At 66.3% G+C, this 228,247-nt stretch carries 213 protein-coding genes, 1 tRNA gene and 3 pseudogenes (2 of these 217 cut by a window edge); 127 read left to right on the forward strand and 90 right to left on the reverse strand.

Features of this window, described 5'->3' with window-relative positions; translation table 11 throughout:
* Together OG874_RS01365 and rpsT are read right to left on the reverse strand one after the other, a co-directional pair.
* On the reverse strand, positions 1-89 hold the 5' portion of the coding sequence (locus tag OG874_RS01365; protein ID WP_330253294.1) for a hypothetical protein. Its footprint begins 157 nt before the window's first position; the window shows 89 of its 246 coding nt (coding positions 1-89); the start codon lies at positions 87-89; the stop codon falls past the left edge of the window.
* Positions 90-470: 381 nt separating this feature from the next.
* Positions 471-731: a 30S ribosomal protein S20 gene (gene rpsT / locus OG874_RS01370; protein ID WP_330253295.1), complete on the reverse strand. Its 261-nt coding sequence runs from the start codon at positions 729-731 to the stop codon at positions 471-473.
* Between the two features lie 419 nt (positions 732-1,150).
* Here rpsT and OG874_RS01375 point away from each other — a divergent pair, with 419 nt between their 5' ends.
* The 4 genes from OG874_RS01375 to OG874_RS01390 all read left to right on the forward strand — a co-directional run bounded on the left by OG874_RS01375 (position 1,151) and on the right by OG874_RS01390 (position 5,671).
* Positions 1,151-2,830 carry a circularly permuted type 2 ATP-grasp protein gene (locus tag OG874_RS01375; RefSeq protein ID WP_330253296.1) on the forward strand — a complete coding sequence of 560 codons (1,680 nt, stop codon included), beginning with the start codon at positions 1,151-1,153 and terminating at the stop codon, positions 2,828-2,830.
* Complete coding sequence (locus OG874_RS01380; protein ID WP_330253297.1) at positions 2,830-3,804, forward strand: alpha-E domain-containing protein; 975 nt, start codon at positions 2,830-2,832, stop codon at positions 3,802-3,804. The genes OG874_RS01375 and OG874_RS01380 overlap by 1 nt, the downstream gene beginning before the upstream one ends.
* Before the next feature lie 64 nt (positions 3,805-3,868).
* Complete coding sequence (locus OG874_RS01385; RefSeq protein WP_330253298.1) at positions 3,869-4,711, forward strand: transglutaminase family protein; 843 nt, start codon at positions 3,869-3,871, stop codon at positions 4,709-4,711.
* A gap of 171 nt (positions 4,712-4,882) precedes the next feature.
* Positions 4,883-5,671, forward strand: coding sequence for an aquaporin (locus tag OG874_RS01390; protein WP_330253299.1), 789 nt, complete (start codon positions 4,883-4,885; stop codon positions 5,669-5,671).
* 2 nt (positions 5,672-5,673) lie between these two features.
* Here the strand turns inward: OG874_RS01390 and OG874_RS01395 are convergent, their stop codons facing one another.
* Entirely contained in the window at positions 5,674-6,252 is a 579-nt protein-coding gene (locus tag OG874_RS01395) for a type II toxin-antitoxin system PemK/MazF family toxin (RefSeq protein WP_330253300.1), read from the reverse strand.
* 49 nt (positions 6,253-6,301) lie between these two features.
* Positions 6,302-7,051, reverse strand: a complete 750-nt coding sequence (locus OG874_RS01400) for a hypothetical protein (RefSeq protein ID WP_330253301.1) — start codon at positions 7,049-7,051, stop codon at positions 6,302-6,304.
* Positions 7,052-7,199: 148 nt separating this feature from the next.
* On the opposite strand from OG874_RS01400, the gene OG874_RS01405 reads away from it, so the two are divergent.
* Positions 7,200-7,856, forward strand: coding sequence for a DUF6304 family protein (locus tag OG874_RS01405; protein ID WP_330253302.1), 657 nt, complete (start codon positions 7,200-7,202; stop codon positions 7,854-7,856).
* Between the two features lie 86 nt (positions 7,857-7,942).
* Positions 7,943-9,805: a translation elongation factor 4 gene (gene lepA, locus OG874_RS01410; RefSeq protein ID WP_330253303.1), complete on the forward strand. Its 1,863-nt coding sequence runs from the start codon at positions 7,943-7,945 to the stop codon at positions 9,803-9,805.
* A gap of 106 nt (positions 9,806-9,911) precedes the next feature.
* On the opposite strand, the gene OG874_RS01415 is transcribed toward lepA, so the two are convergent.
* Genes OG874_RS01415 through OG874_RS01425 form a run of 3 tightly spaced genes read right to left on the reverse strand, consistent with a single transcriptional unit; the run spans position 9,912 to position 12,525 of the window.
* Positions 9,912-11,363 (reverse strand): sensor histidine kinase, encoded by a 1,452-nt coding sequence (locus OG874_RS01415; protein WP_330257685.1) that lies wholly within the window; start codon positions 11,361-11,363, stop codon positions 9,912-9,914.
* Positions 11,364-11,365: 2 nt separating this feature from the next.
* The gene (locus OG874_RS01420) at positions 11,366-12,100 is read right to left on the reverse strand and encodes a response regulator transcription factor (RefSeq protein ID WP_330253304.1); all 735 of its coding nucleotides are present in this window, start codon (positions 12,098-12,100) and stop codon (positions 11,366-11,368) included.
* A 26-nt stretch (positions 12,101-12,126) separates the two neighbouring features.
* Positions 12,127-12,525: a hypothetical protein gene (locus tag OG874_RS01425; protein ID WP_330253305.1), complete on the reverse strand. Its 399-nt coding sequence runs from the start codon at positions 12,523-12,525 to the stop codon at positions 12,127-12,129.
* A 366-nt stretch (positions 12,526-12,891) separates the two neighbouring features.
* Between OG874_RS01425 and OG874_RS01430 the strand changes: the two genes are divergently transcribed.
* Both OG874_RS01430 and OG874_RS01435 read left to right on the forward strand, forming a co-directional pair.
* Positions 12,892-15,183, forward strand: a complete 2,292-nt coding sequence (locus OG874_RS01430; RefSeq protein WP_330253306.1) for a hypothetical protein — start codon at positions 12,892-12,894, stop codon at positions 15,181-15,183.
* Between the two features lie 86 nt (positions 15,184-15,269).
* Positions 15,270-17,069 (forward strand): hypothetical protein, encoded by a 1,800-nt coding sequence (locus tag OG874_RS01435; RefSeq protein WP_330253307.1) that lies wholly within the window; start codon positions 15,270-15,272, stop codon positions 17,067-17,069.
* 75 nt (positions 17,070-17,144) lie between these two features.
* Here the strand turns inward: OG874_RS01435 and OG874_RS01440 are convergent, their stop codons facing one another.
* On the reverse strand, positions 17,145-19,085 hold the full coding sequence (locus OG874_RS01440; RefSeq protein WP_330257686.1) for a glycoside hydrolase family 15 protein: 1,941 nt from the start codon (positions 19,083-19,085) through the stop codon (positions 17,145-17,147).
* Between the two features lie 152 nt (positions 19,086-19,237).
* Between OG874_RS01440 and OG874_RS01445 the strand changes: the two genes are divergently transcribed.
* A complete protein-coding gene (locus tag OG874_RS01445; protein WP_330253308.1) occupies positions 19,238-19,516 on the forward strand; it encodes a hypothetical protein in 279 nt (92 codons plus the stop codon).
* A gap of 146 nt (positions 19,517-19,662) precedes the next feature.
* Here OG874_RS01445 and OG874_RS01450 read toward each other — a convergent pair whose 3' ends face one another.
* Positions 19,663-20,796: a helix-turn-helix domain-containing protein gene (locus tag OG874_RS01450; RefSeq protein ID WP_330253309.1), complete on the reverse strand. Its 1,134-nt coding sequence runs from the start codon at positions 20,794-20,796 to the stop codon at positions 19,663-19,665.
* Between the two features lie 216 nt (positions 20,797-21,012).
* On the opposite strand from OG874_RS01450, the gene OG874_RS01455 reads away from it, so the two are divergent.
* From OG874_RS01455 to OG874_RS01470, 4 genes are all read left to right on the forward strand, one after another.
* Positions 21,013-21,303 (forward strand): hypothetical protein, encoded by a 291-nt coding sequence (locus OG874_RS01455; RefSeq protein ID WP_330253310.1) that lies wholly within the window; start codon positions 21,013-21,015, stop codon positions 21,301-21,303.
* 298 nt (positions 21,304-21,601) lie between these two features.
* Complete coding sequence (locus OG874_RS01460; RefSeq protein WP_330253311.1) at positions 21,602-21,904, forward strand: hypothetical protein; 303 nt, start codon at positions 21,602-21,604, stop codon at positions 21,902-21,904.
* A gap of 36 nt (positions 21,905-21,940) precedes the next feature.
* On the forward strand, positions 21,941-22,357 hold the full coding sequence (locus tag OG874_RS01465; RefSeq protein ID WP_330253312.1) for an NUDIX domain-containing protein: 417 nt from the start codon (positions 21,941-21,943) through the stop codon (positions 22,355-22,357).
* 383 nt (positions 22,358-22,740) lie between these two features.
* Positions 22,741-23,073 (forward strand): hypothetical protein, encoded by a 333-nt coding sequence (locus OG874_RS01470; protein ID WP_330253313.1) that lies wholly within the window; start codon positions 22,741-22,743, stop codon positions 23,071-23,073.
* A gap of 134 nt (positions 23,074-23,207) precedes the next feature.
* Here the strand turns inward: OG874_RS01470 and OG874_RS01475 are convergent, their stop codons facing one another.
* Positions 23,208-24,119, reverse strand: a complete 912-nt coding sequence (locus OG874_RS01475) for an AraC family transcriptional regulator (protein ID WP_330253314.1) — start codon at positions 24,117-24,119, stop codon at positions 23,208-23,210.
* A 50-nt stretch (positions 24,120-24,169) separates the two neighbouring features.
* Between OG874_RS01475 and OG874_RS01480 the strand changes: the two genes are divergently transcribed.
* Positions 24,170-24,589 (forward strand): DUF2000 domain-containing protein, encoded by a 420-nt coding sequence (locus OG874_RS01480; protein WP_330253315.1) that lies wholly within the window; start codon positions 24,170-24,172, stop codon positions 24,587-24,589.
* Between the two features lie 144 nt (positions 24,590-24,733).
* Here the strand turns inward: OG874_RS01480 and OG874_RS01485 are convergent, their stop codons facing one another.
* Both OG874_RS01485 and OG874_RS01490 read right to left on the reverse strand, forming a co-directional pair.
* The gene (locus OG874_RS01485; RefSeq protein ID WP_330253316.1) at positions 24,734-25,261 is read right to left on the reverse strand and encodes a hypothetical protein; all 528 of its coding nucleotides are present in this window, start codon (positions 25,259-25,261) and stop codon (positions 24,734-24,736) included.
* Positions 25,262-25,528: 267 nt separating this feature from the next.
* Positions 25,529-25,834, reverse strand: coding sequence for a dihydrofolate reductase family protein (locus tag OG874_RS01490; RefSeq protein ID WP_330253317.1), 306 nt, complete (start codon positions 25,832-25,834; stop codon positions 25,529-25,531).
* Positions 25,835-26,267: 433 nt separating this feature from the next.
* On the opposite strand from OG874_RS01490, the gene OG874_RS01495 reads away from it, so the two are divergent.
* The gene (locus tag OG874_RS01495; protein WP_330253318.1) at positions 26,268-26,672 is read left to right on the forward strand and encodes a hypothetical protein; all 405 of its coding nucleotides are present in this window, start codon (positions 26,268-26,270) and stop codon (positions 26,670-26,672) included.
* A 231-nt stretch (positions 26,673-26,903) separates the two neighbouring features.
* Here the strand turns inward: OG874_RS01495 and OG874_RS01500 are convergent, their stop codons facing one another.
* Positions 26,904-27,134, reverse strand: coding sequence for a DUF6400 family protein (locus OG874_RS01500; protein WP_442943257.1), 231 nt, complete (start codon positions 27,132-27,134; stop codon positions 26,904-26,906).
* Here OG874_RS01500 and OG874_RS01505 point away from each other — a divergent pair, their 5' ends adjacent.
* Positions 27,135-27,485 carry a hypothetical protein gene (locus OG874_RS01505; RefSeq protein WP_330257710.1) on the forward strand — a complete coding sequence of 117 codons (351 nt, stop codon included), beginning with the start codon at positions 27,135-27,137 and terminating at the stop codon, positions 27,483-27,485. It begins immediately after the preceding gene.
* A 354-nt stretch (positions 27,486-27,839) separates the two neighbouring features.
* On the opposite strand, the gene OG874_RS01510 is transcribed toward OG874_RS01505, so the two are convergent.
* The gene (locus OG874_RS01510) at positions 27,840-29,045 is read right to left on the reverse strand and encodes an FAD-dependent monooxygenase (RefSeq protein WP_330253319.1); all 1,206 of its coding nucleotides are present in this window, start codon (positions 29,043-29,045) and stop codon (positions 27,840-27,842) included.
* Between the two features lie 94 nt (positions 29,046-29,139).
* Between OG874_RS01510 and OG874_RS01515 the strand changes: the two genes are divergently transcribed.
* Positions 29,140-29,901, forward strand: coding sequence for a TetR family transcriptional regulator (locus OG874_RS01515; RefSeq protein ID WP_330253320.1), 762 nt, complete (start codon positions 29,140-29,142; stop codon positions 29,899-29,901).
* A 21-nt stretch (positions 29,902-29,922) separates the two neighbouring features.
* On the opposite strand, the gene OG874_RS01520 is transcribed toward OG874_RS01515, so the two are convergent.
* Positions 29,923-30,993 (reverse strand): M48 family metallopeptidase, encoded by a 1,071-nt coding sequence (locus OG874_RS01520; RefSeq protein ID WP_330253321.1) that lies wholly within the window; start codon positions 30,991-30,993, stop codon positions 29,923-29,925.
* A gap of 106 nt (positions 30,994-31,099) precedes the next feature.
* On the opposite strand from OG874_RS01520, the gene OG874_RS01525 reads away from it, so the two are divergent.
* From OG874_RS01525 to OG874_RS01565, 9 genes are all read left to right on the forward strand, one after another.
* Complete coding sequence (locus OG874_RS01525) at positions 31,100-31,189, forward strand: Ms4533A family Cys-rich leader peptide (RefSeq protein WP_309546086.1); 90 nt, start codon at positions 31,100-31,102, stop codon at positions 31,187-31,189.
* 168 nt (positions 31,190-31,357) lie between these two features.
* Positions 31,358-32,416 carry a sulfate ABC transporter substrate-binding protein gene (locus tag OG874_RS01530; protein WP_330253322.1) on the forward strand — a complete coding sequence of 353 codons (1,059 nt, stop codon included), beginning with the start codon at positions 31,358-31,360 and terminating at the stop codon, positions 32,414-32,416.
* Between the two features lie 93 nt (positions 32,417-32,509).
* Positions 32,510-33,346, forward strand: a complete 837-nt coding sequence (cysT, locus tag OG874_RS01535; RefSeq protein ID WP_330257688.1) for a sulfate ABC transporter permease subunit CysT — start codon at positions 32,510-32,512, stop codon at positions 33,344-33,346.
* A complete protein-coding gene (cysW, locus tag OG874_RS01540; protein ID WP_330253323.1) occupies positions 33,343-34,149 on the forward strand; it encodes a sulfate ABC transporter permease subunit CysW in 807 nt (268 codons plus the stop codon). The genes cysT and cysW overlap by 4 nt, the downstream gene beginning before the upstream one ends.
* Entirely contained in the window at positions 34,146-35,141 is a 996-nt protein-coding gene (locus tag OG874_RS01545) for a sulfate/molybdate ABC transporter ATP-binding protein (RefSeq protein WP_330253324.1), read from the forward strand. The genes cysW and OG874_RS01545 overlap by 4 nt, the downstream gene beginning before the upstream one ends.
* A 291-nt stretch (positions 35,142-35,432) precedes the next feature.
* Positions 35,433-36,155 (forward strand): hypothetical protein, encoded by a 723-nt coding sequence (locus OG874_RS01550; protein WP_330253325.1) that lies wholly within the window; start codon positions 35,433-35,435, stop codon positions 36,153-36,155.
* A 482-nt stretch (positions 36,156-36,637) separates the two neighbouring features.
* A complete protein-coding gene (locus OG874_RS01555; RefSeq protein ID WP_330253326.1) occupies positions 36,638-37,786 on the forward strand; it encodes an Hsp70 family protein in 1,149 nt (382 codons plus the stop codon).
* Positions 37,787-37,901: 115 nt separating this feature from the next.
* Positions 37,902-38,915: an AurF N-oxygenase family protein gene (locus tag OG874_RS01560; protein WP_330253327.1), complete on the forward strand. Its 1,014-nt coding sequence runs from the start codon at positions 37,902-37,904 to the stop codon at positions 38,913-38,915.
* A 1-nt stretch (position 38,916) separates the two neighbouring features.
* Complete coding sequence (locus OG874_RS01565) at positions 38,917-40,536, forward strand: FAD-dependent oxidoreductase (RefSeq protein WP_330253328.1); 1,620 nt, start codon at positions 38,917-38,919, stop codon at positions 40,534-40,536.
* 218 nt (positions 40,537-40,754) lie between these two features.
* Here OG874_RS01565 and OG874_RS01570 read toward each other — a convergent pair whose 3' ends face one another.
* Positions 40,755-41,516, reverse strand: coding sequence for an SDR family oxidoreductase (locus OG874_RS01570; RefSeq protein ID WP_330253329.1), 762 nt, complete (start codon positions 41,514-41,516; stop codon positions 40,755-40,757).
* Between the two features lie 564 nt (positions 41,517-42,080).
* Here OG874_RS01570 and OG874_RS01575 point away from each other — a divergent pair.
* The gene (locus OG874_RS01575; RefSeq protein WP_330253330.1) at positions 42,081-44,273 is read left to right on the forward strand and encodes an Hsp70 family protein; all 2,193 of its coding nucleotides are present in this window, start codon (positions 42,081-42,083) and stop codon (positions 44,271-44,273) included.
* 322 nt (positions 44,274-44,595) lie between these two features.
* Here the strand turns inward: OG874_RS01575 and OG874_RS01580 are convergent, their stop codons facing one another.
* Positions 44,596-44,757 (reverse strand): hypothetical protein, encoded by a 162-nt coding sequence (locus OG874_RS01580; protein ID WP_330253331.1) that lies wholly within the window; start codon positions 44,755-44,757, stop codon positions 44,596-44,598.
* Between the two features lie 519 nt (positions 44,758-45,276).
* Here OG874_RS01580 and OG874_RS01585 point away from each other — a divergent pair.
* Positions 45,277-46,071 (forward strand): HAD family hydrolase, encoded by a 795-nt coding sequence (locus OG874_RS01585; RefSeq protein ID WP_330253332.1) that lies wholly within the window; start codon positions 45,277-45,279, stop codon positions 46,069-46,071.
* 99 nt (positions 46,072-46,170) lie between these two features.
* On the opposite strand, the gene OG874_RS01590 is transcribed toward OG874_RS01585, so the two are convergent.
* Entirely contained in the window at positions 46,171-46,578 is a 408-nt protein-coding gene (locus OG874_RS01590) for a VOC family protein (RefSeq protein ID WP_330253333.1), read from the reverse strand.
* 95 nt (positions 46,579-46,673) lie between these two features.
* Here OG874_RS01590 and OG874_RS01595 point away from each other — a divergent pair, with 95 nt between their 5' ends.
* Positions 46,674-47,615, forward strand: coding sequence for a helix-turn-helix transcriptional regulator (locus OG874_RS01595; protein ID WP_330253334.1), 942 nt, complete (start codon positions 46,674-46,676; stop codon positions 47,613-47,615).
* Here the strand turns inward: OG874_RS01595 and OG874_RS01600 are convergent.
* Together OG874_RS01600 and OG874_RS01605 are read right to left on the reverse strand one after the other, a co-directional pair.
* The gene (locus tag OG874_RS01600) at positions 47,596-48,360 is read right to left on the reverse strand and encodes an SGNH/GDSL hydrolase family protein (protein WP_330253335.1); all 765 of its coding nucleotides are present in this window, start codon (positions 48,358-48,360) and stop codon (positions 47,596-47,598) included. The two genes, OG874_RS01595 and OG874_RS01600, sit on opposite strands and share 20 nt — an antisense overlap.
* Before the next feature lie 11 nt (positions 48,361-48,371).
* Complete coding sequence (locus tag OG874_RS01605) at positions 48,372-49,790, reverse strand: MFS transporter (protein WP_330253336.1); 1,419 nt, start codon at positions 49,788-49,790, stop codon at positions 48,372-48,374.
* A 106-nt stretch (positions 49,791-49,896) separates the two neighbouring features.
* On the opposite strand from OG874_RS01605, the gene OG874_RS01610 reads away from it, so the two are divergent.
* Positions 49,897-50,511, forward strand: a complete 615-nt coding sequence (locus OG874_RS01610) for a TetR/AcrR family transcriptional regulator (protein WP_330253337.1) — start codon at positions 49,897-49,899, stop codon at positions 50,509-50,511.
* Between the two features lie 35 nt (positions 50,512-50,546).
* Here the strand turns inward: OG874_RS01610 and OG874_RS01615 are convergent, their stop codons facing one another.
* The 6 genes from OG874_RS01615 to OG874_RS44590 form a co-directional block, all read right to left on the reverse strand.
* On the reverse strand, positions 50,547-51,335 hold the full coding sequence (locus OG874_RS01615) for a sirohydrochlorin chelatase (protein ID WP_330257689.1): 789 nt from the start codon (positions 51,333-51,335) through the stop codon (positions 50,547-50,549).
* A 55-nt stretch (positions 51,336-51,390) separates the two neighbouring features.
* The gene (locus OG874_RS01620) at positions 51,391-52,680 is read right to left on the reverse strand and encodes a sulfate adenylyltransferase subunit 1 (RefSeq protein ID WP_330253338.1); all 1,290 of its coding nucleotides are present in this window, start codon (positions 52,678-52,680) and stop codon (positions 51,391-51,393) included.
* A 1-nt stretch (position 52,681) separates the two neighbouring features.
* Positions 52,682-53,644, reverse strand: coding sequence for a sulfate adenylyltransferase subunit CysD (gene cysD, locus OG874_RS01625; RefSeq protein WP_330253339.1), 963 nt, complete (start codon positions 53,642-53,644; stop codon positions 52,682-52,684).
* Positions 53,641-54,423 carry a phosphoadenylyl-sulfate reductase gene (locus OG874_RS01630; RefSeq protein ID WP_330253340.1) on the reverse strand — a complete coding sequence of 261 codons (783 nt, stop codon included), beginning with the start codon at positions 54,421-54,423 and terminating at the stop codon, positions 53,641-53,643. Before OG874_RS01630 ends, cysD begins: the two co-directional genes overlap by 4 nt.
* A complete protein-coding gene (locus OG874_RS01635; RefSeq protein WP_330253341.1) occupies positions 54,387-56,201 on the reverse strand; it encodes a nitrite/sulfite reductase in 1,815 nt (604 codons plus the stop codon). Before OG874_RS01635 ends, OG874_RS01630 begins: the two co-directional genes overlap by 37 nt.
* Before the next feature lie 136 nt (positions 56,202-56,337).
* On the reverse strand, positions 56,338-56,430 hold the full coding sequence (locus tag OG874_RS44590) for an Ms4527A family Cys-rich leader peptide (protein ID WP_357302009.1): 93 nt from the start codon (positions 56,428-56,430) through the stop codon (positions 56,338-56,340).
* A 191-nt stretch (positions 56,431-56,621) separates the two neighbouring features.
* On the opposite strand from OG874_RS44590, the gene OG874_RS01640 reads away from it, so the two are divergent.
* The 3 genes from OG874_RS01640 to OG874_RS01650 all read left to right on the forward strand — a co-directional run bounded on the left by OG874_RS01640 (position 56,622) and on the right by OG874_RS01650 (position 58,370).
* The gene (locus OG874_RS01640; RefSeq protein WP_330253342.1) at positions 56,622-56,834 is read left to right on the forward strand and encodes an SgcJ/EcaC family oxidoreductase; all 213 of its coding nucleotides are present in this window, start codon (positions 56,622-56,624) and stop codon (positions 56,832-56,834) included.
* Positions 56,835-56,887: 53 nt separating this feature from the next.
* A complete protein-coding gene (gene hemW, locus OG874_RS01645) occupies positions 56,888-58,093 on the forward strand; it encodes a radical SAM family heme chaperone HemW (protein WP_442943258.1) in 1,206 nt (401 codons plus the stop codon).
* A 97-nt stretch (positions 58,094-58,190) separates the two neighbouring features.
* Positions 58,191-58,370, forward strand: a complete 180-nt coding sequence (locus OG874_RS01650; protein ID WP_330253343.1) for a hypothetical protein — start codon at positions 58,191-58,193, stop codon at positions 58,368-58,370.
* A 271-nt stretch (positions 58,371-58,641) separates the two neighbouring features.
* On the opposite strand, the gene OG874_RS01655 is transcribed toward OG874_RS01650, so the two are convergent.
* Positions 58,642-59,037: a helix-turn-helix domain-containing protein gene (locus tag OG874_RS01655; RefSeq protein WP_330253344.1), complete on the reverse strand. Its 396-nt coding sequence runs from the start codon at positions 59,035-59,037 to the stop codon at positions 58,642-58,644.
* A 150-nt stretch (positions 59,038-59,187) separates the two neighbouring features.
* On the opposite strand from OG874_RS01655, the gene OG874_RS01660 reads away from it, so the two are divergent.
* The 5 genes from OG874_RS01660 to OG874_RS01680 all read left to right on the forward strand — a co-directional run bounded on the left by OG874_RS01660 (position 59,188) and on the right by OG874_RS01680 (position 63,614).
* The gene (locus tag OG874_RS01660; RefSeq protein WP_330253345.1) at positions 59,188-59,310 is read left to right on the forward strand and encodes a hypothetical protein; all 123 of its coding nucleotides are present in this window, start codon (positions 59,188-59,190) and stop codon (positions 59,308-59,310) included.
* A complete protein-coding gene (locus OG874_RS01665; protein ID WP_330253346.1) occupies positions 59,307-60,110 on the forward strand; it encodes an alpha/beta fold hydrolase in 804 nt (267 codons plus the stop codon). Before OG874_RS01660 ends, OG874_RS01665 begins: the two co-directional genes overlap by 4 nt.
* 471 nt (positions 60,111-60,581) lie before the next feature.
* On the forward strand, positions 60,582-61,613 hold the full coding sequence (hrcA, locus tag OG874_RS01670; protein WP_063040803.1) for a heat-inducible transcriptional repressor HrcA: 1,032 nt from the start codon (positions 60,582-60,584) through the stop codon (positions 61,611-61,613).
* Between the two features lie 105 nt (positions 61,614-61,718).
* Positions 61,719-62,870: a molecular chaperone DnaJ gene (gene dnaJ, locus OG874_RS01675; protein ID WP_330253347.1), complete on the forward strand. Its 1,152-nt coding sequence runs from the start codon at positions 61,719-61,721 to the stop codon at positions 62,868-62,870.
* A gap of 3 nt (positions 62,871-62,873) precedes the next feature.
* On the forward strand, positions 62,874-63,614 hold the full coding sequence (locus OG874_RS01680; protein WP_330253348.1) for a 16S rRNA (uracil(1498)-N(3))-methyltransferase: 741 nt from the start codon (positions 62,874-62,876) through the stop codon (positions 63,612-63,614).
* On the opposite strand, the pseudogene OG874_RS01685 reads toward OG874_RS01680, so the two are convergent.
* Together OG874_RS01685 and OG874_RS01690 are read right to left on the reverse strand one after the other, a co-directional pair.
* Positions 63,591-64,727, reverse strand: a pseudogene (locus OG874_RS01685) (hypothetical protein); the annotation flags it as partial. The gene OG874_RS01680 and the pseudogene OG874_RS01685 sit on opposite strands and share 24 nt — an antisense overlap.
* Entirely contained in the window at positions 64,727-65,662 is a 936-nt protein-coding gene (locus tag OG874_RS01690) for a metal-dependent hydrolase (protein ID WP_330253349.1), read from the reverse strand. The gene OG874_RS01690 and the pseudogene OG874_RS01685, both read right to left, overlap by 1 nt.
* A gap of 236 nt (positions 65,663-65,898) precedes the next feature.
* Between OG874_RS01690 and OG874_RS01695 the strand changes: the two genes are divergently transcribed.
* Positions 65,899-66,525, forward strand: coding sequence for a TetR/AcrR family transcriptional regulator (locus tag OG874_RS01695; protein ID WP_330253350.1), 627 nt, complete (start codon positions 65,899-65,901; stop codon positions 66,523-66,525).
* A 63-nt stretch (positions 66,526-66,588) separates the two neighbouring features.
* On the opposite strand, the gene OG874_RS01700 is transcribed toward OG874_RS01695, so the two are convergent.
* Together OG874_RS01700 and OG874_RS01705 are read right to left on the reverse strand one after the other, a co-directional pair.
* Positions 66,589-67,083 carry a hypothetical protein gene (locus OG874_RS01700; RefSeq protein WP_330253351.1) on the reverse strand — a complete coding sequence of 165 codons (495 nt, stop codon included), beginning with the start codon at positions 67,081-67,083 and terminating at the stop codon, positions 66,589-66,591.
* Positions 67,084-67,149: 66 nt separating this feature from the next.
* Entirely contained in the window at positions 67,150-68,358 is a 1,209-nt protein-coding gene (locus OG874_RS01705; protein WP_330253352.1) for an MFS transporter, read from the reverse strand.
* 98 nt (positions 68,359-68,456) lie between these two features.
* On the opposite strand from OG874_RS01705, the gene OG874_RS01710 reads away from it, so the two are divergent.
* The 7 genes from OG874_RS01710 (at position 68,457) to OG874_RS01740 (ending at position 78,322) form a co-directional block, all read left to right on the forward strand.
* The gene (locus tag OG874_RS01710) at positions 68,457-69,410 is read left to right on the forward strand and encodes a LysR family transcriptional regulator (protein WP_330253353.1); all 954 of its coding nucleotides are present in this window, start codon (positions 68,457-68,459) and stop codon (positions 69,408-69,410) included.
* A gap of 140 nt (positions 69,411-69,550) precedes the next feature.
* Positions 69,551-71,689 (forward strand): PhoH family protein, encoded by a 2,139-nt coding sequence (locus tag OG874_RS01715; RefSeq protein WP_330253354.1) that lies wholly within the window; start codon positions 69,551-69,553, stop codon positions 71,687-71,689.
* A gap of 22 nt (positions 71,690-71,711) precedes the next feature.
* Positions 71,712-72,266, forward strand: a complete 555-nt coding sequence (gene ybeY, locus OG874_RS01720) for an rRNA maturation RNase YbeY (RefSeq protein ID WP_040688009.1) — start codon at positions 71,712-71,714, stop codon at positions 72,264-72,266.
* Positions 72,263-73,612: a hemolysin family protein gene (locus tag OG874_RS01725; RefSeq protein WP_330253355.1), complete on the forward strand. Its 1,350-nt coding sequence runs from the start codon at positions 72,263-72,265 to the stop codon at positions 73,610-73,612. The genes ybeY and OG874_RS01725 overlap by 4 nt, the downstream gene beginning before the upstream one ends.
* Positions 73,609-73,968: a cytidine deaminase gene (locus tag OG874_RS01730; RefSeq protein WP_330253356.1), complete on the forward strand. Its 360-nt coding sequence runs from the start codon at positions 73,609-73,611 to the stop codon at positions 73,966-73,968. The genes OG874_RS01725 and OG874_RS01730 overlap by 4 nt, the downstream gene beginning before the upstream one ends.
* Positions 73,961-74,866, forward strand: a complete 906-nt coding sequence (era, locus tag OG874_RS01735) for a GTPase Era (protein ID WP_330253357.1) — start codon at positions 73,961-73,963, stop codon at positions 74,864-74,866. Before OG874_RS01730 ends, era begins: the two co-directional genes overlap by 8 nt.
* 603 nt (positions 74,867-75,469) lie before the next feature.
* Positions 75,470-78,322, forward strand: a complete 2,853-nt coding sequence (locus OG874_RS01740; RefSeq protein ID WP_330253358.1) for an ABC transporter substrate-binding protein — start codon at positions 75,470-75,472, stop codon at positions 78,320-78,322.
* A 2-nt stretch (positions 78,323-78,324) separates the two neighbouring features.
* On the opposite strand, the gene OG874_RS01745 is transcribed toward OG874_RS01740, so the two are convergent.
* Positions 78,325-79,764, reverse strand: a complete 1,440-nt coding sequence (locus tag OG874_RS01745) for an amidase (protein WP_330253359.1) — start codon at positions 79,762-79,764, stop codon at positions 78,325-78,327.
* A 201-nt stretch (positions 79,765-79,965) separates the two neighbouring features.
* Between OG874_RS01745 and OG874_RS01750 the strand changes: the two genes are divergently transcribed.
* On the forward strand, positions 79,966-80,832 hold the full coding sequence (locus OG874_RS01750; protein WP_330253360.1) for an alpha/beta fold hydrolase: 867 nt from the start codon (positions 79,966-79,968) through the stop codon (positions 80,830-80,832).
* A complete protein-coding gene (locus OG874_RS01755) occupies positions 80,819-81,418 on the forward strand; it encodes a TetR/AcrR family transcriptional regulator (RefSeq protein ID WP_330253361.1) in 600 nt (199 codons plus the stop codon). The genes OG874_RS01750 and OG874_RS01755 overlap by 14 nt, the downstream gene beginning before the upstream one ends.
* A gap of 135 nt (positions 81,419-81,553) precedes the next feature.
* Here the strand turns inward: OG874_RS01755 and OG874_RS01760 are convergent, their stop codons facing one another.
* Positions 81,554-82,522 carry a LysR family transcriptional regulator gene (locus OG874_RS01760; RefSeq protein ID WP_330253362.1) on the reverse strand — a complete coding sequence of 323 codons (969 nt, stop codon included), beginning with the start codon at positions 82,520-82,522 and terminating at the stop codon, positions 81,554-81,556.
* A 123-nt stretch (positions 82,523-82,645) separates the two neighbouring features.
* Here OG874_RS01760 and OG874_RS01765 point away from each other — a divergent pair, with 123 nt between their 5' ends.
* Positions 82,646-83,893, forward strand: a complete 1,248-nt coding sequence (locus tag OG874_RS01765; RefSeq protein ID WP_330253363.1) for an MFS transporter — start codon at positions 82,646-82,648, stop codon at positions 83,891-83,893.
* A 3-nt stretch (positions 83,894-83,896) separates the two neighbouring features.
* Here OG874_RS01765 and OG874_RS01770 read toward each other — a convergent pair whose 3' ends face one another.
* Positions 83,897-84,673: a M15 family metallopeptidase gene (locus OG874_RS01770; RefSeq protein WP_330253364.1), complete on the reverse strand. Its 777-nt coding sequence runs from the start codon at positions 84,671-84,673 to the stop codon at positions 83,897-83,899.
* Between the two features lie 33 nt (positions 84,674-84,706).
* A complete protein-coding gene (locus tag OG874_RS01775) occupies positions 84,707-85,201 on the reverse strand; it encodes an HIT family protein (protein WP_330253365.1) in 495 nt (164 codons plus the stop codon).
* Positions 85,202-85,298: 97 nt separating this feature from the next.
* On the opposite strand from OG874_RS01775, the gene recO reads away from it, so the two are divergent.
* The 7 genes from recO to OG874_RS01810 all read left to right on the forward strand — a co-directional run bounded on the left by recO (position 85,299) and on the right by OG874_RS01810 (position 91,328).
* Positions 85,299-86,069, forward strand: coding sequence for a DNA repair protein RecO (recO, locus tag OG874_RS01780; protein ID WP_330253366.1), 771 nt, complete (start codon positions 85,299-85,301; stop codon positions 86,067-86,069).
* A gap of 83 nt (positions 86,070-86,152) precedes the next feature.
* A complete protein-coding gene (locus OG874_RS01785) occupies positions 86,153-86,977 on the forward strand; it encodes an isoprenyl transferase (RefSeq protein ID WP_330253367.1) in 825 nt (274 codons plus the stop codon).
* 13 nt (positions 86,978-86,990) lie between these two features.
* Positions 86,991-87,416: a hypothetical protein gene (locus OG874_RS01790; protein WP_330253368.1), complete on the forward strand. Its 426-nt coding sequence runs from the start codon at positions 86,991-86,993 to the stop codon at positions 87,414-87,416.
* Positions 87,417-87,495: 79 nt separating this feature from the next.
* A complete protein-coding gene (locus tag OG874_RS01795) occupies positions 87,496-88,458 on the forward strand; it encodes an ABC transporter ATP-binding protein (RefSeq protein WP_330253369.1) in 963 nt (320 codons plus the stop codon).
* 1 nt (position 88,459) lies between these two features.
* A complete protein-coding gene (locus tag OG874_RS01800; protein WP_330253370.1) occupies positions 88,460-89,242 on the forward strand; it encodes an ABC transporter permease in 783 nt (260 codons plus the stop codon).
* Between the two features lie 259 nt (positions 89,243-89,501).
* A complete protein-coding gene (locus tag OG874_RS01805; RefSeq protein ID WP_330253371.1) occupies positions 89,502-90,689 on the forward strand; it encodes a sensor histidine kinase in 1,188 nt (395 codons plus the stop codon).
* Positions 90,690-90,722: 33 nt separating this feature from the next.
* The gene (locus OG874_RS01810; RefSeq protein ID WP_330253372.1) at positions 90,723-91,328 is read left to right on the forward strand and encodes a response regulator transcription factor; all 606 of its coding nucleotides are present in this window, start codon (positions 90,723-90,725) and stop codon (positions 91,326-91,328) included.
* A gap of 131 nt (positions 91,329-91,459) precedes the next feature.
* On the opposite strand, the gene OG874_RS01815 is transcribed toward OG874_RS01810, so the two are convergent.
* Positions 91,460-92,131 carry a TetR/AcrR family transcriptional regulator gene (locus OG874_RS01815; protein WP_330253373.1) on the reverse strand — a complete coding sequence of 224 codons (672 nt, stop codon included), beginning with the start codon at positions 92,129-92,131 and terminating at the stop codon, positions 91,460-91,462.
* A gap of 102 nt (positions 92,132-92,233) precedes the next feature.
* On the opposite strand from OG874_RS01815, the gene OG874_RS01820 reads away from it, so the two are divergent.
* Positions 92,234-93,211, forward strand: coding sequence for a hypothetical protein (locus OG874_RS01820; protein ID WP_330253374.1), 978 nt, complete (start codon positions 92,234-92,236; stop codon positions 93,209-93,211).
* 111 nt (positions 93,212-93,322) lie between these two features.
* Here OG874_RS01820 and OG874_RS01825 read toward each other — a convergent pair whose 3' ends face one another.
* The 3 genes from OG874_RS01825 to OG874_RS01835 all read right to left on the reverse strand — a co-directional run bounded on the left by OG874_RS01825 (position 93,323) and on the right by OG874_RS01835 (position 95,190).
* Positions 93,323-94,288, reverse strand: a complete 966-nt coding sequence (locus OG874_RS01825; RefSeq protein ID WP_330253375.1) for a hypothetical protein — start codon at positions 94,286-94,288, stop codon at positions 93,323-93,325.
* Positions 94,289-94,402: 114 nt separating this feature from the next.
* Complete coding sequence (locus OG874_RS01830; protein WP_330253376.1) at positions 94,403-94,837, reverse strand: Fur family transcriptional regulator; 435 nt, start codon at positions 94,835-94,837, stop codon at positions 94,403-94,405.
* Positions 94,838-94,839: 2 nt separating this feature from the next.
* Entirely contained in the window at positions 94,840-95,190 is a 351-nt protein-coding gene (locus tag OG874_RS01835; RefSeq protein ID WP_330253377.1) for an ArsR/SmtB family transcription factor, read from the reverse strand.
* A gap of 233 nt (positions 95,191-95,423) precedes the next feature.
* Between OG874_RS01835 and OG874_RS01840 the strand changes: the two genes are divergently transcribed.
* Entirely contained in the window at positions 95,424-96,815 is a 1,392-nt protein-coding gene (locus OG874_RS01840; RefSeq protein WP_330253378.1) for a glycine--tRNA ligase, read from the forward strand.
* 75 nt (positions 96,816-96,890) lie between these two features.
* Here OG874_RS01840 and OG874_RS01845 read toward each other — a convergent pair whose 3' ends face one another.
* Positions 96,891-97,292, reverse strand: a complete 402-nt coding sequence (locus tag OG874_RS01845; RefSeq protein ID WP_330253379.1) for a DUF1707 domain-containing protein — start codon at positions 97,290-97,292, stop codon at positions 96,891-96,893.
* Positions 97,293-97,319: 27 nt separating this feature from the next.
* Positions 97,320-98,045: a DUF899 domain-containing protein gene (locus OG874_RS01850; RefSeq protein WP_330253380.1), complete on the reverse strand. Its 726-nt coding sequence runs from the start codon at positions 98,043-98,045 to the stop codon at positions 97,320-97,322.
* A gap of 260 nt (positions 98,046-98,305) precedes the next feature.
* Between OG874_RS01850 and OG874_RS01855 the strand changes: the two genes are divergently transcribed.
* The gene (locus OG874_RS01855) at positions 98,306-99,226 is read left to right on the forward strand and encodes an NADP-dependent oxidoreductase (RefSeq protein ID WP_330253381.1); all 921 of its coding nucleotides are present in this window, start codon (positions 98,306-98,308) and stop codon (positions 99,224-99,226) included.
* Here OG874_RS01855 and OG874_RS01860 read toward each other — a convergent pair.
* The gene (locus tag OG874_RS01860) at positions 99,223-99,849 is read right to left on the reverse strand and encodes a TenA family protein (protein WP_330253382.1); all 627 of its coding nucleotides are present in this window, start codon (positions 99,847-99,849) and stop codon (positions 99,223-99,225) included. The two genes, OG874_RS01855 and OG874_RS01860, sit on opposite strands and share 4 nt — an antisense overlap.
* Before the next feature lie 71 nt (positions 99,850-99,920).
* Here OG874_RS01860 and OG874_RS01865 point away from each other — a divergent pair, with 71 nt between their 5' ends.
* Entirely contained in the window at positions 99,921-101,192 is a 1,272-nt protein-coding gene (locus OG874_RS01865; RefSeq protein ID WP_330253383.1) for a phthiocerol/phthiodiolone dimycocerosyl transferase family protein, read from the forward strand.
* Between the two features lie 22 nt (positions 101,193-101,214).
* On the opposite strand, the gene OG874_RS01870 is transcribed toward OG874_RS01865, so the two are convergent.
* Positions 101,215-101,610 carry a PPOX class F420-dependent oxidoreductase gene (locus OG874_RS01870; protein ID WP_330253384.1) on the reverse strand — a complete coding sequence of 132 codons (396 nt, stop codon included), beginning with the start codon at positions 101,608-101,610 and terminating at the stop codon, positions 101,215-101,217.
* Between the two features lie 48 nt (positions 101,611-101,658).
* Here OG874_RS01870 and OG874_RS01875 point away from each other — a divergent pair, with 48 nt between their 5' ends.
* Both OG874_RS01875 and OG874_RS01880 read left to right on the forward strand, forming a co-directional pair.
* Positions 101,659-102,081 carry a MarR family winged helix-turn-helix transcriptional regulator gene (locus OG874_RS01875; RefSeq protein WP_330253385.1) on the forward strand — a complete coding sequence of 141 codons (423 nt, stop codon included), beginning with the start codon at positions 101,659-101,661 and terminating at the stop codon, positions 102,079-102,081.
* An 84-nt stretch (positions 102,082-102,165) separates the two neighbouring features.
* Positions 102,166-103,617 carry a molybdopterin-dependent oxidoreductase gene (locus OG874_RS01880; RefSeq protein WP_330253386.1) on the forward strand — a complete coding sequence of 484 codons (1,452 nt, stop codon included), beginning with the start codon at positions 102,166-102,168 and terminating at the stop codon, positions 103,615-103,617.
* 73 nt (positions 103,618-103,690) lie between these two features.
* Here the strand turns inward: OG874_RS01880 and OG874_RS01885 are convergent, their stop codons facing one another.
* Entirely contained in the window at positions 103,691-105,673 is a 1,983-nt protein-coding gene (locus tag OG874_RS01885) for a TPM domain-containing protein (protein WP_330253387.1), read from the reverse strand.
* Between the two features lie 26 nt (positions 105,674-105,699).
* Between OG874_RS01885 and OG874_RS01890 the strand changes: the two genes are divergently transcribed.
* Positions 105,700-106,374 (forward strand): MBL fold metallo-hydrolase, encoded by a 675-nt coding sequence (locus tag OG874_RS01890; protein ID WP_330253388.1) that lies wholly within the window; start codon positions 105,700-105,702, stop codon positions 106,372-106,374.
* On the opposite strand, the gene OG874_RS01895 is transcribed toward OG874_RS01890, so the two are convergent.
* A complete protein-coding gene (locus tag OG874_RS01895) occupies positions 106,375-107,244 on the reverse strand; it encodes an NAD(P)-dependent oxidoreductase (protein ID WP_330253389.1) in 870 nt (289 codons plus the stop codon). It abuts the gene before it with no gap.
* A gap of 235 nt (positions 107,245-107,479) precedes the next feature.
* On the opposite strand from OG874_RS01895, the gene OG874_RS01900 reads away from it, so the two are divergent.
* The 3 genes from OG874_RS01900 to dnaG all read left to right on the forward strand — a co-directional run bounded on the left by OG874_RS01900 (position 107,480) and on the right by dnaG (position 111,415).
* Positions 107,480-108,175 (forward strand): YdcF family protein, encoded by a 696-nt coding sequence (locus OG874_RS01900; protein WP_442943259.1) that lies wholly within the window; start codon positions 107,480-107,482, stop codon positions 108,173-108,175.
* 6 nt (positions 108,176-108,181) lie between these two features.
* Positions 108,182-109,432, forward strand: coding sequence for a deoxyguanosinetriphosphate triphosphohydrolase (locus OG874_RS01905; protein WP_330253390.1), 1,251 nt, complete (start codon positions 108,182-108,184; stop codon positions 109,430-109,432).
* Positions 109,433-109,498: 66 nt separating this feature from the next.
* A complete protein-coding gene (gene dnaG / locus OG874_RS01910) occupies positions 109,499-111,415 on the forward strand; it encodes a DNA primase (protein ID WP_330253391.1) in 1,917 nt (638 codons plus the stop codon).
* Between the two features lie 48 nt (positions 111,416-111,463).
* Here the strand turns inward: dnaG and OG874_RS01915 are convergent, their stop codons facing one another.
* The 3 genes from OG874_RS01915 to tnpB all read right to left on the reverse strand — a co-directional run bounded on the left by OG874_RS01915 (position 111,464) and on the right by tnpB (position 114,433).
* Positions 111,464-112,087 carry a hypothetical protein gene (locus tag OG874_RS01915; protein WP_330253392.1) on the reverse strand — a complete coding sequence of 208 codons (624 nt, stop codon included), beginning with the start codon at positions 112,085-112,087 and terminating at the stop codon, positions 111,464-111,466.
* 508 nt (positions 112,088-112,595) lie between these two features.
* Positions 112,596-112,841, reverse strand: coding sequence for a hypothetical protein (locus OG874_RS01920; RefSeq protein ID WP_330253393.1), 246 nt, complete (start codon positions 112,839-112,841; stop codon positions 112,596-112,598).
* A gap of 146 nt (positions 112,842-112,987) precedes the next feature.
* Complete coding sequence (tnpB, locus tag OG874_RS01925; protein ID WP_330253394.1) at positions 112,988-114,433, reverse strand: IS607 family element RNA-guided endonuclease TnpB; 1,446 nt, start codon at positions 114,431-114,433, stop codon at positions 112,988-112,990.
* Between the two features lie 409 nt (positions 114,434-114,842).
* Between tnpB and OG874_RS01930 the strand changes: the two genes are divergently transcribed.
* Positions 114,843-114,915, forward strand: a tRNA-Asn gene (locus tag OG874_RS01930).
* Positions 114,916-115,039: 124 nt separating this feature from the next.
* Here the strand turns inward: OG874_RS01930 and OG874_RS01935 are convergent.
* Positions 115,040-115,351, reverse strand: coding sequence for a hypothetical protein (locus OG874_RS01935; protein WP_330253395.1), 312 nt, complete (start codon positions 115,349-115,351; stop codon positions 115,040-115,042).
* 445 nt (positions 115,352-115,796) lie between these two features.
* Between OG874_RS01935 and OG874_RS01940 the strand changes: the two genes are divergently transcribed.
* Both OG874_RS01940 and OG874_RS01945 read left to right on the forward strand, forming a co-directional pair.
* Complete coding sequence (locus OG874_RS01940; protein ID WP_330253396.1) at positions 115,797-117,281, forward strand: AAA family ATPase; 1,485 nt, start codon at positions 115,797-115,799, stop codon at positions 117,279-117,281.
* Between the two features lie 108 nt (positions 117,282-117,389).
* Positions 117,390-117,557 (forward strand): annotated as a pseudogene (locus OG874_RS01945) (transposase); the annotation flags it as partial.
* 1 nt (position 117,558) lies between these two features.
* Here OG874_RS01945 and OG874_RS01950 read toward each other — a convergent pair.
* Positions 117,559-118,086, reverse strand: a complete 528-nt coding sequence (locus OG874_RS01950; RefSeq protein ID WP_330253397.1) for a hypothetical protein — start codon at positions 118,084-118,086, stop codon at positions 117,559-117,561.
* A gap of 267 nt (positions 118,087-118,353) precedes the next feature.
* Between OG874_RS01950 and OG874_RS01955 the strand changes: the two genes are divergently transcribed.
* The 4 genes from OG874_RS01955 to OG874_RS01970 are packed head-to-tail and all read left to right on the forward strand — an operon-like array spanning position 118,354 to position 120,469.
* The gene (locus OG874_RS01955; RefSeq protein WP_330253398.1) at positions 118,354-118,683 is read left to right on the forward strand and encodes a hypothetical protein; all 330 of its coding nucleotides are present in this window, start codon (positions 118,354-118,356) and stop codon (positions 118,681-118,683) included.
* Positions 118,683-119,408 (forward strand): hypothetical protein, encoded by a 726-nt coding sequence (locus OG874_RS01960; RefSeq protein WP_330253399.1) that lies wholly within the window; start codon positions 118,683-118,685, stop codon positions 119,406-119,408. The genes OG874_RS01955 and OG874_RS01960 overlap by 1 nt, the downstream gene beginning before the upstream one ends.
* The gene (locus OG874_RS01965; RefSeq protein ID WP_330253400.1) at positions 119,409-119,897 is read left to right on the forward strand and encodes a hypothetical protein; all 489 of its coding nucleotides are present in this window, start codon (positions 119,409-119,411) and stop codon (positions 119,895-119,897) included.
* Entirely contained in the window at positions 119,885-120,469 is a 585-nt protein-coding gene (locus OG874_RS01970; protein ID WP_330253401.1) for a hypothetical protein, read from the forward strand. The genes OG874_RS01965 and OG874_RS01970 overlap by 13 nt, the downstream gene beginning before the upstream one ends.
* Before the next feature lie 256 nt (positions 120,470-120,725).
* On the opposite strand, the gene OG874_RS01975 is transcribed toward OG874_RS01970, so the two are convergent.
* From OG874_RS01975 to OG874_RS02015, 10 genes and pseudogenes are all read right to left on the reverse strand, one after another.
* Positions 120,726-121,130: a hypothetical protein gene (locus OG874_RS01975; RefSeq protein ID WP_330253402.1), complete on the reverse strand. Its 405-nt coding sequence runs from the start codon at positions 121,128-121,130 to the stop codon at positions 120,726-120,728.
* A gap of 309 nt (positions 121,131-121,439) precedes the next feature.
* Positions 121,440-122,597: a hypothetical protein gene (locus OG874_RS01980; RefSeq protein WP_330253403.1), complete on the reverse strand. Its 1,158-nt coding sequence runs from the start codon at positions 122,595-122,597 to the stop codon at positions 121,440-121,442.
* Between the two features lie 233 nt (positions 122,598-122,830).
* Complete coding sequence (locus tag OG874_RS01985) at positions 122,831-123,751, reverse strand: SAM-dependent methyltransferase (protein ID WP_330253404.1); 921 nt, start codon at positions 123,749-123,751, stop codon at positions 122,831-122,833.
* 280 nt (positions 123,752-124,031) lie between these two features.
* Positions 124,032-124,772 (reverse strand): SDR family oxidoreductase, encoded by a 741-nt coding sequence (locus tag OG874_RS01990; protein WP_330253405.1) that lies wholly within the window; start codon positions 124,770-124,772, stop codon positions 124,032-124,034.
* A 101-nt stretch (positions 124,773-124,873) separates the two neighbouring features.
* A pseudogene (locus OG874_RS44595) lies at positions 124,874-124,963 on the reverse strand (polyketide cyclase); the annotation flags it as partial.
* A gap of 87 nt (positions 124,964-125,050) precedes the next feature.
* Positions 125,051-125,488, reverse strand: coding sequence for a GtrA family protein (locus OG874_RS01995; protein WP_330257692.1), 438 nt, complete (start codon positions 125,486-125,488; stop codon positions 125,051-125,053).
* Between the two features lie 272 nt (positions 125,489-125,760).
* Positions 125,761-126,789, reverse strand: coding sequence for a MerR family transcriptional regulator (locus tag OG874_RS02000; RefSeq protein WP_330253406.1), 1,029 nt, complete (start codon positions 126,787-126,789; stop codon positions 125,761-125,763).
* Positions 126,783-127,430: a HEAT repeat domain-containing protein gene (locus OG874_RS02005; RefSeq protein ID WP_330253407.1), complete on the reverse strand. Its 648-nt coding sequence runs from the start codon at positions 127,428-127,430 to the stop codon at positions 126,783-126,785. Before OG874_RS02005 ends, OG874_RS02000 begins: the two co-directional genes overlap by 7 nt.
* 260 nt (positions 127,431-127,690) lie before the next feature.
* Positions 127,691-130,519 (reverse strand): hypothetical protein, encoded by a 2,829-nt coding sequence (locus OG874_RS02010; protein WP_330253408.1) that lies wholly within the window; start codon positions 130,517-130,519, stop codon positions 127,691-127,693.
* A gap of 694 nt (positions 130,520-131,213) precedes the next feature.
* Positions 131,214-131,597: a VOC family protein gene (locus OG874_RS02015; RefSeq protein ID WP_330253409.1), complete on the reverse strand. Its 384-nt coding sequence runs from the start codon at positions 131,595-131,597 to the stop codon at positions 131,214-131,216.
* A 613-nt stretch (positions 131,598-132,210) separates the two neighbouring features.
* On the opposite strand from OG874_RS02015, the gene OG874_RS02020 reads away from it, so the two are divergent.
* Positions 132,211-132,942: an alpha/beta hydrolase gene (locus tag OG874_RS02020; protein ID WP_330253410.1), complete on the forward strand. Its 732-nt coding sequence runs from the start codon at positions 132,211-132,213 to the stop codon at positions 132,940-132,942.
* A gap of 10 nt (positions 132,943-132,952) precedes the next feature.
* Here the strand turns inward: OG874_RS02020 and OG874_RS02025 are convergent, their stop codons facing one another.
* Entirely contained in the window at positions 132,953-133,078 is a 126-nt protein-coding gene (locus OG874_RS02025) for a hypothetical protein (RefSeq protein WP_330253411.1), read from the reverse strand.
* Positions 133,079-133,373: 295 nt separating this feature from the next.
* Positions 133,374-133,700, reverse strand: a complete 327-nt coding sequence (locus tag OG874_RS02030) for a VOC family protein (protein WP_330257693.1) — start codon at positions 133,698-133,700, stop codon at positions 133,374-133,376.
* Positions 133,701-133,941: 241 nt separating this feature from the next.
* On the opposite strand from OG874_RS02030, the gene OG874_RS02035 reads away from it, so the two are divergent.
* The 9 genes from OG874_RS02035 (at position 133,942) to OG874_RS02075 (ending at position 148,004) form a co-directional block, all read left to right on the forward strand.
* Entirely contained in the window at positions 133,942-134,571 is a 630-nt protein-coding gene (locus tag OG874_RS02035) for an AAA family ATPase (RefSeq protein ID WP_330253412.1), read from the forward strand.
* 78 nt (positions 134,572-134,649) lie between these two features.
* A complete protein-coding gene (locus OG874_RS02040; RefSeq protein WP_330253413.1) occupies positions 134,650-135,588 on the forward strand; it encodes a phosphotransferase in 939 nt (312 codons plus the stop codon).
* Between the two features lie 333 nt (positions 135,589-135,921).
* Positions 135,922-136,761, forward strand: coding sequence for a hypothetical protein (locus OG874_RS02045; protein WP_330253414.1), 840 nt, complete (start codon positions 135,922-135,924; stop codon positions 136,759-136,761).
* A 1-nt stretch (position 136,762) separates the two neighbouring features.
* Positions 136,763-138,496, forward strand: a complete 1,734-nt coding sequence (locus tag OG874_RS02050; RefSeq protein WP_330253415.1) for a non-ribosomal peptide synthetase — start codon at positions 136,763-136,765, stop codon at positions 138,494-138,496.
* A gap of 9 nt (positions 138,497-138,505) precedes the next feature.
* On the forward strand, positions 138,506-139,477 hold the full coding sequence (locus tag OG874_RS02055; protein ID WP_330253416.1) for a TauD/TfdA family dioxygenase: 972 nt from the start codon (positions 138,506-138,508) through the stop codon (positions 139,475-139,477).
* Positions 139,478-139,541: 64 nt separating this feature from the next.
* A complete protein-coding gene (locus tag OG874_RS02060; protein WP_330253417.1) occupies positions 139,542-142,457 on the forward strand; it encodes a condensation domain-containing protein in 2,916 nt (971 codons plus the stop codon).
* Complete coding sequence (locus OG874_RS02065; RefSeq protein ID WP_330253418.1) at positions 142,445-142,696, forward strand: acyl carrier protein; 252 nt, start codon at positions 142,445-142,447, stop codon at positions 142,694-142,696. The genes OG874_RS02060 and OG874_RS02065 overlap by 13 nt, the downstream gene beginning before the upstream one ends.
* The gene (locus tag OG874_RS02070; RefSeq protein WP_330253419.1) at positions 142,693-146,760 is read left to right on the forward strand and encodes a type I polyketide synthase; all 4,068 of its coding nucleotides are present in this window, start codon (positions 142,693-142,695) and stop codon (positions 146,758-146,760) included. The genes OG874_RS02065 and OG874_RS02070 overlap by 4 nt, the downstream gene beginning before the upstream one ends.
* Positions 146,757-148,004, forward strand: coding sequence for an MFS transporter (locus OG874_RS02075; protein ID WP_330253420.1), 1,248 nt, complete (start codon positions 146,757-146,759; stop codon positions 148,002-148,004). Before OG874_RS02070 ends, OG874_RS02075 begins: the two co-directional genes overlap by 4 nt.
* Here OG874_RS02075 and OG874_RS02080 read toward each other — a convergent pair.
* The 4 genes from OG874_RS02080 to OG874_RS02095 all read right to left on the reverse strand — a co-directional run bounded on the left by OG874_RS02080 (position 147,971) and on the right by OG874_RS02095 (position 154,130).
* Complete coding sequence (locus OG874_RS02080; RefSeq protein ID WP_330253421.1) at positions 147,971-148,759, reverse strand: class I SAM-dependent methyltransferase; 789 nt, start codon at positions 148,757-148,759, stop codon at positions 147,971-147,973. The two genes, OG874_RS02075 and OG874_RS02080, sit on opposite strands and share 34 nt — an antisense overlap.
* Positions 148,756-150,135 carry a DUF6002 family protein gene (locus OG874_RS02085; RefSeq protein WP_330253422.1) on the reverse strand — a complete coding sequence of 460 codons (1,380 nt, stop codon included), beginning with the start codon at positions 150,133-150,135 and terminating at the stop codon, positions 148,756-148,758. Before OG874_RS02085 ends, OG874_RS02080 begins: the two co-directional genes overlap by 4 nt.
* Before the next feature lie 129 nt (positions 150,136-150,264).
* Entirely contained in the window at positions 150,265-151,062 is a 798-nt protein-coding gene (locus OG874_RS02090) for a pyrroline-5-carboxylate reductase family protein (protein WP_330253423.1), read from the reverse strand.
* On the reverse strand, positions 151,059-154,130 hold the full coding sequence (locus OG874_RS02095) for a non-ribosomal peptide synthetase (RefSeq protein ID WP_330253424.1): 3,072 nt from the start codon (positions 154,128-154,130) through the stop codon (positions 151,059-151,061). The genes OG874_RS02090 and OG874_RS02095 overlap by 4 nt, the downstream gene beginning before the upstream one ends.
* Before the next feature lie 117 nt (positions 154,131-154,247).
* Between OG874_RS02095 and OG874_RS02100 the strand changes: the two genes are divergently transcribed.
* Together OG874_RS02100 and OG874_RS02105 are read left to right on the forward strand one after the other, a co-directional pair.
* Entirely contained in the window at positions 154,248-155,981 is a 1,734-nt protein-coding gene (locus OG874_RS02100) for an amino acid adenylation domain-containing protein (protein WP_330253425.1), read from the forward strand.
* Positions 155,982-156,177: 196 nt separating this feature from the next.
* Positions 156,178-157,563, forward strand: a complete 1,386-nt coding sequence (locus OG874_RS02105) for a flavin monoamine oxidase family protein (protein ID WP_330253426.1) — start codon at positions 156,178-156,180, stop codon at positions 157,561-157,563.
* 50 nt (positions 157,564-157,613) lie between these two features.
* Here OG874_RS02105 and OG874_RS02110 read toward each other — a convergent pair whose 3' ends face one another.
* Positions 157,614-158,198 (reverse strand): TetR/AcrR family transcriptional regulator, encoded by a 585-nt coding sequence (locus OG874_RS02110; protein WP_330253427.1) that lies wholly within the window; start codon positions 158,196-158,198, stop codon positions 157,614-157,616.
* A 126-nt stretch (positions 158,199-158,324) separates the two neighbouring features.
* Between OG874_RS02110 and OG874_RS02115 the strand changes: the two genes are divergently transcribed.
* The 3 genes from OG874_RS02115 to OG874_RS02125 are packed head-to-tail and all read left to right on the forward strand — an operon-like array spanning position 158,325 to position 161,221.
* Positions 158,325-159,398 (forward strand): alpha/beta fold hydrolase, encoded by a 1,074-nt coding sequence (locus OG874_RS02115; RefSeq protein ID WP_330253428.1) that lies wholly within the window; start codon positions 158,325-158,327, stop codon positions 159,396-159,398.
* A complete protein-coding gene (locus OG874_RS02120; protein ID WP_330253429.1) occupies positions 159,395-160,348 on the forward strand; it encodes a cyclase family protein in 954 nt (317 codons plus the stop codon). The genes OG874_RS02115 and OG874_RS02120 overlap by 4 nt, the downstream gene beginning before the upstream one ends.
* Before the next feature lie 45 nt (positions 160,349-160,393).
* Positions 160,394-161,221, forward strand: a complete 828-nt coding sequence (locus OG874_RS02125) for a hypothetical protein (protein WP_330253430.1) — start codon at positions 160,394-160,396, stop codon at positions 161,219-161,221.
* Between the two features lie 189 nt (positions 161,222-161,410).
* Here the strand turns inward: OG874_RS02125 and OG874_RS02130 are convergent, their stop codons facing one another.
* Positions 161,411-162,277: a class II glutamine amidotransferase gene (locus OG874_RS02130; protein WP_330253431.1), complete on the reverse strand. Its 867-nt coding sequence runs from the start codon at positions 162,275-162,277 to the stop codon at positions 161,411-161,413.
* A gap of 63 nt (positions 162,278-162,340) precedes the next feature.
* Between OG874_RS02130 and OG874_RS02135 the strand changes: the two genes are divergently transcribed.
* Positions 162,341-162,535: a hypothetical protein gene (locus tag OG874_RS02135; protein ID WP_330253432.1), complete on the forward strand. Its 195-nt coding sequence runs from the start codon at positions 162,341-162,343 to the stop codon at positions 162,533-162,535.
* A gap of 41 nt (positions 162,536-162,576) precedes the next feature.
* Here OG874_RS02135 and OG874_RS02140 read toward each other — a convergent pair whose 3' ends face one another.
* From OG874_RS02140 to OG874_RS02150, 3 genes are all read right to left on the reverse strand, one after another.
* Positions 162,577-162,840, reverse strand: a complete 264-nt coding sequence (locus OG874_RS02140; RefSeq protein WP_330253433.1) for a hypothetical protein — start codon at positions 162,838-162,840, stop codon at positions 162,577-162,579.
* A 144-nt stretch (positions 162,841-162,984) separates the two neighbouring features.
* A complete protein-coding gene (locus OG874_RS02145) occupies positions 162,985-163,215 on the reverse strand; it encodes a hypothetical protein (RefSeq protein WP_330253434.1) in 231 nt (76 codons plus the stop codon).
* 146 nt (positions 163,216-163,361) lie between these two features.
* Positions 163,362-163,517, reverse strand: a complete 156-nt coding sequence (locus OG874_RS02150) for a DUF6131 family protein (protein ID WP_330257694.1) — start codon at positions 163,515-163,517, stop codon at positions 163,362-163,364.
* Between the two features lie 321 nt (positions 163,518-163,838).
* On the opposite strand from OG874_RS02150, the gene OG874_RS02155 reads away from it, so the two are divergent.
* The 4 genes from OG874_RS02155 (at position 163,839) to OG874_RS02170 (ending at position 166,272) form a co-directional block, all read left to right on the forward strand.
* A complete protein-coding gene (locus OG874_RS02155; RefSeq protein ID WP_330253435.1) occupies positions 163,839-164,534 on the forward strand; it encodes a TetR/AcrR family transcriptional regulator C-terminal domain-containing protein in 696 nt (231 codons plus the stop codon).
* A gap of 7 nt (positions 164,535-164,541) precedes the next feature.
* Positions 164,542-164,856 carry a hypothetical protein gene (locus tag OG874_RS02160; protein ID WP_330253436.1) on the forward strand — a complete coding sequence of 105 codons (315 nt, stop codon included), beginning with the start codon at positions 164,542-164,544 and terminating at the stop codon, positions 164,854-164,856.
* Between the two features lie 239 nt (positions 164,857-165,095).
* Positions 165,096-165,818, forward strand: coding sequence for a DUF998 domain-containing protein (locus OG874_RS02165; protein ID WP_330253437.1), 723 nt, complete (start codon positions 165,096-165,098; stop codon positions 165,816-165,818).
* A gap of 103 nt (positions 165,819-165,921) precedes the next feature.
* Complete coding sequence (locus tag OG874_RS02170) at positions 165,922-166,272, forward strand: HPF/RaiA family ribosome-associated protein (protein ID WP_330253438.1); 351 nt, start codon at positions 165,922-165,924, stop codon at positions 166,270-166,272.
* 90 nt (positions 166,273-166,362) lie between these two features.
* Here the strand turns inward: OG874_RS02170 and OG874_RS02175 are convergent, their stop codons facing one another.
* Complete coding sequence (locus tag OG874_RS02175; protein ID WP_330253439.1) at positions 166,363-167,907, reverse strand: AMP-binding protein; 1,545 nt, start codon at positions 167,905-167,907, stop codon at positions 166,363-166,365.
* 115 nt (positions 167,908-168,022) lie between these two features.
* On the opposite strand from OG874_RS02175, the gene OG874_RS02180 reads away from it, so the two are divergent.
* The 9 genes from OG874_RS02180 to OG874_RS02220 all read left to right on the forward strand — a co-directional run bounded on the left by OG874_RS02180 (position 168,023) and on the right by OG874_RS02220 (position 179,880).
* On the forward strand, positions 168,023-169,312 hold the full coding sequence (locus tag OG874_RS02180) for an ABC transporter substrate-binding protein (RefSeq protein ID WP_330253440.1): 1,290 nt from the start codon (positions 168,023-168,025) through the stop codon (positions 169,310-169,312).
* Positions 169,309-171,138 (forward strand): hypothetical protein, encoded by a 1,830-nt coding sequence (locus OG874_RS02185; RefSeq protein WP_330253441.1) that lies wholly within the window; start codon positions 169,309-169,311, stop codon positions 171,136-171,138. The genes OG874_RS02180 and OG874_RS02185 overlap by 4 nt, the downstream gene beginning before the upstream one ends.
* The gene (locus tag OG874_RS02190; RefSeq protein ID WP_330253442.1) at positions 171,135-172,772 is read left to right on the forward strand and encodes a tetratricopeptide repeat protein; all 1,638 of its coding nucleotides are present in this window, start codon (positions 171,135-171,137) and stop codon (positions 172,770-172,772) included. Before OG874_RS02185 ends, OG874_RS02190 begins: the two co-directional genes overlap by 4 nt.
* Before the next feature lie 133 nt (positions 172,773-172,905).
* Positions 172,906-174,156 carry a cytochrome P450 gene (locus tag OG874_RS02195; protein ID WP_330253443.1) on the forward strand — a complete coding sequence of 417 codons (1,251 nt, stop codon included), beginning with the start codon at positions 172,906-172,908 and terminating at the stop codon, positions 174,154-174,156.
* Positions 174,157-174,243: 87 nt separating this feature from the next.
* Positions 174,244-175,104, forward strand: coding sequence for an LLM class F420-dependent oxidoreductase (locus OG874_RS02200; RefSeq protein ID WP_330253444.1), 861 nt, complete (start codon positions 174,244-174,246; stop codon positions 175,102-175,104).
* Positions 175,105-175,327: 223 nt separating this feature from the next.
* Entirely contained in the window at positions 175,328-175,480 is a 153-nt protein-coding gene (locus OG874_RS02205; RefSeq protein WP_330253445.1) for a hypothetical protein, read from the forward strand.
* 62 nt (positions 175,481-175,542) lie between these two features.
* A complete protein-coding gene (locus OG874_RS02210) occupies positions 175,543-177,936 on the forward strand; it encodes an FxsB family cyclophane-forming radical SAM/SPASM peptide maturase (RefSeq protein ID WP_330253446.1) in 2,394 nt (797 codons plus the stop codon).
* Positions 177,923-179,077 (forward strand): aKG-HExxH-type peptide beta-hydroxylase, encoded by a 1,155-nt coding sequence (locus OG874_RS02215; protein ID WP_330253447.1) that lies wholly within the window; start codon positions 177,923-177,925, stop codon positions 179,075-179,077. Before OG874_RS02210 ends, OG874_RS02215 begins: the two co-directional genes overlap by 14 nt.
* Before the next feature lie 335 nt (positions 179,078-179,412).
* Entirely contained in the window at positions 179,413-179,880 is a 468-nt protein-coding gene (locus OG874_RS02220) for a PaaI family thioesterase (RefSeq protein WP_330253448.1), read from the forward strand.
* Positions 179,881-179,929: 49 nt separating this feature from the next.
* Here OG874_RS02220 and OG874_RS02225 read toward each other — a convergent pair whose 3' ends face one another.
* Genes OG874_RS02225 through OG874_RS02250 form a run of 6 tightly spaced genes read right to left on the reverse strand, consistent with a single transcriptional unit; the run spans position 179,930 to position 184,871 of the window.
* Positions 179,930-180,772, reverse strand: a complete 843-nt coding sequence (locus OG874_RS02225; protein WP_330253449.1) for an acyl-ACP desaturase — start codon at positions 180,770-180,772, stop codon at positions 179,930-179,932.
* A 9-nt stretch (positions 180,773-180,781) separates the two neighbouring features.
* On the reverse strand, positions 180,782-181,615 hold the full coding sequence (locus OG874_RS02230) for an SAM-dependent methyltransferase (RefSeq protein WP_330253450.1): 834 nt from the start codon (positions 181,613-181,615) through the stop codon (positions 180,782-180,784).
* The gene (locus OG874_RS02235; RefSeq protein ID WP_330253451.1) at positions 181,612-181,872 is read right to left on the reverse strand and encodes an acyl carrier protein; all 261 of its coding nucleotides are present in this window, start codon (positions 181,870-181,872) and stop codon (positions 181,612-181,614) included. The genes OG874_RS02230 and OG874_RS02235 overlap by 4 nt, the downstream gene beginning before the upstream one ends.
* Positions 181,872-182,396, reverse strand: a complete 525-nt coding sequence (locus tag OG874_RS02240) for a PaaI family thioesterase (RefSeq protein ID WP_330253452.1) — start codon at positions 182,394-182,396, stop codon at positions 181,872-181,874. Before OG874_RS02240 ends, OG874_RS02235 begins: the two co-directional genes overlap by 1 nt.
* 3 nt (positions 182,397-182,399) lie before the next feature.
* Positions 182,400-183,188, reverse strand: a complete 789-nt coding sequence (locus OG874_RS02245) for a ferritin-like domain-containing protein (protein WP_330253453.1) — start codon at positions 183,186-183,188, stop codon at positions 182,400-182,402.
* Between the two features lie 30 nt (positions 183,189-183,218).
* The gene (locus OG874_RS02250; RefSeq protein ID WP_330253454.1) at positions 183,219-184,871 is read right to left on the reverse strand and encodes a fatty acyl-AMP ligase; all 1,653 of its coding nucleotides are present in this window, start codon (positions 184,869-184,871) and stop codon (positions 183,219-183,221) included.
* A 226-nt stretch (positions 184,872-185,097) separates the two neighbouring features.
* On the opposite strand from OG874_RS02250, the gene OG874_RS02255 reads away from it, so the two are divergent.
* From OG874_RS02255 to OG874_RS02325, 15 genes are all read left to right on the forward strand, one after another.
* Positions 185,098-186,336 carry a cytochrome P450 gene (locus OG874_RS02255; protein WP_330253455.1) on the forward strand — a complete coding sequence of 413 codons (1,239 nt, stop codon included), beginning with the start codon at positions 185,098-185,100 and terminating at the stop codon, positions 186,334-186,336.
* Positions 186,333-187,604: a cytochrome P450 gene (locus OG874_RS02260; RefSeq protein WP_330253456.1), complete on the forward strand. Its 1,272-nt coding sequence runs from the start codon at positions 186,333-186,335 to the stop codon at positions 187,602-187,604. The genes OG874_RS02255 and OG874_RS02260 overlap by 4 nt, the downstream gene beginning before the upstream one ends.
* A gap of 67 nt (positions 187,605-187,671) precedes the next feature.
* Positions 187,672-189,021, forward strand: coding sequence for an NAD(P)/FAD-dependent oxidoreductase (locus tag OG874_RS02265; RefSeq protein WP_330253457.1), 1,350 nt, complete (start codon positions 187,672-187,674; stop codon positions 189,019-189,021).
* A gap of 91 nt (positions 189,022-189,112) precedes the next feature.
* A complete protein-coding gene (locus OG874_RS02270) occupies positions 189,113-190,381 on the forward strand; it encodes a cytochrome P450 (RefSeq protein WP_330253458.1) in 1,269 nt (422 codons plus the stop codon).
* Positions 190,382-190,627: 246 nt separating this feature from the next.
* Entirely contained in the window at positions 190,628-191,560 is a 933-nt protein-coding gene (locus OG874_RS02275) for a LysR family transcriptional regulator (protein ID WP_330253459.1), read from the forward strand.
* Between the two features lie 88 nt (positions 191,561-191,648).
* Complete coding sequence (locus OG874_RS02280; RefSeq protein ID WP_330253460.1) at positions 191,649-193,379, forward strand: AMP-dependent synthetase/ligase; 1,731 nt, start codon at positions 191,649-191,651, stop codon at positions 193,377-193,379.
* A 104-nt stretch (positions 193,380-193,483) separates the two neighbouring features.
* A complete protein-coding gene (locus OG874_RS02285) occupies positions 193,484-194,734 on the forward strand; it encodes an NAD(P)/FAD-dependent oxidoreductase (RefSeq protein WP_330253461.1) in 1,251 nt (416 codons plus the stop codon).
* Positions 194,731-195,330 (forward strand): SGNH/GDSL hydrolase family protein, encoded by a 600-nt coding sequence (locus OG874_RS02290; protein ID WP_330253462.1) that lies wholly within the window; start codon positions 194,731-194,733, stop codon positions 195,328-195,330. Before OG874_RS02285 ends, OG874_RS02290 begins: the two co-directional genes overlap by 4 nt.
* Before the next feature lie 29 nt (positions 195,331-195,359).
* Positions 195,360-201,659 (forward strand): SDR family NAD(P)-dependent oxidoreductase, encoded by a 6,300-nt coding sequence (locus tag OG874_RS02295; RefSeq protein ID WP_330253463.1) that lies wholly within the window; start codon positions 195,360-195,362, stop codon positions 201,657-201,659.
* Positions 201,656-203,719 carry a beta-hydroxydecanoyl-ACP dehydratase gene (locus OG874_RS02300; protein ID WP_330253464.1) on the forward strand — a complete coding sequence of 688 codons (2,064 nt, stop codon included), beginning with the start codon at positions 201,656-201,658 and terminating at the stop codon, positions 203,717-203,719. The genes OG874_RS02295 and OG874_RS02300 overlap by 4 nt, the downstream gene beginning before the upstream one ends.
* Positions 203,716-205,284, forward strand: coding sequence for a PfaD family polyunsaturated fatty acid/polyketide biosynthesis protein (locus tag OG874_RS02305; protein ID WP_330253465.1), 1,569 nt, complete (start codon positions 203,716-203,718; stop codon positions 205,282-205,284). The genes OG874_RS02300 and OG874_RS02305 overlap by 4 nt, the downstream gene beginning before the upstream one ends.
* Positions 205,281-206,966: an acetyl-CoA carboxylase, carboxyltransferase subunit beta gene (accD, locus tag OG874_RS02310; RefSeq protein WP_330253466.1), complete on the forward strand. Its 1,686-nt coding sequence runs from the start codon at positions 205,281-205,283 to the stop codon at positions 206,964-206,966. The genes OG874_RS02305 and accD overlap by 4 nt, the downstream gene beginning before the upstream one ends.
* A complete protein-coding gene (locus OG874_RS02315; protein WP_330253467.1) occupies positions 206,967-207,503 on the forward strand; it encodes an acetyl-CoA carboxylase biotin carboxyl carrier protein in 537 nt (178 codons plus the stop codon).
* A gap of 112 nt (positions 207,504-207,615) precedes the next feature.
* Positions 207,616-207,768: a hypothetical protein gene (locus OG874_RS02320; RefSeq protein ID WP_330253468.1), complete on the forward strand. Its 153-nt coding sequence runs from the start codon at positions 207,616-207,618 to the stop codon at positions 207,766-207,768.
* The gene (locus OG874_RS02325; protein ID WP_330253469.1) at positions 207,765-209,135 is read left to right on the forward strand and encodes an acetyl-CoA carboxylase biotin carboxylase subunit; all 1,371 of its coding nucleotides are present in this window, start codon (positions 207,765-207,767) and stop codon (positions 209,133-209,135) included. Before OG874_RS02320 ends, OG874_RS02325 begins: the two co-directional genes overlap by 4 nt.
* Before the next feature lie 50 nt (positions 209,136-209,185).
* On the opposite strand, the gene OG874_RS02330 is transcribed toward OG874_RS02325, so the two are convergent.
* From OG874_RS02330 to OG874_RS02340, 3 genes are all read right to left on the reverse strand, one after another.
* On the reverse strand, positions 209,186-209,452 hold the full coding sequence (locus OG874_RS02330) for an NUDIX domain-containing protein (RefSeq protein WP_330253470.1): 267 nt from the start codon (positions 209,450-209,452) through the stop codon (positions 209,186-209,188).
* A 130-nt stretch (positions 209,453-209,582) separates the two neighbouring features.
* Positions 209,583-210,149 (reverse strand): GNAT family N-acetyltransferase, encoded by a 567-nt coding sequence (locus OG874_RS02335; protein WP_330253471.1) that lies wholly within the window; start codon positions 210,147-210,149, stop codon positions 209,583-209,585.
* 11 nt (positions 210,150-210,160) lie between these two features.
* Entirely contained in the window at positions 210,161-211,504 is a 1,344-nt protein-coding gene (locus tag OG874_RS02340) for a helix-turn-helix domain-containing protein (RefSeq protein WP_330253472.1), read from the reverse strand.
* Positions 211,505-211,690: 186 nt separating this feature from the next.
* Here OG874_RS02340 and OG874_RS02345 point away from each other — a divergent pair, with 186 nt between their 5' ends.
* Genes OG874_RS02345 through OG874_RS02360 form a run of 4 tightly spaced genes read left to right on the forward strand, consistent with a single transcriptional unit; the run spans position 211,691 to position 212,723 of the window.
* Positions 211,691-212,032, forward strand: coding sequence for a hypothetical protein (locus tag OG874_RS02345; RefSeq protein WP_330253473.1), 342 nt, complete (start codon positions 211,691-211,693; stop codon positions 212,030-212,032).
* Positions 212,029-212,181, forward strand: a complete 153-nt coding sequence (locus tag OG874_RS02350; protein WP_330253474.1) for a hypothetical protein — start codon at positions 212,029-212,031, stop codon at positions 212,179-212,181. Before OG874_RS02345 ends, OG874_RS02350 begins: the two co-directional genes overlap by 4 nt.
* Positions 212,178-212,486 carry a hypothetical protein gene (locus OG874_RS02355; RefSeq protein ID WP_330253475.1) on the forward strand — a complete coding sequence of 103 codons (309 nt, stop codon included), beginning with the start codon at positions 212,178-212,180 and terminating at the stop codon, positions 212,484-212,486. The genes OG874_RS02350 and OG874_RS02355 overlap by 4 nt, the downstream gene beginning before the upstream one ends.
* 45 nt (positions 212,487-212,531) lie before the next feature.
* On the forward strand, positions 212,532-212,723 hold the full coding sequence (locus OG874_RS02360) for a hypothetical protein (protein ID WP_330253476.1): 192 nt from the start codon (positions 212,532-212,534) through the stop codon (positions 212,721-212,723).
* 222 nt (positions 212,724-212,945) lie between these two features.
* Here the strand turns inward: OG874_RS02360 and OG874_RS02365 are convergent, their stop codons facing one another.
* Genes OG874_RS02365 through OG874_RS02400 form a run of 8 tightly spaced genes read right to left on the reverse strand, consistent with a single transcriptional unit; the run spans position 212,946 to position 220,733 of the window.
* A complete protein-coding gene (locus OG874_RS02365; protein WP_330253477.1) occupies positions 212,946-213,758 on the reverse strand; it encodes a carbohydrate ABC transporter permease in 813 nt (270 codons plus the stop codon).
* Positions 213,748-214,695 carry a carbohydrate ABC transporter permease gene (locus OG874_RS02370; RefSeq protein WP_330253478.1) on the reverse strand — a complete coding sequence of 316 codons (948 nt, stop codon included), beginning with the start codon at positions 214,693-214,695 and terminating at the stop codon, positions 213,748-213,750. Before OG874_RS02370 ends, OG874_RS02365 begins: the two co-directional genes overlap by 11 nt.
* A gap of 3 nt (positions 214,696-214,698) precedes the next feature.
* Positions 214,699-215,550 (reverse strand): metallophosphoesterase, encoded by an 852-nt coding sequence (locus OG874_RS02375; protein ID WP_330253479.1) that lies wholly within the window; start codon positions 215,548-215,550, stop codon positions 214,699-214,701.
* Complete coding sequence (locus tag OG874_RS02380) at positions 215,547-216,935, reverse strand: ABC transporter substrate-binding protein (protein ID WP_330253480.1); 1,389 nt, start codon at positions 216,933-216,935, stop codon at positions 215,547-215,549. Before OG874_RS02380 ends, OG874_RS02375 begins: the two co-directional genes overlap by 4 nt.
* A gap of 23 nt (positions 216,936-216,958) precedes the next feature.
* Positions 216,959-218,086, reverse strand: a complete 1,128-nt coding sequence (locus OG874_RS02385; protein WP_330253481.1) for an ABC transporter ATP-binding protein — start codon at positions 218,084-218,086, stop codon at positions 216,959-216,961.
* A gap of 9 nt (positions 218,087-218,095) precedes the next feature.
* Positions 218,096-218,989 (reverse strand): alpha/beta hydrolase family protein, encoded by an 894-nt coding sequence (locus OG874_RS02390; RefSeq protein WP_330253482.1) that lies wholly within the window; start codon positions 218,987-218,989, stop codon positions 218,096-218,098.
* Positions 218,986-219,564 (reverse strand): YiiD C-terminal domain-containing protein, encoded by a 579-nt coding sequence (locus OG874_RS02395; RefSeq protein ID WP_330253483.1) that lies wholly within the window; start codon positions 219,562-219,564, stop codon positions 218,986-218,988. Before OG874_RS02395 ends, OG874_RS02390 begins: the two co-directional genes overlap by 4 nt.
* Before the next feature lie 11 nt (positions 219,565-219,575).
* On the reverse strand, positions 219,576-220,733 hold the full coding sequence (locus OG874_RS02400) for an acyl-CoA dehydrogenase family protein (protein ID WP_330253484.1): 1,158 nt from the start codon (positions 220,731-220,733) through the stop codon (positions 219,576-219,578).
* Positions 220,734-220,877: 144 nt separating this feature from the next.
* Between OG874_RS02400 and OG874_RS02405 the strand changes: the two genes are divergently transcribed.
* Both OG874_RS02405 and OG874_RS02410 read left to right on the forward strand, forming a co-directional pair.
* On the forward strand, positions 220,878-221,810 hold the full coding sequence (locus tag OG874_RS02405; RefSeq protein WP_330253485.1) for a PDR/VanB family oxidoreductase: 933 nt from the start codon (positions 220,878-220,880) through the stop codon (positions 221,808-221,810).
* 165 nt (positions 221,811-221,975) lie between these two features.
* Complete coding sequence (locus OG874_RS02410) at positions 221,976-222,674, forward strand: hypothetical protein (RefSeq protein WP_330253486.1); 699 nt, start codon at positions 221,976-221,978, stop codon at positions 222,672-222,674.
* 165 nt (positions 222,675-222,839) lie between these two features.
* Here the strand turns inward: OG874_RS02410 and OG874_RS02415 are convergent, their stop codons facing one another.
* On the reverse strand, positions 222,840-224,072 hold the full coding sequence (locus OG874_RS02415; RefSeq protein ID WP_330253487.1) for an ROK family protein: 1,233 nt from the start codon (positions 224,070-224,072) through the stop codon (positions 222,840-222,842).
* 148 nt (positions 224,073-224,220) lie between these two features.
* Between OG874_RS02415 and OG874_RS02420 the strand changes: the two genes are divergently transcribed.
* The 4 genes in view from OG874_RS02420 to OG874_RS02435 are tightly spaced (at most 60 nt apart) and all read left to right on the forward strand, a layout consistent with a single transcriptional unit that may run on beyond the window.
* Complete coding sequence (locus tag OG874_RS02420) at positions 224,221-225,270, forward strand: substrate-binding domain-containing protein (RefSeq protein ID WP_330253488.1); 1,050 nt, start codon at positions 224,221-224,223, stop codon at positions 225,268-225,270.
* Positions 225,261-226,781, forward strand: coding sequence for a sugar ABC transporter ATP-binding protein (locus OG874_RS02425; RefSeq protein WP_330253489.1), 1,521 nt, complete (start codon positions 225,261-225,263; stop codon positions 226,779-226,781). The genes OG874_RS02420 and OG874_RS02425 overlap by 10 nt, the downstream gene beginning before the upstream one ends.
* Positions 226,778-227,836, forward strand: a complete 1,059-nt coding sequence (locus tag OG874_RS02430; protein WP_330253490.1) for an ABC transporter permease — start codon at positions 226,778-226,780, stop codon at positions 227,834-227,836. The genes OG874_RS02425 and OG874_RS02430 overlap by 4 nt, the downstream gene beginning before the upstream one ends.
* A 60-nt stretch (positions 227,837-227,896) precedes the next feature.
* Positions 227,897-228,247 carry the beginning of an SMP-30/gluconolactonase/LRE family protein gene (locus OG874_RS02435; RefSeq protein ID WP_330253491.1) on the forward strand. Its footprint extends 552 nt past the window's final position, so the window shows 351 of its 903 coding nt (coding positions 1-351); it begins with the start codon at positions 227,897-227,899; its stop codon lies beyond the right edge, outside the window.

Here is a 228,247-nt window from a genome sequence, read left to right on the forward strand (position 1 = left end):
AGTCCGATTCCTAGGACCTCGGCGGCGCGGACGATATCCGGCAGATCCTCGGAGCGAACCGGCGTCTGATTGGCGTACACGGTAACCATGCGCCGAATCGTAGCGGGAACCTCCGACATGTCGCTGCCTGATGCGAATCCGGCTCGAGGAGTGGGATGCGGCGATAGTCGGGGGTTATTCGGCAGCCGACGCTACTCTACCTATTTGCCAGGGTGGGCTTGACGACATGGCACCCATCGGGGTTGTTCTACTCAGCGCCCAGAGGGCGATATCGACGCAGAGCCAACAGATTGCTGAACTGTTGCTTAAATGCTGTTCGTGACGCTGATCCAGCCTGGGATTTCACTGCGGCCGATACAGAGAGTGATTCTTTCAATAATCGATCGGGGACGACAAAAGCCGCCGCGGTCATCGAGGCCACGGCGGCTGCGTCAAACGTCAAGGGTGGTACCGCAGGGGTACCGGCGCGATCAGAGCTTGTTCAGCACGAGCGCGAGGGCCGACTTCTTGTTGGCGGCCTGGTTGGCGTGGATGACGCCCTTGGAGGCGGCCTTGTCCAGCTTGCGGCTGGCGAAGACCAGGCGCTCGTTGGCGGTTTCCTTGTCACCGGCCGCAGCGGCCTCCCGGAAGCTGCGGATCGCGGTGCGCAGCGCGGACTTGACCGACTGGTTGCGCTTGCGCGCCTCCTCGTTGGTACGGATCCGCTTCATCTGGGACTTGATGTTGGCCACGCCTGTTTCCTCGTGTTCCTGTCGCTGGTGGACTGTGCTGGAAAAGTTTGCGAGCGCGCGCTGCAACCGGAGTGATCAGGTAACGCGACGCCGAAGATCGAGGGTACCAGCCGCCGCGTGGCACACGAAATCGCGTCTTGCCGCCGACGTCATCGACACCGCCTCGGACCCGCATTTTCACCGCCGGAGCACACGAAACCGAGGCCGCGCGAACGGGTCGATCGGCAACGTTACCGACCGTAGTAATTGAGCGGAAAACAGGAGTGATGCAAGAAATTTACCTGTGTCTCACACGGCATCAATGCTGCGTGTAGCACGATTTTTGCATGACTCCCGCTTCGCCGCCACGTTCGGCTCGATCTCCTGTGCCGCCCCGTGTCCGGTCGAACGGGCATGCGAACGGCAACGGCAGGGCAACCATGACCGGTCTGTTCCAGGGCTATCGACCCGGTCGGTACGCGGATGCCTTTGACGAGATGTTCGACGGACAGGGCCGGGTGCGCCAGCCGTACAAGGGCATCTTCTCGGCGCTGGCCCCGATCGACGTCGCCGATCTCGCGGGCCGCTCGGACGCGCTGGATCGAGCCTTCATCGATCAGGGCATCACCTTCTCGCTGTCCGGTCAGGAGCGTCCCTTCCCGCTCGATCTGGTGCCCCGGGTGATCGCGGCCGCCGAATGGGCAAAGTTGGAACGCGGGATCAAGCAGCGCGTGACCGCGCTGGAGCTGTTCCTCGCCGACGTCTACGGCGAGCAGAACATCCTGCGCGACGAGGTGATCCCGAAACGGCTGGTGACCTCATGCCAGCACTTCCATCGGGAGGCCGCCGGGCTGGTGCCGCCGAACGGGGTGCGCATCCACGTGGCGGGCATCGATCTGATCCGTGACGAGCGCGGCGACTTCCGGGTGCTCGAGGACAATCTGCGCTCGCCGTCCGGGGTGTCCTATGTCATGGAGAACCGGCGCACCATGGCGCGGGTCTTTCCGGATCTGTTCTCCTCGCATCGGGTGCGTGCGGTCGGCGACTATCCGACCCACCTGCTGGCCGCGCTGCGCGCCTCGGCCGCGCCGAACGAGGCCGATCCGACGGTCGTGGTGCTCACACCCGGCGTCTACAACTCGGCGTACTTCGAACATTCGCTGCTGGCCAGGCAGATGGGGGTGGAACTGGTCGAGGGTCGCGACCTGTTCTGCCGCGACAACGTCGTCTACATGCGCACCACGGCGGGGGAGCGTCAGGTCGATGTGATCTACCGGCGCATCGATGACACCTTCCTCGACCCGATGCACTTCCGGCCCGATTCCGTACTCGGCGTCGCCGGACTGGTGAACGCCGCGCGGGCGGGCAATGTGGTCATCTCCAGCGCGATCGGCAACGGCGTCGGCGACGACAAGCTGACCTACGCCTATGTGCCCACGATCATCGAGTACTACCTCGGCGAGAAGCCGGTGCTGCCCAATGTCGATACCTATCGCTGCTGGCTCGATGACGAGCGCGCGCAGGTGCTGGACCGGATCGATGAACTGGTGATCAAACCGGTCGAGGGCTCCGGCGGCTACGGCATCGTCATCGGTCCGGCCGCCACGCCGCGGGAGCTGGAGGTCACCCGGCGCAAGATCAAGGCGGATCCGCGAGGGTGGATCGCGCAGCCGGTGGTGCAGCTGTCCACCGTGCCGACCAAGATCGGAAACGAGCTGGTTCCGCGCCATGTCGACCTGCGGCCGTTCGCGGTCAACGACGGCGACGACATCTGGGTGCTGCCGGGCGGATTGACGCGGGTGGCGTTGCCGGAGGGCTCGCTGGTGGTCAACTCCAGCCAGGGCGGCGGCAGTAAGGACACCTGGGTGCTGGCCGGGCGCGCCTCGCCCGCCGACCGTGAGCTCGCGGGCGAGGAGTTGGTGAGCGAACCGCCGCAGTCCGATCAGCGCGAGCTGGGCCGGGAACTGACCGCGACACAAGCGAATCAGCAACAGCAGCAACAACAGCAGGAACAGCGGCTCGGCGAGCTGCGGCAGAGTCAACAGCAGCAGGGAGCCGGGCAGCAACAGCAGCGGGGGACAGGGCGGCAGAGTCAGCAACAGGGCTCGGTGATGCCCTGATGTTGGCCCGCAACGCTGAATCCCTGTACTGGATCGGACGATACGTCGAGCGCGCCGACGATACCGCCCGCATTCTGGATGTCGCGGTGCACCAACTGCTCGAGGACGCGACAGTCGACCCGGACCGCACCTCGCGAGTCCTGTTGCGGGTATTGGGCATCGAGCCGCCCGCCGCCGAACTCGAGGTCTGGTCGGTGACCGATCTGGTCGCGTTCAGCCACGACCACGGCAATTCGATCGTCGATTCGATCGCCAATGCCCGCGAAAACGCCAGGGGCGCACGCGAAGTCACCTCCAGCGAGATGTGGGAGTGCCTGAACGCCACCTATATCGGGCTCGCCGTCGCCGAGCGTGCGGCCCGCAGCCTGGGCCCGCACGAATTCTTCCACTACATCAAGGATCGGGCGGCGATGTTCGCCGGACTCTCCGATTCCACCCTCAGTCGAGACGACGGCTACCGCTTTCTGCTGCTCGGTCGCTCCATCGAACGGGTGGATATGACCGTGCGCCTACTACTTTCGCGTGCGGGCGACCGCACTTCGTCACCGGCCTGGGTGACCGTGCTGCGCTCGGCCGGCGCGCACGATACCTACCTGCGCACCCATCGCGGCGCGCTCGATGCCAATCTGGTGGCCGAATTCATTCTGCTGGACCGGCTTTTCCCGCGTTCGGTCTTCCATTCGGTGCGGGTCGCGGAGGCCTGTCTCGCTGAACTCGATCAGCGCCCGAGCAGCCGGGTCGGCGCGCGACACGAGGCGCAGCGCCTACTTGGCCGGGCCCGCAGCGAACTCGAATTCCTGCCGCCCGGTGCGCTCTTGGAGGATCTGCAGAACCGCCTGCTATCGCTGCAGAAGACCTGCCGCGAGGTCAGCGAGGCGATCGCGCTGCAGTACTTCCACGCCGCACCCTGGGTGGCCTGGACCGACCTGCGCAGCAGTCACGACAACCACGCGCAGGTGGAGGGAGAGCTGTGAGCGAGCGAACCATGAGCACAGCGTTCCAAGGAACGACGGAACCGAGCGCCGGCGAGGTGCAGTTGTGAGTTGGCGGATCAGGGTGGTGCATACCACCGGATATGTGTACGACGCTCCGGTTACCCGGTCGTTCAACGAGGCTCGGCTCACACCGCGTGCGGACAGCAGGCAGAACGTCATCCTGAACCGGGTCGAGACGGTGCCTTCCACGCGGTCGTATCGCTACACCGACTACTGGGGGACCGCGGTCACCTCCTTCGATCTGCATGCGCCGCACACCGAATTGGAGGTCACCGGTTCCTCGGTGGTGGAGACCGAACCGTTCGCCGGTCCGGCCGAGGAGCTGTCCTGGGAGGAGTTGCGCTCCGAGCACATCAGTGACCGTTTCGACGAAATGCTCTCGCCCACCGCCTATGTACCGCAGGACAAGAAGCTGGGCGCGGTCGCCAAGCAGCTCGCGCGCGGGGTGCCTCCCGCGAAAGCCGTTGTGCGCGCGGCCGAATGGGTGCACGGCGAAATGGAATATCTGGTGGGCACCACCTCGGTGCACACCTCTGCGGTGCAGGCCTTCGCCGAACGCAAAGGCGTCTGCCAGGATTACGCGCATCTGACCCTGGTGCTGTTGCGCAGCATGGGGATTCCGAGCCGCTACGTCTCCGGATATCTGCACCCCAACCCGGCCGCGGAGATCAATACGACGGTCGCCGGACAGTCACACGCCTGGATCGAGGCATGGACCGGCCAATGGTGGGGCTACGACCCGACCAACAACATCGCCATCAACGAACAGCACATCTCCGTCGGTGTCGGCCGCGACTATGCCGATGTACCGCCACTGAAGGGCATCTTCTCCGGTGGCGGCTCGACCGACCTCGAGGTCGTCGTGGAGATCACCCGTCTCGCCTAGCGCTCGAACGCCTCCCCGGAACCTTTTGCAGGGATATGGCGCGCATATCTCATGGTCGTTGTAGAGCTCACCGGTCTCGCGTAACGTCCTCTTTCACATCGGCCGTACCAGCAGCAGAACCAGTGTCTTCCCGTGCACGCGGGAATGATCCTCTCTCGGAAGGTGGCGCGAATGTCTCCCACTGCTCAGGAAGTCGTCGAGGAAGTCACCGAACTGGAGCCGACGCCGGAAGCCAAGAAGTGGGCGGCCGAGGCGCTCGGCACGTTCGTCTTGGTGATCAGTGGTGTCGGTACCGCGGTGCTGGCCGGTGAGCGCGTCGGCGGGCTCGGCGTCGCGCTCGCCTTCGGCCTTTCGCTGCTGTTCCTGGTCTATGCGATCGGGCCGATCTCCGGCTGTCACGTCAATCCGGCGGTGACCGTCGGTCAGTTGCTACTCGGTCGGCTCTCGGTGGTTTCCGCCGTCGGCTATGTGATCGCGCAGCTGATCGGTGGTTTCCTGGCCGGGCTCGTACTCTTCGCGATCGCGAAGAATCTGCCCTCCTACGATCGCGCGGTGAACGGACTCGGCGCGAACGGCTGGGGTAAGCACAGCCCGTCCGCGGTGCGCGGCCCGCTCGGTCAGGTGGTGATCGAGAACGGATACGGCCTGTCGGCGACCATCATCGTCGAGGTCATGCTGACCGCGCTGCTGGTCTTCGTGGTGCTGGCCTCCACCGACCAGATCTCCGATATTCCGCTGGCCGGGCTGTCGATCGGTGTCACCTTGACGGTCATCCACCTGATCTCGATTCCGGTGGACAACACCTCGGTCAACCCGGCCCGCAGCCTCGCCGTCGCCTTCTACCAGGATGGTGCGGGACCCCAGGTCTGGGCGTTCGTAGTGTTCCCGCTCATCGGTGGTGTGCTCGGCGCGCTGGTCTACGGTCTGCTGTTCGGTCGGTCCAGGGAGATGGTTTCCTGAGCTCAGTGCCAGGCGTATTCGGCGCATAGGCGGTGCGCGACCAGGTCGAAGGTCTTGCGCGCCAGGATCGCGCCCTCACGGCGGATGCCGTCCTCGGGAACATCGAGTACCCGATCGAGCCGGACCCAGCTCGGCCGACCCTCGTGATCCCAACTGCCGCTGCCGATTCCGACCCAGTCGCGATCGCGCGCCCGCTCCGGATTCGACGACAGCATCAGGCCGAGCAGCGTCCTGCGGTCCCGTCCGACCACCAGCACCGGGCGATCCTTGCCATTGTTCGGATCCTCCTCGTACGGCACCCAGGTCCACACGATCTCACCGGGATCGGCGCGACCGTCCAGCTGCGGGGAGTAGACGATCTGCCGGGCCCGCTCGGCGGTCGGCACCGGGGGCGACGCGACCGGACGAATCGGCACGGCGGGCGCCTTACGCGCCGCCAACGAACCGACCGCTCGCTCGACGATCGAGGAGCGTTGCAGTTTGCCCACCAGCTTGGGCCCCTGCTGCTTGACGATCTTGGGACCCTGCTCTTTGGCAATGATGCCGAGTTGCTTGCCGATCGCGTTCCAAGTTCCGGCCATCCTTGGATGGTAACGGCACGGTCTCGCCTGTTCAGCCCTGCCCGCGCCGCTACCGAGTCTCGGTGTCGGACTTCGGCTGTGCTCCTGCGGAATTCGGTGCGGCGAACGGGTGCCGCACCGGATATCTGCTCACCGAGACCGTATCGAGGTCGCGATCAGCGCCGATCCGGGCGACCGAGGCCAGCATCCGCCCGACCCGATCCTGGAATTCGGCCGCGTCGCGCGCGCCGTACCAGGTGAGCGGGTCGGTGAGCGCCGCGGCCGGAAACTGTTCCTCGACAATGGCATCGATGCCCGGCGCGTCCTGTGTGATCGCCCGGACCACCACGTTCTGCGTGTAGCCGAAGGTCGCCTGCGTCTCGATGGCCACGGTGGTGTGCTGCCCCTGCCAGCGGCGCAGCCATTCCCCGTGCGTGAGCTCGGCGGGCCTGCGCAGGAACGCCAGGTTGCCGAAGCCCTCGGTTCGCGCCGGGATCGAATCGTCGAGCCGCAGCGGCACCGACTCGGTCACCAGGTAGCCGTGCACAGCGGCGGCGACCTCGCCGAGCACCTCCGCCGCCGCGGTGGCCTCGGGGCCGTAGCTCTGTTCGACCCAGACCGTGACCACCGCGGCGATCGGCGGATCCATCGTCGTCATGCGCATCAGCGCGTCCTGGACCGCGCTATCGCGAACATAGACCGTGACACCCGCCACTGCGAGTTCGACGAGACGCGCGGCCACGGTGGTGCGCAGCGCCGCACACCATGCCTCGGTGGCAGCGCTGTCGGCGTGCCGCAGGACGAAGACCAGTTTCTCCACCTCAGCGAAAGTACGGTGGTGGCCCTGGTCGCGGGTGGAAATTGCTCGATCACCGGGACCGGTTCGGCGAAGCGGTCCCGGCGAACCGCGCCTGGGGTAGGCGAATTCTCCGTTAGAGTTCGGGAATTCGGCGTCGGAGGTGTGCGCGATGCAGCCGCAAGTGTTCCCGGGGACGTATGCGGACGAACACGGTCGCGAGCAGATCGTGTGGCGGATCGGGCCGTCGCGGCATTGGGGCCCGGACCGCTTCGACGTCCGTACGGTGATTCGCGGCGTGCCGGTGGCGGGTCCGGACTTCGACGCACTCGAGCCGCACGAGAACGCCGCGGCGGTGCGGGCCGGCCTGTATATCGACGCGTGGGACACCATCGACCGCTGTGTATTCACGGGTGCGCTGCCGTGCACGGTGGAGGTCAGCGGCGAATGGCGGCTCGGCGCGTTGAATTTCGAGCTGAATCTGCCCCTGGGCGGATCGGGCGAGTCACTCCAACTCGCCGTAGAGGTGGACGGCGTCACCTACCACACCGCGGGCCACGGCTATTTCGAAGACGCTATGCATGTGCTCGAGCAGCGACTGCCCGAAGGTGTTCGTCTGGTCTCCTGCGTGACGTGCCTATTCTCCGACTACTCGCCCCACGGTCACGGCCTCACCGGCATGTGGTGCCATCGCGACGCCAAGGACGCCTACCTCGCTGTCCGCTCGAAGGACGACTATTTCGAGGTCCCGGTGACCGAACAGGTGCTCGAGACCTACCGCTGCCCCGACTACCAGCGCCGCATCCCCGGCACCGGATATCGCGGGTGAAAGCGGCTGCGGACCGCCCAACGGTGAACCGCTGACAGTGGCTTTACCTGGCGCATGGGACGATAGACCGCAGTTTACCGATACCCATGAGGAGTGGAGTGCCCGCCAGCTTCGCCGACACGACGTTCACCGATCCTGCCCGGATCCGGAACTTCTGCATCATCGCGCACATCGACCACGGTAAGTCGACGCTGGCCGACCGCATGCTGCAACTGACCGGAGTGGTCGAGGAGCGGGCGATGCGCGCCCAGTACCTGGACCGGATGGATATCGAGCGCGAGCGCGGCATCACCATCAAGGCCCAGAACGTGCGGCTGCCCTGGCAGGTCGACGGCACCGACTACGTGCTGCACCTCATCGATACGCCCGGTCACGTCGACTTCACCTACGAGGTGTCGCGCGCGCTCGAGGCGTGTGAGGGTGCGGTGCTGCTGGTCGACGCGGCGCAGGGTATCGAGGCGCAGACGCTGGCGAATCTGTATCTGGCGCTGGACAAGGATCTGACGATCATCCCGGTGCTCAACAAGATCGATCTGCCTGCCGCGGATCCGGATCGCTACGCGAGCGAGATCGCGCACATCATCGGCTGCGAACCCGATGATGTGCTGCGGGTCTCCGGGAAGACCGGCGTCGGTGTGCCGGAACTGCTGAACAAGGTCATCGAAACGGTGCCCGCGCCGGTCGGCGATCCGGACGCGCCCGCCCGCGCCATGATCTTCGACTCGGTCTACGACACCTATCGCGGCGTGGTCACCTACGTCCGGGTGGTGGACGGCAAGATCGTTCCGCGCGAGAAGATCAAGATGATGTCCACCGGCGCGACGCACGAACTGCTCGAGGTCGGCATCGTCTCCCCGGAACCCAAGCCCACCCAGGGCCTCGGTGTCGGCGAGGTCGGGTACCTGATCACCGGCGTCAAGGATGTGCGCCAGTCGAAGGTCGGCGATACCGTGACCTTCGCGCGCGGCGGCGCGACCGAACCGCTCACCGGCTACCGCGAGCCGCGTCCGATGGTGTACTCCGGCCTGTACCCGGTCGACGGCTCGGACTATCCGGATCTGCGCGACGCGCTGGACAAGCTGCAGCTCAACGACGCCGCACTGACCTACGAACCGGAGACGTCCGTGGCGCTCGGCTTCGGTTTCCGTTGCGGCTTCCTCGGTCTGCTGCATATGGAGATCACCCGCGAGCGGCTGCAGCGTGAATTCGACCTGGACCTGATCTCCACCGCGCCCAATGTGGTCTACACCGTAGAGATGGAGGACGGCAGCGAGCATGTCGTCACCAACCCCTCGTATTGGCCCGAGGGCAAGGTGCGCCACGTATTCGAGCCGGTGGTGAAGTGCACTGTCATCTCGCCGAGCGAATTCATCGGCTCGATCATGGAGCTGTGCCAGGGTCGGCGCGGCGAACTCGGCGGCATGGACTACCTGTCCGAGACCCGCGTCGAACTGCGCTACACCATGCCGATGGCCGAGATCATCTTCGATTTCTTCGACTCGCTGAAGTCGCGCACCCGCGGCTACGCCAGCCTCGATTACGAGGAGTCGGGCGTGCAGGAATCGCACCTGGTCAAGGTCGACATCCTGCTGCAGGGTGAGGCCGTGGACGCGTTCAGCGCGATCGTGCATCGCGACGCCGCCCAGGCATACGGCAACAAGATGACCACCAAGCTGCGCGAGCTGATCCCGCGCCAGCAGTTCGAGGTGCCCATCCAGGCCGCCATCGGCTCGAAAATCATTGCCCGCGAGAACATCCGCGCCATCCGCAAGGACGTGCTCGCCAAGTGCTACGGCGGCGACATCAGCCGCAAGCGCAAACTGCTCGAGAAGCAGAAGGAGGGCAAGAAGCGCATGAAGACCATTGGCCGCGTAGAGGTCCCCCAGGAAGCCTTCGTCGCCGCGCTGTCCTCCGATGCCGCCTCGGACAAGCCGAAGGGCCAGAAGTAGGGTTGCCCGCCATCCGGCGTCGATCGGCAAACTAGAGACGATGCCTCATAGGGAAGGTGGGTGCCACGCTCGACACCGCACCGCTGCGGCAATGGATCGGTTGAGTTCAGCCTGTTCGCGTGGCGATGCACACTCGCAGGCGGGTACCGCCGTCTGGTCGTGGAATGAGTTCGGCTGTGCCGGAGTGGAGTTCGGCTTGTTGGCGGACGAGGGCGAGGCCTAGGCCGGAGCCGGGGGAGCCGGGGCCTTTGACGAAGCGGTCGAAGGCTTGGGGGCGCAGGGGAGCGGGGATGCCGGTGCCGTTGTCGTCGATGAGGATCTCGATACTGGTGGTCGGGTCGGGAGTATTGCGGGCGAACGTCTTTTGGTCGGCGGTGCTCGGGTCGGTGTGGGCGGCTGCGGTGCTCGGATCGCCCGAGGATGGGACGTAGTGCCGGGCCGCGACGGTGACGGTGCTCGCGTGACCGTGTTGGACCGCGTTGGCGACGGCGTTCGTGACGATGAGTTTCAGGCCGCCGGGTAGACCGGTCACCGTGGCCGGAGTGCATTCGGTGAGATCGATGTGAACCTCGGGATGTCTGCGGCGGGCGTCTTGTACTGCGCGGTCCAGTGTTTCGCAGAGTTCGAAGGGTTCGAAGGTGTCGGATTCGGTGAGTTCGCCGACGGCCAGTTGTTCCAGGTCGGTCAGGGTGTTCTCGATCTGGCGTTCGGCGAGCAGGACATCGTCGAGTACGACGCGCTGCTGCTCGGCGGGTAAATCCTTGGTGGCCAGCACTTCTAGATCGGTGCGCATCGCGGTGAGCGGGGTGCGTAGTTCGTGGGCGCAGACCGCGGCGAAGTCGCGAGCACCGGCCAGCGCACGGGAGGTTTCGCCGTGCGCTGTCTCCAGCCGGGACAACATGCGCGTGATGGCGTCGGAGAGGTCTTCGGCCTCGCGGACGCCGCGGCCGGACAGTGGCGGCAGTTTTTCCAAGGTGTCGATGCCATGGGTGGCGGTGGCCAGTTTGCGCAACGGGCGGGCGGCATAGCCGGCCAGGAACCAGCCGAGTGCGGTGGCCAGCAGCACACCGCCGACCGCGACCGCCAGGCCGATCAGCTGACTGCGGTGGATTGCCGAGTCCACGGCGTCGCGGTCCGGACGCAGCACCACGGCCAGGCCGGGCGCGCCCGCGACCGGCGCAATCGCATTGTCGGCGATCTGCACCACGTGCGGCGGGATGTCCGGTAGTGGCAGTCCCGGCAGTGGTAGCGCCGGAAGTGGTGGTAGCGCCGGAAGTGGTGGTAGCGCCGCAGCGGGATCCGGAACCGGTCCGGTCGACGTGATGTAAAGGTGCGGACCCGGAAGCGGCTGTGCCGGTGCGACATCCGCGGGCCGCGCGACCCGCACGGCCATCGTCGACACGGTCTGATCCAGCTGGCGCGAGCTCGCGGTGGCGAGCAATGCGAAATACGCGACGCCGAGCACGACCGCGACGAGTGCGGCGACCACGCCCGACACCAGCGCCACCCGGGTCCGCAGCGATAACGACACCTTGGTTCGGTCGCGCCCGAAAGTCATTGTCACGCTTGCTCCCTCAGTACGAAGCCGACGCCGCGCACGGTATGGATCACCCGCGGCGCGCCCGGCGTCTCCAACTTGCGGCGCAGATAGGAGACGAAGACATCCACCACATTGGTGTCGGTGCTGAAGTCGTAACCCCAGACCGCCGAAAGGATCTGCTCGCGGCTGAGCACGATGCCGATGTTCTCGGCCAGCAGTGCCAGCACCTCGAATTCGCGTTTGGTCAGTTCCACCAGCTGCCCGCCGGCGTGTACCCGATATCCGGCGCGATCGATCCGCACCTGGCCGACCTGGCACAGCTCATCGGGCCGTTGGGTGGCCGGCGGCCGACGACGCAGCAAGGCGTGCAGCCGGGCGACGAGTTCACCGAGGTCGAACGGTTTGGTCAGGTAGTCGTCGGCGCCGCGCTCCAGGGCGGCGATGCGGTCGCTGACCGCGGTGCGGGCGCTGAGTACACAGATCGGGATGTCGTTACCCATCGCGCGCAACGCCGTAACCACGCCCGCCCCATCGAGATTCGGCATATTCACATCGAGCACCATGGCGTCCGGCTCGGTATTGCGGACCATCGATAGCGCCTCGGCGCCGTCGCCGGCGGTGACCACCACGAAGTCCGAGAGTTCGAGTCCGCGCCGCAGCGACGCGAGAACTCGAACCTCGTCGTCCACGACCAAGATGCGTTGCCCGCCCGCCACCCGGCCCCCCATCGAATCGCCGCGCGATGTTGGACTCATGGGGCCACCATAGAGCCGTGCGCCGGTCAGCTGCCGCTGCTGCCGGTCGGTGCTGGATGGATGATCACAACGCGCGGCCCACCGCGTTCGATGGTCACCTGCGGCCCACCGGGCTCGACGATGGTCGGTCCGGAAGGATCGATATCAGGGCAGTCGGCGAGCGGTGCGCCCGGCTGTGCGGGCACGGCGGGCGGCAGCGGCGTGGCGGGTACGGCCAGGCGTGGCCCGGGTCCGCCCGGGGTGATCACCGCATCGGGACCACCCGGAACGATCATCGTGCACACCTTGGCGTGGCCGCCCGGCGCGGGCAGCGGGGGCTGGGCCGAGGCAGCGCCCGCCACCACCGCGGCGGCGGTCGCCGTGAGTGCGGTCCCGGCGAGCACGGCCGCGATGCGAGTGCGGCGGCGTCGGGTGAGTGCCGGCATGGTGAATCTCCTTCGAATCGAAGTCGCCGACCGGGTGGTGCGGCGAGATCGACGGTAGGGAGCGGATCTTCACCACCTCTTGAGCAATCGTTAGAGATCTCTTATGGTTCCTCGACACGGTTTCGACTCCCCGGCTGGTGGGCATGATCAGTCCATGGATGACGTCCGCACCCGGTTCGGGGATGCCCGCAGAAACAGGGCTTCCGTTCTGGTTTTCCCGATGGCAAGGTTGTGTTGCTCACCACAGTCGTATTCTTTGCGGACCTGCAGAATGTGACCAGTTGGGTTTTCCGGAATATCGTTAGGTGATCTTCACTCGGCTGCCCGGTGTGGTGAGGATGCTGGAAACCTGAGAGTGGAGCTTGCATGACGAGTGACCTGCCCTTCGACAGCGACGACACCGAAGCTGGCGACCGTGCGGGCGATACCGCCTATCGCGTCGCCACCGGCGTCGCGCGGGTAGCGAGGGCGGGTGCGTACGTCACCGGCGGCGCCCTGATCGCCGCCAACGGCGGTACCGCGCCCGCAACCCCGGGCGGGCAACGGCTCGACAGCTGGACTTCGGCCTACACCCGCGATCCGGACGCGGACCTACCGAGCCCGGTCGTCACCTTCCCGGATCCGGACCCGAACTCGGTGCCGCCCGCGCCCATTCATTCGCCGTCGCCGACACCGCGCGATGTCGCCGTCAGCGCCCCGATCCCGGGCGCGCCGAACGTCGGTATCTACATTGGGCCTGCGCCGCAGCAGCACATGCCGCAACGGTGGCAGGACGGTGCGTACGGCAACGGGTACCAGCCCGGACTCGGGCTCGAGAGCGAACAGTCCGGATTCGATCTGCACAGCGAGACGCCGCAGTCGGGCCTCGATCTCGGCACCGGCCACCCGTCCGGCGGCTTCGGTGGCCTGCCCGGACTCGACTTGGGGCAGGGCGGTTTCGGGTTGCCCGGACACGGCCTCGGCCAGGACGGGCACGGTTTCAGCCTGCCCGGCCCGAACGGTTTCCTCGCGCCCGGTTCCAATCCCTTTGCTCTGCCCCGCATTCCGGTGTCCGGGACGGTCAGCGACACCGCGCTCAGCGAGCCGCTGAGCAGCGACGCCGACAGCGAAGACAGTGATGCGGGCGCGGGCACCAGCGTTCCGTTCTTCGGCGGCAACATGTTCCACCCCGGCGCCACCGGAGGCAGCGGTGCGCTGTTCCACGGTGCTGACGCGTTCCACGGCACCGATGCGTTCCAGGGCGCCGATGCGTTCCACGATGGCGATATGTACCACGGCGTCGGCAATCCGGATGCCTTCGGCGTATTCCTCGACGCGGAAGCCAGTTTCAGCGTGCACACCGAACTCGAGGTGGGCTTCGGCGTCGGCCCGAACGGGATGTATCTGGCCACACAGTCCAAGGTCGAGGTCAACGGCGCGTTGAAGGTCGAAGTCGGCGCGGGCCGGGTCGGTGACAATATCGACCAGTTCTCCGATTGGCTCGGCCACACGCCCGGCACCACCGGACGTTCCGGCCTGGACTATTCGGGCACATCGAGTAACACCACGGTCGGCACGCAGCCCGCGGGCGGATCCGTTCCGCAGTACTCGGCGGTCGCGCAGCCCGTCGTGGTGCAGCCCGCCCAGCCCTTCGCCGCGCCACTGCCCGCCGCGATCGCACCGGTCGTCGCACCGGTCGCGGCGGTGGCCCCCGCTATCGCGCCCGCCGCCGCCGTCGCCGCACCGGTCGCGGCCACCCCGCTGCAGACCACGATCCAGCCGGATGCCGCCAGCACCCCGGTCGCCAATGTGCTTGTCGCGCCGCCGGGTCCGTCGCCGCTGACCGCGCCCGCCGCGATGGTGCCCGCGCTGTTCGAGCCGAGGCCCGCCCCGCCCAAGCCGGTCGTCGTCGACGATTCGCATTCGACGACCACCCCGCTGACCACCACCCCGACCACCGTCACCAAGACGGTGCCGATCCCGACCGTGCCCGCCGACCACTCCAGCGGGCATCCCACCAAGACGCCCGATACGGGTATCACCAAGACGCCCGGCGCCGGTACCACCACGCTGCCCGGCACGGACGTCACCGGCACGACCAAGACGCCGGTCACCCAGGCGCCGACCACGCACGCGCCGACGACCAACGCGCCCAGCCACACCACGTATCCGACGCCATCCGACGATGATGATGATGTGACGACGCCGAGCGCTGGCCACGGTGGTGCCACCACGCCGAGTTCCGGCCACGGCGGCGGGACCACCCCGAGCACGGTCGACGGCGGGACCACGTCCGCTCCGACGACACACACCCAGCCGTCCGCGGACATTCCGACGGCGGATAGCCCGGAGCCGACGGTATCGGTGCCGACACACTCCGCGCCGACCGGTGCGCCGACCATTGATATCGATGTGCCGACCGCACAATCTCCGGCTCCGGTGCCGACCCAGGCTCCGGTGCCGACCCATGTGCCGGCCCCGACCATGCCGAATCCGGTGCCGATCAAGCCGCACCCGATCGCCGCCGACCTGGGCGATCCAGCCGACTTCACGCATTCGGTTTTCGAACCCGACCATTCGGCGCTGATGGCCGGTGGCCTGTCGGCCCCGCTGCTGCCCGATGCGATCGTGGACGACGGTCATCACCTGGTGTGGGGCTTGGACATAGCCCTGATCTAGGAAACCGTACGGGGGCCGCGTGCACGCGTCGCGCCGCCGCATGCCATCGTCGAACGCGATATCCGCACGAGAGTTAGGAGGAGCGGTTGTCTGCCGCAGCCGGGCTGGAGGCCGCCACGGTGAAACATCCGCAGGCCATGGCGCCGGTCATCGGGATCCTCGACGAACTGCAGGAGATGACTCGCTCCGCGGGCCGGGACGACCTGGGCAGCCGACTGAATATGGTTCGAGCCAGGGTCGGTGACCCACGACTGCGCCTGGTGGTCGTCGGCGCGTCCAAGAATGGTATGAGCACCCTGGTCAACGGTTTGATCGGGACCAGCGTCAGCGCGACCGAGAGTGCGCTGAGCGTGCCCGTGATCGCGGAATACGGTCCGGAGCCGACCGCCGTGCTGGTGAAATCGCTGGGTGCGGGCCATATCGAACGGCAACCCGTCGATCCGCTGAATCCCGGACCGGCGCTGGCCGCCGATGGGGTGATCCGCGCCGAATTCACCGAGCCGAGTCCGCTGCTGGCCGAGGGTGTCGTGCTGATGGACGCGCCGGGCACCAATGGCGAGGACCACACCACCTGGTCGATGATCGCCGCCGCGGACGCCGTGCTCTATGTCGGTGACGCCAGAACCGAATTCAGTGCGGAGGAAGTCGCCTATCTCGGGCGCATCCAGCAGATATGCCCGACGGTCGTCTGCGCGCTGAACAAGATCGACCTGCATCCGTACTGGCAGCACACTCAGCAGCGCAACCGCGAGTTGCTCGACGCGGCCGGACTCGGCTTCGCGGTGGCGCCGGTCTCGGCGCTGCTGCACCTGCAGGCGGGCAACTATCAGCGCGATATCGAATCGGGCGTGCCCCAGCTCGTCGACCATCTGCGCGACTATGTGGTGGCCAGGGCCGACAGTCTGGTCCTGGACGCCGCCGCCAACGACATTCGGCTGGTCACCGACCATCTTGCCGTCACGCTGCGGACCGAGGCCGAGGCGCTGCGCGATCCGCGCCGCCGGGTCGAGATCACCGAACAGCTGGTGGCCGCTCGCGACCAGGCCGATCAGCTACGGCAGCGCTCGGCAAACTGGCAGGTCACCCTCGGCGACGGCAGCACCGAGTTGATGGCCGATATCGAACACGATCTGCGGCACCGGTTGCGCAGTCTGGTGCGTGACGCCGAGGCCGAGATTGCACAGACCGATCCGGCCCGGCACTGGAAGAACTTCGGCACCGATCTGGACGCGCGCATCTGCGAGGCCGTCGAAGAGAACTTCGTGATGGCGCATTACCGGGCGATGGAGCTGTCCGAACAGGTGGCCGCCAAGTTCCCCGCCGATCACCGCACCCCGCCGCTACCGGATCTACGCCTGGACAATCCAGCGGAAGTGCTCGGGCCCGTCGCATCGCTGGATCCGCTGGTCAGCGCGAAAGCCGGTGTGATGGCGCAGTTCCTGACCGTCATGCGCGGCTCCTACGGCGGTCTGCTGATGGTCGGTGTGCTCACCAGTCTGCTGAAAATGCCACTGGTGAACTGGTATTCGGCGGCCGCCGCGGTGCTGCTGGGCGCGAACGCGCTGTGGGACGACCGCAAGGCACGCAAGCAGCGCCGCCAAGCCGAGGCGAAGGTTTCGGTGGCCAGGCTGATGGACGATGTGGTCTTCCAGGTCGGCAAGGAATCGCGAAATCGGTTGCGCGCCATGCAGCGCACGCTGCGCGACCATTTCACCGATATCGCCACCGATGTGTTGCGCGCCGCCGATGAGCGGTTGCGTGTGGCCGAGGTGGCCTATGGGAAGTACGGCGATCACCGCGAGGAGCGGATCACCGAACTCGATGTGCAGCTCGGCAGGCTGCGCGGGCTGCGTGCTGGTGCCGATAGCATCAGCGCGGCCGCGTAGGCAGGATCCAGCGCGACCGCGTAGGCAGGACCAGCGCCGCGTAGGCAGGATCCGGCGCGGCCGCGTAATTTCCGGTCAGGCCGGGTGACTCGCCGGTGTGTGCGCCGGTCGGAACCCACCGGAGGTGTGGGACTGCTCGGCCCTGATCACATGTGTCACCGCGTTGATCAAGGCCAGGTGGGTGAAGGCCTGCGGGAAGTTGCCGAGGTGCCGTCCACTGCGCGAATCGATTTCCTCGGCATACAGGCGCAGCGGGCTGGCATAGCCGAGCAGTCGCTCGCACAGGTGCCGGGCCCGCTGCAGTTCACCGATCTCCACCAGTGCGGAGACCAGCCAGAACGAGCAGATGGTGAAGGTGCCCTCGGCGCCGGACAAGCCATCGTCGGTGGTCTCGGTCCGGTAGCGCAGCACCAGACCGTTCTCGGTGAGCCGGTCGGCGATCGAGAGTACGGTGGCGCGCACCCGATGGTCGGTGGGCGGCAGGAAGCGGTTCAGCACCACCAGTAGCAGCGAGGCGTCGAGGGTGTCGCCGTCATAGGTCTGGGTGAAGACACCGTTGGCGTTCACGCCGCGGGTGAGGATATCGGCCTTGATCTGCTCGGCGATGGTGTACCACTCGGTGGCCCGCTCGTACTCGCCGTGCAGTTCGGCCAGTTTCGCGCCGCGATCCAGTGCCACCCAGCACATCACCTTCGACGAGGTGAAATGCTGTGGCTCGCCGCGGACTTCCCAGATGCCGCGGTCGGGCTCCTGCCAGTGCGCGATCGTCGCCTCGACCTGGCGCTCCAACAGTGGCCACAGCGTCTCCGGCACCTGTTGGCGGGATTTCACGTGCAGGTACACCGAGTCGAGCATGGTGCCCCAGATATCATGCTGGACCTGGTTGTAGGCGCCGTTGCCGATGCGCACGGGTTTCGCGCCGTCGTATCCGTAGAGGTGGTCCAGGGTTGATTCGGTGATCTCGCGCTCGCCGCTGATACCGTAGAGCACTTGCAGCGGAACGGGTTCGCCGTCGTCGCCGGTGGTGGCGTCGTTCAGGAAGGCGAAGAAATCGTCGGCCTCGCGGTCCAGGCCCAGGGTGTACAGGCCCCACAGCGCGAAGCTGGAATCGCGTACCCAGGAGTAGCGGTAGTCCCAGTTGCGTTGGCCGCCTGGGGTTTCCGGCAGCGAGGTGGTGGCGGCGGCCATCAGCGCACCGGTCGGCGCGTAGGTGAGTCCCTTCAGCGTGAGTGCGCTGCGCTGTAAGTAGTTGCGCCACGGATGATCCGGGAATTTGCCGAGGGTGATCCACTGCCGCCAGCATTCGGTGGTCTGCCACATCTTTTGGGCCGCGTCCTCGAAGGTGCGCGGTGCGGGCAGCTCCGACCAGGTCAGCGCGACGAATACCTCGTCACCCTCCTTCATCCTGGTCCGTGCGCGTGCCTGACGGCCCTCGATGCCCAGGCGCAGATCGGTGGTGAGCACCAGCGTCGGGGCCGCACTCGGGTCGACGCCGCGCACCGCCGTCGCCTCCTCGTAGACCTTGCCGGTGTACTCCCAGCGGGCCGCGGCGCGGTGGTAGTCGAACGCGGGTTCGCAGCTCATCTCCAGCTCGACCGTGCCGTTCACACACTTCACCGTGCGCAGCAGAACATGCTCGGCGTCCCAGTCCATCGGCGTGCGGCGGTGGGTCTTGCTGCGCTGATCGTTGTTGTGCCACGGCCCGAGCACCAGCGCGTCGCGCACGATCAGCCAGCCGGTATCGGTCTGCCAGGTGGTCTCCAGGATCATGCCGCCCGGCAGGTAGCGGCGCGAGGCGGGCACGTTGACCCCGTACGGGCCGATCCGAAAGTGCCCGGCGCTGCGGTCGAGCATCGCACCGAAGATGCTGGCCGAATCGGGTCGGGGCACGCACATCCACTCCACCGCGCCATTGCTGGCGATCAGGCAGGTGGTCTCGCAGTCGGACAGAAACGCGTAATCGTCGATCGGCGGGTAGGTGGCGTGTTGCCGCCCGTCGCCCAACTGACTGAGCATCGGCAGGTCGGCTGGTTCGTCGACGGTCAGATCATCGGTAGACGCCATACTTCATCTTCGGTCCGTCGGACCATCTCGTCCACCGACCGCGCCGAACCCGGCCCTGACGGCGCGATCTCGGCGGACCGCCTCGGCAGTACTAGGCTGGGGCCGTGCACAGGATCGCAGGATGGTGGGACGGCTTCGAGCTGTGGGTCGCGGGATTACCGTTCATCCCGCAGTTCATCGTGGTGCTGGTCGGCATGGTTCCCATCTGCTTCGCCATCGCCTACGTGCTGGACCGCGTGCTGCGGGTCTCGCTGCAACTGCTCGGCCGTGATAGCGACGCGTCCGCGGCACATGAGGATGTCGTAACCCCGGAACAACCCCTGATCCCGGAACCGGTCCCGCCCGTCGCGATGCGTGAGACCGCGCAGAGCGGGGCCCGTTGATGCCGCGTTCCCGCGTTCAGCTCGCCCTTATCGCCCTGCTGGTTCTCATCGTCATCGCCTGGTTGTTCACTCGCTGACGCAGTCAGGAGTTTGCTCCCGCACGCACGATCAACCGAATTCGATGCGGTGCCCTCTCGCATACGGTGTTAGCTGCGGGACTTCCCGGGCCCCGCGATCTCGTCCATCAGCATCCTGAGCGTGAGCGAATGCTTTTCCGGTGGCAAGGCGTCCAGCGCCGCTCTGGCCAGCTTCACGCCCTCGATCCGATCACCGTCGCGAACCAGCATCAGCCCTTGATGCATGTCCAAATGGGTGCGGAACCGTGGCAACGAATCCGGTAGATCAGCTCTCGCCGCCTCTTGGGCTGCCACCGCCGTCCGTTCCTCGCCCATACGGGCGGCCAGCAACGACAGGAAGACGTTCACGCGCCACCACGGGACCGCGTAGTCGCTGGCCTGATCATCCGACCCGGACCGGTCGAACTCTCTGCGGCCGGTATCGATCAGTCCGCGAGCGGTTTCCTTATCACCTTGGATCGCGGCGGCGTGCGCCTTACCCCACAAGGCGTTGAGCCGTCCCAAGCTCGGCCGGTCACTGATCGTCAATGCTTGATCGGCGAACCGGTGAGCGACTGGCAGCGCGGCACCTTCGTAGCCCAGTGCGATGGCCGCGCGCCCACGGACCCACACCCGGATGTCCGTGTCGTCCGAACGGTCGGCTGCCTCAGCGGCCATCGAGTACCAATTGATCGCCTTACGACCATCGCTACCAGGAAACGTCTTGGCATACAACGTCATCAAGCGTGCAGCTATGGACCACATCCGCGGCGAGTCCAATTGCTGTTGAAGCACGATCATGTCCGCTGCCAAACGACGTTGGATTTCAGCGCCCCCCGCGCTCATGTAGTCCCGGCCATACGTGACGAGCCGGTCGTCCCAGTCCTCGACGCCCGGCCGTTGCGCAGTCAGTCGAGCCGAGAACCCTTGCGCCAAGAGGTCAGACGCCACCACGGGCGCTACCGACGTCGCGGTCAGGTGGCTGAGGAATTCGCGACGGTTCACGTTCGCCTCCAATAACTCAGGGGGGCAATCCAGTACCGCCGCAAGATGACGTAACCAAAACGCTGAGGGCTCTGTGGCGTTGGACTCCCAACGCCGGGAAATGTACTCGCGGCTGATGTTGGCACCTGATGCCTTGCACAGTTCATCGGCCAGTCTTGCCTGCGACCAACCCTTCGCCAAGCGAAGTTGGCGGATCAGGTCGCCGGTTCCGCTGGTCATACCTCGATCATTCCCGCCCTACCGTCAGGAGGAACCCTAGTCGCTGCGGTTGGTTTAGGGCACCCGATGACGAGGACGGTTCGACGCGTACCCGGATCTCTCCGACGCTCGGCTGATGCTTCCGCAGCACGAGGACCTCTGGGACGTGTTGCGCGGTGACTACTGGGCCGCGCTGCTTTGTCCAACGGATTTCCCAAACCCGTGGGAGGCGTGACGATGTTGTCCGATCTCGTTCCGTCTCGTCCGCAGGAGATCGCGCCGACTGTGCGCGCGCTTCTCGCTGCCTTCAACGCAGATACCCAAGACAAACTCGACCTTGCTCCGACCGACAGTGCGCCGATATACCAGGGCGCGGACGGAGCGCTTAGACGGGTTGTGGACGGCTGGATTTCGGACTTCGACACAGAGCTGGACAAAGCCGATGCCATCACAATCCAGCCGACCAGCGTTCGCGATATCGAAGCCGAATCGATCGATCCGGACGGACCGCGAGGGCATGCCCCCTGATGACTGTTTGCACAGCCGCGGCTGCGAGCACCACCTCCACCAAATCCGACACCGGAACAACGCATTTCGATACTGGCTCTGGCTCGTCAATGCTGGACCAGAGGACGTTCAAACCGGCACCCCCGGGATTCAGACGCCACCCGGGGGCGTCCGAACTACAGCGCGCCCTGCTCGGCTGGATACTGGCGGATCTTCTCGTCGGTCAGCGGTAACATCCAGGGCAGGCGATACGGCCCCATCGAGACCCCGTCCGAAACACGGGTTGTCACAGCCGCCGAATGCGGATAGACGGGATGACATGGGTTTACCGAATGGGCGACGTTACGCCGAGTACATCGGCCCGGTCAGCACGCGTGACCGGGTAACCGGCTTGCTGCGGGCGTTGGTGCAGGTGCTCCCGCGTCGGAGGAGACTGCATCCGCGGGACGCTGGCGGTGGGTACCACGGTGTTCGTCGCGAGTTCGGCCGCTGGGTCCTGCGGCCGATGACCGGACCCGGCTCGCGCCGTTGGATCAGCAAGCCGCACTATGCCACCCGCGCAATCCCTCGCAACAACCGTGAGGCAGCGATCGACTGGAGCCTCGAGGCGCTGGGAATCTGACCTCCGACCTGCGAGAAATGCGACATGGAGGGTTCGATGAGCGTCGCGACCGAAATCCTTGCTCGCGCAATCGTTCGTGATGACGATCGCCTACTCGTTGTCCGCGAGCGTGGCAAGAGTTGGGTGTTCCTGCCAGGCGGGCATGTTGAGCCCGGCGAACCAATCGAAGCCGCGCTCGCCCGTGAACTTACCGAAGAACTCGGCACTGCCAGCAGAATCGTTGACTTCGCCGGAGTTGTCGAGCATGGGTACACCGACGGCGGTGCCGCCCACCACGAGATCAACTTGGTTTTCAACGTAGAGCTGGATGGCAACCCGCAGAGTCAGGAAGAACATCTCGAATTCGTCTGGCTATCAATGCATCAGCTAGAGGCAACCGACCTGCGGCCACGCGCCCTGAAAGGTGTCATTGCCAGCGGCGCTCGGTCCGTCTGGCATGCGTGGAACGGCTAACGGCATCCTGTACAACACGATCAGGGCACACCAAGCGCTCGGCGATCGAACGCCCAGCACGGCCTACACCGGCCTGGACCAGCGCCAAAGCGCGCGATAAGGCGGCATTTCCGGACGTTCGTTCGGGCGGGATGCCACCTCCAGCTTCATACCTTTCGACACGTTTTATCGACACTGCTTCGGCAGGGCTGGCCTGGCGGTTCCCTCCCGAGGGCGGATGTTCAACCTGACCAGGCTCGCGACGCTGTTCCCGCCGCACAGCACAGAAGACCGGTAACGGAATCGCCGCAGGACTGAGGGTCAGGAACGCGGCTCCTGCCCGGTTTTAGGCTGGATCGGTTGATCACACACGTACCACTTCCGGCACGAGAAGGGGCTACACGTTGACTCACAAAATCGCGACCGCCGCCGCGGTCGGCATCCTGTCCGTCTTCCTGTCCGCAGGCGTCGCCACCGCCCAGGCACTGGACCCGGGACCGGGAGAAGGGCAGGCGGGGGAGCCGACCCACGGAAGTGGTGCCACGGGCACCGACTTCGGGAATCAGGCCGGTGCTGTCGAACCCGTGCAGGTCTTCGGGCCCGCTGCGCCGCCGAGTTCCGACGATGGCGGCAGCGCGGGCGGCGCCGGGAACGAGGGCAAGGGTGGAGGCAAAGGCAAAGGCAAAGGTAAGGGCAAGGGCAAGGGCAAGGGTAAAGGCGAGAGCGCGGGCGAATAAGGGCGGTCACTGGGGGCCTCTGGCCGTCGATAACGTTGCCTCATCGGAGGTCAGAAAACGGTCGTCTATCGGCGGTCAGGAGCGGGTGGTGTCGAGGCCGAGAGGGATCCTGAAATCGGTATGTGCGGATGCCATCAGCCGCAGTGGATCTCATCCGCTGACCGCGTGCTCCGCGGCAGGTGCGGATGTTCGACGGAATGCCCGGCGTGTTGCTGGTGCGGCAGGTTCGTCCGGGTGTGGGGGCCGTCAGCGCTGCGTGCATACTGCCCGGGTGTCGTGCCCAGTATGCGTTTGAAGTGTCGGATCAGGTGCGGCTGGTCATGAAAACCAGTGGCGGCGGCCACGTCTCGCGCAGGCACGCCGCCCAGCAGTAGCGGGCGGGCAAGATCAACCCGACGGGAGATCAGATACTGGTGTGGTGGCATCCCGAACTCGCGGCTGAACGCGCGAATGAGGTGGGTGGGATCGGCGTGCAATACGGCTGCGGCCTCGGTGAGGGAAATGCCTTCGGGGGTACGGGAATCGAGCAGTTCTCGCAGGCGGTGAGCCAACCCCGGATCGGCGCGCCGAGGCGGCGGATCGGTGCCGTGCAGCAGGTCGCGGAGTCGGTCGTGGATGAGAGCGAGGCGACTGGCGGCCTCCAGTTCCTCGCCGAGGTGGGTGAGTGTCGCGTGCAGCTGGCGGATGCGGCGGTGCAGCAGTGGGTCGGTGAAGGTGGGAGTGTCGACGGCGCAACCGATCATCGCCTCGCAGAGATGGGCATCGTCGAGGTACAGAACACGCTTGCGGAACCCGTGCGCGGTCGCGGCCTGGCCGTTGTGCGGAACATGTGGCGGAAGCAGCGAGACCACCGAGCCGAGGACCCCGTGTTCGTGACGGTCGAGGTCGTAGCGGACCGCCCCATCGTCAACGATCAGCAGCGTCCAGAAATTGTGGGCGTGCATCGGGTAGACGTGCTCGATGAAACGGGCATGAAAGACTTCGACGATACCCGGCACCCGCGGCTGCCAGGCCCTGACCTGCTCGACTGCGCCGCCGGCAACCATGCCAGGATCGTACAAGCTTTAGCGGGCCGGATGGCGAGAGAGTCATCGGCATGGAGAACGTGCGATTCGATACCAAGCTCGCGGTACTGCTGCGCGCGGACCTACAGACCTGGCAGCGGCTGAATGTGACGGCATTTCTGGTCAGTGGTCTGGGCACGGCACAGCCGGAGGTGATCGGGGAATCGTACGAGGACGCCGACGCAACGATCTACCTACCGATGTTCCGGCAGCCGGTGCTCGTCTTCGAGGGCAGCAAGGAGGTGCTGCGCAGCGCGCACGGCAAGGCACTGACACGGGGGCTACGGACGGCGGTGTTCACCTCCGATCTGTTCACCACCGGAAACGACCGGGACAACCGGGCCGCGGTGCGGGCGGTCGGCACCGACGCCCTGGACCTCGTCGGCATCGCCGTGTACGGACCGCGCAACATCGTGGACAAGACACTCAAAGGTGCACGAATGCATCCGTGAACCGAACGCCGTGGCCCGACCGGGCAGCGGCCGAAGCGCCCGCTCGCGCTGGCATGGCTGGCGCGACCGATACGAGCCCGGCCTAGCGGTGCGGTGACGTCCGCAAGCGCGTGCGCAGCAGTCTCTCAGGAGGAGTGGGCGACCTCAGAAGAAATCAGGGCCGTTGTATATGAAGCACTGTGGGGGAACGTCTGTTTCCTTGGTCAAGACAACGAACGAAGACATCGTCCGGTCGAAAACCCACTCGCTAACGTTGCCCGGACCGCCGCGGACGGGTATCGGCCTAGTCAGATCGCGAATCTGGACGCCCTTGCGGACCAACAAACACCAACCCCCTTTTTCGTCGTAGTTCGTCAAGTTGAAGGCAACGAGGTTGACGGGATCTTGCCCCCCGCCGGTCGTGCTCAGCGACACGATGCGGTTGTCCCAGTTGCCGTCGCAGAACCAGCAACTCAGTCCTTCCTTGCTCAGGTCCGGGACCTGCTGTTGCTGTCCCCCTGGAACGTCGAAACTGACATCCTTGTCCAGCTTGTGACCTTGAAAGTTCACCTCATCCCAAAACTGCGCACGCGGTGTCCCCGACGCCGCCGCGGTTGCCGGCCACACCAGAGCCGTCGCAACGATCGCCAGAACACAAGCGAGGACGCTCGTCCCCCGCGCCAATACCCCCATGTCAGCACCCTTCCTCTGTCGGCATCTCGATGATGTCAGGTGCCCCCTGAGCGACCATCAGATTCCGCAGAATTCGGGGCAATCCCTCTGTCGCAACGTCGATTTCCGCAATTTCTCCGGGAGACCAACCCTCGTCATCACTTCGGTCCGGCCAGGTTCCCGCCCACGGCACAGCTCGCTTCACCGTGACGCCACACTCCCGCTGGGGAGTGAGCGCGTCGCGCTTTTAGGGTTGCGGTCTCTCCGAGGCGCCCTGGCATAACCAACTCAACGCATGCGCTGGTAGCGGAGGTAGACGACGCGGGAGCTCAAGATTCGGGACTCGGTCAGCCGCAGGTCGAGGGGTTGGGCGAGTGGCGGAAAGTACGGGGTGCCGTTGCCGAGGATGATCGGGTTGACGAACTGGCGGTATTCGTCGATCAGGTCCTCGGCGATGGCGGCCAGGCCCGCCCCGCCGAGGGACACCACGCCCTCACCCGGCTGGCGGCGCAGCCGACCGACCTCGGTGGCGAGGTCGTCGGTGGCCAGGCGCGCGTTGCCTGCCACCGAATTCAACGTGCGGGAGAACACCACCTTCGGGATAGGCCGTCAGATCCGGGCGAACTCCAGCTCTGCCTCCCCGGACATGGTCTGCTCGGCGGTCTCCCACACCAGCATGTCCTGATACAAGCTGCGTCCGCACAGGTACGCGGCGATGTGGCGGGTCTGCTACGGCGACATCCGCACATCGGCTATGAGCGGATGTCCTGTGCCACAGCTCATCTCGTACAGCTGACCGCGACGTAGGCGGCAATATCAGGATGTGCTGAGCCGCAGCGGTCTCGGGCTGTGTGGTCGTCGGCGGGTTGGCTGGTGTGTTGATGGCCGATCGTGGTGTCAGTGGGGGTGTCAGGTGTGTGTCAGGTCGGTGTCAGTCGGCGCGGCGAGAGTGTGTTCATCGAACAAAACGACCGGCACCGACACGGTTGCAGCCTGGTGCCACAACCGATTTCGAGGAGTACACGAGATGTCCATCACTATCACGTTGACCGACCAGGACAAGAGCACCCTGCGTACCGCCGCCTATGGTGCGGTGTCGTTGATGGCTGCCGCCGGTGCGCCGCACAAGGGGATCACGCACGGCTGCGTCGCCTTGACCTCGGCGACGGGGCTGGTCGGGCATGTGCTCGCTGCCAAGTCCAAAGACATCCACTTGCCGGGCAAGTCCGTCGCTGAGCTCGCCGACCAGGTGCTGCCGAGCCTGACCGCGGCGATGAGCCTGCTCGGCGAGCAACATCCGGGTGAGGCCGACAACTTCCGCGGCACCGTGCTGGTCGCTGTCGAAGCTGCCGCCGGGCCCCGTAAGGGTGAGCCCGGTCCCGTCGTGGCTGCGATGGCGCGCAAGATCACCGCGGCTCTCGACGCCGCCTGACGGGTACGGGGTCGGCGCAGCTGGTCGCGGGGTCCTGTCCGGCCCCCGCGACTGGGCCGCCGACCGTCGAACCTCAGGGCGCGGCCGCGTGGCCGTTGGGAAACGCACGATAGGCGGCACTACTGCACATCCACTGCCCACGAAACTCAGCCGAGAGCCGGAGCAGCTAGGTCACGACTCGCCGGAGGCAACACGCCGAACACCAGTCATTGTTCGTGCTCGGCGGTGAGATCAGTCGGCGATATAGCGCGTCGCCCGATCCGGCAGGATGCCGGCCCGGACGAGTTCCTCGTAGATCCGCTGCTGCTCATCGTCGAGATTCGAGTACAGCATGTTGTAGGCCAGATCTTCCTCGGCGAGCACCGCGACCGGATCCCAGTCGTCGCCGAGCGCCGCGACGACGGCGCTGCGCCGTCGTGCCTCGTCCAGCGTGAGGTCGTAAGCAAAATTGTGGTCGGCCATTTGGGCATCTCCAACCAGGCTCTTTCCAAAAACGAATTGATGACGATGCCCAACCACGCCTTCTCGGGCAATGACCTGCATCACGTTCCACGGTTGGACTTCGTCACATTTGATGCCGGTGCGCGGACTGGACCACGGAGTAAACGCGTCCACATAATCGCCATGACACGTCCACCGCTGAAATCGGGCACGGCGACGCTATATCGCCACGCCGCTAACAGAGCGGAACTCGCCAATGGCCGTCGCTGGCGCCTGGGCGCTGTTTCCGGCCACCCCGACGCGAACACCCCCGCATCGATCGAACCCGAACTGGGCCGTACGACATCAGCGGCCGGCGACGAGCCGCGATAATCGGCTATTACCGCGCGTTATCCCGATCCCGGTCTGTGTGCGCGCTTCTCGCTGCCTTCAACGCAGATACCCAAGACAAGCTCGACCTTGGTCCGAACCGACAGTGCGCCGATATTTCAGGGCGCGGACGGAGCGCTGAGACGGGTTGTGGACGGCTGGATTTCGGACTCTGGCATAGAGCTGGACAAAGCCGATGCCATCACGATCCAGCCGACCAGCGTTCGCGATATCGAAGCCGAATCCATCGATCCGGACGGACCGCGAGGGCATGCCCCCTCATGACAGTTTGCACAGGCTCTGGAAATCTGACCTCCGACCGGCGAGAAAAGCGACACCTATCCGGCGTCGATCCACTCATACGTTCGCGGCAGTCGGCTGGTAGTTGGGGAGTGGGGCGGTGGTCTTGGGGGCCATGATTCGCTCCATGCCGGCCATGGATTCCAGGAGCGGTAGGCGGGTGATCGTGTTGCGAATTGCTATGCCGAATCGCGACTTCGGGGCCATCAGTCGCAGGTTGGGGCCGATCTTCTGTTTGCGGTCGACCAAAGGACGGTGGGTCTGCTCGTAGCGATGGAAAGCGAGGTGGTGCGCGCCGTTGGCGGTGGCGAGTTCGCCGGCCAGTCGGTATGCGCCGATCAGTGAGAGTTCGGCACCGGCTCCCGAGGCGGGGGATGCGCAATAGGCGGCGTCGCCGACCAGCGCGACCCGGCCGGTCGACCACGAATTCATGTGGACCTGGGCGAGGGAGTCGAAGTAGATGTCCGGATCGGTGAGTATGTCATCGAGCAGAGCCGGTACGTGCCAGCGCTTCTCGTCCGCGAAGGTTTCGACGAGCTTGCGCCGTGCGGTTTCCGGGTCGCGGTGGTCCAGGTCCAGGCGTGGGCTGCGGAATATGAAATAGGCCTTGGCCTGGGGGTTGGTGCCCGAGCGGTAGATTCCGGCCATGCGGCCCGGTGTGTTGAACATCGTGACCCACCGGTCGGGGCCCAGCGCGGCGTCGGCATTGCCGAAGGCGAAGTAGTGGTCCATATGGTGCACGAATTCGTGCTCCGGGCCGAAGGCCAGCCGGCGCACGTTCGAGTGCAGTCCGTCGGCACCGATCACCAGGTCGAATCGTCGGGCGGGACCGTGCTCGAAGGTAACGGTGATGCCGTCCGCGTCCTGGTCGAGGCCGACGATGGAGTCGTCGAAGACGTATTCGACCGTGCCGGAGTTGATTTCGTGCAGGATCTGGACGAGGTCGCCACGCATGATCTCCACCTCGGCGCTCTCGAGCTTGTCCTTGATGCCCGCCACATCGATGCGGGCGATACTGTCACCCGCCGCATTCACGAACTGCAGACCCGTCACGTCGGCCGCCGCCACCCGGACCCGCGCCATGATGCCCATCCGCTCGGCCACCTCGATGGACTGATCGCGGACGTCCACACCCTGGCCGCCGGTCCGCAACCCGGGTGCCCGCTCTACGACGGTCGGCCGAAAGCCGTGCCGCACCAGCCAGTACGCCAGTGTCTGCCCGGCGATGCTCGCTCCGGAAATCAGAATCCGCTCGTTCTTCACGATAACGCTCCATTGTCTCAGAAATACTGACCATCGGTCAGTCGAAACGATAGGTCACTGACCATTGGTCAGTCAAGGGGTAGGATTCGACACCGTGACCGATGACTCGCGCGCCCGAATTCTGCGAACCGCACTCGCCCTGTTCGCCGAGCGCGGGTATCACTCGGTTTCCGTTCGTGAACTCGCCGAACAGGTCGGTCTGACGAAAACCGCTGTGCTCTACCACTTCCCGAGTAAGAGCGATATTGTCGTCGCGCTGGTCGAGCCAGCGCTGGTCGAAAGCGAGGCGGTACTCGAGGCGGCCATGAGCGCGCCGACCCAGCATGCGCGGCGCTGGTCGGTGGTCGAGGGCTTGGTGGAGGTGTGGCTCTCGCATGGGCAGCTGCTCCGGATGCAGATGCAGGACCAGGCGTTATCGGCGGACAGCACGACCTTCGCGCGGCTGCGCGATATCGCGCTGACGGCACAGGACCTGATCGCGGGCCCCGACGCCGATTTCACCGCACGGGTGCGCGCCGCGCAGGTCTACGCGGCACTCAGCGATCCGGTGGTCGTCTTCGCCGATCAGCCCGCGCCCCAACTGCGAGCGGCGATACTCGATGGGGCGCAACGACTTCTGGGTTCGAAGGTGCCCCGGAACACCACGCCACGCATCGATGGATCAACTGGTGTATCCGCGCGCTCGCGGGCCCGCGGTCGTCCGGGCGCGATGACGGAGGCAATGGTGGAATCCGCCAGGCGGATGCGCGATTCCGGCGACTACACCATCGATGAGATCGCCGCCGAACTGGGCGTATCCCGCGCCACCGTGTATCGGAAGCTCACGCCGAGTGACGACTCGACCATCATATTATGAGACATTATTGAGACGCTCGGCTTACTCGTTGGACTCCCGGTCCGCGCCGGTGCGCCAGTCGTTGAGGCGCTTGCCGATCTTGGAAACAGACTCGCCGACCTCGTGACCGACCGTGCTCACCGCGGACCCGACATCACGCCCGAGATTGCGTACGGTGCGGACCAGCGGGTCTTCGGACTGGTCGAAGTTCTGCCGGTAGGTGCGGGCAGCTTCCTTGATCTCCTCGCTGATCCTGATGTTCTTGTCCTGGTGGCGGCGCGGGTAGTCGCCGCCGAGCATGCGGTTGTACTCGCCGGATTGGATCCAGCGGCGCAGCTCCGCGGCCCGCAGTACCGAGAACGGATGGCTCTGCAACTCCAGATTGAGCAGTTTGAGCACGCCGTCGCGCAGATCGCCGGAGCGCTCGTAGTCATCGGCCTGCTGCAGGAACGCGCCGTGGTTCATCTCCTTGATCCAGGTGCCGCCCGCGGTCTTCATATGCACCCGGACCGACGCGTCGACATCCTGGCCGCACAGCAGTCCGGCGCGGTCGCCGGAGAGTTCGGACTTGCGGCTCCACTCCATTAGCGCGGCGACGATCGCGCGTAAGGCCCAGCCACCCACCGGCATCCAGCCCAGATTGGCCGAGATGCGCAGCAGATGCATGAGCATGGTGCGGTACACCGCGTGTCCGGACAGCGCGTGCCCGAGTTCGTGGCCGACGATGAAACGCAGCTCCTCGGTATCCATCAGATCGATCAAACCGGTGGTCAGCACGATGAACGGCTGGTCCATGCCGATGGTGAAGGCATTCACCTGCGGGTTCTGCAGCACGAACATCTCGGGCGTGGTGTGCGCGTCCAGGATGTCCACACAGTCCTGGCGCAGCTGATGCAGCGAACGGAACTGCCGCTCGTCCACTCGGACCGCGGTCGCCAGATAGAGCAGCCGGTGCTGGCGTTCCTGCAGCAACCCCGACATGGTGCGCAGGACGGTGTCGAAACCGGCGAGCGAGCGCAACGTCACCAGAGCGGTCCGGTCGGCGGGGTGCTCCCACGCGCGGGTGCTGATTTCGGGGAACCGGGTGCGAACGCGATCCGGGCTGGTAGTCATGGGATGAAATCCCCCTCTTCCAGGAACTTTGTTTGTTTTAGCCGCCTGCAAGCGGATAGCTAGCGTTGACTCGAACTGGTGGCGTGCCCTCTGCTACAGTCTGCCCGTGTCTTCGAGTGCCGTCCCGCAGGTCCGCCATGAATTGGCGTTGATCGCTGTCGGCAACCTCGCGGTCGCCGATATTCTCTGTCGCTGATCCGCGCCGGGCACCTCTGCGTAGTCATTTTCCTTAGACTGGCGCGCGCACCTTTGTTCGCAGAAGTGTCCGAACTCCGCTGACCCCTCGCGGTCTGTAGTCGCGCCGCTTCAGTTCTTCCGCCGCAACCACACCCATTAGCGGCGGGATTCAGGAAAGGTTCCACCCATGTCACGCAGATCCTTGCTCCTCGGATCGTCCCGATCGCACCGTCGCCCAGTGGCCGCCGCGCTAACCGCGCTCGCCGCGGTGGTGCTCACCGCATGCGGTGGTGGAGCGAGCGATACCGCGGGCGGTGGTGGAGCCGACGGCAGCGGCGGCACCCTCAACCTCTACGCCTACGCGGTCCCGAAGCCGGGCTTCGACAAGGTCGTCCCCGAATTCAACAAGACCGACAAGGGTAAGAACGTCCAGATCAACGGCTCCTACGGCGCATCGGGCGATCAGTCCCGCAAGGTCAAGGACGGCGCCGAGGCCGATATCGTCAACTTCTCGGTCGAGCCCGACATCACCCGCCTCGTCGACGCCGGTCTGGTGGATCCGAGCTGGAATGCAGACGCCACCAAGGGCATTCCGTTCGGTTCGGTCGTCGCGATCGTGGTCCGCAAGGGCAACCCGAAGGGCATCAAGGATTGGGACGACCTGCTCAAGCCGGGCGTCCAGGTGGTCACCCCGAATCCGTTCAGCTCCGGTTCGGCCAAGTGGAACCTGCTCGCGCCCTACGCGGCCAAGAGCGACGGCGGCAAGAACCCGCAGGCGGGTCTGGACTACCTGAGCCAGCTCATCTCCAAGGAACATGTGCAGGTGCAGCCGAAGTCGGGTCGCGAGGCCACCGAGACCTTCCTGCAGGGCACCGGTGACGTGCTGCTGAGCTATGAGAACGAGGCGATCTTCTCCGAGCGCAACGGTGACCCGATCGAGCACGTCATCCCGCCGACCACCTTCAAGATCGAGAACCCGGTCGCGGTGCTGAAGAACAGCAAGCAGCTGGACAAGGCCACGGCCTTCCGCGACTTCCTGTTCACCCCGGCGGGCCAGAAGGCTTGGGCCTCGGCCGGTTTCCGTCCGGTGGACCCGAAGGTGGCCGCCGACTACGCCAAGGACTTCCCGACGCCGCAGAAGCTGTGGACCATCGCCGACCTCGGTGGCTGGAAGGCTGTGGACAAGGACCTGTTCACAGCGAACACCGGTTCGGTCGCGGTGATCTACGACAAGGCCACCAAGTAGTTCGGTGAGCTGAAACACACGGGATATTGGACGATTGTGACTGACAGCAGCACCGCCGGGATCGAGCTCGCGCCCGATCCCGGCGGCTCCGAAATAGCGGGTAAACCCCCGCGCCGCGTCTGGTCGTGGTTGCGGGTGACCGGTTCGGTCGGTCCGCTCGGCATCGCCACCGCGGTGCTGTGGCTCAGCATCATTGTGCTGCTGCCGCTGGCCGCGTTGACCGTCACGTCGTTCGACGACGGCTGGTCCGGATTCTGGGATGCGATCACCGCGCCCGCCGCGATCGACTCGCTACGCATCACCGTTCTGGTGTCGGTGGTGGTCGCGGTGATCAACGTGCTGATGGGCACGCTCATCGCCTGGGTGCTCGTGCGCGACGAGTTCCCCGGCAAGAGCATCGTCAACGCGCTCATCGACCTGCCCTTCGCGCTGCCGACCATCGTGGCCAGCATCGTGCTGCTGTCGCTGTACGGGCCGCAGAGTCCGATCGACATCCACCTCAACGCGACGCAGCCCGGTCTGGTGGTGGCGTTGGCGTTCGTGACGCTCCCGTTCGTGGTGCGCTCGGTGCAGCCGGTGCTCATCGAGGCCGACCGCGAGGTGGAGCAGGCCGCGCTCTCGCTCGGCGCGGACAACTGGACCACCTTCCGTCGGATCGTGCTGCCCACCCTGGCACCCGCGATCATCAGCGGCGGCGGTCTCGCCTTCGCCCGCGCCATCGGCGAATACGGTTCGGTGGTACTGATCGGCGGCGCCATTCCGCGTAAGACGGAAATGGCCTCCCAGTACATCCAGAAACAGATCGAGATCGACCGGCCGGTGAACGCGGCCGCGGTTTCGGTTGCACTGCTGGCCATTTCGTTCGCGACCCTGCTGGTGCTGCGGCTGTGGGCCGAGCGCACGGCGCGCAAGGAGCAGGAGGCGCGATGAATCTGTCCTGGGCTACCCGCATTTCGCTGCGCACTGTCGCACTGGCCTATCTGCTGGTGCTGCTGGTGCTGCCGCTGGTGATCATCCTGTGGCGCACCTTCGAAAAGGGTATCGGCGCGTTCATCGACTCCATCACCACGCCCGCGGCCATCTCGGCGTTCCAACTCTCGCTGCTCATCGTGGCGATCGTGGTGCCGGTGAATGTCATCTTCGGCATCGTCACCGCGATCGCGCTGGTGCGCGGCAAGTTCCCGGGCCGCACGCTGGTGCAGGGCATCGTGGATCTGCCGTTCGCGGTCTCACCGGTCGTGGTCGGCGTCGCGCTGATCCTGCTGTGGGGCGCGGACGGCTGGTTCGGCGGCCTGGAAGACCTCGGCTTCAAGGTGATCTTCAATCTGCCGGGCATGGTGATCGCCACCATCTTCGTCACGCTGCCGTTCGTGGTGCGCGAGGTCGAACCGGTGCTGCACGAGATCGGCGATGATCAGGAGCAGGCCGCGGCCACTCTCGGCGCGTCCTGCATGCAGACGTTCTGGCGGATCACACTGCCCGCCATCCGCTGGGGCCTCACCTACGGCATCGTGCTCACCGTCGCGCGTGCGCTCGGCGAATTCGGCGCGGTGATCATGGTCTCCTCGGCGCTGCCGGGCAAGTCGCAGACGCTGACCCTGCTCGTACACGGTCGATACATCAACGACCACAACACCTTCGGCGCCTATGCCGCCGCGACCCTGCTGATGGGCCTGGCCCTCGTAGTTCTTCTGTTGATGACCCTCCTCGAACGTAAGCGGGACACCAAGTGATCACCGTGACCAATGCGAAGAAGAACTACGGTTCCTTCGCCGCCCTGAACGATGTCAGCATCGAGATCCCGACCGGGGCGCTGACCGCGCTGCTCGGCCCCTCGGGCTCGGGCAAGTCGACGCTGCTGCGCTCGATCGCGGGTCTGGAGTCGCTGGACTCCGGCATCGTCGCCATCGCGGGCAGCGATGTCACCCACGTGCCGCCGCAGAAGCGCGATATCGGCTTCGTCTTCCAGCACTACGCCGCGTTCAAGCACATGACCGTGCGCGACAACGTGGCCTTCGGGCTGAAGATCCGCAAGCGCCCCAAGGGCGAGATCGCCAAGCGGGTCGATGAACTGCTCGGCATTGTCGGCCTCGACGGCTTCCAGCACCGGTACCCCGCCCAGCTCTCCGGCGGCCAGCGCCAGCGCATGGCACTGGCTCGTGCGCTCGCCGTCGACCCGCAGGTGCTGCTGCTCGACGAGCCCTTCGGTGCGCTCGACGCCAAGGTGCGCGCCGATCTGCGGACCTGGTTGCGCCGCCTGCACGAGGAGGTGCACGTGACCACCGTGCTGGTCACCCACGACCAAGAGGAGGCGCTCGACGTCGCCGACCGGATCGCGGTGATGAACAAGGGCCGCATCGAGCAGGTCGGCAGCCCCGAGGATGTCTACGACCGTCCCGCCAACGAATTCGTGATGTCCTTCCTGGGTGCGGTGGCCCGGCTCAACGGACACCTGGTGCGCCCGCACGATATTCGCGTCGGACGCGATGCCAGCATGGCGTTGGCCAAGGACGAGGGCACCGCGGAATCGGCGGGCGTGACCCGCGCCACCGTCGAACGCGTTGTGCACCTGGGCTTCGAGGTGCGCGTCGAACTGCGCAATGCCGCCACCGGAGATCTGTTCGCCGCCCAGGTGACCCGAGGTGACGCCGAAGCGCTGCAGCTCAACGACGGTGAGACCGTGTACGCGCGGGCCACGCGCATTCCGGAACTGCCCGCGGGATAAGGGCGAATTCGATTCCGCTTTGTTGGGTGCGCGAAATCCGCACCCATTCATGGCGTGTCGAAACCGAACTCTCGTTTCAACTTCTCATATTGTGCTGAATGCGAAACATGCGCTAGTGGGTTCCGGTGAGTTATCGGAACGTAATCCGATGTGAGCATTCGCAATGGTCGTCGAACGCGGCCCGGATATTCGGTATCCGACCGCCCGATCGCAGCCTGCTCGACCTGCTGGCCATGGGTCAAGGCCCGCAACGCAGGTCGGGTGCCGGCGGCGGGGAGTTGATCGATCGCCATGTCAATTCGAAGACAGTTATTTCTGGCGCTGGCCGTTGCCGGCGTCGCGGTGATAATCCAATCCGGTCCGGCCACGGCCGCACCCCCACCTGGAACGCCCTCAGTACGCGCACCGGATGGCCCGGTAATCACCGAGATCCCCTTGGACTCGCCCGAAGTGACCACCTGGAGTTCGGAATCGGTGGGGAAGCCGATCCCGAACTCCGCGGTCCGCCTCACTCCGGCGCAGTTGCGGCCACACGGCATCGAGGGTGATCAACTGCATTTCACGCCGAATCCGGAACAGTGGGAGAACGCGCGAACGATCGTCGAGGTGGTGGTCCAGCGTCGTGGCCTGCCCGCCTATGCGGCGGTGGTCTCGCTGGCCACCGCACTGCAGGAATCGCTGCTGCGCAACCTCACCGAGGCGGTCGATCACGACTCGCTCGGGGTGTTCCAGCAGCGTCCGTCCGCGGGCTGGGGTGCGCCGGAGCAGATCACCGATCTGCGCTATGCCACCGAGCGATTCCTGGACGCCTTGCTGGTCCACGCACCGGACTATCAGGCGATACCGCTGTGGCAGGCGGCCCAGGCCGCGCAGCGCTCGGGCTTCCCGACCGCGTACGCGCGGTGGCAGGAGCAGGCCGCGCAGATGGTGCTGACATTGTTCGGGTCCGAGCAGGGGCCGGTGCGGCACCCGACGGCCGCGGTGAGTGCCCAGGCGGTGCTGGGATGTTGCTGATCGATCGCTAACGGCGGCAGCGGTTTTGCTTTCCCGCACCGGGATCGTTCGCGAATTCCGGTGCGGGAAAGCGGAACTCGTGTGAGTGTGGTGCCGTATGGTCACGCGCGTCGTGCATGCGGACTGGTCGGTATCAACGCCATGGGTGGTGATGCAGATTGCGGCTATTTGGCAACCTCTAATTCTGAGGTTGTTGGAGATCGTCTTCGCATGTAGAAATGTGTATCGGTAGTGGGAGCGGTGTTGGATAGCAAACAGTTGGCGGGCATCGTTGAATTCCGGCGCGCCGTAAGAGGATCGGGTCGAGATCGCGGCGCGAGCGGTCGCGTAGCAGGTGAGCGGGTGTAGATGCTCGTGCTATGCAACCTGTGTCAGTACCGGCGGCATGCGGACAACCGTATGTCAGGTGGTTGGCAGGCGGGTCGCGGAGTGGTTGCCTGACAAGGTTCGAAGCAAATCGGCTCGGCGATCAGAGGATTGCGATGGCGGTTGGTCTCGGTTTGAGCATCGGCATGGTGAACACGGTTTCCGCTCTGGTGGAGGAGGGTTCGGCCAAGGCTCCGCCGGGGCGCCGCTCCGCCGCAGAGCGTTCGCCCGCCATTACCCGCCGCACCACCCTCACCTTCGACAGCACCGGAATGGCCAGGGTCGGCATGATTCCGCGGCATGGTCGCGCCATCACCGAATTCGCCGATCTGAGCCAACGCAAGATCAAGCAGGCCCGGATCGGGCACCGGGCGCTGACCGCGGCCGATCTGATCGCCGTCGTCGCGGAATGCCTGATCACCGAGGCGCGTCGTGATCGCCGGGCGGTCGATGCCGGGGTCGCCTTGACGCATCCGGCGGGTTACAACGAGGGGCAGGTGGGGGAGTTGCGCGCCGCGCTGGATGCGATCGGCCTGCGTCAGGTCGCACTGGTCGCCGAACCCGTCGCGGCGGCGACCTGGCTCGAGGTCGAACGTGGGCCGCTGATGCCGGGCCTAGCCCTGGTCTACGACCTAGGTGGCGCCAGCCTCGACATCACCCTGGTTCGGGTCGGCGCGGGATGTCCGCGCAATCCGATTGTCGGCGTGCCGATCCGTTCATCGGAGTTCGGCGGGCGTGCCTTCGGCGCGCTGGTCGCCGCGCGGGCCGGGAACGGGACCGTTCCGGCCTCCATCTCCGGTGCGGTGACCGGAACCACCGCCGACGAATTGCGCACCATCCACGTCCGGTCGTCGCTGAAGTTGGTCTACCGCTGTCTGCGGATGGCCGATGTGACCATGGCCGATGTGGATTGCGTGCTGGTCGTCGGCGGCGCGGCGCGGCCGGTCGAGGTATCCCAGGTGCTGGCCGGTGAACTGGCGCGCCCGGTGATCATGGCCCCGGATCCGGAGCGCACGATCGCCGATGGCGCTGCCATCATGGCGCGCCACGCGGCCGCCGTGGCCGAGGATGCGGCCGGGCATCACCATCGGCGCAGACAGCAACGTGCGCATCGCAGAGCGTCGACGCGCGCCCTTTTACTTTCCCGGCGCACCCGGCGCAGGCTGACCCGGGTGGCGATCGCGACGGGGATGTCGGCCGCGCTCGTGCTCGCGCTGCCCGCCGATACCGTGGTCGCGGGGTTGTCGCAGCTCGGGCTGCGGTAACGGCGAATCCGGCGGCGCACCGCACCGTCGCCGGGAATGCCGATCATGTGCGGGTTGACGTTACTCCTCGTAGGTGTAACTATGGGATACAGTAAATATCCCACGAGGAGAGGCGATGACGACGATGTCTACTGCCGTGACGCCCGCAGTCGATCCCGACCTGGCGAAGGCGCAGGAGTACGCCGCGAAGCTGCTGCTGCTCTCCGAGGGTTCGGTGAACAAGCACTTCGACCCCTTCGAGGACATCGACTGGGACAACCCGGACTACGCCGCCGACGCCGGTGAAGAGCGCTGGATCCTTCCGGTCTCCGGCGATGCGCTCGGTCGCCATCCCTGGTATCAGGCGCTGCCCGAGGACCGCAAGATCGCCATCGGCAAGTACCGCCAGGCCAATGTCGCCAAGGTCGGTCTGCAGTTCGAATCCATCCTGATCAGCGGCATGGTGACGCACAGCTTCGGCCTGCCGAACGGCTCACCCGAATTCCGCTACTGCTCCCACGAGATGATCGAGGAGCACAACCACACCCTGATGTTCCAGGAGATGGTCAACCGGATCGGGATCGACGTCCCCGGTATGGGCCCGCTGGTGCGCAAGTTCAAGTACATCGGCGCGCCGGTGGCCGCGCTGTTCCCGAATCTGTTCTTCATGGCGGTGCTCGCGGGTGAGGAGCCCATCGACCACATCCAGAAGACGATCCTGCGTTCGGGCGAGGAAGTGCACCCGATCATGCGCGGCGTCATGGCCATCCACGTCGCCGAGGAGGCGCGGCACATCTCCTTCGCGCACGAATTCCTGAAGCAGCATGTGCCGGATGCGAATCCGGTCAACAAGCTGGTGCTCTCGATCGTCATGCCGATCGTCATGTTCATCCTCGGTCGCTCGATCTACACCCCGCCCCGGTCGTTCTTCAAGGAGTTCGACATCCCGACCCAGGTGCGCAAGGAACTGTTCTACGGCTCGAAGCAGGCCAAGCAGGAGTTCAGCGATTTCTTCGGTGATGTGCGGACGCTGGCCAAGGACATCGGTCTGATGAACCCGATCGCCAAGGGTGTCTGGAAGGTGCTGAAGATCGACGGCCACACCACCCGCTACCGTTCGGAGCCGTTGCGCGCGGCCAAGGCCGGCTGACGTGCCCTACGTCGTCACGCAATCCTGTTGCAGCGACGCGTCCTGCGTGTACGCCTGCCCGGTCAACTGCATCCATCCGACGCCCGACGAACCGGACTTTCTGACGGCGGAGATGCTGTATGTGGACCCGCAGGCGTGCGTGGACTGCGGCGCCTGCGCCAGTGCCTGCCCGGTGGACGCCATTACGTCATCGAAGAAGCTGACCGATGAGCAGAAGCCCTTCATCGAGATCAATGCCGACTTCTACCGGCAGGCGCGCCCGCGCCCGCTGCTCGCGAAGCCGGTGCCCGCGGCCGAGATTCGCATCGAACGCCAGCCGCTGCGGGTGGCGATCGTCGGATCGGGTCCCTCGGCCATGTACGCGGCCGATGAACTGCTGACCCAGCCCGACGTCACTGTGACGGTCTTCGACCGACTGCCGGTACCCCACGGACTGGCCAGGTACGGCGTCGCGCCCGACCATACCGCGACCAGGCAGGTCAACAACCTCTTCGACATCATCTCGGCGCAGCCGGGTTTCGGGTCGTACCTGAATGTCGAAGTGGGCAAGCATATTTCGCATGCCGAACTGCTCGCGCATTTCCATGCGGTGATCTACGCGGTCGGCGCGTCCTCGGATCGCAAGCTCGGCATTCCGGGAGAGGGGTTGGCGGGCAACGTATCCGCCACCGACTTCGTCGCCTGGTACAACGGGCATCCCGCTCATGCGGGGCGCACCTTCGATCTGTCGCAGCGACGGGCCGTCATCGTCGGCAATGGCAATGTGGCGCTCGATGTGGCGCGCATTCTGGCCAGTGATCCGGAGTCTTTGGCGGGCACCGATATTGCGCCCCATGCCCTGCAGGCATTGCGGGAGAGCAAGATCGAGGAAGTGGTTATTCTGGGCCGCCGTGGTCCGGCCGAATCCGCCTTCACCGTGCCGGAATTCGTCGGTCTGCTCGGTGCCGATGTCGACATCGCCATTGCGGGTGAGCTACCCGAGGTCACCGAGTCGATGCCCTACCAGGTCGAGCAGAAACTGCGGCTGCTGTGCACCGTAGCGACTGCTTGCAGGTCGCTCGAAAGGGTCAGCGTCGCGCAGCGGCCGTTCGGGGCGCGCAAGCGGATCGTCTTCCGGTATCTGGCCGCGCCGACCGAGATTCTGGGCACCGATGAGGTGACCGGTATCGAGGTGAGCCGCAACGAACTCGTCACCGATCCGGATGGGCGCGTTCGCGCCGTGGCGACGGGGGAGACCGAGCGGCTGGACGCCGGGCTGGTGCTCACCTCCGTGGGTTATCGCGGTATCGCGTTGCCCGGCTTGCCATTCGATGAGCAGGCTGCGGTGATTCCGAACCTGAACGGGCGTGTATTGGAACAGTCCGGCGGTGCGGTGCTGCCCGGCGCCTACGTCACCGGGTGGATCAAGCGTGGCCCGACCGGCTTCATCGGCACCAACAAATCCTGTGCGCAGGAGACGGTTCGGCAGCTGGCCGATGATTTCAACGCCGGACGATTGCGCGAACCGGCCAGCGGCGCGACGGACTTCGAGCACCTGGTGCGTCGTCGGCAGCCCGCCGTAGTCGCGAGCGGAGCCGTGGTGCGAACCGGTCTCGTGCGCCGTCTGCTCACTCGCGCCTGAGTCGGTCGCGGCGCAGGTGCGCCGCTGTCGTATTGGTGATGCGTAACGAATTTCGACCGCCGCCGACATGATGAATGCAAGGTACGGTCCGAGGACGCGGTCGGCACCTCGGCGATCGGCGACGCGATGAGGGCGTATGCCGCGCCGGGGTGCCGGTTGGCGGCTTGGTTGGGCGTAGGCGGCCGAAGTCCGTCGATCGTCTTGGGCGAGGGCTCCGCTTACTTTGCGGTGAAGCCGCCGTCGATCGCGAGTGCAGCGCCGGTGATGAAGCTGGCCTCATTGCTCAACAGGTATGTGCAGAAAGACGCGATCTCCTCCGGCTTGCTGATTCGGCCGAGCGGATGCAAGGCCGCGATGGCGGCCTCACCCTCCGGTGTCGCACCCATCGAGTTGCGGAACGCCGGGGTGTCGACCGCGCCGGAGACCAGGGCGTTGACCCGTACACCCTGTTCGGCGGCCTCCAGCGCGACCGCACGGGTCAGGCCGACGACGCCGTGCTTGGCCGCCACATACGGCGCGACCGAACCCATGCCGACCACGCCGAGGTTGGAGGCGTTGTTGAGGATCGCGCCACCGCCGGAGGCGATGATGGCCGGAACCTGGTGGCGCAGTCCGTAGAACACGCTGGTCAGGTTGAGCTCCAGATCGGCGCGCCAGCCCGCCTCGTCGATCTGTGATACCGGGCCGAAGGCATTCACCGCGCCCGCGTTGTTGAATGCCGCGTCCAGCCGCCCGTATTCGGTGAGCGCAGCCTGTGTCAGCCTGGCCACGTCCGCCTCGACGGTGACATCGGTCGGCACGAAGATCGCCAGGCCGCCAGCCGCGCGGATATCGGCCGCGACCTGTTCGCCCGCCTCCTTGCCACGAGCGCCGAGCACCTCTGCCGCGCCCTCGGCCGCCGCCCGCCGCGCCGCCGCCTTGCCGACACCCGAGCTCGCTCCGGTGATCAGCACGACCTGCTCCGCGAAACGTGTAGCCATCGCTCTCTTTTCCCTTCTCGTCCTTGCGATTTCATGCCCGATGAGGTGGGCGGGATCTCGGTTCGGCCGAGCGCTTCCTCATCGCTGAACCAAGTCAAGCCGTCGGGGAGTGGTGGTGCTGGCGGGAATCAGTCGTTGCATTTGACGCGTCATGTTCTTCGGGATGGGACGTCCGTACTATGAAATCCGTAGCACTGGCAACGATTTGGTTACCGACCAGTCGGTGTGTGTTGTCGCTTCTGTGCGGTTCCGTCGCGGGCCGTTGTTTCGGGCCGATCGCGGTCGATATTCGAGTTACTGCGGAGTAGCGGAATCCGGCTTGCCGCAGTGGAATCGGGCCTCCGGTTGTGAAACGCCGGGCGTCCAGGGGTCTGAATTAAACTTCTCCGAGCGATCTAGCTGGGAGTTTGAATCGGTGTCAACGGAAGCGAAACGTTTCATATCAATTCGGCATCCCAATCGATCCGATAGCAGCTAACCTGTGGGGGCTGTTTGGGAAGCGACCGCGGCCACATGGATCTCCTATGTGATGGACGTGGTCTCGGTGCGTTGACGGGATAGCAAATGACTACAGGTCTGGGTTTCAGCATCGGTTCAGTGAACTCGGTGTCCGCTTTGGTGACCGGTGAGCGACCCTGGTCGTCGGTACGGACTCGCCGCACGGCGGTGACATTCGACAGTGCGGGCGGCATCCGGATCGGTGGGATTCCCCAATTCAGCATGGCGGTAACGGATTTCGCCGATCTGGGGCGGGATCCGGAGTCGGTGATCGTGGGTGGTCGGCTCTGGTCGCCCGCGAATCTGGTGGCCGCGGTGGTGAACGGCCTGCTCGAATCGTCTCCGCCGACCGCGGGAGCGGTAGCGACCTATCCCGCAAGCTATTCCGACAAGCAGCTGTCCCTGCTGCGACAGGCGCTGAATCTGGCCGGGGCCGCGGATGTGCTGCTGGTGCCCGAACCGGTCGCGGCCGCGGAGTGGCTCGAGCAGGAGCGCGGACCGCTGGAGCCGGGCTTCCTGCTGGTCTACGACCTCGGCGGGGCCAGTCTCGATGTATCGATGGTGCGGGTCGGTCCGGACTGGGACGACCACCCGATCGTCGGAAAGTCCGTGCGCTCCTACGATTTCGGCGGCCGTCCGCTCGGTTCGATGATTGCGCGATACGCGCGGGTCGCGGCGCCCGGCGACAACGGGTCGATGCTGCAGATGACCTCGATCGTCGATATCGGGGGGCTGCGCGTCCAGCACATCCGGGATTCCTTCGATGTGGTGCGCGAGTGCGTGGAATCGACCGGCCGCAACCTCTCCGATATCGGGTGCATCCTGCTGGTCGGTGGCGCCACCCGGCCCGTCGAGGTCGCGCGCACCATCGCCGAACTCGGCCGCCCCGTCGTGATGTCGACCGATCCGGGGCAGACCGTCGCCGTCGGCGCGGCCGGTTACGCCGCCCGCAGCTTCGCCCCGGTCTCGACCGGCGGTCGGCATCGGGCCCCGAAGGTCGCGGTATTCTCCAGTGCCGCAGTGGCATCCGCGGTGGCGGTATCGGCGGTGACGGTATTCGGCGGACCGACCGTCACCGAGCTACCGAACATACTGGAAGCCTTCCCCGCCGGTGGCGGCCCGATGGAAAATCTGCTGTTCGAGCCCGATATCGACGCGCTCGTCGATGCCGGCTCGGCGATATCGCGAGTCGTCGGCTGGGCGAGCACACCCGGGGGTTTCGGCTACTCCCGTCAACCGGAGTACGGGGTCGCCCATGTGCCGACGGTCGGGCCCTCGATCGGCGAGGCACATGGAGACACCCACCGTGTCCCGCGAAGTGGGCCAACACAATCCGGCGGCGGCACCTACGCCAACCCGGCCCAGTTCCTCAACCCACTGCCCTTCATCCAGAGCCCCAAGCCGGTGCCCGCGGCTCCGATGACCCCGGCCATCCCGAGCGTCAACCTGCCGGGTTCCGTTCCGGCCCCGGCTAATCCGGCACCCCCCGCTTCGACTCCCGCCGCAGGAACGGGCACCCCGACCATCCCCGGTACCGGCACCGCGCCCACCGGCGGAGTCCCGACCTCCGGTGGAACATCCACAGGTGCCCCCTCGGGTGAAACCTCCAGTGGGACTGTGCCATCGGGTGGCGCCACCCCCGATGGAACCTCGTCCGGCGGTACCGCGACAGGCGATACGTCCGGCGGTACGACGACGGGTACATCGGGCGGCACCACTTCGGGCGATACGAGTGGTTCGACGTCGGGTGGATCCACCGGTGGCAGTACGACATCTGGTGGTACATCAGGAGGTGGTGGTACGTCGGGCGGCACCACGACCGGTGGTGGGTCCGATGGTTCGACGAGCGGTGGCCAGTCGGGCGGTTCGACCGGTGGTGATGCGTCCGGTGGTTCGACGGGCGGTGGCCAGTCGGGCGGTTCGACCGGTGGTGATGCGTCCGGTGGTTCGACGGGCGGTGGCCAGTCGGGCGGTTCGACCGGTGGTGATGCGTCCGGTGGTTCGACGAGCGGTGGCCATTCGGGCGGCACGACCAGCGGTGGTACGTCTGCTGGCTCGCCGAGCGGCGGTACCTCCGGCGGTTCGACCGGCGGCATGTCGTCGGGCACCTCCTCCGGCGGAACCAGCCACGGCGCGTCGACATCCGGCGGCAGTACCAGCTCCGGCGGCCGCTCCTCCGGCGGCATCTCTTCGGGCGCTTCCGGCTCCGGCGGGTCGGGCGGATCGGGCGGCTCCAGCAGTGGCGGAGCCCGTAGATAACCACCGCGTCCGTGACCACAACCGACCGAAGGTCGTACAGCAGGCGGCCGCGCCACTTCGCATGCCACACAGCCACATCGCATGAACCATCTTCGGGCGACCGGACAAGGCGGGCAGCTCAGATTGTCGAGCTTCGATTCGGTCGTGTCCCGTATCGGTGCGCGGTGGGGTGTCCGGTACTTCGATATCCAGTGGCAGTGCCAGCTCTGGCGGTGGCGGAGCCCGTAGATAATTGCCGCCGTCCGTGACCACAACCGGCCGAAGGCCGCGCAGCAGGCGGCCGCGTCACTTCGCCTCCACACAGCCGCATCGGATCGCACCACTACTCTTTGGCACCGGAGTGCGCGGGCAGTCCGATGATAGGGATCGAGGTCGCGCCGACATATGTTCCGTACGCGTAATCGGCCGCATGCGATGTGGCGTGCGGTAGCGCGTCGCGCGATCCCGGAGGGCGCAGCAGGTTTCGGGCCAAGCGTGCACCCACACCTGTTCCATCGTGGGGCGAGCAGCAGCGCGCTGTGCAATTCCTGACCGCACAGCTGGTGTCGGGCGGGGGCTGCCACTGCATGCTCCGGTATACCTCAGACCGTGCTCGGCGCGGGTGCTGCACAGCTGGTTTCGAGCTACCCGATCGTGGGCCGCCGCTGGGTGCCGGTGGCCGGTCTGGCCTGGCTTCTGGAATCGCCTGCGCATCCTTTTGCCGGATCGCCGCGTGCGATGTGGCGGGTGGTGGTGCTGGGCGAGCGCTGGCCGTTGCCGCGGTGCCGGTAGCTGGGTTCGGTTGATCGCGTCCGGCGTCGTTTGCGCGCAGCGAGTGTCCCCGGGGTGGTGGGTGCGCTGCGCGCAGAGTTGGCGATCATCGTGTGGCTTCGTAGCGAACTGTCTGGCGGTCGGCGTATGTAGCTCTGCGACGGTGCGTGGGCGGAGTCGTTGCCAAGATGTGCACATTCGGACCGGTCGAATTTGAATGACGCCGAGTGCCATAGCGATGCACAATGGGTTGGTGGTAGATGGGGGACCTCAGCTTATTGCGCTGGATGTCGACGGAACGCTGCTGCAGCCGGGATCACCGGTCAGTGAACGCGTGGTCGATGCCGTGCGTGCGGCGGTGGACGCGGGTGCGTATGTGGTCGTGACGACTGGGCGGACGTTGATGACGACGCGTCCGGTGCTGGAGGAGCTCGGCCTGGTCGAGGGACATGCGTTGTGCTCCAACGGCGCAGTGCACATCGACGTGGCGAAGGGGGAGCCGCTCGCGGTGCAGGCGTTCGATCCGGGGCCCGCGGTGGCCGCGTTGCGGGCACTGTTTCCGGAGATGATCTTCGCGGTGGAGAAGGTCGGCGTCGGCACCTGGGCGACCGGGATCAGCCCGGGCGAATTCTCCATCGGTGAATACGTTCTCGTCGATGACGGTGCACTGAGCAGTGAGCCGACTCCGCGGCTGAACGGGTGGTGGCCGGAGGGCTCATTGGAGGAGATGCTGCGGCTGCTCGCTCAGCTGCGCGTGCCCGGCGCGAGCTGGGTGCACGGCGAATTCGGCCCGTGGCTCACCGTTTCGCGCCGTGGCGTCTCCAAGGGTTGGGCACTGGAGCGTCTGCGCGCCGCACTCTGCATTCCCCGCGCCGCCACCCTCGCCATCGGCGACGGCTACAACGACCGCGAAATGCTGCACTGGGCAGGCCATTCCGTAGCGATGGCGAACGCACCGAACGAAGTCCGCGACTGGGCGGACGAAGTCGCCGACGACGTAGCCGACGACGGCGTCGCCAAAATCCTGGAACGCTGGTTCGGCCCCTAACCCAACCTGGTCAGAGACTCACCATGCGCTGGTGCAGGCAAACACCGAACTGCACCAGCGCATTCTCGACGGATTGTGGTGTCGGCACCTGCCGGGGAGCTACGCGGATCCTGTCTTTGTGAGGATCTCGAGGTAGTGGGGGTTTTGCATGATGCCGAGGATGTTTCCGAAGGGATCCACTACGGATGCGGTGATGAAATCGCCGTCGCCGTGGGGGGTGATCGGGTCGTACTCTTTGGCCCCCAGTGCCAGGAGGCGGTCGAAACTTGCTTGCAGGTCGTCGACGTGCCAGTGCAGGATGGCGCCGCCGGGGGCGTTGTGTGCGCCGGATGGTGCGAACTTGCGGTTGATGATGCCGAGTTCGTGCTGATAGTCGCCGATGCGGAACTCGTAGTACCCGCCGGGGACGGTGTAGTAGGGCTCGAAGCCGAGTACCTCGGTGTACCAGCTCTTCGCGGCCTCGAGGTCGTCGGCATAGAACGAAACGGTGGCCATTCCTCGCAACATCTTGGTCTCCTGTCGGGGTGTTCCTTGCTTGTGTGATCCATCATTCCGCTCAAAGTGCTCACCGAATGAGCACTTTTTTCGGCAGAATTGTGATCATGCGAGCGGACCGATTGGTGGCGACCCTGCTGTTGATGCAGACGCGTGGACGAGTGACGGCCGCCGAGATCGCCGCCGAACTCGAGGTATCGGTCGCCACCGCGCGCCGCGACCTGGAGGCGCTCTCCGCGGCGGGTGTCCCGGTCTATCCGCAACCGGGCCGCGGTGGTGGCTGGTCGCTGGTCGGTGGCGCGCGCACCGATCTCAGCGGCCTGACCGAACCGGAGGCTCGCGCGCTGTTCCTGCTGGCCGGGCCGTCGGCGAGCGCGGTGCCGGAACTGAAGTCGGCGCTGCGAAAGTTGGTGCGCGCCTTGCCGCAAACGTTCCGCACCGATGCCGAGGCCGCGGCCGACGCGGTGGTGATCGATCCAGCGCGCTGGGGTGAACACGACCAGGCGCGGCCGAAGCTCGTCGAACTCCTGCAGCGCGCGGTCGTCGAACGCCGCAAGGTGCGGATGGAATACGAGCGGGCGGGTGAGCGAAGCGAGCGCGTTGTCGATCCGTGGGGCCTGGTCGACAAGGACGCTGTCTGGTATCTCGTCGCGGGCACCGACCGCGGCCGGCGCACCTTCCGCGTCGATCGCATCGTGGACGCCGTGATCACCGATGAAATCGCCCACCGCCCAGCGGATTTCGACCTGTCCATGGCTTGGGAGGAGGTGGTCGGCGAGGTCGAACAACGTCGCGCCGCCACGTCCGCCACCGCACTCATCGCGCCGCGACTTCTTCCGATCCTGCGCAAACAGCAGGGCCGTCATTGTGAGGTGGACGGTCCGGTCGCCGACGGACGCGTACAGGTCCGCGTCACCGCCCCGACACCCCGCATGATCGCGCAGCAATTGGCGGGCTGGGGAGCCGAAATCGAGGTGCTCGCACCGCAATCGGTGCAGGCGGAGCTGGCGGTGCTCGGTGCTGAACTCGTCAACCGATACGGCGAGTGATTTCGCCTGCGCGCTCGCACCACAATCGGTGCAGCCGAGTTGGCCGTGCTCGGTGCCTACACCCGTCGACAGATACGGCGAGTCGATCGTGGAACGCGCGCACCATCTCACTGGCCAGCACCGCGTGTCCGCTCATCGTGAAATGAATCAGGTCGGCGCTCATCAGGTCCGGCCGCAGTCGCAGCGGATGGTCCCAGAGCTCCACCAGGATCGCGTCGTAGCGGATGGCCATTTCGCGCACGATGTCGTTGAGTGCCGACATCCGTTCCCGCATCGGGCGCATCGGCGCCATCCGTTCCGCCTCCCACACATCGGCGAGGGTGAAGGTGCTGACCTGGGCTCCGCTGCGGGCCAGCGTGCCGAACAGCGCGTCGAGGTTGGCGCGCAGCTCGTCTAGACCGCCGCCCGCGACGAACAGATCGTTGCCGCCGCAGCTGAGATGCACCAGATCGGGCTCGAATTCGAGCACGCGCGGCAGCTGGTCGGCGAGTACCTGCGCGGACGTCGCGCCGATCCGACCGGTATTCAGATATGCCAGAGCCGGATTCGCCGTCGTCAAGCTCGTGGCGACGCGATCGGCCCACCCGGCGGTGTCGTAGCCGGGACTCGGGTCGCCGACGCCCTGGGCGATCGAATCCCCGAGTACCGCATAGCGCTGCCAGGGCGCGTCGGCGAGCAGATCGCGTGCCGCGGTGGGCGACAGCAGCATCGGGTCATTGGCTTCGGTACGGATATCGTTGTGCATCAAGGTAACTCCTAGCTCTGAGCGGGAACGGCGACGGCGGGAACCGGGATGCGTGCCGGAATCGCCATCACCAGTGCGGCCACCGCGCCGATGCCCGCGCAGACGGCGAACAGCGTGTGGAAGGCGGTCAGCGCATCGTCGGTGTTGGCGGCGAATACCGCGGCCAGCACCGCGACGCCCAGCGCGCCGCCGACCTGCCTGGCCGTCAGATTCATCCCGATACCAGCGGCGAAGCGTTGCGGCGGAAGGGAACTCGCGGCGGCGGTGCCGAGTACCGTCACCACGATCCCGACGCCACCGCCGCCGAGCAGTCCCGCCGGAATCCACGCCGACCACAGCGCCGGTGTCGGCCCGAAGGTGCTCATCCAGAGCGTGGTGCCGGTGTACATCAACGCGCCGAGGACGCCGATCCAGCGCCGGGCGGTCGGCGCGGTGACGCGACCGGCGATCGTCGCGGTCACCATCGAGGACACCGCGCCGACGGTCAGCGCGGCCGCCGAACCGAGCACCGAATAGTGCCAGATCGCATCGAGGAACAGCGGACCGGCGAGCAGCCAGGCGAACATGGTCGCGCCGAAGACGAACGAGGCGGCATTGGCCAGCGCGTACGGACTGCTCTGCCACAGCTCGACCGCGATGGCCGGATTGTGGTGGCGTGCGGAGCGAATCAGCGCGGCCAGGACCAGCAGCGCGCCGACGCCGAGTGCGGCCAGAGTGCCGGGCGCAGTCCAACCCCAGCGCTGCCCCTCGGTGACACCGGCGACCAGACCGCCGAGGCCGAGCGCGATGGCGACGGTGCCGAGCGGGTCGGGCAGCGCACTGCCCGGCTGCCGGGTATCGGGCACCGGAATGCGCAGTCCGGGCACGATGAGCGCTAGCGCCACCGGAATATTGATCACGAACACCGCCCGCCAGCCGAACGACTCGACCAGCGCGCCGCCGATCGCCGGACCCACTACGGCGGCGAAACCGCCTGCGGCAGACCAGGCTCCGATGGCCGCGCCGATCTTCTCGCGCGGGGTGACGCTGAGTACCAAGCCGAGCGCGGACGGCACCATGAGCGCCGCCGTCCCGCCTTGCAGCAAGCGACCCGCGATGAGCCAGCCCGCGGTGGGTGCGAGCCCGCACAGCAGCGAGGTCAGCGCGAACCCGGCCAGCGCGATCAGGAACAGCCTGCGCCGTCCGAGGGTGTCGGCGAACCGGCCCGCCGGGGTGAGCAATGCCGCGAAGGCGATCGCGTATCCGCTGACCACCCAGGTCAGCGTGGTGGTCGCGGTATCGGGAAAGTCGCGGGCGATCGACGGGAAGGCGATATTGACGACGGAGAGATCGAGGAACGCGATAAATGCCGCGCCGCAAGCGATTACGAGCGTGCGGACGGCGGTTTTCGCGGCCTGCGGCGGGGCGATCCGCGCGGACACTTCGGTCATGGGGAGATCCTTCGACGGAGGCGGAAACTAAACGTACGATCGTTCGTGTAATAAACGTACGACCGTACGTTCGTATTTGCAACCCCGGAGTGGAACAATGGGAACCATGGCCGAGTCGACAACCACCGCGGAACACCCCGATCAGCGCCTCGCCAAAGGCGCCAGGTCCAGAGCGTCGATCGCCAGACACGCCGCCGACGTGGCCTCCGTAGAGGGCCTGACCGGGGTGAGCATCGGCCGACTCGCCACCGACCTCGGCATCAGTAAAAGCGGCATAGCCACCCTGTTCGGCACCAAGGAAGCCCTTCAGGTCGCCGCCGTGCGGGTCGCCCGCGAGGCCTTCGTCGAACGAGTGATCGCCCCGAGCCTCGCCGAGCCACGCGGCCTACCGCGCCTGCGCGCCCTCATAGACCGCTGGTTCGACCACATCACCGACCCCACCTTCCCCGGCGGCTGCTTCCGGGTGGCCACCATCGCCGAATTCGACAGCAAACCCGGCCCCGTCCGCGACGCCATCGCCGAAGACCGCCGAGACTGGCTGGCCTTCCTCGCCAAACAAATCCGCCAAGCCCAGGAAGAAGGCCACCTCCGCACCCGCACCCCCGAAGCCACCGCCTTCGAACTGGATGCCGTAATCAGCGCCGCCAACACCGCCCACCAAATGGGCGACACCACCGGCGTCAGCACCGCCCGCACCATCGTCGAAAGCCTGCTCGACTGAAGCCGCGGAAAATGGCGTGCCGGTGGTCGCCGAGGTCAGGCCGAGAGGCTCAGGGTGCTGGTGAGCGCGATGTCGTAGCGATCCAAGACCATGTCGGTCAGGGCCGGATGGGGGCCGATGACCTGTGCGTGCACCACGGCGGGCGCGGCGGCCACGAGACGATCCGTCAGCAGGCCGGGCGCGAGGAACCAGGGTGCGACCAATGTGTGTTCGGCACCTCGCGCGCGCAACCGTGAAATAGCTTGGGTGACAGTAGGTTCGGTGGTGGCGAAGCAAATCTCGGTGCGCCAGCCGGTCAACGCGGCCAGTCGTCGCGCCACCTCGGCTGTGCGCGCGTTCGCCGCACTCGACGACGAACCAACGGCGGCCACCGCGATTCCGGTGCGGCCGCTGCGATCCAACCGGCCGACCTCGGGGCTCGCCTGCAGCACTCGATCCCGCAGCGCCGAGATCAGCCGAGGATCCGGGCCGAGGACATCGGCTTGCGTGAGATGCAGTCGCGGATGGCGAGTATGTGCCGCGGCCAGCAGTCCGGGTAGATCCACCCGAGCGTGGAAAGCGCTGCCCAGCAATAGCGGTACCACCACCGCGTGCGTATGCCCCTGCGCCGCAACGGCATCCACGACCTGCTCGACCGAAGGCGTGTTCAGATCGAGGAACGCCAGCCGAACATCGAGATCCGGTCGGGCAGTGGCGATACCGGCGACGACCGCCGACATGGTGGCCGCCGACCGCGGATCACGACTGCCGTGTGCCACCGCGATCAGGGCGGGCCGGTGGTCGCGACCCGGCCCGGCCTGGAGCAGTTCGAGCTGCGCCCACATCGACCGACCGCCCGGCAGCCGAGCAACCGAGCCGATACCGCCGGACGGACTCACCTCAGGCCCCGACCTCGACCGCTGTCAGCACATCGCCGACCAGCCCCGCGGCCAGCGTATTTCCGCCCGCCGGATCGATGAGCAGGAAGCTGCCGGTGTACCGGTTGACGCGGTAGTCGTCGGCCGCGATGGGTTCGGCGACACGCACGGAGATCCGGCCGATATCGTTGAGCTCCAACGACTCCGGGTTCGGCGCCGCAGTCAGATTCTGCTCGTCGAAACGCTCGACGAGTGCGCCGACGATGGCCTGCGTGGTACGGGCGCCGTGCTTGAGCAGCAGCCGGGCGCCGGGGCGCAGTGGCTTATCACCCAGCCAGCAGACGGTCGCGTCGAACGAGTCGATCGGTTCCGGGGCGTCGGCGGGGGAGGCGATGATATCGCCGCGCGAGATGTCCACGTCATCGGTGAGGATCAGCGTGACGCTGCGGCCGACCTGCGCGACGGCGAGCTCACCATCGGGCGTATCGACCCGCTCGACGGTGGAGCGAATTCCCGAGGGCAGCACCACGATTTCGTCACCGGGCGATACCGAGCCCGCCGCGATCTGGCCCGCGTAACCGCGGTAGTCCGGGTATTCGGCCGTGCGCGGCCGGATCACGTACTGCACCGGAAAGCGCAGCCCCAGGCCGTGCGTGCCCGAGCTGTCGGCATCGACGGGCACCGATTCCAGGTGCTCGATCAGCGAAGGTCCGTTGTAGTACGGGGTGTTCTGCGAGCGTGACGCGATGTTGTCACCGTGCAGCGCGGAGACCGGAATCTCCAGCACATCCTCGTCCGACCAGCCGAGAGTGCTGGTGAGCCTGTTGAATTCGGCCGAGATCGCGGCGAACACGGTCGCCGGATCGTCGACCAGGTCGATCTTGTTCACCGCGAGCACCAGCTTCGGAACGCCGAGCAGTGCGAGCACCGCGGCATGCCGACGGGTCTGTTCGATGACACCCTTGCGAGCGTCGACGAGCAGGATCACCAACTGCGCGGTGGACGCGCCGGAGACGGTATTGCGGGTGTACTGCACGTGCCCGGGAGTGTCCGCGAGCACGAAAGACCGCTTGGGCGTTGCGAAGTAGCGGTAGGCGACATCGATCGTGATGCCCTGCTCGCGTTCCGCGCGCAGCCCGTCCACGAGCAGCGAAAGATCCGGCGTGGCAAGACCTTTGTCGACCGACGCGCGAGTGACGGCGTCGATCTGGTCGGCCAGTACGGATTTCGTGTCGTAGAGCAGCCGTCCGACCAGGGTGGACTTACCGTCGTCGACAGAACCGGCGGTGGCCAGCCTCAGTAGGTCGGACATATCAGAAATATCCCTCTCGTTTACGGTCTTCCATCGCGGCTTCCGACACTCGGTCGTCGCCGCGAGTAGCACCGCGTTCGGTCAAACGGGACGCGGCCACCTCGGCGAGGATCGCCTCGTTATCGGCCGCGTCGGAAAGAATCGCGCCGGTGGAGGAACCGTCGCCGACGGTGCGGTAGCGCACCGAGCGGGTTTCCAGCACCTCACCCTGGCCCGGGCCGCCCCATACGCCCGGCGTCATCCACATGCCGTCGCGCTGATACACCGGACGTTGGTGCGAGTAGTAGATGCTCGCCAGGTCGACATCCTCGCGGGCGATGTAGCGCCAGATATCTAGCTCGGTCCAGTTGCTCAGCGGAAACACCCGGACGTGCTCGCCGGGAGCGTGCTTGCCGTTGTACAGGTTCCACAGTTCGGGCCGCTGCCGCTTCGGATCCCACTGCCCGAAGGCGTTGCGCAGCGAGAAGATCCGCTCCTTGGCGCGCGAACGCTCCTCGTCGCGGCGGCCGCCGCCGAAGACCGCGTCGAAGCGGTGCTCGGTGATGGCGTCCAGCAGTGGCACGGTCTGCAGCGGATTGCGGATACCGTCCGGGCGTTCGGTGAGGCGACCGTCGGCCAGGTAGTCCTCGACCTTCGCGACATGCAGTCGCAGGCCGTACTTGTCGACCACCTTGTCGCGGAATGCCAGCACCTCGGGCAGGTTGTGCCCGGTGTCGACGTGCAGCAGCGCGAAGGGCAGCGGCGCGGGCCAGAAGGCCTTGAGCGCCAAGTGCAGCAGCACCGTGGAGTCCTTGCCGCCGGAGAACAGGATCACCGGCCGCTCGAATTCGCCCGCCACCTCACGGAAGATGTGGATCGACTCCGATTCGAGCGCCGCGAGGGTGTCGAAATCGCTGATGCCAAGGGAACGTTCGGCTGTGTTCGAGGATTCGTTCACAAGCTCACTCACGGTGGTTTCGGTCATGACTGATGCAACCCGCATTCGGTCTTGGCGAGGCCGGCCCAACGGCCGCTTCGCGGATCGGATCCCGGCTCCGGCTTCCGGGTGCACGGAGCGCAGCCGATGGACGGATATCCCTCCTCCACCAAGGGATTGACGAGGATGCCGTGCTGTTCGATGTAGGCCTGCATCTCGTCATCGGACCAGGCGGCGATCGGGTTGATCTTCACCAGTCCGAACGCCTCGTCGAACGAGATGAGCGGTGCGTTGGCCCGGGTCGGCGCTTCCACCCGGCGGATGCCGGTGACCCAGGCGTTGTAGCCGGCGAGCGACTTCTGCAGCGGCACAACTTTGCGCAACCGGCAGCACTCACCGGGATCGCGCGTGAACAGATCCTTGCCGAGCAGTTGATCCTGTTCGGCGACAGTGTTTTCCGGCCGCACATTGATCACGTTCACGCCGTACACGGCCTCCGCCGCGTCCCGGGTGCCGATGGTCTCGGCGAAGTGGTATCCGGTATCGAGGAACAGCACGTCCACACCCGAATGCACCTGTGCCGCAAGATGAACCAGCACGCCGTCCTGCATATTGGAGGCGACGATATAGCCGGTGCCGAAGTTGTCCTCGGTCCAACGCAGGAGTTCCAGCGCCGAGGCGCCGTCGAGCTCGGCGGCACCACGCTCGGTGATCGCTCGCAGTTCGGCCTCGGAGAGTTTGGCGGGCAATGCCGTCGTTACCTGATCCGTTGTCACGCTTGATCTCCCATTCACCGTAGGTCGGCCTCGTCGGCACGAACGGTCCATTGGGCGAACCGCTCGCCGTCCTCGCGGTGCTTGATGAAGTTGCGCACCACCCGCTCGATGTAGTCACCGAGCTCGTCAGTGGTCACCTTGTGCTGGCGCAGTTTGCGACCGAAGGCGCTGTCGAAGCCGAGGCTGCCACCCAGGTGAACCTGGAAACCCTCGACGTGATTCCCGGAGCCGTCGTCGACCAGCTGCCCCTTGAACCCGATATCGGCGATCTGCGCACGCGCGCACGAGTTCGGGCAGCCGTTGATATTGATCGTCACCGGAACATCCAGCTGCGCATTGAGATCCGCGAGCCGCTCCTCGAGCTCGGGCACCAACGCTTGGGACCGCTTGCGGGTCTCGGCGAAGGAGAGCTTGCAGAACTCGATGCCGGAGCAGGCCATCAGATTCCGCCGCCACAGCGACGGACGGGCCTGCAGGCCAAGGGGTTCCAGCTCATTGATCAGCTGATCGACCTTGTCGTCGGCGACATCGAGGATGATCAACTTCTGGTAGGGGGTGAACCGGATCCGATCGGAGCCGACCTTCTCGGCCGCCTCGGCGACCTTGGTCAGCACCGTGCCCGATACCCGGCCAGCGATGGGGGAGAAGCCGACCGCGTTGAGTCCGTTGCGCAGCTTCTGCACGCCGACGTGATCGATCGGCTTCGTCGGCTGCTCCGGCGCGGGGCCGTCGATCAGCTTGCGCTTCAGGTATTCGTCCTCGAGCACCTGACGGAACTTCTCGATGCCCCAGTCCTTGATCAGGAACTTCAGCCGCGCCTTGGTGCGCAGGCGGCGGTAGCCGTAATCGCGGAACACCGAGACCACGGCCTCCCACACATCGGGGACCTCGTCCAGTGGCACCCACACGCCGACGCGCTGGGCCAGCATCGGATTCGTCGACAGACCGCCGCCGACCCACAGGTCCAGACCGGGACCGTGCTCCGGATGATTCACCCCGACGAACGCGACATCGTTGATCTCGTGCACCACATCCTGCTGGCCCGAGATCGCGGTCTTGAACTTGCGCGGCAGGTTGGAGTACTCCTTCTTGCCGATGTAGCGGCGCACGATCTCATCGATCGCCGGTGTCGGGTCGATGATCTCGGTGAGCGATTCGCCGGCCAGCGGCGAGCCGAGGACCACGCGCGGGCAGTCGCCGCACGCCTCGGTGGTCTTGAGACCCACCGATTCGATCCGCTTCCAGATCTCGGGGACGTTCTCCACCTCGATCCAGTGGTACTGGACGTTCTCGCGGTCGGAGAGGTCGGCGGTATCGCGGGCGAACTCGGTGGAGATCTGGCCGAGCGTGCGCAGCTGCGCGACATCGAGCGCGCCGGCGTCGCAGCGGATCCGCATCATGAAGTATTTGGCCTCGAGAATGTCGATGTTCTCGTCGCCGGTCCAGCTGCCGTCGTAGCCCTGTTCGCGCTGGGTGTAGAGACCCCACCAGCGGAACCGGCCGCGCAGATCGCCCTTGTCGATGCTGTCGAAGCCCTGCTTGGAGTAGATGTTCTCGATGCGGGCCCGGACGTTGAGCGGGTTGTCGTCCTTCTTGGACTGCTCGTTCGGGTTCAGCGGTTCGCGGTAGCCGAGCGCCCACTGGCCCTCGGCCTTGCGGCGCACCGGCTTACCGGTGCGGGCACGCGGGCCGGCGGACGACGCCTCGGGGCGGGGACGGTCCGGGCGGACGCGTCGCTCGGAGGCCGGGCGGTCGGGGCGCACATGGTGGCCTGGCCGAGATTCGGGGCCGGACTGATCGGTCGGACCGGCGTCGGTACTCGACGTCATGGGGTCGCTCCTGCGGGGTGGGGTGGTACATCCGTGCTGGAGGCGCGAGGGGCTGACTCGCACCTGCGGTGTCAGCGGCCGATGTCCTCGAAATCGGGATGTCGCCGGGGCGAACCCGGGAATGCGCGCCGCTGAGCTACCGGTGGGAACCGGGCAGACAGCAGGCGCTACAGACGCGCTTGTAGTCGACGTGGCGACGTGCCACCAGTCGTACTCCAGATCCGCGCATGGGGCCTATTGTGCCACGTCAGGGTGGCCGTTCCGACCGTGCGGTCATATTTCCCGCGAAATTGAGGGAAATTCCCTGGACCGATGGTGGCAACTGTGACTGCAGTCATAGTTAGCGGGCTGAATGCGGCCGATGATTCGTCGTGATCGACCCGAGTGAAATGAATCACGGCTCGTTGATTCACCGCGCAGGTGCTGCCGGGCGCGATGGGCACCGGCAAAGCGACCTACCAGGTCGAGCACGTGCTGTTCATCCGTCCCGATGTCGCCGCGGTCAAGGTCGTCCAGCGCTACTTCGACGGTGACGGCCAGCTCTCCGGCGAAGGCTCGCCGATGTACGTCATGGCCAAGCAAGACGGTCGCTGGCTGCTGACCGCCAATCAGAACACCGCCGTCGCCGACTGACGCGGGACCGGGCCGGGAGCGGCGCGCGGAGGAGCTGCGGGCAAACTGGTGGGGTGAATTCCGCCGCTGCCCAGATCGAAGCCGAGACGCCTGCCGTCGTGCTGCGCGATTTCGGCGGCGGGCCGTTCGGGATCTACATCCACGTGCCGTTCTGTGCGACACGCTGCGGGTATTGCGATTTCAACACCTATACCGCCGGCGAGCTCGGCACCTCGGCGTCGCCGCAGTCATGGCTCGAAGCGCTGCGCGGTGAGCTGGCGACGGCGGCCGAACAGTTCGCGACCCTGCCCTCGGCGACGCCCGCCGTGGCGACGATCTTCGTCGGCGGTGGCACCCCGTCCCTGCTCGGCGGTGACGGCCTGGCCGCCGTGCTCGATGCCGTGCGCGCGAACTTCACCCTCGCCGCCGATGCCGAGGTGAGCACCGAATCCAATCCAGAGTCCACCGCGCCGGAGTTCTTCGAGCGGATCCGCGCGGCCGGTTTCACCCGGGTCTCGCTCGGCATGCAGTCGGCGGCCCAGCACGTGCTGAAAGTGCTGGATCGCACCCATACACCGGGGCGCGCCGTCGCGGCCGCGAAGGAGGCCCGCGCGGCCGGATTCGAGCACGTGAACCTGGACCTGATCTACGGCACCCCGGGGGAGCGCGACAGCGATCTCGACGCGAGCCTGGACGCGGTGCTGAGTGCGGGCGTCGATCACGTCTCCGCCTACTCGCTCATCGTCGAGGACGGCACCGCACTGGCCCGCCGCGTCCGCCGCGGCGAACTGCCCGCGCCCGAGGACGACGTGCTCGCCGCCCGCTACGAGCGCATCGACGCCGGACTGACCGCCGCCGGACTCACCTGGTACGAGGTATCCAATTGGGCCGCAGGCGATTCCGCCCGCTGTCGCCACAACCTCGGTTACTGGGACGGCGGTGACTGGCTCGGCGCGGGGCCGGGCGCGCACAGCCACCTCGGCGGCGTTCGCTGGTGGAACGTGAAACACCCTGCGCGCTATGCCGATACGGTCGCCCACGGCGGACTGCCCGCCGCTGGCTGGGAAACCCTCACCGCCGACGAACAGCACACCGAACGAGTGATGCTCACCATCCGTCTGCGCACCGGCCTCCGGCTGGACGAACTCGACGCATCCGAGACCGCGACCGCCGACCGAATCATCGCCGACGGTCTGGCAATTCGATCAGGCGACCGTTTGATACTCACCGACCGTGGTCGGTTGCTCGCCGACGGCGTCGTCCGAGACCTGCTCACCTGATCCAGCTTCCGCTCGTTCGAGGCTTTGGACGCGTCGTTCGAGGCATTGGACACGCGCGCCCTAGGTTTGCTCGGATCGGCGGCGCGCCGAAGTGCCGGTGGCAGCGGATCGCGGCACCCCGGTCTACCTCCGCGCGCCTGCGGCACATACGCGGTTCGGCACCACCGGTGCAGAACTGGGCCGGACGCTGGGGCCGGCCTTCTGCTTCGGTTCGGTGCTGCTGGCGGCCTTCATCGCTTTGATCCTGTTCGGGATCCTGACGAACACGATCGACTGACGGCCGATCACCGTCTAGCCTCTCGAACAGGGGTTGGACGGACGGGTCTACCGCGTACGGACCGTTGCACTATCACGGATCGGTAAAGACGCGTAGGCTTCGGATAACCCCAAGGAGTCCTATGCCATCGGCACGACACATCACCCTTATCTCTGAACAGAGCGAGTTCGCTGAGGCGCGGGCCGCTGAAAAAGCCGAAACCGCGCGGCAGAGTGCGATAGCCGCCCGGACGGTCGCCAGTCACGCCCAGAACGCCGACGACTGTGTTTCCCTACTCGCCATGCTCGGCTTGGACGCGCTGGCGGGCAAGATGGCAAGAAGTAGCCAGCCCCAGCTGTAGTCGCGGGCCCGCTGCGTCCTCCATGGTCGCGCGCCGCCACTCACGGGGTGCCGTGCCGTACGCCGCGCGGAAGCGGCGGACGAAATGCGTGGGATCCCGAAAACCGCAGCGGCGCGCGATCATCGAGATCGCCCGATGTCCGCTCTCCGCGCGGACGAGTTCGCAGCCGATCCGATCCAGCCGCTGGCCGATGTTCCACCGCTCGAGGCCGTAGTCGGTATTCGCTGTCCTGCTGATAGCGGCCGTTGCCTGCCCGGCGATCGCCAGCATCGGTGCGGGCGCGGTCCGCACCTGTTCCGGGGCACGGATCAGGTGGATGTCCGGCATATGCGCCTGGGACGGACCCGTCGTATACCTCCGGTGGTCCGGCCGTGCCTGGTCAGCCGACGATCGTGCAGGTTCGGGCTGTTTGTGGGTGCGTGAAGTCCTAGGCTTCGAACGACGCACGTTGACTCCCTGCGGCCCGAGGAGGTTCCCGTGTTCCAACCGCTTGCCCGCCCGGTTGTCTCCATAGACCGCGGATGGATCACCACGTCCGATCGTGCCGCTCGCCGCGGCGGGGGCGATTCGCTGGACTTCATCGAGGAGGAACAGCCGTGACCATCACCCGTAGCCTGCGCGCGACACTCGCGGCGCTGATCCTCGCATTCACACCCGTCCTGGTGGCCGCACCCGCGACCGCCGCCCCGCTCCCGACGATCGTGCTGGTGCACGGCGCCTTCGCCGACGCCACGAGCTGGAACGGCGTCGCCGCAGTGCTGCGCGAACACGGCTATCAGGTGGTGACACCGGATAATCCGCTGCGCGGCCCCGCTAACGACGCGGCCGCCGTGCAGCGGACCCTGGACACCATCTCCGGACCCGTCGTGCTGGTCGGACATTCCTACGGCGGAGCCGTGATCAGCAACGTGCACGACCCGAAGGTCGAATCCCTGGTCTACATCGCGGCTTTCGCGCCGGTGCAGGGCGAGCCCGCACAGCTGCTGCTGGATCCCGTCCGCTTCCCAGGTAGCCAGCTGCTGCCGCCGGTCCTGCAGATCCGCCTCGTCGACGACCCGGACGGCCTCGCGGGCAAGAACGTCGACGGCTATGTCGCACCGGAGTACTTCAACGACGTTTTCGCCCAGGACGTCGGCCCCGACACCGCCGCCGATATGATCGCCCACCAGCGCTCCATCGCGGTGATCGCCAACCTCGAACTCTCGGGCCCGCCGTCCTGGTCATCGACACCCAGTTGGTTCCTCGTATCGGACGCCGATCGCATCATTCCCCCTGCGTCCCAACGCTTCATGGCCAACCGCATGGGCGCACAAACCAGCGAAATCGACTCCTCGCACGCGTCGCTGGTCTCCCACCCCACCGAGGTCGCCGCTGTAGTCGAATCCGCCGCGAGCCGCTGACCGTTCCGGGATTCCCAGTGGTCATAGAACCCTTTGGCCGCCATCACAACACCTCGCGGCAAGGGCTGGTGCCCCGTGCGGGCAGCGTTATTCCCCTGAGAATCGGCATCAAACCCCCCACTGCGTCTGACCGGCCGCGACGCGGCAGCCGTGACAACCCCCGCTGCCCTGGCCGATCTTGTCAACCGGTGATCGGCACGGGGCGCAGAGTCATCGGCTGCGGGTCAGCGATCTGCGGTAATAGGTTGCGCGACAGGCTGGTTGGATGCGGCTCCGTCGAGGTGAGCTGTCATGCGGCACCGCACGTGACCTGTTCGGCGGCCCTCCCAGGTGTGCGAACGGGCGATTGTCGCGCAGGCAATTAGACTGGATAACCAGACGTACCAGTAACCTGCATCGAATTCGGGCGATGCGGACGGTGCGCACGTGACCATTACGACGTGCCCGAGGACGAGCGAGGAGGTGGGGCCCATGTCGAGCACCGAGGATCGGCGCTTCGAGGTCCTGCGTGCGATCGTCGCGGACTACGTCGCGACCAAGGAGCCGATCGGGTCCAAGACCCTGGTGGAGCGGCACAACCTCGGGGTGTCCAGTGCCACGGTCCGCAACGATATGGCGGTGCTGGAGGCCGAGGGCTACATCACTCAGCCGCACACCAGCTCCGGGCGCATTCCCACGGACAAGGGCTATCGGCAGTTCGTCGACCGGATCTCGGAGGTGAAGCCGCTCTCGCCCGCCGAGCGCCGGGCGATCATGGAGTTCCTGGAGTCCGGTGTCGATCTCGACGATGTGTTGCGCCGCGGCGTGCGCCTGCTGGCCCAGCTGACCCGTCAGGTCGCGGTCGTCCAGTACCCCACGGTCTCGGCCTCCACCGTGCGCCATATCGAGGTGGTCGCGCTGAATCCGGCGCGGCTGCTGCTGGTGGTGATCACCGATACCGGCCGCGTCGATCAACGCCTGGTCGAACTCGGTGCGCTCGTCGATGATCAGGACCTCGCCGCGCTGCGCGGGATGCTCGGGGGCGCGATGGACGGCAAGCGGCTGTCGGACGCCTCCGCGGCCGTCGCCGAACTGCCCGAGCGAGCCCCGGTGCGACTCAAGGATGTGCTCGTGCGGGTCTCGACTGTGCTGGTCGAGACGCTGGTCGAACATCCGGAGGAGCGTCTGGTGCTCGGTGGCACCGCCAATCTGACGCGCAATGCCGCCGACTTCGTATTCCCCGGTTCGCTGCGCGATGTGCTCGAGGCGCTGGAGGAGCAGGTGATCGTTTTGAAGCTGCTCGCGGCCGCGCAGCATCCGGGAACGATCACTGTGCGCATCGGGGAGGAGACCCAGGTCGAGCAGATGCGCGGGACCTCGGTAGTGTCGACCGGCTACGGCGCGGCCGGTGCGGTGCTCGGCGGCATGGGTGTGCTCGGCCCGACTCGCATGGACTACCCGGGGACCATCGCATCGGTCGCTGCCGTTGCCCGCTATATCGGTGAGGTGCTCGCGGAGCGCTGAGGGCGACGGGCCTCTGGCGACGTCGCTGTTACCCTCGATCGTTCGGCGGATAAAGTTGAGTGCATCCGACTAATGCTGTTGCAAACCAAGGACTAGAGAACTCAAGTGGCACGGGACTACTACGGACTGCTCGGCGTCGCGAAGAACGCGACCGACCAGGAGATCAAGCGCGCCTACCGCAAGCTGGCGCGGGAACTCCACCCCGACGTCAACCCCGACGAGGCGGCGCAGGCCAGGTTCAAGGAAGTGTCGACCGCCTATGAGGTGCTGTCGGACCCGGAGAAGCGGCGCATCGTCGATATGGGCGGCGACCCGCTGGAATCCGGTGGTGGCGGCGCCGGCTTCACCGGCGCCGGTTTCGGCGGGCTCGGCGATGTATTCGAGGCGTTTTTCGGCGGCATGAACTCCTCCGGGGGGCAGCGCAAGCCGCGCGGCCGGGTGCAGCCGGGCGCCGACTCGCTGCTGCGGACCCGGCTGAGCCTGGCCGAATGCGCGGTCGGTGTCACCAAGCATCTGACCGTCGACACCGCCATCCTCTGCGATATCTGTCACGGCGCGGGCACCAACGGCAAGTCCAAGCCGGTGCGTTGCGAGACCTGTGGCGGTGCGGGTGAAGTCCAGTCCGTGCAGCGTTCGTTCCTGGGGCAGGTGCTGACCTCGCGGCCGTGTCCGACCTGTCGCGGCGCGGGCGAGACCATTCCGGATCCGTGCCACAAATGTGGCGGCGACGGCCGGGTGCGCGCCCGCCGCGAGATCGCCGCGCCGATTCCGGCCGGTGTCGCCAACGGCATGCGAGTGCGGCTGGCCGCGCAGGGCGAGGTCGGTCCCGGCGGTGGGCATGCGGGCGATCTGTACGTGGAGATCGTCGAGCAGCCGCATGATGTCTTCGTTCGTGACGGCGATGATCTGCACTGCACCATCCGGGTGCCGATGGTCGACGCCGCGCTCGGCACCACCGTCGTCATCGACACCATCCTGGACGGCCCGACCGAGCTGACCATCCCGCCGGGCACCCAGCCGGGTGAGATCTCGGTGCTGCGCGGCCACGGCATGCCGCGACTGCGCTCCGGCGCGCGCGGTGATCTGCTCGCGCATCTGGACATCGTGGTGCCGACCAAGCTGGACGCCAAGACGACCGATCTGCTGCGCAACTACAAGGGTCTGCGCACCGGTGAGCGCGCCGAGGTGATGTCGGCGCAGTCCGAGCACAACAGCGGCCTGTTCGCCCGGTTGCGGGCGTCGTTCAGCGGACGATAGCCGTTGGCCGCGACGGTCTTCTACCTCGACGACATCCCGGAGTCCGGCGCCATCGCGATCCTGGACGGCCCGGAGGGGCGCCACGCCGCGACGGTGCGCCGCATCCGGGTCGGCGAGCCGATCACCCTGTCCGACGGCAACGGTCTGCTCGCCGAATCGGAAGTCGTTGCGGCACAGAAGGATCGGCTGGAATTGCGGATCCTGAACCGGGTGCTGTCGGCCGCGGCTCGACCGCGGGTGACCGTGGTCCAGGCGCTGCCGAAGTCCGACCGTTCGGAGCTGGCGGTCGAGTTGATGACCGAGGCGGGCGCCGACGCCATCGTCCCGTGGCAGGCCGCCCGCTGCATCGCCAACTGGGAAGCCAAGGCGGGCAAGGCCGTCGACAAATGGCGCGCCGCCGCCCGCACGGCCGCGCGCCAATCCCGCCGTGCCTACATCCCCGATGTCGCCGATCTGCACCGCACCCGCGACCTGCTCGACAAGATCCGCGAGATCATCGCCGCGGGCGGAATCGCGGTGGCGCTACACGAATCCGGCGCCGCCCGCTTCGTCGAGCTGCCTTTCGACCGGGCCACCGAGATCATGCTCATCGTCGGCCCCGAAGGCGGCCTGGACGATTCAGAGCTCACCGCCTTCGCCGCCGCGGGCGCCGACGTAACCCTGCTCGGCCCCACCGTACTGCGTACCTCCACCGCCGCCGCCGTCGCTCTCGGCGCCTTGGGCGCGTTGACCTCCCGCTGGTAGCGCGTCGGCTTTTCGGTGCGGCACCGTGAATATGGCGACCACGCAGAGTGTTGCGACAGCGAAGCACGACAGTGTGTACCAGAGATTCCCGATGGGGTCTGCATTGCTCGTCGAACCGTCGACGGCGTCGAAGAAGTCGGGTAACGCGCTCACCCAGAGCAGCGCCATCACGCACAGATACACCACGCTGTAAGTTCGCACGAAGTCGTCCGTGTAGTGCGCGGTGTCCGAGTGGTCGCGCCGTAGCCGCAGCCACTGGCGGGCGAGAATCGGGACCGCGACAATCGTGACGATGACCAGTTCGGCCGCATAGAGAAATCCCCGCAACGTGGTGTTCCCGGCGCCGAACAGCGTTGCCGGGATCGGCAATACGGCCGTACCCAGAGACCCGAGTACGCCGATGACAACGGTGCGCCAAACCAATTGTGGTCCGGAGAACGTTCGACCCTGGTCGACGTGGCGACCGACGAACAACTGGACACAGAACGCCAGCGACATCGGCCACAGAGCGGCGAACACCACCACGCTCGGTAGTGGTACCGAATCGAACATCGGTTGATTGAGCGGGTTTTCGGTCGACCACTCCCACCAGCGCAGCTGTGGGCCGAGATGGTCGAAGATCTCATAGAAGCCGTGGTGGACGAAGCCCACGCAGGTTGCACCGACGAGAACACCGTACCGACGGAAAACCCCGAGCGTTCTGACGATTTCGAAGGCCAAGGTGGCCATCAATGGGTAGATCGCGACGATATAGAGCGGGAGTCGACCCCAGAGGAAATCCACGGTGAAGACGTTGTGCGCGAACATCGTGTCGACGTGTGCGTCGATACCGAAGGCCGCGGGAAAGTACAGCGGCGGTTCGATAATGAACAGGTACGCGGTCGCGCCGAACCAGACCACGAGGTTGGTGGGATCGCCGTGACGACGCAAGCGCACAATCGCGTAGATCAGCGCGAGCACCGCGCCGAGGACGATGGTGAATTCGAGAACCGGCAGCGTCCAGTTTTCCAAGGCGAAAGGGTTTCGTACCTCGACGAGTCCACCGGCCTCCTGACAGGAAAAGCCGAGCGCCTTCGCGAGCTGGTCGAAGGTGGGTGCGCAATGATCAGCCATCAGTCCCCCTGCTGCGCGGCGACCGTATCGGCGGTGTACCAGCGCGTGACGTCGTAACCGGCGTCGTAGCGCTCGAACCACACACCGGCGAGTGCGGGCAGCTTCTCGTGGTCCGGGTTGTGCTTGGGCATTTGACTGCGGATGACGCCCACCAGTGCGATGAGTTGTGCGCCGAGTCGTAGATCGTCGAACGCGCGGGGCATCGGGCCGTTGTCGGCCACCGGCAGCCGCAACCACGTGCGCAGTTTCTGCTTACCCCGGTGCATCGCGAACATCGACAGTGCGTCGATCTGCCGATCCTCCTGCGGGACATGCTTATTGAAGCCTTCGCAGGCGACTTTGATGACCTTCATGACGTGCCGGAAGATCGACGGGGCCATGCGCATCCGGTAGGCGTCGCTGCCGACAATCGAATCGAAGATGATCAGCGCGGAACTTCGATGTTCGACTTCCTCGACGAAATGCCAGATGAACAGCGACGCGACCCGGTCGTCTCCCGGGCGGAAGAGGGTCGAATCGTTGTCGAGCATCAGTTTGAACACCGGGGTGAAGGTCGCCTCCAGGTCAGCGGTGTAGGCGAGCCGATAGTCGAGGGAGGTGTCCGTGGTGAGGCGGTCGAATTCCCCGATCACCTCGTTGAGGGTCTCCTGGAGCCCTGGGTAGTTCCTGATCAGACCGTTGACGTGCTGGCGGTGGGCGGTCGAGTGCTGCCCCTCCTGACGCACGAACGCGTCGGCTTCCTCCGCGACCGCGGGATCGGTAATCCGGGGCATGGCCTCGCGAATCATATTGACGATCATCTTCTCGAAGCCGATCGCCAGGAAGGACACCGCGTTGGCCATCGACGAGAAGGCCGGATTCTCTTCGTTCCACAGGAACGGTACGTCGTAGTCCGCGAATGCGAATCGCATTTTTCGGACCTGTAGATCGGTCACTTGGCTATACCTCGTGTTTCGAAATGGTCTGGTAGCCGCGCTCGGATGCACCGAAGCCTCGATCCGCTGATCATACACAGAGCGGACAGAGTGTATGATAACAATCGCCGCTATCGTCTCGAGCTGGGAGAACGGCGATGAGGCGGCCCTGTGGTAGCGTCGAATCCCTGATCCGGAGGTTTCCCCGCGGTCGGTTTCGCACGCGACGGACATGGTTCGAGCCGAGGAAGCGAGCAGTGGCAGGAAGGCGCGGATGGGGCGGGAGTCCGCCGAGCAGCGATGAAGAAGCGTCCCGTCGAATAGTCGCCGCCGCAGTCGATCTGATCGGACGAACGGGTTCGGAGATCAGCATTGCCGACGTCGCGGAGTCGCTGGGCGTCATCCGTCAGACGGTGTACCGATACTTCCCCAGTGCGGATGCGCTGATGCAGGCCGCGGCGATCGCGTCGGTCGATGGTTTTCTGGATCGGCTGACGAAGCAGGTAAGCGGTATCGAAGACCCTGTCGAAGCGATGACCGAGGGCGTGGTTTACACGCTGGCCGAGGTACGTCGGACGCCCCATCTGGGCATTCTGCTCTCGAGCACATATTCGAATGTGCACCCGGAGAGTCTTACCTCCGAAGAGGCGCAAACCTTCGGGATGACGATGATCAGACGCTTCGATGTCGATTGGGAGCGGTTCGGGTACGACGACGCATCTCTGTACGAACTCGTCGAATACGTCCTGCGAACGATGCAGTCGTTCTTCGTTTCTCCAGGGAATCCGCCACGGAGCGAAGCTGATCTGCGCCGATATCTACGACGCTGGATGGGAGCCGCGATCATCGCCCAAACGAAGCTGGACGGCCGAATCGTGGGCTGACCTGGTTGCAGCGGTGGCGCAAGCGGCCATTCGCCTACCGTCGGCGGGCGTACGTCGCTCCGGTCAGCGCTGCGGCCAATGGGCGTTGGGCGCGCCTGGGACGGACTGCTGCTGCCAGTGAGCGTTGGGTGTGCTGGGGGCGGGCCGCTGATACTGAGCGTTGGGAGCGCCGAGGGCTGGCTGCGGCCAATGGGCGGCGGGTGCGTCGGGAGCGGGCTGCTGCCAGTGAGCGTTGGGTGTGCCGAGGGCGGGCTGCTGGGGCCAGTTCGCGTTGGGGCCGGTTGGGGCGGGCTGCTGATACTGGCCGGGACCCATGGTCTCGGCATTGGCGCGGCCGAGGAGGCCGGGGATCTGCGGTGTGGCGACCGGTGACGATGCGCCGCACCAGGTGCATTCCAGGAAGTGCTTGGTGCTCAGAGGGATGAGCGGGATGAAGAAGAGGGTGAACGTGGTGGCGAGTCTGCGGAGTGCGTGGGCGGCGGGATTGCCGCAGCGGCCGCAGACCAAGGTGATCATGGCGAGTGTGTGGACACGCTTCTGCCAGCCCCAGATGAGCATGAGAACCCCCTAGATAGAAAATCTGTCGTCGGTCACGTTAGTAGATCGGCCAGGCGGCGGCCCGAGTTAACAGACTGTCCGGTCCTGTTGGCGCAAGTACCACACCAGCACCAAGGCGACGAGGACCAGTGCCACCACGCAGGCCGCCAGCCCGGTCCAGCCATACTCGGCATAGGCGATGCCGGTCCCGCCGCCGATAACGGCGCTGCCGAGATAATAGGCGAACAGATACAGCGATGACGCCGCGCCGCGGTTCCCGACAGCCAACACGCCGACCCAGGCGCTCGCCACCGTGTGAGCACCGAAAAACCCTGCGGTGCAGAGCAATATCCCGAGCACCACGGTGCCGAGGTGGTCCGGAACGCTGATCACCACGCCCAGACCCATGAGCCCGATAGACGCGATGAGTACGCGGTGCCTGCCGAGGCGATCGGCTATGCGCCCGCCGACCGCCGAGGCGACGGTTCCGGCCAGGTAGAGCAGGAATATCGAACCAGATACGGCGGCGGGCAATTCGAACGGTGGCTGGGTCAGGCGGTAGCCGAGGAAGTTGTACATCGATACGAACCCGCCCATCAGCACGAAGGCCAAGCCGAACAGGGCCAGCAGCCCGCCGTGCCGCAGCTGGGCACCGAGATCGCTCAGTACCGTGCGCATTCCCGCAGGCCGGGCGAGGAACCCGCGCGAGGACGGGAGCCCGCGCACGAACCAGATGGTGCAGCAGGCCGCCGCGACCGATACCGCCGCCTCGGCCCAGCGCCAGGACGCCAGATCCAAGGTGAACGCCGGAATCAGCCGCCCGGCCAAGCCGCCGATCGTCGTGCCGGCCACGTAGACGCCCATGGCCGTACCCAATCCAGCCGCGCCGATCTCCTCGGCCAGATACGCCATCGCGACGGCGGGTACCCCGGCCAGCGCCGCGCCTTGCAGCGCCCGCCCCGCCAGCAGCACATCCAGTGACGGGCTCAGCGGCAGCAGCAGACCGATCGCGGCCGAGATCACCGCCGACCCCGTCATCACCCTGGTCCGCCCGATCCGCGAGGACAGCGCGCTTACCGGCACGATCGCCAACGCGAGAAATCCGGTGGTCAGCGATACCGTCAGCGCCGCCTGTGCCGGGGCGACGTGAAAGGCCGCCGACAGGCTCGGCAGCAACGCCTGCGCGCTGTACATCGAGGCGAAAGTCGTCAGTCCGGCCGCGAACAGCGCGATGGTGATCCGACGTTCGTGGGATGTGCGCGAAGCATCGGTAGCGCGGATATCTGTGCTGGTCATGGCACCTCCTGCGTCGAGGATGGGCGCCCGGCCTTAAGAACGGAAATGAATAGTAATGTGGTATCTAATGCGCCAAACGCATAAGAAGAGGCCGGATAGTGCTAGGTGACGACCTGCTGTGGTTCACGACACTCGCCGAACTGGAGCGCGTCGGCGCGGCCGCCGAACGGTTGCATATCGCCCAGCCGACGCTGTCGCGCATGCTGGCCCGCCTCGAGCGCCGCCTGGGCGTCGAACTCTTCGACCGCCACGGAAAACGCATCGAGCTCAACGACTTCGGCCGGATCTACTACGAGCACGCCCGCCGCGCCAAGGCCGAACTCGATGCCGCGGGCCAGGCCGTCGCCGACCTCTCCGATCCCGCCAAAGGCGTTGTGCGGCTGTCGTTTCTGCACTCCTTCGGCAGCTGGCTGGTACCGCAGCTGATCAGTGGCTTCCGGCGTGGATCGGCCCGGGTCAGCGTCACGCTGTGGCAGGGCGCCGCCGACGACGTCATCGGACAGGTACTCGATGGCGAAGCCGATCTGGCCATCGTCTCGCCGCGCCCGACCGCGAAGGGCTTGGGTTGGCTCGATCTGCTGCATCAGCCGCTGGTGCTCGCCGTCCCCGCCGAACACAAGCTGGCCGCGCGCCGACACATTCGGCTCGCCGATATCGCCGACGCGGAATTCATCACGATGCCATCGGGTTTCGGCATGCGCCGTATTCTCGACGACCTGTGCGCGGCCGCGAATATTCGGCCGCGCATCATCTTCGAATCCACCGACCTGGTCACGGTCGCGGGACTGGTGGCGGCCGGACTCGGCGTCGCGGTGCTGCCGCTCGAGGATCCGATGCCGGCCGCGGGTTCGCTGTCGGGTCTGGTGACCGTGCCGCTCGCGGATGCGGGCGCCGCGCGCGATGTCGGGCTGATCTGGTCAGCGACCGCCCCGCCATCGGCGGCGGTGCGACGATTTCGTGACTTCACCGAGGATTGGGCGCGGCGGCGCGGGGGAATCCCCATGGCTAGTCGTTTCGAGCGACCGGCAAGCAGTCGCTACGGATGGCGGTAGCCGTTTATTCACTGCAGGTTGTCAGTGGCGCGCGTTAAACTTTCATCAAAAGCACGTAGCTGTCGAGACCGGAAAGCAGGCCATAGCCACTTTTGAGAACACAAGGCGAGATCGGCGACCCGACTACACCCACGGCAGGCATGAGCTCCGGCGAGACAGGTTCGGGCCCCGCAGCGCGCACCGTGCGTTCCAGTATCGAACTCGCTCCCGAATCCGTGTTCCCGTTCCTCGGTTCGGCCGATCAGAATCTACGTGAACTCGAGCAGTTGCTGGATGCGGACATCCATGTCCGCGGCAATTCCGTCACTATCACCGGCAAGGCGGCCGATGTCGCCCTCGCCGAGCGGGTGATCGAACAGCTCGTCGCGCTGACCGGTCGCAATCGAGTGGTGACCCCGGAGGCGGTGCGCCACACCGTATCGATGCTGACCGAGGGATCCTCGGATTCTCCCGCCGAGGTGCTGAGCCTGGACATCCTGTCCCGGCGCGGCAAGACCATCCGGCCCAAGACGCTCAACCAGAAGCGCTATGTCGACGCGATCGACGCCAACACCATCGTGTTCGGTATCGGCCCCGCCGGTACCGGCAAGACGTATCTGGCGATGGCCAAGGCCGTGCAGGCACTGCAGACCAAGCAGGTCAACCGGATCATCCTCACTCGTCCCGCGGTCGAGGCCGGCGAGCGGCTCGGCTTCCTGCCCGGCACGCTCAACGAGAAGATCGACCCGTATCTGCGCCCGCTCTACGATGCGCTGCACGACATGATGGATCCGGAGGCGATTCCGAAGCTGATGGCCGCCGGTGTCATCGAGGTCGCGCCGCTGGCGTATATGCGCGGACGCGCGCAACCGTTGTTCACGAAGGTTTTGACTCCCACGGGCTTCCGCCCAATCGGTGAGCTCGAGGTCGGCGATCTTGTTATCGGGTCCGACGGCCGCCCGACTCCGGTGCTCGGCGTCTACCCACAGGGGCCCAAAGAGATCTACCGAGTTCATACGCAAGATGGTGGATCTGTGTTGGCCTCGGCCGATCATCTGTGGACGGTGTACACCCGTTCCGATCGTCGGCGGGGCAGGCCCCCACGCGTGCTCGAGACAAAGGAGATGATCGGCAATCTCCGTGCTGCGCACTACCATCGGTACGAACTACCGCTGTTGAGCGAGCCGGTTTGCTTCGAGCCACAGCCAGTCCCGATGGACCCTTATGCAATGGGGTTGCTGCTCGGGGACGGGTGCGTCGCTGGTAAGACGACACCGGGGTTCACAAGTGCGGACGGCGAGTTGGCCGGCGCGCTGCAGGATGTGCTTGCCGGTGTGACGGTTCGGCGCAAGTCGGAAATCGACTACGTGCTGAATCGGACGATGACGCCCGGCGATGTCATCACATTGGAGAACCCGGTGACAGCGGTAATGCGTGACGTTGGGCTCTGGGGATGCAAATCGGACACCAAGTTTGTGCCTGCTGTCTACCTGTTCAATTCACCGCAAGTGCGGCTGGCGGTTCTACAGGGACTCTTGGACTCCGACGGCGGCCCTGTTACGCAGCGTGATCGGACATGTCGCATCCAATACACGACTACATCCGAGCAACTGCGCGACAACATGCTGTTCCTGGTTCGGTCACTGGGCGGCGTCGCCTACTGGCGTAGGCGGGCCGCGGCTGGTCGTAAGCCTGGACTCGCGCGCGGCCGTAGCGTGCACCATCGGCACGATGCTTACATTCTCGATCTGCGTTTTCCATCGGATGTGGAGCCTTTCCGGCTGGCGCGAAAGCTCGCGAAGTATCGCGAATCGGGGGGCGGATCCCCGAAGCGCTACATCGATCGGATCGAACCCGCAGGCACCGAGGAAGCGGTCTGTATCCAGGTTGCCGCAGCGGATTCGCTCTACGTCACGGAGGACTTCCTCCTTACGCATAACACACTGAACGATTCGTTCATCATCCTCGACGAGGCGCAGAATACGACCGCCGAGCAGATGAAGATGTTCCTCACACGCCTGGGTTTCGGCTCGAAGATCGTGGTGACCGGTGACGTGACCCAGGTCGATCTGCCCAATGGCGCGCGCTCCGGACTGCGCGCAGCGAGTGAGATCCTCACTGACATCGAGGACATCCATTTCGCCACGCTCACCAGCAGCGATGTGGTTCGGCACCGGTTGGTCTCCGATATCGTCGACGCCTACGAGCGGGCCGAGGCGGAACGGGTGCCCCAGGTCGGGCCGCACTATCCGGGTAATCGCGCGCAGCGCCGCGCCGCGAGCCGGGAGGATCGGCGCTGACGTCAGCTTATAGGCTGATGCGGTGAGCATCGAGATCGCCAACGAGTCGGGTGTCGACGTACCCGAAGAAGACCTGGTCAGTGTCGCGCGATTCGTGATCGGCCGGATGGACGTGCACCCGGCGGCCGAGCTGTCGATGGTGCTCGTCGATCTCGACACCATGGCCGATCTGCACATGCGCTGGATGGACCTACCCGGTCCGACCGACGTGATGTCGTTCCCGATGGACGAGTTGGAGCCGGGCGGTCGACCCGACAGCGCCGAACCCGGTCCGTCCATGCTCGGCGATATCGTGCTGTGCCCCGAATTCGCCGCCGGCCAGGCCCGCAAAGCGGGTCACTCGCTGGACCACGAACTCGCGCTGCTCACCGTCCACGGCGTGCTCCACCTGCTCGGCTACGACCACGCCGAGCCGGAGGAGGAGAAGGAGATGTTCGCGCTGCAGGCTCGACTGCTCGAAGAGTGGTACGAGAGTCTGCGCGAGGCGCAGCGCCGGGCCGAACTGGCCGAGCGCGATGCCAGGCTGCTGGGTAAGGCGGGTTTCACCACACCTGGTGAGGCGCTGGGCCCCGCGTGAGTTCGCTGACCCTCATCCTGCTGGCGATCCTGCTCGTCCCGGTGGGCGGGGTGTTCGCCGGTGTCGACTCGGCGTTGAACACGGTCTCAGCGGCGCGGCTCGAGGATATGGTCCGAGCCGACCGGCCTGGTGCGGTGCGGCTCACCAGGATCGTGGCCGACCGCCCGCGGTACGTGAATCTGCTTGTGCTGCTTCGTATTCTGTGCGAGATCAGCGCGACGGTGCTGTTGGCCGCGGCCTTGCTCCCGCTGTGGGACGACGATTGGGCGCTGCTGTGCACCGCTGCCGTCATGGTGCTGGTGGACTACGTGGTGATCGGAGTCGGCCCGCGCACCCTCGGGCGTCAGCACGCCTACTCCATCGCGCTCGCCTCCGCGCTTCCGTTGCAATTCATCGGCACGGTGCTCGGTCCGGTCAGCAGGCTGCTGATTCTCCTCGGCAACGCGATCACACCCGGTAAGGGATTTCGCAACGGCCCCTTCGCTTCTGAGGTCGAGCTGCGCGAGGTCGTCGAGATGGCGAGCGCGCGCGGTGTGGTGGCCGATGACGAACGCCGAATGATCCAGTCGGTCTTCGAACTCGGCGATACCCCCGCCCGCGCGGTGATGGTGCCGCGCACCGAGATGGTCTGGATCGAGGCGGATAAGACCGCGGCACAGGCGATGTCGCTCGCGGTGCGCAGTGGGCACTCGCGCATTCCGGTGGTCGGCGAGAATGTCGACGACATCCTCGGTGTGGTGTACCTGAAAGACCTTGTGCCGTATGCGGATAAGAGTCGCAGGGTGCAGGTGCACGAGGTCATGCGCCCGGCCGTGTTCATGCCCGACTCCAAACCGCTGGACAGTCTGCTCGACGAAATGCAGCGCCGACGAAACCATATGGCGCTGCTGGTCGACGAATACGGCGGCATCGCCGGACTGGTGACGATCGAAGATGTGCTCGAGGAGATCGTCGGTGAGATCGCCGACGAATACGACACCGACGAGACCCCGCCCATCGAGGACCTCGGCGCGGGCCGCTACCGGGTCTCGGCGCGGCTGTCGGTCGAGGATCTGGCCGAGCTGTACGGCCTGGAGATCGAGGAGGAGGACGTCGACACCGTCGGCGGCCTGCTCGCGCACGCGCTCGGGCGGGTGCCGCTGCCCGGTTCCAAAGCCGTTGTGTACGGCCTGGTACTGCGCGGCGAGGGTGGCGCGGACGCGCGGGGGCGGGTGCGGGTGCACACCGTCGTCGTGCGCCGGGCGCCGGAGCGAACGCATGCCGAGAAATCCGACGGCAAGCGCAAAAGTAACGGATCGGACCGGGACGTCCCACCCGATCGTGATGAGAACGGAGATAGCGAATGACCGAATTGGATGCCGAGGACGCCAAGCTCGTGGTGCTGGCCCGTGGCGCGCTGGGCCGCACCGACGGTACTGCCGGCGCCGCGATCCGCGATACCGACGGGCGCACGTACGCGGCCGGTGAGGTCAGCCTGACCGCACTGCGGCTGACCGCACTGCAGGCGGCCGTCGCGGCCGCGATCTCCAGTGGCGCAGAGGGATTCGAGGCGGCCGTGGTGGTCGGTGGCCGGTTCTCCGATGCCGGTGTCACGGCGGTCCGCGAGGTCTCCGCGAACGCGCGCATCGTCTTCACCGACCGCGACGGCGCCGTCTTCGATATCGTCGACGATGCCGCGAGCGCGGAGGTACAGGGTGGCTGACACCGAATTCCGTTCCGGCTTTGTCTGTTTCGTCGGCCGCCCGAATACCGGCAAGTCGACGCTGACCAACGCGTTGGTCGGCCAGAAGATCGCGATCACGTCCTCGCGCCCGCAGACCACCCGGCACACCATCCGCGGCATCGTGCACCGCGACAACGCCCAGTTGATCCTGGTCGACACCCCTGGCCTGCACCGGCCGCGCACCCTGCTCGGCCAGCGGCTGAACGACCTTGTGCGCGATACGTATTCCGAAGTCGACGTGATCGCGCTGTGCATTCCGGCGGACGAGAAGATCGGCCCCGGCGACAAGTGGATCCTGCAGCAGATCAAGCAGATGGCGCCGAAGACCACATTGCTCGGCGTGGTCACTAAGATCGACAAGGTGAGCCGCGACCAGGTCGCCGAACAGTTGATGGCGCTGTCGCGGCTGCTCGGTCCGGAAAACGATGTCGTGCCCGTTTCCGCCGTCAAGGGTGAACAGGTCGAGGTCCTCGTCGATGTCATCGCCTCGAAAATGCCGGAGGGCCCGGCCTTCTACCCCGACGGCGAGCTCACCGACGAGCCCGAGGAAACCCTCATGGCCGAGCTCATCCGCGAGGCCGCGCTGGAGGGTGTGCGCGATGAACTGCCGCACTCGCTCGCGGTGGTCATCGAGGAAGTGCTGCCGCGCGAAGAGAACGAAGACCTGCTGGACGTGCACGCCCTGCTGTACGTCGAACGCCCGTCGCAGAAGGCCATCATCATCGGCAAGGGCGGTGCGCGCCTCAAGGAGGTCGGCATCAACGCCCGCAAGCAGATCGAACACATCCTCGGCGCCCGCATCTATCTGCACCTGCACGTCAAGGTCGCCAAGGATTGGCAGCGCGACCCGAAACAGCTTGGCAAGCTCGGGTTCTGACGGTGGAAATCATGGGATGTGATACCCCGATCCCGCTGCTATAGTCGGCCCGTTGGCCGCGGTCCGTGATGACTCCGGGCGGCCGCAAGTGCGTCGGAAGGGTCCCGACGCATACGGAGGGCTGAGCTGTGAGCGTGGTCGAGGGTGCGGTATTCGCTGGGTACCAGATCGACGCGGTCTCGGTGCGGGCGGTATGGGCACCGTCTTTCTGGTCCAGCATCCGCGGCGCTGGTCGTCGGTATCGCGGCAGCGGTTGTCGTACTCGGCATCGCGAGTGCACTTGCGCTGTGCGGGAATTCGAGTGATGTGTCCTCGACCGGCGCCTCGGCAGGGTCTAGTACGGCGGTCGCGCCGAGCACCACCACCACGACTACGGTTGCCGCTGGCGCCGCATCGTGGGGCGGTCATAACTACATGGTTCGGGTGCTGCCCGAGCTGCTCCCCAAGACCCCCGGCGGACAGCGTCCGCAGCTTCTGTCAGTTGAGACTATTCGGTGGCGACTCCGGCCGGGATCTCCTCGACCGCTGGTGGCGAAACGCGCCGATCTAGCACCGAAAGGTCTTGTACCGTCTTACTACTGAACCATGGGGGAGGACGCCACGATGCCGGGTTCGAACGATATCGGCAAACTCCTGGAGTTGTTGCGGGCACTGTATGTGCCGCACGAGCGTCCCCGGGTGCTGCGAACTCTGGTGCGTAGGCGACGCCAGCTGCCGCGTCCGCTGATCTGCCTGGTCGGGCCCGCGGCCAATGGTGAGTTGCTCACGGAGATCTACCGCTGGCTCGGTGAGTCCGGTGGCCGTCGCGCGGTGCCGCGCGCCCGGGTCGAATTGCACAGTCTGGCACCGGATGCCATCCGGCCCGACCCGAACGCGACCGGTCGGGAGGTGAACGCGCACTGCCTGCCGATTCTGCAGCGGCTGGTCGCGGGGTTCTCCACTGAAAACACCGCGATGGGGCCGATCTCGTTCCCGCGCTATCGAACCGCGGATTGGCTGACCAGACAGCGCGTCACCAGTGACGAGACGGAGGCGGCGGTGGAGCTGCGGGCACGGCTGCCCAAGCTGCTGCGCCTGGGTTCGCGCGACTCCGATTCGATGGGTGGTGAGGTCGGGGATTGGCTCACCTGGGTGGTCTTCGCCGTGCTCGCGCTGTGGCCGGTGCTGCGGCTGTGGATGTGGATCAGCGGACGGGTGCCCGGCCTGTCGAAGGAGACCCGCTGGTTCATGCGCCAGCGGTACATGGCGCCCGAATTATCGGACAGTTTCCTGGGTTTCGCGACGCGGTTGACCGCATCGCTGCGCAATGACGAGAACGAGGACCAGGTCGCCAAACTGCTGGTGCACGCCTTCCTCGAGGATCTGCGCGATGCGTATCGGCAACGGATCTGGCGGCCGTCGAGCTGGCGGCGCACCGCCTATCCGGTGGCGCTGCTCGGTACCGTTGCGGTGGGTAGCTCCGGTGCCGATCTGCTGCGCCGGATCAACGATATCCGCAATGAGACCGGGATTTTCGATCCGCTGGTGGTGGTCGCCGCCCTCGACTACGACCCGCGCGATCTGGAACCCGCGCGGCCGGTACACCAACTCGCCGACATCGGCGATCTGCACAGCCTCGACAACCTCGAAAGCCTGGACGACGGACCGGCTTCCGGACCGGTGCCGGATCCGTTGCGGCAGTGGCTGCGCGATATCGACAACAGCCGGACCCACCGGTTGGCCGATGCCTGGTACCTGCGATTGGCGCTGCCCGATCCGGTGGACGGCCGGATCGGCGACCCCAATCGCACGCACCTGGCCGTGCCGCCCGCTCCGCCGTTGGCCGCTCGCAAATGGTTCGTCTCGATCTGCGTGCTGATCCCGGTGGCGGCATTGGTGGCGACGGCGCTGGTGTACGTTCCGGCGCTGCGCGGCGCCCCCTGCTCGCATTGGCCGTGGACGTCAGGTATCGCGGTGGCCGAACACGGCGGGGAATGTGTCGGCTACAGCGATAACGACCGGCAGGTCTTCGCCGACGACCCGGAACTGTCGGCGATGCAGCGGGAAGTGTTCCGGCAGAACAAGATCGCCGCCGACATCCGGCGCGACAATCCGCGCCGCCCGCTGATCTCGCTCGTCTATTTCGCCGGAATCAGCTACTCCGACAGCAATGTTCGGTATCCGCACGCACAAGTTCAGGAGCTGGCCGGGTTGGCCGTGCGGCAGCGCCGTGCCATCGGCGCACCCGACGAATCGGAGCCGCTGCTGCGCATCATCGTCGCCAACGGCGGTACGAATATGCGCGCGGCATCGTGGGTGGTCGACCATCTGCTGGCCGACATGCTGCGCAAGGACCCCGGGGTGCTCGGTGTGGTCGGCATGGACCGCAGCACCGCGGAGACGGCACGGGCGATCGGTAAATTGGGCGATCTCGGGGTACCGGTCGTCGCGACGACACTGTCGGCCGATGGGTTGGAGGCCGCATCGCCGATGTTCTTCCAGTCCGTGCCGAGTAACCGGGTCCAGGCCAGGCTGATCGCGGACTATGTCCAGGGAGCGCGTTATCCGGGCGGCACACCGGAAGCCGGACAGCTGCGCTACCACCGCGTGCTGGTGTATCACCCGAAGGTCACCGACGACGTCTACGTCACCACGTTGGTGGCCGATCTGAACGCCGAACTCGACCGACGCGGGGTGCCACGGGACAGCCGCAGCTGGGACGCGCAGCAGGAGCTGTACGGCTTCCCGGCGCCGTGCGAGACACCGGGCTTCGATCGCCACACGCTGCTGTTCTTCGCCGGGCGCAACGACGACTTCGCGACCTTCGGCAATGCGGTCACCCGGGGTTGCCTCGCGACGGAATCGCCCGCGATCCTGGGCGCCGACACGGTGACCCGCCTGATCGCCGACCCCAAGGCGATGGCGGCGCTACCGGCGAGCCTGACCGTGCGCTACGTCGCCAAGGGTGTGCCCATCATTCTGGGTGGCGCGGAGTGCGTGCGCGGCAACGGGGTGGTCGGCACCGAGGCGCCCACCCTCGACTTCCAGGAGCTGTGCAATGAAATGTCCAGGCTGGTAACCGATCTTGCCGCCTACCCGGATCTGGCGTCCTACCATCCGTCGTGGCCCGGCGACCGCACCGGACTGGCCTACGACGTCGCCGGTGTGATCCTGCAGGCGGTCCGGGTCAATCGCGCCCGGCCGGAGCGCCCCCGCGAGGTCAATCGCGCCGCCATCGCACTGCAACTACGCGGCACCGACTACCTCGGAGTCACCGGGACGCTGTACTTCAGCCGAGGTCGAGTGGCCGACGACTCCACCATCGGCATCCTTGTCGCCACCGGCCTCGGGAGATCCGACCAGCCGCGGCAGTGTTTGCTGATGTATCCGCAGGGCGTCATCAACGGCCGAGGTCCGGACGGGTGCCCGGCGGGCACCAAGAGCGATACCGAGGACTGGACCCCGCCCGAACGCTGAACTCACCACCAGGGTTCGGGACGGTGGCGATCCCAGCGGAGTTCCGATTCCAGTTGTGCCGCAACGGAAACCAGTAGCGGCTCAGTGTTCGCGGTACCCATCAGCTGCGCGCCGACCGGCAGACCCGTGTCGGTGAAGCCCGCCGGGACGTTCACGGCGGGCCAGCCGAGCACATTCCAGGGCCAGGTGTAGGGGCAAGCAGCGGTGATGAGGTCGTTGGTCGCGTTGACGCCGATACCGTCGATCTCCTCGGCGCGCGGCGGGGGCGTCGCGGTCGTCGGCGCGAGCACCAGATCGTAATCGCGGAAGAAGCTGCCGATTCGCTTGTGCAGCAAGGGTTCCGCCTGTCGCGCCGCGAACAGTGCGGGTCCGTTGAGCGCGCGGCCGAACCGGACGTTCGCGGTGGTGCGCGGATCCACTCGGGCGCCCGGCATTTTGTCGTATACCTTGCTGATGCCCGCCATCGAGCGCGGGAGGAAGGACGCGCCGATCATGATGCCGTAGTGCAGATCCGCCACGGTCACCGAATGGCCGAGCCGACGTAGGGTGGCGGCGATGTGCTCGACCGCGACCGCGACCTCCGGATGCAGCGCGGTCCTGGTGGCGGTGAACGGAATTCGCAGTGACAGTGCGATGCGCAGTCGCCCGGGGTCGCGGCCCACGGCATCGGAGACGGTGAGCGGCGCGGGGGTGTGCAGATCGCCGGGGTGCGGTCCGGCGGCGGCATCCAGTAGCAGTGCCGCATCGGCCACAGTGCGCGCCAACGGTCCGTTCACGGTGAGGCCATGGAAGGCCTCGGCCGCCGGCCAGGTCGAGACGCGTCCGCGCTGCGGTTTGATGCCGACGAGGTTGGTCCACGCGGTCGGGATGCGGATCGAGCCCGCGCCGTCGGAACCCAGTGCGGCGGGCACCAATCCGGCCGCGACGGCGGCCGCGGAACCCCCGGACGATCCACCGGGGGTATGCGCGGCGTCCCACGGGTTACGGGTGTGACCGAAGGCGGCGCCGCTGGTGAATGGCAGCTGGCCGAGTTCACAGGTGTTGGTCTTGCCGACGATCACCGCACCGGCCGCGCGCAGTCGCCGAACCGATTCGGCGTCTTCGGTTTTCGGCGGGAGATCGCCGCCGCAGCCGAATGCCGTTGGCGCACCGGCGATATCGGTATCGTCCTTGATCGCGATCGGTACGCCGAGCAGGGGGAGGCGTTCGCCTGCCGCCAAGCGCTCGTCGGCCTCGGCCGCCTCGGCGAGGGCCTGCTCGCGCCGCACGATCCGGAACGCGTTGAGGGTCGGCTGGCTGGCTTCGATCCGGTCGAGTGCGGCGGCGACCGCGTCGATGGAGCTGATGGTGCCCTGTCCGAGTGCGGTCGCGAACTCGGCGAGTCCGAGTTCGGTGGTCCGGTCCGGCTCGGCTGGACGCATGGTGGGGTCGGACACCGTCATGTGAACTCCGTTCTTTCTGTGCACGGTAGTGCCCAGCTGGTCAATCGTCCATATCGACTTTGGAATCTCCACCCGAGGTAGGAGGCTCGCCCCCGTTCCTATTCGCGACTTGCCCATGTGCTTGCGAGGCCGGATGACTGTAGACATACATACCGTATGTATGTAACAGTGGAACGCACACTGCGAGCATCTGGAGGAACCATGGGAATCAGTACTTCACTCGGCCGCACCCACGAGGTAGATCTGCCCGGCGGTCGCATTCGGTATCACGACACCGGGGCGGGCGCGCCGGTCGTATTCGTGCACGGTCTGCTCGTCAACGCCGACCTCTGGCGCGATGTCGTCCCCGCCGTCGCGGCGGCGGGCCATCGCTGCATCACACCGGACTGGCCGCTCGGATCGCACGAAATCCCGGTCCCCGCAGCGGATCTCACGCCGACCGGGGTTGCCGATCTGATCGCCGAATTTCTGGAGCGCCTCGACCTCGCCGACGTCACCATCGTCGCCAATGACACCGGCGGCGCGATCACCCAGGTGTTGCTGACCCGGCGACCGGAGCGCATCGGCCGCGTCGTGCTGACCTCGTGCGACGCTTACGAGGGGTTTTTCCCGCCGGCCTTCGCGGCGCTACCCGTGCTGGCGCGCGTTCCGGGCTCGATGCGGCCGCTGACCGAGTTGATGCGCATCCGTGCGCTGCACCGCCTGCCGATCGCCTTCGGCTGGGTGACCAAACGCCCGGTCGCGCCGGAGATCGCCGATTCCTATCTGCTGCCGAGCCGGAATTCGGCGGCTATCCGAAAGGATCTGCGGCGCTTCCTGAAGAGCGTGCATCGTCGCTACACACTCGATGCCGCCACCCGATTCCCGTCGGTGCGGGTGCCGGTGCTGATCGCCTGGGCCCGTGAGGACAAGCTGTTCCCGGTGAAGTTCGCCGAACGCCTGGCCGCCGACCTGCCGAATGCCACCCTGAAATTCATCGACGACTCCTACACGTTCCTGCCCGAGGACCAGCCCGAGTTGCTCTCCGAAACGATTCTGGAGTTCACTCGGCTGCATGCCACGCCGTAGTCAGGAGGATCGCTCCCGCGCCACCCGCGCCGCACTCGAACAGGCCGGTCGCCGGTTGTTCGCCGAGCGCGGTTTCGCGGCGACCTCGGCCGAGGAACTGGTCACCGAGGCCGGGGTCACCCGCGGCGCGCTGCACCACCACTACGGCGATAAACGCGGCCTGTTCCTCACTGTGCTCGAACAACTGGAAGTCGAGGGCACCACGGAAATCGAAAACGCCATCGGCGCAGTGAATCCCGATGACATCCTCACCTCGATGGCCATCGGCCTCAATACCTTCCTGGAGATCTGTCAGCGTCCGGAGATGATCCGCATCACCCTCTACGACGGGCCCGCCGTACTCGGGTGGCAGGCCTTTCGCGAGTTCGAGGCGCGCCATGGGTTGGGGTTGATCGTCGCCGAACTCGAACGGGCCCGCGACGAAGGGCTGATCGCCGACGCGCCGATTCCGGTGCTGGCCCAGTTGATCTTCAGTGCGGTCACCGAAGCGGGCCTGATCGTCGCCCACGCAACCGATCGGGATGCGGCCCGGGCGCAGGCGCAACAGTCCCTGATGCTGCTCATCGGCGGCATTCTGCGCACCTGACGTGTGCGCGGTTGCGAGGGTGTCGCATAACTGGCTGTTACCGGCCATGACGTTGTCGGCAGTGGCCGGTCGAGTCACCTTGGCTACGGGTGGGTTCGGCGAGTCGTATCGGCAGCGTGCTGCTGGAAGCGACCGTTAGCGTCGGGTGTGTTCGATGTCTCCGTCGCTGCGGCGTGGTGTCGTTGCCCAGGATGGGAGCCAGGCTGTCTCAGGGAGCGGTGTCAGGCTGCCGAAGTGGTTGATGATTGCCCGCAGTCCTGGGTGTGGATTCGTTCTGGGGAAGATGAGCGAGAGCGGGTATGCGAGTGTCGGATTCACGATCGGAATGCGGCGTAGGTCGTGGTTCGTCGGCCAGATGTACCGGTCGCGCGCGCCTATGAGGGTGGCCACGTCTGCGGAGTCCGCGAGGATGTCGAGGAGTACCTCGTTGCCGAAGTTCGGTCCCGCGGCGTCGATGCGGAGGTCGAAGTCGGTGGCGAGCTGATCGTAGAACTCTGACCATTCGCTTCGCGGCGCGATACCCGGCACCCAGATCCGGTGCTTGCGCAGCTGGGGTGGTGTCAGTGTTCGTGCGGAGGCGAGCGGATGTCTCGGGCCGACGAGGAGTTCCAGCGGGGAGTCGAACGCATGGATCATTTGCACGTCGCGCGGCAGCATGGCCGGGTCGGTGACCGTGCGGAACGAGGCGTCGATATCGCCTGCTCGGACGGCGGCGACCGCCACGCACGGGTCATTGACCCGGAGGGTAACCACGTCGAGGTTGGTTTCGGGATGCGACCGCCAATAGTCGTGCAGGACGACGGCCTGCGCGGATCGCAGGCCGAGAACGTCGATCCGAAGGGCCCGCGAGCCCGGTCTGATCGCGGTGATGGCGCGATCGACACCCGTGATGATGTTCCGGGCGTGCGGGAGGAAGGCTTGGCCGTCGAGTGTCAGCTCGACCCCTCGGGCGGTGCGGGTGAACAACCGGACGTCGAGTTGGCGCTCGAGGGTTGCGATCCGCTTCGACACGGCCTGTTGCGTCACGCCGAGCTCGTCGGCCGCGTGTTGCAGCTGTCCGAGCTCGGCCGCGCGGACGAACGATCGCACCGCCTCGGTATCCATTGATCCAGCTTACAAGTGCCCAACTGATCGTTGTGGCTCGCCGGGGAGCCAGTTGTTTGATCCCGCGATGGTGCGGCTGATGTGATGCAGAGACCCGAACATCGGTTGTCGCGAGGGAGTCGCATGCACGTGCAGTTGGGGCGCAGTTTCGGTTGGCTGTGGTCGGCCTACGCCGTCAGTACATATGGCACGTGGATTGCCTTCGGAGCGTTCCCGCTGATCGCGGTTCAAGTGCTGCACTCGCCGGCCTTCGCCGTTTCGCTGCTGGAGGCGGCCGGGCTTGCCGTCGCGGCGGTTGTCGCGTTCTCGCTCGGGCCGTGGGTCGAGCACCGGGCCAAGCGTCCGGTGATGATCGCTATGGACCTGATCCGGTTCGTCGCGATGGTGAGTGTCCCGATCGCGTACGTCCTCGGCTTGCTGTCATACGGCCAACTGCTGGTCGTCTCGGTCATCTCCGGGACCGCGAGCATCGCCTTCACTGCCGCATCCGGTGCGTATCTGAAATATCTCGTCCGTAGCGATCACCTCCTTGTGGCGAACGGGAGATTCGAGGGCACGAGCTGGGTGGCGACCGCGGCGGGCCCGCCGCTCGGTGGCGCGCTCATCGGGTTGCTCGGCCCGGTCGTCACTGTCATGGCCGACGCCCTCAGCTACCTGCTGTCCGCGCTCGGGGTCCTCCGCATCCGCGGAGGTGACGTCGCGGCACCCCGCGACCCGGCCACCAGGTTGCGCGGAGCCGACCTTCTCAACGGCTGGCGGTTCATCCTGCACGACCGCGCACTACGGCGCCTGTTCCTCAACTCGATCCTGGTAAGCGGCCTGATCATGGCCACCGTCCCGGTCCTGTCCGTCCTCCTGCTCGGCGAATACCACTTCCCGGCCTGGCAATACGGTCTCGCCTTCGGCATCCCGGCACTCGGCGGCTACGTGGGCGCCCGCCTCTCCGCCCGCCTCGTGACCCGCTACGGCCGGCACCGGGTCATGATCGTCTCCGGCTGGCTGCGATCGCTGTTCCCACTCGGTCTCGCATTCGTCCGTCCCGGCATCCCCGGACTCCTCACCGTGATCATCGTCGAGGGCCTGCTGATCACCTGTATGGGCATCTTCAATCCGATCTACGCAACAGAACGCCTGCAACGGACTCCCGCGGATCATGCCGCCCAAGTCCTCAGTACATGGAGTGCCAGCAGCAAACTCCTACAGGCTGCCCTGATGGTGCTCTGGGGCATCCTCGCCACACTCACCAGCCCGCTCGCCGCGATCACCATGTCCGGCGTTCTCCTGCTCGCCACCCCGCTCTTGCTGCCCAAACGGACACACGTGTCCGACCCTGAGCCCGCCACGTCGGCCGAAGACGTCCGGGTCGCATGAATGTCATCGGATGGGGAAGTCGAAGTATGTGTTCGGGAACGGCTCGTTCTGCAAGGTGAAGTGCCACCATTCCTCAGCGAGGTTTGTGAAACCGTGCTCGTCCATGAGGTTCGTCAGTAGCTCACGCAGAGCGCGCTGGGTACCGCTCGGTGCGGGGCTGGCCGTATGTGCGAGCGGATCGAAGCAGTCGTAGCCGGTACCGAAGTCGAGGCTGTTGTCGTGGAATCGCTGGTCGGCGGGCAGTGTGCAGGCGCGCAGCGCATCACCGTCGCGATACTGCTCCTGATCGGCCGTCGGCAGCGCGACGATCGTGAGATCCAATGTGCTGCCACGACTGTGGCCGGATTTCTCCGCGATGTACCCGTCCTTGAACAGATTCGACTTCTCCACCGTCGGATAGAACTCCGCCTTCATCCGAGTGTTATCGAGATTCTCGGCCCACGCCACAAAATGGTTCACGGCCTGTTGCGGCCTATAGCAGTCATAGGTCTTCAGCCCGAGTCCCATCGGCCGCAGTTCTTTCTGAACCTCCGCGAGCGCGCCGGCCGCTTCCTTCGTCAATAAACATTTCGCGGCCTCATACCCGTGAATCCGCTCCCCAACGAAGTTGTGCACCCCGAAGTACCGCGCCTCGACGATGATCGTCGGATCCACCTCGGTCACCGAAACGAACGCCGACTCATCCGCCCGCGGCGAACTCGGTTCGGTCTCCGCGCAGCCCACCACCCCAACCGCGCCCACCACAGCCAATACCACTGAGCAGAACCACATTCCGCGCATCCTGCGATGGTAGCCGCGCATCCCCACCGACGATCACGAATCGAGCACCACCCGCAGCCGCCCCGCCAACTCCGCCGCCTGCCCCGCCGACCAGGGAATCACCCCGTTCTCCGCCATCAGCGCATGAAACTGCTGATGCTCATACGGCGTGCCGGGAGTAAGCGGCTGAATATGCCAGTGCACGTGCGCATTGCCCTGCTGACTGCCCAGCGAGAGCAGATAGGTGCGCTCCGACGGCACAACGGCTTCGACCGCGCGGGCAACTCGATAGACCACCGCCTGCAGCCGCAGATAGGCATCTTCCTCGAAGTCCCGGACCGCATGCTCGATATGCGCCTTCGGCGCCACCAGAACGTGCCCGTACATCGTCGGATACCTGCCGAGGAAGGCGATGTGCGCGCCGTCATCGAGCACAATTTCATGCTCGGACCCGGGAGCACCCGAGACCAACTCGCAAATGAAACAGGGCCCCGACCGCACCCGCTGTTGATACCCCGCCACATTGAACGGCTGCCGATCTTCGAGCACATTGCCTCCCCAGATAGATCCGTCACGATAGCCGCGAGCCAGCGCTGCTCGGCCGTGCTTGGAGGTCTGTGTCGCCTATTCGTGAAAGGATGGCGGGGTGCGTTTGTATCGGGATGAGGCGGTCGTGGTGCGCCAGCACAAGCTGGGCGAGGCGGATCGTATTGTCACGTTGCTGACGCGGCAGCACGGGTTGGTGCGGGCGGTGGCCAAGGGGGTGCGGCGGACGAAGTCGCGGTTCGGGGCGCGGTTGGAGCCGTTCGCGTATGTGGATGTGCAGCTGCATCCGGGGCGGAATCTGGACACGATCACACAGGTGCACACGATGGAGGCGTTCGCCGCCGACATCGTCGACGACTACGGCCGCTACACCACGGCCTGCGCGGTCCTGGAGACCGCGGAGCGGTTGGCCGGTGAGGAGCGCGCGCCCGCGCCGAAGCTGCACGCGCTCACCGCGAGCGCGCTGCGGGCAATCGCCGCCAAGCAGCGGCCGCACGAGTTGATCCTCGACGCATACCTGTTGCGCGCCATGGGTTTTGCGGGCTGGGCGCCCGCACTGGACGAATGCGCCCGCTGCGCGACCCCCGGCCCGCATCGCGCGTTCCATGTCGCCGCCGGCGGCGCGGTCTGCGTGCATTGCCGACCACCCGGTTCCGCCACCCCGGCACCGGGCGTCCTCGACCTGCTGGTCGCTTTGCTGAAGGGCGAGTGGGATAATGTCGAGCAGGTCCCCGAACAGATCCGCAGACAGGCCAGCGGCCTGGTCGCTGCCCACCTGCAGTGGCATCTGGAACGCCAACTGCGCACCTTGCCGCTGATCGAGCGATCGACCGCGGCGCGAGAATCCGCGACCGCGGGACAAACGGGCTGACGACAGCCGCTCGCGAACCGGAGCCGGCTGATGACTCGGTGGTCTGCACAAACCCTCCACAACCATCAGGCAGGATAGTTGCCGTGATCCTCCGTCGAGACTCATCCGCGCCGACCAGGTCGGCCAGTGCACGGTCGGGTGCCGAGCGCGCCGTTCGTCCACCGTCGCCGCACCCCTCGGGGGCCACGCCGCCGGAGTTGCCGCCGGAGTTGGTGCCCAAGCACGTGGCGCTGGTCATGGACGGCAACGGTCGCTGGGCGCAGGAGCGGGGACTGCCGCGCACCGCGGGCCATGAGCGCGGCGAGGCGGTGCTGATGGACACCGTCGAGGGCTGTATCGAGATCGGCGTGAAGTGGCTCTCGGCCTACGCCTTCTCCACCGAGAACTGGCGGCGCAGTCCGGAGGAGGTGCGCTTCCTGATGGGGTTCAACCGGGATGTCATCCGCCGCCGCCGCGACGAGATGCACGAGATGGGTGTGCGGGTGCGCTGGGCGGGCCGGCGACCGCGGCTGTGGCGCAGCGTGATCAACGAACTGGAGACCGCCCAGGAGCTGACCAAGGACAACACGGTGATGACCCTCACCATGTGCGTCAACTATGGCGGTCGGGCCGAAATCGCCGATGCGGCAAGGGAAATCGCGCGTCGGGTGGCGGCGGGGGAGATAGATCCGGAGCGGGTGACCGAGGCGACGGTCGCCAAATACCTGGATGAGCCGGATATGCCCGACGTCGATCTGTTCCTGCGCCCCTCCGGTGAATTCCGCAGCTCGAACTTCCTCATCTGGCAGTCCGCCTACGCCGAATTCGTCTACCAGGACACCCTGTTTCCCGATTTCGACAGGCGCAACCTGTGGGAGGCCTGTCTCCAGTACGCTTCGCGTGACCGTCGCTTCGGGGGGACCAAGTGAACGGCGGCACCAAATGAACGGCACCGACATGGACGCAACAGTGACCCCCGAACAAGAGCTACAGGCCCGGGCCGGCGCCTGTCTTTCGCTCTACGACGTCGACGTGCGCGTCGACCCCGAGGGTTCGATCGGCTTCGAGTACGAGGGCGCGCTGTGCTCGCTGCGCGCGGTGACCTTGGCGCCCGGCCTGGACGTGCTGACGCTGACCTGCGTGCTGGCCTGGGACCGCCCGTTGAAACCACAGCTGCACAAGCGAGTCGCCGAGCGCAACAGCGCGATTCAGTTCGGCTCGATCACGCTGATCAGTCGCGGCAGCGAGGCCGACGTGATTCTGCGCTACACCTTCCCGGCGGCGGGCCTGGATGACCAGGCGCTGGCCACCATGTTGCTGCTGGTGCTCTCCGGCGCGGGTAAGGCCAGACAGGGGCTGCTGCCCTGACGATGCCATGACAGATGTCATGGCAGGTCGGTGACACTCGTGCGAGGTGCCGAACCCCCGATCGCGCGACTGTTGAGTTATGACATCGGCACTGACAACCACGGCCATCTTCGCCGCGGCCGGGAGCTCGGGGAAGCATCGAGCGTCGTCCGCGATCGAACTGCACGATCTGCACAAGAGCTTCCGGCTCCCGGGCGGCGGCGAGGTGCGAGCCGTCGACGGACTCGACCTGACGATCGCGCCGGGGGAGATCGTCGCCTTCCTCGGCCCCAACGGCGCGGGTAAGACCACCGCCATCGATATGCTGCTCGGGCTGGCGAGGCCGGACTCCGGCAGCGTCCGGGTTTTCGGCGGCACGCCCGCGGAAGCCCTTGCACTGGGCCGTGTTTCGGCGGTCATGCAGTCGGGTGGGCTGCTGCCCGATCTGACCGTCGCCGAGACCGTGCAGCTGGTGGCCACGCTGCACGCGAACCCGCGCTCGGTCGAGGAGGTGCTCGCCCGCGCTGGCATCGCCGATATCGGCGGCCGCCTGGTCGGGAAATGTTCCGGCGGACAGAAGCAACGCCTCCGGTTCGCACTCGCACTGCTGCCGAATCCGGATCTGATCGTGCTCGACGAACCGACCACCGGTATGGATGTCGAAGGGCGCCGGGAATTCTGGAACGCCATGCGCGAGGACTCCGATCGTGGCCGCACCGTATTGTTCGCCACCCACTATCTCGACGAGGCCGACGCCTACGCCGACCGGATCGTGCTGGTGCGCGCCGGCCGGGTGGTCGCCGACGGCAGCGCCGCCGAGATCAAGAATCTGGCCGCGGGCCGCGCCGTCAGCGCCACGTTGCCCGGCGCCGATCCGACCCGGCTGCTCGCGGTACCCGGCGTCGACCATGTCGAGCTGCGCGGCGATCGAATCCTGCTGCACACCAAGGATTCCGACGCCATCGCCCGCTATCTGCTCACCGAGACCACCGCGGTCGATCTCGAAATCACTTCGCACAATCTCGAATCCGCGTTCCTGGCGCTCACCACCGGAGAAAACTGATATGACTACCCTTGCCCCACAGGCAGTTTCGACAACTCGGGTGCCGCTGGGCGGCCTCAGCCTCGGCTTCCTCCGTCTGGAGCTGCGCCGCATGCTCCGCAACCGCCGCACCCTGATCTTCACGTTGATCGTGCCGCCACTGTTCTTCGCCATCTTCGGCCTGCAATCCGATGACAGGACACAGACTTTCGGTTCCGGCAATGTCACCGGCTACATCATGGTCTCGATGGCGGTCTATGGAGCGATGCTGGCCACCACCAGCGGCGGCGCGATGGTCGCGATCGAACGAGCCCAGGGGTGGAGCCGCCAATTGCGGCTCACCCCATTGCGTCCGGTCGCCTACATCGCCACCAAGGTCGCCGTCGCGATGGTGCTCGGGCTGGGGTCGGTCACCGCCGTCTTCGTCGTCGGCGGCCTGCTCGGCGCCCACCTGACTGTTACCGCCTGGGTGAGCTGCTTCCTGCTTGCCTGGATCTGCTCCCTGGTCTTCGCCGCATTCGGCCTGTTCATCGGCTACCTGCTGCCCTCGGAGAACGTCATGCAACTGCTGGGCCCCGTCCTCGCGGGCCTGTCCTTCGCCGGCGGCCTGTTCATGCCACTGCACGGCTGGTTCGAGACGGTCTCCAAGATCTTCCCCACCAACGGTGTCGCCACCCTGGCCCGTATGCCGTTCGGCGATACCAGCGCCGCCTCGATCGTTATGGCGATCCTCAACGTCGTCGTCTGGGCCACCATCTTCGGCGGCGGCGCGGCCATCCTGTTCCGCCGTGACACCGCACGCTGAGTTGCCCGGTAGCCCGAAGCCCGGCCGTCCGCCCGCTAGGGTGTGCTGCCGGGCTTTGCGTCGGCGGGGAGGTGCGGGGCGTGTGGCTGTTCGAGGCTGCCGTATCGGATGGGTGGGCCGTGCTCGGCGGTGACGCCGCGCGTGGTGTATCGCTCGTGTGGGTCCGAGCTGGTTCGGTAGCGTCGGTGCTCGTGATCAACCACTGTGCGCGCGACCGGGAGCCGGGTTTCGCGTGCGCACCGGCGGGGTGGGGGATCGGATGGGTGTGAGGTCCGCGTTCGATTCGCTGCGGGGCGGTGGCGCATCCCAGTTGCTGGACAGGGTTGTGCAGGACGGCGGATTCTCGGTTCAGGGCAAGCGGCGCGGCTGGTTCGGCGGGCTGATGTCGGTGGCCTGGCTGTCCTACATGATCGGACCGGTCATCCAGGCCTGGGTGCGCGCGGACCAGCCGACCGCGAGTCTCGCGACCGCGGCCGTGCTCGCCTACGCGGCGTTGATCGTCGGTTCCTTCATCGTCTTCCGCCGGGCCGACCGGAGTGAACCGCTCATCGAACACCCGGCCGACCTCCGACTGTGGCCGGTGCTCGCGGCCATGGCGACATGCACCGCGGCGTTGATCGCGCTGCTCGGCCCGATCGCCCTGCCCACCTTGATCTATGTCGGGGTGACGGCCGTGTTCCACATGCCGACGCGCGAGTCGGGATATGTGGCGTTCGCGGTCATGCTCGCCATGCTGCTGGTGCCGGTGGCGCTGCCGAGTCTGTCCGGTGTCCCGTTCTACGTATCGTTCGTACCCGTCGTGGTCTGGGCGGCCAGGCAGCTGGGATTGCGCGGTGAGCGGCTGGCCGAGCTGGCCAGGCGGCAGCGGGCCGAGCTCGCGATCGTCGAGGAACGCAACCGGGTGGCACGCGACGTGCACGATATCCTCGGCCATTCGCTTACCGTGATCACCGTGAAAACCGAACTCGCGCAACGCCTCATCGATGTCGACCTGGCACGGGCGAAGGCCGAGATGGCCGATGTCGAGCGGCTGGCGCGCGAGGCGCTGACCGGGGTTCGGGACACGGTCGGCGGTCTGCGTGAGGTGTCGTTGCGTGGTGAATTGGCCAATGCGCGGACGGCGCTCGCGGCTGCTGATATCGAGGCCACACTCCCGGATACGGTGCGACTGCCCGATAGCGGCCACAGTGAGTTGTTCGGTTGGGTGCTGCGCGAGGCGGTGACGAATGTGATCCGGCACAGTGCCGCCCGCCACTGCACGGTCACGGTGACCGAAGCCGGCATCGAGGTCCTCGATGACGGTCGCGGGCTGGGAACCGGCCTCAATTCCGGGTCGGGTCTGTCCGGACTGCGCGAACGAGTGCGGGCCGCCGGGGGAATATTGACGCTGTCGTCACCTGAGGGAGGTGGAGTTCGTGTGCGTGCCACGGTGCCCGCTGTCGAGTGATCCGAAAATCGGCCGGATGGGCCGGGGCCGGGCATGATCCGTCTCCTGCTTGCCGACGATCAAGCGCTGGTCCGCGGCGCGCTCGCCGCGCTGCTCGGTCTGGAGACCGATCTGGCGGTGGTCGCCGAGGTCGGTCGGGGCGACGAGGTCCTCGACGCGGTCGCGCGCACGACACCCGATGTGGTCCTGCTGGATGTGGAAATGCCCGGCATGGACGGCATCGCGGTCGCGGCGCAGTTGCACGCCGCTCATCCGGACGTGCGGATTCTGATGGTCACGACGTTCGGCCGACCCGGCTATCTGCGGCGCGCAATCGATGCGGGCGCAAGCGGATTCGTTGTCAAGGACACCCCTGCTCGCGAGCTGGCGGATGCGGTGCGCCGCGTCCACATGGGCTTGCGCGTCGTCGATCCGGCATTGGCGACCGAGACTTTGTCCGTCGGCACCTCGCCGCTGACGGCACGCGAACGCGAAGTCCTCGCCGCCGCGGCCGACGGTGCGACTGCGGGCGCGATCGCCAAACAGCTACATCTATCGGAAGGCACTGTCCGCAACCATCTTTCATCCGCCATCGGCAAGACCGGAACCAGCACCCGCGCCGAAGCGGTCCGCGCAGCCGAACGCCTCGGCTGGCTGTGAGCGCTCGGCGCGGGACAGGAGCCACCGATTCGCCAGTCCGCTGCGGCAGGTCATGCACCGTCCGCATGCGGGCGTGCAGATCAGGCCGCCACGGGTGGACGCGGACTCTGACAGCCCGTGCGCCCAGCCGATCAGTCGGCCGAGCGGGATGCGGACTCAACCGGCAAGCGCGTAGTGCGGGATGAGGTGCGCACAGCTTGCGCGGCGGGCTCACCGTAGGGCAGCAGGACCCGCACACCCTGGGCGAAGGTTTCCGGTTCGACATCGCCGATGATCAAGTGCTGCAACATGAATCCCGGTAACAGGCCGATGATCGCGGTCGTCACGGCATGCGTGTCGGCCTCGGCGGGCAGCCAGCCCACCTCTTGCATCCGCTCGACGTACTCGTGCCAGCGGTCGCGCATGCCGAGGACGGCGGCCTTGACGTATTCGGCGGCCTCGGGGTGCACCAGCGCCAGCGCCCAGGCCTGCGGCGCCAAGCGCACCGTGCCGTCGGGGCCACTGTGCGCGACGATGTATCGCGCGATGATGATGGTGAACTCTGCCGGGGTCGGCAGTGGATCGGTGCGGATCGCCTCGGTCATCACGGCCCGTAGTTCGACCGTGGTCTCGGTCGCCAGCGCCGCGATGATGTCGTTCTTGCTCTTGAAGTAGCGGTAGACCGCCCCGGCCGAGAGGCCCGATTCGGTGAAGATGTCCTGCATCGAGGTCTCGTGGAAGCCCCGGCGGGCAAAGCAGAGCTGCGCGGCGTCGAGGATCTGCTGCCTGCGGCGTTCCAGGTGTTCGGCACTGACTCGGGGCATGGCTCCAAAGTAAAACGAATGCTCGTTCTTGACAAGTGTGATAGGCCGTGCGACGGTATCCAGATCGAAAGAGAACGGTCATTCGATTTTCGGGAGAATGTCATGAATACCATTCAGCGGGCGCTCGCCGTAGGCATCGGCGCCGCCCTGCTCCAGGCACTGATGCTGATCGCGTTCGCCTGGCCCGCGGCCCATATCGCGCCGCGTGATCTGCCCATTGCCGTCAGCGGTCCGCAGGCCGCGATGGTCGCCGACAAACTGGCCGAGCACGATCCGGACGCGTTCGACATCACCAACCCGGCCGACGAAGCGGCGGCCCGCGCCGCGATCGAGAACCGAGACGTCTACGGCGCCATCATCACCGGCGGCGGTGCGCCCCGCGTGCTGATCGCCTCGGGCGCGAGTCCCGTTGTGGCCCAACAACTCACCGCGATCGCCCAGCAGTTGTCCGGTGCACCGGACACGCCGGTCGAGGATGTGGTCGCCGCCGATCCCGACGATCCGCGCGGTACCGCCTTCGGTGCGATGGTGCTGCCGCTGGTTATGTCCGGTATCGCGGCGGGCGTCGTGCTCAGCCTGCTGATTCCGGCAATCGGCGGCAAGGTGATCGGCCTGTTCACCTTCGGCATCGCGGGCGGTCTGCTGAGCATAGTGATCATTCAGGGCTGGATGTCGGTGGTACCCGGCCCCTATCTGACCCTGGCGGCGGTCGCGGGTCTGGTGTCGTTCGCGGTCTCCGGTACGGTCGTCGGGCTCGCCGCCGCGATCGGCCGCGCGGGCATCGGCATCGCCGCGCTGACCATGCTGCTGGTCGGCAACCCGTTCTCGGCCGCCACCTCGGCCCCGGAACTGCTCCCGCAGCCGTGGGGCACCATCGGCCAGTTCCTGCCCCCGGGCGCGGCCGCCTCACTCCTGCGCTCGGTCGCCTTCTTCGACGGCGCCGCCGCCACCAAACCGCTTGTGGTCCTGATCATCTGGGCCCTCGCGGCGCTTGCCCTGCTGGGTATCGGCGCGCTGCGTGGCCGCCGCGTGGAAACCAGCCCCACCCCGGTCCCGGCCGCGGATCCGGTCCCCGCCTGATATTCGGCCCCGAAATCCACTGCAGACCACCATCACCCGGCAATCCGGGCGGATGGTGGCCTGCAGGACGCCAGCCCCGGTTTCCCGAGTGATGGTGGCCGGTACCGGTTTTCAGCTGATGGTGAACGAGAAGGCCGGGGTGGTGTCCTCGCCCTTCTTGGCGTCGTAGCTCACCACATACGTGCCGGTGGCCGGTGACGGAACCACGAAGACGACGTAATTCTTTGCGTTGTCGATGGTTTCGTTCGTATTCAGCAACTCGTTGATCGGTCCGCGAATATCGGCGGGCAGCGACTGACCGTCCGGCGTTTTCACGGTGAAGTAGTCGTAGAACACATTCAGCCCGCCCGCGGAGATCCCGGGCCCACCAATGATCTTGATGTGCAATGAGAGATCCATCTTGCCGCGTTCGTCCGAGGTGTAGCTCGGTGCGATTGTGCCGCCGGTGATTTCGATCGTGGTCTGATCCTGCACCAGTTTGCCGGTGACATTCAGTGTCTTGGGTGCGACACCCTCGACCTGAGCCGAGGCCTGCAGCGGAATCTTGGTCTGATTGTCCGAGGCCTGCCCGTAGATCACCGTCATGGTGTCGAGCAGGTGCTCGGCATCATGCAGTGTCTTGACCGATGTGGTGACTTTGCCGGTGGCCGAACCCTTTCCGGGCACGGCCGGGGAGTCGAAGCTCGCTCCGCCGTCGACTTCCTTGTCGACCTGCAGGTAGGTGTTATTGCTGATGGTCTTGTTGTCGGGGGTGGTGTTCTTGTAGGTGATGTCGATCAGCACCTTGGCCCCGCCGAATTCGTCGGGCACCACGGTCGCCTTGTCCACCGTGATATCGAAGCCCTCGTACCAGCCGGTTTTGCCGATGGTCCGAACGGTCGACTGGCCGTTGTTCGCCCCCGGCTGCCCTTGGCCGACCGTGCGCTGCGCGGAAGCGGGAGCCGAACTCGTCGGTCCCGCCTTGGTGTCCTTGTCATTGCACGCCGTCATGAACAAGGCGGACGTGCCGATGAGCACGGCCGCACCAACGGTGCTGAATTTCCGGCCGCTACCCGCAGGAAAAATGGATGATCGCACGCTGCCTCCCAGAAGATTTGCCATCTCAGTGCGCGACGCCCGGAAGCCCCGGACGCTATCTGATTCGCAGTGAAATCTTCGCCGAAGGCAACGCCGTTAACCGTGTGATCGGAATCACAATTTAGGGCGGTCCGCTTTCGCGCACTCGCAGCAGGTGCCAAAGATCTCCATGGTGTGGCTGACCTCGGTGAATCCGTGCTCGCCCGCGATGGATTCGGCCCATGCCTCCACCGTCGGACCCTCGACCTCGACGGTGCGTCCGCAGTGTCGGCACACCAGATGGTGATGATGTCCGGTGGAGCACTGTCGATACACCGATTCTCCGGTGTCGGTGCGTAATACATCGACGAGTCCGGCGTCGGCCAGCGACTGCAGGGTGCGGTAGACCGTGGTCAGCCCGATGCCCTCGCCGCGGCGGCGCAATTCGTCGTGCAACTCCTGTGCGGAGCGGAACTCCTCGATATCGCCGAGCAGCGCCGCGATCGCACTGCGCTGGCGGGTACTGCGGACACCGACCGGCTTCTGCGGAAAGACCGTCTTATCTGGCACGTTCACCCTTCCTCGGCATGCGCCACGGCGTCGACGACGATATGCGCCAGGTGGTCGTCGACGAGTTCGTACAGCACTTCGCGGCCGGAGCGCTCCCCGTGTACCACCCCCGCGGACTTCAGGATCCGCAGATGCTGGCTGACCAGCGGTTGGGTGACACCGAGTACATCGACCAGTTCGTGCACACAGCGCGGCGACTCGCGCAGCTGTAGCACAATGGCGATGCGGACCGGCGCCGCGAGGGCGCGTAGCAGCTCGCCCGCGTCCTCCAGGACGGTCCGCGAGGGCACCGGCACCGGGGCGGGTGACCGGTACGGGTTGTGCGGATGGGCGGTAGCGGCCTCGGCGGTCATCGAACCAACTCCTTAATGGAAAGCGATCCCATTTTGATATGCACAGTTGCGCATGTCAAATGAGCCGCGCCGACCGGCGCGAGATTCGAGTGAGTGCGTCGGACATCGGCGATGCCTAGGCCTGTGCGGTGCAAAACCGATTGGCCGGTGCCGATAGGCTGAAGCGCATCTGAACTCGAGTCGATTGACTCGAGGCAATCGAATCCGACTCGCAGTGGATGGAGAATTCTCGCGTGGCACCCAAGTCGAAGGTGGACACCGTTGCCAACCTCGCCAAGCGCCGGGGTCTGGTGTACCCGTGCGGTGAGATCTACGGAGGCACCAAATCGGCGTGGGATTACGGTCCGCTCGGTGTCGAGCTCAAAGAGAACATCAAGAAGCAGTGGTGGCGTTCGATGGTCACCAGTCGCGAGGATGTCGTCGGCCTCGACTCGTCGGTGATCCTGCCGCGCCAGGTGTGGGTCGCCTCGGGCCACGTCGGCGTATTCAACGATCCGCTGGTCGAATGCCTGAACTGTCACCACCGGCACCGGCAGGACCACCTGCAGGAGGCCTACGCGATCAAGCACAAGATCGCCGATCCGGACACCGTCTCGATGGAGCTGGTGGTGTGTCCGGACTGCGGCACAGTCGGCCATTGGACCGAACCGCGCGACTTCAACATGATGCTCAAGACCTACCTCGGCCCGATCGAGTCCGAGGAGGGTCTGCACTATCTCCGCCCGGAGACCGCGCAGGGCATCTTCATCAACTTCGCCAATGTGATGACCACCGCGCGCAAGAAGCCGCCGTTCGGCATCGCGCAGATCGGCAAGAGCTTCCGCAACGAGATCACCCCGGGCAACTTCATCTTCCGCACGCGCGAGTTCGAGCAGATGGAGATGGAGTACTTCGTCAAGCCGGGTGAGGACGCGGAGTGGCACAAGTATTGGATCGAGAACCGGTTCTCCTGGTACACCGACCTCGGCATCGATCCGGAGAACCTGCGGCTCTACGAACATCCGAAGGACAAGCTGTCGCACTACTCGGCCGGCACCACCGATATCGAGTACCGCTTCGGTTTCCAGGGCAACGAGTGGGGTGAGCTGGAGGGCGTCGCCAACCGCACCGACTTCGATCTGAAGACCCATTCGGAGCACTCGGGCACCGACCTGAGCTACTTCGACCAGACCACCAACGAGCGCTACACCCCCTACGTCATCGAGCCCGCGGCCGGTCTGACCCGCTCGTTGATGGCGTTCCTGGTCGACGCGTACACCGTCGGCCAGGCGCCCAATGCCAAGGGTGTGCTGGAGGAGCGGATCAGCCTGCGCCTGGACCGCAGGCTCGCACCGGTCAAGGCGGCGGTACTGCCGTTGTCGCGCAACGCCGACCTGACGCCGAAGGCGAAAGATCTTGCCGCGCAACTGCGCAAGAACTGGAATGTCGAATTCGACGACGCGGGCGCCATCGGCCGCCGCTACCGTCGTCAGGACGAGATCGGCACGCCGTTCTGCATCACCGTCGACTTCGACACCCTGGAGGACCAGGCGGTCACCGTCCGCGAGCGCGATTCCATGGCGCAGGAGCGCATCGCGCTGGACAAGGTCGAGGGCTACCTCGCGCAACACCTCATCGGCGCCTGATCAGATGACGATTGACGCCCGGCTGCGCAGCGGCCGGGCGTTTTCGCGGGTCAGTGCGCCGCGGGTAGGACGGTTTCAGCTGCCGCGAGGTTTCCGCTGGTTCGACTGGACGATCATGCCGATCGCGGACGGGATCAGCAGCGCGCAACCCCACGGCACAGCCACCCAGAACGGCCAGAAGTAGCCGGCACCGGTCGCCACCCAGATCGTGATGCACAGCGCGTTCACCGCGGCCCACGGAATCCACATGATGATGACCCACGGCGGCACCCGCTGGGCCGCCGTGGCCGGTTTGCGCGCGACGGGCAGATCCGACAGCAGCGGGCTCAGCTCGCCGTAGGTCTTTGCGGCGTAAACCTGTTTGAGTCGATCGTCGTATTCGTGCAGCGACAACCGGCCGTCGTTCATCGCCACCCGCAATTGCTCGGCGATCTTCTCGCGGTCTGCGTCCGAGGCCCGCAGCTTCTCCTGACCCACGGGTGCCAGCTTAGGGCCTGGATGCGTTCAGTGGCAGTGTGTTTCGGGGCTGTCGTAACGATCGTGGTGTACTGCCTCGCCGACATGCTTCTGCCTGCCCAATGGGGTGAGGTCGAGGAAGTTGTGGGTGCCGATATGGATATCGCCGCCTCGGGCATAGGACGAATAGGTGTGGAAGACCGCACCGTCGTCGTCCCGCCAGAACACGCTGGTGCCGGGCTGCTCGCCGTCGATGAACCAGGTCTCGCCTGCGGCTTCGAGTTCCGCCTTGGTCCGGTAGTTGTATTCGACGGGCGCGATGGATTCGTCCTGGGTGACGTGGAAGTCGTAATTGAAGTCGCCGCCGAACGAGGAGTACATCGGGAACGTCCATTCCATGCGTTCCCGGTAGCGGTTCAGCGTCTCCCACGGGCCGCGGGAGATCACCGCGAAGCTGGTGCTCTGGGCGTGCAGATGGGCGAGATGTCCGACATTGTCGAGAAACATCGCGCAGCTCGGACAGCCCGCGTCCAGATCCCAGCGCCACATCATGTGATAGACGATCAGTTGGCGGCGCTTCTCGAACAGGTCGGTCAACTCGACCTTGCCCGACGGCCCCTCGAATACATACTTCTTGTCGATCGCCACCATCGGCAGTGCGCGGCGCTTTTCGGCCAGCGCGTCCATGCGATGGGTGAATTCCTTCTCTTCGGCAAGCAGCCCCTTTCGGGCACTCAACCATTCCGCGCGGGAAACCACGGCCGGACGATTCATGATCATCTCCTAGCTTCGGTGAGACCGGTCCACATGGGTAGACCCGAGAGCCGAGCGAAAATCGTCGGTCCGACGCAGAGAATTTGTGATCGTACGGCGGCCTTCGCCGCGCTGAGCCCGCAGGAGCAGGCACGCATGCTCGAAGAACGGCGACGAATGATGCCCCCGTCCTAGCCGTGCTCTGCGGATGGAAATTTCCGGTGGGGCTAATCCGTTGACGGTCGATATGCCGCATGACACCGAGTAGGCAGGAGCCGGATATGGCGAGAGCGGTCAGGTTCGATCGTTATGGCGGAATCGAAGAACTGAAGGTTGTCGAAGTGCCGACGCCCACGGCGGGGCCTGGTCAGGTCGTCGTCGAGGTCGTCGCGGCGGGGATCAATCCGGGGGAGGCGAAAATCCGAACGGGCGCGTTGCACGAGCGTTGGCCCGCGACATTTCCATCGGGGCAGGGTACCGATTTCTCGGGGCGCATCGCTGAAGTCGGGTCCGGTGTCGGTGGGATTCGGGTCGGCGACGAGGTGCTCGGTTTCACCGATGATCGAGCCGGCCACGCCACCCACGTGGTGGTGCCCGCCGAGCAGGTGACGGCCAAGCCCGCGGGCCTGGACTGGGATGTTGCCGGCGCGCTGTATGTCGCTGGCACAACGGCTTTCGCCGCGGTGCGAGCGGTGGACGCGCAGCAGGCTGATACGGTCGCGGTCTCGGGCGCGGCGGGCGGTGTCGGCTCGATCGTCGTACAGCTGTTACGGGCCAGGGGCGTAACGGTTCTCGGCATCGCGAGCGAGGCCAATCACGACTGGCTGCGCAAGATCGGGGTGATACCTGTCGCCTATGGCGAGGGACTGGCCGATCGGATTCGCGCGGTCGCTCCCGATGGCGTGGATGCGTTCATCGATACCTTCGGCGCCGACTATGTCGAGCTCGCAATCGAACTCGGCATTGCGGTCGAGCGCATCGACACCATCATCAACTGGGAGGCCGCGGCGAAATACGGTGTGAAGACCGAGGGCAATGCCGCCGCGGGCACCATCGATGTGCTTGCTGAGCTCGCTGAGCTCGCCGCCGCGGGCACGGTACAGGTGCCCATTGCCGCCGTCTACCCGCTCGACAAGGTCCAGGAGGCCTATCGCGAGCTGGAACAGCAGCACACGCGCGGCAAGATTGTTCTGCATCCCTAGAGCGGCACGTCCCAGAAGTCGTATTCGTGCCGCATGCCCTGCAGGAAAAGCTGTTCCGCGCGTGCCGGATCGCCGCCGGCTTCGTCGAGCATCTGTCCGTAGCGACGGGTGAGCGCGGCGAAACCGGGGTCGGCGTAGGTGTCGACCCAGCGCCGGTAGCGCGGTTCGGCGGGCGGGTTCTCGGCGAGGATCGTGCCGAGGGTCGAATAGCCCCACATGCACGGGTACAGCGCGGCGAGGCCGTCGGCATAGGAGGCGGCCGACTCCAGTAGGAACGCGGTGTAGGCCGCGCACGGTGCTCCCTTCGTCGCGCCATCGAGGTCAGCGCCGAATTCGGCGGCCAGCGACCGGTGCAGCGACAGTTCCTCGTGATAGGTGGCGTGCGCGAGATCCACCAGATCGCCGAGGTGCGCCGCGGGCGCCTGCCAGGCCAGCCGGGCGAAAACCCGGACGTAGTCCAGTAGGAACAGATAGTCCTGTTCCAGCCAGGACCGGAAGACCGGTTCGGGTAGATCGCCGGTGGCGATGCCCGCCACCGTTGGATGGCTCAGCTGGCTTTCCACTAGTGGAAAACCTAGTTCCGCCAGATGTGTCGTAAGCGTGATGTGTGCTGCGGGATCCATGTGGGCAGTCTCTCTCAGTCGAAGTCGCTCCTGGTTTGCGCCCGGTTTGTCGGTGCCGCACGCTGAGCGATGTGTTGTGGGATGAGGAGGATTTGGTGCGGGTGTTGGGTGCCTCGGAACAACGTTTCGTGCGCGCGGGGACCTACACGGGACGGTCGGTCACAGTCGTCGGTGGTCTCGATACGACAGCGTTGGGGGCGGCCTTCTCCGCGCTGCAGCAGGCCTATCCCGTGGTGACCTGCCGGATCGCGGAGGATGCGACGGGCCGTGGTTACCTCCTACGGCCGGGCGAACATTCGTTGGCCGGTATGACCGCGAGTCCGGGTGATCCCGATATCGTCCGGATCCCCGCCGAACCGATCGATCCCGCGAAGCAGCTGGCCTACCTCGATGTCGTGCTCTCCGATCGAGGGCGCTCGCGCGTCACGCTGTTCGCCCATCACAGCATCGCCGACGCTGGTCACTGCGTCGAATTGCTCTCCCGACTATGGGATTTCTATACCGACTACGTCGAATCCGGTACGACAACCGTTGTGCCGCACGACTATCCGCAGTCGCTGGAATGGCATGCGGCGGCGCGCGGGATCGCCCGCAGTTCGATCTCCGGCTTCGAGGACGTGACCAGGCCGCTGCCGTCCGAAGTCGCCGTCATTCCGCCCGAACCCGCGATCTCCGCACCCGCGACACTGGTCCGGCCGCGGCGAATCATGTTGGACGAGGCCGCGACCGGCCGCATCATCGGCCTCGGGCGGTATCCGGATGTGACGGTCAACGGTCTGGTCACCGCCGCCCTGCTGCGCGCGTTCGCCTCGGAGAAGTCCGGTGATCCGGTGCCGCTCGGATGCCTGTATCCGGTCGATCTGCGCACGCGCCTGGAGCCGCCGGTGCCACGCGCCGAGGGCACGAATATGGCGGGGCTGGCCTCCTTCGCGGCCGAGGTCGACCGCTGCGCCGACATTCTGGAACTGGCCCAGCGCATTTCGTCCCGACTCCGACACGACCTCGCCGAGGGCATCGTCGCGCAGTCGGTGCTGCACTTCCCGGACTACTTCGGCGCCACCAGGATCCACTCGCTGACCGGGCACGTCGCGGTCACGAACACCGGTGCCGTGCCCGCCTTCCGCCTCCCGGCGACCATCGCGCTGACCGATTACGAGATCGTCTATCTCTCCGCCCACCCGCGTCCCTCCGCGGGTGCCTCGGCGGCGGTCACCTTCCTCGTCTACACCTTCGAAGGCCGTCTCACCGTCGGCATACTCGGTGGCGGGGCTGGAGTCGACCGGCTCGCGACCGCGGTGCGCGACGAGTTGACGGCCCTCGCGGAGGAGGCCGTCAACTCTTGAGGACGCACCGGTTTTCGCGCCGCTACTGATAGGTGGCGTGGGTCGGGCGCATGACCATCACCACGCGGCGCGGGTGGTCGGCGACGGGGCGCTCATAGGGCAGGTCGTAGCGGCGCGCGAGCACGTCGAAGAACTCGCCGTTGGGATCGGGCTCGATGGCCTCGATCACACCGCGGACCTCGAGGTAGCGGTAGGGTTTGTCCGGATCGTTGATGCTCACCGCCACGTCGGGATTCTGCTTGGTGTTGACGGCTTTTCGGCGATCGATCGTGGTGGTGAAGCGCAGCCGTCCGCCGTCCCAGACCTGCCAGACCGGGGTCACCTGCGGGGTGCCGTCCGGGTTGAGCGTGGCGAGATGGGCGAACAGCGGCCGCGACAGCAGATCGGCATGGCTCTCGGGGATCACTGGGTTGTTCATATCTTGAAGACTATCAAAGCTTTGATAGGTCAGCTATCCTTGACACTCATGAAACTGCCCGCGGAGCAGCGGCTCGGTCTGGATCTCAAGCGCGCCGAGCAGGAGCTGATGGCCGTCAAACACGAGGCGGTCAAACCGCTTACGGTGCCGCAGTACGCCGCGCTCTACGCATTGTCGGACAACCCCGGTATCTCCGCCGCGGCCCTCGCCCGCGCCTGCCTGGTGACTCCGCAGGCGATGACGGTGGTGCTCAAGAACCTGCAGGAGCGCGGTCTGGTGGAGCGGACACCGCACCCCTGGCATCGTGGCGTACTGGAGACGCGGTTGACCCCGGCGGGGCGCAAGGCCTTCGCCAAGGCCGATGCGAAGGCGGCCGCGATCGAGCGACGGGTGGCGCAGGCGTTCAGCGCGCGGGAGCGAGAGCAGTTGCGGGAGTTGTTGGCTCGGTTCACCGAGGCGCTGCAGGAGTGAGGCATACCGAAGCGGCCGCCGGATCGGTAGGTTCGTAGCAGGCTGGTAGCACGGTGGTGATCGACGGAAGCGGGTGTTCGAACGGTGCGGACTAACGGAGACCGGCGGCGCGGGAGTGGGCTCGGTGCCGCTGCGGTCGGTATCGGCGCACTGGGCGTCGGCGAGTTGATCGCGGCCTCGCGTGGCGATTCGCTGATCGACGCCGTCGGCCGGGTGCTGGCCGATACCGCGCCGGTGCCGGTGGTCGAGACGACGGTCGCGTTATCGGGCAAGCACGACAAGGCCGTCACTCGGCTCGGCGTCGGCGTCGGCGCGATCGCGGCGACCGTCGGGCTCGGGGCGCTGCCCGAGCAGGTGCGTACACCCGCTGTCGCGGCCTTCGGGGTCGCCGCTGCCGTACTCGGTTTCCGCCGACCGACCCGCTCGCCCGCGACCGTCGTGGGTGCGGCCGCCGCGGCGGGTGTACTCGGCGTCGGGTTGCGCAGGCGGCCACGCGGGTTGTTCGGCGCGCTGCTCTGGGCCGGGGCCGGCGCCGGACTCTTGGCCGGGGCGCGGGCGCTGATTCGGGACTACGACCGCAGGCAGGGTGCCGCGATCCGGCGCGTCGGTCCGATGGGCGGCATCTCGATGGTGCCGCGGGACGGGCTGGAGGAGGAGCCGGGGCTGTCGTCGCTGATCACCGCGAACCGCAGTTTCTACGTCGCCGACGTCAACCTCAGTCCGCCCCGGATCGATCCGACTCGCTGGCGGCTGGCAGTCACCGGCCAGGTCGCGCATCCGCTGCGCCTGTCGCTGGCCGAATTGGCCGCGGACGCGGTGGAATTCGACGCGGTCATGGTGTGCGTGCACAACCGGCCCGGTGAACGTCGCGCGGGCAACGGCCGCTGGTACGGCGTCCCGCTGGCGCAACTGCTGGCACACGCGATCCCGGAATCCGGCGCGACCCGGATGGTGACCAGGGCCGTCGACGGCTACACCACCTCGCTGCCGGTCGAACCGCTGCGCTCCGGCGCATGGCCCGGCTACCTGGTGATCGGCATGAACGGTGAGCCGCTCCCGCCGGCGCACGGCTTCCCGGCCCGTGTCTTCGTCCCCGGCCTCTACGGCCAGTACACCGGTGCGAAATGGCTCGCCGAACTGGAACTCACCGACGACCGCCACGTCGACTACTGGTGGCAGCGCGGCTGGCCGTCGGAACCGATGTGGGTGACACCGCAGGCCCGCATCGATGTGACCGCGCCGGGCCGCGCGGCAGCGGGCACCACCAGCCTCGCCGGTGTCGCGTGGGCACCACCACACGGTGTCGACGCCGTCGAGATCCGCATCGACGAAGGCGATTGGCTCCCTGCCGATCTCGGCACCGAACTCGCCCCCGCCGCCTGGCGTCGCTGGCGCACCACCGTCGACGTCCCGTCCGGCGCACACACCGTGCAGGTCCGCGCGATCAGCCGCTCCGGCGAAGTCCAAGACGGCACCCCGCGCTCGCCTTTCCCTTCCGGTCCAACAGGTTTCCACAGCGTCACCATCAAGGTGTGACAGCCGCGCTCGCCTCTCGTACTGAACATGACGACTCCTGGTCTATGGCCTCACACGGTGTCAGGGTCAACCCTCAGAACCGACCGCCCCGGCTGATGCGGCGCGATCCGCTCGAACCGCCGTACGAGCCGGGGGTATAGCCGCCGCCGGACCGCGGTCGCGCACCGCGGAGCAGCCCGTCGATCAGAATTCCGCCGAGCACCGCACCCGCCTGCCCCGTGCCCGACGGCGGCCGGCTGTTCTCCCAGGCCTGCACACTGGCCTGTGCCTCGCGCAGCGCGCGAGCGCCCAGTTCGGCGGCGGACTGCGCGCTGGTCAGGGCCTGTGCCGGAGCCGTGGCGGAGAGCTGTTGTGCCGCATCGAGATTGCGCTGTGCCTCGGACAACCGGGTGCGCGCCGGTGCGTCCACGCCGCCGCGTCGAGTCGTGATGTAGTCGCTCGCCGCGCCGATCTGGGCGCGGGCATCGGTCAGCGCGCGGTCGAGTCTGCGTCGCAGATCCTCGGCGGCGAGTTTGCGGTCGGTGGCCGCCGCGTTGGCGAGGTCCAGCGTGTCGTCGGCCGCCACCGCATTGTGGAAGGCGTCGAGGGGATCGCTCGTCGATATGGTGGTCGCACTGGTCAGAGCCGTTTCCGCCACGGTGATGGCGGCTTGCAGATCGGTGCCGCCGTAGCCTGCGAGGGTCTTCGCGGTAGCGATATCCGCGCGCAGTTCGTCGAGCACGGCGGGCAGCCCATCGGTCGCCTGCTGAATATTCGTCGCCGCATTGTCGACGGCGTCGAGCAGCGTGCGGGCCTGTCCGATCGCGCTTTCCGCGGACCGGATCGCGGCGACCGCGCCGCCCTGCTTGCCGACCGGCTGGGTGAGAGCGTCGCGGCCCGCATCGATGTTCTGCTCCGCGAACGCGATTCGCTCCCGCGCCATGGTGACGTTATCGCGTACCGGGGCGAGCACACTGCCAGGAGAGGCATCGGTGAGCCGGGTGAGTTCGGCCTCCGAGTCCGGCACCCGCCCGGTCAACTCCACCAAATCCCTTGTCAGCCCGTCCAATCGACTCGGCGCGTCGATGAGCAGATCCCGCATCGCGTCGAACTCCGCTACCTGGGCGTCGAGTTCCCGGTCGGCCCGCCCGACCGTACCGATCAGATCGACCAGCATAGTGCGCTGCTGATCCGGCGTCTCGGGAATTGCGTCGTCCAGCTGCTGGCGGATCGAGAATGCCTTGGCGGCAGCGGCTTTCGCATTCGTCAAGGCGGTGCTGAACGGGGTGACCGCAGTCGCGCCGAATTCGCCGGTCGCCAGTTCCAACTCCTCGGCACTGGTTCGCACCGCGTTGTCGATCTCCACCAACACTTCTTGCGAACGGTCCTGCAACGCCTCCAGCGACAGGGCCGCGAGCGCGGCGGAGTTATCCGGATCCACCTGCCGCGCAGCCGCCAACTCGGCACGCCTCCGGTCGCCGCGCCGCTTACGCGAATACAGCACCAGCCCACCGGCAACGAGCACGATCACCACGGCGACGATCAGCACCGCCCGCCCGCTGACGCCACCACCGCGCGCCGCCGAATCCAGACCATCGGCCATCGCGACCCCGGCGTCAGCCCACCGGTTGTCGCGCAGCGCGGGTTCCACATCGTGTGTCAGCACCCTGTCCAACTCGGAATCACTGACACCACTGGGCAATTCGCCATGGAACGAATACCCGCGATCCTGCGTCGCGACCGCGAGCAACACATCGCGCCCACCGAACCCGGACATGGTCGCGGTGCGATCGGCCCATTCCTCCGGACTCAGTCCATTGAAATCGCGCACATAGACCACCCAGAGCCGCACCTGATGATCGGCGTACAACTCCGCAACCGCGCCCAGCACCCGATCGAGCTGCCCACGATCGAGCACCTGCGCCGAATCGACCACATATGGCCCCATCCGCAGTGGCGGCTCCGCGCCAACCCGCGACACGCCCGGCCCACCGGCCAATGCGACGCACAGGAACGCCACGCTGATCACCGCCCACGCGGTCCAGCGGATTCGACGAATCGGCGCTAACAACGGCATGGGACGAACTTAGCTAGCATCGATTCGTGATCACGATCGACCTGCCGTACACCGGTCATCTGTCTGCTGGATCGAATCCGCAACAGCGTGACATTCCTGGTGCTCGCATCATCAAAATGTCCGTTGGGGGCATGGACAACAACTGCTATCTAGTGCAGTGCAGCGCCACCGGTGCCGCACTGCTCATCGACGCCGCCAACGAACCCGACCGCATCAACGAGCTCATCGATCAGGAAACGCCCGACCGCGTAGCCCTGGTCGTCACCACCCACCAGCATCCGGACCACTGGTTCGGGCTGAAAGAGGTTGTCGCCGCCATCGGCGTACCCACCGCCGCGCACCCCCTCGACGCCGATCCGCTCCCGGTGCGCCCCGACCGACTACTCGCCGACGGTGACCTCATCGAGATCGGCGACCTCGCCTTCGAGGTTATCCACCTGCGCGGACACACACCCGGCTCGGTCGCCCTCGCCCTCGTCGACGGCCCGGGCGTCCACCTGTTCACCGGTGACTCGCTCTTCCCCGGCGGCATCGGCCGCACCACCAACCCGGCGGATTTCACCTCCCTCTATACCGATGTCACCACGAAGATCTTCGCCCGCTACCCCGACGACGCCGTTGTCTATCCCGGTCACGGCGACGACACCACATTGGGTGTCGAACGCCCACACCTCGGGGAATGGCGCGAACGCGGCTGGTAGTCACCGCGCCTGCGGACTGAGGCTTTCGAATATGCGCTCCGAACTCTGCGCGCCGTAGCCGTCGGCGACCTGGCGGTCGACGAGGTTCTTGATCGGGCCGATGACGTCGAGGTCGACCCCCGCATTGCGGCTGGCCGAGACGATGGTGTCGAGGGCGGCCTTGGTGAAGGTCAAGGGCTGGAACGGGATCGAATAGTCGCCGGAGTCGATTTTGGCTCCGGCGATCGGGAGCGAACCGGTCATCGCCGTGAGAAAGCCCGCGGCACGTTTGCCGAATTCCTCGGCCGATATGCCGATCGAGCGGACCATCGCACCGCCGTGGTAGAAGCCCGCGAACATGACGTACATCCCCGACAGCAGAGCGAAGTCGACCAATGCGGCATGCCCGGCGTCTTCGCCGAAATATTCGGCGGTGCCCAGTAATTCGAGAGTTTCGCGATGGTTGTCGAAGATCTCGCGGGAACCGCTGTACAGCAGGGACGAACCGGGTTGGCCGATCATCGGCGGGGTGGCCATGACGGCGCCGTCGAGGAAGTCGATGCCATGGCTCGCGGCCCACTGCGCCAGTTCGCGTGACCCGCGCGGCTCGGTGCTGGTCAGGTTCACCAGCGCGCGGCCGACCAGCAGGTCGGCCGCCGGGTCCAGCACCTCGTGCACGGACCGGTGGTCGAACAGGCAGGCCACCACGAGATCGTCGGCGGCCACCGCCTCGGTGACTGTCCGCGCCGACTTTGCCCCCGCCGCAACGAGTTCGGCGTCCTGGCCGACACTGCGATTCCAGACTGTTGTCGGATGCCCGGCGCGTACGAACGCGGCGGCCAGCGCGCGTCCCATCGCACCGAGTCCGAGCACCGTCACCGATGTCGTCATATGTCCACTCCTCAATATTTCGAGCTGCCTGTGCCGCCCGGATAGCCGGTTCGGTCAGGTGAAAGGAACTTCGGTGTGGCGCCGCAAACCATTCTCGATACGTACTGCGATATCGACAAGTACTTACAAATTAGTCCAGTACTTACCTATAAGTAAGTGTGTAGCCGGGGCGGTCGATATCCGCTGGTTACCCGCGTGACGTACCGGTCGCTGGTGACCTGGCAAACTTGGTGAGGTGAATTCGGCGTCGCTGCGTACCCGGTCGGCCTCGGCTCCCGCATCCGGCTCGTCGCGCGGTGCCGGAGGCGGGCTGCTGCGCTGGGCGCGGCGGCTGGTCGCGGGCGCGATCTTGATGGGTGCGGTGCTGGTCGGCGGCACCGCATTCCGGGTGTGGCAGGTGGCGCGGATCGACGACTACACCAGGGCGGACGCCATCGTCGTACTCGGCGCCGCGCAATACTCCGGAACACCGTCGACGGTGTTCGAGGCGCGGCTGGACCAGGCCTACAAACTGTTCAAGGCCGGTGTCGCGCCCACGGTGATCACCGTGGGCGGCAAGCAGGAAGGCGATCTGTACACCGAGGCCGCCTCCGGCAAGGCCTATCTGCAGGAGCGCGGGATACCGGGCGACCGGATCCTGGCGGTCGAGACGGGTTCGGACACGCTGCGCAGCATCGAGGCCGTCGCGACCGCCATGAGCGCCCGCGAGATGTCGGCCGCGGTGCTGGTCAGCGATCCGTGGCATTCGCTGCGCACCAGAACCATGGCCCGCGACGCCGGGCTGGAGGCGTGGACCGCGCCGACCCGCACCGGCCCGGCCGTCTACACCCGGGAATCGCAGGCGCACGGAATCGCCAGGGAGACCGGCGCTTTGCTCTGGTACCAGCTCACACACTTCTCATCGGACTTCAAATACTCAGCGGGGCAGTGAGATTCGATGAGTTATATCGAGCATGACCGTGAGCGCATGGTGGTCGAGGGCGCCAAGACCGCTGGACTCGGCCCACCGCGTAGTGAATTCGAAACCGGCCACCGCACCGAATTCGCCCGCGACCGCGCCCGCGTGCTGCACTCCGCGGCCCTGCGCAGACTCGCCGACAAAACCCAGGTCATGGGGCCCCGCGACGGTGACACCCCGCGCACCCGACTGACCCATTCGATCGAGGTGGCCCAGATCGGGCGCAGTATCGCCGACGGTCTCGGCTGCGATCCGGACCTCGTCGACTTGGCCGGATTGGCCCACGATATCGGCCATCCGCCCTATGGCCACAATGGCGAGACGGCCCTCGACATCTTCGCCGACGCCTACGGCGGCTTCGAGGGCAATGCGCAGAACCTGCGCATCCTCACCCGCCTGGAACCGAAGGTGCTCGACGTCGACGGGACGAGCGCGGGCCTGAACCTCACCCGTGCCGCGCTGGACGCGGCCATCAAATACCCTTGGGGCAGAACAGGTTCGGGCACTAAGTTCGGTGCCTACGATATCGATCTGGACCGCCTCGAATGGGTGCGCAAGGACGCGCCGGATGGCCGCAAGAGCCTGGAATGCCAGATCATGGACTGGTCCGACGACGTCGCGTACTCGGTGCATGATGTGGAGGACGGCGTCATCGCGGGCCGCATCGAATTGCGGGCTCTCGCCGATCCCGCCGAGCAGGCCGGACTCGCCGAACTCGGGCACGGTCAGCACCCCGCCCTTTCGGTGGACGACCTCGTCGGCGCGGCCCAGCGGCTGTCCGAACTGCCCGTGGTGGCCGCGGCCGCCGACTATGACGGCACCCTCGCCAGTTCGGTGGCCTTGAAGCGCCTCACCAGCGAACTGGTCGGCCGCTTCGCCACCGCCGCCATCATCGCCACCCGGCAGGTCGCCGGTGGGCGCGCGTTGTCCCGCTATGCCGCGGACCTCGAGATCCCGCCGATCGTGGCCGCTGAGGTGGCGATGCTCAAGACCGTCGCCCTGCGCTACGTCATGTCCGATCTCGATCACAAGCACCGCCAGGCGGTGCAGCGCGAGCGAATCCTGATGGTTGCGAACCGGCTGCTCGCGACCGCGCCGCACGGATTGGATCCGCTGCTGCTGCCGTGGTGGCAGGCCGCGGTCGATGACACCGCGCGCGTGCGCGTGATCGTCGACCAGATCGCCTCGTACACCGAGAGTCGGCTCGAGCGAGTGTCCCTTGCCGAATAGTCGACTGCTCAGACGCGTGACCAGCCGCTGGGCGTGTCGGGGCCGGACTAGCCTAGACTGACCGCCGTGGCCGGACGACTCCCAGATCGCGATATCGCGGCGATACGCGAACGCGTCCGGATCGAAGATGTGGTGGGGGAGTACGTCGCGCTGAAGCGCGCGGGCGCGGACTCCATGAAGGGGTTGTGTCCGTTCCACGACGAGAAGTCGCCATCGTTCCACGTGCGGCCCAACCACGGCCTGTACCACTGCTTCGGCTGCGGTGAGGGTGGTGACGTCTTCGCATTCCTGCAGAAGGTCGAGCACGTCGGATTCGTCGAGGCGGTCGAGCAACTCGCCGATCGGATCGGCTATCAGATCAATTACGAGGGCGGCGGCACCTCGGTGCAGCGCGACCGCGGTACCCGGTCCAGGCTGGTCGCCGCCAACGCCGCCGCGCACGAGTTCTACATGGCTCAGCTGCGCGAACCAGAGGCCGAGACGGCGCGCAAGTACCTCACCGACCGCAACTTCGACGGCAATGCCGCCCAGCAGTTCGGCTGCGGCTACGCCCCAGCGGGCTGGGACGTGCTGACGAAGCATCTGCTGCGCAAGGGTTTCGACTTCAAGGAACTCGAGGCGGCCGGGCTGTCGCGGCAGGGCCAGCGCGGGCCGATCGACCGGTTCCACCGACGGCTGCTGTGGCCGATCCGCAATCTCGGCGGCGATGTCATCGGCTTCGGCGCGCGCAAGCTCTTCGACGACGACACCATGCCCGGCAAGTACATCAATACGCCAGAGACCTTGCTGTACAAGAAGTCTCAGGTGCTCTTCGGCTTGGACCACGCCAAGCGTGAGATCGCCAAGGGCCACCAGGCCGTGGTGGTCGAGGGCTACACCGACGTGATGGCCATGCATTTGGCGGGCATCAAGACCGCGGTCGCCTCGTGCGGTACCGCCTTCGGCGACGAGCACCTCGCGCTGCTGCGCAGGCTGCTCATGGACGACAACTTCTGGCGCGGCGAGATCATCTACACCTTCGACGGCGACGCGGCCGGACAGGCGGCGGCGCTGAAAGCCTTTGCGGGCGACCAGAAGCTGGCTGGACAGACCTATATCGCCGTCGCCCCCGACGGCCAGGATCCGTGCGAACTGCGCGAGCATTCCGGCGACGCCGCGGTGCGCGATCTGGTGGCCCGGCGAACTCCGTTGTACGAGTTCGTGATTCGCGGTCTACTCGCCGACCACAACCTGGACACCGCCGAGGGGCAGGTGGAGGCGCTGCGTCGCGCCGTGCCGGTGGTCGCGCAGATCAAGGACAACGCGCTGCGCAAGGCGTATGCGACCAAGCTCGCCGGTTGGGTCGGCTGGGACGATATTCAGACCGTCGTGCGCCGGGTCGGTGAGGAAGCCAAGCGCAACCGCAACGGTGGCGGGCGGCCCGGCGGTCGCGCGGTGCCGCAGCCCACCGCGGTGGTCGCCGAACATCCTGCGGCCCGGCCGAATCCGAACGATCCGACGCTGTTGCCGCAGCGGCAGGCGCTCGGCGCGGCACTGCAGTATCCGGCGATGGCGGGGGCGGTCTTCGATTCGATCGAGGCCGAGGCCTTTACCCACCCCGCCTACGCGGCCGTGCGCGCGTTGATCGCCGAGGCGGGCGGCACCGCATCCGGGCTCAGCGGCGCGGAATGGGTCAACGCCGTTTCCGACGGCACCGACGACCTGACCATGCGGGCGCTGGTCTCCGAACTCTCCGGCGAACAGATGCCGGTGAAGTCCGCCAACGACATTCCCCGCTTCGTCACCGGCGTGCTGGCCCGCGTGCAGGAAGCCTGGGTCGGCCGCCAGATCGCCGAGTTGAAGTCCAAGCTCCAGCGTGTCTCCTCGACCGAACAGCCCGAGGCGTATATGGCGCTGTTCGGTGATCTGGTCGCCTTGGAGCAGTACCGCAAGAGCTTGCTCACCCAGGCCATGGGCAACCACGGCGACTTCGCCGCGGGCTGAGATATCCGGCCGCGAAGTCTGCACTCCGCGGCCGGATATCTTCTGATATCAGGCCATCTCGGGAACGCGCAGATGTGCGAAGCAGAGTTCGAACTCCGCCACCTCGAGCACCCCGGCGCCCATCTTTTGGACCGCTCCGGTCCTGATCCGTTCCGTCTGTTCGCGGCTGTTGTCCATCGCCTCGCGGCTGGCCCAGGTGGTCGCGCCCACCGCTCGGCCGGTTGCCCGATCGACGAACAGACTCGCGCTGCGGAATCCGGCGATCTGCTCGGCCGCCGGCAACACCCTCGTCTTGAACGTATTGATCGACCGGTCGATGTTGGCTGGATCACCGCGCACCCACGTGCATCGCGTGCACGCGCTGTCGCCGGCCAGTTGATCGCGGTGCATGACCGCGATTTCCCATTCCTCGACCAGCTCGATCGGGCCGTTGAGCGCCTGCGCCAGACCGTCACGCAGTGCCTGGACCTGTTCTCTGCTGTCGCGCATCGCCGCCTCGGATTCCCATGCGGTCGTGGCAATGCAACGTCCCGATGCCCGATCGGCCATCAGCGACATACCGACCCACCCCTCGATCTCGGGCAGATTCGGCATCAAATCATCGCGGAGGTATGCGATCCCATTGTCGATCGACGACAGCTGGGCCGTAATTGTGCTCGAACGTGCGTACACGGGCGACCTCCTGCCCTGCTGAGGGTGGCGCCCCGGTGGCGCCACCGGACATACCCACTGTCCTCTGCGGTGAGCGCAGACACAATGGCTGAGAGTGCGGGAAGTTTGCCAGGGTTTCTCCGGCCGTGGACGAGACGTTGTGCGGCGTAGAACGTTGTGCGTAGAACTCAGCGGTGACGAACAATGGCGCCGCGTAGGTCATATAGTCGTCGAGCTCGGCGCGCTGGTCAGCCGCAGTCGGCCCCGGTACCGCGCGCGAGTCGCTCGGAATCGGGCACATGATCGCCCAGTACACCCGGGCATCGGTCGTCGGTCAACTCGAGCGCCTCGCGGTCCGCGCACAACCTTTGTGTGTTTTATGTCGGCAGCACACCCCGTGTACCGGGTGTGCCGCTGACATAAGGGTTGTGCGGTCTGGAATCCGCTGCGATAGCCGACCGGCGCGGCCGTGCGATAGCTGACCGGTGTCCAGCTGCGATAGCCGACCACTAATCGGCAGAATGTGCGCTCAGCGGCGCAGCTGATCCTGCGGTACCAGCAGCGTGGTGCGCTCATCGAGGGGCACCATCGGCTCCAGCTTCGCGCGCGTGCTGAGCTTGTCCGACAGCTTCTGCCTGCCGACGAGTACGAGCTTGCGCGTCACCGGGCTTTCGGTGACAGCGCGAGTGGCCGCACTGATCTGTTCGTAGCGACCCCGCCCGGCCTTCGTACCGAGCACATAACCGGCCGCAATGCCGATGATCAACCGCAGCATCTCGTAGAGCTCCTCCCAAAGTGCCTGTGCGCGCGGCTACCATCCTGCCCGACGCCCGGTACCCCTGTCGATCCGGATCCACCGTTGCTTTGATTCAACGAATCTCAGCATTTCCGGCCTTTCAGCCGGAACGGTCCGTAACGGTGTCACCGCGGCACATGGGCCGTGGTGTCCTGATGACGGTCTCTCGCTTGTGTCCGCGATTGCGGGGTTTCGCCACCAGCCCGCCCGCTGATAGCCGTGCGGCTACTGGCGGTGGCGCGGGTCTTACGGTCGGCTCCACGAGGATTCGGCGCTGACGCGCCCAGGTCTGCGGCCACTCCGCTACCTGTCGTGCACTGCGCCGCCAACGCGGCGAGGTTGCGTGCGGCGTTCACGTCCCGGTCGAGCACGAGCGGGCATTCGTCGCAGGTGAACACTCGGACATGCAGCGGCAGCTTGGCTTTCACCGCGCCACAGCCCGAGCAGGTCTTGGACGAGGGGAACCAACGGTCGGCGACATGCACCGCACCGCTATTCCACTCGGATTTGTAGGTGATTTGTCGTCGAATCTCCCCGAAACCGGCATCAGCGATCTTGCGTGCCAGCCGTCGGTTGCGCAGCATTCCGGCGACGTTGAGGTCTTCGACCACGACAGTGCCGTACTCGGCGGTGATGGCGGTAGTGAGCTTGTGGACAGCATCGGAGCGCAGGTTCGCCACACGATGATGCACCCGGTTACGTTCCGCGTCAGCTTTACGCCAACGTTTCGAGGGCTGCCCTCGGGTGCGCCGGTCCGGGCCTCGGCGCCGCGACACGCGGCGAGAGAGACGCCGCAGACGCTTCAGGTTGGTGTCGTAGTGCTTCGGGTTCGGGAAGTACCGGACCCCACCGTCGGAGTCAGCTGTGACCGCGAGCGTCGTCACACCCAGATCCACACCGACCGTGACATCAGGGCGGCCCGGTCGGGTTGTCTCCCGCTCGACCTCGACCTGGAACGACACGAACCACCGTCCCCGCGCATGCTGGACAGTCGCCGACAGGACCCGTGCGGTGCCGTTCTCGATGCGGCGTTGAAGCTTGCGGGTGGATTCGTGTGTCCTGATGGTTCCGAGCCTCGGCAGCGTCACATGATGGCGGTCGGCGTCGACGCGGATGGTTCCGGTGGTGAACCGGCACGCCAATGGTGCTGTGTGCTTGGACTTGTAGCGCGGCAGCCCCATCCGTGCGCCCCGTCGTTGTCCCCGTGCGGATTTCGCGTAGTTGTCGAACGCGATCGCGGCGTTGGCCAAACCGGTGGAATACGACTCCTTGGAGTTCTCGGCCCACCAGGACGCGAACCGCAGATCGGTGTGCTTGACCTGGTTGAACGCCTTCCGCAGGGCAGGCAGCGACCACGGACGCCAGTCGGTCAGCTCAGCCTCGGAAATGCCGTAGGACTGCTCGGCCCTGCGTTGGGACCACGACGCCGACACCCACGACACCGCCCAGTTGTAGGCGGCGCGAGCCGCACCACAATGCGAGCGCAGCGTATGTTCCTGACCTGCGTTCGGGTCCAGGGCATACCGGTACGCCTGCACCACGAAACCCGGTCGAGGCTCAAATTTTTTCACTGCCCCCGCCTCACCGGCGCCCACCCGTCGTGACCGATCGCGCGGCGGTCGTGGCAACAGCAGACTCCCCTGCTCGAATGCATGTTCGAAGCCTACTGCGTGCGACCAGTGGATGGAACGCGAATACCCGTGTGAATTACACGTATTCAGAGTTGATCGCGTTCCACAGCGGCCGGGAACCGACAACCCGCCCCCGATCTTGCGCCCCACATCTCACGGTCGACAATCATGGAGGAACACCGACAAACGCTGATGAACAGCACAACAGTTCTCACCCCCATAGCGCGCCGCCCCCAGACACGCCGACACCCCAGCATGTCTCCAGGTAGAGACGCGATTTGGGAAGCCGCGCGACGATACGCTAAAGTTTCACCTCGGCCCGCCCAGTACGGACGAGCCACAAGGATAGTCCCCTATAGCTCAATTGGCAGAGCAGCCGACTGTTAATCGGCAGGTTTCTGGTTCGAGTCCAGATGGGGGAGCTTTGGAAAAGCCTCCGACCAGCAAAGATGGAATTTGCGGTCGGGGGCTTTTCTGGTTTTCGGGTCGAGAAGGTCCTTGATGGGTCCATGATCGGGTGGTTTTCCCCGGGCCGGGGCAGCGTGTCTATGTTCCGGTTTGTTCGAGTGCTGTCCGGTTGTCCACGTGTTGGTTGCGTGCGGCATAGCAACGTGCGGTGACCAGGGGTGAGTCGCCGAGTTGTGCGGCCGCTGCTTCGATTCCGTTGATGTCGCGGACGTCGGTGGCGACGCGGTGGCGGATCTGGGTGGGGGTTATGGCGGCGTATTTCTCGGCTCGCGCGCTGCGCCAGAGGCGGCCGAAGTTGGTGGGGCTCCATCCTTTTCCGTTTCGGGAGGGGAGCAGGAGGTTGTCTTCGGAGGGGATGTCGCAGGCGAGGAGTTGACGGGTGGCTTGCACGCCTCGTGAGGAGAGGGCGAGTCGGCGGATGCTTTCGAACCAGTCTTTAGACCTGGTTGCCAGCGCCATCCGTTGCTGAGGTATTCGAGCTTGCTGCGGATCCAGGTGCCCGGGATCGGGGTGTCCAGTTCTGCGTCTTGGGTGTGGATCCACTCGACCGCCGCGTGGCGGACATTTCTCGCCGCTTCCTTTTCGGTGTGGCCGGTGCGTCGCGGTTTGTGGTAAGTGCCGAAGTTGTTGCGGCACAGCAGGCGCTTCGTATGTGCCGTCGGCGAGTTGCCGGATCTGGGGTTGCCCGGCGGTGCCGGGTTTCAGTGCGGGATTGGACATTGGGGCGCCATAGCACCGATCGTGGTGGTGTCGCGTCGGCTGCACCACTGTGCACGGTTTTCCCGCGTGTCCTTCTCTCTGTAGAAGTGTACTTATTAGAAGTATACTTCTATCTATGACTGCCTTGGTGAAGCCGGACCGGGTGTTCGACCGTGACCGCGAATGGGACGGATTGGTGCGGTTCGCGACGTCGCCGAGTCCGGATGTGCGGTTGGGGATTGTCAGCGGGCGGCGGCGGCAGGGCAAGACGTTCTTGCTGGATGCGTTGGCCGATGTCGTTGGGGGTTTCTTCTTCACGGCGACCGATGCGACGGAGGTCGAGGCGCTGGAGGGTTTCGGTGCGGCTGTGGCCGGGCATGCCGGTGGTGGCCGGTATGCGTTCCGGGATTGGGACGAGGCGTTGGAGCGGTTGTTCGCGGTGGTGGGGGATGGGCTGGTCGTCATCGATGAGTTTCCGTATCTGACCAAGGCCAGTCCGTCGTTGCCTTCGGTGTTGCAGCGTGCGCTCGACCCTCGCGGTTATGCGCGGCGGGCGGGTTCGCGGGTGTTGTTGTGTGGGTCGGCGATGTCGGTGATGGGGCGGTTGCTGGCCGGCAGTGCGCCGTTGCGTGGGCGGGCGAGTTTGGAGTTGATCGTCAAGCCGCTCGGTTATCGGGAGTCGGCACGGTTCTGGGGGATCGAGGATCCGCGGTTGGCGGTGTTGGTGCATTCGATCGTGGGTGGGACGCCGGCGTATCGGCGTGAGTTCGTCGCGGGTGATGCACCGGCGTCTCTGGAGGATTTCGATTCCTGGGTGTTGCGGACGGTGCTCAATCCGCAGGTGCCGCTGTTCCGCGAGGCGCGGTATCTGTTGGCTGAGGAGACCGAGATCCGGGACGTGGCGCTGTATCACGCGGTGCTGGGTGCGATCGCGGGTGGGCACACGACACGCGGTGGTATCGCGAACACCATCGGCCGCAGTTCCACCGACATCGGGCATCCGTTGTCGGTGCTCGAGGATGCTCAGCTGGTCATCCGAGAGGCGGATCCGTTCAATCGGGGTAAATCTGTGTATCGGGTGGCCGAGCCGCTGATCGTGTTCTACGAGGCGATCATGCGGCGGGAGTGGACCCGGTTGGAGCGTGGGAATCCCGAAGCGGCATGGCGTAATTCGCGTGCCACGTTCCTGTCGCAGGTGGTGGGCTTACATTTCGAGGGAATCTGCCGGGACTGGGCGATGTCGGTGGGGCCCGAGGTGTTCGGCGAGTTGCCCGGGCATGTGGCGGCCGCGACAGTCAGCGATCCGCGTGACAAGCGGCAGATTCAGGTCGATGTCGCGGTGCTGGCGCCAGAGGAGACCGGACGGCCGCGACGCATCCTGTCTCTGGGTGAGGTCAAATGGGACCGCACCATGACGATCGGGCATGTGGACCGCTTGCGGCGTGCGCGAGAATTATTGGCGGCCAAGGGATATGACACCAGCCAAACCATCCTGACCTGCTACAGCGGAGCGGGATTCGATGAGAACCTACAGGCTGTCGGCATCGGCCTCGAGCATCGGCCGAAGGAGGTCGACGGCCCCATGCTGGTCGACCTGAACACCGTCTACGCCGTGGTGTAGCAGCGGCGACCGGTTCTGGCGGACTCGAGTGTGCGGCGGGCGGCTCGATAGGTGTGGTCGCAGGAGTGATTCCTCAGCTCGGTAGGTAGCGGAGGTGGCCCGAGCGAATTCGTCGTCCTCCCCCGCCGCTGGGTGGTCGAGCGGACCCTGGCCTGGATTTCTCGGCGCCGGCGCCTGGTCCGCGACTACGAACGACTACCCGAACACCACGAAGCCCTCGTGATCTGGTCGATGATCATCCTGATGTCGCGGCGCCTGGCCCGCACCCGGCAATGAATCACCCACCGCACCAGCAATATTCGGCGATCGTGAACACCCCAGAAGGCTCCTGTTCCAGCCAGCCACGCGCCACCAGGCGTTTCAGCTTCCCCCGCAACGACTCGACCTTCGACCGATCGACCCGATCGATACCCAGCTCGGCGGCGACCTGCCCGGCCCGCAACCCGCCACCGGACTCGGCGAGCACCGCCAGGATCTCGCCGCAATCCTCCGGCGGCGCCGACGCGTTCATCCCCGCTGCCCGCTGCGGCACCAGCACCAACCCGATCGGCGATCCGTCCGGAATCGGCTGCGACGCAACCATTCCCGCTCTACCGGCCGAATCTTCGTCCACCTCGGGCGGGGTCGGTTCGGCGGTCTCGGCGCAGATCTCGCTCATCGTTTCCCGCGTGATCGCCAGCCGCGACAAGCGATGCTCCTCGGCATTCAGCTGTTCGGTCAGCTCCGCGATCTGGCGACGCAGCTGCTCGACTTGTTCAGCAGCGGCCGCCTCACGCCGGTGCAGCTCCTCACGCCACGACACCATCGCCCACCCCGCATCGACGATAAACTCCTGGCAACCAGCACAACAGTGGCCCAAGCGTTTTCGCAGGTCAGCCGACCCCGGTCGCTAAATGATCAGTTTGGCTCACAGGCACCAAGACGCGCACAGGGGGTGCCGCAGATCGTCCGCAGTCGGGACGGTTGCCACGCGCCGCTGCCCGAGATATCGGCAAAGTTGCGCTGAGCAGGCATTTTGTGTGAAGGTGCTTCGGTGTAGGGCGGCCGGCGCGCGGCCGAGAGGGGAGATCTGATGTCGGAGACTTTCAAAGTCGATCCCGCCGCAGTGGACACGTTCGCCGCGGCTTTGAAGACGCTGGCCGAGGCCAATGCGAATGTCGCGACCTATCTGGACAAGTGGCTGGTCTTGGACAACACCGTGTGGGGCGACGGCGGGCTCATCCGTATCGGGCTGAGCGCCGTTGCCGAGGCGCACAACAAGCTGAAGCCCAATTACGCCACCCTCGGCACCCTCTCCGAGGCTGCGGCGACCGAATTGACCAAGGTCGCGCAGGTTTACCGGACCATTGACCACGCGCGCGCCGACGAGTTGGACCGCACGTACCCCACAGGCAGCAACTGATGACCAAGACGCCGTCCGAGCACCTAGCGGAACCTTCGCTCGAGGACCCGCTCAACGACAGTTTCGAGTTCCTCATCACCTCGAACGCCATTTCGCCGACGTACTGGGCTTGTAAGTGGTTCGAAAACGTCCTCGGGACAGACCCGCTGAAGTGGTTCACCACCAAGATCTCCGGTGATTGGGAGGCCCTGCAGAAGGCGGGCAACGCGGTGGAAAACCTGGCGTCCTACAGCGCGAGCTTCTCCGAATCGGTCAAGTCCGCCGCGACGACTGTCGACACGACGTGGGACGGTAACGCCGCGACCAGCGCCCAAGCCTATTTCACGAAGCTCTCGGCAGCCATTTCCGCGCAGGTAGATCCCTTGAAGGAGATGGCGACCGAGATCAACCGCTTCGCGTCGACGGCGTACCACCTCTCCACCGCCATGAGTAATGCCTTGCAGACCTTGCTGGACTGGGGTGCCATGGCGATGATCGAGTGGGCTGCGGCCGAGGCCTCCGCGCTCACCGGCGTCGGAATTTTCGCAACGGCGGCCCTGGTCGCCGCCGCCACCGCTACCACGGCGAAGGTGATCGCGGAATGGGGCCTGCTGGTCGAGAAGTTCAACGCCGCGTATGTCGCACTCGAGGCCATCGCCGGGGTCGGTTTCGGCGTGGTCGCGGTGGTCGAGTCCGCCGATATGCCCAGCCTGCCCACCGCCATCTACGACCACCCTGGAGCCTGAATGAACGCGCCCGAGCCGATTCATGATCTGGCCCATGGCGATCTCGGGGCCTCGCGCCAACTGTCCCGGGCGATTCGGGTGTTGATGAATACCGCCACCGATCCGCAATTGAAGGAGCAGCTGCGCGGTGTCCTCGAAGGCAAGGGCAGCGCACGCGAATTGATGCACAGCGAGGCATTCAATCGGGTGCTCGATCGCACGTTGCCCGCCGCCATGCAGCAGTTCGCGGACATGCCGGAGGAGGAACGGCAACGGCTGGCCGCCCAGGGCGAAGCCGAGTTGGTGCGACTCCGGTCTGAACCACTAGAGGACCAGCGGCCGTCGGATCGGCCGATGCCCCCTCCCGCGGATCGGCCGGCGCCCGCCGGGAACGCCGTCATCCCGGGCACCCGCAAGCCCAACCGCGATCGCATCGTAACCCCGACTGATGACGACGATGAGGACGACGAATACTTCCGGGACCGCCAGCAGCGCGGATGGCTGCAGTGACCCGGGCACAGGTGGTCTTCGACACTGAGATCAACCCGGATTGGACGCTGGCTCTCGCGGCGGCACCGACGGAGCTCGTTCTCACCGAGCCGATGCCGGGGTTGTGCAGCGAGCACGGTGTCACCGCTAGTGAGACCCGTTCTTTCGCAGTCAATTCCAGTGGCCCACTATCGGAGCTGCCGACACCGCGAGCCATGTTGCGCTCCATGAAACCCGGGCGGCGGGACCCCGTCCTGGCGCGCGTCCGCTTCGACTGCCCGGCCTGCGAGTTCTGTCTCTACGAGGTCCGGCGCTTCCGTCGAATCGCGCTGCTGGCACTGCTGGCGATACCACTGACAATCGCGGCCGTCCTCATCGCACGGGCGCTCGAACTCGAACCGCTCTATCTACCTTTGGCTTTCGTGATCGTGCCCGGATGCATGCCGATCGCGTTGCTGGTGGTGATGCTGTCCTGGAGTCGCTCCGGCTATTTCGCCGATGTCTGGATGAACGAAACAGCCGACCAGCTGATCGTTTCCGCGCACCCGGATTTCGTGGCCGCGGTCGAGCAAAATCGGGCCGGGAATCGCTGAACGCCCCACCGGAGCCCACCACAACAGGGGCCCAAGCCTTTTCGCAGCTCCGCCCACCGGAGCCATTTGAGAGCCCTGCACGACGAGATCTCCCAGCTGAAGCGAATCATCCGTCAGGTGGAGCAGACCCCTGCGGCGGACCCGGCCTCCGAGCCCTCGTGAGTGGAGGGGACCGGTTGGTCACGTTCGACGGTCGGTGGCCGAGTCGCGGGGGCCGGACAGGACCCCGCGACCAGCTGCGCCGACCCCGCACCCCTCAGGCGGCGTCGAGAGCCGCGATGATCGTGCGCGCCATCGCAGCCACGACGGGACTGGGCTCACCCTTACGGGGCCCGGCGGCAGCTTCGACAGCGACCAGCACAGTGCCACGGAAGTTGTCGGCCTCACCCGGATACTGCTCGCCGAGCAGGCTCATCGCCGCGGTCAAACTCGCCAACACCTGGTCGGCGAGCTCAGCGACCGACTTGCCCGGCAAGTGGATGTCTTTGGACTTGGCAGCGAGCACATGCCCGACCAGCCCCGTCGCCGAGGCCAAGGCGACGCAGCCGTGCGTGATCCCCTTGTGCGGCGCACCGGCGGCAGCCATCAACGACACCGCACCATAGGCGGCGGTACGCAGGGTGCTCTTGTCCTGGTCGGTCAACGTGATAGTGATGGACATCTCGTGTACTCCTCGAAATCGGTTGTGGCACCGGCCTGCAACCCTGTCGGTGCCGGTCGTTTTGTTCGATGAACACACTCTCGCCGCGCCGACTGACACCGACCTGACACACACCTGACACCCCCACTGACACCACGATCGGCCATCAACGCGCCAGCCAACCCGCCGACGATCACACGGCCCGAGACCGCTGTGGCTCAGCACGTCCTGTTGTGCCGCCTACCGCGCTGACCGATCCGGCTGCGCCACGACGGCCGTCAATCGAACCGGCTGCGGCTCAGGACATTGTTTGGTCGTGATTCGTCGGCGTCAGTACACGGTCGACAGCAAGTGCCTGTACCGCTTCTCGACGGCGGAGGCGTATTCGGCGACCTTGCCGGCGATCTTTCCCACGGTCGTGGGGTCCTTGTCCTTGATCACGTCGGCGTGCAATTCGGTGGCGACCTCGGACACCGCGACCGCGTAGCACAGGATCCTGACGATGTCGCCCTCGTCCAGGTCCGTGACACCACCGAGGACCTCCGGTGTGACCGGCGGCAGTTCCAGCCCGGCTTTGTTGAACGCTGCCGGGGTATCGACGGGCAACTCGTCGCGCCCGCCGATGGTGAGGTTCGCGTTGATGACGCATCCGGCGAAATCCCCGCCGGCGTCGATGCATCCGAAGAACGGGTTGCGGAAGACGACGGCGTCGAGGCAGCCGGCGGTGCCGGTGACGTTGGCACCGGTATTCGCGAGGAAGTGCGTTTTGCCCGGGGTGGGCACCAAGACGTATTCGGTCTCGAAAAGGCTGATCGCCCGCGATAGTGCGGGCACGGCCGACACCCCCTTGTTCGGCAGGGTCGTGAGGTCGATCCGGCACAGGTAGGGGGTCCGGTTGACGATATTGAGCACCTTTTTGTCGCCGCCGGAGGATGCGGCGACACCGATGAGCGCGCCGATATTGCGGCAGAACGATGAGGTGCGTACCCGCGGGTCGTCTTTCTTGTTCCCGCCGCTGTGTTCCCCGATCAGGTGAATGATCGTCGCTAGCGCGGTATCGGACACGATCGACACCATCTCGGCCGACGGCAGGCTGCTGAACCGCCAGATGTACTGGTGGTCGGTATCGAAATCGAATGCGGTGAAATGGGTGAAATTCTCTTTGACCGTGTACTTCAACCATTCCCTGTGCGGGAACCACTGCTGCGCGAGGCTCGGCTCTTTCAGTTGGGCGCTGATCTTGTTCAACCACTGCATGTGTTCACCGGCGGCCGGGCTCGGCGTCGGCGCAGCCACCGTATCGGGTTGGGTTGTCGTGGTGGTGGGCACGGACACCTGACGTTGTTGCGCGGTGCTGGATTGTCCGGTGCTCGGCTTGCTCGCAGTGGACTTGCCGGTGACGATGATAACGCGCCGTTTCTTTTTCGACGGATCGTCGACCTGTTTTCTATTGGGATCTGGATCTTTTTTCTCTTCAGAACTGGTCATGGCGCCCCCCGGATCGAGTGTGATAGGCCGTCATCGAGTCTATCTCCGCCCCATCCATCGGTGATCCGAAATGGGCTGTGCACGAGTAACTTTCGCGTGCGCCACCCAATTTCTCGTCATATTGTCGGAATGCGACGTTCGAGCCCGACACGATAGCGCCCGGGTGCCGGATACCTGCGGACCAGCCGCGGGATCGGGGAGATCTCCACCTCTCCGACGAGGATCTGGGGTTCCTACGCTTTGTCGGACTGTCGTGCCGTGATGAACCGAGCCGCGTGAGTCGGGAACATCGTCTGCTCCGCGAACTGTGCGCCATATCGCTGCGCCACGTCGCTGACGCGCTCGACCGTCACCGTCCACCCGTGCTCGCTCAACCAGGTGTCGACGGGAAAGTCCTCCTCGTCCGGCCACAGCTGGGTGAAATCGAGGCCCGTTCGCTCAGCCATGTGGGTCCACCGCTGCTGGAATTCCGGATCGCGGCGCAGCCTGCCCAGATCGTCGATGTACTCCAATTCGATGCTGCTGCCTGCGACAGCGAGTTCGTCGACCGCCGACAGCAGGCGTTGCTTCGCCGCGTTCGGCAGAAAAGGCAACAGCCCCTCGGCCAGCCAGGCCGAAGGCCGAGACGGATCAAAACCCGCCCGTCGCAACGGCTGTGTCCATTCCTCCCGCAAATCCACCGCGACCACCCGCCGTCGCGTCCGGGAACGCGCACCCTGCTCGAGCAGGACGCGGTCCTTGAACGCCAGCACCTTCGGCGCATCCAGCTCATAGACCGTGGTCTGCTCCGGCCAATTCAGTCGGAATGCGCGGGTGTCCAACCCCGCGGCGAGCAGAACCATCTGGGACACCCCAGCCGTCGACATCGTGGCGAAGTAGTCGTCGAAGTACCGCGACCGCACTCCCATATACGAGGCCATCGACTCCCAGGGCATATCGGGATCGCGCTCGGCCGCGTCCAACCGGGTCGGCACGTGAATCGGCGGGGCGGCCGCTTGCACGAATGCTTCCGCATAGGGGTCGGACACCAACCCGCCGTCGCGGTGCGTCTCCATCGCCCGGCCTGCCGCGACCGCGAGTGCGGTCAACCCCACGCCGGTGACAATGTCCCATTGCGCCGACGTTTCTCCCGCAGACTCGTTCGCGGTTGTCATGTTCACCCAACTTACCCGCCCGGCGAGCCGAACAGCCACCTTTCAGCAACACAAGTGAGACGCTCCGGACGAAACAGAGCGACCCGGCGCTTCCACATCGGCGGTGGGCATCTCAACAGCCGAGGACTGACACTGGCCGACACCATCCAAGACCTTCTCCACCGCTGAGCCCGCTGTGGCACACGGTACGGACCACGTCCGGTCACGTCGCTGATCGGTTGTCGCGCAATGTATCCGCCCGGTCAACCTGAACGGACGCACATGCCGATGACCGGGACACTCAGCCCTGGCGAGTCGGTCGAATAGTCAGGTCCCCGATTTCGACGTCGTCGGGTTGGTCGATCACGAATGCAATCGCCCGAGCCACCGCCGTGGGGTCGATACCGAGATCGGCCATGTTCTGCCTGGCCTGCTCGCGCACGGCCGGATCGTCGACGGCGTTGTCAACAAGTTCGGTGCGGACGTAGCCCGGGGAGATCGACGTCGTCCGCAGAACCCCGTCGGTACTCTCCTGCCGCAGGCCCTCCAGGAGGGTGCGTACCGCGTTCTTCGTCCCGGCGTACACCGCCTGGGTGGGGACGATCTTCAGACCGGAGGTCGAGACGACAGTGACGAGGTGACCACTGCCCTGACGGCGGAACACTGGTAGGGCCGCGGCGATCCCATGCAGAATCCCCTTGACGTTCACATCGACCATCGCCGACCAGCCCTCGACGTCCAGGTCGGCAACGGAGCTGATCCTGCTGATCCCAGCGTTGCCCACCAAGACGTCCAGACGACCGAAGCGCTCGACGGCAAGGGTGACGAGCGACTGGAGGTCGTCGGGATGGGTGACATCCACGCGCGTGGCGGCCGCCTCGCCGCCGGCGGCTTCGATCTCGGCAACCAGCCGGTCCAGCCGGTCGGTGCGGCGGGCGCCGAGGACGACGGCCGCACCGAGTGAGGCGAGATGGCGAGCTGTTGCTTCACCAATTCCACTGCTGGCGCCGGTGATGGCGACAACCTTGCTGTCGATGGTCATGAAGATCCTCCGCCTAGAACGGACACATGTCCGGTTACCCCGATGGCCAGTATTCTCCCTGAGTGCGCCGACATCTTCGTTCGAGTGGACCGCTACGGCCGCGCCCGGTCGACAGCTTCCTGAACCCAGCCGGTGCCGTCGATCGCAGAATGGGTCGTCGGGTCCGCCAGCCTCATGATGACACCACGGATTCGCCCCGGCCCAGCCGGTGAATCGAGTGCCGCGTCGGCCGACGCGAACGCACGGTAGCCGGGGCTGATTCGAGGTGTCTTATCTTTTCAGAAGACGAAGCCGCGCAGCGCCAGGAAGCGGATACCGCCGACGGCCGCCATGATGGCGATCACGGCGCCCGCCTGTGCGGTCGCGCCGAGGCCGGGTGCCCAGAACTCGAGACCGGCCAGCGCCGCCGTGCTGATCAGCAGGCCGATCAGCGCCAGCCCGCCGCCTTCCCACTGTGCGGTGAACCAGCCGACCCGTCCGACCGCGTGGAAGGTGAGCTGGCGGTGCAGTTCGTTTGCGATCACGGTGCTGAGGATCGAGCCGGCGATATTGGCGACCAGCGGGCCGATGCCGTTGATGGCCATGAACAGCAGGACATAGGCAATGTTGCTGGCGCCGCCGACCAGGGCGAAGCGGATCAGCTGGGCGAAGGTGTGATCACCGCGCAGATACTGGATCACGCGGGCGAGTCGGTCGAGCCATTCTGTGCGCAGCATCGGGTAGGGCCCAGCACCGATGGTCAGATCGATGCCATCGAGGATCGTCTTGTTCCCGTGTGCCTTCCGCAGCCCGGAAGCGGCAATTGCTGTGCTGTTCACATGAATACTGTCGCCAGCCCGGCTTACACCGACCTGTCGCCGACCTGACACGTCCACGGACAGAGGTGTTCGGCCTGGTCACAGCGGACAAGGGGTGCTCCGATCCCAGCTCGAGCTTCGTCCGCAGCAGCGCCTCCCGGCGGTCGGTGACTGCCGATCAGCGAGCGTCTCTAGGGCTGCCCCAGCTCGTCGTCCAGCCGTTTTTCGAGCTTTTCCACGAGGGCCGAGGCGATGAGGGCCACGGCTCGATCGTCGTCGCGGGACAGTTGCCGCAGGGTATCCAGCGCGGTGGTTCCTGGCATCTCGGCGAGTGCCTGGGTCAGTCGCATCCGTACTGCCGAGTCCGCTGCGTGTGCGGTCAGTCCGTAGACCAGCGCACTCATGATCCGATCCGCCCACTTCGCGTCCTGCGCCAACGTTCCCAAGAGCTCGGCCGCCTCGACATCGTTCGGGCCCGTTAGTACCGTGCCCACAAGTTCCGGCACAGCTTGGGTCACGCCCCGCGCACCCAGTGCGAGAGCAGCATGTCTGCGGGTCGTCGTGTCCGGGTCCCCGAGCGCATCCGTGAGCACCACGGTCGCCTCGTCGCCGGGTAGCTCGGCGAGCGCCAGGACCACACGCCGCCGGACGTCGACGTCTTCTGAGGCCATGCCGGATGCCACGCTCGCCACACCGTCGCCGCCGGCCCGCGCGAGGGCCCACCGCAGGGCCCCGGCAACGTTCGGATCGGATTCGGTGAGGACCGCCTCGGCCAGCATCTCGGCGGGCACCGACACGCCCTCGGCCGGGGCCAGGACGGCTTGCAGCCGCCGGGCGGCGCTCTGCGAACCGAGTCCGTGCAGGAGCTCGACGATGCGCAGGACGTCTTGCCAGCCGGAGGGCTCGGCCGCATCGACCGTACGAAGCCGCTCGAGGAGTTCTTGCTCCCGGTTCAGTCGTTCCTCGGTCTTTCGGATGAGATCGCCGACCAGTGTGGACGGGGTGAATCCGGCCTCGTCGAGAGCGCGTCCGATTTGGCTCAGCGACAGCCCCAGGGACCGCAGCCCCTCCACGTGGAAGATCCGCCGGATGTCTTCCGGGGAATATTCCCGGTAGCCACCCACGGTGCGACCGGTCGGTCGTACCAGCCCGAGGGTGTCGTAGTGCCTGAGCATCCGGGCGCTGACCCCTGAGCGGCGCGCCACCTCGCCGATCAGCACGCGGTTTTCTCCTCCCGGTCCGGACCGAGCGCGACGACCCGTCTTGCCTCATCGGCGGCGAGGTCGAATCCGGCATCCGGGTCGCGCAGGAGCCGCTCCGTGGCGCTCGCATGCGCCCGCACCGTCGGGTCGTGACTTGCCATCGCCGTCCGAAGGACCGGCTCGACCACGTCGCCGAGCGCGACGAGCGCACGGCTCAGACTCAGCCGGACCTCCCGGTCACCGCGGCCGAACTGCAGGGCCAGTTCCGCGGCCAGCCAATGCTTCTTCCCGTCGGGCACGAGAACGACGGCAGCGCGCCATGCACTCCGCGCGACCTCGTCATCGGCGTCGTGCAGCAACGACCGTGTGATCGCTGGCCAGGCGTCCGGGTCCCCGATCTTGGACAGGGTGTGCAACGCTTGGCTCCGTGCCTGAGCGTGCTCGGAACGCAGTTCCGCGCGGAGTTTCGGAACCGTGATCTGCGACGGGAGACGGGTAAGCGCCCATGTGAGCATGTCGCGCACGAAGAAGTCCGGCTCGATCGCGCACCGCTCTACGAGCGCATCGACGAAACCGGGCTCGGGATGCGTGCCGGCTGCCATGGCCGCCTCGAGCCGTGTCGATGAGTTCCCAGCCGCCAATGCGTCGAGCAGTCGCATGTCCTGTGGATTCCTGTGTGTCGAGTTGATGGGGACCACCTCCGACAGTCAGTGAAGTCCTTTACACAGTGGCAATGTCAAGTGCACGGGTGAGACGCCGTGGGCATCGCTGTACTCCACCATCGCATTGGTGGCCCGGCCCGTCGAATGCACTCTTCTGCCGCGACCAGGGTGCATTTGCCTGGTTCTGTCGGCATCCCTTCGGTGTCGGCGCGGACGCGTTGACGGCAAGGACGTTCCGGTCGGCACATTCCCGGTCGTTAGGGGCAGTTGTCCAGATCGATGTCTACGCCGATGCGTCGCACGCGCACGCTGGTGACCTGATCGTATGGCAGGTGCAGGCAGCGTAGTAAGCCCTTGGCGGCATGCTGGCATCCGCCTGGCTGGTCCGAGCAGTCGCAGTGGTCGGGGGTGCCGTCTTGGGGCATCGGTTCGGCTCGGTCGGGGTCGAGTCGATAGCTCATACCACCGATTAAGATCCCGTCCGCTTTCACAGAGACGACGATGTCGCGGTCGGCTGTTGCTTTGATCTCGCTCGGGTCGATTTCGGCGCCGGGGGTCGCGGTGAGGCGCACTCGGTGCTTCTCTCCGGCGGCGAGGCTGAAGCTGGTGCCGCCGGGGGTCGAGACACCGATCTTCCATCGTTTCGTCGATAGAATGCGCGGCAGCGTGATGTCGAGTCCGATCCCGACGCGCTTGTCGAAGGGGTTGCCAATGGTGAACGACCGTCCGTCGAGCACGCGCATGATTCCGCGGATGCCGTCCGCTGCGGGTATTGGGTGTACGTTGCGTTGACCTATGTTGTTGTCGTGGGGGACGAGTCGCCAGTCGGGGATGGATTCGCCGGCGCCGAACGCGTCGACGTTGCTTGGGTCGCCGGTGGCGGAGGTGATCATGAGAATGCATTCGTGGTCGGGCTGCGATGGCGTCCATGCGAACGGTCCAACGGTCACCTCGTCGCCGGGTGCGATGTCGACGGCAGTGAGTTCGGCGGTGGTCATCGCCTGCCAGTCATTTGGCCACACCAGGCCCGCACCGGGACGGCAGTGGTATGCCTTCACCCTGACGCCTGACGCGGTTTGGGTGCCGCGGTTGCGAACCCTGCAATAGGCGTAGTTGGTGCGTAACAACCATGGTTCCTCGTGTGTTTGTGCACTGTCGGCGCTGCGCCGGTTCCACACGTTTGGGTTGTTCCAGTAGACGGGTTGGAACTCGTATTCGCCGGTTCGGCCGTCATCGATGTAGACGTCGACGGCTGGTGGATCCCCGACGGTGGTAACAGGTGTCGGAGCGCCGGTCGGCTGGTAAAGACCCTGCTGCTCGAATGCCCACCGGATGACCTTGCCGTAGGCGCCGCCAGACATGCCTTCGCTGGTCCAGTCCCCGGCATCGGCGTCCAGCAGAGCGGTCACCCAGCCGGCGACGCTGGATGGATTTGTCGGCGGTGTCAGCGTGGCGACAGCGCGCAGCATCAGGTAGGCAGTCAATCGGGCCGCGAACCGGCGCGTGTTCAGATCAGCCGAATCGCCGCCGAGGCTGCGGTAGACGCGGAAATGCGTGGTCGACAGGATTTGTTCGGTGTTGTAGCCGCCGGTGTCGTTGGATCCGGCCCACGCCCACCCGGCGCCCACCGCGCGGTCGTGTCGACGGTTGATGGCAGTGGCGACCCACGGAAAGGTCAGAAATCGGTCGGTGGCTTCCGTGTCGGGGTCAGACAGAATAGCCGCGAAGCTGTCGCCAGCGGAGTGTGCGAATCCGAAGTTCGCTGAATTCACATGGTCGTAGAGGATGCCATGGCCGCCCAGCTCGTGCAGGACGATCCGCCAGTCGTTAGCCAGCCCGATCGGGTTGGCTGTATCACCGAGGTGGGCGAGCTCGTAATCGGTATTGGCGATGCCGCCGGTGCCGTTCCCGTTGCAGGATGCGTTCAACTCGATGCCGTCGCCCGACAAGAACCTGCCCCGGTGGTCGACTGGCATCGGAAACGTCGTGCCGTCGAAGTAGGTTGCCTGCGTGAACCCCAGCTCGGCGACGAGCCGGAAGAACCGGTCGTTGTGGTAGTAGGCGTTCACGGCGGCGAAGTCGTTGGTGCGGCTGCCGTAGTCGAAGTCGGTGCCGGTCGGCTCGGTTGGCGGCGCGACGGTGAACGGTTCGAAGTCCTGGACGGCGACGTTATCGCCCGTCAGGGCCTGGGCGGCACCCGATGCTGGTGCGGTCAACCCCGGCAGCAACACGGAGCTTCGCCAGAAGTTGAGTTGCGCCGCCGTGGCGTCCGGGCCGGTGGTGCCGCCCGCGGTGATGGGATCCCGCTCGAACACCATGCCGTTGACATCGGCGGCGAATGGCCGCAGATACAGCAGCGCGCCCGTTTGTGCGTCCACGATCGCGAGCCAGGTCACCGCAGCGCTACGTGGGGAGATGATCCGGAAGATCAGCTCGCGGGCGAGCCGGAACAAACCGTCGTCCAGGTCTGGGGCGGCAGGGATGTCGAACGGGAACGGCACGGCGTTCCCGTCATCGGATCCGATGTGGTCGCGGAGCCTGCGTGCAGCGTTGTACCGGTAGACAACTAGGGTATCGGAGACGAGCTCCACCTCGATGGATTCGGTCCGAGCACCGAGCATGCCCCCGACCAGATTCAACGGCGCCTGATCGCCGATACGGTTGTCGCGCAACGCCTCCGGCGTCAAACCGTCGAGATCGATCTGCGGCCACGTCGTGTTCTGGACGCCAGCGACCCGCGCCGGCTCCAACCGTAGCGTCACCGTGGTTCCGCTGCGCCACACCGGGATCCCGCGCCAGGTCTGCTGGAACGCGACCGTCGTAGAGTCGAACTGTTTCTTCTCACCATCGAAGCGCAGCTCGATCTCCTGACGATCGTCGCCTCCGTCGCGAATGCCGGCCCCGGTGAGCCAGTGTGCCCCGATCCCCAACACACTCGAGTGAGCGGTGAGGAACTCACGAGCCGCCAACTGCGGAAGCTGCGCGGCAGTATGCCGATTCCGATCCGACGGCCGCAACTGCCGGACCAGACCCTCATCGTCGCGCTCCAGGTAGAAATCCAACGTCGCATCGAACTCCTCGGACATCACGCCCTCCACTTCATCGCGCAACCGCACACCAGGGGCGAGCGGTACTTCAGGAGCCTCCTGACTCTCACCCCAATGGCGAGCGTTCTCACGAGTACCCCACTACCTCATTCCCGCTTGCCGCAGGTCGGAAGCCAGACACCGCACGGGAAGACGGCCGGTAGTCCACGAAGCTCAATGGCGGGTTCGAGCTCGGTCTGTGACCAACCAGGCGCATGTAGAACCACGGAATCGGCCACCGACTCAACCATCTGACGATCATGACCGAGTTGCTATGGGCCCGCGACAGCGTTGTCGACGTGACGCTCAACGCCTTCGGCCACTTTCGCGGAGCCTATTTCTGTAGCGGATCGTTTTTGCCAACTCCGGTAGGTGGGGCCCGCTCACCTCCGAAGTTCAACTGTGATCAGAACGGGACCAAGAAACCGATGAACGTCGAGCCGTGGCGGTGGACCGGCATGGACACGAATGGGTGAATGACCTGGTGGCATTGGGGGCATTGGACCGCAACAATATTGAACGTCGTGGCGCTGTTGCAGCCCGGCTTTACGGTTCTCGTTCTCGGCGTGCGACAGGTAGCATCCTCCGCGTCCGCAACTGCCGATTATCGTGCACCCGCCACGATTCCCGCGACGACGAGCAAACCCCCGGCCTCACTCGAACGACCGAGCGGCTGGCGCCAGGGCGCACGTGGTCAGAGGGGCTGGAGCCGGGCGTGCAGGAGGCAGAATTCGTTGCCTTCTGGGTCGGCTAGGACGTGCCAGTTGTCGGTGCTGGTTTGGCCGACGTCGACGGGCCTGGCGCCGAGAGCGAGCAGCCGCTCCAACTCGGCGTCCTGGTCGCGGTCGGTGGGGTTGACATCGATGTGCAGTCGGAGTTTTCCGGTCCGCGGGTTGCTGCTGGGGATGAGGATGAGGGTGGGCTGCGGGCCGCCGAAGCCGGCGTCGGGCGGCCCGATCTCGATGCTTCCGTCGTCCTCCCGGCCGAGTTCGACATAGCCGAGGACCTTGCTCCAGAATGCGGCGAGCCGGTCGGGGTCGGTGGTGTCGATGACCAGCTCACTGATGCGGCATGCCATGCGCGTCAGTGTAAGTCGACAACCCGGGAGTCGATAGTCGGCCGTGTGCCGGAGGGCTGGGTACGCAGATAGTGGTGTCGCAGAACGAAGTTCCGGGCATCGGCGTTGTCGATAGCGGTCACGATGTAGCGGGCGGGGGCGAGATGTTCATGGTCGCTGCGGTATCGGACCGATGTGACCAACCGAACGCACGGTAATGGCTCCCTTATCGCGTGGTTACTCAGGCGAGATGCAATGCGGTGCAGGGACATTCGCTCATGTCGACTTGCGTGCGTTCGGAACGATTCATTCTCTGCACTCGTCAAGCCTCTGCACTTGTCGAGCGAGCGGCTATGAATCCGTTGGATCTTGCTGGCCGAGCGTGACCGCCTGCGCGGCGGGCCCTGGAGCCTGCCTTTAAGCGAGTGGCTCCGTGGCATCCGGGCCCGGAGCCACCGCAAAAACCCGTTGCCGGACCACGACGACCACTGCTACTTTTCCGGAGGCCGTGCGAGAGAACGAGGAGGTGGTACCCGTGAACGCAGTATCGACATGGGTGCTCCCCTCTCGGGTCATGGTCGGGCGATAGGTCGTCCGGGAGCGCCGTTCAAGAGCACTCCCGAAAGGCACGACCATGCAATTCACTTCTGAACAGCGCCTCGACGACGGCATCCTCGAGCGCGAATTCACCCTCGGCGAGATCCCCGGCATCCTGTGGACGCCCGCATCCGCATCCGCACCGGCGCCGCTGATCCTGGTCGGCCACCCCGGCGGACTGCACATGATGTACCCCCGACTGGTGGCCCGGGCCCGGCACGCCGCGGCGCAGGGATACGCCGCGGCCACCATCGAGCTCCCCGGGAGCGGTGACCGGCCCCGTTCGGCCGCCGCCGAGCAGGCCCGCGCCGACTTGCGCCGGGCGCTGGAGGCCGGTGAGCCGGTCAACGACGAGATCGTCGACCGGCTCGTCCTCCCGCTGGTCGAAAAGGCGGTCCCGGAATGGCGGACCACCCTGGACGCCCTCCTTTCGCTGCCCGAGATCGGCGGCCCGGTCGGGTATTCGGGAGGGGTGATCGCCATCGGCCTCCGGCTGGCGGTGGTCGAGCCGCGCATCTCGGCCGCCCTTCTGTTCGCCGGGAGTTTCGTGCCCCGCACCATGTTCGAGGAGGCCCGGCAGGTCACCATTCCGCTGCAGGTCCTGCTGCAGTGGGACGACGAAGGAAACGACCGGCAACTGGCCCTGGACCTGTTCGACGCCTTCGGCTCCAAGGAGAAGACGCTGCACGCCAATATGGGCGGGCACACCGGTGTCCCGCAGTTCGAGGGGGACGCCGGGAACCGGTTCTTCGCCCGCCACCTGAAGTGAGCCCGGCCCGTCAGGCCGGCAGCAGACGATAGGAGCTGTCGGCCAGGATGCCGCTCATCGAGGACAGGTCCCGGCCCTCCTCGATAGCGGTGGCCAGCAGATGCACAACCGCCCCGATCGCGGCGGTACCGGCCATCGGCGGTACCGGCCGGTCGGGGCGGCACTTCTCATGGGTGACGTCGTGAAGGTCCCGCTGGTGTTGGTGTCATGATGTCCAGCGGTCGGCGACCACGGCAGTCAATGCACTGTAATCCCGCGACCCGCGCGTTCGACCGGGCGATCAGGGGCACGCAACGCTGAAACGGCTGCGGCCTCTGATCGCTTGCCGGGCAAGGCTTCCTGCGTCTTGGCGATGCGCGGTACTGCCGACGCGTGTTCGGCTAGAGAGCGTCTTCGAAGTGGGTAGCGGCGACGGCCGGTTCTCTGGGGACTTACTGGGCGGGCGCCTCGGCTAGCGACAGACTGTTCCCGTCCGGGTCCAGCACTTCGACGTGGCGCACGCCGTTGCTGTAGGTCTCCACCGGCTCGTGGCCGATGCCGTGCGCGGCGAGACGGGCCAGGACGTCGTCGAGGTCGGTCACACCGAACGTGATCATCGCCCCGCCCACCCGCTCGGCCCGCACATCCCGATCGTCGATGACGATCCACGCATTCTCACCGACCTGCCACAGGTACTCCTCGCCGATGACCTCGTCCGCCGGGCGCCCGAAGAACGCCCCGTACCACTGCACCGCCTTGGTCCGATCACTCACGCACATGATGCTGTACAAATCCATTCCGGCCACTTCTCTCGGTAGTTTTCGGAAATTTGGACCACTTCCGCGACCGAAACTCATCGGACGACAGTAAACAGACTGCGGAGAGTCACGCCGAGCCCGTCTTTGAAGCCAGATGAGCAGGGTGGCCAGATCAAGACGCCCCGGTAGACAGTCGCCGTGTCCACGGTGGTCGGCCTGGCTGTTGCAACCCGACAAGCGTTTCCGCGACCGTCGCTCGGGAGTGGCGACCTTCGACCGCACCAGCAGCCTGTACTACCGCTGGGCGCGTGGGCCCGTGAAAGTCGCATTGGATCGCGTTGTGGCGATCTCGGCCGGAAACGGCGTCGTGGTTGTGTGTGGTTTTCCTGGTTCGGGGAAGTCCACGGCCGCAGCGTATCTCGCTGCGCGGTGGCATGCGAGCGTGTTGGACAAGGACAGTTTCGCGCCGCGCCTCGAGCAGGACGTGATGCGGGCTCTGGGTGGTGATTCGTTCGACCGCGACAGCGATCTCTACCGGTCAGTGGTGTCTCCCGGTATCTACGACGGGCTGGTCCGTACCGGGCTCGGGATCGGCCTCCGGCATTCGGTGGTGTTGGACGCACCGTTTCTTTCGGTGATCCGACACGCGGGCGATACCGGCGTTTCACTGGCACGGCATCTGCGGATGAGGGTATCGGCACCGGAATCGCTTGCGGTGCACACGGTGTGGATCGACAGCCCGGCCGCGCGGATCAGGGAACGTATGATCGCTCGCGGTGCCGAGCGCGACGCGCCGAAACTCGCCGACTGGGATGGCTATCGGTCGAAGGTTCTCGACAGCGGTCTGCGCGAGATCGCGCACGCCGTCGTGGATTTCGTCATCGACAACTGAATGCGGCAGTGATTCGACAGACCCGACCACTTCCAATATTGGCTGGTGCGTGGCGGCACGTGGCATCACGATGGTGCGATGGGCGAGATCGTGGGCACCGCGCACCGAATCCTGTGGAACGAACTGCCGGAGCAGGTACGCGCCGAGATCGAGTACCGCCTCGGTGCCCGGGTTCGCTCGGCCGCCTCTCAAACGGGCGGGTTCAGCCACGGCATGGCCGCGCGACTGCTGTTGGATGACGGCCGCCGGGCTTTCGCGAAAGCGATCAACGGCGACGACGACCTGTCGGGCATGTACCGGACCGAGGCACGGTCCGCGGCACGGTTACCGCGCACGGTACCGACTCCGTCGGTCCAGTTCACTGTCGATATCGCGGGATGGTTCATCGTGGTGTTCGACGACGTCGATGGCCGCCATCCTCGACTCGATCGGCCGACCGAACTGGGGGCGGTCCTCGCCGCGGTCGAGCGGCTGGCCACCGCGCTGACGCCCAGCCCTCTGCCCGATGTACCCACGATCGCCGACGATTACGGACCGCGCCTGAACTGCTGGCGGCGATTTGCCGGGCATGGCCCGCCCTCCGACCTCGACAGCTGGACGCTGAGCAACCTCGACCGGTTGGCCGAGTTGGAATCGACCTGGTCCGAGCCCGCCGCCGGCGACACCTTGCTAAACACTGACCTGCGTCCGGACAATATGCTGCTGCGCGCCGACGGGGCTGTGGCGGTGATCGACTGGGCGTGGCCGTGCCGAGGCGCAGCCTGGATCGACCTCGTCTCGCTGGCACCATCGATCGCGGCCAGCGGAGTCGACCCGGATCCGATCCTCGCCGCACATCCTTCAACTGGTGATGCCGATCCAGCCGCCATAGACGCGTTCATCTGCGCGCTGGTCGGCTACTGGGAGAACAACAGCCGCCTACCCGCCCCACCGCGATCACCGAAACTCCGCCGCTACCAAGCACACTCGGCACAGGTGTCACTAGCATGGTTGAAGCGACGACTGGTATGGCCGTAGGAAACGGCCGGTGCGCCCCAATGCTGGCTGATCGCGGGTGAGATGCGTGAGATCGCCGACATACTGCAGCGGTTGCTGAGCATGTACTGATGTGCTGAAAGTGCTCTGCCGGAAGGCATTTAACAGGTGGAAGTCATCCAACAGCACGCCGCCAGCATCCACCGATGGCAACTTCGATTTCGCGCGCCACCTCTCGAGTGCCACTGATTCTGCTGCGCGCCAGCGACATTCACCAGATTCCTTCCCATCATCGGGAATGTGCGAAGCGCTACTGGAACCATGATGTCGGGTTTACTTGGCAGGACCCAGCCCTCGGTGCGATGGAGCGTCTACGTGGGGTTAGATTCGTCGGCAGCCGCCCGATACGGTGGCATCGTCCCGCCGGGTTTCACCGAGCTCAGGCCCGGTGTCAGCGAATTCCTTGTGGTGGCTGTCGATTTCGACCTCACCACCCGCGGTGAAGCAGGGTTTCGCGACCTTGCGGCGCTGCTGCCGGATTCGGTAACGGTCTGGTTGACCGCTCAGCCGCCCGCGAGCGTCGCGGATACGGCGTCGGGCGAGGCGTACACGGCGTGGTGGTGGGACCGGCTCGCCGCCGCTGGAGCGGAGATCGACGCGGTACTCGGATATTGCGCGGGCGGCGTGTTCGCTTCCGCGCTCGCCGATGAGGTGGCGCGACAGGAGGGCCGCCGACCCGCCACCGTTCTTTTCAATCCCGGTCGGCCTACCAAGGATTCGGTGTTCCGCGATATACGCACCACCCTGACTGCGCTGTCCTCGCTGTCGGGCGCCGAGCGCGATGACCTGATCGGCGAGGCGAGCGCCCTGCTGGGGGAGTGGCCGCGGGATGTCCCCGGCATTCTCGATCGACTCCTGGCGCTCTACCGCGACGCCGCGCACGCCGCCTTCGAACGAGTCGGTATCGCACCGGATGTCGGCGCCGAGCTGATCGATGTGTTCGCCTCCTACACCGCCTATCTGCGGGCGGCCTCGACCATGGCGGCGCGCCCGCAGTGGTCGTCGGCGACCGCCCTGATCTCCGTGGAAGACGACGGAGAACCAGATTTCACCGTGCACCGCGTCCCCACCACGATCGGCCGTCGCGACCTGTTGCGGACACCCGAGGTCGCACGCCTGGTCATGAACGCGATGCAGCCGGAAAGGCGGAGTTGATATGGCGACCGGCACATCCACTGTCGCGGAACTGTTCAGCAGACAGGTGCATCGGATCGGCGATGCCACGGCTGTCGTCCACCCCGACGGCCGACTCAGCTACCGCCAGCTCGACGACGTCGCCACCCGTCAGGCCCGAGCGTTGCACCGCCACGGCGTGCGCCGGGGTCACCTCGTCGCGGTGTACCTCGACAACTCCCTCGATCTCATCATCGCGCTGCTCGCGATTGTCAAGAGCGGGGCATGTTATCTGCCACTGGCCGTGACCGATCCGTCGCGGCGTACCGGGATGCTCCTGCGAGCAGCCGAACCGAAGCTCGTTCTGGTCCACCAGCACGGCACGGAGTGGATGACCGGACTCGCTCCCATAGTCCCGATGAGCGTGGAGACCGGCGACGACGATCCCCCCGGCAATCCGCGACCCGGCCCGGCGCCAGGCGATGCCGCGTACATCATCCACACGTCCGGTTCCACCGGCCGCCCCAAGGGCGTCGTCATCGAACACGGTGCCCTCGCAACGTATCTACGTTGGGCCGTGACGTGGTATCCGGGCCTTGCGGGCTTGGTGCGCGTGCACGCCTCGCCAGCGTTCGACATGGCGGTGACAAGTCTGTTCGGCCCACTGGTCGCGGGCGGAACTCTCGACGTCGCGCCCCTCGACGATCCCGGCGAAACCCACGACACGCCGACCTTTCTCAAGGTGACTCCCGCGCACCTGCCGCTGCTGCGCTCCGCGTTCCCGCACTGCGCGCCCACCTCGGATCTCATCGTGGGCGGCGAAGCGCTCACCGGTGCGATGCTCGCCGACTGGCGGCGCGAGAACCCGGCGGCCACCGTTGTCAACGAGTACGGTCCCACCGAAGCCACGGTGGGCTGTTGCGTCCACCGGGTGGTGCCGGGCGAAGCACTCGCACCTGGGCCCGTCCCCATCGGCCTGGCCACCCCGGGAACCCGGCTGCATGTGCTCGACTCCCGACTCCGTCCCGTCGGCGCGGGGGAGTTGTACATCGCCGGGCAACAACTTGCGCGCGGCTATCTGGGTAGGCCCGGACTCACGGCCGCCGCCTTCGTGGCCGACCCACTCGGGCCGCCCGGCACGCGGATGTATCGCACCGGCGACCGCGTTCGCCGCCGAGACGATGACCTGCTCGAGTTCACCGGCCGGGTCGACGACCAGCTGGCCATCAACGGATTCCGGGTCGAGCCGGGCGAAATCGTCGACATGCTCACGCGGGCCGCCGACGTGGATCAAGCCGCGGTGGTAGCTCTCGACGACGGATCCGCAGGTGCAGGGCTCGTCGCGTATGTGACACCGGCACCGGGCGCCACCCCGACCGCCGCCGCACTGCGGGAGTACCTCGCCGACCGGCTTCCGGGACACCTTGTGCCAACGACCATTGTGCTGCTGGAAGCGTTTCCCCTCACCCCGAACGGCAAGCTCGACTACGCCGCTCTACCGGAACTCGTTGCAGGCACTGGGATGCACGCGGATTCGCCCCCAGCGCCGCGGACACCGACGGAACATCTCGTCTGTGAGCTGATGGCGGAGCTGCTCGAACTCGAACAGGTCGGCATCGACGATGATTTCTTCGCCCTCGGCGGGACCAGCCTGGCCGCCGCGCGCCTGGTGACCCGGGCCCGCCGCAACGGCGTGGATTTCACCCTCACCGACGTGCTCAGCCACCGTACGGTGCGCAGGTTGCTCGATCCTCCCTTCCGCCCGGCCGGGCACTGAGGAGACGACATGGCACAGGCACTGCCCGCCGAACTCGCCCACCTCGGTCCCGCTGTTGGCCTGCTCGAAAGCAACGGGATCACCTCGGCCGCGGTCTATCCGCTCCCTGACGACCTCGTCGACATCCCCGGATGGGCACGGCGGCACCGCGCGGAAATGCGGGCCGCGCTGGCCCGATTCGGAGTGGTGCTGCTGCGCAACGTAACCGTCGATGTCGACCTCTTCGGGCAGATCGCCGCCGCCGTCGGCGGCGATCCACTGCCCTACCGCGACCGTTCCACGCCCCGGTCGCACGTCGACGGCAACATCTACACCTCCACGGAATACCCTGCGGACCAGCGGATCCCACTGCACAACGAGAACTCTTACGCCGATGTCTGGCCCGCGATGCTGTTCTTTCTCTGCGCCGAACCTGCCCGACATGGCGGGGCGACGCCGGTCGCCGACAGTCGCGCGGTGTTCGGCCGGATCGACGCCGACATCCGCACGCGGTTCGCCGGCGGCATCGTCTACACCCGGACCTACCGTGACGATGTGGGGCTGGGCTGGCAGGAGGCGTTCCAGACCGATTCGCGGTCCGAAGTCGAGGAGTATTGCGCCCGGCATGGCCAGCATTGCGAGTGGGACGGCCCGGTACTGCGAACCCGGTTCCATCGGCCGGCTTGGCGTGCCGAGGCGTCTTCCGGCAGCCCGGTGTGGTTCAACCAAGCCCACTTGTTCCATGTGTCGGCGCTGGACGCGGAGATCCGCGAGGCACTGTTGCTCAGCTATCCCGACCGCGATCTGCCCCGCAACGCCTATCACGGCGACGGCAGTCCGCTGTCCGCGGATGATCTCGGGCGCATCGACGAGGTCTACCGGGAATGCGCCCTCACGATCCCATGGCGGCGGGGCGATCTGATGGTGGTCGACAACATGGTGGCCGCGCACGGCCGCATGCCGTATCGCGGTCCGCGTAGCGTGCTGGTGGCCATGACATGAGCGAGCGAATCATGTGCCAGCGCGCATCGCGCATGGCGGAGCCGAGCGCCAGCGAGGCGCAGCCATGAGCGGCGATATCACTGAACAAGGTGTGACCGTCTACGCGGCGTCTTTCGGCCAGCGTCGGTTGTGGTACGCGCAGCGCCTGGAGCCCGCGAGTCCGATCGCCAACGTGCCCTTGGCGATACGCCTGCGCGGAAACTTCGATCTCGCGGCGTGGCAGCGGGCAGTCGATGTGGTGGTGGACCGGCACGATGCGCTGCGGACCTGTTTCGCCGATCGTGGCGGGACACCGGAACAGGTGGTCCTCGACACCTGCCGGGTGCGAGTCGAAGTCGAAGAGATCCCCGAGTCCGTCGCAGCCGACTTCCTGGACCGGGTCGCGACCACGCCATTCGATCCGACGGTCGCGCCGCTGCTGCGCATCGCCCTCGCCCGCTTCGCCGACGAGGATCACCTGCTGGCGATCAGCATGCATCATGCCATCACCGACGGCAGATCGTATGACGTGCTGCTGCGGGAGCTTTCGGACAGCTACGCGGCGATTCGCAGGGGCGCGATCCCGGATCCGCCCGAATTGGCGGTGCAGTACGGCGATTATGCCGAGTGGCAGCAGGATGCCGTCGCAGTGGGCCGGTGGGCCGACCAGGCCGAGTTCTGGCGCGCCGAACTCGCGGACGTGCCGCTGCTGCTGGAGTTGCCGACCGACCGGCCACGGCCATCGGTGCGATCCTCGGCAGGCGAGACGATTCCATTCGTGGTGGCCGCGCCGACCGCGGCGGGCATTCGGGATGCGGCGCGCCGGCTCGGCGGCACAGTGCACATGGCGCTGATGGCCGCGTTCCAGGCACTGCTCGCCGATATCGCAGGCCAGGACCGGTTCGTCGTCGGCACGGCCGTATCCGGTCGCGGCCCCGCGGCGGTGGAGGACCTGATCGGGTTCTTCGTCAACACCATTCCCGTCAAAGCGGATTGTTCCGGCATGCCGACGTTTCCGGAGCTGTTCGGCCGGGTTCGAGAACACCTGCTGCGTGCCTACGCCCATCAGGACCTGCCGCTGGACCACATCGTGGACGCCGTGCGGCCGCCGCGGGATCCGGCACGCACGCCGCTGTTCCAGGCCATCCTCACCTACAGCCCGCACCCGCTTGCCGAATTCCGGCTGCCCGACGTCGAACTCGGGTACGTCCCCGTGGCACCTTCCGGTGGCTGCCATTCCGACCTCGACCTCATCGTCTACGACGATGGAAAGCAATTGCAGGGCTATCTGATTCGACCTGCCGCCCTCATCGACGACGAACGTGCTTGCGGCTGGGTGGCGGCACTGCTGGGGCTGCTGGCAGACATCGCGGCCGGGTCGGATCGTGCGCTGTGCACCGGCGCCCGTCCAACGCCGCCGGTCACAGCACGCGAAGCCGCTCCCTCCGGGACGGCCGCCGACGGTCCGCGAACCGACCTGCAGCGCTTCGTCGCCGACATCTGGGCGCAGGTGCTCGGCGCGAACGCCGTCGGCGTGCGTGACGACCTGTTCGCCTGCGGGGGCGACTCGCTGCAAGCCCTCCGGCTGCTGAGCCGGGTCGAAACCGGGACCGGACGCAGCATCGCGCTGGCCGATTTCCTCCGCGAGCCCACCGTCGCCGGGCTCGCCGCGCTGCTGGGTGACGCCACGAATCCTGGTGCGGCCGATCGGCCTTCAGTGCCACTGGGCCCGTCCGAACGCATTCCCGCTCGCGCGTCGTACGGTCAGCACCGCCTCTGGTTCATGCAGCGACTGGAGCCCGACAGCACCACCTACACCGTGCCGGTGGCCGCTAGAGTGCGGGGTGCATTGGATCTCGTTGCGCTGCAACGGGCAGCCGACGTGATTGTGGAAAGGCACGATGTCCTCCGGACGCGCTTCGCCGACACCGGAAGCATTCCGGAACAGATCGTGGAAGCCGACTTCCGGGTATCGCTCCAGGTCGAAGAGATACCGGAAGCTGCCGCAATGGATTTCGTCGACCGAATCACCGGCATCCCATTCGACCTGACAACGCTGCCGTTGTTCCGCATCGCCGTCGCGAGATTCGGCGCCGCCGATCATCTGGTGGTTCTCGCGATGCACCATGCCATCGCCGATGGCTGGTCCATCGACCTCCTGTTCCGCGAATTATCGCTCTGCTACAACGCTTTCCAGGCGGGGACCGTACCCGTACTGCCGGATATTTCGGTTCGCTACGGCGATTACGCTGAATGGCAGCGTGCCATGGCCGAGGCGGGACACTGGGATGGCCAGTCGTCGTTCTGGCGCACCGAACTCGCCGACTGGCCACTGATCCTGGACCTTCCGACCGATCGACAGCGTCCTGCCATACGGACCGCACACGGCCGATCCCTGCATTTCACGATCCCCCCAGCCACCACGGCCGGGATACGCGCCGCGGCCCGGCGATATGGCGGCACCGTGCACATGGTGCTGATGGCCGCGTTCCAGGCAGTGCTCGCCGAACTCAGCGGACAGGACCGATTCGTCGTCGGCACCGCGGTGTCGGGCCGTGGCCCCGCCGCGGTCGACAATGTCGTCGGATTCTTCGTCAACACCATTCCGGTCAAGGTGGACTGTTCCGGCGCACCCAGCCGGCCGGAGCTTTTCGACCGGGTCCGACGCAACCTGCTGCGCGCGTATACGAATCAGGATCTTCCGCTGGAGCGCATCGTTGACGCTGTACGCCCGCCCCGCGACCTCGGCCGCACTCCGCTCTTCCAGGCCGTCCTGACCTTCGCAACCGACCCCTGCGCCGAATTGCGCCTCGGCGCAACGCAGATCGAATCGCATTCGGTGCTGCAGGACGCCGCCCGCACCGATCTGACGGTGGAGATCCACGACACCACACCGGCTTTGGACGGCGTGGTGGAGTTCAGCACCGACCTGTTCGACCGGGTGACCGTCGCCTCGTTCACCGACCGCCTCCTGGAGGAGCTCGCCCAGTGGAACCGCTGACCGATATGACCTGCCCCGGCATCACCGCATACGTCACCGGAATGTGGTGCGCGATCCTCGATGTCGCCGCGGTCGGCCCGGACGACAACTTCTTCGATCTGGGCGGGACTTCCTTCCAGCTGCTCATGGTGAAGGACCGCCTCGACACCGAGTTGGGCATCACCACCGACCTGATCAGCTTCTTCCGTCATCCCACGGTGGCGGAGCTGGCCGACTACCTCTACGGGAAGACACGATGACGGCGGATGACGCAATCGCAGTGGTGGGTATGGCCGGTCGGTTCCCCGGCGCCTCCGACGTGGCCGAGTTCTGGCGAAACCTGGTGGCGGGCAAGGAGTCTTTGATCCGCACGGCAAACGGCGCACCGGGTTCGGGCGCTTACGGCGTGCTGGCCGACGTCGACCTGTTCGACGCCGAGTTCTTCCGGTTCGCGCCCGCCGAGGCCGAACTCCTCGATCCGCAGCACCGGCTGTTCCTCGAATGCGCATGGCATGCCTTGGAGAACGCCTCCTGCCCGCCGGACCGTTATGGCGCGCAGACCGGAGTGTTCGCCTCCGCCAGCCCGAGTACGTATCTGCTGCGGACCCTGCTCGCCCGATTCCAGCACGCGAATCCCGCCGAGCAGCACCGTATCCTGCTGGCCACCGACAAGGACTACCTCGCTACCCGCACCTCCTACAAGCTCGACCTGCGGGGCCCTAGTATCGGCGTGCAGACGGCATGTTCGTCGTCGCTGGTCGCGGTGCACCTCGCGGCCCGCGCGCTGGCCGCGGGCGACTGCGGGGTTGCGGTGGTGGGCGGCGCCACCGTATTCCTTCCACAAGCGACCCTGCAGGAGCACGTGGACGGTGCCATCATCTCCGCAGATGGGCACTGCCGCCCGTTCGACGCCGCCGCCACTGGCGCGGTCGGGGGCAATGGGGTGGCCGCAGTGGTGCTGCGCCGCGTCGCCGACGCCGTCCGCGACGGCAATCCGATTCGCGCGGTGATCCTCGGTTCCGCGGTCGAGAACGATGGACGGCGCAAGGTCGGCTACGCCGCGCCCGGCTGGGAAGGCCAAGTGCGGACCGTATCCCGCGCGCTCGAGCGCGCGAGTGTCGCGAGTACCGACATCAGATATGTCGAGGCCCACGGCACCGGCACGCCGATCGGCGATCCGCTGGAGGTATCGGCGCTGGCCGAGGCGTTCGGGCGACGCCGCGGCGGTGCGGCGGCACCCGGGGACTGCCTGCTCGGTTCCGTCAAGTCGAATATCGGACATCTGGACGCCACCGCAGGCGTGACCGGCCTCATCAAGGCGGTGCTCGCGCTGGAGCACGGAATCATTCCGGGCACAGTGCATTTCCGGGAGCCGAACCCGAACTTCGAGTGGGATCGGTCCCCGTTCGCTGTCAACGCGTCGGCGGTGGAGTGGCCGCAATCGCGCGCGGACCGCCGCTGCGGCGTGAGCAGTCTCGGTATCGGCGGCACCAATGCCCATGTCGTGCTGGCAGGTTGGGCCGAAGTCGCTCGTCCGCCCGCCGGACGTTCGTGTCATGTGGTGACGTTCTCGGCGCACTCCGATGCCGCCCTGGCAGCCCGGACCCGAGACCTGCGCACGCACCTCGAGGCCAACCCCGACGCCGATCCGGCCGACCTCGCTCGCACCACCCAAGTCGGCCGCAGCGCACTGCCGCACCGTCGTTTCGTGATCGCGCGCAACCGCTCCGAGCTGATGGCGGCGCTCGCCGACACAGCGGCAGTCGGCACGCCCGCGGCGCCGAAGGCAAAGGTAGCGTTCCTCTTCCCCGGCCACGGCGGACAGTACCCGAATGTAGGCGCGCGGCTGTGGCCCGACTTCGAGGTTTTCCGTAACGCGCACCGGGAGTGTCTGGACCTGCTGGACGCCGCTTCCGATCGATCACTGAAAACACTGCTTTCCGAACCGGATCGCGCGGACGACACACTGGTCGCACAACCCGCGCTCTTCGCGGTCGAATACGCGCTCGCCCGCACCTGGCTGCACCTCGGTGTGCGGCCGACGAGCATGATCGGCCACAGCCTCGGCGAATATGTAGCGGCGGTGATCGCGGGCGTGATGACCGCCGAGGACGCGGCACGGCTGGTGGTGGCCCGTGCGGAGCTCATGCAGAAACTCGCGCCGGGGGCTATGCTCGCCGCCGCCATCAGCGAGGAGGATGCCGCTCGATTCGTTGCCGCGGGGGCGGATGTGGCGGCCGTCAACGCCGCGAAGTCATGCGTGCTTTCGGGACCCGTCGAGGTCCTCGAGGCGGTCGCCGAGGACCTGACCGGCGCGGGCATCCCCTTCCGACGCCTGGCGGTGTCGCGGGCCTTCCACAGTCGGATGACCGACACCTGTCTCGACGGCCTGAAGGAGCAGTTCGCCCGAATCCCCCTGCACCCACCGAACATTCCCTTCGCGTCCAATGTCACCGGCACCTGGATCACCGACGAGCAGGCGACGAGTCCGGACTACTGGGTCGAACAAACGCGGCGCACAGTGCGGTTCGCCGAGGGTTTGGCCAGCGTATTCGCGTCGGGTCCGAACGTGGTGGTGGAGTTGGGGCCCGGCCGTGCACTGAGCAGGCTGGCACAGCGCGATCCGGCGCGCCCGGATGGCCTTCGGGTCCTCGCGGCCCTGCCCGCGCCCCGCGACGAGGAGTCCGAATCCGAGTGCCTGTCGCGGGCGTTGGCGGCGGCATGGACCGCGGGCACTCCGGTCGACTGGGCGGCGCTATGGGAGCACGAAGAGCCGTCGACTGCTGTCGACTTGCCTGCCTACCCGTTCCAGCGCACCCGCCATTGGCCGTCCGACACACCCCCGGAATCCCGCGCCGCACCGGCCGCTGTGGCCGCGCAACCAGAGACAGGCCCGGACCGGTCCCGCTCGGAAACCGGGGGCCTGCTCGCGGCAGTTCGCTCCACTTACACGGACGTGATCGGACGTCCGCTCGACGATGTCGCGAACTTCTTCGACGCGGGCGGAGATTCGTTGGTGGCAGTGCAGGCGGTATTGGCGTTGCGCGCCGAGCTCGGCCAGGAGCTGTCGTTGCGCGAATTCGTCGACAACCCCAGTATCGAGCAACTGACCGCCCTGCTGGCCGACCGTAAAACCGCCGACCCCACGCTCCGAACAGCCATAACGGAACCTTCCCCGGACACCGCCGTCCTGTCGGCCCAGACCTGCCCGGCGACACCGACGGTGTCCACGTGTAGCAGTACCACTCCCGCGCCCGGCCCGCGGTCGGGTCCGGGGTTCAGCGTGTTCTTCTTCTCCGCCGACTCCGTCGAGGGCGACCGCTACGGGCTGATCCTCGACTGCGCGCAGCGCGCCGACGAACTCGGCTACACCGCGATCTGGACGCCGGAACGCCACTTCCACCAATTCGGCGACCTGTTTCCCAACCCTTCGGTGCTGGCAGCGGGAATCGCGACCCGTACCAGCAGGATCCAGCTGCGCGCGGGCAGTGTCGTTGCACCGCTGCATCATCCGGCACGCGTCGCCGAGGAGTGGGCGATCGTGGACAACCTCTCGGGCGGCCGGGTCGGACTCGGGTTCGCGCCGGGATTCCTGCCGCTCGACTTCGTCTTCAGCCAGGCCTCCTACCAGCGCAAGCAGCAGGTCATGCTGGACCGTATCGAAAAAGTGCGCAAGCTGTGGCGCGGCGAATCGATCGATGACGTCAACGGTTTGGGTGAACGGGTGCGCCTGCGCACCTTCCCCCGGCCGGTACAGCCCGAACTACCGGTGTGGCTTACCGCGGCAACCAATCCGGCGACCTTCGCCGCGGCGGGACGGTCGGGCTACAACGTGCTCACTGCGCTGATCAACCTGGACGTGACCGAACTGGAAGAGCGGATCGTCGCCTATCGGGCCGGACGCACGGAGGCCGGCCTCGACCCGGCCGCCGGCGTTGTTTCCGTCATGGTGCACGCGTACCTGGGCGCGGGTGACGACGACGCGGTACGGGCGGTGGTGGAGCAGCCCTTCCGCGAATACCTCTGGGCGAACTCCGAAATCATCAAGTCCGCGGCCAAGGCGGTGCTCGGCGATCTCGACCTGGACCAGCTCACGCCCGCCGACCGGGAGACCCTGATGGACTTCGCTTTCGCGCGGTACTGGGGATCGAGCGCGCTGCTCGGCGGCGCGGACACCTTCCGGTCCCGGGCACAGCGACTGGCGGACATGGGTGTCGACGAGATCGCCTGCCTGGTGGACTTCGGCCTCGGCCGTGACACCGTAGTGGCAAGCTTGGAACGCATCGCCGAAACGATGGCGCTGCAGGCCGTGCCCCGGGTATGACAACGCGCCCACCTGCGCGCGCATGGCCGGGCCACGTCCGGCTTTTTCTCGGCGGTCAGGCGGTATCGCTGCTCGGCGACGGGCTCGCGTTGTTGGTGGTGCCGTTGTTGGCCCTCGAAATGAGCAGCAGCCCAGTGGTTTCCGGAATATCGGCGGCCACGGTAACCATCGGCTACCTCTGTGTCGGTGTGCCCGCCGGTGTCGTCGTCGACCGGTTCGGTCCGTGGCGGGTGCTCGTCGCCACGGACACGCTGCGTGCCTGCCTGTTCGCCGCGCTCTACGCGCTGGCCGTAGCCGATCTCCTGACCGTGCCGCTGCTGCTCGCGCTGGGTGTGCTGGCGGGCGCGAGTCATGTCTTCTTCGAGACCGCGGTCACGGTGACGGTGAAGGATCTGTGCGCCGATCGCGATCTGCTCCGGGCCAACTCGGTGCTCGAAGTGAGCAATCAGCTCGCGCTGGTACTCGGGCCGGTCACCGTCGGCGCGCTGGCCGCAACGGTCGGTCTGGACGCCGCGTTGCTCGCCAACGCCATTACCTTCCTGGTGTCGCTGGCAAGCGTGCTCGCCGTGTGGTCGCTGCGGGCTCCGGTGCCGCCGCTGGTGTCGCCGTTGCGAATCCGCTACATCTGGCGGGAATTCCGGGACGGGTTGCGGTACCTGCTGTCGATCCGGATTCTCGTTGTGTTGACCGCCCTGCAAATGGTGGTGAATTTCGGTCTGGCCGTGGAGAAGCTGCTCTTCTTCTACGCCAAGGACACGATTGGCCTGGCCACCTCGCTGGTGAGTGTGGTGGTGGCCGCCGGTGGCGTGGGCGGGCTTGTCGGCGCGCTGACGGCGCCCTGGCTCGGATCTCGGCTCGGACATATCCTGGTGTTCACCGGCGGCGTGCTGCTCTCCGGAATCGCCACGGCCGCAATGAGTCTGGCGCACACCTGGCCTGTCCTGGCGGCGGCGAACGCGGTCTACCTCTGGGCGCTGGTCAGCGCAAGCCTGGTGAATCGCACCCAGCGGCAACTGATGGTGCGTGACGATATGCTCGGTCGGGTGACCAGCACCGTGAAGCTGCTGTTCCTGGCGGTGGATCCGCTGGGTGTAGTAGTCGCGGCAAGTCTCACGCTCGCGCTCGGCGGCGATCCCAGGTTCGTATTTCTCGGCGCGGGGACGCTTGTGGCGGGCGCGGCGATCGCGGCGTGGTATTCCGGATTGCGGGGCTATCGCCGCGCCGCGATGAGCAATCTGCGGTAGTCGCGCAACGTCGGCGTCATGGTCTGTGCCTCCGAAACCAATACTCGCGCGGCCTCGGCGCCCAGCTCCGCGACCAAAGCCGGTTCGGCGTCGATGATCCGGTCGTACACCGCGGTCTGCCGCTCGTACCAGCCCGCAGGTTCCCGACAGGTGAGCACTTCCCATCCCGCCGCCGTCAGCAGCGTCGCATAGGACAGATAGCTCGGCTCCCACGTCGACAAGACCCAGCGCGCCCCCGGCTCGAGCAGCCGCGCGACTTCCCGCATGGCCGCGGCTTTGTCGAGCACCATCCACAGTGAATCGATGCTCACGGCGCCCTGGAACGAGCCCGCGGGCAGCCCGGTGTCGAGGAAATCCCCGACGACGAATGTCGCCGCCCCGCCCGGATACAGTGTCGGAGCCCGCTTTTGCGCCGCGGCAACGGCTTCCGGGAGCAAATCCACGCCGACCAGATCGACCCCGGCGTGCCGGGCGATCCACAGACCCGGCCCGCCGCGCCCACACCCCACGTCGACGATGCGATCGCCCGGGCCCACGTCCAGCCAGCGCCGTAACGACCCCAGCTCGCCGGCGGAACTGAAGCCCAGCGGTTCCAGCCCGTCCGGGAGGTCCGCGCCGTAGCACTCCTGCCAGATCGCCGTGAGCGTCGGGCTCCAGTCTCCCGCGGCGTACACCGGCCGGTACCGGGCCTCGTCCGCCAGCGGCGCCTGCTCGTCCGTACGGATGGGCTTCGAGGCCGCGGATTCCGTGGTCACAGTGCCGCCTTTGTCAACGGCGCCTCGAGATCGGCGACCGCACGCACCCGCGTGGTACACGCTTGCGACAGCGGCACATAGTCGTCGGTGGAGTAGCTGCCCGAGCCGTGCACCACCACCTCGGCACCCGCGGGCACCAAACCGCGCTCGACGGCGTTCATTACGCCGGTCAAAGCCATCACCAGCGACCATTCCCGCAGCGCGGCGGCGTCGGCGGGCAGCGCGATGTCCACCGCGGCCAAGCGGGCACGTAGCTCGTCGTACCGGGCCAGGCATTCGCGCCGCGACACCACGATGCCGTCGCCACCGTGCCGTTCGATGATCGCGTTCATGGTCGGCGACGTGGCCGGTTGGCGAGTGTAGAAGGTGCTGTCCAAATCCTCGGCGAGGCTGTCGGTGACCGCCGGGAAGTGGGGATCATCGTGTTGCGCGAACACGTCCGCGGATTCGTCCCGAACGTAGTGCGGCGCGATCTCGCCGCCTGACCTCGCACGAAGCAGGCTCGTCACCATATCGGGCGTGCGCAAGTGCTGCACGAGCAGGAATTGCGGATGCTCCGGGTCGGTCTCGGGGTGGCGCACCCGCCTGCCGAGGTGGTAGCCGAGCAGACCGAACGCACTCGATACGGCATGCGCGTGTAGTCGGCCCTGCGGCGGCGCCGCACCCGACACGTCCGCTTCGAAGAAGGCCCGCGCCGTATCGGCGACGATGTAATTGGCCAAGTCCATCGTGTACCAGAGTCGGACTCCCCGGTCCCGCTCGAAGGAGTCCGTGGCCGCGCGCACGAACTCGGCGGCCAATGCCTTGACGCCGTCCGACCGCTCACCGTCGTAGAGCAGGATCGGGTTGCGCCGCAACAACTCCGAGTCCTCGGACAGTTCGGAAGTCCACAACTTGGGCAGCGACCCCGCGGGCACGACCACAGCGATGCTCAGCTCCGCGGCCGACACCAGACCGAGTCGGATCGCGCGCAGCACAGCATCGCGCAATGCAGTGCCCTTGTTCGCTGATGTCGGCGTCACGATCATTACCCGCTCGCCGGTCCGCTGGATATGGGCCACAGCCCTGGCCACGATGAGCACCGAGGCGAACGTCTTCGTGGTCCGGGTGGACGCAGTGCAACGCAAGTCCAGCAGCCGCAGCTCCCGGCCCGCGTGCGAACCCAGCCCGACCATCCGCATTCGAGCGATCCCCAGCAACTGCGCCAGTGGCTCGGTCAGCTCGGGAAGCTCCGAATCCATGGGCAAACCCGGCGTATTCGGAGTTCCGTTCTCGGACCGGTAGAGCCGGGCCGCGGTGCGCAGGTCCGCGTAATAGCGGACCAGCACACTGTCACCGTCGACATCCACCGGAAGTGCGATCCGTGCGTTCACCATCGGTTCTCCAATGCGGGCGACAACACTGTAATTCCTTCTCCAGGAAGGATATCGACGCCAGTCGCCACCACGCCGCGCGAGTTCCCTGCAGTGGAAAACTCAAAAGGCATTGCGCTGCAATCTAGTTGGTCACCGCGCGGGTAACGCTGCCTGTGCTGCCGCGAGCACCGCGTGACGCAGTCCCTGAGCTTCTGCCGCCGCCAGGCCTCGTTCGGTCGGCCCTCCGGGCGAGGCCACCGCTCGACGCAGCGCGAGTGTGTCGTGCTCGAAGTCGGCCAAGAGGGCGGCTGTACCGCGCAGCGTCTCGGTCGCCAGCGATATCGCCAGATGCGCCGGGAGTCCGGCGTGGATGGCGGCATCCGCTTGTGCCTGCGCGAACATCGCGACCAGTGCGGGACCCACACCGGCCAGTGGAATCAGTGCTTCCACTTGATGTTCCGGGATTCGGATAACCGTGCCCACGCTGGCGAACAGTTCCGCCACGGCCGACTCCACCTCCGCGTCCACGCACTGGCCGGTCGGCAGCGACACGATCCCCGCGCGGACCCGGACCGGGAGATTGACCGTCACTCGCACCACCCTTGACCGGCGGTAGACCGCCTTCAACTGTGCGGATGACACACCGGACAGCACCGAGACCACCACGGCCCGCGTCCCATCGAGTTCCTGACCCACCGCGGCCAGCTGTCCCGGCTTGTGACACAACACGATCACGTCCGCGCGCGCGGCGAGTTCGGCATTGGTCGCCACGGCGACACCGCCGGTATCCGCGGCCAGCTCGGCCGCGCGTCCCGAGCCGCTGTCGGTGCACAGGATCGGAGTTGCCCACCCGGTTGCCAAGGCGCGTGCCATATTTCCCGCGCCGACTATGCCGATCGTTGCGAAGGTCCGCGCACCGCCGGGGGCGGCGTTCTGGTTGTCGGTCATCGCACGTTCCCGCCCTCGACGAGTTCGGTCAGCAGATCTCGCACACGTGCCGCAATGCGATCGGCCGCATCCGAATCGTGGCCGCGCAGATACACCCCGCCGGTCAGACCACCCGCCTGTTCGGTCACCTCCAACAGCCGCATGGTGTGCGCGCCGAAGACCGGCAGTTCGACCGGAGTCGCCTCGACGCCGTCGAGCTGCAGCGGTTCCGCGGCAGCCGGGTGCACGAGGACGCGATTGGTCAGCATCGACGGGGACAAACCGAGCTCCCCGCAGAGAAATTCGACCGGGATCTCCGCGAACGCGGCGGCGTCGCGGAGGTGGTCGGTCGCCACCAGCAGCTGCCGCAGTGAATGCCCGGCGCCGACATCGACAACCGCGGGCTCGGTGCGGGCGAACGGTCCTATCACCGGCTCCCATTCCGGTGCCGGGCGACGCAAGACCGTGGTACACACCGCAATTCGGCCCCGGTCGGGTTCATCGGCCGCGAGCGCGGTCGCGAAGGCGGTGCGCAACACTGCGGGCAGGTCCAGACCCAGTGACCGTGCCTCGGCCCGCAGCGGGCGAACCACGGCCGCGGGCAGCGACAGCCGTGCCGACGACACCGCGTCTGCCGCATCCGCAGGCGCGGACGGATCGACCCCGTCCAGTCGGGACTGCCAGTACCGCAATGCTTTTCCGGCGTCCGCTATCGGATCCTGCGCACGGGCGAACTCCGGATAGTTGGCCGCGGGTTCCGCAAGACCCGCCGTGCCTCGCACCCCCGAGTACAGCTCGCCCAGCTCACGTACCAGGACATCGACAGCAGGCTCATCGGCGACGAGACGGTGACAGCGCACCAGCAACGTGCACGCCGATTCCGACGCCGCTCGCGTCGGGTGTTCGTACAGGGTCACATCGATGACCTGCCCACGCGTAACGTCCATGCCGGTGGCACACGCGAGCGCGAGCTCCGAGGCCATCGTGTCGGCAGGTGCCGTCGCGGTCCTGACCGCCGCGCTCGCCCGGTGCCGCACGGTCTGGCCCGGCGGCCGGCCCGGCGGCGCATCGAACGCGCACCGCAGCACCGCATGTCGGCGCATCACCGCGGCCACCGCACCGGCAAGCCGATCCCGGTCCGGCCGAGCATTCAGCCGGAATGCGCGCGCCACAATCTGTGGCCGCGCTTCGGGCGAGGTCAGATGCCATAGACCCCGCTGCACCGCGGACAGCGGATACCGGGTTCCGGTCCGGCGTACCAACTCATCCGTCGGCCGCGCGGCGGCTACCCGTCCCGGCAAGTTCGCAGCGAGCAGCGCGACAGTGGGATTGCCGAGGATGCGCTCCGTGGTGAAGTCACGACCCAGATCGGAGGCAAGGCGGTTCGCGATCCGCGCCGCCAGCAACGAATGCCCGCCGAGATCGAAGAAGTTGTCGTCGCGAGCGATCTCCGGCACATTCAGCACCTCCGACCACACCTCGGCAATGGCTCGTTGCACCGCTGTGCTCGGGGCGAAATCCTCCCGTACGCCGTCCTCGGCGCTCGCCCGGTGCCCTCCGAACGTGGGCGCCGGCAAGGCGGACCGGTCCACCTTGCCCGTAGCCCCCAAGGGCAGCCGGTCCAGGAAGACGTACGTCGCCGGAATCATGTGGGCCGGAAGCAGCGCTGCCAAATGTGCCCGCAGCTCGCCGCTGTCGAGAGCCGCACCCGTGGTGCTCTTTTCACCGACGACGTAGCCGACCAGGACGATTCCGTGCACCGGGCGGCGATGACCGACGACGACCGCGGAACGGACGGCGGGGTGACGGGTCAGCGCCAACTCGACCTCCGCGGGCTCGACACGGTGGCCCCGCAGGTTGATCTGCCGGTCGCGGCGACCAAGGTACTCCAGCGTCGCGTCCGCGAGCAGGCGGCCCAAATCGCCGGTGCGATAAAGCCTCGCCCCACCCGCACCGGATGCCGAGACGAACGGATCGGCGATGAACCGCGTGGCCGTGCGGCCGACCGCTCCCAGATACCCTCTGCTCACTCCTGTTCCCCCGATGTAGATTTCGCCGACTTCGCCCTGGCCGACCGGCTGCAGCGCGCTGTCGAGCAGGTGCACCGAGACCCCCGGCAGCGGCGTGCCGATCACGTCGGCGGCGCAGGCCGCCTCGGTGATGCTCGCGTACTGGGTGGCGATGAGCGTCGTCTCGGTGAGCCCGAAATGATTGACTACGCGCCCGAATCGGGCCAGTGCCGCCGCGTGCGCGCGCAGCGGCAGGAAACTCTCACCGCTGACCAACGTGGTCTCCAGCCGAGGCGGTTCGACGGCGAACATCGGCGACGTAACCAGGCCGGTGAGCAAGGCCGGTGTGGCACTCAACAGGTGGGTGACCCCGTACGCCCGCGCCGCGGTCAGGAGCTGCTCGGGGTTGCGGCGCACGGACTTCGAGGTGACCACCACCCTGGCCCCCGCGGCGAGCGGCATCAGCGCATCCCGTAGCCAGGGATCGAAGGTGAACGCCGCCACCTGCAGTACCACGTGGCGTTGCCCGAGCGAAACGTACGACGAGAGCGCGGTGTGGTAGGCGGCAAGACTGTGATGTTCTACGGCAACACCTTTCGGCCTGCCGGTAGAGCCGGAAGTGAACATCACGTATGCCAGGCTCCGAGGATGGGGCGGGCCTTCGAACAGTGCGTCGCCGGAGGCGGACAGTTCGGGTTCCGACGCATCGACGACGACCGCCGCGGCCCCGGTAAGTCCGGACAGTCGTGTCTGCTGCTCGGGCTCGGTGAGCACCAGGCGCACACCGGATCCGGCCATCCACCTCCGCAGCGTTTCGTCGGGAAAGTCCGCGTCCAGCGGCAGATACGCGCCACCGACGGCCCACACCGCCAGCACCGACACGATCGCCGTCGAGGGCTCCCGGACACAGATTGCCGTCACGGTCTCGGGTTCGACTCCGTTGTGCCGCAACCGATCTGCCACGGCGTCGACCCGATGGCCGAGTTCTCGATACGTCAGCGCGCGCCCATTGTCGACAAGAGCGACGGCGTCGGCGAAGTTCTCGATCCCGCGCCGGATCCGGTGGTACAGACTGTCCATCCTCCGAGCGTCGCCCATGACTACGCCGTCGCTATTCCCCTTGTTGGCAAGATGCGTGAAATAGCCGGAGTAATAACATCATTGGATTCGACTCAGCGCGGAGGGCAGGCGGATCACATGCACCGTGAAGGCGTGTACGGCGACGATCTGTCCGACACCGTGGTGCACCGCAGGGTTCTGCAATGGTCCACTCGCACACCGGATTCGGTGGCAATCGAGTTCGGCGACCGCCGCTTCGGTTACGCGGAACTCGGCACCGCCGCATGCCGGATCGCGGCGGGCCTGCGCCGTCAGGGTGTCGGGCCCGACGTCCCGGTCGGCGTTCACCTTCCGCGTAGCGAAAGGCTCGTCATGGCGCACCTGGCCGTCCTGGCCGCCGGCGGCGCCTACCTGACCTTGGATCCCTCGACACCCGACAAGGCACTCGCCGATCAGATCGCGATCGCCTCGGTGCCCGTCGTGATCACCGACCGCGCCATCCGCGACCGGCTGCCCGGCACTGTCCGAACATTGCTATTCGACGACCTTGTCGACCATCCGGCCGAGCCGCTCGCCGACTCCGTCGGCCCAGATCACTTCGCGTGCATCATGTTCACCTCCGGCTCCACCGGAAAACCCAAGGCGGTCGCGATTCCGCACCGTGCGGTGGTCAATCTCGTCACCGCCCAGAACTACATGACAGTGGGACCGGAGCAGTGCTACCTGCTGCACACCGCGCCCACTTTCGATCCGTCGATATTCGAGACCTGGGGCGCCTTGCTCAACGGCGGCAGGCTCGCGATCGCGCCGCCCGGACCGCCTTCGGTGGGCGAATTCGCCCGCCTGGTTCGCGAGCACGGCGCGACCGCGACGTTCCTCACGCCCACCATGTTCCGGCTGATCCTGGAGGAGCAGCCGGATGCGTTGCGTCCCCTGCGCGATCTGCTGCTCGGCGGCGAGGCCATCTTCCCCGCCCACCTCGAGCTGGCTGGGCGCCACCTTCCCGACACCTCGATAATCGTGGGCTACGGCCCCACCGAATCGACCGTGCTCGTCACCGCGCACGTCCAGACGAGCGCTGATCCGCTGCCTTCGGTCGTGGTCATCGGTCACGACATCACCGGCGTCCGCACCTACATCCTCGACGAGGACCTGAACCCGGTACCCGACGGCGAGCCGGGCGAATTGTGCATCGCCGGAGCCGGACTCGCCTGTGGATACCTCGGTGCCCCCGACCTCACCGCGGAACGGTTCGCCCCGGATCCGCACGCGACCCGACCTGGCGACCGGCTCTACCGAACCGGCGACCGCGTGCGAGCGATCGGCTATGGCGGGATGGAGTTCCTGGGTCGTCTCGACAACCAACTCAAGATCCGGGGTCGCCGAATCGAACCCGGCGAAGTCGAGCAGGCGCTGCTGAACCACCCCGACGTCGTCACCGCCTACGTGACCGCGGAACAGAACGACCGACGCGGCAAATACCTTGCCGCGTATGTGACGCTGCGCACCGAGTCCGCCTCCGACGACTCCGACCTGCGCAAGCACATGGCATCCACTGTCCCCGACCACCTTCGGCCCGACGTCTATGTCCTGCGCGCCGAGGCATCCGTCACCGCCCACGGCAAACTCGACCGACGCCGCCTGCTCGATGGCGCCGCGCCGCCGAAGACACCGGGCGCCGGCCCGGCCCTGCGCACAATCGTGGTCAACGAGGACGACCAATACGCGATCTGGCCCGCCGCTCGCCCCGCGCCCGCCGGCTGGACGTCGGTCGGCCTCCCCGCGACCATCGACGAGTGCCGGGCACTTGTCCGCCGGCTCTGGTCCGATATCCGCCCTGCCCTGCGACGGCACGCCGTTCAGTCGTCGTAGCGGCAGAGTTCGATCAGTGTGCCTGGGAACAGCGCCGGGCAGGCTCGCCGCCAGGATTGCTATAGAATTGCTGGATAATTGGACGGTCGAGCCTGATCGAGGGCGATTTTGCACCCGTTGTGTCGAGGGTGCGGTAAGCAGTGCGCGCGACCGCACGGCGGCCTTGCGCGGAACTTCAACACGAGGGCGGCGCGCCATGACAGACGTCGACTATTGCGTAGTTGGTGGGGGATTTGCCGGATTGACGGCCGCGCTGCGGCTGAAACAGGCGGGTCGATCGGTGGCGCTGCTGGAAGCTCGCGACCGGCTCGGCGGGCGCACGTTCACCGAAGTGCGCGCGGACGGGTCCTGGATCGATCGTGGTGGCGCCTGGATAGGGCCGGGGCAGGACCGGATCTATGCATTGATGAACGAGTTCGGGGTAGCGAGTTACCAGCAGTACACCGACGGCGAGGCCATGATGGTGGTCGACGGCAAGCAACACCGCTACACGGGCACGATCCCGTGGACGATGAGCCCCTGGGCGGCGATGAACCTCGGTGCGGTGTTTCTCGAGCTGGGACATATGTGCAAGTCGATTCCCCTCGAAGCTCCGTGGACAGCGAAGAATGCCGACAAGTGGGATCGGATCAGCCTGGCGCATTGGCTGGATGGCAATACCCTGTCCAAGCCCGCCCATGAGCTCCTCGAGACCGCGATCGCCGGCTGCTACACCTCCGACGCCTCGGAGGTGTCATTGCTTTTTGTGCTGTACCAGATGGCGTCGGGGGGCGGGCCCGGCTTCGTCTTGGGAGTCAAGGACAGCGCCCAGGATGCTCGACCGGTCGGGGGCATGGGTGCCATCTCGCGCCCGATGGCCGCCGAGATCGGTGATTCGATCCACCTGTCGCAGCCGGTCCGGCACATCCAGCAGGACGCCGACGGAGTGGCGGTACGCTCCGACGAGTTGATCGTGCGCGCACGCCGGGTGATCGTGGCGGTTCCCCTGGCGATTGCAAGCCAGATTCTTTACGAACCGATGCTGCCGGTCGATCGATCGTTCCTGCATCAACGGATGCCGAGCGGCTCGATCGTCAAGATCGCCGTCGTGTATGACGAACCGTTCTGGCGTAGCGACGGGTTGTCGGGGCAATCGGCCGCACCGGGATCGCCCGCAACCATCACCATCGATGCCTGCACCGACACCGGGCGACCCGGGGTCATGTGCGTCATCACCGAGGGGCCCATCGCGCGGCAGATCGGACAACTCGATGCGGCCGAACGGAGGACGGCGATCCTCGGTGCACTCGTCGAGCGGTTCGGCGATAAGGCCGGCTCTCCCATCGACTACATCGAGCAGAACTGGAGTGTTGAGCGCTATTCCGGTGGCGGGATGCTCAGTCACGCACCAACCGGTGTGCTGACACAGTTCGGTCATGCCCTGCGCAAACCTTGTGGCCGCGTCCACTGGGCCGGAACCGAGAGCTCTGCCGTCATGTGTGGTTGGGTCGATGGAGCCATTCGCTCGGGCGAGCGGGCAGCCAGCGAAGTAATGGAATACGAAACCGTGACCATGGCCGGCGGAAGGTCAGCTGATCGTTGAAGCCCTTCTGCGACGGGACTATTCGGTTTTGCGGCAGATCGAGGGCGCAGTTAGTGGGTCAGCCCGCGGAGCAGGGTGTCGACCATCCGTTCGGCGTGGTCGTCGTCGAGGGGCTGGCGGGTGAGTAGGGCGCGGAAGTGAAGGGGCGCGATCAGCAGTTCCAGGGTCAGCGTCGGGTCGGTGTCGCGGGGGAGGTCGCCGCGGTCGACGGCGCGGTCGATCATGACGCGGGCCAGCTCGAGGCGGGATTCCCAGAACTGCGCACGGCTGGCGGCCAGGGTTTCGTCGTCGTCGGAAGTGGCCATCGCGCGCGCGAGGGCTTTACCCAGCGGGCTGTCGAGGTATGTCGATACCGACCGCAAGAAGGTGCGGAGGTCTTCGCGCAGGGTCCCGGTGTCGGGGACCGGTAGCTCGCGCTGGCTGTAGGCGAGCAGGGCGTCCATGACCAGCTGCTCGCGAGTGCCCCACCGTCGGTAGATCGAGGTTTCGTGCACTCCGGCCTGTCGGGCGACCTCGGCGACGCTGACCCCGTCGGGGCCGTGCTCGGCGAGTGCTTGCAACGCCGCGTCGAGCACGGCTTGGCGAACGCGGGCGGATCGGCCCCCGGTGCGGCGTCGCACTGCTTGCTCGGTCATCGGACCACCCTCTCACGCACCCTCCACATTTTAATGCAGAAACCTTGCGTTAAGTGAGGCGGCTGCCGTAGGCTCCATAAACGCAAGCAACTTGCGTTAATTGTATGGGGCGTCAAAGGAGTCGCGATGTCGTATCAATGGCCACTGGATCCCGCCGATCTGTTCGGTGAGCGGTATCCGCAAATGGTCAACACCGGTCTGCCCGCCGCCGATGTGGACGGTGTTCGCGCGGCTATTACCGATATGTGGCCCGACGCCCCCGGTGGTTGGGTCCGCGAATGGTCGGAGTTGGCGACCCGCTACGCGGGGTCGGGGCAACACGATCTGGCGGCGCTGGCCTACGGGTGGGCGAAGTTCCCGACCCTGGTCGATGCGGCCAAACGCGCCGCGCTGGCCAACCAGCTCACCCAATATCAGCTCGCCGCACCCACTTTCGGCGTGGACTTCGACCGCCGTGTGCTGGAGCTGCCCTATCGGGACACCACCACCGCGGTGCCGGTGCACCTGTTCACTCCCGCCGACCTGCCCGCGAATTCGCCGGTGCTTCTCGCCAGCGGTGGGGTCGATTCCTGGAAGATGGACATGCACGCGATGTTCGTGGCGGCCGCAATGCGGCTGCGGGTGCGGGTGCTGGCCTTCGACATCGCAGGCACCGGCGAGTCGGCGATCCCGATGACCTCCGACGGCGGCGCTCATATGGTGCGCGAACTCGTCGGCTACGCCCGCACTCTCGGCAACGGCGTCGTGGCCCACCTCGGTGTCTCGATGGGCGGACACTACTCGGCGCGCTCCGGCCTCGCCGGGGAGGTCGACGCCGCCATCGTGTTGGGTGGGCCCGTCGAAGAAGCCTTCACAGGTGCGGGGCCGAGTCATTTCGGTATGGACGGCATCATCGGCAACGCGTTGGGTTTCGACCACCGCCCCACCCGCGACGAACTGTCCGCGCGTTTCGCCGCATTCTCCCTTCGCCCTCTGCTCGACCAAGACACCAACGCCCCGATGTTGATCGTCAACGGTGCCGAGGACGTCCATGTCCCTCAACACGACACCCTCGTGTTCCAGGGGCGTCGTGACACCGATGTCCATTTGATCCCTGACACCGGGCACTGTGCGATCACCAAACTGCCCGAGGTTGTTCCGATGATGCTCGGCTGGCTCGAACACACCCTCAACACCGTTGCACCGAAGGCACATTCGTGACCGATACCGACACCCTGACCGACTACATCGCCCGCTACAGCCGCTGGGGCCGCTGGGGTGAGGACGATCAGCTGGGCGCGATGAACCTCGTCGGGCGCGAACAGGTGCGCGCTGCAGCAGCGCTGATCCGCGACGGCCAGATCATTTCGCTGACCCTGCCCTACGACCAGGCCGGACCGCAGCCCGGTGGTTTGCGCTCCAACCCGCAACTGGTCACCACTGCCACCGGCACCGATCATCTGGCCGGAGCCCAGGAGAAGGTCCTGTCGGCGTTCGGCCCCACCGGCGGGTTCGGGTTCTCCGACGACATGATCGTCATGGGTACTCAATGCGGCACCCAATGGGATGCGCTGTCGCACATCTTCTACCAGGGCAAGATGTGGAACGGCTACAGCGCCGCCGAACACACCTCCCACGGCGCGGCCCGCAACGGCATCCAGCACTGGACCGACCGCATGGTCTTACGCGCGGTACTGGTCGACCTGCCGGTACGTCGCGGGCTCGCCAGCCTGGAGCCCGGCTACGCGATCACCGTCGAAGACCTCGACGACACGCTGACCGCTCAGGGTGTCTCCGTGCAGCCGGGGGACGCGCTGATCGTGCGGACCGGACAGCTCGGCGTGCGCCGCGGAAACTGGGATGACTACGCTGGCGGCGCCGCACCCGGCCTGTCTCTGCATACCGTGCCCTGGCTCTACGAGCACGAGGTCGCCGCCGTCGCCACCGACACCTGGGGTGTGGAGGTGCGTCCCAATGAGATCGAAGCCTTCCAGCCCTGGCATCAAGTCGCGCTGGTGCACATGGGGCTCGCGGTCGGGGAAATGTTCGACCTGGACGCGTTGTCGGTGGCGTGCGCCGCCGATCGCCGCTATGAATTCATGCTCGCCGCCGCCCCGCTGCCGATCACCGGTGCGGTCGGCTCTCCGGTCGCGGCGGTTGCGATCCGATGACCCCATCCCTGCTGGCCCAGTGCGGCCCCGTTGGGTGGTGTGCCAATGTTCGTGGTGTCCCGCGATGCCGAGATCCAGATCGGCCGTTCCGGCGACGCGGCCAGCCCCAGCTTCAAGGCGCGCGTCTGCCTCGAAGTGTCGACGCGCACGCGCTGGCCGGCAAGTATGGCCCGCACTTCGCCGGCAACGTCGCGCACCTTCTGTAGCGGCCGCTCGAAGGTTGTCGTGCACTCGCGACAACCGGAGGGTGGGCGAAGTCAAGCCCTGAGTGTGCTGGTAGACGCTCTGGTGCGCCGAGAAGATAATGCCGTGAATATTGTTCTGCGGAATGCGCCCTGGTGGGCTCTGTCGATTTATTTCGGTGTCGTATTCGCCGTCTGGATGGCGATCCTATGGCCGATCATGAGCCACGAAAATTCGAGCGGTGGGGCCGGCGGCGCCACCGTCGCGGCGATAGTCGGCGGGATCCTGTTCGGGGCAATCATGGGACCGATCACCGCACGCCAGTTTCGGGAATTGAACTCTGTCATCGGCCCGCTTTCGAACAGCGCCTATCGGTCGGCCAGGCGCGCAGCGGTACGTGGACCTGTACCGTCCGACCCCGAGATCCGGCGCGCGGCAATGGCGCTCGCCATCCGCGGATCGGATCGACTGAGACGCCGCGGCAGATGGACATATGGAACGCTAGCGATCATCGAAGCGATCATCGCCGTTTCGTACGCATACCGAGCCGTCACGTCGTCAGCGTGGTATTGGGGTCAGGCAACACTTTTCGCCCTTTTGACGGCCGCAATGCTGTATCCGCTGTGGTTGCGCGGACAGCTCGAGCGTCGGATCGAGCTGTTGAGGTCGAGCCGGGCTCCGGTCGTGTAGCTGACCGTGCGGCGGGCGGCGGCGGTGGACTCCCCGCCAACACGACACGCGACGGCCGGCCGCAGCCATGCACGTCGAGTCGCACGCGGTTGGGACAGATACCGCCACAACAAGTTCCGCCGATCCGGATCGCTTTGGCGTGCACCAGCGGGCGGTACGCCGAGCCTGTCTCTGTGGCACGACGCGTGGTCACCGCCCCGACTGCGCCGCGGCCGCGCGGCTGTCGAGCTGTGCCAGCGTCAGTGGATGGCGCGGTGCGGAATCCAGGACCGTGCTCGATCGGATGCGCAGACGGTCGTCGACATGCAGTAGCTCGCCCGGTGCCAGTGCCCGCCAGCCCGGGTCTTCGTCGGTGCGCTCGCTGGCCACGACGACCGCCGGGAATTCGCTCAGGTGTCCGCTGCGCGTTCGGATCCCGGCCCGCCCGGCCTGGTCCAGATGCCGAGCGCCTTGCGGGCCGCCTGCCGCGCGTTCGAGGACGTAAAGGCTGTGCGTGTCGGGGTATCGGAGTGCCCATAGGTTCGTTGCCGTGATGAGCACCAGGTTGAGGGCGTAGACCGGCAGCCGGTCCGCGATCCACCGGACCGCGTCGGTGATCCCGGCGGTGACGTCGCCGGCGTGCCGGTCGGTGCGTTGGGTGATCAGGGCGAAGAACCGTTCGGAATCGGTATCGCCGTGCACCAGATCGAGGTAGTCACCGAGTTCGGAGTCCAATTCGTCGAGGTCCTGCAGCACACCGTTGTGCGCGAACAGGCGGCCACGTTGTTCGAACGGGTGCGTGTTACGAGGTTGCAGCCCGCCTGTGGTGGCATAGCGGATGTGCGCGACGAACGTCATCGATTCTCGTTCGCGCGCCTCCCGAGCGAATTGAACGTCCTCGTACGCGGCGATCGGTTGTTTCTCCACCAGCGGGGCCCCATCGGCGGTGAAGGTGCCCAACCCGACGCCGTCGGGTTCGCGTCTGCTCTGTATCGCCAGACTGTCCGGTGCGTCCAGCAACCAGAATGTGGCCCGCACTCGCTGCGGTGCGGCCGACAAACCGAACAAGCGACACATGGGACTCCTGCCTGGGCGTTGTCCGCGTGTGATGAGTGTCCTGCGATCGTAGTCCCCGGCGTGATGGCAGGTCGGTTCCCCCGGGCGGGCAATGGCCTGGCCGACACCGAGTGCGGTCAGGAACTCGCGCGCGGCACGCTCGGCAGCGGCCAGGTCGAGGTGTTCCCCGGAGCAATCGAATGGGACACCGCGCGATACCGGACCGGGCTACGCCCGATGACACCTGACGGGCCGCCGCTGATCGGGCTGGGCAGCTAGGCGGAGGTATGCCTATCGCTGATCTGCCGGCCAGCGGGCGATCACGAACTGGGTTGGGGCACATCGACGTGGCAGTTGTCGACTTTCGGGTTCATGCCGAGGTAGTTGAGCGGTCCGGCGAGGATGGTGACCGCGATGGTTCCGGTGCTCGCGCAGTTGGTCGGTTGGCTGTCGTAGTAGTGCCGTTGCCCAGCGGCGATGGCGCCGATGATCAGCCACACGAACACCAGCACCATGAGGAGGCTGGTCTTTCTCGAGCGGCTTCCTCGGTACATTCGCCTGCTGTTGTTGGCGTACGTTCTCATTCTCTTGTCTCCGGTTGGTCGAATATCTCACTGCTGGTACATGTTTCGGTTTCGGGATCACTGTTCGTCGCAGACTCTGGACTCTGCGGTATCCCGATGCGGACAGGGGCCGCGTTTCGAACGCGTCGCCGAGGGGTTGTCCGATTACTCGAGTCGGTCGCGCCAACTCGGATTGGTACGGATATGCCGTGAACCGCCGGCGTGTTCGTTGAGGTCGCGACTCAGCGCGGTGTCCCCAGGATGGCGCCGGCGCAGCAGGCTTCCTACGGTTCCGCCGAGGGCGCGGCGCCGGCCATGCGCCGATGGGCGGTTGAGTACCGCCATTGCGATAGCGCCGATGGCGATGCCGACGATAAGGGTGATGATGATGAGCATGGCGGCTCCGTAGGTAGTGCTCGGGTTGTGCATCCGCGGTGAGGACTCGCTACGGGCTGGGTTGCCGCTTGGGGGAGTTGTTCACTGTGGGGTTCGGCCTCGGCGGGTTGCGGCGCAGTCGCTGTCGGCGGGCTGCGCCGGGCCGGTCAGTAGTAGTGGCGTCGGCCACCGATGGCGTGGCCGGTGCGGCCCGCGACCATCAGCACCAAACCGATGACCAGCACGATGATTCCGACGGTGACCAGCAGGTGGATGCCGAGCAGGAATCCGGCGACGAGCAGGACTGCTCCGAGAACGATCATGACGGGATACCTGATTTCACAAATAGTTGAGATGTCATGCAATGCGGGTGCATCGGCCACAACGTCGGTGGTGCCGTGTGGCTGTAGTAGGTGGGGTTCGCGGCGGGCATTTGCCCCGCGGCGCGCTGTGCGGCGGGCGCCGGCCAACAGCATGCCCAGCCCCGCGATTCCGATGCCGACGACCACGATGATGACGATCCTCCAAGCCTTTGCTCGGATCTGTTGTTCCTCCCAGTACACGCCGCCCATAGGCTAATGTCAACGATGTAGGTCTACACTCTCTGTCTACAGTGGTTCTTCCGGCGAAGGGAGCTTCCCGCGATGACCGAACCCCCGATCAACCGCAACAATTCCGGTCCCGCTACCGACGGTCGCGGCCCTGCCACCGATGGTCGCGGTGAGGGGCCGATTACGCGGGCGGCAGTGGTGATCTACCGGCACGTATCGAACAAGGCCGCGGTGCTCGACGGTGTCGCCGAGATGGTGTTCGCGCAACTGTCGGTCGATGCCGCCGATCCGGATTGGGCCACCCAGTTACGTGTGGTTGCCCGTGACTTCCGCCGGTTGGCGCTGGCGCATCCACGGGTGGTGCCGCTGCTGGTGACCCGGCCGTTGGCGACACCGCTCGGGCAACGTCCGACCGCCGTGCTGCGGCCGTTGGAGGACGTCCTCGCGCTACTGACCCGCGCCGGGTTCGGCGGCGCCGACGCTCTGCACATCTACCGGGCAGTGTTCGGATTCCTCTACGGCCACATCCTCAACGAGTTGCAAGAACTCGTGGAACGCCCCGAGGAAACCGACGAAGTGCTGCGGCTCGGGCTGCATCGGTTGCCGATCGCGCAGTCCCCACTGCTACGCGAACTGGCACCGGTCCTGGCCGCCTACGACGGCGCCGCCGAACTCGAACGCGGCCTAGACATCCTGCTCACCGGCTTGGCCACCACACTGACAGACCCCGGCGGCGACTCACCGGGTTCTGCACCAGATAACCGAACACAACCACACAATCGGAGCTGAACCCACCGTGAATACCTATCTCGACTCTCCCGACCTGCCCTTCCGCCTGCAGTTCTCCGCCACTGAACCCGCGGCGGTGGCCACCGCCGCCCGCGCCTGGGTCTCACACGGGCAGATCTTCACTGTCGCCCTCACCAGCGAATCGGGTGCGGTCGAAAACCGGTATCTGCTGGTGAATTTCGGCGCCGTCTCCTGCCTGACCGTGCACGACCAGGACAAGCTCGACGACCCCGGCCAACGGCTCATCACCTACACCGCGTCGCTGACCGAGGGCGGTGACCTCGATATCGAAACCCGATCACTGTCCGCCCACGCCAGTTGAGAGCAATCGAATCCCCGCTCCGCCAACCCAACTCGGTTCAGCGGCTGACCGCCACCGTCTGCGCCGACTCGGATTCACGACGACGATGACACTGCCCGCGAAACATCAACACCAACCACGGAAACAGCATCCTCGTGAACATCATCGATGACCGCGCCGAAGAGGCTGCACCGGGATCGACAGCACCGGACCCGCCGCACCCCAGCACCGACCGATCTCGAACACACGAGGTCGCATGGATGGGGGCGCGACACCTGCGACACACCATCGCGGCAATTGCGTGGACGTTGGCGTTCGCATATCTGGTCGTCGAATTCGTGACCGCTATCGCCTGGAAATCGGACTACAGCTTCCGTCATGACACGATCAGCGATCTCGGTATCACCACCTGCACACCAAATCTGTGCTCACCACTGCATCTGCTGATGAACGCGACATTCGTCGTGCTCGGCCTGCTCACAATCGTCGGCGCCATCGGATTCCGCGACTACATTCCCCACGGACCCCGACAGTGGTCGATCGTCGCACTGGCTGTCATCATCGGCCTGAGCACCGCCGCGACCGGCGTGTTCCCCTCCAACGACGGAATCGTCGTGCACGGGCTCGCGGTGATGCCCGCGTTGGTGTCGCGGCACATCGTGCTGACCCTGCTGTCGATCTGGTTGTGGAAACAACGCCGCCTCGCCGCGATCTGGTCCGGGGTCTGCGCATCGACCGGACTCACCGGCACAGTTCTGCTGACCATCGGCCTGCAGGTCGGAATCGCCGAACGACTCGTCTTCTACCCGCTACCGACCTGGATGGCCATCACCGGCGCCGCCATCATGCTCAAACCCTTCTGGAACGCAGTACCGCGCCGGACGCGATCGCCGCTGGGCAACCAGGAACTCCGCGGCATCGCTTTCGGTAGCAATTGGGCGACTCAGACCGCTCAGTCCGATGATCATCGGGGATTACGGTGAGTATCGCGGTAAAGGCGGAGCAGGTAACGGCGGCGGAGTCGACTATGAACACATCCCGCCTCCGTCCGAGTAACAGTTGCCACCTACTGGAATGGATACGCACATGCAGATTCAGATCAATACCGACAGCAACATCGACAGCGGCGAAAAGCTGATCCGGCACGTCGAGGAGGAGATCGCTTCGACGCTCGAGCACTTCAGCGACCAGATCACCAGCGTCGAAGCCCATCTCAGTGACCAGAACGCGGGCAAAGGCGGACCGGACGACAAGCGATGCGTGCTGGAGGCTCGTCCAACCGGTCAGCATCCGGTCGCGGTGACCCACAATGCGGCGACGATCGATGACGCCTGCCGGGGCGCGGCCGAGAGCATGGCACGTCTGCTCGCCAGCCGGTTCGGCCGACTGCACGAGACAAAGGGTGGCGACTCCATCAGGCACCCGCACACGAACTGAGTCAGATCGGCAGGCCAGCACCGGGTTATTCGGTATTCGGGCCCGGATGTTCCCTCGCAGAGGCGAGAAGAGCGGGGCGAAGTCGGCGGCCTATCGCGTCGGGTAAAGGGCGCGCAATTGGTGTTTGTAGATCTTGCCCGAGTCGTCGCGTGGTAGCTGGGCGACGATTCGTATGACGGTTGGGATTTTGTAGTCGGCCAGTTGGCCGTTCAGGCCGGAGCGGATGTTCTGGTCGGTGAGGTGTGCGCTGGGGCGAGCGACGATGTGGGCGGCTACGGCTTCGCCGAGATCGGTGGGGTCGGGGATGCCGAATACCGCGACATCTTCTACGCCGGGGATGGCGGCTATCGCGGCTTCGATTTCGGCGGGGTAGATATTTACACCGCCCTTGATGATTACGTCGCTGATGCGGCCGGTCAGATAGAGGTAGCCGTCATTGTCGAGGTAGCCGAGGTCGCCGACGGTGATCATGTCCTGGACCGGGCTCGGCTCGGCTGTGTGGTTGAGGTAGCGGAAGTGGGGCCAGTAGTCGGCGCCGCGGATGAATACCCGACCGATCTGTCCCGGCGGCAGGGCTGTGCCGTCCTCGGCGAGGATGGTGACCGCCGAGCCGTCAACCGGTAGCCCGACGCTGCCGGGGTGGTTCGTCCATTCGGCGGCGCTGATCCAGGTGATCGCACCGGCCTCGCTGCAGCCGTAGAACTCCCAGAGCGCATCGCCGAACCAGTCGATGGCGGCGCGCTTCACCGCGGGTGGGCAGGGTGCTGCGGAGTGGATGAGATGGGTCAGGCTGGAGGTGTCGTAGCGGGCCCGGATCTCCGGTGGCAGGGACACCAGCCTGGACAGCATGGTGGGTACGACCTTGGCCTGCTGGATGCGGTGTCCATGCACGTGGTGCAGGAATCGTTCGGCGTTCCACCGCGGCATGATCGTGATGTTGGTGCCCATGCGCAGCGCGAGCGTCGCGACCGCGTTCGGGCTGGTGTGATACAGCGGACCGGTGACCAGCATCTGGCCGCCCGAGGACAAGCCCATTCGTTGGGCCGTGGCACCGGCGATCGACAGCAGCTGGTGTGGTGTCATACGTTGGCGTAGAACGCCTTTCGGCCTTCCCGTGGTGCCCGAGGTGTAGACCAGGCCCATGGAATCGGCGATGGCGCCGTCGATGTGTCCGAGGGGCTGAGATCGGTCGTCGATCCAGTCCTCGAACAGCGGATGGCGGCCCGTTGCCGCTACCAGTCCAGGATCGAGACCGGCCTCATGCAACAGCTCTTCCGGCATAGCGACCTCGACCACGATCGGATCCGTCGCGGCCGACTCGATGGCCTTCTCGACTACCGGGATGAACTCGGTGTGTGCGATGACGATGCCGACGTTGGCGTCGGCGAGCACATGCGCGACTTCTGGGGCCTGCCAGCGAGTGTTGATGGGAACGGGATTGCCGCCGCACGCCGCCGTGGCGAGCGAGGCCTCGAGGAATTCGATGTCGTTGCGCGCCATGATGGCCACCCGGCTGCCGGATCCGACTCCGGCACCTGCCAATGCGGCCGCGAGTTGCCCGGCCCGCCGATGCGAATCCGATTGGAGCCGAACACGGGTGCCGCAGGTGATGGTTGGCACGCTGGTGTCGCTCATAGTCGGCAGTGTGCCATGCGCGCCGATCGGGTTCTGGTGGCAACGGGTTTCGGCCCATTCGGGCGGGGTTGGTGGAATAATCGGCCGGACTGCCAGGAAGGGTTGTCGGGGGAGCATGGGGACCAGGAGAGCACTGCTGCAAGCGGGGTTGGTTCTGCCGCTGGCTGCTTGTGCGCCGCAATTGCTGTGGGGGGATTCGGGGCGGGTTCGGATCGGGGTGTCGTGGAGCGGTGCGGAGTTGGCGGCATTTCGGGCGGTGCTGGCGCGGTTGGCCATTGCGGAATCGGTGGATGTGATTCCGATGGGCGACGATGTCGGGACCGCGTTCACCGCGGGCGGTAAATCGGCGCCGGATATCGTCATGCTGCCGCAGGCGGGACAGGTCCGTGATCTCGTCGATGACGATCGACTGCGACCGATCGCCGATGGGCTGTGGACCGACGATGCCGGGTTGCGCTATTCGGAGCCGTGGCGACAGTTGTTGCACCAGAAGGGAAAACCGTACGGGGTGCCGTTCAAAGCGGCGGATAAATCGCTGGTCTGGTACGACCGGCAGGCGATCGAGCGCTATCGCCTCGGCGACCCGGCCAATTGGACGATCCCTGATTGGATTGATCGGATGGAGGTGCTCGCCGGTACGCCGATCCGGCTGCTCGCCCTCGCGGCCGGGGACGGGTGGGTGTTGACCGACTTCTTCGAGAATGTGCTGCGCGCCGAATCACCGCGCACTTACGACGATTTGGCGGTTGGGCAGGACAACCGAACCTGGGACCGTCCGGCCGTGCGTGCCGCGTTCGGACATCTCGCGCGGTTGTGGGGACAGCGGCACGCCTTCGCAGGTGGTGTCGCAGTAGCCTTGACCAGGCAGTTTCCGGACGCGATCCGGGATGTGTTCGAGCACGGGCGCGCCGCCATGGTGATCGCCCCCGATTTCGCCGAACCCATTGTGCGCGCGAGTCTTCGGGCCGCCGGGCGGCAGGAGGACGCGGTCGGTATCGCGCAGTTCCCGACCGTCGGCCTCGGCGGGGAGCGCCCGCGAATTGTCGGCGGTGATGTCGTGGTGGTGACCAAATACGCCGAACAGCGCGCCGACGAGGTGGTCGCGGCGCTGGCCGCACCCGAGGCGCCCCTGCCCTGGATCGAGGGCGACGGCGGCTTCATCGGCCCGAATCTTCGGACCTCCGCGCGGTATTCGACGTTGATCGAGCCGATCGCGCGATCGCAGACCTCGTGGAGTGCCTTCGACCTCTCCGATCAGCTCGGGGCCGTCGGCGCCCGAAATGGGCTGTGGCGCATCCTGACTGCCTTCCTCACTACGATCGGTGACGGGATGAACGCACATCCGGAGCGCGCGATCGATACCGCGATCACCGCACTCGATACCTTCGAGCGGGGCCGCCGATGACGGGTGTCGCCGATTTCCGGGCCAATGGCCTGCGCCTCGAGCTCGCGACCAGACGGATGCGCGGTCCGCTCGTGCCCGGTGGCCGCCCGCGCCGCTGGCTCGGCCGGGCGGGTCTGCTCGCGGTCGGGCTGATCGTGCTGCTGCTGGTGGCTCCGACGGTGTGGACGCTGGCGATCGCGGTGCATACGCGTCCGCGAATCGCGGTGTCCTGCACAGTTGTTGCCGGTGCGGCCGTCGCGTTCACGCTGATTTCCCGGCGTCGGCGGCCCGGCCGCGTCCGCCTCGTGCTGCGGTCGATATTCGCTGGGATCGCCGCACTCGGACTGTGGTTTCTCGGCGCCGCGCTGACCGGTGACGGGGTGTGGGCGTACCTGCGCACGCTGCTCTGGGTTGTCTTCGGATTGACGCTGCTGCTCGCCGCGCTGGTGATCGCGTGGTGGTCGCGCAATGCGCGCTGGCTCTCGGCGCCGCTGATCATTCCCTTCGGCATCTCGGCATTTGTCTCGGGCGTCGCTTTCCGGTTGATCTTCGAAAATCTCGCCGACCGGTTCGGCATCGATACCGTTGGCTGGTACCGGGTTTGGTACGCGGTGATGCTCGGTTCGGCATTCCTGTGGACCTGGCTCGGCTTCCTCACCGGACTGTTCCGCGCCGATATCCGCGCCATCGAGGCCGATCCGGTGCGGTCGGGTTATCTGCACGGCGAGCGGAAGCGGCTGCCGGTGGCGCGGCTGCTGGAACTCGTGCGTCCGGTATTGCTGATCCTCGGCCTGGTGGTCGGCGTCGCGGCGGCGAGGGTCTTCGATGTGGTGTTGATCGGGGTGCCGGGCTCGATGCAATATCAGGTCGACAGCGCGACAGTGCAGTGGTGGCGGCTGGCCACCGATCCCGATCCCGATCTCGGCGCCGGTGTGGCGGCCGCGTACGCCCTGCCGCTGGCGGTGCTGGTCGGTTTCGTGGCCTGGCTGCTGCAGACCGGCGTGCGCAGGCATCAGGTCGGGTGGTCGGCGTCGGCGATACCGACCCGGGTAGACCACGCCAGGCCGCGGATCGGTCCGGTCCGCGCGACGGGTATCGCACTGGTGTCGGTGTTCGCGTTGATTCCGATCCTGGTGCTGATCGCCGTCTGTCTGGACAGTCCTACCGGATCCGGCCTATCCGCGATTACCGGCATGTGGCATGACCAGGTGTTTCAACATGCTTGGCAGACAACGTTCCTGGTCGCCGGCCTGGCCACGATCGTCGTGGTGGCCGCGGCGCTGCCGGTTGCCCATCGACTGGCCTCGATCCGCCCGGATCGAATGGTGGCGCGGATCGCGGTGGTGTCATTGGTCGTCTTATCGGTGCTGCCCGCACAGAGCTATCTGGGTTCGCTCGACGCTTTCATCGATGCGTTCGGCCTGTCCGGGACCAGAATTCCGTTGATCTTCGTACACGCGGCCGCCGGATTGCCCATCGCGATCCTGATTCTGCGCGGTGCGATGCTGGCCCCGCCGAATAGTCCGGCTGCCGACGTACTGCACGGACTGGCGAGTCCGGGCACCATCATGCGGCGGCTACTGGAATCGGCGGGCCCGGCCGTGGTCGCGGTGGCGGTGCTGGAATTCATCCAGGTGTGGAACGACTTCTTCATCGGGCTGATGATGAACGGCGCGGGTGCGAGCCCGTGGTCGCTGCTGTTGTGGGGCGAGGCACGGCAATTCAATGAGAATGCCGCGCGGTTGGCGGCGGGATCGCTGCTGTCGGCGGTGCTGCCGGTCCTGCTGTTGCTCGCGACGTGGCGGCGCTGGTTGGTGCCGGGACTGACCGGAAGAGCATTGCGATGACACAGCCGCGCGGGCACGAATCGGCACCGCAGACCACACCGCGATCCTCGATCTGGGAGGGCGTGCTCGGCACCGCGGAGGTGGTCGCGTGGGCGCTGGTACTGGAACTGGGCCGCAATATCGTGGTGAATTCGCTCGGCGACAACAGTGCGGTCAAGGTGATCGGTGGTCTGCTGCGTGGGCTGGCCGTCGTCGTTGTGCTGGCCGCTGGGACGTATGTGGTGTACCGGCGCGTCGAGAAGTTTCGCGAAAGACTGCGCACCGAACGGGAACTCGCGCTGATCGCGGAACTGGTCGAGCCGGGAGAACCGGTCCGATTCGTCGGTGCCAGAGACTGTCCCGATCCGCCGCAAGAGGTTCTGGATCACGACCCCACGCTGGCGGCCTTGCGGGACCTGCCGGTCCACGAATTCGAAACGGCCGCATTGCTGGCCGTGTTGTCGGCGATTCTCGATGCGCCCACGCGACTGCCGTCGGATTCGCCACCGCAGCAGCGCAACGCGGCGCTACTGCTGGAGGACCTCGCGGTGCGGGGCATCGTGGCATATCTCGGGGCCGACCGCTACTGCCTGCGCAAGACGCCTCGGCTGCCGGTGCTGGCCGAGGTCGTTACCGGTCCGCGCTGGCAGGCGGCGCTGCCAGCGCTACTGCACCACTATGCCGACCGCGCGACCCGCTGGGCGATCGCGTTGGAATCGGTTCGTTTCGCCAAGGGGGCACGGCGGTGGTTCGAGGCGGAGGAACCGTACCTGCGCAAGCTCTTCCCGGCGCCTTCGGTGCGCCTACCGGCCGCCGCGATACACGAGCTCGCCCGTATCGTCGACGCCCTGGATGTCTGGTATGCCCGGAAAGGACTGTCGGAGAATACCTCCGGTGTGGCCGATGCACTCCGTCGGCTGACGGATCCGGATGAATTCCCGCTGCGTGCCGACCTGGCTGAGTTGCGGGCGGGCAGACTCCAACGGCGGCCGCCGAAGTATCGTCCGCGCGGCTTGTCGACCAGTCTGTCCGCGCGTTGGGCGCACTACACCGCGTTGGATCGACTCGCCGTCGCATCGCCGAGCCCGCTCGTGCTGGTCGATGCGGAGAATCAGCTGGAGGCCGCCTGGTGGCTGCTGCCGCGAGCAGATGTGGCGGGGGAGGTCTGCGCGTTGATCAACCTGGCCGTCGTACATCTGCATCAGGGCCGGCTCGACGCTGCACAGGACCGTCTGGAACTCGCCGAAGCTCTCACCCGCGCGGGCCGTTACCCGGCGGGTCGCGCGCACGTATTCGAAACGCTCGGCATCCTCTGGTGGACGCGTGGCGAACCCCGTCGGGCCCTGCGGCACTGGCAGCGGGCGCTCACCGGCTACCGCGAACTCGATGACGACCTCGGCACCGGCCGCTGCCTGCAGCACCTCGGCTCGGCCGTGGTCGTCGCCCCGGAATACGGCGGCCTATTGCTCGGTACCGATCCACCCCTGACCCGCGCGGAAGTGCTCCGTCAGGCCGGTGGCTGGCTCGCCGAGGCAAGCAGGCTCCACCCGGATGCCCTGCATGCCCAACACTATGCCCGGCAGGCCGGTTCCACTCTCGGTGCCGTGGGCGACTGGCCGCTGCCCGCCCCGGAACCGCACTGGACTGGCCGCTGACGATATCGTCTTCCCTTCCTCTGACGAGGGGAAATGATCTGCAGATCAGGGGTTTTCGCGTTCCGGATGCGCGGGGTGGGCCGGGTGCTTAGGCTCACGGGGCTTATTTGTTCGAATGCCTGGAGTTTTTTCGATGACGATTCCGTCAGCGCAGGGCCGGTCCGGTCGCGCACCGCTCAGTTCGCCGATTGATACGGACGGTCCGCGGGTTTCGTTGTATTCGCCGGAGTTCGCGGCGGATCCACACGCGGCGTATCGGGCGATGCGGGAGCGATACGGGGCGCTGGTGCCGGTGGAGTTGGCGGCGGGCGTGCCCGCGACATTGGTGATCGGGTATTACACGGCGTTGCAGATCATGAATGATCCGGATCACTTTCCGGCGGATCCGCGGGTCTGGCAGCGCGATGTGCCCGACGACTGCCCGGTGCTGCCGATGATGCAGTGGCGGCCGAACGCGTTGCGCAATGCCGGCAAGGAGCATGCGCGCTATCGACAGGTCAATACCGCGGGTCTGGACAAGGTCGATCAGTACCGCCTGCACGACACCATAGCGAAACTCGCGATACCGCTGATCAATTCGTTCTGCGGGGACGGATCGGCGGATCTGGTGCGCCAGTACGCGTTTCCGCTCGCCTTCGCGGTGCTCAACGCCATGCTCGGGTGTCCGGCCGAACTCGCGCAGCAGGCCGCGACGGGGATGGCCGCGATCTTCGAGGGCGTCGACGCGGACCGCGGGAACCAGCTGCTCATCGGCGCCATGGCGGAGTTGATCCAGCTCAAGCGCGTCGAGCCCGGCGACGATATCACCTCGCGGATGCTGCTGCACCCGGCCGGGCTCAGCGATACCGAGATGGTGCACCAGTTGGGCACGTTGTACGGCGCCGGCATCGAACCGCAACAGAATCTGATCGTGAACACGCTGCTGCTGATCCTCACCGACGAGCGGTTCGGCGGCAGTGTGCTGGGCGGTAGCCTCGTGACGCGCGACGCGCTCGATGAGGTGTTGTTCAACGATCCGCCGATGGCCAACTTCTGCCTCAGCTATCCGCGCCAGCCGATCCTCATCGACAACGTGTGGTTGCCCGCGCACCAGCCGGTCGTCATCAGTATGGCCGCCTGCAACGCCGATCCGCAGATTGCCGCGAATCAATACGCGGGCAACAGATCCCATTTGTCCTGGGGCGCCGGACCGCACGTCTGCCCGGCCAGTTCGATGGCATACCTGATCGCCCAGGACGCCATCGACCAACTACTCGACGCACTCCCCGAAATCCGTCTTGCCTGCACACCCGACGACCTGACCTGGCGGCCGGGCCCGTTCCACCGGGCCCTCACCGCACTGCCGATCACCTTCCCGGCCTCCCCGCCCCTACCTCAGCTGTAAGCCCAGCCAGAAGGCTCCCGAGTAGGCGCGGCGTCCTAGGACTGGCGGAGCCTCCCCGATGGGTGGGGGCCGTGCCAGGCTCGGCATATGCGATTGAGTATTTCTCTTGCCGACTTCACCTGGCCGGATTCGCCGGATGGGATCGGAGTGCGGGTCGATCGGATCGTGCGTGCGGCCGATCAGGCCGGGCTCGACTCGGTGTTCGTCATGGACCATCTGTTCCAGATCGGGTCGAACGGTCCGCCGGAGCACGACATGCTCGAGGCCTACGCCGCGCTGGGGTATATCGCTGGGCGGACCGAGCGAATTCGGCTGGGCGCGTTGGTGACTGCGGTGAGCTACCGGGATCCCGGGCTGCTGGTCAAGAGTGTCACGACCCTCGATGTGCTCTCCGGCGGCCGCGCCTGGCTCGGTATCGGTGCGGCCTGGAATGCCGATGAATCCGCGGGGCTCGGGCTGTTCTTTCCGCCGACATCGCAGCGGTACGAACGACTCGAGGAGACCCTGCGGATCGCGCGGCAGATGTGGGAAGGGTCCGAAAAGCCGTTCCACGGTAAGCATTACACGCTTACGCGGCCGCTGAACGTACCCAACTCACTGACCCGCCCGCATCCGCCGATCATGATCGGCGGCCAGGGTGAGCGCAAGACGCTCAGACTGGTCGCGCAATATGCGGACGCCTGCAACCTCTTCGGCCCATCCGTCGATATTGTGGCCGCCAAACTCGCTGTCCTGCGAGGACACTGCGAGGCGGTCGCCCGACCCTACGATGAGATCGAGAAGACCATGGTCGCGTACTTCTATCCGGATAAATCGGTTGCGGAGCAAGTCGATTCGTTCGGCCGTTTCGCCGAGGTCGGGATCGAGCACATCGTGCTGGGGCGGCCGGGTCCGTTCGTGGTGGAGGACTTCGAGAAGCTCGCCGAATTGGTGCTCGCGGTCAGGTGACCCTGCGGCGTTCCGGTCGCGATTGGCGGATCGATTCGGTCGAATTCATCTGAACTGCAACGAAGTTCATGCTGGCTGCGGTTTCGCCGAATTCCACCGCCCGAGACCGAGTACGCGGCGTTCCGCTCGGACCGATTCCCCAAACTTGGGAAAGAAGTGTGGGGCCTCGCGCGTAGCATTTACCAAGAGCGTCAAAGGGTTTCGCTCGTTAGGAGGACTAATCATGAAATCGTCCAATCGCACTGTTGTGTCCGCTGTCCCCAACCTGCGGGGCGCTCCGCTCGGGCAGCTTTCGGGTCAGAGCCTGACCGATCTGCTTGCGAACCTGGCCAACTCCTCGACCACCGGTATCTCGTTCAGTTCCGCTCTCATCTGATCCGAATATCTCGGCGTACCGGCTATCCCGTGAACCGTAAACCGCTTCCTTTTCGTCAGTTTGTGATCAAGGTGCATAGCCGGTGCGATTTGGCGTGCAATCACTGCTATATGTATGAGCACGTCGACCAATCCTGGCGTGGTCGCCCGATGGGGCTGGCTCCGGAGACGGCCACCCGGATTGCGTTCCGCATCGCCGAACATGCGTCGGCGCATGCGCTGCCGGAGGTCGCCATCGTGCTGCACGGCGGCGAACCGCTGCTGCTCGGTGTGGACCGCACCAGGGAATTCCTGGCCGCTCTGCACGCGGCCATCGCCCCGGTGGCCCGCCTGAATCTGCATATCCATACCAACGCGATCCTGCTCAGCGCGGCTTACCTCGACATGTTCGCCGAATACAATGTGCGGGTAGGTGTTTCGCTGGACGGCGACCGCGCCGCCAACGACCGGCATCGGCTGTACCGCAACGGACGCAGCAGTTATGACCAGGTGATCGCGAGCCTCGACCTGTTGCGCAAGCCGCAGTATCGCGCACTGTATTCCGGCCTGCTGTGCACGGTGGATATCGCCAACGATCCGATCGCCGTCTATCGCGGGTTGCTGGAGCAGCAGCCGCCGCGCATGGATCTGCTACTGCCGCATTCGAATTGGGAACATCAGCCACCGGGATTGCGGATACCGCGCGACCCGAACCAGCCGCAGCGGGGTGGCGGCGAGTACGCGCAATGGCTCATCGCCATGTTCGACGCATGGAATGCTGACGGTCGACCGGTACCGCTGCGTACCTTCGAATCGGTGGTGGCGGCCATGTACGGCCGTCCGAGCACCGCCGAGGCCATCGGACTCGATCCGGTGGATCTGCTGGTGATCGAAACCGATGGCACGCTCGAGCAGGTCGATTCGCTCAAGACCGCCTTCGAAGGTGCGGCGGCGACCGGACTGAACGTGTGGGACAACTGCTTCGACGAGGCTGCCGTGCTCCCCGGAATCACCGTGCGTCGCGACGGTATCGACGGCGTCAGCGCCACCTGCCGGTCCTGTGACGTGGTTCAGGTCTGCGGTGGTGGGTTCTATCCGCACCGATACCGACCGGGCACCGGATTCGACAATCCCTCTGTCTACTGCTCCGATTTGAAGGAGATGATCGATCATGTGGCCGAGTCGGAAGCCGCGGCAGGAAGAGGCGGCGCGCAGACCTCCGCACATGACACCATCGCTGAGTTGCACAGCTTGTCCGATGACGAATTCGACCAACTGGCAGCCGGTTTCGGTGATGCCGCCACGGTGAGTTGGCTGGCACAGGCCCAGTCTTCGCTGCAGCGCGAATTATTGTCTGCCGTCGGCCGATTCGGTCCACAGGACGACGAAAGATTCACCGCCGCTTGGGATGTGCTCGTCTCCCTGGACGCATCCGCGCCCGACGCAGTGGCCACGGTGCTGGCGCATCCCTACACCCGGGTATGGGCCACCACACTGCTGGAGGGGGTGAGCAAGGGTGAGATGGTGGCCGAGGATGTCCACCACTTGCAAGCGGTCGCCGCGAGTGCGGCGCTGCACGCGAGTAAGGATTTGCGGTTACCGGTGCCGGTGCGTGCGGGCGTTGCGCCGCTGCCCACCTTCGGGGCACTGAAAGCCATTGGGGACGAACAGGTCTGGATCGATACCGGCTCGGTCGAGGAGCTGGATCTGATACATCCATTGCGTCGGCTGACGGCGACCGACCTGAACGTCCCACTGGAGGACACCGACCCCTACCGCATCGGCCACAGCTATGCGGCCGATCGGCTCGGCGACGCCGAAGCGCATCGGTGGCAGCTCGCTTTCGCCGAGGGGATCGACTTCATCGACGAACATCTCACCGTTTACGCGCCAGGGCTGCGCGCCGGCTTGCGCGCGGTCATGCCGATGGAGCCGGATGAGAACTACGACCGAAGCGCCTCTATGCGACTGGCTTTCGGCGCGGTCGGCATCGGGCTGCGACGGGCGCTGGTATCGGCCGCGCTGCCGCTGATCCACGAATTCCAACACGTGAAGATGGGTGCCATCCTCGACATGTTCGAATTGTTCGACCGCTCCGATACAGCGCTGCGGTATTACGCACCGTGGCGACCGGATCCACGTCCGATCGAGGGGTTGTTGCAAGGCACCTACGCCCATATCGGCGTGACCGATTTCTGGCGGGTGCATCGCACGCGCGCCGAGGGGGCACAGCGCCAGGAATCGGAGCGGGAGTTCGTGCGGTGGCGGATGATGACCGCGGAAGCGATTCGTCAACTCCAGGCGTCCGGATCATTGACTGCGCTGGGGGAGCGGTTCGTCACGGGCATGAGTGCGACCGTGCGGCCGTGGCTCGCCGAATCGGTCGACCCCGCCGCGGAAAGTGCTGCGGTGCGCGCCGCCGAAACGCACCGCGCCACCTTCGACGAGCGCATGCAGGTGAGCCGTGCCGTCGATTGAGTCCGTACACAGTCTGTCAGAGGATCAATTCGCCCAGCTGGCAGCGGGTTTCGGCGATGTGGTGACGGTGCGTTGGCTGGTGCAGGCGCAGGCCTCGGTGCAACGTGAATTGTTGGCGGCGGTAGGCAGATTCGGCCCGCACGACGATGCGCGCTTCGCCGCCGCATGGGATGTGCTGGTGGGCTTGGACGCATCGGCACCGGACGCGGTCGCGGCGGTGCTCGCTCACCCCTACACTCGGGTGTGGGCGACCGCACTGCTCGAAAACATCAGTCGCGCTGAGTTCGTCGCCGCGGATGTCTACCACTTGGAGGCGGTTGCGGCGAGCGCCGCGCTGCTGGCAGGCGCGAAGCTGCGAATGCCGGTGCCCGCGCGCGACGGTGTGGCGCCTTTGCCGATGTTCGGCGCGTTGGGGGCTGCGGAGCGGGGATGGATCGATACCGGCGACGGGGACGTCGTACTGGCCGAGCCGGTGCGCAAGCTGACCTATGGCGATCTGACGGTCACGCTGGAGGACACCGATCCCTATCGGGCGCTGCCTTATCTCGGGAGCGAAATTCACCCGACCGGGAGGTTGAGTGATGTCGAGGCCGAGCGGTGGCAGCAGGCTTTCGTGGGCGCTGTCGGATTCATCGAAGAGCATCTGCCCGCGTATATGCCCGGCTTGCGTGCCGGTCTGCGGACGATATTGCCACTGCGACCGGAGGGCCCGACGAACCGGAGCGCCTCGGCCAGACTGGCGTTCGGCGCCGTGGGCATCGCCGCCCGGCACCTGGATCCGGAACCACTCGCCGAACTGCTGGTGCACGAATTCCAGCACGTCAAGCTGGGTGCAATGATGGACGCCTTTGAACTCTACGACCGTGCCGATATCGAACCGCGTTACCACCCGCCATGTTTTTCGCATCCGCGCCCGATCGAAGGCCTGCTGCACAGCACCTACGCTCACCTCGCCATCACCGACTTCTGGCGAGTCCAGCGCACCGTGACGACCGGAGCGGCAGCCGAGGTCGCCGAGCGTCGCTTCGCCGAAGTCCGTATGCTCACCGCCGAAGGTATTGCGCTACTGGCGGACGCCGGATCGCTCACCGCCCTGGGGGACACCATTGTCGAGGCAATGCGAAGCAGGATTACTGTCTAGCGTCAGGCGAATCTGAACCACCGATGATCATCATGCGGGATGGTCTCGCGCGGATGCCGCCACCAGCGCATAGTGATCGTCTGACCAGTCTGTCGGCGGTCGGGGGTCCGTCGGTGGCGCTCGCGACGGCGAGTTCGATCGCCGATAACACCAGTCGCTGAATGTAATCAGGCTCGGTCCGTCTTGTCGGATCGAGCCTGATTCGTGTCGGAACTGATCGCCGCGCGGATTTCGATCACTCGATCGAAGGTCGGAATGTTATGGGCTGCGGCCAAGTGGAATTCACCGGCCGCTGGTCGAATGGGCTGGCATCGTTCGACAGCGAGGAAGAGGCCATGACCAGCATCGACACGCACAGTAATGGGACCGTCGCGGCACGCGTCAACGAACTGACCACGGTATTCGAGCGGGGGCTGCAGGAGAATCTGGGAGTCGGCGCGTCGCTGGGGATTCGGTTGCAGACCGCGGGGGACGGCTACACGCGGTACTACCTGGATCCCAATCCGGCCACCATCAATGCCATGTTCACGGTGCACGGCGGGGTGATCGCGACGCTGATGGATACCGCGATGGGCAGCGCCGTCTTCACGAAACTCGGTGACGGCGTGGCCTATACGACCCTGGAGCTCAAGGTGAACTTCATCCGGTCGGTGACGCTGGACGGGTCGCGACTCACGTGTGAGGCCAACGCGATTCACGTCGGGCGACGCACCGCGACCGCGGAGGGGCGGATCACCGACGCGAACGGCAAATTGATCGCACACGGTTCGACCACGATCCTGGTGTTGCCTTCGGAGCAGTGAAAGGCCCGAATGGCCCTGCCTCCAAACGGTTTCAGCGGCAGGGCCATTGTCACGCCAGCGAGTGGCATTCTTCGATGAATCGCACCAGTTCGTCGAGCCGATCGGATCTGGCGTCCACCGTCCGGTCGATCACCTTGACCAGATGATCGTACGCCTCGGTGTGGTCGTAGGCGGCCACATCGGCGATCTTCAGCGCCCACCGCCAATAGCCACGCATGGTGTCGGCCAACGGCATGCGGAAGTTGGCGATCACATCGCGGATCGGCTCCACCGTGGCATCGCCCTGCACCCGCAGATAACGACCGACCACATCGGCCATGAAGCTGAAATGCCGTGCCTCGTCGCGCGCGAGCCGCCCGAGCACCGCCGCGAGAATTGGATCGTCGACCACATCGCGCAGGTGCTGGTAGTACATCTGGGTCGCCTTCTCCTGAACCAGCGCGTAGGCGAAGAACTGCACGGGGTGGTCGTAGGGCAGGTCGAACGGTTTCTGCCCTTCGATCGCCAATTCCGCACGCAGCGAGCCACGTTCGGCGATACCGGAAGCCTCTTGGTATCTGGTGAGGGCACGGGCGTGCGTGTCCTCCTCCAAGGCCCAGCGCACGGTGAAGTGGTAGAGCTCGCGGTTGTGGATGAAGGTGTCGCGATCCACGGTGTCGTCCACCGGGAAATGCCGGTGGTACACATCGAAATAGCCGGGCAGGTGATCCTCGATGAGGGTGACGAACTGCACCGCCGAGCGCTGGCCGTCGGTGAGCCGGTTGGCGTCGGCGTGTGACCAGTCGAAGGCGGTCTCCACATCCCAGGCCCGGGCGGCGGGCGAGGCGGCGAGGAAGCCGTCGACCGCCGCCGCCACCTCGTCGACGGGAATCAGTGCGGATTCGATATTCATCTGTCTCTCCTACCGGACATTACGGCAGGTCAGCGCGTAATGCTTGGTCGTATAACCCCATCCGGCATTGGCGATCTCGAGGTAGTGCCGCAGCTTCGCGGCCAGCCCCGGCCCGTGCGCGTCGATGCGCTCGGCGGCCGCGTCGACATTGGCGATCCAGTCATCGATGGTGCGGCGGTAGTGCTCGGTGAGGTCGTCCACCGCGATGATCGAGAATCCGGCGTCCTCGGCGGCGCTCACCAGATCCGAGAGCGGACGCAGATCGCCCCAGCCGAAGATGTCCTCGCGCACGAACTCGGTGCCGACCCGGGTGTCGAAGGCATTGCGGGCGGAGGCATTTCGGAAGCAGCTCTCCGAGACGTACAGTGCGCCGCCGCGGCGCAGCACGGCACGGGCGCGCCGGAAGATCTCGCCGAGGTCGGGCATGTGCACGATCGAGCCGAGCAGCGTCACCGCGTCGAAGCCGCGCACCGGGAAGTCGATTCGTTCGAAGTGCCCGACCTCGGTATGCACCCGCTCGGCGACACCACGTGCGACCGCCTGTTCGGCGATGTACTCGTGCTGGCGCGGCGCGGGGCTGATTCCCGTGGTATCGCAACCGAATTCCTCGGCCATGAACAGGATCAGCGAACCCCAGCCGCAGCCGACATCCAGCAGACGCTCGCCGCCGTGCAAGCCGAGCCGATCGGCCACGAAGCGCAGTTTCTGCCGCTGCGCCTGCTCGAGGGTGTCAGTCGGCGAGTTGTACAGGGCGGAGCTGTATTTGCGCAGCGGGTCCAGGAACTGGCCGAAGATATCCGGGTCCAGGTCGTAGTGCTGGTTGGTGTCGGCGGTGGTGGTCATGCCGCTGCCTCACGCAGGGCCCGATCGACCACCTTGACGACATCGCTGAGGGTGGACAATCCGAAGACGTCCTGGTCTTCCAGCTCGATGTCATAGGTGCGTTCGATCTTGGCGACCATGCGCAGCACGCGAACGGAGTCGACGCCGGCCATACCGCGCAGGTCCACGTCGGGCAGCAGGTCGGCCTGGGCGATGCCGGTCTCGGCGGCGGCGATATCGGTGACGGTGCGCAGGATGTCGTCGGCGGTGTGGGGCATTACTGAACTCCATTCGAAGAGAGGGCATTCGCAGTGGTCAATGCGTGCGTGAGCAGGGCGACCTCGTCGTCGCCGAGGGTGAGTTGGTGGCGGACCGCATCGAATTCGAAGGGCTGGTAGGCCGCGCTGGAGGTCGCGCAGACGGTGCCGTCGTCGTCCAGGATCTCGGCCGAGGCCAGGATCGGCAGCTTGGTCCCGGAAAGCGTCGCGACACAGTGGTATTCGTGGTCGACCAGCAGCGGTGTGATGAATCGGGTGCGCTGGGAGACGGTGAACGCGGGGTGATGGCGGGCCAGCACGATCAGATTGCCCATCACCTCGTCGCAGATCACGCCGATGAGCCCGCCGTGCACCACACCCGGGTAGGACTCGAAGGATCGTCCGAGCCGGAACCGCGCCTGCAGGCCGTCCGCATGCGGTTCGAAGCTCAACCGCAGTCCGGACGCGTTATGCGGTGAGCAGCCGAAGCAGTGGTAGTCCGGAATCACCGACCACGGCACCTGAACCGGTCCATGTCGCTCCATGGGTCAGGCGATCGCGTCGGCGAGGGCGCGGCGGACCTTCGCATTGGAGGACAGGTCGAGGCCGGTCATGTTGGCGAAGGTGCGACGCACCTTGTCGTGCAGCACATCCAGCTCACCCTCGGCGGCGACCTGCTCGAGGAACAGGTCGAATCCGGTGTCGATGGTCTCGTGCTCGCCGAGTTCGCTGATGCCCGCCTTGAAGGTGCTCACCGGATGCTTGATCTTGGCTTCGGAGCTGTAGACGTACAGGGTCTCCAGCACCGAGGGCAGCTCCTCGGGTCGCTGTTCGAGCCGCTTGGTGGTGTAGTGGATGAATTCGCGGGCGTGCCCGGCCTCGTCGCGACTCGCGTCGAGCAGCAGGCCCTTCAGCACCGGCTCCTGCACCCAGCTCGCGACCGCGCGGTAGATGTGGTTCACCGTGAGTTCGGAGATGATATTGGTGGCCAGGGTGGCCGAGGGGGTGGTGCCCGGTGCGTACGGTTCGCGCATCGAGTCGACCGCCTTGTCGTCCACGCTCTCGCCGACCGCGTCGAGCCAGGAGCGGAAAGCGTAGTGGTGCTGCACTTCCTGGTAGCCCCATACCACCGCGAAGGTGGAGAAGTCGTAGTCGTCGACGAATTCGTTCATGAAGCCGTGGACCGCGGCGATGACATTGGATTCGCCCATGGTGGCGCTCTTGGCCAGCGTCACGTACTCGGGCCGGACCAGCGTCCGGTCGACGGCGTCGAGGTCCAGATCGGCCAGGCGCCAATGCAGGCGCTCGTAGTGGCGGAAGACTTCATAGCTGTGCACAGGAGACTCCAGTTCGGTCGATGCGAGAGGTCATTGCCGTGGGGAGATGAGGTCGCGGGCGGCGAGGCGCTGCAATTTGCCGCTACTGGTGCGTGGAATACTGCGGGGCGCAACGAGATACACCTCGATCGCGGGCAGCCCGAGTTCGGTGGCGATGCGGGCGCGGATCCGAGTGGCGAGCGCGTCGGCGTCCGCCCCGGTGTATTCGGATTCGGCGATCAGCGCGATGACGTCGGCGCCGTCGGGATCGGTCGCGGCCGTGCACCGGCCCTTGTAGACGCCGTCGAGATCGCGCACCACCGCCTCGACGTCCTGGGCGTAATAATTGTCGCCGCGCACGGTGATCATGTCCTTGCATCGGCCGGTGACGAACAGTTCGCCGTCGCGCAGATATCCGAGATCGCCGGTGCGCAACCAGCCTTCGGTATGCAGACCCGCCACACTCGACGGATCCGCGGTCAGGTAGCCGTCGGTGACCGACGGGCCCTGGATGTGGATCTCGCCGACCGCGCCGTCCGGGAGTTCGTGGCCGGTGCCGAGATCCACGATGCGCAGGCGCAGACCGGCGACCGCGGAACCGACACCGGCCACCGCCCGCGCGCCCGGCGCGTCCGGCGAAACATGCTGTGCCCGAGCATCATCGGCCAGCCGCGCCCGATCGACCCACTCGAACAACGGTTCCCGGCCCAGCGGCGGGAAAGCGACGGCGAGGGTGGCCTCGGCCATGCCGTAGACCCCGAACATCGTCGACGGTGCGAAACCCGCGGGGGCGAAACGCTCGCAGAAGGCGCGGACCACGTCGCGGGCGATCGGTTCGGAGCCGTTGAACGCGATGCGCCAGTGCCGCAGGTCGTAGTCGGCGACCTGGTCCGGTGCGATCGCGCTCAGCAGCGCCTCGTAGCCGAAATTCGGCATCGCGGTGATGGTGGTGCCGCTGGCCGCGAATTCGGCGAGCCAGCGGGCCGGATCCTTGACGAACGCCAGCGGTGACCAGACGTGCGCGGGAATGCCGCGCAGGATGGCCGATAACGTGCCGAACAGGCCCATATCGTGGAACAGCGGCAGCCAGAATCCGCCTTGGTCGTCCAGGTCGAGTGCGATGCCGGTGCGGATCGCGGCCAGCCCGCTGAGGGCGTTGTGGTGGGTCAGGCGCACGCCTTTGGGGGTGGCGGTGCTGCCGGAGGTGAACTGCACGATGGCCAGGTCGTCGGCCCCGAGTGTCGGCAGCTGACTGTCTTCGATTTCGGCGAATAGCGTTGCGGTGTCGACTAATTCGACGTCAACGGCGGCGCCGAGCAGCGCGGCCAGATCGGCGAACCGGTGCGATATCAGGACGGTGCGCATCCCCGCGGACTGGACAATCGCGCGCAGCTTCTGCGGGTACCCGCTCATCTGCTGGGCCCCGGCGGGCAAGGGCAGGGGAGTGGCCGCACCGCCGGCCGCCGCGACGCCGAACAGGCCGATCAGGAATTCGGGCGCATTCGGGCACAGAATGCCCACCGGCTCGCCTCGCTGTACCCCACGCCGGACCAGTGCGGCGGCGGCCACCCGGGACAACCGGTCGAGCTCGGCGTAGGTGAGCGTTTCCGATACCGACCAGAATGTGGCGGTCACCTCGGGGTGCTCGGCCGCGATCTCGGCCAGGCGGCCCGGCAGCGTTTCGACCGATTCCGCAGAATTCATGTCTGCCACGACAACAGCGAATTGTGACGACGCCTTGAACGCATTGTGAATTACCGTCTGCGATAAACAACGGCGATCAACCAATCGCGTTGCCTGATACGGGATTCGGGCTATGGCGCGATAGGAACGGGCAATCGTCGCCGTATCGGTTGGTGCGCCGGGACCACGATGGACCGGAATTGTTTTCCCCGGGTGTCCATTTCGCATTCCATTTCAGGAGTTGCCGGTGAGTTCCGACCATTCCACGGTCGACGAGTCGACCCCGGTCCAGCTGGCGGTCGTCGAAAGCGTCGCACCCCATATGCGGCACAATCCGTACGGCAGTTACCAGGTTTTGCGCGGGGCGGGCCCATTCGTACCGGGGCCGCACGATATGCAGCTGGTGACGCGCCACCACGAGGCGCAGACGATCATGCAGGACCCGCGCTGGAGCCATGCCGAGGAACCGCAGCTGCTGCACGGCGACAGCGATGTCGAACTGCCCGGGTCGTTCCTGTGGATGGAGCCGCCGGAGCACACCCGGTTGCGTGGCCTGGTCAGCAAGGCATTCACCGCGCGGACGGTCAGCGGCATGCGAGCCAGGGCCGAACAGCTCGTCGACGATCTGCTGGCGAAAATGCTCGCCGTCGGCGATGTCGACCTGCTCGACGCACTGGCGTATCCGCTGCCGCTCACCATGGTGTGCGAGCTGCTCGGTGTGCCCGCCGAGGCGCACGAACATGTGCGCCAGATCTCGACCGGAATCGCTCGCGGTCTCGATCCCGACCTACTGCTCTCGGCCGAAGAATTGGCCGCGCGCACCGCGGCGGTGCACTCCTTCCTGGAATTCTTCGGCGATCTGGTGGAACAGCGACGCAAGGCGCCGCGTGCGGATCTGATCACGGCGCTGGTGCAGGCCGACGACGCCGGCGCCCGGCTGACCCGCACCGAATTGCTCGGCACGCTGCTGATTCTCGTCGTCGCCGGGCACGAGACGACGGTGAACCTGATCGGCAACGGTGTACTCGCGCTGATCCGCCATCCCGAGGAGTTCGAGCGGCTGCGCGAGTTCCCCGAACTGTGCGAGCCCGCCGTCGACGAGGTGCTGCGCTACGACGCGCCCGTGCACCTCACCACCCGCACCGCGCACGACGAAATCACCGTCTCCGGAAGAACTTTCGGACCGGGCGACGCGGTGATCGTGCTGCTCGCCTCGGCCAATCGCGATCCGCTCGCCTTCCCCGACGCCGACAGGTTCGACGTCGCACGCTATGCCGGGGGCCGAAAGCCGGAGCGGCACTTGTCCTTCGGGCTCGGGCTGCACTACTGCCTCGGCGCGCCGCTGGCCCGGCTGGAGATGCAGGTGGTGCTGCGCGCGATTACCGAGCGCGTCGGATCCATGACTCTGCTCGCGGAACCGCCCTACCGGCCGAATGTGGTGGTGCGTGGCATGTCCCAACTGCACGTCCGGCTGGAGGCCAGATGAATACAATATCGCGCAGCGATTCCACCAGGGGTGGTAGTCGGGCGACGGGTGAGCCTACCGCCATTCCGATTACTTTCGACGCGTTCGACCCGAGCGAGCGCGCGGATCCTTATCCGGCCTACCGCCGGGTGCGTGACGCCGCCGCATTGTTCCCGTACGAATTCGGCGATGTGCCGGTCACTTTGATCACCCGCTACGAGGAATGTGCCGCCATCCTGACCGGCTCGGACTGGGGTCACGGCTATGCCGCCGGAATCAGCCCGTTCCGGGATACCACCGCCGCGATTCCGGGGTCGTTCGTCCGGATGGATCCGCCCGAACACGGTCGCTACCGCAAGCTGGTGGCGAAGGCGTTCACGCCCAAGATGATGACGGAGATGGTGCCGCTCGCCGGTCGGGTCGTCGGCGATCTGGTCGAATCCGCGCTGCGGCGTGGCGAACTCGATGTGCTGAACGATCTCGCGGTGCCGCTGGCGGTGGCGATGGTGCCGGTCCGGCTGCTCGGCGCCGATCCGGCCGATGGCGCGCTGTTCCGCGAGTGGCAGTTGGCGATCGCGCGCGGTAGCGACCCGGATTCGCTGCTCGGCGCGCACGAGGTGGCCGCGCGCGGCACCGCGGCGATGGAGTGCATGGGGTACTTCGCCCGGCTGATTCAGCAGAAGAAGGCGGATCCAACACCGGATCTGTTGAGCGCCTTGGTCGCCGCGAGCGCGGACGGTGAGCAGTTGTCCGAGCCCGAGGTGATCGGGATCGCCTTGCTGACGCTGGTCGCCGGCATGGAGACCTCGATCAACCTGATCGGCAACGGCATGCTCGCACTGCTGCGCAATCCGGCGCAGCTGCAACGACTTCGGGACAATCCGGAGCTGATCGCGCCGTCGCTGGAAGAGATGCTGCGCTACGACGCACCGACCCAGTTCACTATCCGGGTCGCTCTGGCCGACACCACCGTCGGCGAGCATCGGTTCCGTCGCGGCGACGGCGTGGTGGTGCTCACCGCATCGGCCAGCCGGGACGACCGGGTCTACCCGGATGCGGACACCTTCGACGTCACCCGCTACGCCGGAAACCGTCCGGCCCGCAAGCATCTCGGTTTCAGTCTCGGCATCCACTACTGCGTCGGCGCACCGCTGGCACGCATCGAGGCCGAGGCCGCCCTCGGCACCCTGCTCGAACGCGCCCCGAAACTCGAGCTGGCCACCGAGGCCGTCGAATACCGACCCAGTCTGATCCACCGCGGCATCGTGTCGTTGCCGGTGACGTTATGAGCGAGCGAATAATCAACACAGCCGACATCTCGGTCATGACGGAGCTGAGCGCCGGCGAGGCGGAGTCATGAACGAGGGTCGGCACGCGGTAGTGCTGGGCGCGGGCATCGCCGGATTGCTCGCCGCCCGGGTGCTCTCCGAGCACTTCTCCCGGGTCACCATCGTCGAGCGCGACGTGGTGACCGGGGCGGCCGTGCGGCGCGGCGTACCGCAGGCGCGGCACCTGCACGGCCTGCTGGATCGCGGCCGCACGATCATCGAACAGCTCTACCCGGGCTTCACCTCCGAGATGGCCGACCGTGGCGCGACCACCGCGGAGGCTTTGGTCGGAACCCGCTGGTACGTAGGCGGATTGCGGGTTGCGCCGACCTCGACCGGACTCACCTCCGTCATGGCGACCAGACCGCTGCTGGAATCGGTGCTGCGGCAACGCACCCTGGCCACGCCGGGAGTGCGGCTGTGTGAGGGCATCGCGCGCGGGCTGATCGGCGATGCGGATCGGGTGCGCGCGGTCTCGATCTCCGGCGGGTACGGCGCGGAGGCGCACGCCACGGATCTGGTCGTGGACGCGACCGGGCGCGGATCGCGGGCGAGCGTATGGCTGGCCGCACTCGGCGCGCGGATACCGGAGGAGGAGCGCCTCGAGGTCGATCTCGGCTACGCCTCCCGGTTGTTCCGGTGGACGCCGGGGCAATTGGGCGGGCATTCGTCGGTGATCATCTCCACGGGCGCGAACGGCCGCGGTGGCGGCGCGATTCGGGTCGAGGGCGACCGCTGGCATATCACCCTGGCCGGGATGCTCGGCGATCATCCGCCGACCGACCCCGAAGAGTTCGCGGACTTCGCGACCACTATCGCCGCACCCGATATCCATGAGCTCATCACCACATCCGAACCGCTCGACGAGGCGGTGCCGCACCGGTTCAAGTCCCCGGTGCGCCGCCGATTCGAGCGGCTCTCGGCGGTGCCGCAGGGCTTTCTGGTCCTCGGTGACGCACTGTGCAGCTTCAATCCGCTGTACGCGCAGGGTATGGCGGTGGCCGCGCAGCAGGCCCTCGCCTTACGCGACTGCCTGGCAGCCGACTCCACTGATCTGCCCGCCCAGTTCTATGCGGCCGCGGGAAAAGTGGTCGATGTCGCCTGGCAACTCGCCGCGGGCGCCGATCTCGGTCATCCCGGCGTCATCGGCCCGCGCACCACCCGCACTCGCCTCACCAACGCCTACGTCGCCCGAGCGCACCGTGCCGCACATGTCGATCCGCGGGTGGCGCGCACCTTCCTGCGGGTCGCCAACCTGGTCGAACCCCCGACGGCACTACTGCATCCGCAGATCGCGGGCCGCATCCTGCTGCGCGGCAATGGCAGAACCGCCGCGCCCATCGAACCCACACCGATCCTCAGCCAACCGACGAGGTGACGGGAACCGCAGCGCCGCGGCCCGCACCGTCACATTCCGACCGGCCGCACCGCCAGTTCGGCGGCGCGGCGCACCGAAGGGACCACCCGATATGGACTCGTCGCACGCGAGCACGGCTGTCGCGGAACAGGATTCCGCAGTGCAGACCGCCATCGCCCACTTATTCGGCCCGGAAGGCAGATCCGACCCATATACCCCCGCGCGCGTGCTGCGCGAGGCGGGCCCACTGCACCAGACCCCGCTCGGCCATCGTCTACTGACCCGCTACGACGACTGCGTCGCCGTGCTGTCGACCACCGCGTGGAGTCACGCGGAAGAGGCCGCGATGATGCACCCCACCGTGTCGCCGGAGGACGCACCGGAGGAACTGCCCACCTCGTTCCTGTGGATGGAGCCGCCGGACCACACCCGGTTGCGCAATCTGGTGACCAAGGGCTTCACCCCGCGCATGGTGACCCGGCTGCGCCCCCGCATCGAGGAACTCACCGAAGAGTTGGTCGACAATGCCTTGGCCGCGGGCGAATTCGATCTCGTCGAGAAGATCGCCTACCCGCTGCCGCTGATCATCGCCTGCGAGCTGATCGGCGTACCGCCGGAGGCCTACGCGCAGGTGCACCAGTGGTCCCAGGATCTGGCTCGCGGTTTCGACCACGACTACACACTGCCCGAGGAAGCGCTGCGGGCCCGCAGCGCCGGTTCGCGCGGCTTCATGTCCTACTTCCGTGAACTGCTCAATGAGCGGCGTCGCGATCCGAAGGACGACCTGTTGAGTGTGCTGTCGCAGGTCGAGGACCGCGGCGATGTGCTCACCGAACAGGAATTGCTCGCCACCTGCATCACCACCTTCGTCGCCGGGCACGAGACCACCGCCAACCTGATCGGCACCGGCATGCTGCAGCTGATGCGCAATCCGGGCGAAATCGCCGCGCTGCGCGCACGTCCCGAGCTGACCGCGACCGCGCCCGACGAACTGTTGCGGCTGGAGCCGTCGGTGCAGATCACCACGCGCGCCGCGACCCGCCCGATCACCGTCGCCGGTCATGATTTCGAGCAGGGCGAAGGTGTTGTGGTGCTGATCAATTCGGCCAACCGCGACGACGACGTCTTCCCGGATTCCGATCGTGTGGACGTCGCCAGGTACTCCGATCCGAAGCATCCGGCCAAGAAGCACCTCGGCTTCAGCCTGGGCATCCACTACTGCCTCGGCGCGCCGCTGGCGCTGCTCGAGATGGAGGTGCTGCTCGACGTGCTGTTGCGCAAAGTGCGTGATATCGAGCTGCTTTCGGATACACCGCGATACAAGCCCAATGTGGTGATCCGCGGGCTGGAGTCCTTGCCGACGAGTTTCACGGCCAAGTGAGTACCGCTTCGGACCCGGTGTCATAGCGCGCCGGGTCCGAAGGTGATCTCTTGCGGTAGCTGTTGCGTCACAACGCGGTTTCGGGGATGCTGAATGGTCACGGCTCCGCTCAGGACATTCGTGCAGGCCACCCGGGGTCAGTTCACCCGGCCGCAATGGTCTCGGCAATATCCGTCCGATCGCGGTTCATCCTCGGTTATCTGGCTCCGCTAACGTTTCGGGTACGCGGAATAAGGAGCCGGTCGTATGGAGTTCCGACATCTGGTTTCATTCATCACTATTGCCGAAGAGTTGCATTTCGGCCGCGCAGCGCAGCGCTTGCATCTCACGCAGCCCAGTCTCAGTGCCCAGCTGCAGAAACTGGAGAAATCGCTCGGCGTGCAACTGGTCGCACGCAACTCCCACGAGGTCAAGCTGACCCCGGCGGGCCGGGAGTTCGAGAGTCAAGCCCGGATCATCGTGGCCCAGATGGACCGAGCCGCCGCGGTCGCCAAGGCGACCGCGGAGGGACGGGCGGGCGCCCTCAATATCGGCTACAACCTCCCGGCCAGCAGACATGTGCTGCCGGAGGCGCTCACCAGGATGACCGACCGGCACCCCGATATCGTGGTGTCGCTGTGGGAGAAGCGCACCGGCCCGCAGATGGCGGCGCTCTCCGACGGCTCGCTCGATCTGGCGCTGGTGTACGGCCATCCGAGCACCACGGATTTCCGGTATCGGCGGCTGCTGCACCGGGTTCCGCTGGTGGCGGTGGTCGGACGAAGACACCGGTGGGCCGACCGCCCGGGTGTGCCCTTCGCCGAACTGGAGGGCCAGGAGTGTGTGCTGTTCGCCCGCGAGCAGTGTCCGGCCATGTACGACTCCATCTTCCGGGCCGCAGCGGATACCAAGATCACCCTGGCCGTCGCGCAGAGCGCAGATGATCCGGGCGCGACCGCGCATATGGTTTCGGTGCGTCCGCTCGTCGGATTCGCCTCGCTGCCGCGCGCGATCTCGATGGGTATGGGCGCGACGGGCAGCAGTTCGGTGGCGGTCAAACTCTTCGATCCGGTACCGACGTTGGATTTGTACGCGGTGTGGCGTGCGGACGAGACGAATCCGGCGGTGTCGCTTTTCCTGGATTGCGTGGATTCCCCCGAACCGGCACGTCTAGATATTGCCCGCGCGCTGTCGGCTTGAGTCCTTCGATAGGCCATGACATTCGCGCGGTAGGAAACGCCGTATCGGCGGGGACGTAATTCATTGTCGCCGACCAGAATTCGACATTGTGAATACAGTGTCTGTCACCGAGAACGGAATCGAGCTACCGGACGACGCGAGTTTGTACTCGGTGATTTCCGGTGCGGCCGCCGAACATCCGCAACGGCATTCGCTGTGCGGTGCGGACGGCACGCAACTCAGCTGTGCCGACGTGGACCGGCGCGCGCGGGCGCTGGCTTCGGCCCTCGCCGCGCGCGGTGTCGCGGCGGGGGACCGGGTCGCGATCCTGGGCCGTACCAGCTTGGAGTGGGCGCTGCTGGATTGCGCGCTGCTCGCCCTCGGCGCGGTGGTGGTTCCGGTGTATCCGACCTCCTCGCCGTCGCAGATCGAGCACATCCTGCGCGATAGCGGCAGCACCTATTTCGCGGCCGAGGACGAAGCCGATGCCGCGCGCCTGCTGGACGCCGGCGCGACCGAGGTCTGGACCTTCGCGCTGATCGCGGACTGGTCGGTCACCGAGATCGATCCCGGTCTCGACGCGCGCATCAATGCGGTGCACGCCGATGACCTGGCCATGATCGTCTACACCAGCGGCACCACCGGCGTCTCCAAAGGCTGCATGATCACGCACCGCAATATGTTCGTCTCCTCGGCCAATACGGTGCGTCAGACCGGCGACCTGTTCGACGGCACGACCGTGCTGGCACTGCCGCTCTCACACGTCTTCGGCCAGACCATCCTGTTCGCCTGCCTGTTCGGCGGCAGCCGCACCCACCTGCTGCCCGGCATTCCCGACCTGGTCCCGGTGCTGCCGAAGCTGCGCCCGACCTTCCTGGCGCTGATTCCCTTCGGACTGGAGAAGATTCGCAAGTACTGCCGCACGCTGCTGTCGGGCACCGAGGAGCAGGAGGCGGTGGCGCGGGGGCTGGACACGCTGCGTGCGGGGGCCACTCCGGAGCCGAGCGACCATCCGGTGGCGGCCGCGTTCGGCGGCGAGCTGCGCAATGTCATCTCCGGCGGCGCCTCGCTCGACGAGTCGACCGTCGGCTTCTACGCGGGTTTCGGTGTGGTGCTGCTGAACTGCTACGGGCTCACCGAGGCGGCGACCGCCGTGACGGTCAGCGCGCCGGAGACCAACCGGCTCGGCACCGTGGGCCGGCCGATTCCGGGCACCTCGGTCGCCATCGCGGCCGTCGACAATGAGGTGCTGGTCGGCGGCCCGCACGTCTCGCCGGGCTACTGGGGCACGGCGGCCGATCAGGCCCACCCGTCGCCCGACCACCGCCCCTCATCGAGTCGCTCCGCGACGCTGCATTCCATGGTCGATGACGAGGGCTGGTTGCACACCGGTGATCTCGGCGAACTCGACGCCGACGGGTACCTGCGCATCACCGGCCGCAAGAAGGAGATCCTGGTGACCTCCGGCGGCAAGAATGTGGCGCCCGCGCCGCTGGAGGACCGGGTGCGGCTGCATCCGCTGATCAGCAACTGCATGGTGGTCGGGGACGGGCGCGATTACGTCACCGCGCTGGTGACCCTGGACCCGGTGCAGGTCCAGCGCTGGCGCGACGCGCAGCCGGACGGTGACATCGAGGCCGCCGTCCAGTCCGCGGTCGACGATGCGAATTCCCTTGTCTCCCGGCCGGAATCGATTCGAGCATTTCGAATCGTGGACGGTGATTTCACCGTCGAGGACGGATTGCTGACTTCCTCGCGCAAGCTGCGCAGGGCCGCCATCGCGACGGCTTATGCCGCCGATATCGATCACCTCTATCCCGCGCGTCAGAGCGTTCCATAGGCGCGGCCGATCGACCGATGAATTACCACTGGCCGCGGTGGTTTTCATCGCGCACCGACCACAGACTCGAAATCGGAATTCGACTACCGGAAAGTGATGCGAACATGTACGACGTCATCGTTGTCGGAACTCGGGTGGCGGGTTCCCCGCTGGCCATGCTGCTCGCCAGGAAGGGCTACCGGGTCCTCGCCGTGGACCGGGCCACCTTCCCCAGTGATACGCCATCGACCCATTACATCCACCAGGCCGGGCTCGGGATGTTGAAGTCCTGGGGTCTGCTGGACGAAGTGGTCGCCTCCGGCTGCCCGCCGATCCGGCACCTGAACTTCTCCTACACCGACATCGTCATCAAGGGCTTCGCCGATGTGGCGGCCGACGGCATCGACGTCGTGTACTGCCCGCGCCGCACGGTGCTGGACAAGATCCTGGTCGACGCCGCGGGTAATGCGGGCGTCGAGGTGATCCACGGATTCTCGGTCACCGAGCTGGTGTTCGACGAGGATCGCGTGGTCGGCATTCGCGGGCGCGTCGGCGACGGAGCCGAACAGGAGTTCCGCGCCGGACTGGTGATCGGCGCCGACGGTTCGAACTCGACCGTCGCGAAGGCGGTCGGGACCGAGGTGTACGAGGGCTCGCCCGCGGCGTGCTTCATCTACTACTCCTACTACGACGGCGTGGACTGGGGTATGCAGCACCGCACCGGATTCGGTGAGCAGCAGTTCGCGGCCTGGCCGACCAATGACGGGCTCTCGCTGGTCGCGGTCATGCGCAAGCGCGACCGGTTCCGCGACTTCCGCACCGATCCGGATGCGGGTGTGCAGGAGATCGTCGAACAGATCGACCCGGAACTCGGCGCTCGACTGCGCGATACCGGCAAGCGGGTGGAGCAGTTCCGGCCCATGCTCTACCCGGACAACTACCGGCGCCACTCCTATGGACCCGGTTGGGCGCTGGTGGGTGACGCCGGCTACCACAAGGATCCGTTCACCGGCTGGGGCATCACCGACGCGTTCAAGTACGCCCAGCTGCTGGCCGATCTGGTCGACGCCGGACTGTCGGGCGCGCGTCCGCTCGACGAAGCGCTGGCCGAGTATCAGGTCGAGCGCGACGCGCAGAGTGCGAGCACTTATGAACTGACACAGAACATTTCGGAGCTGTCGCTGACCCCTTACTACGATTCGGTGTTCCGCGCCACCAGCTACGACGCGGACTACTCGAAGAAGTTCTTCGGTCTGATCGCCGGAATCTACTCGCCGGACAAGTACTTCGGTGAGCAGGAGCTGGGCGAGCTGTACGAGAAGGTCGACTTCCCGGTCGACGCGCGCCATGTCACCAAGGACGGGGTGACGGCGTGATCGGGCTGACCGCGATCGGGGACAGCTTCGTCGAGGGCCGCGGTGACGCCGCGGCCGGTGGCGGCTACCGCGGCTGGGTGCCTCGCCTCGGCGGCCAGCTCGGCTTGCGGCCCGCCGCGCTGCGCAACCTGGGCGAGCACGGCGCGACGACGGGTGTAGTGCTCGAACAGCAACTGCGCCGTGCGGTTTCGGCGCGCTGCGGCCTCTATGGCGTGGTCGTCGGTGTGAACGATCTGGTCAGCGAATTCGACGCGGACCGGTTCGAGCGCAACCTCGGCATGCTCTTCGGCGCGTTGCGCGACACCGGCGCAACGGTTTTCACCGCCAGCTATCCGGATATCCCGGCCCGGCTGCCGGTGCCGGACGGATTCCGCGGGCTGCTGCGGGAGCGGTTCGCTTTCGCGAATATCGTGCTGGCCACCGTCACCGCCGAAACCGGCGCGCTGCTGCTGGATATCGCGGCTCAGCCGGAGTGGGAGCGGCCGGAGGTGTGGACCGCCGACGGTCTGCACCCGAGCTCCCTCGGCCACCACATGTTCGCCGCGGGCGCGGCCGAACTCATCGCGTCGCGTACCGCGACCACCGTCGCCGCCTGATCTTTCCATCCGGTTCGAGAGGAACTTTCGTGACAGACGACAGACGCCTGGCGCGCAACCCGATCGCCATCGTCGGGATGTCCGGGCTGCTGCCCAACGCGCACCACCACCGAGAGTATTGGCAGAACATCGTCGACGGCGTGGACTGCACCACCGAGGTGCCCACGTCACGCTGGAGCCTCGACGATTACTTCGACGCGGACCCGGACGCACCGGATAAGACCTATTCGCGTCGCGGCGCATTCCTGCCCGATATCGATTTCGACCCACTGGAATTCGGACTGCCGCCCAACCAGCTCGAAGTGACCAGCACCATGCAGACACTGAGCCTCGGGGTGGCGCGCGATCTGCTGATCGACGCGGGCGCGGTCGATTCCACCTGGTACGACGCGGGTCGGACCGGCGTCGTACTCGGGACCACCGGACCCGTTCCGCTGATGCACCCACTGGCGGCGCGACTATCGACGCCGGTGTTGAAGGAGGCGGCGCGATCGGTCGGCCTGTCCGATGACGACGCCGATGCGATCGCCGATAAGTTCGTCGCCGCTTTCGCACCATGGGAAGCGAATTCGTTCCCCGGCCTGCTGGCCAATATCACCGCCGGACGGGTGGCCAACCGGCTCGGCCTCGGCGGTATCAACTGCACCGTCGACGCGGCCTGCGCGGCCTCGCTGGCCGCGCTGCGGACCGCGATCGCCGAATTGCAGGACGGCCGGGCCGATATGATGATCACCGGCGGCGTCGACACCGAGAACACCATCTTCATCTACATGTGCTTCAGCAAGGTCGGGGCGCTGTCGTCGAGCGGACAGATCAGTCCGTTCGCCGCCGACGCGAACGGCACCCTGCTCGGCGAGGGCATCACCATGCTCGCCCTGCGGCGACTGGAAGACGCACGCCGCGACGGCAATCGGATCTACGCGGTCATCCGCGGACTGGGTTCCTCCAGTGATGGCCGGGCCAAGAGCATCTACGCGCCGCGCGCGGGTGGACAGCGGGTCGCCCTCGATCGGGCCTACGCCGACGCGGAATGCTCACCCGCCGATGTCGCGCTCATCGAGGCGCACGCCACCGGCACACCCGTGGGCGATAAGACCGAGCTCACCGCGCTGAAAGGGCTGCTCGCCGACGCGACTTCGGAGACCCGCTTCGCGGCGCTGGGCAGTGTGAAGTCGCAGATCGGGCATACCAAGGGCGCCGCGGGGACGGCCTCGGTCATGAAGTTGGCGCTGGCGCTGCACCAGAAGGTGTTGCCGGGCACGATCAATGTGGCCGCGCCCAATGCGGAGATCGCGTCGGATGACGCGCCGTATTACGTGAATACTCGGACGCGGCCGTGGATCCGGGATCCGCAGCGTCCGGTGCGCCGGGCCGCGGCCTCGGCATTCGGATTCGGCGGGACCAACTTCCACGTCGTGCTGGAGGAAGCCGATTCCGGTCGCGACCAGCCGGTGCTGCACCGCACCGCGCGGGCGCACCTGTGGCATGCGCCCGATGTGGCCGGCCTGGTGGATGCGGTTCGTAGCGTGGACGCCGTTGACGGCGGCGATATTCCGGAGGCGCACGCGCGCATCGGGTTCGTCTCGGTGGACGACGAGAATGCCGAGCATCTGCGCGCGCTCGCGGTGGATGAGCTGGTGCGCAATCCCGATGCGGCGGCGTGGGATCACCCGGAGGGCGTGTACTTCCGGGCCGCGGCGCTGCCGGAGCGCAAGATCGGCGCGCTGTTCGCCGGACAGGGCAGCCAGTACGTCGATATGGGAGCGGATGCGGCGCTGAACAATCCGGTGGTCGGTGCGGCCTTCGACGCGGCCAATATCGCATTCGACGGTGCGCCGGTGCGGTTGTCCGCGGTGGTGTTCCCGCCGCCCGCCTTCGATGAGGAGACGGCGGCCGAGCAGGAAATCGCCCTGCGCCGTACCGAATTCGCGCAGCCCGCGATCGGTGCGCTGGCGGCGGGGCAGTTCCGGACGCTGGCCGAATGCGGGTTGCGTGCCGATGGATATCTCGGGCACAGCTTCGGTGAACTCACCGCGCTGTGGGCCGCCGGTGCGCTCGGCACCGACGACTTCTTCGGCCTGGCCCGGGCGCGTGGTGCGGCGATGACGCCGGCCGCGGGTGTCGAGGCGGGGACGATGGTGGCGCTCGGTGCGTCGCGGGAGACCGCCGAGGAATTGCTCGCCGATGTCGATGACGTGTGGATCTGCAATCACAACGCACCCGATCAGGTGGTTGTCGGCGGTGGGCCCGAGGGGATCGCCGCTGTGGTCGCGCGGGCGGGTGAACGTGGGGTGGCGACCAGGGCGCTGCCGGTGTCCGGCGCGTTCCACACCCCGTATGTCGCACATGCGGTGGATGCGTTCGCGAAGGCGACCGCCGAGGTGTCGATCGGAGCACCCGACGCACCGGTGTACGCGAATACACCCGATGCCCGCTACGGCGGCGATATCGCGGCCAATCGCGCCCTGCTCACCGGACAGCTCAGTAAGCCGGTCGAATTCGTCGCTGCGCTGACCGCAATGCGCGCGGACGGCTGCACGGTGTTCGTGGAGTTCGGGCCCAAGCAGGTGCTGACCTCATTGGTGCGGCGCACCCTCGGTGACGAAGTCATCGCCATTCCAACGGATTCCGGCCCTATCGGCAACAGCGACCTCGCACTGGTGCGGGCCGCCGTGCGGCTGGCCGTGCTCGGCTTCGGTTTGCACGGGATCAATCGCCACGCTGCGCCTGTGCCGGTCGCGCGCACTTCGGGTCGCGCGATGACCGTGCGGATCTCGGCGCCGGAGTATGTGCCCGAGAGTCGGCGGGCAGCCTATGCCGCCACGCTCGATGACGGCTACCGCGTCGCCGTTTCCACCCCTGTCGACACCGTCGTCGATCGTCAGCCCGAAATACCGGCCGTGGCCGCAACTTTCGCCGAACCGACGGAGACCACCGTGTATCAGCCCGCCCAGTCCTACGACCCGGGAGCCGACGCACTGGACAGTGCGCTGGTGCAGCATCTACAGACCCACCGCCAGTTCCTCGACGGCCAGCTAGATATGGCCCGTGGCCTCGCCGGCGTACTCGGCAACGGATCGCTCGACGAGGCGACCGTGCGGGCGATCGAGGCCGTCAAGGATCACGGCGTGGCGATCAGCGAAAGCCATTCGCGGGCGAGTGAAGTGCTCGCGCAACTGGCGGAATTGGAAGGTGGGTTCGGGCCGGTCGCGCGGACGGCGCCGGTCGCGCGTCGGGTGGAGTCGACGCGGCAGTCGGCGATCGAGCCCGCGCCCGAACGTCGGCCGCTGACTCCCGCTGTCTCTGAACCGCCCGTGGAAACCGTTGTGGTAAAGGCTGTTCCGGAGTTCCACGCCACGGCTGCACCTGTTGTCGCGGAGTCGAACGGGCACCCGGCGGTATCGAACGACCAGGCATCCGCTGATGATCTGCGGCGTGCGCTGCGGGAGGTCGTCGCGGAGAAGACCGGGTATCCGGTGGAGATGGTGGATCCGTCGATGGATCTGGAGGCCGATCTCGGGGTGGATTCGATCAAGCGGGTGCAGGTGATCGGCGCGCTGCAGGAGCTGTTCCCCCAGTTGCCGAATCTCGGGCCGGAGCAGCTCGGGACGCTGCGTACGCTCGACCAGATCGCGAGTCTGCTGGGCCAGGTCGCGGTGACGGCAGCGCCGGTGGCAGTGGACGCGGCTGCCAGCGCGGGCGCTCCCGCCGCGGCTGCCAGTGACACGGGCGCACCCGAGGGTGCGGATCTGCGACGCGCATTGCTGGAGGTCGTGGCCGAGAAGACCGGGTATCCGGTGGAGATGGTGGATCCGTCGATGGATCTGGAGGCCGATCTCGGGGTGGATTCGATCAAGCGGGTGCAGGTGATCGGCGCGCTGCAGGAACGGTTTCCGGAGTTACCCAATCTCGGTCCGGAACAACTGGGCACGCTGCGCACGGTGGATCAGATCGTCGATGAGCTCGCTGGTGCGATGGGTGGTGATGTTCACCCAAAAGTTGAGGCCGCGGCCGAAACGCCGCGGTATGCCGTTGAACTGATCACGCTGCCGTCGCCCGACCGGGCGGTTGCTCCCTTCCGCGCGGACGCCGATGTCGCGCTGGTGGATATCACCGGCTCAGCGGAAACCGACTGCGCTGCCATCGAATCCGCGCTCACAGCGCGCGGTTGGTCGGTGCACCGGGTCAGCGGGACGACGGGTCCGGTGGACCTCGACTCTGTCGATGTGTGTCTGGCCGTGCTCAGCGGAGGTGTGGCCGAATGGGACTCCGCGCAGCGTTGGCTCAATGCGGCCATTCTGACCGCCGGTGAGATGGTGCCGCGGCTGGCGAAGGCCGAGGGCCGGGCGGCGTTCGTCACGGTGACTCGGATCGACGGTCACCTCGGCTTCCTCGGAACGGCGGAACCCACTGCCGCGCTGCTCGGCGGCGTCGGCGGAGTGGTGAAAACCCTTGCGACCGAACAGCCTGCGCTCTTCGTGCGAGCCCTCGACATCGACCCAGCGGCCGGCCCGGACCGGCTTGCCGAACTGGTCGCCGCCGAACTCGATGACGCGGCGCGGGACACACTCGAGGTCGGCATTGATGCGGCGGGTCAGCGTCGAACGCTGGTGCCGAGTGCGCATGCGCCGGCCCGGTCGTTCACGATCGTGCGGCCGGGTGACGAGCAGCAGCCGAGTCTGCTGACGGCACAGGATGTTCTGCTGGTCACCGGTGGTGCGCGCGGTGTCACCGCGACTTGCGTGCGGGCGCTGGCCCAGCGGTGCGAGGCGCGGTTCGTGCTCCTCGGCCGGTCTGAGCTGACAGCCGAACCGGACTGGGCCGCAGGGGTTTCCGATGCGGATCTCAAGCCTGCGGCGGTGCGGGCCCTGGTCGGCACCGGAGCCAAGCCGCGCGATATCGAGCGTGCGTGCTCGCAGGTGCGGGCCGCCCGGGAGATCAGCGTCACTTTGAAAGAATTGGGGTCGCGGGCAGAGTATCTGGTCGTAGACGCCACCGACGAGGCGGCGGTACGCACCGCGCTCGCGCCGTGGCGCGACACCATCACCGGTGTCGTGCACGGAGCCGGTGTGCTAGCCGACTCGATGATCACCGACAAGACGGCCGAATCCATCGAGCGGGTCATGGATCCCAAACTCGCGGGTCTCGCGGCCGTGCTCGCCGTGGTCGGCGAACTGCGGCACCTGGTGCTGTTCACCTCGGTCGCCGGACTGTTCGGCAACGCAGGCCAAGCCGACTATGCCGCCGCGAACGAGGCGCTGTCCCGGTTCGCGATGAGCTGGCGGCGGCGCCATCCCGACTGCCACGTCACCGCGATCGACTGGGGCGCGTGGGACGGCGGGATGGTGACACCCGAACTTCGGGAGCACTTCCAGGCCCGCGGCATCGCCCTGCTGGATCCGGTGATCGGTGCGGCGGCATTCACCGAGCAGTTCACCGAAGAACATCGTGACGACACCGTGGTCCTCATCGGGCCCGCCGAAGGTCTCTCGGGTGAGGTGACGGTCGATCCGCCAGCAATGCGGGCGCGGCGGAATGTCAGCCGGATTACCGAGGAACCGATCATCCAGGCCCACCGCATCGGCGAACATATCGTGCTACCAGCCACTTTCGGCCTCGGCGCGATGGTAAATCTGGCCGAGCGCAGTCTGCCGGGCCGGATCGTGGTCGGCGCCAGGGACTTCCAAGTCCTCAAGGGAATCGTCTTCGACCAGCCGGTGGACGAGCTCGAGCTCGAACTCGTCCCCGGCGCGGACCGAACACTGGTCGAAGCGACTGTCCGTGGTGGCGATGTCCTGCACTTCCGGGCAACGCTGCTGCTGGCCGCCGCACCCGATCAATCGCCGCACAAGGCGATCCCGCGCGGATCGGCCAGCGACGCGAACATCTACCGCGATGCCATCCAATTCCATGCGCCCGCCCTCCAGGGCTTGCGCACGTTGCTCGCGGCCTCGGACGACGCGATCGTCTTCGAATGCGCACTGCCTGCCGCGAGAGTGGCGGACGGCGGCTACGCGGGCCACCTGCACGATCCGGTCCTCGCTGACCTGCTCCTGCAGGGTCCGCCGGTGCTGGGCTACCGGCTCCTCGGCGCGGCGTGCTTGCCACTCGGTATCGGCCGCGCGGAGTACTACCGGAGGTTGCCCGCGGACGAGCCGTTCCTGCTCACCGTGGACAACCCACGACAGGGCAGTTTCGACGTCCGCATCGACGCCACCGCCACCACAGCGGATGGCACTGTACTGCAACGTTTCTCGGACGTCACGGTGGTGACGACGCCGGATCTGACCGCGAAATTCCAGACTTCGGTGCGGGGGTGGATGGCATGACGGTCCTCGAGTTCGACGGGGTTCCCTTCGATCCGATCGGTACTGCTTCCGCCGCGCCGCCGGTGGTACGTCCAACGCACGACGCGACGACTGCGACGGCTGCCGTGCAGGCGGTCGCCGACCAAGCCGCGGACGCTGCTGTCGCGGCACCGGGGGAGTCGGTTGGCCATGGAGTGGCGACTGGTGTGGCCGCGGCGCCAGCGCAGTCGGTTGGCCGCGGAGTGACGACTGGTGCGGTCGCGGTGCCAGCAGCTCAGCGGGTGCCGGGACCACTCACCGAGATCCGTTCGGGCGTCGTGGCGGCGCACCGTGCGGCGTTGACCGCGCAGGTGGCACTGCAACGGGCGGTCTGGCAGCGGATGCTGCGCGTACAGGCGCCGGTGGCGGCTGAACCCACTATCGCGGCGGTTGCACCCGGCATCGCGGCCTGTGCGCCGGAATGGGCACTCAAGCCGCTGGCTCGTACCGCGCGCACCAGCCTCGACGGGGCCGCGTTGCGCCGCCTCGCCGAGGGAGACGTCACCGGCGTGTTCGGCTATCGGCGCTCCGGTATCGACTCGGCGGCGCGACTCGCGGCCACAGGACCATTGGTGCTCACCGAGGTCGCAGCCATCGAATTGCGCGGTGGCACCGGAAGCGGCCGGGTGGTCGCGCATTTCGACGGCGATATGCGTGCGGCGGCAGTGCAGGCCGCGGAAGTGTTCGCACTGTTCACCGGTCTGCAGCTGTGCCTGTCGGGGAGCACCTTCGTCTCCGAGCCGGAAATTTCCGAAAGTGCGTCCGGCACTGTCGAGTTCGTTGTCACCGAGATCGACCTGGTCCCGCGACCGCACGTCACCGGCACTGCGACCGTCACGGGAGTAGCTCGGCCACAGCAGGTCACCGTGACGGTTGTCGAACCCGCAGGTACCGGAGTGGGCCCGGGCGCGGCGGTATCGGACATGCTGCTCAACGAATTCCACATGACCCACCTCGCGCGTGGTGATCAGGGCATCGCGATGGGACCCGAATTCGCCGGGTACACCGGTGTTCGCGCCACCCGCTTGCCCACCGGCGGCCTGCTACTGGTCGACCGGGTAGTCGAATTCGACGGCGCGCGTGGCCGATTGGACGGCGCGTCCTACCGCACCGAATACGACGCACCCGCCGATTCCTGGTACTACGGCGATACCGCCAACGAATCCATGCCGCATTTCGTGTACATGGAGACCTCACTACAGGCAGCGCTGTTGATGGGCTACTACGCCGGACCCACCCTCACCCAGCCGGGCGTCACCCTGAGCCTGCGCAATCTCGGCGGCACGGCGACTGTCCTGCGCCGAGTCGATCTGCGGGACAAGACGATCGAGCAGACCTCACGTCTGCTGTCGACGACCATCCTGCCCGGCTCGTCCCTGCAGAACTTCGACTACACGCTGAGCGTGGACGGCGAACCGTTCTACACCGGCGAGACCATGTTCGGTTACTTCAGCGACGAAGCGCTGGCGAATCAGACCGGCCTCGATGCCGGGCGCGACGCACCCACGTGGCTGGATGAGCATCCGGCTGCCACCGTCCGCACCATCGATGTCGCCGCTCGCCGCGCCGATCCCGACGCGCAGCTGTGCGCCCGCCGGACGCTGGCGCTGATCGACCGTATCGATGTGGTCGACGGCGGCGGGAAATACTCGGCGGGATACCTGCATTCGTTGCGCGAGATCGACCCGTCGGATTGGTATTTCGCCCGCCACTTCCACCTGGATCCGGTAATTCCGGGATCGCTGGGTGTGGAATCGGTCATCCACGCGGTCCAGGAGTGGATGCTCGATGCCGGATTCGCCGACACGATCAGCGATCCGGTCTTCCGCATCCCCAGCGATATCGCCTTCAGTTGGCGCTACCGCGGCCAGTTCCTGCCGACGGACGCGACGGTGCGTCTGGAGGCCCACATCAAGGAGATCCGCCGGGGTGCGCACGGCGTCACCGTCATCGCCGACGGCTCGCTGTGGAAGCCCGGACTGCGCATCTACGAAGTCATCGACCTGGCAATCGAACTCGGCGAGCGGGAGGACCGGCCATGACCACATTCCCGACCACGGTCGTCGCGGAGACCGCCGATGACATCACCGCCGTACTGCTCGATGTGCGGCGACCGTGCTGGATCGTGCGCCACGACGGCCGGGTGGGCGCAACCTCCGATGCGACTGTCGCCGCTCGAGCACAGGTCCTCACTGCGGTCGCGCCGCTGCCGCCGGAGTTGCTCGGCGACAAACAGTTTCACGCGACCCATGGGGTGCGCGCCGCGTACGTCGCCGGGGCGATGGCCAACGGGATCGCCTCGCCCGCAATGGTTTCGGCGATGGCACGAGCGGGCTACCTCGCGTCCTACGGTGCCGCGGGCGTGACACCCGCGGCGGTGGACGCGGCGCTGGCCGAACTCAGCCGGACCACCGGTGGAAAGCCGTTCGCCTGCAACCTGATCCACAGCCCGTCCGAACCGGCGCTGGAACGGTCGATCGTCGATGCCTGCCTGCGCCACCAGGTGCGCTGCGTCGAGGCGTCGGCCTTCATGGGCTTGACCGCCGAGGTCGTGCGGTACCGGGCGGCGGGGCTCGGCGTGGACCGGCACGGTCAGGTGGAGGTGCGTAATCGCCTGATAGCCAAGGTGTCCCGGGTCGAGGTCGCGGAACCGTTCCTGCGTCCGGCGCCCGCGAACTTGCTGCGGCAGCTGGTCGAATCCGGCGATCTGACACCCGTACAGGCCAGCTTGGCCGAGCGGGTGCCGATGGCCGACGACATCACCGCGGAGGCCGATTCCGGCGGGCACACCGACCGCAGGCCGCTGCTCGTACTGCTCCCGGAGCTCATCGCCGCTCGCGACCGGATCGCCCGCACGGTGCCCGCCGCCGCGGCGGTACGCATCGGCGCGGCAGGCGGTATCGGCACACCGGCCGCCGCGGCGGCGGCATTCGCATTGGGAGCCGCGTACGTGGTGACCGGCTCGATCAACCAGGCCACCCGCGAGGCCGCGCAGTGCGACACCACCAAACAGCTATTGGCCCGGGCGGATTTCGCCGACTGCACCATGGCGCCGTCCTCCGATATGTTCGAACTCGGTGTGCAGGTGCAGGTCCTGCGGCGGGGCACCATGTTCGCGGCCCGTGCCCAGCGGTTGTACGACACCTACCGCGCCTACGCGGGAATGGACGATATCCCCGTCGAACTGCGCGGGGACCTCGAGGCCACGCTGTTCCGGCGGCCGCTTGCAACCGTTTGGCAGGACTGCGTCACCTACTTCACCGAACGCGATCCCGGCCAGTTGGTCGGCGCGGCCGAGGATCCGAAACGCAAGATGGCCTTGGTGTTCCGGTGGTACCTGGGGCTGTCGTCGGGCTGGAGTATCCGCGGCGAAGCCGATCGAGTCGCTGACTATCAGGTGTGGTGTGGACCCGCGATGGGCGGGTTCAACAACTGGGCTGCCGGGTCCTATCTGGCCGCCCTGAGCAACCGGCATATCGCCGATATCGCCGACCAGATGATGCTGGGCGCCGCGTATCTCACCCGAATCGCCCAGCTGCGTACCGCGGGCACCCGGCTACCCGCCGAATGCGCCCGATTCGTTCCGCGACCAATGGAGCATCGATGACAACACTGGAAACCGATTCGGACACCAGGACCTCCTGGATGGTGTGCCCGTTCTGTGCCGCCATGATCTACGCCAAACGCTACGACCGTGGCGGCCGGGTGTGCCCGGACTGTGACGGTCACGGCGCACTGACCGCCGACCAGCGCATCGACTCGCTCATCGACAGCGGCTCGGCGCAACCCATCGAGCCGGCCGAGACACTCCGAGATCCACTGGGGTTCAGCGACTCTCGCAGCTACCTCGAGCGCCGCGGCGAGGCACAGCGCCGCACCGGAATGGACGATGCCATCCGCTGCGTGCGCGCGAGCATCGGCGGCGCTCCGGTTGTGCTGGCGGTCATGGACTTCCGCTTCCTCGGCGGCAGCCTCGGCAGTGCGGTGGGGGAGGCGGTGACGACGGCCGCCGAGGTGGCCTTGTCGGCGCGCGTTCCGCTGGTGCTGGTGACCGCGTCCGGCGGTGCGCGCATGCAGGAGGGGATCTTGGCGCTGATGCAGATGGCCAAGACCAGCCAGGCGCTGCGCGACCTCGATGACGCGGGCGTACTGACCATCTCGGTGATCACCGACCCGACCTATGGCGGTGTGGCGGCCTCCTATGCCACATCCACCGACATCATCATCGCCGAGCCCGGGGCACGGCTGGGCTTCGCGGGCCCGCGGGTGATCCAGCAGACCATCGGGGAGACCCTGCCCGCCGGTTTCCAGACGGCGGAGTTCCTGCTCGAACACGGCGTGGTGGATATGATCTGCCACCGCTCCGCATTGCGTGACCGGCTCGCGCGGCTGCTGGCGCTGGCAGCGGACAGTTCGCGGCGGGTCGATTTCGTGGAATCCGTGCCGCCGGTGCGGCGGGATCCGGCGACGTTGCCAACCCGGGATGCCTGGCAGAGTGTCCGTGCGGCACGGGAATTGGGACGTCCGACCACGCTGGACTACCTTTCGTCGGCCTTCGACGAGTTCATCGAATTGCACGGCGATCGGCTCAGCGCCGACTGCCCGGCCATGATCACCGCGCTGGCCCGCCTCGCCGGTGCGCCGGTGCTGGTAATCGGCACCCAGAAGGGCCATACCGCGGGCGAACTCGCCCGACGAAACTACGGGATGCCGACTCCGTCCGGTTACCGCAAGTCCGCTCGCGCATTGCGGCTGGCCGCGAAACTGGGACTGCCCGTGATCACGCTGGTGGACACCGCGGGTGCCTATCCTGGCATCACCGCCGAGGAACAGGGTCAAGCCGTCGCGATCGCCGAATCGCTGAAACTGCTTGCCGGACTGCCCGTTCCGATCGTCTCGGTGATCACCGGCGAGGGTGGTAGCGGTGGCGCGCTTGCGCTCGCGCTGGCCGACCGGGTGCTCGTCTTCGAGAACGCGGTGTATTCGGTGATCAGCCCCGAGGGCTGTGCATCGATCCTGTGGAAGGACGCCTCGGCCGCGCCGCGGGCCGCTGCCGCACTGCGGGTCGATTCGACGGCCCTGCTCGAACTCGGCGTCGCGGATGCGGTGGTGCCGGAGCCGCACGGCGGCGCGCATCGCGATCCGGCCGCGGCGGCCGCGCAGCTGCGTCGCGCCTTGCGGCACAGCCTCGCCGAACTCGGGCCGCTGCCGGTCACGGATCTACTCGATAGGCGCCACTACCGTTTTCGCGCCTTCGGCCTGCCCACGACGAACCACCAGGAGAAGTAGATGAATCACAGCGACTCGACGAGGGGTGGCGGCCAGGAGGCGGGTGGGCCCGAGTCCGTCACCACCCAGCCGGGCCGGGCGATGAATCCGGCCGATGCCGATCGCGCGCTGACCGTACTGTCGCGGCATGCGTTGAGCGTGCGCGCGGAGACCGCGCCGACCTCGGTGACGGTGGCCAATGGTCCACTGCTGCTGCGGATCAGCTGGGACGGCGAATCCGGTGTGGTCGGGTCCAGCGCGGCGCCGACCGCTGTTATCGAGGAAGCGCCCGCCGAAACACCCACGGATACAAATACATTCACGATCGCCGCCGAAACAGTCGGGGTGTTCTACCGGTCGCCGGAACCCGGCGCTGCCCCGTTCGTCGCCGAGGGTGACCCGGTGCGGGCGGGCCAGCAGGTCGGCATCGTCGAGGCCATGAAACTGATGATCCCGGTCACCGCCACCCGCGAGGGCCGGGTGGCCGCACTCCTGGTCGAGAACGGCGAAGCGGTTGAGCACGGCACGGCACTGATAGTGCTCGAGGTCGTGCGATGAGCGAACCCAGTGAGTACAGGGGCGCGGGGCGCTGGCCGGGCGACGGGTGGGCGCGAATCATGTGCCAGCGCGTCTCGCGCATGCCGGCGCCGAGCGTCAGCGGGGTGCGGGCATGAGCGAGCGTGGCGAGGAAGCGTTGGTATTCGCTCGTGCCGGAGCGGAGGGGTGGCGGGGTGCGGGGATGAGCGAGCGTGGCGAGGGAACGATGGACACAGCCGCGTACTCGCTCGTGCTGGAGCCGAACGCTAGCGGGGTGCAGACATGAGCGAGATTCGCAAGGTACTGATCGCCAACCGCGGTGAGATCGCCGTGCGGGTTATCCGCACCTGCGCTGAACTCGGCATCGCTACGGTCGCGGTGTATTCCGAACCCGACGCCGATTCCGCGTGGGTCCGGTTGGCCGACCACGCGGTGCGGATCGGCCCGGGCCCCGCCAAGCGCAGCTACTCCTACATTCCGGCGATCATCGAGGCCGCCCGGGCGACCGGCGCGGACGCGATCCATCCCGGATACGGATTCCTGTCCGAAGACCCGGATTTCGCGGAGGTGTGCGAGGCCGAGGGCTTCGTCTTCGTCGGCACACCCGCCGCGGTGCTCGCCGAGCTCGGCGATAAATCCACCGCGCGCGCCTTGATGTCGGCGGCCGGTCTGCCCTTGCTACCGGGCAGCCGTGACACACTCGACACCGCCGAGGAGGCGCAGACCCTGGCCGACGGCATCGGCTACCCGGTGATCATCAAAGCCGTTGCGGGCGGCGGCGGTCGCGGTATGCGGGTCGTGCGCGATCCGGCCGATTTCGCCGCCGACTGGCAGGAGACCCGCGCCAACGCCACCGCCGTCTTCGGTGACGGTCGCCTCTACGTCGAGCGCTACCTCGACTCGGCCCGCCACATCGAGGTGCAGATCCTCGCCGACGTCCACGGCACGGTAATCCATCTCGGCGCGCGGGATTGCTCCCTGCAACGCCGCCACCAGAAGCTCGTCGAGGAGTCGCCGGCCCCCGGCCTGCCCGATGAACTCGTCGCCCGCATCGGCGCGGCGGCGGTCCGCGGTGCCGAAGCCGTGGGTTACGTCGGCGCGGGCACCTTCGAATTCCTCCTCGACCCCGAAGGCCGCTTCTACTTCATGGAAGTCAATTGCCGCCTCCAGGTAGAACATCCGGTCACCGAAATGGTCACCGGCATCGACCTGGTCGCCGAACAACTCCGCATCGCATCGGGCCAACCCCTGTCCATTTCCCCCGAAGCCGCCACACCCCGCGGCGTCGCCATCGAATGCCGCATCAATGCCGAAGATCCGAACCGCGAATTCGCCCCCGCCCCCGGCACTCTCACCGAATGCGTACTCCCCGCTGGCCCCTTCGTCCGTGTCGACACCCACGTAGCCCCCGGCTACTCCATACCCCCGCACTACGATTCGCTACTCGCCAAGGTCATCGTCTGGGCCCCCGATCGCAACACCGCCATTGCCCGCATGCGCCGCGCCCTCTCCGCAACCTGCATCCGCGGCACCGGCATCGCCACCACCACCGACTTCCTCCACGACATCCTCGACCACCCCCGCTTCCGCGCCGCAAACCACGACACGGCCCTAATCGGCACCCTCACCACCCAAATCCGCGCCGCTTCGTAGGTCGCGATCTTCTTTCTCGACCACACGCCTCGGCTCGTGGTAAGTGGCTTTCATCCATTGGACGGTGCCCGTTCCTGCGCGATGAGCACCAGGCCGATGAGCGGCTGGTGCGATTGGTTGCAACCACACCTTTGCCCTCCTGCGGCCGCCGTTTCGCCGAAATCCATGGCACCACCGGGCAGCGCCCATTGCCCGGTGTCGCGGCGACGTTGCATCAGGATTGCTCCGGACTCGTCAGTGACCAGCAGATTGCACGCCACGACAAGGGAATTGGGCTCGGGTGCCTTCGGGTCGTGGTAGTACTCGATTCTGCCCATGGTCGGCCATTCGCTAGGGTGCCCAGGGCTGCGCATCAGCCCAGATCGCGTCGAAGCTTTCGGTGTAGTTGTCGAACCAGCCAGTCTCACCGACACGTCCGACGCTGAAGACCGCTATTGACCAAACGCGCTACGGGTGTGGATCGGCAATCAGAACGTGGAATTGCGGCGCCCCCTGCCAGGCAGGCTGGAGGGTGCCGACGCGGCGTGCGCCCCAGTGTCTGTAGATCGCGTAGGCGTTCTGGTTGGCCGGGTTGACCAACCACGTCACCCGTTGTTCCGTTCGGTCGGCGAGCAGTCCGCGGTATAGAACGCCAGCGATGCCGTGGCCGGTGTGCTTCTTATCGACCATGAGCTCACTGAGCGCGTACGTCTTGGTTCCGTCCTCGACGGTGAAGTCCTCCGTGGATGGCTGTCCGGGGTCCAGTACGAGCCCGGTCCACCATGTGGTGTCGATACCCAGCGGCCAGCCGAACGCTTGGCCGACAGGTTCCCCGTCGATGGTTGCGAGCACCATCGAGAACCCTGGTACAGCCGAGTAGACCTCGAATCGCTCCATGAACGCTTCAGTGGATTCGAATGGGTTTCCGGTGGCGATGGCGTCAACATAGCTGCGTGCCTGCACGTCGGCGATCGTGTCGCGGACGGTACGCGCTAGATTACCGGAAAGTGACTGCAAGACAACAGTTTCCGCCATATGATCCTCGCCTAGTTGTGGGTTGTGAACCGATCGTATCGTTGCTGGAAGTCGTTGTGGCGGGGTTTGATTGCGGCTGCGCGTACAGGTTCCAGAACCCGCAGCGTCCGGCCGGACGACACTCCTCCACCCAGGTTCTCGAGAACATCCGCAGCCACAGCGATGGCGTCGTCGATGTTGCCGACCTCCGCCAGCGAGGATGCGAGCCAAGCGCGGTAGTTGGCGGAGTTGCGCTGCCCGGCGCGTTCGGCGGCCACCTGCTCGAACAGCTCCGCCGCTCTTGACGCCTCACCGAGGTATTTATATCCGCATGCCTCGTGATATCGGACTTCGTTGTGGCACATGAATTTCAGCCAATCGGCGCATTTATCGAACGGCTCGTGATCGTAGGCCAGGTCCATCTCCCGCCATGCCGTGGCAACAGCTCTGGTGAAGGCTGATCGGTCGCCGAGACATGCGTAGGCAGTAGCTTGCCTCGCTGCGATCAGCGCATGAATTCGGCCCGACGGCTGCCGCCGCGTCAGGTCTGCGGCCCTCAAGGTAGACCGCAATGCGGAGGTCGGGTGTGCCTCGCCGCGGCGGGCTTGGGTAACGGTCTGGAGGGCGACGTTCAGACAAGTGTGCGCGGCCAACTCGTCGTCGTCGGTTTCGTTGGCCAATGCCATTGCGTCGCGATAGCAGTCTCGGGCCGCTACTTGGTCGTCGTTGTCGTAGTGTAGCCATCCAGCAGTAACAGCCATGTTCCCCGCAGCGGAGATAAACAGTGGCGCGGCAGCACTGTCGATGTCGCAGGTCGCCAACACGGCCTTCGCGTCCTCGAGGTCGGTCCGCGCCAGCTGGGCAAGCGCGCCACCGCCGACCTTCTGTTCTGTGGTGACGAAACTGTCCACTCGCTTCGCTAGACGTTGGGCGTCGGACATTCCGATGTGGGCAGGTAAACGCGGGTGAGCGAGGACGGTGAGCCCGGCTGCGGTTCCAGCAACGAACAGTTGTCGCCGTTTCATGTCGTTGTCCTCTTCTGCTCCGTGTTCAGCGGCGTGGTGTGTGAATTCAGGCGTACCCGTGTCCAGCCGATCGAACTCCGACAGGGACACTCCACCAACGCCATCAATCAGCCGTGCGCCGGTGACAGCGACCTCGAATCGCGCCAGCTGCACTTGGTCGAGCCGCGCCAGGGCGGTGTCCAGCGCTTGCGCGGATGCGCCTCGAACGGGCCGTTCCGGCGTGGCCCTTTCCCACTTCCGAATGGTGGGCTGCCTGAAGCCCAGATCCTCCGCGAACTGCTCTTGCGTCAGGCGCAGCGCGTCTATACGCAGAGCCAAGACCTCGACCCGTGTCCACTTACTGAAGATCATGGCCGCCCCTGTTCGTGCCCGCAATGCACCGTGTCGCAAGCGTATTACTTGCGTGCGGTTTCAGGGCTGGGAACGAACTAGCTGGTCGGCGACGCTCGATATAGCCCCGGCGCCGGGTCGATGAGCCCCTCATCCCCGGCGCTGGGTGCCCGCCAACACCCCAACACGCCCTGAGGGATGCCACCCATGCCCGTAGGAACCATCGCCCTGATCGTCACGGCCGCCGCGATACTCGCCCTCTGGTGCGGCATCCGATTCGGGCTGCCCTATCTGATCGACCGCGACGACGCCATACCGGACGGCGCGGTGTCGAGCGCCGATATCCTCGACCGCGTCACCGCCGAGGGCGGCCTGAGAACCGATTCGTGGCAGCTCGAACCGTCCCATCGAGCACCGTCGCAGCCATCCAACGCCGAGATCCGGCGGCACCGCGAATGCGGCACCGACATCTGCTCGGCGAAATACGCCGCATTCTGGACGCTGGCTGATTCCGGACAGATCGTGCCCGATGCGAGGGTCCTCCGATGAGCAACGGCGAACTGCCGAAACGATCCGCATTCGTCGGGCCACAACGCTCGCTCTACTGCGATGTGCCGACCGTACTGATGGAGCATTACCTCGAGGCCCTGCACGCCCACCAGTGGACAGACACAGAACATTCCGAGGGGACGCGGTGAACCGAAATCCGTTGCACACCACCGTAATACTGGGAAAAATCGCCGTGTGGCAGCTCGTCAACCGCGCCCCCCGGGTACTGCGCGTGCAGCTCACCACCGAGGCATTCACCGCCTACCGCCTGCCATCACGCACGAAACTGCTCGACGCCCAGCCCGGCACGATCATGTTCGACACATACCCGGATCTGGTCGACGCCCGCGAGCTGCTTTCCGAGCATGGCGACTTGTGGGATGCGGTCCGCGAGGACTACTGGGCCGCCCTACTCAATACGGCGGATCTCCCTTCGCCAGGAATAGGCGGGTAGCGGATGGCTGAATTACCTTCCGCACGAAGGGATAGCGCTGCATCGGTGCGGGCACTGCTCGCGGTCTTCCATGAGGACACTCGCCAGAAACTCGACCGCGCCCCCGTCGATAGTCGACCGATATTCGAGGGCGCGGACGGCTCGATGATGTGGGTTGATGAGGACGGTTGGGTCTCCGACTCGGACGCCGACCTGGACAAATCCGACCCACCCGACAACCGATCCGCTCGGCAGTGATGCCATGAACCCAAGTGTGTGGGCCGCTGATGTCTGGTTGTCGTACCCACCTCATCCGAGGCAGAGGCCTCTCACCCAACGAACACGAAACGACTAAAGCCGTACTACCCGTTAGCTGCTGCGCGGACCAGTACCGTCTCTGGCCATGACCTTCAATCCAGATCTGTGGAAACCCATTGACGGGCTTGGGGATTCGAGCGGTATCAGCGGCACCGTGCCCCGCTACTTCAATCCAGACCGCACGAACGCGTTCACGATATGCCGTTGCAGCAGCAGATACATCACCAAAACCGGCAAGCAGGCGAGGCTCGCCAGCGCCATCATCGGCCCCCACTGATCCCCTTCGGTGCCCATGAAACTGCGCAGGCCTAGCTGCAGCACGCTATTGGACTGGCGCAGAACGACTGCGGGCCAGAAGTATTCGTTCCAGGCGTTGATGAACAGCAGGATGCCGAGGGCGGCGAGGGCGGGGCGGAGATTGGGGACGACGACGGTCCACAGGATGGACCAGGAGGAGCGTCCGTCGATCTTGGCGGCGGCGACGAGCTCCTTGGGGAAACTGGCCATGTGCTGGCGTAGTAGCAGTACCGCGAGCGCCGAGCACAGCGTCGGTAGTACCACCCCGATCAGGGAGTTGATCAGGCCGAGCTTGGTGAGCAGCACGTAGTTCGGCAGCATCGTCACCTGGAACGGGACCAGCCAGGTGCCGACGAACGCGAGGTACAGGATCCGCTGGAACGGAAACGTGTACATCGCGAAGGCGTAGGAGGCCAGCAGCGCGACCAGCAGCTGCCCGGCCGCGGACAATGCCGCCACGAAGAAGGTATTGCCGATCAACCCGACCACGTCGACTTTCTCGGCGGCATCGGTGTAGTTGGCGAACGAGATCGGCCACGGGAACGGCGACAGCGAGGTGACGTCCTCGGGCCGGCGCAGTGAAGTGGCGAACAGCCAATAGATCGGGAATATGCACACCACGGCGGTGACTGCGAGCAGCAGATGGCTGCCCGCGGTCCGCAGACGGTCAATCATCATGGAAGGCAACCTTTTCCGAGATCCACACCAGGATCCCCGCGAGCACACCGAATCCGGCGAACAGCAGCACTCCGGCCGCGGCGCTCAGCCCAGCGTCGAAGCTGTGGAAGGCGTAGTCCCACAACAAGTAATAGATATTGGTGGTGGCCTGGGCCGGCCCGCCCTGGGTCATCGAATCGATGAGCGGGAAGGTCAGTGTGGGGCTGAGCAGGACGGTGGTCAGCACCAGGAACAGCAGGGTGGGGGACAGCAGCGGCAGGGTGATCCACCGCCGGATCTGGCCCGGGCTCGCGCCGTCCACCTGGGCCGCCTCGTCGTAATCGACACTGATACCGGCCAATCCGGCCCACACCACCAGCACCGCGAAGCCGAGCAGCTGCCAGCCGGTGATCCCGATGATGACGGCGTGTGCGGTGCCCGCGTCGTAGACCCAGTTCCGGTTCGAGCCGAGGATCTGGTCGACGAAGCCGCTGCCGGGATGCAAAAGCCAACGCCAAACCGCCGCCGCCGCAACGGGAGCCACGAGGAACGGCACGAAAATCAATGCCTGATAGATCGTCCGTGCCCGCCCGTGCACCCGTCGGCTGGCCAACGCGATGAGCAAGGGCAGCACGACAGTGAACGGCAGCATGCCCACGATCAGCACCCCGGTTCGCCCGACCGAATCCCAGAAGGCCGGAAGGTCGACCAGCCGTTCGTAATTACCGGTGCCGACCGGCTTCATCGGCGAGGTCGGCAGCAGATTCCACGAGTAGGTGGACAGTTCGAACGCCTGGACCAGCGGCCGATAGATCCACACCACCAACAGGAACAGGGCAGGGGCCAGATAGAGGTAGGGCACCACGAACCGCCCCGCCCGGCGGAACCGGGCGAGGCGGCGGGTCTGTGGCACTGGAGCGATATCCGCTGCCGCAGTGGGTACTTCGACGACGAACATGCCCTACCGGGCCTCGGCGGCGAGTGCGGCCAGCTGTTCGAGCACGTCCTCTTCGGCTCTGTCGTAGACGGTTTCGGCGGGCGTCGCCTCGATCGCGGTGGCAACCAACGTCGAGCCGAGCAGATCGATTCGGCTGTAACCGAATCCGGCGAGCCCGCGGTGACGACCCGCGGGTGCGATCGTGTCGATCCGATACGCCAGCGCGGGCCCGATCCATACCGGGATCCCGTTCAGCGCAGCGGCGCCCGTCAGGTGGTTGTGTCCGCAGATGATCAGTCGCACATCCGATTCCGCCAGCACCTGACCCAACAGCTCCGGCTGCTCGAGCCGCAGATATTCGGTCGTCGCGATCGGCGAGGGGATCGGCGGATGGTGCAGCACGAGCAGCGTGCCGTGCGGCGCGGGTTCGCGCAGCTGATCGGCCAGCCAGTCCAGCTGTTCGGGTTCGAGCCGCCCGTCGTGCCGGCCCGGTGTGCTGCTGTCCAACGTGATGATGCGCAACCCGGCGACCTCGACCACCTGGTCGTGGGTGGTATCCGGGTCGACCGAGTCCAGGCCGAGCAACTCGATCCCGAAGGCCTCGCGCTCGTCGTGATTGCCCATCGCGTACACCGTGCGCGCGCCGAGTTCGGCGGCCACCGGCTCGACCGCGTCGCGCAGCCGCCGATACGCCTCCGGTGACCCGTTATCGCTCAGATCTCCCGACAGCACCAGCGCGTCGATGCGTTGCCCCGACGCCCGTAGCTGCTGCAGCACCTGGGTGAGATTCGCATAGGTGTCGATCATGCCGTGTACCCGTTCACCGGCGGGCCGGATATGGGTATCGGTCAGCTGAACGACAGTTACCTCACTCATGACGCGGGCAGGAGTTTGGCGCCCTGCTCACGGGCGGTGGTCAAGGTGGACTGGGGATCCTTGCCCTGGAACACGATGGACTCGACCGCGTCCATCATGCCGTCGCGGATCTGCAGATAGTTGGTGCCCGGCATGGAGATCCACGGCTCCATATTCGCCAGCTGCGCGACATTCGGTGCCAGCAAAGGATTCTGCGCCGACCAGGTCTTCAGCCCGTTCGGGTCGTCCATCAAACCGGTACGCAGCGGCAGATAGCCGATGCCCTGCGAGATCTTGGTGTAGGCATCCTCGCTGGTGAGGAATTTGATGAGCTCCCACGACGCCCGCTGCTTGGCCGGGTCGTTGGACAGAATATGCAGCGACGCGCCGGAATTCGTCGGCACGGTGGGCTTGCCTGCGAAACTCGGCATCGGCGCGGCCCGCAGGTCCCACTTGTCCTTGGCGCCGGTGACGAAGGTGCCCTGGATCGCACTGGTCTCCAGGATCATGCCGATCTCACCGCGCGCGAAGGCCTCATAACCCTGCTTCTGGTTCAGCTTCGGCATACTGCCCGAGTCGACCAGTTGCTTGCTCATCTGCGTGACCTCGACCGCGGCCGCGTCGGCGAAGGTCAGCGTCTTGCGATCCTCGGAGATGACCCGGCCGCCGTTGGAGCGGACCAGCGACTGGAAGCACCAGTCCTTGGCGGTCTTGGTCAGGCAGTCGATGTATACGCCGCCCTTACCGGTCTTTCCGGTGATCGCGGCGGATGCGTCGGAGACCTGCTGCCAGGTGGCGGGCGGCTTGGCCGGATCGAGTCCGGCTTCGGTGAACAACGAGGCGTTGACGTACAGCACGGGCGTGGAGAAGACGAACGGGACGCCGTAGGTGTGGCCGTCCCAATCCGCCAGGGTCCGCGCCTTCGGTGCGTACGGGTACTTGGCCCCGTCGAAGTTGTGCTGGACCTCCTGCTTGGAGACCAGCGTATCCAGCGGCTTCGCGCCGAGCTGGTGGATGGTGTAGTCGAGATCGCTGAAGCCGAGCTGCGCCACATCCGGTGGGGTGCCCGCGACCATCTGGTTCTGGATGCTGGAGATGGTGTCGGTGGCCGGATTCGGGCTGTTGCCCTGCGGTTTCTGCGCGGTGACCTTGATATTCGGGAACTTCTTGCCGAAATCGGAGATCAGCGAGTTGAAGGTGTCGGTCCACGCCCCGGCGAGTCCGTAGTTATAGGACTCGAACACGATCGACACCTGCTGATCCGGCTTCAGTTCCGGGATCTGGGCAGTATCGACGTTCGAGTCGGTGGTGGTGCTCCCGAGTCCGCCGCAAGCGCTGAGCGCTACGGTGGTTGCGAACACCAGGCCCAGCACGGGCACGGTGCGTTTCACGGTGGTTCTCCTCATCGATAAAGGGTGGGTGTGACGAATCAGGCGACGGCCACAATTGCGCTGTCGTGGGTCGAATCCCGGTGCGGCTCTCGCCAAGTCAGGCGCAATCCGGATTCGGGGTGGAACAGATGCAGGTGGGCGGGATCGACGCGCAGTCCGATGGCGTCCTCGGCGCTCACTCCGGCCGGTCGCGGCGCGCGGGCGCACAGGGTGTGCTCGCCCATGGTGAAGTGGATCAGTTCCTCACTGCCCAGGTTCTCGACCATCGTCACCTGTCCGCGAATGGCGGCTTCGATCGGATCGAGACGCAGTTGCTCGGGGCGGATTCCGGCGACGACATCGATGGGATCGCCGAAATCCGTTGCCGTGATGGCCAATTCGATATCGATACCCTCGGCCACCAGGAACAGCCGGTCGTCGCGCTGGGTGACGACCGCGGGGAACAGGTTCATCGGTGGGGCGCCGAGGAATCCGGCGACGAAGGTCGAGCGGGGGTGGTCGTAGAGCTCGGTCGGGGTACCGACCTGCTCCACCTGACCGTCGTTGAGCAGTGCGATCCGGTCCGCCATGGTCATCGCCTCCACCTGGTCGTGGGTGACGTACAGGAACGTCGCCCCCAACCCGCGGTGCAGCGAGATCAGTTCGGCGCGGGTGGCGCTGCGCAGTTTCGCGTCCAGGTTCGACAACGGTTCGTCCATCAGGAACGCGCCGGGATCGCGAACCATCGCGCGGGCCAAGGCAACTCGCTGTCGTTGACCGCCGGACAGCGCGGCGGGCTTGCGGCGTAACAGCTCATCCAATCCGAGCGCCGCCGCCACCTCCGCGACCCGCTCGGCGATCTTGGCCCGTGGTGTGCGGCGGGCGCGCAGCGGAAAGCCGATATTCTTCGCGACCGTCAGATGCGGATACAGCGCGTAACTCTGGAACACCATGGCCAGATCCCGCTGTTGCGGGGCCAGGTGGGTAATGTCGGTGTCGTCCAACAGGATTCGGCCACCGGTCGGGTCCTCCAGCCCGGCGATCATCCGCAGTAGCGTGGATTTGCCGCAGCCGCTCGGTCCGAGCAACACCATGAACTCGCCATCGGCGATGTCCAGGCTGACCTCCCGTACCGCATACGTCGCACCGAAGTGTTTGGACACCTGCTCGATTCGCAGTCTCGCCACCAGATCTCCTCAGACCGGCAGCTCGCCGGCGACGACCCAGGTCGCCACCCGGGCCGCGATCGCCGGTGCGTCCTTGACCCACTGAAAGTGGTCGCGGTGCGCGACGGGCGCGGATTCGTCGATATGCCACTGGGTGACCCGTGCGTTCGGCATCCGGGAGACCAGGAAGTCGACATTGGACTTGGGACCCAGGACATCGTCGGACAGTGAGATGACCAGCACCGGTACGGTCATCCGCTTCAGCAGCGTGTTGTACTGCCGCTCAGTGCCTTTCGGGCGGTAGTAGCTGGTCAGTGAGTGCATCGACCAGTCCCGCATAACGCGGCCCGGCATGGGTGCGGGGATTAGTACACCGCCGGGCCAGTGGCCCTTCCAGCGCGATACCAACCCGATCCATTGGATCTGGCTCAGCGCCTCGAACCAGCGGCGCGGCCCGAACGCCCACCAGAACACAGTGCCGGTGCCGATGACGGTCACTCCCGCGATCCGATCGGGTTCGGCGGCGGCGAACAGCAGCGCCAACTGGCCACCGAGGCTGTGTCCGAACAGGTGGATCGGCGCTTCTGGAAAACGCTCGCGCACTGCGGAAACCACGGCGGGCAGGTCGATCTCCAGCATCTCGCGGTAGCCGAAGTCGCTGTGCAATCCGAACTCGGGCTTTGCCTCACCATGGGCCCGCAGGTCACAGGTCGCGACCGAAAGACCCTGGGCATTAAGCTCTTTGGCGAGCGACAGATAGTTCTTCGCCTTCATCGCCATGGCGGGCAGGATCAGCACCACCGGCGTGTCGGGCTTCTTGCCGGGCAGGAAGCGGACGGTGAATTCGACGCCATCGGCGGTCGAGACCGTGGTCGACTCCAAACCGGTGAACGCGGAACCCTTCTGGGGCGCGGTACTCGTCACTGATCCGCCTCCGTGATCGCGACGTCGCAGACATAGTCGAAGGTGAACTTGGCGACGACCACATCGCCGTCATCCAGTAGCGCTGCCTTACCGGACAATTCGAACCGGTTCGACGTGGTGGCGGCCAGCACCTCGGCCAGTTCGCGCTGGTCCACGGTGGCGATCGCGCGGATGCGGCCGATGGCGGGCTTGCGATAGGAGGCGGTGCCCGCGCGCAGCACCAGCCGTTCGACCGTGCGCAGGCGAGTGGCGGCCGCGCCGACGAACGCCGCCGCGCCACCGATATCGGCGGCGGTGAACAGCGCACCGGCATGGACGGTGCCCATATGGTTGCGCACAGTGTCGACGGCCGGAATCTCGACCACCGCTCGCTCCGGTCCGATCTCGGTGATGCGGGTTCCGACGTGGCGGCCGAACGGCACCATCTCCTGTGAGACGGCCCGCAGGTACTCGTAATCGACCGCATCGCAGTCGAGTTCGGGATAGGCGGCAGCGAATCCAGCTATTTCACGCGTGGGCCCACCCGTCGCCCGGCCGCCGCCCCTCATGGAATCGCTTCGCGATACTGTATTCATCTGTTGTCCCTTCAGCGATTGCGCAGTGCACGGCGGGCGATGGACCAGCGCAGCACCTCGGATGGACCCTCGTAGATGCGGAAGGCTCTGGCCTCCACCAGGAATCGGGCGACCAGGTAGTCCTCGCAGACACCGAGTCCGCCGTGCAGCTGGACCGCGCGGTCGAGCACCCGCCAAACCGCCTCGGAGACGAACGTTTTCGCGATCGACGCGTCATGGCGGGCCTGCGAGGAGGTCGGCCCCTGCTCGTCGATGGTTTCGGCCGCGGTGCGGATCACGCCACGGGCGGCGGCGATATCGATCTCGTTATCGGCGACCAATCCCTGCGCCAGACCGTGATCGGCGATCGGGACGCCGAAAGACTGCCGGGTGCTGATGTGTTCGATGGCGAGGTGGTGCGCGCGCACCGCGAGGCCGAGCCAGTTCATGCAGAACACCAGCCGCGAGGGCGCGAGCCGGACCTGGGCGAGCACCAGCCCCTGGCCGACCGCGCCGAGTACGGCCGAATCCGGTACGGCACAGTCGACGAAGGCGACCTCGCAATGCCCGCCGGGTGCGCTGGTGTGATCGAGGGTCGGCATCCGGCGGCCCACCTTCAGCCCCGGATTGTCCTGATCGACCAGGAACATGGTCGGCCCGTCACTGGTCTGTGCGACGCAGATGGTGAACGCCGCGCCCTGCGCGCCGGTGGTGAAATGCTTGGCGCCGTTGATGATCCAGCCGTCATCGGTCTCCTCGGCGACCGTCTGCAGCATGCCGGGATCCGAACCCGCGCCCGGTGCGGGTTCGGTCATCGCGATGGCCGAGCGGACCTCACCGGCGGCCAGCGGCGCGAGATAACGTTCCTGCTGTTCCGGGTTGGCCACGTGGGCGAGCAGGTGGATGTTCCCGTCGTCGGGGGCCCACGCGTTCACGGCGAGCGGGCCGAGCAGGCTGGCGCCCGCGGCTTCGAGCACCCGCGCCTGGTCCCGGGTATCGAGACCGAGCCCGCCGTATCGCGGGTCCGAGAGCGGGCCGAACACACCCGCTTCCTTGGCCTTCTTCTGCAGCTCGAGCCGTAGAGCGTCATCCATCACGCGTCCGTCGACGACGATCTCGCGTTCCACCGGAATTACCTGGTCACGAATGAACTGGGTGGTCTTGTCCACCAACTGCGCCACAGTGGTCATGGCGTCAGTCTCAGGGCGACGGGGGCGTCTGAGTCGGCTCGATAGTCAACGTCGATTGTGCGAATCGACTGCCCATTCGTCCGGTGCGAATCGGCGGTATCTCGGCGACGGTAGTCGCGAAGACGAGATAGCCGAGGGGACCAGATGACGGAGTTTCCGGTACAGGTATCGGCCCGCCGTGACGAGGCCGAGGGTGTGTTCTCACTCGAGCTGTGCGCGTTTGCGGGTCGGGAACTGCCGTCGTGGACGCCGGGCGCGCATATCGACGTCGCGGTCGGCGCGGCGGGTGTGCGTCAGTACTCGCTCTGCGGTGATCCGGCGGATCGGCGGTGCTGGCGGATCGCGGTGCTGCGCGAGCCTGCCGGACGTGGCGGGTCGGAGTATCTGCACTCGACGGCGTTTTCGGATACGGAGCTGCGTATTTCTTTGCCCCGCAACAATTTCGAGCTGGTCCCGTGCGACAGCTACGTCTTCGTCGCGGGGGGTATCGGGATCACCCCGATCCTGCCGATGGTCGCAGCCGCGCAGGCTTCGGGCGCACGGTGGGACTTGTACTACGGTGGCCGGACTCGGGGGCATATGGCCTTCGCCGATGAGATCGCGCGCCGTTATCCGCGGGCGCGACTGTTACCGCAGGACGACTACGGGCTGCTGCCGATCGCCGACATCCTCGCCGAGCACCCCGATTCCGCGATCTACTGCTGCGGCCCCGAACCGCTGCTGGCGGCCGTGGAGACCGAAGGCGCGCGCCGCAATTCGGATGTGCACCTCGAACGGTTCGTGCCGCGGCCGGTGACATCCGGACCGCGCGGCTCCTTCGAGGTCCGATTGGCCAGCAGTGGCGCAACCTTCCCTATCGGCACGAACCAGTCCATCGTCGATGTCCTCGATGCCGCCGGGATCGGGATCATCACCTCCTGTCGCGAGGGCACCTGCGGCAGCTGCGAAACCGCCGTGCTCGCAGGCGATATCGACCACCGCGATTCAGTGCTCACTGCCGAAGAGCAGGCGCGCGGCAACTCCATGATGCTGTGCGTCTCCCGGGCCAGGTCGGAGGTGCTCGTCCTCGACCTGTGATCGAGCGCAGCGAGGGAACCATCAACACAGCACCAACGGTCGCAGTGGAGCCGAGCGCCAGCGAGGCGGAGCTGTGACCTCTGAACCTGTCGGCGCGATCCGCGGCCGGCATGCGGCGCGCTCGCGCGCCGACCTCCCCGAAAACCCGAGAGGAAAGTAATAACGATGAGGAAAATCGTTGCGGCGGCCGCCGGATTGGTCGCCGCAGTCGGGATCGCCGCCGGTACGGCCGGTGCGCAGCCCGACGGTGACGAAGCGGTGGGATTCACCGCCTCCGCCACCGATACCCAGACCATCATCAAGACCGACGCGGGCGCCATGGTCGTCGAGGACGGCGTCTTCAAGGTCAAGGCGAGCAACGGCACTGTGCTCACCGGTATGCCGCTGAAGTTCCGCGTCGACGACTTCGAGTTCCCGATCGCCGCCGATATCGCGGACCGCTCGGCCACCCTGACGCCGCAGTTCGACATGGCGCACGCGACCTACAAGCCGGTCGCGCTGCCCTTCGAGGACAAGGCGCCGTGGAAGAACGAGTACGACCGTGAGCAGGCCGCCTGGTCCCGCATGACCAGCACCATCACCATGGGCGCCACCATCGGCACCCTGGTCGGCGGCCTCAGCGGCGGCGCCATCGGCTGTGTGCTCGGCGGCATCGCCGGTGCGACGGTCGCCTCGGCCGCCATCATCGGCCTGTTCGGTGCGTTCATCCCGGCCGCCGCCATCGGCTGCCTCGGTGGCATCGTCGCGATCGGCGCCCTCGGCACCCTGGCCGGTCAGATCTTCATCACCGCCCCGGTCGCCATCGGCGCGGCCATCCAATACTTCTCCACCATCAACCAGCCACCCATGCCCCCGGCTAAGTAGATAGCGGAGAAGATCCCAACGGCGTTCGTTGGGGGACACTGACCCCGCCCGGTTCCTCACCCCGGGCGGGGTCTTCGCTATGCGCCGAGCGGTCACCGTCGTATGCGAATGTCATTGCCGCCGCCCGTACTACGGCATCAGGTGCTGATGCGGCTGTGCATCCACCTATGTGGTGGTAGTGCGGATGGCGCGGCGGGCGGCGATCGAGCCGAAGGTTTCGCGGTCGGCCAGGAAGCCTTCCAAGGCGAAGGTGGCCGCGCCGAGGCTGGAGGGGTTGTGGGGGAGAGTGCACAGTTGCAAGGTGACCGCGGCGTAGGGGTCGGACATCGCGTGGTGGGCGGCTACGCGGCGGGTTACTTCCAGGAGACGCTCGCCGAGGACGTTGGCGACCAGGTCGCCGAAGACCATGGTTCGGGGGTTGAAGAGGTTGACCAGGTTGGCGACGGCGACCCCGAGGTAGTGCCCGGTCTTTTCGATGACTTCGACGGCGGTGGCGTCCTCGCGTGCGGCCGCGGCGGCGATGGCGGTGATGGTGGCGGCGTCGTCGACGCCGAAAAGGGAACTGGCCGGGTCCGATTCGCGCAGGGTCTGCACGATGCCGGGGGCGCTGACGTAGGCCTCGACACAGCCGTGGCGTCCGCAGCGGCACAAGCGGCCGTCGAGGACGAGGTTGGTGTGGCCCCATTCGCCCGCGCTGTTGGTCACACCGCGGTAGAGCGTGCCGTCGATGACGACGCCGATGCCGACACCGGCGCGCAGTGTCACGACGATCAGATCGTCCACATCGCGTCCCGCCCCGAACCAAAGATGTGCTGCCGTACTGGCTTTCAGTGGATTGTCCAGGTACAGCGGATGCGGTATGCGCGGCGCGAGCAGTGACTTCAAGGAAACGTCGTGCCAATGCCAATACGGTGAGAACACCGAGACCCCGCCCTCGGGTTCGACCAGACCCGGCACGCTCAAACCGACGCCGAGCACGCGCTCGGCATCCTCGCCGGTCAGCTCACGGACGCCGCGGACGATGAGTTCGGTGACATCGTCGGGCTGGGTGGCCTGGGGGTCGACGGGGATCTCGACCGAGCGCAGCACCGTCATGGCCAGGTCGAAAAGGTCGAAATGGATGCTGGTTTCGGCGATGTCGACGCCGACGAGCATCCCGCGCTCCGGATTGATCGCGAGCTGGGCGCGTGGCCGGCCGACGCCGGGTGCGTCGTAGCCGAGTTCGGCGAGCACACCGACGTCCAGCAGCTCGGCGATCATATTGCCCACCGTGGCGAATGACAGCCCGGTGGCGCGGGCGATCTCCTGACGGCTGGTATGGCCCTCGGCGGCGTAGACCGCCTGCAGTACGTAGAACCGATTCCGGCGTCGAATATCGCGCGCGGTCAGCTGGTACACGGTCGGGCCATCTCCTTCCGATTGATATTCGCAGACGTTACCCGAGCACTTCGGCTAACAGTATTTACAACCATTAGCAGAAGTCATACTGTAACCCAGGTCACCACCAGACGCCGAGTGCGCGGCAGATCACACAAGGAGCAATCCCATGTCCTGGACCCACCAAAGCCGTTGGACCAGAGCTGTTTTCTGCGGGGTATCGCTCGCATTAGCCGCGTCGGCCTGCTCATCCGGCAAGGACGACAACTCGAAGGCGACCGGGCCGCAACACACCAGCGGCTCGATCAGCCTGGTGTACGCCCAGAAACAGGGCGATCAGGAGTACTTCATCGGTGAGGCCGAGGGCGCCAAGGCGAAGGCCAAGGAGTTGGGCATCGACCTGAAGGTGGTCAATCTCGGCAACGACGCGAACAAGGCGGTCACCGAGGTCCAGAACGCGGTCAATCAGAAGGCCAGCGGCGTGATCGTCGTGGTCCCGGATCCCTCGGTCGGCCCGCAGGTCGCCCAGCTCGCGAAGGCAGGCGGCGTCGCGCTGCTGACCTCCGATGATCAGGTCTGTACGAACGGACCGGATCCGACATCGTGTGCCAAGGACAACCTCGTGCCCCGAGTCGGCTTCAGCGGTACTCAGATGGGCACCGAGGTCGGCACCCGCGCCGGCGAGGACTTCAAGAAGGCCGGATGGAAACCGGAGGAGACCGCGATCATCGACGCCTGGAAGCAGGACGTGACGGTCTGCACCGACCGGGTCAAGGCCAACCAGAAGGCCTTCAAGGACGCCGCGGGCGTGGACGTCAAGGTGATCGAGGTCGGCACCGACAACACGCCGTCGGACGCGCAGAACAAGATCTCGGCAACGGTGTCGGGCAACCGGTCGGTGAAGAACTGGATTGTCATGGGCTGCAACGACGAGAACGTCAGCGGCGGCGTCGCGGCGACCCAGAACGCCGGATACGCCGCTGACAATGTGCTCGGCGTCGGCCTCGGCGCCTACCTGGCCTGCAAGGAATGGCGCGGCGGCAAGCCGACCGGATTCAAGGCGGCGCTGTTCATCAACGGCAAAGACGTTGGGGCGCTGTCGGTTCAGACGATGTACGACTACTTGAAGAACGGCAAGCAGATGCCGCCCGAGGCGTACGCGCCGACCAAGATGGTGGATGCCACCAACTGGCAGCAGGCGGGCGTCACATGCAGCTGACCGGGCTGCGGGCTTCCGGGCTCAGCAAAAGCTTCGCCGGGGTGCCGGCCCTGCGCGAAGTGAGCCTGGATTTCCCGGCTGGTGCGGTGACCGCGCTGATGGGTGAGAACGGGGCGGGTAAATCCACCCTGATCCGCATCCTCGGCGGCGATCACCGCCCGGACAGTGGCCGACTCGAGTTGGATGGTGTGCAGCTCGAGTTGGCCACCCCGGCCGACGCGCGGTCGGCCGGGATCCGGGTGATCGGCCAGGAGCCGGAGATCGTGCCCCATGTTTCCGTTGCCGAGAATGTCTATCTCGGTTCGCTGCCGCGGCGCGCGGGTCGGCTGCTCGACCGGGCGGCACTGCGCGAGCGGATGCGCGTCGACCTCGCCCGACTCGGCTTCAACCGCGACCTTGATCCGGCTACGCCCGGTTCGAAACTGACTGCCGCACAACGGCAATTGGTGGAGATCATGCGGGCGCTGACCACCGACGCGAAGGTGATCGCCTTCGACGAGCCGACCTCATCGCTGTCGGATCATGAGACCGAATCGCTGTTCGCGCTGATCGGTCGGTTGCGGGAGCAGGGTCTCGCGGTCATCTATGTGTCGCACCGGATGCGGGAGATCTTCCGACTGGCCGATCGAGTCGCGGTGCTGCGAGACGGCGCGTTGGTCGGGGAGCGGGCGACCGGCGAGACCACCGATCGCGAGATCGTGCGGATGATGGTCGGCCGGGATCTGTCGACGTTGTTCGCGCGCAAACAGAACGTGCCGGGCCGCGTTGTGCTCGACGCGGACGCGGTGACCACCGGCGACGTGCGGGAGGTGAGCTTGCAGGTGCGGGCGGGGGAGGTGGTCGCGCTGGCCGGGCTGGTCGGCGCGGGCCGCTCCGAACTCGCCGGTGCGCTGGCCGGTGATCTGCCGATCCGCTCCGGCGAGGTGCGCATCGATGGAAAGCGGCTACGGCTGCGTCAGCCGCGCGATGCCGTGCGGGCCGGGCTGGGATACGCACCGGAGGAGCGCAAAGCGCAAGCCCTGCTGCTGCATCGTGGTGTGCGCGACAACATTACGCTCGCGATGCTCGACCGATTGCGGCGATTGCGGTTCGTCCGACGCGGCGAGGAGCGGCGGCTGGCCCGACAATACGTCGAATCCCTCAGGGTCCGAACACCTTCCATCGAGCAGGAAGTGCGCAAGCTCTCCGGCGGCAATCAGCAGAAGGTGGTGCTGGCGCGCTGGCTGGCCCGCAAACCCAAGGTGCTGATCCTGGACGAACCGACGCGCGGCGTCGATGTCGGCGCCAAAGTCGAGATCTACCACGTCATCGAGGAGCTGGCCGAATCCGGCGTCGCGGTGCTGGTGATCTCCTCGGAGCTGCCCGAAGTGCTCGGCCTGGCCGACCGGATCGTCGTCATGCAGCACGGCCGGGTCACCGGCGAACTCGACCGCGGCGAGGCCAGCGAGGAGGCGATCCTCGCGCTGGCCATGGCCGCAGACCTGTCGCTTACATCTCGAGGAACCCCATGACAGAGCAACAACTCGAACTGCCCGTGCAGGCTGCCGCTACCGCGCCGCCCTCGGCGTTGGCGCGCCGCGCTGCCTCGCTCACGCCGCGTCGTCTGGTGCAGGCGATCGGCACCGGCAATCTCAGTCTGATCGGCGCGCTCGCGGTGATCGTCGCGATCTTCGCATGGCTCAACGACGGCTATCTCGATCCGGCCAATCTGGCCGGAATCGGTGAGGCGGTCACGGTTTTCGGCCTGCTGGCCGTGGTGCAGACCGTGGTGATCATCTGCGGTGCGCTGGATATCTCGGTCGGCTCGCAGGCCGGTGTCGCGTCGGTGATCAGTGCGATGGCGTTCACCGCGACCGCCGACAATGCCCTGCTGGGCATTCTGGCCGCGATCGGGGTCGGGCTGGTGCTCGGGGCCATCAATGGGCTGATCATCGTCTACGGTCGGGTCAATCCGGTGATCGCGACGCTGGCCACGTTGGCGGCGTTCAAGGGTGTCGCGCAATTGATATCCGGCGGCAAGGCACAGGGTTTCGTGCTGGGCAATGACGTGTTCATCTTCATCGCCCGCGGCAAGATCATCGGCCTGCCGGTGCCGGTGGTCATCCTCGCGGTGGTCGCGACGGGCATGCACGTACTGCTCGAGTACACCGATATCGGGCGCAATATCTACGCCATCGGCGGAAATGACACGGCCGCAAGGCTTTCCGGTATCAACATCAACAAGTATCTGATCGCGGTATTCGTGCTCGCGGGTGCGGTGGCGGCGATCGCGGGGATCATCCTGACCGCGCGAACCGGGTCCGGACAGCCGGTTTCGGGTAGTGAAGGGCTGGAGCTGAAGGCGATTACCGCGGCGGCGTTGGGCGGGTGTGCGTTGAAGGGCGGTAAGGGCACCATCGGCGGCACCTTGCTGGCGGTTGTGCTGCTCGGTGCGTTGGACAACGGGTTGAACGTGGTCGGCGTGAATACGTTCTGGCAGAACGTCGCTCAGGGATCACTGCTGGTCGCCGCGGTCGTTATTCAGCAGCGGCGCAGTGGTGAGCGTGCGGTCGGGCTGCCGACCTAGACCCGTTCCGGATGGGCCAGCGGTGTTGTCGCCGTGGCCAACTCAGACCAGGAGCTGACGATGATCGAACTGAGAGCTGACCGGTGCTCGCCCACGCCGGGCAGGCTGTGCGAGGGACCGGTCTGGGATGACCGCACCGATGAGGTGCTGTGGGTGGACATTCCGGCGGGGCACATCCATCGTGCGGCGCTGAGCCACGACGGTGTCGAACTCGAATACCGGTCGACGGTCGAGGTGGGCAAGCGGGTCAGCGCGGTAGTGCCGTGTGCGTCCGGCGGGGTGATCGCGACCGCCGTCGATACCTTCTTGCGGATCGATGACGGCGCGATCACCGAGGTCGCGGCACTGTCGCTGCCCGACGACGGCATCCGGCGACGCCTGAACGATGCCAAGGCCGACCCATCCGGTCGG

It is taken from the genome of Nocardia sp. NBC_00565 (assembly GCF_036345915.1).
In the GTDB taxonomy this organism is placed as follows: domain Bacteria; phylum Actinomycetota; class Actinomycetes; order Mycobacteriales; family Mycobacteriaceae; genus Nocardia.

What these genes read in the sequence shown, in the direction of transcription:
- OG874_RS01375 (WP_330253296.1), top strand. Translation starts at nt 1,151, where the DNA reads ATGACCGGTCTGTTCCAGGGCTATCGACCCGGTCGGTACGCGGATGCC.
- OG874_RS01380 (WP_330253297.1), top strand. Translation starts at nt 2,830, where the DNA reads ATGTTGGCCCGCAACGCTGAATCCCTGTACTGGATCGGACGATACGTC.
- OG874_RS01390 (WP_330253299.1), top strand. Translation starts at nt 4,883, where the DNA reads ATGTCTCCCACTGCTCAGGAAGTCGTCGAGGAAGTCACCGAACTGGAG.
- OG874_RS01395 (WP_330253300.1), bottom strand. Translation starts at nt 6,252, where the DNA reads ATGGCCGGAACTTGGAACGCGATCGGCAAGCAACTCGGCATCATTGCC.
- OG874_RS01405 (WP_330253302.1), top strand. Translation starts at nt 7,200, where the DNA reads ATGCAGCCGCAAGTGTTCCCGGGGACGTATGCGGACGAACACGGTCGC.
- lepA (WP_330253303.1), top strand. Translation starts at nt 7,943, where the DNA reads ATGAGGAGTGGAGTGCCCGCCAGCTTCGCCGACACGACGTTCACCGAT.
- OG874_RS01415 (WP_330257685.1), bottom strand. Translation starts at nt 11,363, where the DNA reads ATGACTTTCGGGCGCGACCGAACCAAGGTGTCGTTATCGCTGCGGACC.
- OG874_RS01420 (WP_330253304.1), bottom strand. Translation starts at nt 12,100, where the DNA reads ATGAGTCCAACATCGCGCGGCGATTCGATGGGGGGCCGGGTGGCGGGC.
- OG874_RS01425 (WP_330253305.1), bottom strand. Translation starts at nt 12,525, where the DNA reads ATGCCGGCACTCACCCGACGCCGCCGCACTCGCATCGCGGCCGTGCTC.
- OG874_RS01430 (WP_330253306.1), top strand. Translation starts at nt 12,892, where the DNA reads ATGACGAGTGACCTGCCCTTCGACAGCGACGACACCGAAGCTGGCGAC.
- OG874_RS01440 (WP_330257686.1), bottom strand. Translation starts at nt 19,085, where the DNA reads ATGCTCAGTCAGTTGGGCGACGGGCGGCAACACGCCACCTACCCGCCG.
- OG874_RS01450 (WP_330253309.1), bottom strand. Translation starts at nt 20,796, where the DNA reads ATGACCAGCGGAACCGGCGACCTGATCCGCCAACTTCGCTTGGCGAAG.
- OG874_RS01455 (WP_330253310.1), top strand. Translation starts at nt 21,013, where the DNA reads ATGTTGTCCGATCTCGTTCCGTCTCGTCCGCAGGAGATCGCGCCGACT.
- OG874_RS01460 (WP_330253311.1), top strand. Translation starts at nt 21,602, where the DNA reads ATGGGTTTACCGAATGGGCGACGTTACGCCGAGTACATCGGCCCGGTC.
- OG874_RS01465 (WP_330253312.1), top strand. Translation starts at nt 21,941, where the DNA reads ATGAGCGTCGCGACCGAAATCCTTGCTCGCGCAATCGTTCGTGATGAC.
- OG874_RS01475 (WP_330253314.1), bottom strand. Translation starts at nt 24,119, where the DNA reads ATGGTTGCCGGCGGCGCAGTCGAGCAGGTCAGGGCCTGGCAGCCGCGG.
- OG874_RS01480 (WP_330253315.1), top strand. Translation starts at nt 24,170, where the DNA reads ATGGAGAACGTGCGATTCGATACCAAGCTCGCGGTACTGCTGCGCGCG.
- OG874_RS01485 (WP_330253316.1), bottom strand. Translation starts at nt 25,261, where the DNA reads ATGGGGGTATTGGCGCGGGGGACGAGCGTCCTCGCTTGTGTTCTGGCG.
- OG874_RS01495 (WP_330253318.1), top strand. Translation starts at nt 26,268, where the DNA reads ATGTCCATCACTATCACGTTGACCGACCAGGACAAGAGCACCCTGCGT.
- OG874_RS01500 (WP_442943257.1), bottom strand. Translation starts at nt 27,134, where the DNA reads ATGGCCGACCACAATTTTGCTTACGACCTCACGCTGGACGAGGCACGA.
- OG874_RS01520 (WP_330253321.1), bottom strand. Translation starts at nt 30,993, where the DNA reads ATGACTACCAGCCCGGATCGCGTTCGCACCCGGTTCCCCGAAATCAGC.
- OG874_RS01530 (WP_330253322.1), top strand. Translation starts at nt 31,358, where the DNA reads ATGTCACGCAGATCCTTGCTCCTCGGATCGTCCCGATCGCACCGTCGC.
- cysW (WP_330253323.1), top strand. Translation starts at nt 33,343, where the DNA reads ATGAATCTGTCCTGGGCTACCCGCATTTCGCTGCGCACTGTCGCACTG.
- OG874_RS01550 (WP_330253325.1), top strand. Translation starts at nt 35,433, where the DNA reads ATGTCAATTCGAAGACAGTTATTTCTGGCGCTGGCCGTTGCCGGCGTC.
- OG874_RS01555 (WP_330253326.1), top strand. Translation starts at nt 36,638, where the DNA reads ATGGCGGTTGGTCTCGGTTTGAGCATCGGCATGGTGAACACGGTTTCC.
- OG874_RS01560 (WP_330253327.1), top strand. Translation starts at nt 37,902, where the DNA reads ATGACGACGATGTCTACTGCCGTGACGCCCGCAGTCGATCCCGACCTG.
- OG874_RS01570 (WP_330253329.1), bottom strand. Translation starts at nt 41,516, where the DNA reads ATGGCTACACGTTTCGCGGAGCAGGTCGTGCTGATCACCGGAGCGAGC.
- OG874_RS01575 (WP_330253330.1), top strand. Translation starts at nt 42,081, where the DNA reads ATGACTACAGGTCTGGGTTTCAGCATCGGTTCAGTGAACTCGGTGTCC.
- OG874_RS01590 (WP_330253333.1), bottom strand. Translation starts at nt 46,578, where the DNA reads ATGTTGCGAGGAATGGCCACCGTTTCGTTCTATGCCGACGACCTCGAG.
- OG874_RS01595 (WP_330253334.1), top strand. Translation starts at nt 46,674, where the DNA reads ATGCGAGCGGACCGATTGGTGGCGACCCTGCTGTTGATGCAGACGCGT.
- OG874_RS01600 (WP_330253335.1), bottom strand. Translation starts at nt 48,360, where the DNA reads ATGCACAACGATATCCGTACCGAAGCCAATGACCCGATGCTGCTGTCG.
- OG874_RS01605 (WP_330253336.1), bottom strand. Translation starts at nt 49,790, where the DNA reads ATGACCGAAGTGTCCGCGCGGATCGCCCCGCCGCAGGCCGCGAAAACC.
- OG874_RS01610 (WP_330253337.1), top strand. Translation starts at nt 49,897, where the DNA reads ATGGCCGAGTCGACAACCACCGCGGAACACCCCGATCAGCGCCTCGCC.
- OG874_RS01615 (WP_330257689.1), bottom strand. Translation starts at nt 51,335, where the DNA reads ATGTGGGCGCAGCTCGAACTGCTCCAGGCCGGGCCGGGTCGCGACCAC.
- OG874_RS01620 (WP_330253338.1), bottom strand. Translation starts at nt 52,680, where the DNA reads ATGTCCGACCTACTGAGGCTGGCCACCGCCGGTTCTGTCGACGACGGT.
- cysD (WP_330253339.1), bottom strand. Translation starts at nt 53,644, where the DNA reads ATGACCGAAACCACCGTGAGTGAGCTTGTGAACGAATCCTCGAACACA.
- OG874_RS01630 (WP_330253340.1), bottom strand. Translation starts at nt 54,423, where the DNA reads ATGGACCGTTCGTGCCGACGAGGCCGACCTACGGTGAATGGGAGATCA.
- OG874_RS01635 (WP_330253341.1), bottom strand. Translation starts at nt 56,201, where the DNA reads ATGACGTCGAGTACCGACGCCGGTCCGACCGATCAGTCCGGCCCCGAA.
- OG874_RS44590 (WP_357302009.1), bottom strand. Translation starts at nt 56,430, where the DNA reads ATGCGCGGATCTGGAGTACGACTGGTGGCACGTCGCCACGTCGACTAC.
- OG874_RS01655 (WP_330253344.1), bottom strand. Translation starts at nt 59,037, where the DNA reads ATGCCGGACATCCACCTGATCCGTGCCCCGGAACAGGTGCGGACCGCG.
- hrcA (WP_063040803.1), top strand. Translation starts at nt 60,582, where the DNA reads ATGTCGAGCACCGAGGATCGGCGCTTCGAGGTCCTGCGTGCGATCGTC.
- OG874_RS01700 (WP_330253351.1), bottom strand. Translation starts at nt 67,083, where the DNA reads ATGCTCATCTGGGGCTGGCAGAAGCGTGTCCACACACTCGCCATGATC.
- OG874_RS01705 (WP_330253352.1), bottom strand. Translation starts at nt 68,358, where the DNA reads ATGACCAGCACAGATATCCGCGCTACCGATGCTTCGCGCACATCCCAC.
- OG874_RS01715 (WP_330253354.1), top strand. Translation starts at nt 69,551, where the DNA reads ATGAGCTCCGGCGAGACAGGTTCGGGCCCCGCAGCGCGCACCGTGCGT.
- OG874_RS01730 (WP_330253356.1), top strand. Translation starts at nt 73,609, where the DNA reads ATGACCGAATTGGATGCCGAGGACGCCAAGCTCGTGGTGCTGGCCCGT.
- OG874_RS01740 (WP_330253358.1), top strand. Translation starts at nt 75,470, where the DNA reads ATGCCGGGTTCGAACGATATCGGCAAACTCCTGGAGTTGTTGCGGGCA.
- OG874_RS01745 (WP_330253359.1), bottom strand. Translation starts at nt 79,764, where the DNA reads ATGACGGTGTCCGACCCCACCATGCGTCCAGCCGAGCCGGACCGGACC.
- OG874_RS01750 (WP_330253360.1), top strand. Translation starts at nt 79,966, where the DNA reads ATGGGAATCAGTACTTCACTCGGCCGCACCCACGAGGTAGATCTGCCC.
- OG874_RS01755 (WP_330253361.1), top strand. Translation starts at nt 80,819, where the DNA reads ATGCCACGCCGTAGTCAGGAGGATCGCTCCCGCGCCACCCGCGCCGCA.
- OG874_RS01760 (WP_330253362.1), bottom strand. Translation starts at nt 82,522, where the DNA reads ATGGATACCGAGGCGGTGCGATCGTTCGTCCGCGCGGCCGAGCTCGGA.
- OG874_RS01765 (WP_330253363.1), top strand. Translation starts at nt 82,646, where the DNA reads ATGCACGTGCAGTTGGGGCGCAGTTTCGGTTGGCTGTGGTCGGCCTAC.
- OG874_RS01770 (WP_330253364.1), bottom strand. Translation starts at nt 84,673, where the DNA reads ATGCGCGGAATGTGGTTCTGCTCAGTGGTATTGGCTGTGGTGGGCGCG.
- OG874_RS01790 (WP_330253368.1), top strand. Translation starts at nt 86,991, where the DNA reads ATGAACGGCACCGACATGGACGCAACAGTGACCCCCGAACAAGAGCTA.
- OG874_RS01795 (WP_330253369.1), top strand. Translation starts at nt 87,496, where the DNA reads ATGACATCGGCACTGACAACCACGGCCATCTTCGCCGCGGCCGGGAGC.
- OG874_RS01800 (WP_330253370.1), top strand. Translation starts at nt 88,460, where the DNA reads ATGACTACCCTTGCCCCACAGGCAGTTTCGACAACTCGGGTGCCGCTG.
- OG874_RS01805 (WP_330253371.1), top strand. Translation starts at nt 89,502, where the DNA reads ATGGGTGTGAGGTCCGCGTTCGATTCGCTGCGGGGCGGTGGCGCATCC.
- OG874_RS01810 (WP_330253372.1), top strand. Translation starts at nt 90,723, where the DNA reads ATGATCCGTCTCCTGCTTGCCGACGATCAAGCGCTGGTCCGCGGCGCG.
- OG874_RS01815 (WP_330253373.1), bottom strand. Translation starts at nt 92,131, where the DNA reads ATGCCCCGAGTCAGTGCCGAACACCTGGAACGCCGCAGGCAGCAGATC.
- OG874_RS01820 (WP_330253374.1), top strand. Translation starts at nt 92,234, where the DNA reads ATGAATACCATTCAGCGGGCGCTCGCCGTAGGCATCGGCGCCGCCCTG.
- OG874_RS01835 (WP_330253377.1), bottom strand. Translation starts at nt 95,190, where the DNA reads ATGACCGCCGAGGCCGCTACCGCCCATCCGCACAACCCGTACCGGTCA.
- OG874_RS01850 (WP_330253380.1), bottom strand. Translation starts at nt 98,045, where the DNA reads ATGAATCGTCCGGCCGTGGTTTCCCGCGCGGAATGGTTGAGTGCCCGA.
- OG874_RS01855 (WP_330253381.1), top strand. Translation starts at nt 98,306, where the DNA reads ATGGCGAGAGCGGTCAGGTTCGATCGTTATGGCGGAATCGAAGAACTG.
- OG874_RS01860 (WP_330253382.1), bottom strand. Translation starts at nt 99,849, where the DNA reads ATGGATCCCGCAGCACACATCACGCTTACGACACATCTGGCGGAACTA.
- OG874_RS01870 (WP_330253384.1), bottom strand. Translation starts at nt 101,610, where the DNA reads ATGAACAACCCAGTGATCCCCGAGAGCCATGCCGATCTGCTGTCGCGG.
- OG874_RS01875 (WP_330253385.1), top strand. Translation starts at nt 101,659, where the DNA reads ATGAAACTGCCCGCGGAGCAGCGGCTCGGTCTGGATCTCAAGCGCGCC.
- OG874_RS01885 (WP_330253387.1), bottom strand. Translation starts at nt 105,673, where the DNA reads ATGCCGTTGTTAGCGCCGATTCGTCGAATCCGCTGGACCGCGTGGGCG.
- OG874_RS01895 (WP_330253389.1), bottom strand. Translation starts at nt 107,244, where the DNA reads ATGACGACATCGGTGACGGTGCTCGGACTCGGTGCGATGGGACGCGCG.
- OG874_RS01905 (WP_330253390.1), top strand. Translation starts at nt 108,182, where the DNA reads ATGAGTTATATCGAGCATGACCGTGAGCGCATGGTGGTCGAGGGCGCC.
- OG874_RS01920 (WP_330253393.1), bottom strand. Translation starts at nt 112,841, where the DNA reads ATGCTGCGGTTGATCATCGGCATTGCGGCCGGTTATGTGCTCGGTACG.
- OG874_RS01940 (WP_330253396.1), top strand. Translation starts at nt 115,797, where the DNA reads ATGACTGCCTTGGTGAAGCCGGACCGGGTGTTCGACCGTGACCGCGAA.
- OG874_RS01950 (WP_330253397.1), bottom strand. Translation starts at nt 118,086, where the DNA reads ATGGTGTCGTGGCGTGAGGAGCTGCACCGGCGTGAGGCGGCCGCTGCT.
- OG874_RS01955 (WP_330253398.1), top strand. Translation starts at nt 118,354, where the DNA reads ATGTCGGAGACTTTCAAAGTCGATCCCGCCGCAGTGGACACGTTCGCC.
- OG874_RS01960 (WP_330253399.1), top strand. Translation starts at nt 118,683, where the DNA reads ATGACCAAGACGCCGTCCGAGCACCTAGCGGAACCTTCGCTCGAGGAC.
- OG874_RS01965 (WP_330253400.1), top strand. Translation starts at nt 119,409, where the DNA reads ATGAACGCGCCCGAGCCGATTCATGATCTGGCCCATGGCGATCTCGGG.
- OG874_RS01970 (WP_330253401.1), top strand. Translation starts at nt 119,885, where the DNA reads ATGGCTGCAGTGACCCGGGCACAGGTGGTCTTCGACACTGAGATCAAC.
- OG874_RS01975 (WP_330253402.1), bottom strand. Translation starts at nt 121,130, where the DNA reads ATGTCCATCACTATCACGTTGACCGACCAGGACAAGAGCACCCTGCGT.
- OG874_RS01980 (WP_330253403.1), bottom strand. Translation starts at nt 122,597, where the DNA reads ATGACCAGTTCTGAAGAGAAAAAAGATCCAGATCCCAATAGAAAACAG.
- OG874_RS01985 (WP_330253404.1), bottom strand. Translation starts at nt 123,751, where the DNA reads ATGACAACCGCGAACGAGTCTGCGGGAGAAACGTCGGCGCAATGGGAC.
- OG874_RS01990 (WP_330253405.1), bottom strand. Translation starts at nt 124,772, where the DNA reads ATGACCATCGACAGCAAGGTTGTCGCCATCACCGGCGCCAGCAGTGGA.
- OG874_RS01995 (WP_330257692.1), bottom strand. Translation starts at nt 125,488, where the DNA reads ATGCTGCGCACAGAATGGCTCGACCGACTCGCCCGCGTGATCCAGTAT.
- OG874_RS02005 (WP_330253407.1), bottom strand. Translation starts at nt 127,430, where the DNA reads ATGCGACTGCTCGACGCATTGGCGGCTGGGAACTCATCGACACGGCTC.
- OG874_RS02010 (WP_330253408.1), bottom strand. Translation starts at nt 130,519, where the DNA reads ATGTCCGAGGAGTTCGATGCGACGTTGGATTTCTACCTGGAGCGCGAC.
- OG874_RS02015 (WP_330253409.1), bottom strand. Translation starts at nt 131,597, where the DNA reads ATGGCATGCCGCATCAGTGAGCTGGTCATCGACACCACCGACCCCGAC.
- OG874_RS02020 (WP_330253410.1), top strand. Translation starts at nt 132,211, where the DNA reads ATGCAATTCACTTCTGAACAGCGCCTCGACGACGGCATCCTCGAGCGC.
- OG874_RS02025 (WP_330253411.1), bottom strand. Translation starts at nt 133,078, where the DNA reads ATGGCCGGTACCGCCGCGATCGGGGCGGTTGTGCATCTGCTGGCCACC.
- OG874_RS02030 (WP_330257693.1), bottom strand. Translation starts at nt 133,700, where the DNA reads ATGTGCGTGAGTGATCGGACCAAGGCGGTGCAGTGGTACGGGGCGTTC.
- OG874_RS02040 (WP_330253413.1), top strand. Translation starts at nt 134,650, where the DNA reads ATGGGCGAGATCGTGGGCACCGCGCACCGAATCCTGTGGAACGAACTG.
- OG874_RS02050 (WP_330253415.1), top strand. Translation starts at nt 136,763, where the DNA reads ATGGCGACCGGCACATCCACTGTCGCGGAACTGTTCAGCAGACAGGTG.
- OG874_RS02055 (WP_330253416.1), top strand. Translation starts at nt 138,506, where the DNA reads ATGGCACAGGCACTGCCCGCCGAACTCGCCCACCTCGGTCCCGCTGTT.
- OG874_RS02060 (WP_330253417.1), top strand. Translation starts at nt 139,542, where the DNA reads ATGAGCGGCGATATCACTGAACAAGGTGTGACCGTCTACGCGGCGTCT.
- OG874_RS02070 (WP_330253419.1), top strand. Translation starts at nt 142,693, where the DNA reads ATGACGGCGGATGACGCAATCGCAGTGGTGGGTATGGCCGGTCGGTTC.
- OG874_RS02075 (WP_330253420.1), top strand. Translation starts at nt 146,757, where the DNA reads ATGACAACGCGCCCACCTGCGCGCGCATGGCCGGGCCACGTCCGGCTT.
- OG874_RS02085 (WP_330253422.1), bottom strand. Translation starts at nt 150,135, where the DNA reads ATGGTGAACGCACGGATCGCACTTCCGGTGGATGTCGACGGTGACAGT.
- OG874_RS02090 (WP_330253423.1), bottom strand. Translation starts at nt 151,062, where the DNA reads ATGACCGACAACCAGAACGCCGCCCCCGGCGGTGCGCGGACCTTCGCA.
- OG874_RS02095 (WP_330253424.1), bottom strand. Translation starts at nt 154,130, where the DNA reads ATGGACAGTCTGTACCACCGGATCCGGCGCGGGATCGAGAACTTCGCC.
- OG874_RS02100 (WP_330253425.1), top strand. Translation starts at nt 154,248, where the DNA reads ATGCACCGTGAAGGCGTGTACGGCGACGATCTGTCCGACACCGTGGTG.
- OG874_RS02105 (WP_330253426.1), top strand. Translation starts at nt 156,178, where the DNA reads ATGACAGACGTCGACTATTGCGTAGTTGGTGGGGGATTTGCCGGATTG.
- OG874_RS02110 (WP_330253427.1), bottom strand. Translation starts at nt 158,198, where the DNA reads ATGACCGAGCAAGCAGTGCGACGCCGCACCGGGGGCCGATCCGCCCGC.
- OG874_RS02115 (WP_330253428.1), top strand. Translation starts at nt 158,325, where the DNA reads ATGTCGTATCAATGGCCACTGGATCCCGCCGATCTGTTCGGTGAGCGG.
- OG874_RS02125 (WP_330253430.1), top strand. Translation starts at nt 160,394, where the DNA reads ATGTTCGTGGTGTCCCGCGATGCCGAGATCCAGATCGGCCGTTCCGGC.
- OG874_RS02130 (WP_330253431.1), bottom strand. Translation starts at nt 162,277, where the DNA reads ATGTGTCGCTTGTTCGGTTTGTCGGCCGCACCGCAGCGAGTGCGGGCC.
- OG874_RS02135 (WP_330253432.1), top strand. Translation starts at nt 162,341, where the DNA reads ATGGCAGGTCGGTTCCCCCGGGCGGGCAATGGCCTGGCCGACACCGAG.
- OG874_RS02140 (WP_330253433.1), bottom strand. Translation starts at nt 162,840, where the DNA reads ATGAGAACGTACGCCAACAACAGCAGGCGAATGTACCGAGGAAGCCGC.
- OG874_RS02145 (WP_330253434.1), bottom strand. Translation starts at nt 163,215, where the DNA reads ATGCTCATCATCATCACCCTTATCGTCGGCATCGCCATCGGCGCTATC.
- OG874_RS02150 (WP_330257694.1), bottom strand. Translation starts at nt 163,517, where the DNA reads ATGATCGTTCTCGGAGCAGTCCTGCTCGTCGCCGGATTCCTGCTCGGC.
- OG874_RS02155 (WP_330253435.1), top strand. Translation starts at nt 163,839, where the DNA reads ATGACCGAACCCCCGATCAACCGCAACAATTCCGGTCCCGCTACCGAC.
- OG874_RS02165 (WP_330253437.1), top strand. Translation starts at nt 165,096, where the DNA reads ATGGGGGCGCGACACCTGCGACACACCATCGCGGCAATTGCGTGGACG.
- OG874_RS02170 (WP_330253438.1), top strand. Translation starts at nt 165,922, where the DNA reads ATGCAGATTCAGATCAATACCGACAGCAACATCGACAGCGGCGAAAAG.
- OG874_RS02175 (WP_330253439.1), bottom strand. Translation starts at nt 167,907, where the DNA reads ATGAGCGACACCAGCGTGCCAACCATCACCTGCGGCACCCGTGTTCGG.
- OG874_RS02180 (WP_330253440.1), top strand. Translation starts at nt 168,023, where the DNA reads ATGGGGACCAGGAGAGCACTGCTGCAAGCGGGGTTGGTTCTGCCGCTG.
- OG874_RS02185 (WP_330253441.1), top strand. Translation starts at nt 169,309, where the DNA reads ATGACGGGTGTCGCCGATTTCCGGGCCAATGGCCTGCGCCTCGAGCTC.
- OG874_RS02190 (WP_330253442.1), top strand. Translation starts at nt 171,135, where the DNA reads ATGACACAGCCGCGCGGGCACGAATCGGCACCGCAGACCACACCGCGA.
- OG874_RS02195 (WP_330253443.1), top strand. Translation starts at nt 172,906, where the DNA reads ATGACGATTCCGTCAGCGCAGGGCCGGTCCGGTCGCGCACCGCTCAGT.
- OG874_RS02200 (WP_330253444.1), top strand. Translation starts at nt 174,244, where the DNA reads ATGCGATTGAGTATTTCTCTTGCCGACTTCACCTGGCCGGATTCGCCG.
- OG874_RS02205 (WP_330253445.1), top strand. Translation starts at nt 175,328, where the DNA reads ATGAAATCGTCCAATCGCACTGTTGTGTCCGCTGTCCCCAACCTGCGG.
- OG874_RS02220 (WP_330253448.1), top strand. Translation starts at nt 179,413, where the DNA reads ATGACCAGCATCGACACGCACAGTAATGGGACCGTCGCGGCACGCGTC.
- OG874_RS02225 (WP_330253449.1), bottom strand. Translation starts at nt 180,772, where the DNA reads ATGAATATCGAATCCGCACTGATTCCCGTCGACGAGGTGGCGGCGGCG.
- OG874_RS02230 (WP_330253450.1), bottom strand. Translation starts at nt 181,615, where the DNA reads ATGACCACCACCGCCGACACCAACCAGCACTACGACCTGGACCCGGAT.
- OG874_RS02235 (WP_330253451.1), bottom strand. Translation starts at nt 181,872, where the DNA reads ATGCCCCACACCGCCGACGACATCCTGCGCACCGTCACCGATATCGCC.
- OG874_RS02240 (WP_330253452.1), bottom strand. Translation starts at nt 182,396, where the DNA reads ATGGAGCGACATGGACCGGTTCAGGTGCCGTGGTCGGTGATTCCGGAC.
- OG874_RS02250 (WP_330253454.1), bottom strand. Translation starts at nt 184,871, where the DNA reads ATGAATTCTGCGGAATCGGTCGAAACGCTGCCGGGCCGCCTGGCCGAG.
- OG874_RS02260 (WP_330253456.1), top strand. Translation starts at nt 186,333, where the DNA reads ATGAATACAATATCGCGCAGCGATTCCACCAGGGGTGGTAGTCGGGCG.
- OG874_RS02265 (WP_330253457.1), top strand. Translation starts at nt 187,672, where the DNA reads ATGAACGAGGGTCGGCACGCGGTAGTGCTGGGCGCGGGCATCGCCGGA.
- OG874_RS02270 (WP_330253458.1), top strand. Translation starts at nt 189,113, where the DNA reads ATGGACTCGTCGCACGCGAGCACGGCTGTCGCGGAACAGGATTCCGCA.
- OG874_RS02275 (WP_330253459.1), top strand. Translation starts at nt 190,628, where the DNA reads ATGGAGTTCCGACATCTGGTTTCATTCATCACTATTGCCGAAGAGTTG.
- OG874_RS02285 (WP_330253461.1), top strand. Translation starts at nt 193,484, where the DNA reads ATGTACGACGTCATCGTTGTCGGAACTCGGGTGGCGGGTTCCCCGCTG.
- OG874_RS02300 (WP_330253464.1), top strand. Translation starts at nt 201,656, where the DNA reads ATGACGGTCCTCGAGTTCGACGGGGTTCCCTTCGATCCGATCGGTACT.
- OG874_RS02305 (WP_330253465.1), top strand. Translation starts at nt 203,716, where the DNA reads ATGACCACATTCCCGACCACGGTCGTCGCGGAGACCGCCGATGACATC.
- accD (WP_330253466.1), top strand. Translation starts at nt 205,281, where the DNA reads ATGACAACACTGGAAACCGATTCGGACACCAGGACCTCCTGGATGGTG.
- OG874_RS02315 (WP_330253467.1), top strand. Translation starts at nt 206,967, where the DNA reads ATGAATCACAGCGACTCGACGAGGGGTGGCGGCCAGGAGGCGGGTGGG.
- OG874_RS02320 (WP_330253468.1), top strand. Translation starts at nt 207,616, where the DNA reads ATGAGCGAGCGTGGCGAGGAAGCGTTGGTATTCGCTCGTGCCGGAGCG.
- OG874_RS02325 (WP_330253469.1), top strand. Translation starts at nt 207,765, where the DNA reads ATGAGCGAGATTCGCAAGGTACTGATCGCCAACCGCGGTGAGATCGCC.
- OG874_RS02330 (WP_330253470.1), bottom strand. Translation starts at nt 209,452, where the DNA reads ATGGGCAGAATCGAGTACTACCACGACCCGAAGGCACCCGAGCCCAAT.
- OG874_RS02335 (WP_330253471.1), bottom strand. Translation starts at nt 210,149, where the DNA reads ATGGCGGAAACTGTTGTCTTGCAGTCACTTTCCGGTAATCTAGCGCGT.
- OG874_RS02340 (WP_330253472.1), bottom strand. Translation starts at nt 211,504, where the DNA reads ATGATCTTCAGTAAGTGGACACGGGTCGAGGTCTTGGCTCTGCGTATA.
- OG874_RS02345 (WP_330253473.1), top strand. Translation starts at nt 211,691, where the DNA reads ATGCCCGTAGGAACCATCGCCCTGATCGTCACGGCCGCCGCGATACTC.
- OG874_RS02350 (WP_330253474.1), top strand. Translation starts at nt 212,029, where the DNA reads ATGAGCAACGGCGAACTGCCGAAACGATCCGCATTCGTCGGGCCACAA.
- OG874_RS02365 (WP_330253477.1), bottom strand. Translation starts at nt 213,758, where the DNA reads ATGATGATTGACCGTCTGCGGACCGCGGGCAGCCATCTGCTGCTCGCA.
- OG874_RS02370 (WP_330253478.1), bottom strand. Translation starts at nt 214,695, where the DNA reads ATGTTCGTCGTCGAAGTACCCACTGCGGCAGCGGATATCGCTCCAGTG.
- OG874_RS02375 (WP_330253479.1), bottom strand. Translation starts at nt 215,550, where the DNA reads ATGAGTGAGGTAACTGTCGTTCAGCTGACCGATACCCATATCCGGCCC.
- OG874_RS02380 (WP_330253480.1), bottom strand. Translation starts at nt 216,935, where the DNA reads ATGAGGAGAACCACCGTGAAACGCACCGTGCCCGTGCTGGGCCTGGTG.
- OG874_RS02395 (WP_330253483.1), bottom strand. Translation starts at nt 219,564, where the DNA reads ATGAATACAGTATCGCGAAGCGATTCCATGAGGGGCGGCGGCCGGGCG.
- OG874_RS02400 (WP_330253484.1), bottom strand. Translation starts at nt 220,733, where the DNA reads ATGACCACTGTGGCGCAGTTGGTGGACAAGACCACCCAGTTCATTCGT.
- OG874_RS02405 (WP_330253485.1), top strand. Translation starts at nt 220,878, where the DNA reads ATGACGGAGTTTCCGGTACAGGTATCGGCCCGCCGTGACGAGGCCGAG.
- OG874_RS02410 (WP_330253486.1), top strand. Translation starts at nt 221,976, where the DNA reads ATGAGGAAAATCGTTGCGGCGGCCGCCGGATTGGTCGCCGCAGTCGGG.
- OG874_RS02420 (WP_330253488.1), top strand. Translation starts at nt 224,221, where the DNA reads ATGTCCTGGACCCACCAAAGCCGTTGGACCAGAGCTGTTTTCTGCGGG.
- OG874_RS02425 (WP_330253489.1), top strand. Translation starts at nt 225,261, where the DNA reads ATGCAGCTGACCGGGCTGCGGGCTTCCGGGCTCAGCAAAAGCTTCGCC.
- OG874_RS02430 (WP_330253490.1), top strand. Translation starts at nt 226,778, where the DNA reads ATGACAGAGCAACAACTCGAACTGCCCGTGCAGGCTGCCGCTACCGCG.